Source organism: Actinorectispora metalli (genome assembly GCF_056323685.1).
The window spans coordinates 3,700,212-3,878,909 of the sequence record NZ_JBREYE010000001.1; the positions used below are offsets into that span (position 1 = coordinate 3,700,212).

Genomic DNA, 178,698 nt, shown 5'->3' on the forward strand with positions numbered 1-178,698 from the left:
GTGACATCGCGTGCGCGGCGTCGCCGATGCAGAGCAGGCCCTCGGTGTACCAGCGCGGCATCCGGTTCAGCTTCACGTCCAGCAGCTTCACCTCGTCCAGCGAGGCGAGGGCGTCGACCCGCGACGCCAGCCACGGCACAAGCTCCACGATCTGACGGCGCAACTCCGCGATGCCCTTGCGGCGCAACTCCGCGTCGGTGCCCTTGCGGATCAGGTACGCCACCTGCCAGTAGTCGCCGCGGTCGATCAACACGGCCGCTCGACCGGAGCTGAACCTGCCGACCACCGCCTTGGCGTCGTCCTCGGTGCGGGGGAGCCGGAACCACCAGACATCCATCGGCACGCCGAACGAGCGCGTGGTCAGCCCCGACTGCTCCCGCACCAGCGAGGAACGGCCGTCACAGGCCACCGTGAGCGAGGCCCGCAGTTCGGTCTCCGTGCCGTCGTCCCGGCGGTAGCACACGCCTGCCACCCGGCCGTTCTCCCGCAGCAGCCCGGTCACCTCGGCCCGCATCCTGAGATCGAAGGTCGGCTCCTCGGCGGCCGCGTCGGCCAGCAGGTCCAGGAAGTCCCACTGTGGGACGAAAGCGACGTGCTGGTGGCGACCGGGCAGCCGGGTCAGGTCCGCCATCCGCACCGGCCCGCTGTCCAACATCACCGTGAAGCTGTCCACCAACTGATGCGGCACCTCGGCGAACGCCGGGCCGAGACCCAGCTCGTCGATCAGGGTCAGGGTGGACGCGTGCACCGTGTCGCCGCGGAAATCCCGCAGGAAGTCCGCGTGCTTCTCCAGCACTGTCACCCGTACTCCGGCCCGCGCCAGCAGCAGACCCAGCACCATCCCGGCCGGGCCCCCGCCGACCACCACGCAGTCCGTGCGCTCCGACACCGCCATCCCGATCGCCTCCCAGTTTTTCAACGCTTGATGAATAACTCGAGCATGCTCCTCCCCGCGGGGAGCGTCAAGCGTCGGCTCGGGTGAACTCCGCCGGAGGAACTCGTGCATGTGTACCAAGATCGAGTGTTACAGGGATCGGTGTGAGCATTGACTCAATGGCCCGACAAGCGCGGTCGATAATCGATTTGGCCTAGATTCGGCAGCGTTTGTCACCGATTGGTACTGCTTGACCGTGCCAGAGGTTTAGGTATCACCTTCTTAGCCGAATGGCAGCCGAGGTGAGCTCACCTAGTCTTCCAGGGTGACCACCGTGCTTTCTCCAGCGTCAACCGTCAGGACTCACCAAATTAAGGCGGTGTGTCTTGATATCGACGACACACTTGTTGACTATGTCGCATCTGCGCGGACGGCTTTGACGGCGCTGGTCGGTCACGACGATGCATGGCCGTTATGGAATCGAAGAACCGAGGAACACTACCCGCGGTTCACCGCCGGTGAGATCGACTTCGACACCTTCCGCAGGGTGCGGACAAAGCATTTCTTCGCCGACCTGGGCGAGTTTCTGGACGATGCCGAGGCCGTCGAACGGGAAGAGCGGCGGATGGCGGCCATGCGCCGCGCCTGGAAGCTATTCGACGATGCCATGCCCTGCCTGGAATGGCTGCGCGAGGCCGGATTGCGGCTGGCGGCCATTACCAATGCCGCAGGCGCCTACCAGCGGGGCAAACTCGCCGCCGTCGGCCTGGCCGACGTGTTCGACCACCTGATCATCTCCGGTGAACTCGGCACCGCGAAACCCTCCCCGGTGATCTTCCGCACCGCCTGTGTCGCATTGGATGTCGCCCCCCAGGAGACCGTCCACGTCGGCGACCGACTCGACCTGGACGCCATCGGCGCCCAGCAGGCGGGCCTGCACGGCATCTGGCTGGACCGCAGTCTCGGGCACGTGCTGCCCCGGCGGCCCGACCAGGCCTGTCACCCCGGCGCGACCGTCCCCGAGGGCATCTCGGTCATCAGCAGCCTCGCCGAGCTGCCGGAACTGCTGGTTTACGAGCTGGGCATGGGCGCGGGGAGCTGGTAGAACGCGGGCAGGCGGGGGCCGATTTTCGTTCCGCCCCGCCTGTGGTCTAACATCTCTACGCACAGCACGGCGCCGGTTGATCTTCCGCGCCCGCCTCCTCACCGGAGTACGGCCAAGATCAAACGACGTCTGCGGTGGGGTATGGTGTAATTGGCAGCACGACTGATTCTGGTTCAGTTAGTCTAGGTTCGAGTCCTGGTACCCCAGCAGAGTGATCACAATCCACCGTGATAAGATCTCTCTCGTTCCAAGGTCAAGGCCCCGTCGTCTAGCGGCCTAGGACGCCGCCCTCTCAAGGCGGTAGCGCGGGTTCAAATCCCGTCGGGGCTACAGTGGTGTGAGGGGTATGGAGGCAAAAAGCGCCTCCATACCCCTTTCGCTATAACTGTGGGGGGCTGAGCCCCCCACACCCCCACACCAGGGGGCTTCGCCCCCTGGACCCCCACAGTCTTGTTTCGGTGTTGTCGGTGGGCTGGTTTGTTGGGTATTTGGGTTCCTGTTTTCATTGGGTAAAGTTCTCGCTTGGGTGCTACACGTGTGGTGTATGTGTTGCGTGGGTACCTAGGGGTGGGTTGGGTCTGTGCTTTCCCGGATGGGTGTTCGGGTGGGTATTCCTCTTGAATATGCGGGTTTTGGTGCGGGTGTGTGGGGTTGGGCCCTGGGTGCATATCTTTGGGTTATTGCTTTGGGGGGCTTGGGTCACAAGTTTCATTGTGGGGCAAGGGGAATGGGGGGTGGAAGCGTTCTCTTTGTCGGGAGTTGGGGTTTTGAATGGTCTGGGGTACAGACGGTTTCCGGATCTGGATGGGTTTTGGGTGGGGGATGCGCTTTGGGCGGCCCCTTGGCTTCGCTTTGGAGCCTGTGGGGGTGCTTTGGGGTGGGCTGTTGTGGGCGTGGGTGGGCCCCATGAGGGCTTGGTGGTTGGGCGCTCATGGGGCCTTGGGTGTTCGGGTTTATTACAGGCGGCTTTGTAGGGCTTCGGCGGCGGCCAGGAGGTCTGCTGCCCAGCGGGCGCCTGGTCTTCTGCCCATTCGGTCTATGGGGCCGGAGACTGAGACGGCGGCTATGACGGTGCCGTTGGGGTCTCGGACGGGGGCGGAGACGCTGGCTACGCCTGGTTCGCGTTCGCCTGCGGATTGGGCCCAGCCTCGGCGGCGGGTTTCGAGGAGGGTTCTGTCGTCGAAGATGGCTTCGGCGAGGACCGCTCGTTGTAGGGGGAGTTCTGCCCAGGCTGTCAGGACTTTTGCGCCGGAGCCTGCGGTCATGGGGAGTCTGGAGCCGATGGGGACGGTGTCTCGCAGGCCTGAGGGGGGTTCTGCGGTGGCTATGCAGACTCTTTGCATGCCTTCTCGGCGGTAGAGCTGGACGCTTTCGCCGGTGATGTCGCGGAGTCTGGGGAGGATCGACTGGGCGGCTTCCAGTAGGGGGTCACTGGCGCTTCCTGCTAGCTCGGAGAGGGCGTCGCCTGGGCGCCAGCGGCCGTCGGAGCCTCGCCTCAGGAGGCGGTGGACTTCGAGGCCTACTGCCAGGCGGTGTGCTGTGGCTCGGGGTAAGCCTGTGCGGTTGCAGAGTTCGGCCAGGCCGCACGGGTCTTTGGCCACGGCGTAGAGCACGGCTACGGCTTTGTCAAGAACGCCTATCCCGCTATGCTGTCCCACGAGGCGATACTAACGTCTCGGTATATGGGAAGTCCACTGCGGAAGGTGTGACCCACACCTGGGGCGGGTGGGCTTTGGGTTCCGAAACTGACGGAGGAGCGGGATGGGCCGCACGCTGGCGCAGAAGGTGTGGGACGCACATGTGGTGCGAAAGGGTGACGGGTCGGCGCCGGACCTCCTCTACATCGACCTGCACCTTGTGCATGAGGTGACCAGTCCGCAGGCGTTCGACGGGCTGCGGCTGGCGGGGCGGAAGGTGCGGCGGGCGGATCTGACGATCGCCACCGAGGACCACAACGTGCCCACGGTGGGGGTGGAGTTGCCGATCGCGGACCCGGTGTCGCGGACTCAGGTGGAGACGCTGCGGCGCAACTGCGAGGAGTTCGGGGTTCGGCTGTATCCGATGGGGGATGCCGAGCAGGGGATCGTGCACGTTGTCGGGCCGCAGTTGGGGTTGACGCAGCCGGGGATGACGATCGTGTGTGGGGACAGCCACACCTCGACGCACGGGGCCTTCGGCGCGCTTGCTTTCGGGATCGGGACCTCCGAGGTGGAGCATGTGCTGGCCACCCAGTCGCTGCCGCTGCGGCCGTTCAAGACGATGGCCATCAATGTCGAGGGCAGCCTGCCTGATGGGGTCACCAGCAAGGATCTGATCCTCGCCGTGATCGCGAAGATCGGTACCGGTGGCGGGCAGGGGTATGTGCTGGAGTACCGGGGGCCCGCGATCGAGGCGCTGTCGATGGAGGGCCGGATGACGGTCTGCAACATGTCCATCGAGGCCGGTGCCCGGGCGGGGATGATCGCGCCGGACAAGACGACTTTCGACTACCTCGCCGGACGTCAGCACGCGCCGCGGGGAGCGGACTGGGACGCGGCGGTGGAGTACTGGGAATCGCTGCGCACCGATGACGACGCGGTGTTCGACCGCGAGGTCACCATCGACGCGAGCGCGCTGACTCCGTTCGTCACGTGGGGCACCAACCCGGGGCAGGGGCTGCCGCTGGGTGAGCGGGTGCCGGATCCGGAGGCCATCTCCGACGAGGTGCAGCGGGAGTCCGCGGCGAAGGCGCTGAAGTACATGGGCTTGACCGCGGGCACGCCGCTGCGCGAGGTCAGCGTGGACACGGTGTTCCTGGGGTCCTGCACCAACGGCAGGATCGAGGACCTGCGGGCCGCGGCCGCGGTGTTGCGCGGCAGGCACGTCGCCGACAGCGTGCGGATGCTGGTGGTGCCGGGCTCGATGCGGGTCCGGGCGCAGGCCGAGGCCGAAGGGCTGCACCAGGTCTTCCTGGAGGCGGGCGCGGAATGGCGGTCGGCGGGCTGCTCGATGTGCCTGGCGATGAACCCCGACAAGCTCGTGCCCGGCGAGCGGTCGGCATCGACCTCCAACCGCAACTTCGAGGGGCGGCAGGGCAAGGGCGGCCGCACCCACCTCGTTTCCCCGCTGGTGGCCGCGGCGACCGCGGTGCGCGGCACGCTGTCCGCCCCGTCGGACCTGGACTGAGAAGGAGCAGGAGTCATGGAGGCATTCGTCACCCACACCGGCGTCGGCGTCCCGCTGCGCGCGTCCAACGTCGACACCGACCAGATCATTCCGGCGGTATACCTCAAGCGAGTGAGCCGGACCGGATTCGAGGACGGCCTTTTCGCCGCCTGGCGCTCTGACGAGAACTTCGTCCTCAACCTGGGCCCCTACCGGAATGGCAGCGTGTTGGTGGCCGGTCCGGACTTCGGCACCGGCTCGTCGCGGGAACACGCCGTTTGGGCGCTGTCGGACTATGGATTCCGAGTGGTGATCTCGTCCCGTTTCGCCGACATTTTCCGGGGCAACGCGGGTAAGCAAGGACTCCTCGCCGCTCAGTGCGATCAGTCCGATGTGGAACTCCTATGGAAGGCTCTGGAGAGTGATCCAGGCGTGGAGATGACTGTCGATCTCCGGGAAAAAACGGTTCAACTCAAGGACCTGACAGTGCCGTTCCAGATCGACGATTACACCCGCTGGCGGCTCCTGGAAGGACTCGACGACATCGCCCTCACCCTCCGGGACGCGCAGGCCATCGATGCCTTCGAGAGGGACCGGCAACACTGGCTGCCAAGGACCACTGTCCACTAAGTGATCGATTACCCGCGATTCGCTTGCCGTGAAGCGGATGCGAGGGTGATCGATTGTGGGCATCGACGGGCCGATTCGCAACACGTGTAGGCGCAAGCCTCCCTCTGACGCGTGGAATTCGCCGCGTGACAAGCATAAATTGGGCGTGGCGCATGGTATTTGGGCTGATCTGGGCTTAACGTGAGCCAGCGAGTCGGCCCGACGGGCCGTTGGCAAACAGCCCTTGGAGGGACTGAAGGTGAACAAGGCCCAGCTCATCGAGGCGTTGGCCGGGCGTCTCGAAGGCGACAAGAAGATGGCTGCGGCAGCGGTCGACGGAATGGTCGACATCGTTATCCGCGAGGTGCAGAAGGGTTCGAAGGTCACCCTGACCGGATTTGGTGTCTTCGAAAAGCGTGCGCGTGCCCCGCGTACGGCGCGCAACCCGCGCACCGGAGAGACCGTGAAGGTGAAGAAGACAACGGTGCCTGCTTTCCGCCCCGGCACCGGCTTCAAGGAAGTGATCGCGGGACAGCGCAAGCTGCCCAAGGTGTCCGCCTCGGCGGCCCGGCCCGCGACGCGGAGCACCTCCACCAGCCGCACCACGACGAGGACGGCAAGCACGGCCCCGTCAACCAGGTCGACGAGCACCCGCTCAACCGGTACACGTTCCACTGGCACCCGCTCGACCGGCACCCGTGCCGCGGCGACGCGCTCCACCACGGGAACTCGTGCCACCAGCACGCGCTCGACCTCGACGCGGTCCGCCGCGGCGAAGAGCACCGCGGCGAAGACGTCCGCGGCACCGAAGCGGGCGACCGCGGCGAAGACGGCCACGAAGGCCACCACGGCCAAGGCCACCACCGCCAAGACCACCCGACCGGCCACCAAGAAGGCCACCGCCGCCAAGAGCACCACGGCGACGAAGGCCAAGGCCACCAAGAAGAGCACCGGTAAGAAGAAGTAACCAGGCGGAGCACGGCGCCTGGCACGGCTTCGGCCGTGCCGGGCGCCGCCGCTTTTCCGGCGCAGGCAGCCTCGATCGGACCGCGCACCGCGCCGTCCACCGACAAGGACTTCGCGTGCTGTAGGCAGGCCGCGTTCGAGGCGCTGTCGCTTGAGAAGGCCAAGTCCGGTGCGGACCGTCGGGGCGCGGACGACACCGTTGTGGGTGAACCCATCCATTGCGCTTGCCCGGCGAGCGTCCTGCCTGCACTCGCTTTCGGCCCGCAGCGGGGCGGGGCGTAGGGACTCCCAGTCGCCTCAGATGTGTAGGGCCACCGGCCGTCCTCGGGCATGCGCCACACTCGGGATAGGCGCGGACGGCGATTTCGTCTTCGGAGGCCAGGCCGCCTGCGAGGTACCGCAGCCCGGCGCGCACTCTGGACGCGTCATACGTTCGGGTCCTGCGCCGCCGCAAGCTGCGCTTTCATCACCGCTAAGGCCACCCGCGGTGCTTCGGGTGCCCGCACCTCGACCGAACGCGGTTGCCATTGCCTCCCACAGGTAGTTGCCCCTTCGACAGGAGCGCCCGGCCCCGTTCCCCGACAGGCACTCATGTTGTGTGGCCCCTCGCGGGCCTGCGGGATAGCCGGGCGCGGCACGGTCGATCGGGGTCGGCAATGGGCTGAGCTCGATCGTGGCGGCTGTGGTTCGCCGTGGGAGACGGCGACGTTGCGTCCGACGGCCCGCTCGGGCCCGGCCGAGGTCGCTTCGCGTTCGTGGGTGCGCTTGGTGCTGGTCGACTTGGTGCCGCCGCCACCGGCGATGGCCATCGTGGTGAGCACGTTGTTGTGACCCTCGACCTGCTTTGCGCGGCGAGTCGAAGGTGCCCGGCCGGGGCTCGGTGCGGCTGAACGGCCTGAACGCCAGGACTGAGTGGTTTAGGTGCATCGTCCGATCGGGTCACCGCGGCCGCGTCGTTAGAGTGCGGTGCAACCCGCGTTCGCGGGTGTCAGCCAAGAACGCCGAGGCGGGTTGAAGTGGACATCGCGCCCTCGCTGGACGAACTGTGTGCCCGGCTGCTGCAGAAGGTCGGAGAGATCCCCTCCATGGCGGATCCGGTGGCCGCGGAACTGGAAGTCGCGTCCTTCCTGGACATGATTTTCCGTCACCTTCCCGATGAGGACGCTGAGCGTTACGTCATCGAGGACATCATCAGCTACTCGCAGCGCCACGCCTCGGAGACCGCACTGGGCCTGTTCCGGGTGATGTCCTCGATGGGCCCGCTACCGGACCGCGCCCGAGAGGCCGCCGATTCCCTTGCCGAAAGGGGAGTTCTCGACCCGGTGTGGGCAGGCGTGGTCGGCGACGTGACACCCGGCCGCTGCTGGCGCCTCGGCGATCGCTTCGGCGACCACTCCACGATCGTGTGCGAGTTCTTCTACGGCCGCCACCCGCACGCCCTGGTGGTGCTCATCGACCACAACTTCGGCGGCCGCGTGATGGACCTGTTCTTCAGCAAGGACGTCGAGCCCGCCCGCGAGCACCACGAAAACCTCGCCTCCGGCGACCGCGGCCTGATCCTGCGCGACATCCCGCCTGCCAGTGCCCGCGAGCTGATCGAACAGGCCTACATGTTCCAGGTCGACGAGGTGTCCGATGAGGACAACGGCATGCACCTGCTGCCCTTGGTGCGCAGCCGCATGCGTGTCCTGTCCGATCAGGAGCCGGATCTTGACTGGCCGGTGGTCGATCCGGATGAGCATGACGAGGTCATCACCGCGTTCCTGGAGTCCCCCGAGGCCGCGGCACTGCCGTTGTCCCGTGACCTCTTGGAGGAGTGCGCGGGCCTGTTCACGGAGTTCAGCGCGACCATCGACCGCGGCCAACTGCTGCGGATCAGCCCCGTCAAGATGAAGGTCTTCCTGCTGCACTGGATGAACGAGCAGGACCCGTCCGACGACCTCGACGCCGCGCTGGGCACCATGATGCCCGCCTGGGCGGCGTGGGCGGGCCGAACCACCGGCCTGGACCCCGACGCGCTGGCCGCCTTGGACTCCGCCGCCCACCAGACCTGCCGCCGAGCGGTGGCGCACCGCACCCGTTACGAACTCCGGATCACCCTGCGCGACAGTTCCCCCGAGGTGTGGCGCACGCTGGCCGTACCCGGCTCGGTCCCACTGGCCCAACTGCACGGCATCCTGCAGATCATCATGGGCTGGCACGGCTGCGACGAACACACCTTCCGCCGCGGCGACACCGTCTACGGCCGCCCGGAACGACTCGTGTCCGAGGTGACCAACGAACAGTCCGTCGCCGTGGCCGACGTCCTCCCCACCCCCGCGGACACCCTCGCCTACACCGCCGACTCCTGGACCCACGACATCACCGTCGAGTCCCTCGTCCCCACCGGCCGCACCACCACCGACCCGGTCTGCCTCGACGGCTCGGTCCCCAGCCCCGTGGAACACCTCCTGGAAGCCACCTTCGACCTCACCCACGTCAACCGCCGCCTCAAAGCCTTCCTCACCAACTGACCCCGCGGCGTCGCGAATAGCCGGTGAGGACATCGAGGTCCGTGCGCCACCAGGTGGTGGGGCCTTCGTCGCCGCCGAGGGGAGATCAGGGCGTGCTTGAGCGGCAACTCGCGGCGACACCGCCTGCCGGCCCCGGCGCCGGGACGAGTTCACCTCCTCAGTCGACGACTTGCCCCGCGTAGTGGATGGTGTCCCGGATCGTGCTCGCCTGCCTCAACCGGTCTAGACCCGCGCGTCGAGAAGCCGCCCGCCGCCCCGCAGCCGCCGCCTGTCCCACAGCCGAGAATCCGTCCTGTCCTGCGGTTGAGAAGCGTCCTGCTGACGTGCGATTGAGAAGAGCCCCGTTGTCCCGCGGTTCAGAAGTGGCTTGCTGCCCCGCAGTCGACAAGCCGCCCGCCGTCCCACAGCCGAGAAGTCGCGCCGTGCCACAGCCACGAAGCCGCCGCCGTCCCCACAGCCGGAAGTCCGCCGCGCCGCAGCCGAGAATCCGTCTTGTCCTGCGGTTGAGAAGCGCGCTGCTGACGCGCGATTGAGAAGAGCCCCGCTGTCCCGCGGTTCAGAAGTGGCTCGCTGCCCCGCAGTCGACAAGCCGCTTCCTGCCTCCCGACACCCCTAAGCGCCATCCCCGCACCAAGATCCACCGAGGCTACGCTCGAAATCGGGGGGTTCTGAGATCGATCGCGCCCCGGGGGCGCATGATGTCGCCTCAGGACAACATCATGTCGCCCTGCGGCGACACCATGCACTCCCGCGAATGCCCCGAGGTTCAAGTCGAAGCTCGTTCGAGTGAATCCGGGCAGAAATCCGTGGGCTTGACGATTGGCCGGAACGTCCACGTGCAGCGCCCTCGGCCGGCATCACGAAGCACGCCTGCGGGACTCGGCAGCTTGGGGAAGAGTTCGCCCGGGTCACCGGCGGTTCGCCTTATCCCCAGAAAGGCGAAACGCCGGGAGCCGGGCCCCGAGGGCCAACTGCTGTACACACCAGTAGATGACCCGACGATGAATCTACACTGAGATATACGACGTCTGTCAACTGAGTTTTACGGTTTCCCTCGTTTCCTCTACGATCAGCCCGTACCAGTTGATGGTCCGGCGGAGTGCCGGAGTCTGGGGTTGGGGGTGAGCGGTGTCAGCCGCGGAACCGGTTCGATCGGCGTGCCGTCTCGCCGACAAGATCGCAGGTCTGATCAAGGGCGTTCAGGGGCCGACCGGGCGCCCGGGCGTACATGTGCTGGCCAAGCAGATCCATGACGCCACCGGGGTGTCCATCTCAGGCACCTATCTCAACCAGCTTGCCACCGGCAAGCGGGACAACCCCACGCTGCGTCAGTTGGAGGCGCTCGCCGAGTTCTTCGGCGTCGAGCTGTCCTTCTTCATCGACGAGAAACCCGCTCCCGAGCCGGTCCGGCCCGAACTGGCCGAGGTGCTCCGCGACCGGGGAGTCGAGATGATCGCACTCCGCGCGAACGGGTTGTCCGCCGCGAGCCAGCAGGCGATCCTGAGCATGATCGACCAGGCCCGAAGGATCGAACAGCTCGACGACGATGGCACCTCACCCTGACCGCCTGTCCACCCTGGTGTGGAAATGTGGGCGGCTGGCCGCTAGTTTCTATCGGTGTCGGGTGGACGTGTCGGAGGGCGGGGATACGTCGGAGATGATTGAGCGGGAGTTGCGGCGTCGGTGCGTGGATGCGGTGCGAAGCCTGCCCATCCCACGCCCATTCTCGGCGAAGAAGCTCTGTGAGAACGTCGCGGCCCAACGCGGGCGCCCGCTCTACCTGCACCCGCTGAACGCCGAGTGGGCGGGCGAGGAAACCCCGTGCGGGGTGTGGATCGCCACCGGTGTCGCCGATCACATCTTCTTCGAGGAGAAGACCTCCCCGTTCCACCAGGAACACATCATCCTGCACGAACTCGGCCACATGATCTGCGGTCACACCGTCCCCAAGCTGCTGGAACACCTGGATCCGACCAGCTTCGACCGCACCGTGGACACCGACCTGGTGCAGAGCGCCCTGCTGCGCACGAGCTACACCACCGAGCAGGAGCAGGAAGCCGAACTGGTGGCGAGCCTCATCCTGACCAGCGCGGGCCGCCGCTACCTCAGCCCGCCCGCGCAGGGCGTGACCGGCGCGCTGGAAGCGGCACTCGGCATCAACTAGAGCCGCAGCGTCGGCCGGTAGACCTCGGTCCACGCCGCGAAATCGAGCACGAAGTCCGCATACCGCCGCGTCGCCCCGACGACGTGACCGGGTTCCGCCTGCGCGACCTCGCGGGCCCAGGACCGGTCGAAGATGTCGAAGACCTGATGCCTTTCGGCCGCGAGTTGCGCCAACTGCTGCTGGATCGCGGCGATGTACTTGACGTCCTGCGTCTCCGGATACGGGCTCTTGCGGCGCTGCGCGACCGACGCGGGCAGCACATCACGGGCCGCCGCGCGCAGCAGGCTCTTCTCCATGCCGTCGAAGCTCTTCATCGGCCACGGCGTGTTGAACACGTACTGCACCAGCCGGTGGTCGCAGAACGGCACCCGCACCTCCAGCGCGGCCGCCATGCTGATGCGGTCCTTGCGGTCCAGCAGCATGTTCACGTGCCGGGTGAGGTTCAGGTAGTTGACCTCCCGCATCCGCCGCCAACCCGGGTCCTCGCCGTCCAACCGCGGCACCTCCGCCATCGACCGCGCGTAGCCGTCCGCGATCAGCCCCGGCAGGTCCAGCGGAATCAGCAGCGGCCAGTCCGGTCCCGGCGCCGATCCCGCGGGCGTGGCCAGCCACGGCAGTGTCGACTGCGTGGCGCGGTCGTCGTGGAACCACGGATAACCACCGAACAGCTCATCCGCGGACTCACCCGACAGCGCCACCGTGGACCGCTCCCGGATGGCCTTGCAGAGCAGGAAGAACGACAGGTCCATATCGGCATACCCGCCGGGAACGCCGCGGGCGGCGACGACCGCCCGGCGCACCTCGGGGTCGGCGAGCGCGGCGGAGTCCAGCACGATCTCCTCGTGGTCGCTGCCGGTGAACGCCGCGACCTCGGCCGCGAACGGCGCGTCCGGCGAACCCCAGATCGAGTTGGGGGCGAAGTTCTCGGTCTGCCCGACGAAGTCCACCGCCACCGTCCGCAGGCCGCGGCTGTGCCGGGCGGCGATCCCGGTGACCACGCTGGAGTCCAGCCCGCCCGACAGCAGCGAGCACAGCGGCACGTCCGCGACAAGCTGCCGTGCGACCGCGTCGTCCAGCAGTTCACGCACCCGCGCCACCGTGGTCGGGAGGTCGTCGGTGTGCGGCTCGGCCGTCAGCCGCCAGTACACCCGTTCCCGCAGGCCTGACCGGTCGACGGTGACGAGCGCCCCCGGCAGCACCTCCGCCATGCCTACCCACGGCGCGCTGCCCGGCGTCTTGTCCCGCAGCAGCATGCGCCCGAGCCGCTCCGCGTCGACCTCCGCCCGCGCCAGCGGGTTGGCCAGAATCGCCTGGGGCTCCGAACCGAACAGCACCCCGTCGTCGGTGCGATGGTAGTACAGCGGCTTGATCCCAAGCCGGTCCCTGACCAGCAGCAGTTTCTGGGCATGGTCGTCCCAGATCGCGAAGGCGTACATGCCGTTGAGGTGGTCGGCGACCTGCTCGCCCCACTCCAGGTACCCGCGTAGCACGACCTCGGTGTCGCTGTCGGTGCGGAAGGAATGCCCGCGCTGCCGGAGTTCCGCGCGAAGCTCCAGGTAGTTGTAGACCTCCCCGCTGTAGGTGAGCACGACCGGACCGCCGCGCTCGGCCACCATCGGCTGGGTGCCGCCGGGCAGGTCGATCACGGCCAGCCGCCGATGCGCGATGGCGGCCCGCGGGCCGAGCCAGGTGCCCGACGCATCCGGCCCGCGCAGCGCCATCGTCTGGTTCATGGCGTCCAGCACGGCCCGCTGGCCGCTCAGGTCGCGGTCGAAGGCGACCCAGCCCGCGATTCCGCACATGCCTACCGACTCCCGCTGCTGCGGTACACCGTGGCGACCTTGCGCAGGAACTCGATCTCGGTGTCCAGGTCGGCCCCGCCGAGGCTGGCGACGTTCAGCGGATGCGGCTGCGCGGGTGTGCCGTCGAGTCGGGCCTGGCGGGCCTTCCGCAGCCAGAGCGCGGTGATGACCGGCTCCCGCTCGGGTTCCGGGGTCCGCCGCACCATCGGCCGCCCCTCCACCTCGGCCAACTCCGCGGGCGCGACGTAGTCCCGCAGGATCAGGATCGCGTCCCGGATCTCCACCACGATCCGGTACACCGACAGCTGCAGGTCGCGGGAGGACAGCAGCAGCGCCCGCGCCGGGGAGCAGGCGGGGGCGAGCGCGACATGCGGCACCGCGGCGGTGAGCTCGGTCCAGATCGGCCACAGCCGCCGATACGTCCGCAGATCCCGCACCCGCGCACTGAGGGAGAAGACCAGCGGGATCGAGGTGGCCGCCGCGTACAGCAGCCCGGCGATGCTGATCATCAGCGGGATGAACGCCTGAATCGGCGTGTACAGGGTGAACAGGAAGACGATGTTGCAGGTCCAGAACAGCCCGAACAGCCCGGCGCCGACCCCGAACAGCCCCAGCGCGATCCGCAGGATCCTGCTGTCGCCGTGCCTGCTGTAGCGCCAGCAGACCGACACGCAGGCCGAGTTCACGGTGATGTGGGTGGCCGCGGCGAGCAGCCAGTACGGCACCGAGGGAGCGGGTGGCCGGTGGTAGAGGTGCGGCGGTGCGAGCACGTCCAGGACAAGCATGGCGATGAGGATGGCCGCGGCGGCGCCGTAGAGCAGGCGGGGATTCCATCGGGTGCCCGCCGCGGTGCCCACGAAGTCGAGCACCGCGATCGCGGCGAGGATCCCGAACAGGTTGCCCGCCAACGGCACGAAGTGGCTCTGCCCGACGAGCTCGAACAGCCCTCTGACCAGCTTCGGGTGGTGAATGGTCATGGCGGCCGCCGTCATGGCGACCGCCACCCACACCCCGCGCTGCGCCGAGTTCCGCACCGCCGACGGCGCCCGGACGAGCGTGACCGCCCACATGCAGACGATCGCGATGGCCTGCGTGTGGAGACCGAAGCTCCTCAGCGACTCAAGCATGCGCCCTGGCGGGAACCCCGGTGAGGGATTTCAGCGTCGCGCCGGGGTCCGCGCTGCGCAGCAGCGTCTCCCCGATGAGCGCCGAGTCGTAGCCGTCCCCGGCGATCCGCTCGATGTCGGAGCGGTCCTTCATCCCGCTCTCCGCCACACCGACCACGTCGTTCGGAATCAGCGCGCGCAGCCGGGCCGCCCGCTCCACATCCACCGTGAAGGTGTTCAGGTCGCGGTTGTTGACCCCGATGATCGTCGCGCCGACAGACCGCGCCCGCTCGATCTCGCCCTCGTCGAAGGTCTCGACCAGCGGGTCGAGTCCCAGTTCGCGGGCGGTGTCCACGATGTCTTTGAGCTCGGCGTCGTCGACGGACCGCACGACCACCAACACCCCGTCGGCGCCGCAGTCATGCGCGAGCCGCACCTCCCGGGGGTCCACCACGAAATCCTTATAGAGGACGGAGACGTCCACGGCCGCCGCCACCTCGGCGACCAGCGCGGGCGACCCGCCGAAGAACGGCTCGTTGGCCAGCACGGAGATCGCCCTGGCCCCGTTCGCCGCATAGGCCCGCGCCAGGTCGACAGCCTTGTTCGCGGGCCACAACTCGCCCTTGGACGGCGACCGCGGCTTGACCTCGGCGATGATCGACACGTCGTCCTGGCGCAGCGCCGCCGCGAACCGCCCCGCTTCCGCGGGCCGCGACCGCTCGACCCCCGGCGGCGTCGCCACCCCGCCCGCGGCCCACTGCTCCCGCTTGGCCGCGACGATCCGCCCAATCATTTCGTCCAAACGCACTAGAACTCCCCACCATGCAGGCCCCACCAGCACGGATTTTGCCTTGGACCGAATACGTACGAACCGATCTTAGCGACCCGAATCCGCCGCAGGAACGCACGTGACCAGGCCCGCAGCAGTCCGACCTCGTGCATTAACGAAAAACACACACCCTGTTCAGGGCATTCGGACGTTATCGGACAGTGATAAAAGCTTGATTGTGCAACCGATTGTCCGGCGACCATGAATCCATCTCGCGTCCGCCCGCCACACGCAGCGCCTCAAGGCCGGGGTTCGGCTCCTGACCAGGCCAGGCCCCGCCGCTCACAGGCCAACACCGAAGGAACCCCGGACAATAAAAAGCGCCGCGCTCAACCAGCCTGGGGGTCACCGGGAGCGCGGCACCGAACTTAGTATAGCGCAATCGTTATCCGCCGTCCAAGAGGCCGGCGCGAAACTCCGCCAACCTATGTCAAACCTTCACCACATCCGGCCACACCCCGACGGTGGCCAACCTCGCGAGGGTGCCCGCCATCAGCAGAAAGCCCGCCCGCACCGAACGGCGCCTTAAGGCTCCTGGTGCACACAGCGGTGCTCATGCTGAGCTTGATCTGACCGGCAGACTGTTCCGTATGGGTGATGAGGTGCGGGTTCCGCAGGGGGTTGGGGCTACTGCGGTGGGGGTGGCGCGGATCAGGGCGGCGGAGACGGCGCGGGCGGATCGGTTGTTTGCGGATCCGCTGGCGGAGGGGTTTGTGGCTGCGGTGACCGAGTTGGCGGGGTTGCCGGAGCGGGGGGTGCCTTGGGATGGGGTGGCGTTGGAGGTGATGTTGTCGATCGCGGAGAACGTCGTGATCAGGACTCGGTTCCTGGACGATTTTCTGCGGGAGGCGACTCGCGATGTGCGGCAGGTTGTTCTGTTGGCGGCGGGGATGGACTCGCGGGCGTTTCGGCTGGAGTGGCCGGAGGGGACGCGGGTGTTCGAGGTGGATGTGCCCGAGGTTGTGGACTTCAAGGAGTTGGTGCTGGCCAGGACGGGGGCCGTGGCTTGGTGTGAGCGGGTTGTGGTGAAGGGGGATCTTCGGGAGGACTGGGTGGAGGCGTTGGTTGCGGCGGGGTTTGATCCGCGGCGGCCGACGGTGTGGGTGGCGGAGGGGCTGCTGCTTTACCTGACGCAGGAGGACTGCGATCGGCTGATTGCGCAGGTGACCGAACAGTCGGTGTCGGGGAGCAGGCTGGCGTTGGTGCATTTCAGTGCGGAGGTCATGGCGGCTCGGCGTCGGGTGCTCGCGGCGGATCAGGGGTCGCTGGGGAGGCTGGCGCGGGAAGCGTGGCTGTCGGCGTTGGATGAGCATCCGGCGGACTGGTTGCGGCGGTTTGGTTGGGACGCTGAGGTTTTCGACTCGGTTGAGCGGGCTGTCGAATATGGTCGGCCGATCACGCCGATTGTGGAGTCGGCGGACGGGGCGCGTGGGATGTGGTTGGTGGCGGCCACGCTGGGGTGAGGGGGCTTGGGGTGGCGGATCAGTGGATTGAGGAGCTCACGGGGGAGATTCGCGCCAGGGAGACCGAGATCCGGCACACGCTTCGGTTGTCGATTCAGACGGCGAACCTGAGTGCGGTTGTGGTGGCGTTGAGCACGGCGTTGGTTACCAAGGGGATTGGTGACATCGCGTTGTCGATTCTGCCGGTGCTGTTGACGGTGGTGGCGTTGTCGAATCTGAACAGTGCCATTGATGCTGCGCATATGGCGGAGCATCGGGATTGGCTGGAGCGGTGGGCCAACGATGCGTTGGGCAAGCCGGTGTTCATCACCGGGGAGCTTGCGCATCAGCGGCGGTCCTCGCCGAGTGGGATCGCGGTGAACGTGCTGGCGGGGTTGGTGCTAGTGGGGAGTTGGGCGCTGGGGATCACGGCCTCGGCGGGGCAGTGGTGGTTCTGGCCGCAGGTGATCGGGACGGCGGTGTTGTTGCTGCTTTCCGGGATGTCCATGTACGACTTTCTGACCATCCGTACGCGGGTGCGGGCCTCGTTGGCCACGTTTGACCGGCCGGTGCCGCCTGCGAAGGTGCCTCGGCTGCTGGGGGCGCGGTCGCCTCGGGTGGGGCGGCGGCGGTGGGCGTGATCAGGTCGGTCTCCACCTGGCAGCAGCCGCTGCCTGCGCCCGTTTCCGCGGAGCGGACGGCGGTGGTGGACGAGATCACGGCGCGCGTGGCCGGCGGGCGGCGCATGGTTGCCATCGATGGGCTCACCGCGGCGGGCAAGACAAGCTTCGGGCATGAGTTGGCCGAGAGCCTCGGCCGGGGTGGGCGGTCGGTGTTGCGGGCCTGTCTGGACGACTTTAAGCGGCCGTGGCGGGACCGGCACCTCTACGACCGGGAGTCCGGTGAGGGTTACTACCGCAACGCCTTTGACTACGACGCCCTCACGCGTCTGCTGTTGGAGCCGTTCGCGGCGGGTGGGGAGTGCGTGTTGTGCTTGCGCGATCCGCTGACCGGGCTGGAGCACACCGACGTCGTGAACCGGGCTGCCGAGGATGCGGCGCTGGTGGTGGACGGGGTGTTCGCGTTCCGGCCGGAGATCAATCGGCACTGGGACCTCCGGATTTGGCTGGAGGTCGATGTCGAGACGGCCATTCACCGCGGGTGGGAGCGGGATGCGGCCTGGGGTGCCGAGGACCAGGCGCTGCACCGGGGCCGGTATCTGCCCGCCATGCGGCTCTACCTTGCCGAGGTGGACCCGCTTCGGTTCGTGGACGTTGTCGTGGACAACACCGACTTCGCGTGGCCGCGGCTCACTTTCGGGTGATGGCGGATTTGGTGTCACAGCGGGGAGTGCGGTAGATCAGCTGCGCCTACGCCTGCTGAGGAGAAACCACCATGAAGCGTCGTCACCTGATTGCGGGGGCGTTGCTGACGCCGTTGTTCGCGCGTACCGCGGCGGCCGCGGAGCCGATTCGGTTCAAGAGCGGGTGGTGCCGCTTCGAGCTCACCGCCGAGACCCGGCGCGTTCTGGGTGAACACGGCATCTCCTTCGCGGCGGTGCCGCAGGCCCAGCTGTTGGCTGGGCACACGGTGGAGTGTGCTCTCTGGGACGGCTGGGTCGGGGCGGACACTGTCGCGGGCGAGCTGACCTTTCTCGGAGGGGTGCGGTTCGCCAAGGAAGCGGCACAGCTGAGCATGCGGAGCTTCGCCGTCGATCTGGCGCGCGGCGAGACGTCGGCCATAGTGGCGGTCGGGGATGCCGAGGGCGTGGCCGAGTGCGTCCTCCGGCACGAGCCGGGCACGGCGCAGAAGACGCTGAGGCCGGAGGAGGTGCGGCTCGTCGTGCCCGCGCTGCGGCTGGCCCAGCGGGGTGTCGAGCGGTTCCGGCAGGTGTTCGGCACGGCACCATTCGCCGCGGGCCATGTGGTCGCGTCCGGGCTCTTCGTCGGTAACCGACGCAGGTAACGAACAGTCGGCGGTACGGGCACGAAGAGAACGCTTTCCCGCCAGACCGGTAACTCCGCGCGTCCTCGTGCGTCTACACAAGCGAGAGAGCGAACACGCGAGGGGTGAGGGGCGATGGAGTGGGGTTCGATCAACTTCCGTGAACGGGCGATGCTGCGGGCGGTCGCCGCTGGGAAGGCGCAGATGCTGGCGGGGTGCGGCTGCGATCTCAACGTGGACGGCTCGTGGTGTGACCACATCTCGGCGCAGCGGCTGTTCCACGCGGGCCTGATCCGGCCGGTGCGGGCGGTGCGCGTCGGGCACATGGTGCCGGTCGAGTTGACCACGCTGGGCGCGGGACTGCTCGCGAGCGTGATCAGGGCAACGGAGGCCCGCCTCTGAATTTCGCTCTGACGACGAGCATTACGCCTACGCGTTGCGCGGTATGCGGGCGGTGTACGGCGACCGGATCGAGGGCCGGCCAGTTCGTCGTCATCGGAGGCGTGCACCGTGGCGGTCAGCCGGCCCTCCAGACAGCGGGCCAGCGGTTCCATACCGGGCACGGGCAAACCGCAGATCCAGTTGCGCAACTGGTACGCGCTCGGGCGAGGCGGCGGGTGTTCCTGCCGCGTCAGTTCACCGACCTGCCGTCCTTCGTCACCACGCAGGAGGCGCCGGTGGGGAGCACACGTCGCTGAAGCACTCATGGATCGAGGGCGCGTTGGAATCGGCGGTTCGCGCGGGGTTGGAGGTCAACGGCTGATGGCCTGGTAGACCGGCCGGAGGCACTCGACGAGTTCGTGGCCGCTCAGGGTGATGCCGGACGGTCCGAGCTGGTCGAGCAGTGCGTCGGCGCGGACCTCGCCCGGGGGTGTGTCCGGTGTGGACGGTAGTTCGGGGGCGGTCCAGAAGCTCTCCAGGCAGTCCGCCAGGGGTACCTCGGCGGGGCGGATGGGGGTGGCGCCGCGTAGGTCGCGGAGGTTGGTCAGCAGCTCGTCGCGTCCGCGGCCCCGCCAGGCGAGCAGCTCGAAGGGGTCGGCGTCGAAGTTCTCCGCCAGCAGGTAGAACACCGCGGCCAGGTGTTTGCACGGCACACCCCAGTCGGGGCAGGTGCAGTCCATGGACAGCTCGCGGGAGTCCTCCGGCAGCAGGTGCAGCCCCACCTTTTCGAAGGCCTGCTCGATGTCGCCGGGCAGCTCACCGGCCAGCAGCAGCGCGGCGAAGCGAGCCTGCCCCGCCAGCTCCTGCTCGATGCGCGACCACTCCCCGGCGGTGAACGCCTTGATGCCCACCCGCACCTTGTACGGCTGCGGCTGCGAGCCCTGGACCTGCGCGATGACCACGCTGGTGGACAGCGTCAGGCTGAGCACCTGGCCTGCGCGGGCGTAGTTGCGGCCGCGTTGCAGCCTGCCGCCGAGGCCGAAGGACTCCAGCATGTCGATGAACCGGCGGGACCACCAGGTTCTGGCGATGGCGCCTCGGGTGCTGCGGGCCTTGATGCCGCCATCGACCCGCAGCGGCGGGCCGAAGTCCTCCCAGTTACTACTCACTCACGGCCTCCGGGGACAGCGTGACCAGCTCGCGGAGCCGCTCGGTGGACAACTCGGACAGCCAGCTTTCGCCGCTGCCGACCACGAGCTGGGACAGCGCCCGCTTGTCCTCGATCAGCTGGTCGATCTTCTCCTCCAGGGTGCCGATGCAGACGAACTTGCGCACCTGCACGTCGCGGCGCTGGCCGATGCGGAACGCGCGGTCGGTGGCCTGCTCCTCCACCGCCGGGTTCCACCAGCGGTCCAGGTGGATGACGTGGTTGGCGGCCGTCAGGTTCAGCCCGGTGCCGCCCGCCTTCAGTGACAGCAGGAACACCGCGGGGCCGCCCGCGGACTGGAAGCGCTCGACCATGGCGTCGCGGGCCTTCTTCGGCGTGCCGCCGTGCAGGTAGAGCACCTCGGTGTCGAAACGGGACGCCAGATGCGGCACCAGCAGGCCGCCGAACCGCGCGAACTGGGTGAAGCACAGCGCCTTGTCGCCCTCGGCGAGCACTTCCTCCAGGATCTCCTCCAGGCGCGCCAGCTTTCCCGACCGGCCCGCCACCCGGGAGCCGTCGCCGAGGAACTGGGCGGGGTGGTTGCAGACCTGTTTGAGTTTGGACATCGTCGCCAGTACCAGGCCCTTGCGCTCGATGCCCTCGCTGGAGGCGATCTTCTCCATCATGTCCTCGACGACCGCCTTGTAGAGGGTCGCCTGCTCCACGGTGAGATTGCAGAGCTGCTTGATCTCCAGCTTGTCCGGCAGGTCGCCGATGATGTTCGGGTCGGTCTTGAGTCGCCGCAGGACGAACGGGCCGGTGATGCGGCGCAGGCGGGCGGCGGCGTCGGTGTCGCCGTAGCGCTCCACCGGGACGGCGAACCGGGCGCGGAAGGTGTTCAGCGAACCGAGCAGGCCGGGATTGGCGAAGTCCATGATGGACCACAGCTCCGCCAGCCGGTTCTCCACCGGTGTGCCGGTCAGCGCGATGCGCTGCCGCGCGGGCAGTTCCCGCACCGCGCGGGACTGGCGGGAGGCGCTGTTCTTGATCGCCTGCGCCTCGTCCAGCACGACGCGGTCCCAGGTCACGGACTTGAGCGCTTCGGCGTCCCGCGTCGCCAGCTCGTAGGTGGTGATCACCAGGTCGTAGCCCGCGGCGGCCTCCGCCAACTCCTCGCCGCCAAGCCGGTCCGAGCCGTGGTGCACCAGCACCGACAGCTTCGGCGCGAACTTCGCGGCCTCCCGCTGCCAGTTGCCCACCACCGACATCGGGCACACCAGCAGCGTCGGCGGGCGCCTGCCCTCCGCGCGGGCGGCGGCCTCCAGCGCGAGCAGCTGCACCGTCTTGCCGAGGCCCATATCGTCGGCGAGGCAGCCGCCGAGACCCAGCGAGTCCAGAAAGGACAGCCACGCCAGACCGCGGCGTTGGTAGGGCCGCAGGGTCGCGCCGAATCCGTCCGGCTCGGCCACCGGCGCCAGGTGCCGATCCGCCTGTCCGGACAGCAGGTCGCCGACCCAGCCGTCGGCGGTCACCTCGACCACCGGCAGCGGATGCTCGGTCTCGGCGTCCACACCGGACTGGAGCAGCAGCTCGCCCGCGGTCATCCGGCCCTGTCCCTGCCCGCGCAGGAACTTCAGGCCCGCGGCCACCCGCTGCGGGTCGATGTGCACCCAGCGGCCGCGCAGCCGCACCAGCGGCACCTTCGCGGCGGCCAGTTCCAGCAGCTCGGCCTGCGTCAGCGTGTCACCGCCCAGCGCCAGCTCCCACCGGTAGTCCAGCAGCGCCTTCAGCCCGTAGTCGTCCTGTTTGGACACCGTGCCCGCGGAACCGGTGCGGGCGGTCAGCTTCAGGCCCAGCTTCTCGGTGCGCCGCCACCACGACGGCAGCAGCACCCCGAACCCCGCCTGGTCCAGGGTCGCGGCCCCGGACAGGAACGCGTACGCCCCGTCGGCACCCAGCGCCATGCCGACGGGTTTGGGCTCGCGCAGCGCCTCGGCGAGTTCGGGCACCAGCCTGCTCGCCTTGCCGAGGCCGGTGAGCAATTCCTCCTGCGGGCTGTCCACCCAGCGGTGCAGCACGGCGTCGTCGGAGCGCCAGATCTGCTCGGCGGGCACCAGCACGCTGGGATCGGCGACCGCCTGGAGCAGGAACTCCAGCCGCCAGCCGTCGTCGGTGTCGCGGTACTCGGCCTGCTCCGGCGAACGCAGCCGGAAGCAGGTGCGCACCGGGCTTTCCCGCGGCGCGGCGTCCTGCCACTCGGCAAGCTGCCGCTCCAGCCTGCTCACGTCCGAGGCTTTCGCGGTGAACCGCGGCGTCCCCAGCAGCGCGGCGAACCAGCGCCCCTGCGCGGTCCTGCGGGTGGCGGAGGGAAGCTCCGGCATGCGGTTGCGCACCTCGGCGTCCACCAGCACGTCCAGGGCGCGGGTGAGTACCTCGGCCGCGTCCCGGCCGGTGCCGCCGTCGACCTGTTCGGCCCGCAGCACGGGCGGCATGGCGTGCACCAGTTGCGCGAACCGGGCGGAGCCCGCGGTGACCGCCCGCCACCGGGCGAACGGCCCGCGCAGGTCCACGGTGGGCAGCACGCGGCCGCGGTCGACCAGCGTGGCGGCGAACTCACATACGGCGCGGAGGTGGTGGAGGGCCGCCCCTAGCCGCAGGTCCGCGGCGGCGAGTTCGCCGAGCACCGCATCGGCTTCGGCGGCGTCGGCGAGGTGCACCGGCACCCGCCACGGCCGCAGCCGCAACGCGCCGCGCGGTGCGGCTGCCTCGCGCAGGAGCTCGGGGGAGGGCAGCGGAGCGTTGCCCCTGCTGGGCAGCAGCAGGGTCAGCTCGGACGGGATGAGCCCGCCAAGTGGTGGCTCGGCGGCGGCGAACGGATGGCGATCCGCGGTGCGGGCGGTCTGCCGGGCGGGCAGGGCGGAATCCTCACTCCAGAGCGCCAGCCGCCCCGAGGAGGTCATAAGCCCATGCACCACCAGCACCGCCCGATTCTCCACACCGCGCTTCGGGCGCCGTCGGCGGGTGGGAGCGAAGGCGTCGGCCGGGATACCCCCAGTTGCCCCGGCCGACGCCTCGCGGGACGACTCGACGCGGCAGGCCCCCCGGCCAACTCCAGATGACTACAACCCCCAGGCGCATTCATCTCAGCTCACATCGAGTCTTCCGCCAGACTCCCGGATCGCCGGAAGCTTGTCAACTGAGATGAATAACGATCTCAAAGTCCTCTATGCTGGCTGCATCATTGTGGTAGGGAGGTGTCATGGCCGAGGGACCGACGCTTGCCGAGAAGATCGACAGGCTGTTCCAGATCATCCGGCGCCCCGATGGGGAACAGCACAGCCACGAGGAGGTCGCCAAGGCTTGCCGGGAAGCCACCGGTGAGACGTTCTCCGCCACCTATCTGTGGCAGTTGCGCACCGGGCGGCGGGACAACCCGACCAAGCGTCACCTCGAGGCACTGGCCGACTTCTTTCAGGTGCCCGCGGCGTACTTCTTCCCCGACGAGCGCAGCGCCCAGATCCAGGCCGAGTTGGAACTGCTGGCCGCGATGCGCAAGGCCGAGGTCCGCAACGTTGCCCTGCGAGCCGTGAACCTGTCCTCGGACGGGCTGGCGATGGTCAGCGACCTGATCGATGCCATCGCCCGCCGCGAAGCCGCGCGCAAGGAAGGCGAGACCGACTAGCGCGATCCCCGCGCGCCGCCGACCGGCCGTCCGCCGCACACGATCGCCTGTTCCGCCCGCGCGACGCGCCGAAAGCCCACTACAACGAACAGATCACGATCACAATTCTCTGCGTGACCGCCCGACTCGCGTGCGTGGTCCAAAGCCTCGAATAACGGCGTTATTGACGGCTTGAGGCCTCGAAAGCGGGCTTGACCTTGTTCACCCGATGGCCGGTTTTTGCGGGCTTGATCGGCGCAGGGGGGTCTGACCAGTGATGATGGGCACGCGTGCCGACGGGCGCGCGTACATGTTGAAGGCTCTAGGAGGCATCGTGCCACTTCCCCAGATGACCCCGGAGCAGCGAGCGGCGGCCTTGAAGAAGGCGGCCGAGGCCCGCCAGGCGCGGACCCAGCTGCTGGCATCGCTGAAGAGCGGTGAGAAGAAGCTGTCCGAGGTGCTGAAGAAGGCCAAGGAAGACCCGGTGGCGGGCAAGACCAAGGTCGCCCAGCTGCTGCGGGCCGTCCCTGGCTTGGGTCCGGTCAAGATCACCGCGTTGTTGCAGGAGGTCGGGATCGACGAGAACCGCCGGGCGGCGGGGCTCGGCGAGAAGCAGAAGGCCGCGCTGCTGGAAAAGCTGGGCTAGCCGAAGGTCAGGTTCTCCCTGGGCGATGGCGCCTTGCCGCAGCGCGCGCCGGGGAGGTCCCGAGGGCGCTGCGTGGACGCGACGCTGACCTGGTTGCGTCCCGCCCGCTTCGCCGCGTAGACGGCCAGGTCGGCGGTCCGGATCAGGTCCTCCAGCGTGCCCGCGTCCTGCGGGTACACACTGACGCCGACCGAGGCGGTCACGGGTGCCACGGTGGCGGTGCGGCCGTGCTCGTGCACGGTCAGCTGGATTCGGGCCACCCCGATCCTGATCTTCTCGGCGATCCGGTGTGCGTGCGGCTCGTCGCAGTCGGGCAGCAGCACCAGGAACTCCTCGCCGCCGACGCGGGCGATGACATCGCTGCTGCGCAGCTGGTCCCGCAGCACGCCCGCGGTCGCCCGCAGCGCGTCATCGCCCGCCTGGTGGCCCCAGGTGTCGTTGACCTGCTTGAAGAAGTCCAGGTCCACCGCGAGGGCGGCGATCCGCCGATGCCCGGCGAACACCTGTTGCGCCCTGCTTTCCCAGCCGCGCAGGTTGAGCACCCCGGTCAGCGCGTCGGTCTGCGCGTGCGCGGCCAGCTCCCTGGCACGGGCTTCCAGCTGTTCCTTGCCTTCCAGCAGCTCGCGTTCGCTGCGCACCAGCTGCTCGATCCAGGCCAGCCGGTTGGCCTTGATCGCGAACGGCACCAGGCCGACCACCAGCAGCGGCAGGTGCGCCGCCGCCACCGTGGTCATGGCGCCGACGCACAGCACCGTGCCGTCCAGCTGGTTGGCGGTCTTGGACCCGAACAGCAGGCACGAGCTCCACTGCGCCCTGGGCACGCTCAGCGCCGTCACCCCCGCCACCAGCAGGGCCTGCACCCCGCCGTAGGCCACCGCCGCTGCCAGCAGGGCGGTGGACTGCTCCAGCGCCTTGGCCGGGCCGTTCGCGACGGTCCAGATGTCATAGGCGGTGAGGAGGTCGTACACCATCGCGGCGACCAATCCGGCGAGCAGAATGCTGGTGGTGGAGAATATGTAGCGATGGGTGGGTTTCGGAGCGAGGAAGTACCGCTGGATTCTGATCCACAGGACGACAGTGAAGAAAAGCCATGGTTGTAGGAGAATTGCGGCAGGCAACATCCAGGCGCTGGCGAAGTCGATATGCGGTCCGGCTTCCCGCTGCCGATTGAAATGCCTGCGGTCGCTTTCGTTGAAGCGTGAATAAAACAGGTGAAGGGACGCGCACACCACCAGGACCAGCGCTGTCACATATTCACGGACGATGCAGGGTGAAGGCCGTGCGACATACCAACTCATCGCCAGAAGTGCTATGACTTCTACACCGAGGACGTACCCGACCGCCGCATAGGGCAGCTGCCAGATCCCCCAGGATCGGATATGCAAAAACGATCGCTTCCGTCGTTCGGCCGGAACGGCGACATCCATGCGTCCACCAGGTGGACAGTTGGGAGGTGTGGAGTATGAGTCGCGATTGGTGAAGCTCATCTCGCGGCCCCCTCGGGGATAGCGGCCCCGAGACCGCGGTCGTCCGGCAGGCATCCCAGGACAACCCCCAAGCCCTGGGCGCAGCAGGATGACACTGCACCGCAGGCGACCGGCGACCCCGCGGAACGGGGTCGCCGGGGCGCCCGCTCCCTGTGTTGCCGCATGAGACCCCCGTCTCCTTCCGGTCCTCCGCCCACCCGTGGACCACTCTTCGCAAACGCGAAAATACTGATCGTCAGCGAAGCTGTCCGTGAATATTTCAGCCTTTACCCGATTAGACCAGGGGCGATCTCGAATCGAGATTACCCCGAGTGATGCAATGTCTGCGCACAAACGGCGTTATGCTGCGCCGAACGGGGGCATCCCAAGGCGACATCATTTGGGCATTATAGTGATCCATGGCACATCCCATCATTACGTCTGTTATTCCTCGCGCAACAGCACAGTGCGTGTCGCGAGATGCAGCGCAAGTCGTTCGTCCCGGTCCCGCAGATCAACAGCGAGCAATTGCTCTATTCGGGCAATACGTGCCGCCACCGTATTTCGGTGCAGGCCCAGGATCGCCGACGTCTCCGCAATGGACGATTCGGAATCCAAATATGCGGCGAGTGTCCTGACAAGATCGCCGGTGGCGTTGTTCAACGGCGCCAGCAGGGCGCGTGCCGCCGGTTCGAAGGTGTCCGTTCGAGTCCATTCCAACAGCAGCTGCGACATGCCGAGCTGGTCGACGTGCAGAAAGTGCCCGCCCTCCGCCCGACCCGCGGCCAGCCGGGCTGCGTCACCCGCCTCGGCCACCGTGACCGCCAGCCCGGCGGCCCTGGCATGCGGCCTGCCGACGCCCATCCGCGCGGGCAGCACGGCCCGCAGCTCGCGGTGCGCCGACCGCAGCCCCACGGCCAGCATTCGAACCTGTTCGGCGCTGGGCTCGTCGGCGAAGGTGGTCCACGCCGTCCAGCCCTCCCGGTGCTCCACCACGGCGGCGTCGATGCCCTCGGCCGCGAAGGCCCGCCGCACCTCCTGGACGCGACCGTCGATCTCCACGCCCGCGGGCAGTTCGATGCGGATGCCGACGTGCCAGCCCTCCAGCTGCCAGCCCACCGCCGCGGCCCGGCCGCGCAGGTCGGTGCCCGCTTCTCCGTCCAGCGCCAGGATGTCGGTGAGCAGCGCCGCGCGGGAGCGCGCGTCCCGCTCGTCCTCCAGCCGCTGCACCAGCAGCCAGCGCTGCACCGCGTCCGCCGCCACGGCCAACGCCTCAAGCACCGCGTCCGCCCGCTCGGCCATCGACCCGCGCAGCCGCGCGGCCAGCCACATCAGCGGGCGTCCCTCGCCGCCGCCGCGCACCTTCAGCACCGGCTGCCCGAGCAGCGCACCGCCACCCACCGTCAGGTGCTGGCGCACCGGGTGGTTGAGCGGCAGCTCCTCCGGGTCGGCCAACTCGCCGACCAGCAGCGCGCCCTGGTTGTCCAGCAGCCCGACCGGGCTTTCCAGCATCCCGGTCAGCACCGCCACGATCTCCGACGGCCGCAGCAGCCGCTGACCCAGCGCGCGGTGCACGGCCAGCACCAGTCCGGCCTGGTCCACCTCCGGCGCCCGCAGGTGCAGCTGGGCGGCCATGGCCAGGTCGAGCGCGTTCTCCGCGCTGGCGAGCAGCCCGACCTCCAGCCGGTCGCACAGCGCCGAGGTGGCGTGCGACACCGCGCCGCCGCCATCGCCAAGCTGGAGCAGCACGCCGCTGGTGCCTGCCTCGGCGCTGCGGCGGATCAGCGTGTCCAGCCGCCAGTCGGTGAGCGTGGTCGGCGCGATCACCACCACCAGCGCGTGTTTGGGCAGCGGGGTGGCGTCGGTGAGGTCGATGCGCGGGTGCACCGTCTCCACCACCCGGTGCAGGGCGGCCGCACCCGCCAGCACCCGCACCGCGTGCGACCACGGCGGCAACGCGAGCAGCCGGGTCAGCGGGACGGGCGTGATCATCTCCTCACGCGTCCATCATCAGCGGGTCGCAGTCGATGCCGTAGGCCCGCGGCCCGATCACGGGCAGCCAGCGGTCGTCCCGCCAGAACGGCGCGGCGGGCAGGCGCAGTACGGTCACCTCGGCTCCGGTGCGCACCTGGTCGCAGTTGATCGGCACGCAGTCCCTGCGGTCCAACACGCACAGCAGGTCGGGGGTGGAGGCCACCGGCTGCCCGTCGCGCAGCGCGAACAGGTACTCGTTCTCCATCTCCAGCCGCAGCAGCGCCCCGCTGTCGCGGTCGGCGACCGTGACCACGCCGCGGCCGAAGGCCACCTGGCTGGACTGGTAGAGCACCTCGATCACGCGGCCGGAGGCCAGCACCTTCCCGCCGGTGGCGGCACCCAGCGCCAGCGCGGACGGGCTCTCGCCGAGGTCCAGCAGTCTGCGGCCCATCGCCAGCGCGGTGCTCACCGTGCCGATCACCGAGCGCTCGCGCAGGTCGCCGACGCTGACCGGGGCGAAGGCGATGGCCACCCAGCCGGAGGTGGCGGAGACGAAGGCGTACAGCGCCCTGGTCAGCTCCTCGGCGTCGCCCTGGCCGATCACCAGCACCTGCCCGCTGGGCTCGGCCAGCGCGCACGGGGTGTACTTGCCGCCCGCGGCGGCGAAGGCGAACTGCTCCAGTCGGGCCAGGCCGCGGCCTGCCAGGTCGGCGTCAACGCTGGGCAGCCCCACCTGGCAGCCCGCCAGCATGCCGACCAGGCCGTTGAGGCCGCCGATCTCGGCGGCGATCACCGCGTCGGCCTGCACACCGGTCCAGCGCTGGATGGCCTCGATGGCCTTCGGGAACTCATCGCCCGCGGGCAGTTTCTCGCCGAAGACGGTGGCGCCGCCGAGGTAGCAGGTCGACACCGCCATCGCGTCGTCGGAGAGCAGTTCCAGGGGCAGCACCTCGGCCTTGCGGCCTTTGGCCAGTTCCTGTCGCAGCAGCAGGCTGGTGAGCCCGGTGGGACCGCCGCCGCCGGAGCCGAGCACCGAGGCGCCCAGCTGCAACGCGGGCACGTCCTCGGCCTCGACCAGCAGCGGCAGGTACTCACCGTCGCGGTCCCAGAGCCCCATCACACCTCCCGGTAGCCGAAGTAGGCGGGTCCGACCAGGTCAAGGCCCTGTCTGGTGTACCACCGGCGATCGGCTTCCGCGGTGATCACGGTGATGCGTTGGCCATAACGCAACGATTCGGCCGAGATGGAGGACGCGGTCTCGGTGTCCAACGCGCAGATCAAGTCCGGCACCGCGGCCAGCACCGCGCCGTCGCGTTCGGCGATCAGATGCTCGTTCTGGAACCGCAACTCCAGCGTGGCACCCGCATCGGCCCCGGAACCGGCCAGCAGGGCGCTGCCGCGGGCGAAGCCGTCCTCGGTGCGGCGGTGCACGTCGACCAGCTTGCCGGTGAACAGCTGCCGCCCGCCGAGTGCGTCGCAGGTCGCGGCGACCGGGTCACCGCCGCGCAGCCGGGCCCTGCGCATCGCGGCGCCGATCTCCACGCACCGCGACAGCGTGCCTGCGACCAGCGCCTCCTTTGCCGTCTTGCCGTCCATCACGTACGTGCTGATCGCGGCGATGCAGCCCATGTCGATGGCCATCGAGCGGGCCATCCGCTCGGCCCACTGGTTGTCCACCGCGGCCAGCACCCCGCGGTTGCCCTTCTCGTCGGCGATGCCCATCGGGGTGGCGGTCACTCCGTAGAGGGTGGGCATGGTCATCTGCAACTCGGGGAAGGCCCGGCCCATGGCGTCGGCGTCGACCATGGGCAACCCCAGCCTGGCCGCGGCGAGCAGCGGGACCAGCGCGTTCACCCCTGCGGCCTCCAGCGCGTACAGGTGTGTCACGCGGGTGCCGAGATGCGCCGCCAGCGCCTCGACGGCGGCGGCGACCTGGTCGGCGCCGGGCACCTTCTCGATCATGACGGTGGGCGCGCCGAGCAGCCCGACCGTCAGCAGCACCGCGTCGTCGGGCAGCTCCTCGAGCGGCACCAGCGGGACCGGGCCGTGTCTTCGCAGGGCCTCGGTGGCCAGCAGCCTGCCGATGGTGGGGTCGCCGCCGCCCCCGGAGCCCAGCACCGCGGCGCCGCACGCGAGGTCCTCCAACTCGGTGACGGTCAGCTCGTTCATCGCGGGCGAGGCGCAGTCGGTGATCATGACGCCGCCTGCAGGTCGCCGACGGCCTTGACCCTGATCCGGGTGGCGTTGCCCGGCAGGTAGGGCACCGGCACCTCGTCGAAGTCCACGATCTCCACCGACCGCGGCCCGGCGCCCGCGGCGATGGCGCGGTTCACCGCTTCCTGGCGGGCCTCGTCGATGATCGCGTCGCGGCGGCCGGGCGCGATGGCGAACACCCGGTCCACCTCGCCGCCGACCTGGGCGATGGCCGCGCCGACCGCGTTGGCGACGGAGAAGTGCTGCGGGCAGGTCACCGGTCCGATGCCCTCCAACTCCTCGGGCAGCAGGATGGAACCGCCGCCGACAGCCACGATCGGCACCGCGTCGGCGCTGGTGCGCATGCGGTCCACGGTGGCGCTGATCTCTTCGGCGATCGTGACCAGCACCCCGCCGACAAGTTGTCTGTCCAGCCTGGACACCCGGCGGGTGTCGCCGATGTCGGCGCGGCCCGCGGCCACGGCGATGTCGGTGGCGGTCAGGGTTTCCCCACCGAACACCAGCGCCTCCGTGTTGAGGTGGTAGCCAACCGAATCCGGGCCGATGGTCGGGGTCCTCGAGCCCCGGATTCGGCTGCCCCCTCCGATGCCGACGTTGAGCACATCGGGCATGCGGAAGTTCGTGCGGATGCCCGCCATGGTGACCTCGGTGTTGGCCTGCCGCGGGAATCCCTGGTAGAGCATGCCGACATCGGTGGTGGTGCCGCCGATGTCGACCACCGCGCAGTTGTCCATTCCGGACAGCACCGCCGCGCCGCGCATGGAGTTGGTCGGCCCGGAGGCGAAGGTGGCCACCGGGTAGCGGCGGGCGAAGTCGGCACCCATCAGCGTGCCGTCGTTCTGCGACAGGTACAGCGGGGCGGTGATGCCCGCCGCGGTCAGCGAGCCGCTCAGGCCGTCCACGATATGCGCGGCCAGTTCACGCAGCGCTGCGTTGACGATGGTGGCGTTCTCCCGCTCCAACAGCCCGATGCGGCCGATCTCATGCGACAGCGAGATCGCCGCGTCGGGGAGTTCGTCGGCGATGATCGCCGCGGCCGCCGTCTCGAACTCGGCGGTGACCGGGGAGAACACCGACGTGATGGCCACGCTGCGCACGCCTGCCTGCGCCATGTCGTGGGCGGCCTTGCGAAGCTCGGACTCGTCGAGGTCGGCGATGCGGCGGCCGTCGAACTCGTGGCCGCCGCGGCACAGGTAGCTGCGGCCCGCGATGGCGCTGACCAGCCGCTGCGGCCAGTCCACCATCGGCGGCAGCGAGGCCGTCGCGGGCAGTGCCAGCCGCACCGCGGCGGTCGGGGTGAGCCGGGAGGCCTCCACCAGGGCGTTGACGAAGTGCGTCGTCCCGATCATCACGGCCTGCACCTCGTCGGGTGCGAACGGGTGGGTCCGTTGCAGGTCGTCCAGCGCGGTCACGATGCCGGTGGTGACGTCCTCCGTGGTCGCCGTCTTGACCCCGGCGAGCACGCGGTGGCCGGTCAGCAACACGGCGTCGGTATTGGTGCCACCGACATCGATTCCGATGCGCAAGCTCCTCGCCCCCTGTTCCCGCAAGTGCACCCAAGCGGACAAGGCGGACGATATGGGTTGGATCCAAGATCGTCACTGTGCGATGTGCACGGTGTCCGCTCGCGTTTCGACCGGAGTGCACATATTGGTAAATCAGAACGTAAAAACAAGCCAGTGACGGCCTGTGAACCACCCGAGTCAGCTATTAGAGCTATGCCGTTTCGGACCACCATTGTTCTGTTCGGGACATGCAAATGACACAGCTGTCACGGCCGAACGGGTGAGTGCCGGAGGTGCCGTAGAAAACCGGCGAAGCACAGCGCTGCGGTGATTCCCAGCAGGGCCACCCGCAGCCAGTGGAAGGTGTAGAACTCGTCCGCCACCTGGCGCAGGTAATCGGCGGAATGCACCGCGGGGCCCTCGGTGAACATGATGGTGTTGCGTGGCCAGAAGAACAGCATCGAGAACAGCCCGTCGCCCGCGGTGATGCACACCCAGGCGCCGAGCAGCCAGTACCTGGCCTGCCGGTGGCGCCAGGCCAGCGCCACCGCGACCGCGCCGGCCAGCACGGTGGCCATGCCGCCGGGCCGGAAGAAGTCGGCAGGGCCCGCGGCCACCATGAACGACTTCGCGGTCACCAGCGAGGCGGGCGGGTCGGCGAAGATGTTCGGGTACATGACCAGGGTTTCGAAGACCAGCGCCCCGAACATCAGCATCGTCAGCCAGGTGAAGGCCGACACGAAAACGAACGTGATCCTGTGCGTCATTACACGACCTCGAAGTTGGCCATCATCATCATGTCCTCGTGTTCCAGGTTGTGGCAGTGGAACACGTACTTTCCCCGGTACCCGTCGAACTTGATCAGCAGCTCGACGTCGCCGCCGTTGTCCATGCTCACGGTGTCCTTCCAGCCCGCGTCATATCGGTCCGGTGACCCGCCGCCGTCGCGGCTGAGCACCTGGAAAGGCGCGAGATGGAGGTGGAAGGGGTGTTCCACATTGAGCCCGCGAATGCGCCACAACTCGACCGCACCGAGTTCCGGATTCGCGTCGACCCGGTTCAGGTCGAACGGTTTCCCGTTGATCGACCACAGCTTCATCCCGTGCATTTCGCCGTCCCGGTGAAACCGGAACTCCCGCCGCACCGTCGCGTCCGAGCGGGACAGCGGCCGCACCTCGGCGAGCCTTGACGGGACGCGGCTGTCATCGCGTGCCCCGCGTGCCACCACGAACCGCATGACCCGCGCCGTCCCGCCGGAGCCGTACTCGTTGACCAGCGTGACCTGTGTGCCCACCGGGTAGGCGGCGAAGTCGATCACCACGTCGAACCGTTCGGCCTGCGAGATCCGGATCTCCTCGTGCCCGACCGGCGCGGACAGCAGACCCTGGTCGCTGCCGATCTGGGTGAACGACGGCCCGCTCGGCGGCGTGGGGTCCAGCGCCAGCTTGTAGCGGCGGGCGTTGGAGGCGTTGAGCAGCCGAAACCGGTAGCGGGCCGCGTCGACCTCCAGCACCGGCCACGGTGCGCCGTTGACCAGCACGCAGTCGCCGAGCACCCCGCTGGCGTAGAAGGGGTCGACGCCGGGCCGCTCCCGCAGGGTCGGATCGGCCGAGGGATAGGAGAAGGAGCCGTCGGCGGCGAACGCCCGGTCGGCAATCATCAGTGGGATGTCGCGGTCGCCCGAGGGCAGCCCCAGCGCCTCCTCATCGTCATCGCGGACGAGGTGGAAACCGGCGAGTCCCTTGTAGACCTGCGGGCCGGTGAAGTCCATCCGGTGGTCGTGGTACCAGAGCGTGGCCGCCTGCTGGTCCAGCGGATACACGTACTCCTTCGCCCCCGGCGCGCCCGGCCCGCTCCAACCCTGTTTCGGGAGCACCAGGTCGGTGGGGTAGCCGTCGTGCTCAGGCGGGGTCTTTCCGCCGTGCAGGTGCACCACGGTGGGCACCGGCAGTTCGTTGCGGTGCAGCACCACCGTGCGCCTGCCCCGCCGGGACTCGATGGTCGGCCCGGGGAACATCCCGTCGTAGCCCCAGATCCTGGTGCGCAGCCCGGGCAGGATCTCGGCGTCCGCCGCGCGCTGGGTGATCTCGTAGTAGTCGGTACCGGTATCGCTGCGCACCGGCCGCAGCACCGGCGGAATCGGCAGCGGCACTCGGAACGGCTCCGGCAGGGGGGCGGCGCTCTTGAGCAGCGTGCCCGCACTGCCCTGGATGCTGTTGTTGCCGCCCGCCGTTTCGATCAGCCCGCAACTCGCGAGGCCGATCCCGGCGCCCGCCGCCAGCCCCAGGCCGAGGAACCCTCTGCGGTTCACCGCTGCCCGCCCCGCACCCGGCGGTCCACGACCAGGGCGGTGACCACGCCGCCGATCGCCAGCGCGGGCGTCAGCCAGCCCAGCACCAGAGCCCAGGCGACGGGTGGCGAATCGCCGCCGGGATCGATGGTGGCCACCGCGAGGATCTCGGTGAGCATGAACCCGGCGAGCAGCCCGCAGAACAGCCCCAGGATGACGATTCCCAGTGTTCTCATGTCCTCCCCCTTTCGTGGATGGGAGGAAGTCTGGTGAGAAACGCCTGGTGAGGCGTCCGTCCGCGCTCTCGATCCGAGTACGTCCACAGGCGACACCGGGAGTAGGCATGAACCGGATGCCCTGGTCGGGGGAAATCCCTAGGCTCACGGTGTGCGCAAGAGATCCGCCCTGCTCATCGACGTCGCTCTGGGCGTCATGGTGGTGCTCGTCGTGGTCGCGGCGATCATCGCCGACCGCGGCGGGGAACGGCGGCCGGACGTGTTCGCCTACCTGTTCGCGGTGGGTCTCGGCGCGCTGATGCTCATCCGCCGCGGCCACCCGCTGCTTACGCTCGCGGCCACCGCGGTCGGCATCCTGGGTTACTACTGGGCGGGCTATCCGGCGATCGGGCTCGCGGTGCCCGCCGCGGCCGCGCTGTACTCGGCGGCCGAGGTGGGCAAATCGCGCTGGTCGATCGCCACCGCGTGCGGACTGCTCGCGGTGTCCACCTTCTTCCGCGTCGCGGAGGGCGATGACCTCGGCTACCTGTTCGGCTACGACCTCGCCTTCACGGTCGGCTTGATGGCCGCCGCGATCGCGCTCGGCGACGTCGTGCGCTCCCGACGCCTGCTGCGACGGCAGGCCGACGTGGAACGGGAGCAGGAAGCCGCCCGCCGGGTCGCCGCGGAACGCCTGCGCATCGCCCGCGATGTGCACGACGTGCTGGCACACACCGTCGCGGTGATCTCCTTGCAGTCCGATGTGGCCGCCGAGTCCATCGAGGACGGTGACCCGGCGGGCGCCAGGGAGGCGCTGGGCCACATCCGCGCGGCCAGCGGCGAGGCCATGCGCGAACTGCGCGGCACCGTCGCGTTGTTGCGGGAACAGGTGCCCGAGCCCACCCACGGCTTGGCCCAGCTGGAATACCTGGTCGGCGTGACCTCGGCCGGTGGGCTGCCGGTGTTCGTGCGGGTCGAGGGCGAGGCCGTGCCGCTGCCGGTCGCGGTGGACACCACCGCCTACCGCATCGTGCAGGAGTCGCTGACCAACGCCCTGCGGCATTCGGGGGCGAGCAGCGCCGAGGTGGTGTTGGACTACCGCGACGGGCGACTGGGGATCGAGGTCACCGACAACGGCACCGGACCGCCCGGACCACCGGGGCACGGCATCGCGGGCATGCGGGAACGCGCCGCGCTGGTCGGCGGCACCCTGCGCACCGGCCCGAACCCCGGCGGCGGGTTCCGGGTCAACGCGTCGCTGCCGGTGGTGCTGCCGTGATCAGGGTGGGGCTGGTGGACGACCAGCAACTGGTCAGGGCGGGCCTGCGTGCCCTGCTGGAACGCGCCGAGGACATCACCGTCGTCGGCGAGGCCGCCGACGGGGACGGTGGCCTGCGCATGGTGCGCGCCGAACTGCCCGACGTAGTGCTGATGGACATCCGGATGCCCGGCACAGACGGCCTGGTCGCCACCCGCGCGATCATCGCCGATCCGCGCCTGCGGGAGGTGAAGGTCGTCGTGCTGACCACCTTCGACACCGACGAGCACATCCTGGACGCCATCCGCATCGGCGCCGCGGGCTTCCTGCTCAAAGACATCCCGCCCGACGACCTGCGCGACGCGGTGCGTGTGGTCGCGGGCGGCGAGGCCCTGCTGTCCCCATCGGTCACCCGCCGCGTGATGGCCGCCGCCGCAGCGGCGTCCCGGGTGGACCCCCGCCCCTTGGCAGTGCTGACCGATCGTGAGCGCGAGGTGCTGGCCGAGGTGGCGCGCGGCAAGACCAACCACGAGGTGGGCGCGAGCCTGCACATCAGCCCGGCCACCGCCCGCACCTACGTCAGCAGGCTGCTGGCCAAGCTCGACGCCCGCGACCGCTCCCAACTCGTGGTGATCGCCTACGAAACCGGCCTGATCACCCCCGGCACTTGACCCACACCACGTGCCGGGTGGGGATCAGGCGTCGTCGGATGGCTTGACCTCGACGCGGTTGCACCAGCTGACGCGCCACTCGGGGTGCTCGTCCAACTGATCCTCCCGCCAGTCGTCGCAGGCGTCTTTGGTGTCGAAGCGCGGTTCGGTGATCCGGTATACCCCGACCGTGCCGTCGGGATTCATCTTCTTGAACACCACGATCCACACGTACTTCTCCGACACCTCCACCGAGGCGCTGGGAGTGGCCGCGGCGATCGGAGCGGTCAACGGGACAACGGTGGCGGCGAGAAGAATGGCGGCGAATGTCCTTCGCATTTCTGGCCCCTTCACGAGTGAGAGCTGGGAGTTATCGCCCCGTGATAGGAGTCCAGATTTACCGGTGACGTGGGAGGTCCGCCTCGGTAATAACCCGTGTGAGTGCCCGAATCGCCGCTGTGTCCCCGGGAAGGATGACGGGGGAGGGCGGCAGGCGGGTGAGCGCCTGCCGCCCGGCTCTCAACGGGAGCCCTGCACCTCGACCTGGACGCAGTCGTGCCAGACCCAATCCTTCTTGACCTGCTTCTTCGCCCACTTGGTGCACTCGCCCTTGGTGTTGAACCGCGGGGTGGTGAACCTGCCGACCTCGCCGTTCTTCTTCTTGAACGCCAGGATCCACACCTTCTTGTTCGCGCTCTGCGCGGTGACCGCGGTGGGCTCCGCGGCGACCGCGAGCGGCGTCACCGCGGGAACGAACGCGGCGGCGGTGGCGAGCAGGATCGCCGTGAATGTCCTACGCATCGACTGAACCCCTTATGAGCGGCTTTCGCCGCCGATGATTGAGGTGATTGGCTTCGCGAGCCGCGATGCTACTGGCGGAAAAACGACGCCTTCCGCAAGATCCGCCCGAAGGAGTGGGTGTTCGGCAATTTTTCGCTCGGACGGATGACGCGGTTTTTGTTCAGTACGGCAGTTCGCGGTAATAGTCGGCCTGCCGCAAATTCAGGGTGCTCGGAGCGAGTGACAGTACCCAGAAGCTGCCCTTTTTGCTTTCCACCTCGCCGAGCCGGAATCCCGAGCGGGCGGCGAGCCTGGCGATCACGTCGGGGATGACGCCGCCCTGGCTGGACACCACCGCGGTGCCCTCGCCCGCCGCGATCTCCAGCAGTCGCCCCATCCCGCGCTCCGGATCGGGCCAGTAGCCCTCCTCGGACAGCCGCGGCTCGTTCTCGACCTCCACGCCCAGCGTCCCGGCCAAGCCCGCCAGGGTGTCCACGCAGCGAACCCGCGGCGCGGAGTACACCCGCTGCGGGTCGAACACCGGCAGCACGATGTTCAGTCCGTTCACCTGCTTCCAGCCGCCCTTGCTCAGCGGCCGCAGGTCGTCGTCGCCGTCCCACTCACTGCGCTTGCCCGCCTTCGCATGGCGCACCAGCACCAGCGTGACCAACTCGGGGGACAGTTCCGTGAACGCGTCCAGGATGCTGTGGTCGTGGGAGTAGGTGAGCAGCGTGCGGGCCTGGTCGGCGGGCAGCCACTTCAACTCGTCCACCTCGTCGCCCGGCGTGAAATCCCCTCCCAGCGCCTGCCCGCTGAAGTAGTCCACCGTCTTCTCGGCGGTGCCGCCGTCCTTTGTGGACACCCGGTAGGCGGTGGTGCCCAGCGCCCTGCCCATGGCCACCCGGAACCCGGTCTCCTCGAGCGTCTCCCGCCAGGCGCCGGTCAGCGCCACCTCACCGGTGTGCAGCTTGCCCTTCGGCAGCGACCAGTCGTCATAGCGGGGCCGGTGCACGACCGCGACCTCCACCGGGCCGTCATCGACCTGCCGCCACAGCACCACGCCCCCCGCGCGGACGAGCTCCACGGGCTCAGCCCTTGGCACCGTGGCGGCGGAGCAGTTCCTCCTGGTGATCGCGCACCTTGGCGCCCTCCTTGGGCGATGGCACCCACTCACCGCGCGGGTCAAGCAGCCAGCACCGTGTCTCCGGGTGCAGCGCCGAGTCGAACACCGCCTTGAGCTCCCCGGTCAGCTCCGGGTCCGCGACCCGGACCATCACCTCGATGCGGCGGTCCAGGTTGCGGTGCATCATGTCGGCGCTGCCGAACCAGTACTCGTCGGAGCCCGCGAAGTGCAGCACGCGCGAGTGCTCCAGGAACCGGCCCAGGATCGAGCGGACCTTGATGTTCTCGCTCAGCCCCGGCACGCCGGGCTTCAGCGAGCAGATGCCGCGCACCACGACCTCCACCGGCACCCCGGCCTGCGATGCCCGGTACAGCGCGTCGATCACCTGCTCGTCGACCAGCGCGTTCGCCTTCAGCCGTATCCCGGCGGTCCGCCCGGCGACGGCGTGTTCGATCTCGGTGTTGATCCGGTTGACGATGCCGCGCCGCACCCCGTGCGGGGCCACCATCAGGCTGCGGTAGCTGGTCTGCCGCGCGTAGCCGGTGAGGGTGTTGAACAGGTCGGTGAGGTCGGCTCCGATGGACGGCTCCGCGGTCAGCAGGCCCATGTCCTCATACAGCCGGGCGGTTTTGGGGTTGTAGTTGCCGGTGCCGATGTGGCAGTAGCGGCGGATCATCGACCCCTCCTGGCGCACCACCAGCGAGGTCTTGCAGTGCGTCTTCAGCCCAACCAGCCCGTACACCACGTGCACGCCCGCACGTTCCAGCGCACGCGCCCACTTGATGTTGGCCTGCTCGTCGAAGCGCGCCTTGAGCTCGACCAGCGCCACCACCTGCTTGCCCGCCTGCGCCGCGTCGATCAACGCGTCCACGATCGGCGAGTCGCCGGAGGTGCGGTACAGCGTCTGCTTGATCGCCAGCACGTGGGGGTCGGCGGCGGCCTGCTCGATGAAGCGCTGCACGCTGGTGGAGAAGGAGTCGTAGGGGTGGTGCACGAACACGTCCCCGCCGCGCAGCGTGGCGAACACGCTCTTGGGCGTCTCGCGCTCGCCGAAGGCCGGGTTCGTGGCCGGGACAAACGGCTTGTCCTTGAGCTCGGGGCGGTCGCAGCGGTAGGCCTGCCAGAGGCTGGACAGGTCCATCAGCCCCGGCACCTCGACCACGTCGTGCGGGTCGACCTCCAACTCGCGCAGCAGCAGCTCGAGCATGTGCTCGCTCATGTCCGCCGCGACCTCGAGCCGCACCGGCGGTCCGAACCGCCTGCGTGCCAACTCCCGCTCCAGCGCCTGGAGCAGGTCCTCGTCGCGGTCCTCCTCCACCTCAAGGTCGGCGTTGCGGGTGACGCGGAAGACGTGCTGCTCCGTGATCTCCATGCCGGTGAACAGCTCGCCGAGGTGCGCTGCGATCAGCTCCTCCAGCGGCAGGAACGTCACCGTCTGCGCGTCGCCGTCCACCTCGACCCGGATCAGCCGCGGCACGTTGGCGGGCACCTTCACCCTGGCGAACCGCTCCCGGCCGCCCTCGGGGTCGCGCACCGTGACGGCCAGGTTCAGCGACAGGCCGGAGATGTAGGGGAACGGGTGCGCCGGGTCCACCGCCAGCGGCGTGAGCACCGGGAACACCTGTTCGCTGAAGTAGTTGGACAGCCGCAGCTGGTCGGGGCCGGTCAGGTCGGTCCAGCTGACGATGCGGATGCCGTGCGCCTCCAACGCGGGGCGGATGTCCTTGCTGAACACCGCGGAGTGCTGTTCGACCAGGTCCTGGGTGCGCAGCGAGATGCGGGCCAGCTGCTCCTTGGGTGTGAGGCCGTCCGCGCTGCGCACCGAGAGGCCGGTCTCGTCGCGGCGCTTCAGCCCGGCGACCCGCACCATGTAGAACTCGTCCAGGTTGGAGGAGAAGATCGCCAGGAACTTGGCGCGCTCCAACAGCGGCTGCGAGGCGTCCTCCGCCAGCGCGAGCACGCGGGCGTTGAAGTCCAGCCAGGACAGCTCCCGGTTGAAGTACCGGTCCTCCGGCAGCTCGCTGTCCACCGGCAGCGGCGTCACCGCGGGCGGGGCGGGCGGCACCGTCCGCGCTGTGGTCGCGGTGCTGCGCCGTGATCTGGTCGTCGCGACGGCCCGGCCCCGGCTGTGCCGGGTGGACGGACGGGGGTTGCGGCGCCGCTGGGGACGCGGCGTCGCGCCCGGCTGCCGAGCCGGTTCGGGCGCGTCTCCGCTATGGCCTTGCTCGCCGTTGCTGTCCGTGCTCACGGTTGTCCATTCTTGCTCACAAAAGCTGTCCTGAACGTGAACTTGTGCCAAGACACGGTGAATAAACCTGGCCGCCACCGCATGGTGGAACAGCCTTTACTACCTGCCCCTTTCGGGTAACGCAAGGTGTTCGGCCCCGGCGTGGCGACCCCGCGTCCGGGTGGTTACGCGGCGGCACCGACGGGTGATCCGGATACCCGTCAAAAGTACGGTCAAACCGGCTGAAGAGCTCTGCGGATTACCGCCTTGGCGCTTGATCTGGCCAGATGCGCGTGTCAGCGTGCAGCCAAGGATCTCCTGCGGAGGGTAAATCATGGGGAAGAAAGCGCTTGCGGGCGCGTTCGCGGGTGCCCTGCTGGCACTGACCGCGATCACGGCGACTCCTGCCGCCGCCGCTCCCGCGCCGCCGACCGCACCGAAGGCGGGTCAGGAAGGCAAGCCACCGCTTGCCCCCGCGTCCCGCAACGTCAAGCTCGAGAAGGCCCTACCGGGCACCGAACGGGCCATCTCGATCAACTTCATCCAATACGGGCGCCGCGACATCATGTTCGTCAGCGGCGAGTTCGGGCTCAAGTCCTTCGACATCACCGACCAGGACAACCCGAAGCTGCTCGACCACCTGACCAACAACGAACTCGTGCTGCCCGGCGACGACCCGACCAAGCGGTTCTGGGAGAACGAGGACGTCAGCGTCGACCCCAAGCGCAAGCTCGTGTTCATGGCACGCGAGCGGCACGCGTTCGGGCACCCGCGCGAGAAGGACTCGCCCACCGGCATCTACGTCCTCTCCGCCGCCGACCCCGCGGACCTCAAGAAGCTGAGCTTCGCCCCGCTGGGCACCGGCCACACCACCACCTGCATCAACGACTGCAAGTACCTGTGGACGGCGGGGTGGGACGGCGAGTACCGCGATCCCAACGACTTCTACCAGTCCACCGGCCGGATCTTCGTCACCGATATCTCCGACCCGAGCAACCCGAAGACCTCCACCACCTACGTGGACCTCGGGCGCAACCAGGGCAAGAGCCACATGACCCACGACGTGCAGGTGGACGCCATGGGCGTGGCCTGGGTCGCGGGCACCGGCGGTACCCGCGGGTACTACACCGAGGGCTGGCACCGCGATCCCGTGACCGGCAAGTTCCGCAGGGCAACGGCGACCGCCCCGATCCCTTACGCGGGTGGTGCCTCGCCCAAGGAGGACATGCCGACGCAGTTCACGCACAACTCGATCCGCCCCATCGGCAAGACCCTGAAGGACGGCCCGCGGCCCAGCGCCAAGCACCCGCCGGGCAGCCTGCTGCTGCACACCGAGGAGGCCTTCGGCTCGCCCCAGTGCAAGGGCCAGGGCCAGTTCGTCATCTCCTCGCTGAAGGGCTCGCGCGACGGCGAGTCGTGGAAGGCCACACCGGAGAAGCCGTTCTACACCAAGACGGTCAGCGTCTGGAGCCCGAAGGACCAGGAGGGCACGCTGCCCGGTCCTGACGTGTTCTGCTCGGCGCACTACTTCGACGTGTCCGACCGCATCGTGGCCTACTCCTGGTACGAGCAGGGCACCCGCTTCATCGACATCACCAACCCGGAGAAGCCGGTCCAGGTCGCCTACTGGCGTCCTGAGGGCGCGGTGTCGTTCTCCCCGTACTGGCACCGCGGCCGGGCCTACGTCGCCGACATCGCCCGCGGCGTGGAGGTCCTGTCGCTGACCGACGGTGCCGCCGCGGCCCAGGCCGCGGGGGAGGAGGTCACCCTGACCACCCCGGCGGGCGCCATCAGCCCGACGGCGGTGCACTCGCAGAACGGCCCGCGCAAGCGCCAGCCGTTGCAGCCCAGCCCCGACTTCGGCTGGATCTGCCCCCACCTCTCCGGTGGCCGCTGCGACGAGAACTCCATCTCCTGCTGCTGACCGCTGTCGTGGGTGCGGACCACTCCGCACCCACGACGTCAGTTGCCGCCCGAACAGCGGTTTAGCGACCAGAACTGCTCTGGTTCTGGTCGCTAAACCTGGGCCAGGGCCGCCTTGGTGTGTTGGCCCAAGCCGAGTTCGGTGGCGGCCGCCAGGTCGGCGGGGGTGTCGACATCGCAGCGCAAAGTCGGCCAGGGACCTTCGAGTCGGGTCGCGCCGGTGTCGGCGTGCAGGCGGGCCGAGTCGGTGCCGAAGCAGGGCGTCAGCGGGCCGTCCCGCCCGGCGACCAGCAGGGTCGTGCCGGTGCCCTGACGGTCAGGGCAGAACGCGCGACCAAAGCCGACCTCGGCCAAGGCGGCGTCCAGGTCTCCCGGCCGCAGCGCGGGCAGGTCCGCCTGCAACGCCCCCAGCCGCACATCCGGCCGCTGCGCCCAGCGGGCGCCGTGCCGCAGCGCCGCGTTCAGCCCGGCCGCGGGCTCGTCGGGAATCACGTCCACCTGCGGCAGCGCGGCCCGCACCCGATCGTCGGAGGAGATCACCACGATCCGGTGCACGGCGTCGGCCTGTGCCGCCGCCGCGACCGTGTCCAGCAGCATCGCCAGCACGAGGTCGGGATGCCGCTCACGGCTGACCGCCCCGGCCAGCCGCGACTTCGCATCGGTCAGCGGCTTGACCGGGATCAGCAGGGTGAGGTGTCGAGTGCGCGGGCCCACCTGTCCATACTCTCTCGCGACTCGTTGAGGGTACTGACGTATGGATCACAGCGAGCGTCCGGACTGGACCGACGCGTCCTTGCCGGGAAGACTCACGCCAGTTGCGAGCCAGGAGGAGGACACACCGGTGGCCAAGCGAGAAAAGGGCGGTTTCTGGGTAGGGGTGGCCGCGGTCATCTTCTACCCGCTCACCTGGCTCTGCGGCCGTCGCAGGCAGGTCGGGCAGGACCGCATCCCGCGCACCGGCGGCGCCATGCTCGTGTTCAACCACGTCTCCCACCTCGACCCCGTCTACGACGCGGTGTTCCTACACCACAGGGCGGGCCGTATCCCGCGATTCATGGCCAAGGACTCGCTGTGGAACGTCAAGGGCCTGCGCTCGGTCCTGCTCGGCACCCAGCAGATCCCCGTCTACCGCGGCAGCGCGGACGCAAAGGAGAGCCTGCGCGCCGCGATCGAGGCCGTCGACAACGGCAAGACCGTCGTGATCTACCCCGAGGGCACCATCACCCGCGACCCGCAGGGCTGGCCCATGCACTCCCGCACCGGCGTGGCCCGGCTGGCGTTGGAGACCGACGCGCCGGTGATCCCGATCGCCCGGTACGGCACCAACGAGGTCTTCAACGGCTACACCAAGAAGTTCCGCCCGTTCCCCCGCAAGCGCATCGACTTCCGCGTCGGCGCCCCGCTGGACCTGTCCGGCTACCGCGGCCGACCGATCGACGCCGCCCTGCTCCGCGAAGTCACCGACCTGATCATGCACGCGGTCCGCGACGAACTCGCCCTCATCCGCGGCGAGCAGGCGCCCGAGGCCTTCTACTCCACCGGCCGCAACGGGAAACCGGCGAAGGAAGACTGATGGCACTTCAGCGGATCGCGGTGCTGGGCGCGGGATCGTGGGGGACCGCCTTCGCCAAGGTGCTCGGCGACGCCGGTCGCGACGTGGTGCTGTGGGCCCGCCGCGCCGAGGTGGCGCGCGGCATCCGGGAGCAGCGCCACAACCCCGAGTATCTGCCCGACATCCCGCTGCCCGGCACGGTCACCGCCACCAACGACCCGGCCAAGGCCCTCGCGGGCGCCGAGGCCGTGGTGCTCGCCGTGCCCAGCCAGACGCTGCGGGACAACCTCACCGCCTGGCGTGAACTGCTGCCCGCGGGCGTGACGCTGGTCAGCCTCGCCAAGGGCGTCGAGCTTGACACCCTGAAGCGGATGAGCGAGGTGATCCGCGAGGTGGCGCGGGTGCCCGCGGAGCAGGTCGCGGTGGTCTCCGGCCCCAACCTGGCCAAGGAGATCGCCGCCGGTCAGCCCACCGCCACCGTGATCGCCTGCACCGACCACAACCGCGCCGTCGAACTCCAGCGGGCCACCCTCAACGGCTACTTCCGCCCCTACACCAACACCGACGTCGTCGGCTGCGAACTGGGCGGGGCCTGCAAGAACGTCATCGCGCTCGCCTGCGGCATGGCCGGGGGCCTCGGCTTCGGCGACAACACCATGGCCACCCTGATCACCCGCGGCCTCGCCGAGACCTCCCGCCTCGGCGGCGCGCTCGGCGCCGACCCGCTCACCTTCGCAGGCCTGGCAGGCCTTGGCGACCTGGTCGCGACCTGCGCCTCCCCGCTGTCCCGCAACCGCACCTTCGGCGAGCGGCTGGGCAGGGGAGAGACGCTGGCGCAGGCCCAGGAGGCGGCGCACGGGCAGGTCGCCGAGGGCGTCAAGTCGTGCACCTCGATCCGCGCGCTCGCGCTGCGCAACGGCGTGGAGATGCCGATCACCGAGGGCGTGCACCAGGTGTGCCACGAGGGCCTTGACCCCAAGGAGATGGCCGCCCGCCTGCTCGGCCGCGCCCACAAGGCGGAATGGTCATAACCGAGGCTCTACCGTTGACGGCATGAGCGATCTCGGCGACGGCACCAAGGTTGTGCACGCGGGCCAGCCCACCTCGGCTCGAGGCGGGCCGTTTCTGCCGGGCCCGGTGTTCGCCTCGGCGTACCGGCTGGGCGGCGAGGATGGCTACGCCCGCGACGGCAACCCCACCTGGCGGGCACTGGAGTCGGCGATCGGGGAGCTGGAGGGCAGCCTCTGCACGCTGTTCCCCTCCGGCATGGCCGCCATCGACGCCCTGTTCCGGGCGGTGGTCGAACCCGGCGACCGGATCGTGATCCCCTCCGACGGCTACTTCACCACCCGCAGCCTGGTGGAGGAGGTCCACCCCGGACTGGACATCATGGCGGTGCCCACCCCCGGACCGTGGCCGGACTTCACCGGCGTCCGCCTGGTGCTGCTGGAGACGCCCGCCAATCCGTGGCAGGACGTCTGCGACATCGAGGCCTTGGCAGCGCGCGCCCACGCGGCGGGCGCGCTGGTGGCGGTCGACAACACCACCGCGACCCCGCTCGGCCAGCGTCCCCTAGACCTGGGCGCAGACCTGGTGGTATCCAGCGACGCCAAAGCGTTGTGCGGCCACACCGACCTGCTCATGGGGCACGTCTCCACCCGCGACCCCGAACTCGCGGCGCGGCTGGTCAGGCTGCGCACCCTCTCCGGAGCGGTCGCGGGACCGTTCGAGACCTGGCTGGCCCATCGCAGCCTGGGCACCCTGGACCTGCGCCTGCGCCGCCAGGAGACCAACGCCGCCGCCGTCACCGCGGCCATCGCCGACCACCCCGCGGTGCGGACCCTGCGGTGGCCCGGCCGACCGGAGGACCCCGCCTACCCGCTGGCCGCCCGGCAGCTGCGTCGCTTCCCCGGCGTGTTCACCATCGTGCTCGCCGACAGAGGCGCGGCCGAGGCGTTCATCGCCGGATCGACGCTGCTCACCGCCGCCACCAGCTTCGGCGGCCTGCACAGCACCGCCGACCGCCGCGCCCAGTGGGGCGACCCGGTCCCCGAGGGCCTGGTGCGGGTGTCCTGCGGCTGCGAGGACCCCGACGATCTGGTCGCGGACCTGACGAATGCACTGGACGGGGTGAAGTAGCTCCCCTTGGTCGCTCATGGCTTGACTGCGGGCGGCCGAGGTGCTGCGATATGCGGCATGCTGCTGCGCGCCATGATCGACAGGCGGGGTCACATCGACCTCCGCCGTGTCGCCAGCGCGCTGTGTCCTCAGTGGTGATCTGACCCGCCCGAGCCCGTCGTCCACGGGCCCACCACCACGTTCACCGAGGACTCCCGATGTTCGCCGTTCCGCCCAATACGGTCGCGGCCCCCGAAGCGGCCGTCCCCGCCCACCCGGTCCGCATCGCGATGCGTTTCGCCGCCGACCGCGCCCGCTGGCGCCACCAGCTTCGCTACGACCCCGACCAGCGCTGGTTCGGCCTGCTGGAGAGCACCGACGACTACGAGGTGTGGCTGCTGAGCTGGCTGCCCGGCCAGCACACCGAACTCCACGACCACGGTGCCGCCGCCGGTGCGTTCACCATCGTCTCCGGCTCCCTCACCGAACGCGTCGTACGCGCAGGTGGGACCGCGGGCCACGACATCGAGGTGCTGCGCCCCCTCGAGGTGGGCCAGTCCCGGGTCTTCGGTCCCGGCTACATCCACCGGATCAGCAACGAAAGCGCCGACCCCGCGGTCAGCATCCACGTCTACCGCCCGGTCCGCGCCGAGATGAGCACCTACCGCTTCGACCCGCTGACGGGCCTGCACCGCACCTAGCTCGCGGCCCGCTCCACGACGTGCTCGGGCACGGCCCGATCCGCGGGCAGCAGCGCACAGGGCTCGGGCTTGCCCCACACGCGGCGGAGGGGAAGCACCCCGGCCCAGGCGATGTCGCCTGCGACGTCCTCCTCGTCGTCACCGGGGCCACCGGCACGAACCTTGACCGAGGCCTCGTGCAGGTCCAGGGCGAGCACGGCGGTGGCGGCCGCTTCCTTGGGCGTGGGCAGCCGGGCGTGGCCCCAGGAGCCGGGCGCGAGGTGCTCGGTGATCACCTTGAGGCCGTGCAGCTTCTCCTCTTCCGCCAGCACCGGGCGGGCTTGGCCGTGGATGACGGCGGAGCGGTAGTTGACCGAGTGGTGGAACACCGAGCGGGCGTAGACCACGCCGTCCAGCAGCGTCACCGCGACGCACACCGGCGTCTGGGCACCCGCGCGCATGGTGCGGGCGCCGGTGGAGCCGTGCAGGTACAGGGTGTCGCCGTCGCGGCCGAACCCGGTCGGTATCACCAGCGGACTGCCGTCGACCACCACCGAGAGATGGCAGATCAGCGCCTCGTCCAACAGGGCGTCCAATGTGGACCGGTCGGTGGCGGCGCGGTTCTTGCCGCGCCTGACGGTGCTGCGCTCGGTGGGGGACAGGGCGGGTCTGGTCACGCCATCCACCTGCTCACCTGCGGATAGTCCGGGGCGCCCGCGGCGAAGGTGAAGGTGCCCTTGTCCCTCATCTCCTCGGCCGCCGCGGCCAGCGCGCCGAACGCCACGCGGTGCAGGGTGCCGCCGAGGCTGATCCGGGTCGCGCCCGCCTCCGCGAGGTCCGTCACCGACTGGCGGAGACCCGCCAACACGTTCACGGGGACGCCCACCGAGGAACAGATCTCGCGGACGGCCGTCAGATCGGGCAGGCCCGGGGCGAAGACCACGTCGGCGCCCGCGGCCTCGAAGGCCTGGAGCCTGCGGATGGTGTCGGCCAGGTCCTGGCGGCCGTGCAGGAAGTTCTCCGCGCGGGCGGTCAGCGTGAACGGAAACGGCAGCGCCTTGGCGGCCTCGACGGCGGCGGTGACGCGCTCCACCGCGAACTCGAAGGGGTAGATGGGCTCATCGGGATTGCCCGTGGAGTCCTCGATTGAACCGCCGACCAGTCCGGTCTCGGCGGCCAGCCGGATCGTTTCGGCGACGGCTTCGGGCGCGTCGGCGTAACCGTTCTCCAGGTCCCCCACGACGGGCAGTTCGGTCGCGGCCGCGATGGACGCGGCGTTACGCAGCGCCTGCTCGCGGCCCGCCTTGCCGTCCCGGACGCCGACGGTCCAGGCCATGCCCGCGCTGGTGGTGGCCAGTGCGGGGAAGCCGAAGGCGGCCAGGACCCGCGCGCTGCCCGCGTCCCAGGGGTTGGGGATGACGAACGCGGCCTTGTGCAGGTCGCGGAACGCCACGGCACGGTCGTGCTGGTTCATTGCGGTTCTCCCACGGTGATCGGTTGCGTGCGCGGTGCCGGTCGGGTTCGGGACACGGCGACACCGGCGAGACAGAGCAGGCCGCCCGCCAGCGTCAGCCAGGCGGGCACCTCGTCCAGGACGATCCACGACATCACCAGCACCAGCGCCGGGACGATGTAGGTGGTGGCGCCGAGCTTGCCGACGGTCATCCTGGACAGGGCGTAGGCCCAGGTGGTGAAGGCCAGTGCGGTGGGGAAGACCCCCAGATAGAGGACGTTGAGGGTGGCACTGGTCGGAGCTAGTGCCACCTGATCGACGAGCTGCCCGGCGAAGGGCAGACAGGTGATCGTGCCGACCACGCAGCCCCACGTGGTGACCTGCAACGCCGAGGCGTGCCGCAGGGCGGTCTTCTGCGCGACCGCGCCGCCCGCCCACCCCGCCGCCGCCGCGACACACAGCAGCACGCCCAGCACCGAGGCGCCGCCGCCGTTCGATGTGGACAGTCCCACCACGACGGCGCCCGCGAAGGACACGCCGATACCCGCCATCAGCCGCGGCGGGAAGCCCTCCCGCAGCAGCCAACCCGCGAGCAGCGCGATGAGCACCGGACCGATGTTGACCACCATCGCGGCGGTGCCCGCGTCGACCAGTTCCTCGCCCCAGTTCAGCACGATCATGTAGAGGCCGAACCAGAGCACGCCGGAGCCGAGGATGCCCGGCCAGGCCGCGCGTGGCGGCAGCCCCTCGCGCCGGATCAGGCAGATCAGGCCGAGTACGAGCGAGCCCGACAGCATGCGGCCCAAGGCGACGGCGCCCGGGCTGAAGTCCTGACCCGCGTGGCGGATCGCGACAAAGGCCGACGCCCACAGCAGTACCGTGACGCCGACGGCGAGCAGCGCCTTGCGATCCACACCCGATGCATTCATGCGCGAAACCTAAGCCCCAGTGAGTTCGGCCCCAACCGAATTAAAAACCTGCTGGTCACCATCCTCACGCGGTAGAGTGGCTCGTCGGAAGGTCCATTTCACGTGTAAACGAGAAGGCCACTTGGTACGGCATTCCGAGCCCGCGCTGCCCAGCGAGGTCGCGGTCGTGTTGGAGCGCGGCACAGCACCCCTGGCGGTGCAACTGGCCGACGCGCTGCGCTCCGCCGCCGCGGGCGGCCAGCTTCGCCGCGGCGACCGACTGCCCTCGACCCGCGCGCTGGCCAAGCACCTGAAGGTCAGCCGGGCGGTCACCGCCGCGGCCTACGACCAGCTCCACGCCGAGGGCTGGATCGCGGGCCGCCACGGCTCCGGCACCTACGTCACCACCACCCCGCCCGGCGCCGAGCCGTCACCGTCCAAACAGGACCTCACCGAGGCTCCCGAGCCTGCCCAGGTCGACCTCACGCCCGGCTCGCCTTGGATCGGCGGGCTGGACCAAGCCGCTTGGCGGCGGGCCTGGCGCGCCGCCGCGGAGGTGCCACCGCGCAACCGCCCGCAGCGGGCAGGCCTGCCCGAGTACCGCCAGGTCGTCGCCGACTACCTGCTGCGGCACCGTGGCGCCGTATCGGGCGGCGCGGAGTCCGTGCTGCCCACCGCGGGTACCACCGCCGCCCTCACCGAACTCGCGTTGGCGGTGCTGCGCCCCGGCGACGCGGTGGCGGTGGAAGAACCCGGCTACCAGCGCGCCACCGGTGCGCTGGAGGCGGCGGGCATCCGCGTCGTACCGGCCAGGGTGGACACCGACGGCCTGGTGCCGGAGGCCGTCCCGCCGGGCGTGCGGGCCGTCTACTGCTCGCCCGCCCACCAGTACCCGCTGGGCGCCCGCCTGTCCGCGGCCCGGCGCGTCGAACTGGTGCGGCGCGCCCGCGCCGAGGGCAGGCTGATCATCGAGGACGACTACGACGGCGAACTCCGCTACGACGTGGCCCCGCTGCCGCTGCTGGCCTCGCTGGCCCCCGACGTCGTGGTGCACCTCGGCACCACCAGCAAGATCCTCACCCCTACCCTCGGCGTCGGCTGGATGGTCGCGCCCCCCGCCGTGGCCAAGGCGGTGCTGACCTACCGGGACCGCACCGGCACCCGTCCCGCCGAGGCAGGCCAGCGGGTGCTCATCGAACTGGCCCGACACGGCGACCTCGGCCGCCACCTGCGCAGACTCCGCCGCGAACTGGCCGAACGCCGCGCCATGCTGGTCGAGGCGTTCGGCGCGGCGGGCATCCCCGTCCGCGGCGACGAGGCAGGCGCCCACTTCGTGGTGCCGCTGCCCACCGCCCGCGCCGAGCAGCAGGCCATCAAACTCGGCTACCAGCACGGACTCCGCCTCGACGGCCTGGCCCGCCACCACCTCGGTGAGCCCCGCTGGTTCGGCATCGCCCTCAGCTACAGCGCCTGCACCCGTGACCAACTCGAGGCCGCTGTGCCCGTGCTGCTCGCCATCCTGGCTGGTCAGAACCCGTGAGTGGCAAGGCGCTCTGAGCACTAACGGGTGCTGGGCGGGGGGTATGCGGCGCCGGGGTATGGTCGCGGCCATGACGGACGGGAACAAGATCAAAGTGGCGGTTGTCTTCGGGGGTCGCAGCACCGAGCACGGCGTGTCCTGCGTGTCCGCGCGCAGCCTGCTGACCCACATCGACACCTCCCGCTTCGAGGTCGTTCCCGTCGGCATCACCCCCGAAGGCGCCTGGGTGCTGGGCGCCAGTGACCCGGCCGCGCTGGAAACCCGCGGCCGCGCGCTGCCCGCCGTGAAGGCGGAGAGCACCGCGCTGGCGCTGCCCGGCGACCCCACCCGCGGCGGCATCGTGCTGCTGGAGCCGGGCCGCGAGGGCCAGGTTCTGTCCAGTGTGGACGTCGTTTTCCCGGTGCTGCACGGCGCGTACGGCGAGGACGGCACCATCCAGGGCCTGCTGGAGATGGCAGGCATCCCCTACGTCGGTGCGGGTGTGCTGGCCAGTGCCGTGGCCATGGACAAGGAGTTCACCAAGAAGCTGCTCACCGTGGCGGGCCTGCCCGGCTGCGATCACGTTGTGCTGCGCCGCGATCGGCCAACGCTGACGCCCGAGGAACGCGACCGCCTCGGCCTTCCGGTGTTCGTCAAGCCCTCCCGCGCGGGCTCGTCCACCGGCATCACGAAGGTCACCTCCTGGGACGACCTGGACGCCGCGATCGCCGAGGCCCGCCGCATCGACCCGAAGGTGCTGGTGGAGGCCGCGGTCGTGGGCCGCGAGGTCGAATGCGGCGTGCTGGAGTTCTCCGACGGCCGCGTCGAGGCCTCGCTGCCCGCCGAACTGCGCGGCACCGCCGAGGACTTCGACTGGTACGACTTCGATGCCAAGTACCTTGACGACGTCTGCGAGTTCGACATCCCCGCCAAGCTGGACGCCGACATCATCGAACGCGTCCGCGAACTGGCCGTCCGCGCCTTCCAGGCACTGGACTGCCAGGGCCTGGCCAGGGTGGACTTCTTCCTCACCGCCGAGAACGAACTGCTGATCAACGAGGTCAACACGATGCCGGGCTTCACGCCGATCTCGATGTACCCGGCGATGTGGGCCGCCACCGGCATCGACTACACGAACCTGATCAGCGCGCTGATCGACACCGCCATCGCCCGCGGCACCGGCCTGCGCTAAGAGCCGGTGAAGCCGCTCACGGTCGGGCTGCGTTGTTTTCCGGCGTGGAGTACGCTCCCCAAGGTTTGACCGCAGACATTGGGAAAGCGAGGTGAGCGGCACATGCCGGGCGATAGTACCGACATTTCTGGACATAGCACGCTCGCCGTCCCCGAAGTGCTCTGACACCCGTTTTCACGGCTGAGCAGCTGTGTCTTCAATGCGGTAAATGTCCTGGTTTGTGTTCGCGCACCCCCGTACAAGGGGAGTAGCGACATGACCGTCCGTTCCGTGCTGCGCGCACACTGGTCCAAGGACTCCGCAGGCCGCCTGACCTGCACCTGGAGGCCGTTGGTGATCGCTTTGCCCGAGCAGCGAAGGAAGTCGATCCGCCTTTCCGGCGCACATCTGCCAACGGGCGGTGCGGTTATCCGCGACCTCAACAGGCTGCTTTCCGCCTGAGTGACACACAAAAAGGGGGTTTCGACGACATGGCCCAGGGAAAAATGCGGCGTCCGAACCTGGAACGCCAGGCAATCCTGTTCACCATCGGTCTGTATTTGTTCATCTGCGTGACGCTGCTGGTCGTGCACTATTCGGCACCCGAACCTCCCGCGAAGGAAAACACCAGCTCCTCCATTTCCCCGTTCAACCCCGGCCACTGAAAGGGAACGCCATGAGCCTTCAGGGACTGCGGGAGGGCGGCAGCCGCTTCGACCCGGCCGACCTGCGCCGCCGCTGGATTCAGGTGGCCGCCGACGACGCCGTGGAGGTCGCCAACATCGCCCGGATCACCGGCGTCGACTTCGCCGCCGCGGCGGGCCGCGTCTGGGAGACCGACGACTTCGTCTACCTGCCGGTGGTGGTCAACCTGCGCACCGGCGACACCATCACCCGCGTCGCCGTGGTCTTCGCCCTCGGCGAAGACGTGCTGATCACCCTGCAACCCGAACCGCACTTCGCGTTGTTCGACAAGGCCATCGCCCGCATGCGTCGCACCCCGCAACTCGCCGAGACCCCGCACGGCGTGATGTATTCCCTGCTCTACGCCCTCAACGAGGCCGCCGAACGCGTGATCGACTACGCCAGCGACGCGCTGGAGACGATGAACGACGAGATCGCCCTGGCCACCAACGGCTACGACGAGCGCGGCAAGGAGATCGGCGTCGGCGACATGCAGGACACCATCGCCAGGATGAACGAGGCGGAGGAGATCGTCTCCCGCTGCCAGGAATCCCAGCTCCTACTGGCCCGCGCCGCCCGCCACCTCCGCGCCGAGGTCCCGCCCCAACACGCCCAACTCGGCACGCTGATCGACATCCTGGTCGCCGACATCAACGGAGTGAAGGAACACGCCGGCTACGAACACGACAAGGTCCGCTACCTCCAGCAGTCCATCATGGCCTCGCTGGACATCAAGCAGAACCAAATCGTCAAGGTCTTCACCATCATCACCGCGGTGTTCCTGCCCCCAACGCTCATCGCCACCTTCTACGGCATGAACTTCACCGGCATGCACGAGCTGAGCTGGAAACACGGCTTCCTCGCCACCACGATCCTGACCTTCGTCGCGGCGTTGATCCCACTCTGGTACATCAAACACAAGGGCTGGCTCCGCTGAGCCGGCCGGCGATACCTTCTTCCGGCCCGACGTCGTGGATGACGACACCCGCTCGGCGGACCGCGACATCAAGCCGCCTGTCCACGCCAGGGGAAGCGTCCCCTGAACAGGGGTTCCCTCGGTCGGAGGACCAGTAGGTGCAGCGGCGGGCCAGCGGCGTATCGTCGCTGGTGGGAGTGCGGAGATGGTGGTACCGAACCCACCCGACCCGGAATTTGAGCCGTAGCTCAACGCAGAGCGCCCACTCCCCCGGATACAAGGAGGGCCTGCCACGGGCAGGCCCTCCGCCTATGTGTGCGGGTCAGTCCAGCACTGCCAGCGCGTCGATCTCCACCAGTAGGCCCTTGGGCAGCCCGACGTAGACCGTGGTGCGGGCAGGCAGCGGGTCGTTCAGGAACTCGGCGTAGGCGGTGTTCATTTCGTCGAAGTGGGCCGTGTCGGTGAGGTAGACGCGCAGCATCACCACGTCGTCCAGGGACGCGCCGCCCGCGGCCAGCACGGCCTGCACGTTGCGCATGACCTGGCGGGTCTGCTCGGCGACGCCGCCCTCCACCAGTAACCCGGTGGTCGGGTCGACGGCGATCTGGCCTGCCACCTGCAACACGTTGCCCTTGCGCACGCCCGGTGTGAGGGGCACCTGGGGTAGGGGCCAGCCCTCGGGAACAACAGCGGTCCTCGGCATCAGTTTCCTTTCTCGAATCCACACGCGACCGACGCCTGGTCGGCGGCTGCCCGCAGCGTGGGCAGCAGGCCGAGCAGGCCCTCCATATCGAGCAGCACGGTCGGCACCGACAGCGACACCGCCGCCAGCACCTCGCCGCGGTTGCCGCGGATCGGCGCGGCGATGCAGTGGATGAAGTCCTCGTGCTCCGCGCGGTCCACGGCGTGGCCTGCGGCGGTCACGGCGTCCAATTCGGACAGGTACTCCTCCGGCCCCGCGATCGTGTTGGCCGTGAGCTTGGAGTACTCCAGGCTCATCGCCACCCGCCGCCGCTCGGCCGCGGGCAGCGCGGCGAGCAGCACCTTCGCCACCGCTGTGCAGTGCAGCGGCGCGCGGCGGCCGATCCTGGAGTACATCCGCATCGGGTGGTGGCTGTCGTACTTGTCGATGTAGACGACCTCGCCGCCCTCGTAGCTGGCCAGGTGCACGGTGTGGCCGGTCGCGGCGTTGAGTTCACGCAGCGCCGGTTCGGCCAGCCGTCGCACGTCGCGGTCCTCCAGCGAGCGGTTGGCCAGGTCGAACAGCGCCGTGCCCAAGCGGTACCGCCTGCCCTCGCGCTGCACGAACCGGTGTGCCTCCAGGGTGCGCAGCAGCCGCAGCACGGTCGACTTGTGCACGCCCGCGACCTCGGCCAACTCGTCCAGGGTGTGCGGGCCCTCGCCCAGTTGCGAGAGCAGGATCAACGCGCGGTCCAGGCTCTGGATCATCGGCGGACTCCCTGCGCGGTCACGGTGGTGGCCGCCCACGCCTCGTCCTCGGCGGACAGCAGGGACTCGACCACCTCGGGCGGCAGCGGGTCGCCGACGTCCTCCGCGGTGGTCAGGGTGCCCGCGGCCTGGAGGTGGCCGTAACGCAGCCTGCCGCGGGCGTCGGCTCCGCGGAGGGTGCCGAACAGGAAGCCCGCGGCGAACGCGTCGCCCGCGCCGATCGGCTCCACAACCTCGACCCGCAGCGCGGGTTGGAAGCACCGCCGGTCGCGACCGTCGACGCGTTCGATGAGGGTGGCGCCCGCGGCTGCCTGCTTGACCACCAGCGCGGCGGGTTCGGGCAGCACCTCGCGGATCGCGGCGGGTTCCCCGGCGCCCCACAGCGCGGTGGCCTCGTCGGCGCCGACGAACACCAGGTCGGCCAAGGCGGCCAGTTCGCGCAGCACGTCGGCGTCCCGGTCGGCCCACAGCGCGGGCCGCCAGTTCACGTCGAAGCTCACCCGGTGCCTGCCCTCGGCGGCGAACACCTTGCGCAGCAGCGCCAAGCAGCTTTCCGACAGTGCCGCGGTGATCCCGGACAGGTGCACCAGCGCCGCGCCGCCCAGCGGAAGCGGCAGGTCGGGGCCCATCGCCGAGGCCGCCGAACCGGTGCGGTAGTAGCGCATCACGCTGCCCTCGGGGCCCGGCTCCTTGACGTACAGGCCTGTCGGGCGCACCGGGTCGACCGGCACGGCGGAGACGTCCACTCCGGACTCGCGCAGCGTCGCGACCACGGCCCGGCCGAACGCGTCGTCGCCGACCGCGCCCGCCCATGTCACCGGGACGCCGCGGCGCGCCAGTTGTCTGGCCACATTGGACTCCGCGCCGCCCACGGTCCGGCGCCAGGTCACGGCGCGCTCCACCGGGCCGTCCTCGGCGGGCACGAACAGCGCGAGCGCTTCACCGAGGCAGATCACCCTGGGCAGCGGTAGTTCGGCCGAACCCAACGACGCCTCCCGGGAAGCATTGACCATCGTCAGGTCGGATGCTACACACCAATGCGCACAGCGCAATATCCGTTGCGTCCAGCGCAATAAAGCGGGGGCTGATGGACGACAAGCAGATGGCCGCACTGCGGGCCGAACGCGTGGACTGGCGGTTCAAGGGTATGCCCGCCGCGGTCGGGGACAGCACCGTCGAGGAGGTCGCCAGGGCCGGGCTGAACCTGTTCACCAGCGGTTTCATCCCGCCGCTTGTGGTGATCGACGAGGACGCGTTGCAACACAACCTGACCACGATGGCGCAGTGGTGTCACCGTCGCGGCATCGCGCTGGCCCCGCACGGCAAGACCACGATGGCGCCGCAGCTGTTCGCCCGCCAACTCGCCGCGGGCGCCTGGGGGATCACCGCGGCGAACGCCGCCCAGCTGCGGGTCTACCGCGCGTTCGGGGTCCGCCGGGTCGTGTTCGCCAACCAGCTCACCGACCCCTCCGCACTGCGCTGGCTGGCGGGCGAACTCGACGCCGACGAGGACTTCGAGTTCTGCTGCTGGGTCGACTCCGTGCGCGGCGTCGAGCTTATGACCGAGGCGCTGCGCGGGGCCCGCAGACCGGTGGACGTGCTGGTCGAACTTGGCGCCGCCGACGGCCGCACCGGCGTCCGCGACCGGGCGGCGGCGCGGGCCGTCGCCGGAGCCGCCGCGGACAGTCCCGCGCTGCGGCTGGTCGGCGTCGCGGGCTACGAGGGCGCGGTCGCCTCCGACGTCTCGGTGGCCGCGCTGGCCAGCGTGGATGAGTATTTGCGGGCTCTCCGCGAGCTCACCGTGTACCTGGCGCGCGAAGGCCTGCTCACCGGCCGGGTGATCGTCACCGCGGGCGGCAGCGGCTACTTCGACCAGGTCGCCGACGCGTTGACCGCGCACTGGCCGGACGACCTCGAGGTGATGCCGGTGCTGCGCAGCGGCGGCTACCTCACCCACGACGACGGCCTCTACCGCACCCTGTCCCCGCTGGGCGCCGCGCCCCGCATCACCGACGCCCAACCCCTTCGTCCGGCCCTGCGCGCCTGGGCCGAGGTGACCTCCCGGCCCGCCAACGACCTCGCGCTGCTCACACTCGGCCGCCGGGACGCCTCCTTCGACAACGGCCTGCCCGAACCGCAGCTGATCCGCACCGGCGGCCGAACACTGCCGCTGACCGGGTGCAGGCTCACCAAACTCAACGACCAGCACGCCTTCCTGAAGCTGCCCGCGGACTCCGAGGTGCGGGTCGGCGACTGGATCGGCCTCGGTCTGTCGCACCCCTGCACGGTCTTCGACAAGTGGCAGCTCATCCCCGTGGTGCGCGGGGAGACCGTGGTGGACCTCATCCGGACCTACTTCTAGGAGTCCACAATGGACGTCCTGATCCGCGGCGCGAGGATCGCCGACGGCACCGGCCGACCCGCCTACCGGGCCGACCTCACGATCGGCGACGGCCGCGTCGACATCGGTGAGAACCTGAGCGGTCGACGCGTCATCGACGCCGAAGGGCTGGTCGCCGCGCCGGGATTCATCGACATGCACTCGCACTCCGACCTGGCGCTGCTGGCCGAGCCCGACCACCTCGCCAAGGTCTCCCAGGGCGTGACCAGCGAGGTGCTCGGCCAGGACGGCCTGTCCTACGCGCCCGTCGACGATGCCACGCTGGCCGCGTTGCGCACCCAACTCGCGGGCTGGAACGGCGACCCGCCCGGCTTCGACTGGAACTGGCGCACCGTCGGCGAGTACCTGGACCGCCTGGACACCGGCATCGCCGTCAACGCCGCCTACCTCGTGCCGCAGGGCACCCTGCGGGCGCTGGTCCTCGGCTTCGAGGACCGTCCACCCCGGACGGACGAGCTGGATCGAATGCGGGAGATCCTCGCCGCGAGCCTGCGCGAAGGCGCCGTCGGCATGTCCTCCGGGCTGACCTACACGCCGGGGATGTACGCCGACACCGCCGAACTCGTCGCGCTGTGCGAGGTGGTCGCCGCCCACGGCGGCTACTACTGCCCGCACCACCGCAGCTACGGCGCGGGCGCGTTGGAGGCCTACGCGGAAATGGTCGAGGTCGCGCGCCGCGCCGGCACGGCGCTGCACCTGGCGCACGCCACCATGAACTTCCCCGTCAACGCGGGCCGCGCGGGCGAGTTGCTGCACCTGCTGGACACGGCGCTGGCCGAGGGCTGCGACATCACGCTGGACACCTACCCCTACCTGCCCGGCTCGACCTCGCTGTCCGCGCTGCTGCCCAGCTGGGCCGCGGACGGCGGAGTGGACGCCACCCTGGCGCGCCTGTCCGATGTGGACGAACGCGAGCGGATCAGGGTCGAACTGGAGGAACGCGGCTCCGACGGCTGCCACGGCGTGCCTGTCGACTGGGACAGCATCGAGATCAACGCCGTCCGCCGCCCCGGGAACGCCGCCTTGGTCGGCCACAGCGTCGCCGCATCGGCCCGGCGCACCGGAGTCGCGCCCGCGAAGCTGTACTTCGACACGCTCGTCGACGAGCGCCTGGGCACCTCGTGCCTGATGCACGTCGGCCACGAGGACAACGTCCGCGTGATCATGCGGCACCCCGCGCACACCGGCGGCAGCGACGGCCTGCTCACCGGCCAGCGACCGCACCCGCGCGCCTGGGGCACGTTCCCGCGCTACCTCGGCCACTACGTCCGTGACCTCGGCGTGCTCGGCCTGGAGGAGTGCGTCGCGCACCTCACCGGCCGCGCCGCGCGCCGCCTGCGGCTGACCGACCGCGGCCTGCTCAAACCCGGTTACGCCGCCGACCTGGTGCTGTTCGACCCCGACACGATCGCCGACCGCGCCACCTTCGACCACCCGCGCACCCCCGCCGAGGGCATCCCGCACGTGTTCGTCAACGGCGTCGCGGTGATCGACGACGGCCGCCCCACCGGCGCGCTCCCGGGCCGATCACTGCGACGTGGCATGACCTAGGAAACGGGAGGCTGGGGGATGGAGTGGTTGCGGCAGGACACGGCGGGGTTGCTGACGCTGGCCGCAGTCGGCATCGCGGTGCTGCTGGTGCTGATCATCCGGTACAAGATGGAACCGTTCATCGCGCTGCTGGTGATCGGGCTGCTCACCGCGCTGGCCGCCGGGCTGCCGGTGGAGAAGATCGTGGGCTCCGCGCAGAAGGCGTCCGGTTCGCTGCTGGAGACCGGCTTCGGCGGCATCCTCGGGCACATCGCCGCGATCATCGGGCTCGGCACGCTGCTGGGCGCCATCCTGGAGGCCTCCGGTGGCGCGCAGGTGCTTACCGGTGCGCTGCTCAGGGCGGTCGGTGAAGGCCGGGCGCCGTTGGCGATGGGCATCTCCGGGCTGGTGTTCGGCATCCCGGTCTTCTTCGACATCGGCATCTTCGTGCTCGCGCCGCTGGTGTACGTGATCGCCAAACAGGGCGGGCGCTCCATCCTGCTGTACTGCCTGCCGCTGCTGGCTGGCCTCTCGGTCACCCACGCCTTCCTGCCACCACACCCCGGGCCGGTGGCCGCCGCCGGGCTGCTGCACGTCGACCTAGGCTGGGTGATCCTCATCGGGCTGGCCTGCTCGCTGCCCGCCTGGGCCGTCGGCGCGCTGGTGTTCTCGCCCTGGGTCGGCCGACGCATCCACGTCGCGGTGCCCGAGGAGATGCTGGCCGCGGCGAAAGTCGCTCCGACCGGCGGAACGGCCGCACCCGAGCCGTCCGAAGAGGACAGCGCACCCAGCCTGAAGCTGGTCGCGGCGATCATCGCGATCCCGCTGGTGCTGATCCTGCTCGGCACCTTCGGCAGCATCGCCCTGCCCAAGGGACCTGCGGCCTCGGCGGCGAACTTCTTCGGCACCCCAGCGGTCGCCCTGACCATCGCGGTGCTGCTCGGATTCTGGCTGCTCGGCTACCGGCGCGGCATGACGCGGACGCAGGTCGCCGACATCGCCGCCGTCTCGCTGCGCCCGGTGGCGATGATCCTGCTGGTGGTCGGCGCGGGCGCCTTCTACGGCGCGGTGCTCACCGCCACCGGCATCGGCAACGCCGTGGCGGGCGCGCTGGGCGGCGCCGGACTGCCCGTGGTGCTGGCCGCCTACCTGATCAGCTGCGGGCTGCGCATCGCCCAGGGCTCGGCGACGGTGGCCATCGTGACCACCAGCGGCATCCTGGCGCCCACCATCGAGGCCCTGCACTACTCGCAGCCGCGGATCGCCGTCGTGGTCGCCGCGATCTGCGCCGGGTCAATCATCGCCTCGCACGTCAACGACGGCGGTTTCTGGCTGGTGTCGCGGTATTTCGGCATCTCGGTGCCGGACACGATCAAGACCTGGACGGTGCTGGAGACGGTGCTATCGGTCGCCGGATTCGCCGTCGCCGCGATCCTCAGCCTGGTCTTGTAAGTGGTCCAGACCCGACATACGATCCATCGGTTGCAAAGAGCGAAACTCACGTTGCGCCCTACGCAATATCTTGGGGGTCTCATGCGCAGACTGTTCGCCACCGCGTTGCTGGCCGCGCTCGTCGCGGGCTGCGCACCGCCGCAGGCCGGTCCGTCCGGTCCCGCTGGCGATGAGAAGACCGGTCAGCTCAAGGTCTGGCTGTTCGACGAGGCCTCCCGCGCACCCAAGGAAGCCGTGGTGAAGCAGGCGGTGGAGGAGTTCACCGCCGCCCACCCCGGCGTCACCGTGTCGGTGGAGTACATCCCGGTGGAGGGCAGGGCGGGCAAGTTCAACGGCGCCTTCAACGACCCGGCCAGCGCCCCCGACGTCGCCGAGTTCGGCAACACCGACCTCGCGGGCTACGTCGCCGCGGGCGGCTTCGCCGACCTGACCGGCACCATCGGCGACTGGTCCGACGGCAAGGACCTCTCACCATCCTCATTGGACACCGCGAAGGTGGACGGCAAGATCTACGGGCTGCCGTTCTTCACCGCTACCCGCGCCCTGTACTACCGCACCGACGTCTTCACCGAACTCGGCCTCCAGCCGCCGACCACCATGGACCAACTGGCGGACACCGCGCGCCGGATCAGGGCCGCCAAGCCCGATCTGTACGGGATCTCGGTGGGCGGCAAGTACATCTACGGGCTGCTGCCGTTCATCTGGGCGCACGGCGGGGACATCGCCGCCCGGCGCGACGGGAAATGGACCGCGACCATCAACAGCCCGGAGGCGCAGCGCGGGCTGGCGAAGTACGCCGAGCTGATCTCCGAGAACAGCTGCCCGCCCGCCGCCTGCGCGAACCTGACCGGCAGCCAGAGCGTGCAGGCCTTCGCGGGCGGCAAGGCAGCCATGGCCATCGGCGGCGACTTCAACCGCAAGGCCGTGGAGGCGGGCGCCGCGGGCGGCAAGTACGCGGTGGTGCCGCTGCCCGGCACCACCCCGGGCTCCATCGCCCCGGCCTTCGCGGGCGGCAACCTGCTCGGCGTTTTCGCCAAGACCCAGCGCCGCACGCTGGCGACGGAGTTCATGAAGCTGTTGGGCGGCAAGAAGTACCAGCTGGAGTTGCAGAAGGCGATGGGCAACCTGCCCACCTTCACCGACCTCCAGCAGAAGGTCGCCGCCGAGCAGCCGTTCGCCAAGCCCTTCATCGACACGCTCCAGGCAGGCACCAAGTTCGTGCCGGCGACCCCGGCGTGGACGACCATCGACGCCCAGGGCGTGCTGCCCGCGGCGGTGCAGCAGGTCGCGGCCGAGGGCAAACCCGTGCAGGCGGCGACCGACCAGGCCGCGGCGGCCATGAACGCGGCATTCGGGAACTGACTTGGCGGCGGACCTGACGCTGACCCCGGTACCACGCCCCCAAGCACGACGGCGCTCGCGGCGAGACGGCCTTGCCGCGCTGTGGTACCTGGCGCCCGCGGGCGTGCTGCTGCTCGGCATGCTCGCCTACCCGCTGTACCAGTTGGTGCTGATCTCGCTCTACGACTACGGCCAAGCGCAGGCCGCCGGGGCCGCGCCACCGCGGTTCCTGGGCTTCGATAACTACGCCGACCTGTTCGACAGCGCCCGCTTCTGGGTGGTGCTGCTCCAGACGATCGGCTTCGCCGCGGTCTGCGTCGCGGGCACGCTCAGCGTCGGCACGGCGCTGGCGGTGCTGGCGAGCAAGGTCCGGCCGTGGGCCCGCACGCTGCTGTTCCTGGCCGCGCTCGGCGCCTGGGCCACCCCGGCGCTGGCGGGCTCCTACGTCTGGCTGTTCCTGTTCGACGCCGACTTCGGACTGGTCAACGAGGTGCTGATCGGCGTCGGCTTCGACAGCGCCGCGGGTTTCAGCTGGACCTACGACCGCTACGTCGCCTTCGGGCTGGTCGCCGCCGAGGTCGTCTGGTGCTCGTTCCCGTTCGTGCTGCTCACCATGTACGCGGGCATCACCTCGATCTCCTCGGAGGTGGTGGAGGCCGCCGCGCTCGACGGCGCGGGCGGCTGGCGCACCGCGGTGGACATCATCCTGCCCATGCTGCGCCCGCTGCTGATCATCGCCACCGTGCAGTCGATCATCTGGAACTTCAAGATCTTCACCCAGATCTACGTGATGACCGGCGGCGGCGGTGTGGCGGGCCGCAACCTGGTCTTCAACGTCTACGCCTACCAGGAGGCGTTCGCGGGCTCCCGCTACGGCCTCGGCGCCGCGATCGGCGTGGTGATGACCGTGCTGTTGCTCGCCGCGACAGCAGGCTATGTGCGAGTGGCGCGGAGGGCGGAATGAGACGCGGCAGGTTCCTCGCCGAGGCCGCCACCGTGTTGATCGCGGCGGTGGTGGCGTTCCCGCTGTACTGGATGGTGCTCTCGGCGGTCAAACCCGAGGGCGAGATCATCCACCCCCGGCCATGGACGCTGGCGCCGACGCTGGACAGCTTCCGCAGGGTGATCGCCGCGGAGAACTTCGGGCTCTACTTCCTCAACAGCGTGCTGGTCGCCGTGGTCGTGGTGCTGGTGTCGCTGCTGCTGTCGTTCCTGGCCGCGGTGGCGCTGACCCGCTTCGCCTTCCGCGGTCGCACCGTGCTGCTGGTGATGCTGCTGGTCTCGCAGATGGTGCCGATCGAGGCGCTGACCATCCCGCTGTTCTTCCTGATGCGCACCGTCGGCGAGGTCGCGCCCGCGTTCGGTCTGAACCACCTCGGCTCCCTGATGCTGGTGCACCTGGCGTTCAGCCTGCCGTTCGCGATCTGGATGCTGCGCGGCTTCGTCGCCGCGGTACCCGCCGAGTTGGAGGAGGCGGCCATCCTGGACGGCGCCAGCCGCGTGCGTTTCGTGTGGCAGGTGCTGTTCCCGCTGGTCGCACCCGGGCTGGTGGCGATGAGCGTGCTGTCGTTCATCCACGCCTGGAACGACTTCCTGTTCGCCAAGACGTTCATCATCTCCGATGTGGACAACCGCACGCTGCCGCTGGCGCTGCTGGTGTTCTTCAAACCGGAGGAGCAGGACTGGGGCGCGATCATGGCCGGGTCCACGCTGATGACGATCCCGGTCCTGGTGTTCTTCGTGCTGGTGCAGCGCAGGCTGGTGGCCGGTATGGCGGGAGCGGTGAAGGGCTAGCCGCCCGTGTTGACCGGCTCCTTGGCCAGGATGTCGGCGACCACCGCCGAAAGGTCCTGCACCGGACCCGTGCCCACCCCAGCGGGCAGCGTCACCGCGACGTGCACCGCGCGGTCCACCACCACCCAGGTCACCGCGTCAGGCCCTTGCAGAGGCAGCCACTGCACACCCGAAACGACGGTGAGCTGCGCGGTCGGGGTCAGCTCGGCGGGCCGCTCCAGCCCGCAGCGCAAGATCACCCGCTGCTGCTCGCCCCAGGCCGCGGTGGCAGGCGGCGCGGGCTGGGCCAGCTCACGCCGCCGCAGCACGTCATCGCCGGACTTCAGCTCGGCCGGCAACGCGCCCATCAGCGCCTCGCAGGGCGCGGTCGCGGCGAACGGAGCGGGCACCGGGGGCAGCGCCAGCGGACCGTTCGACGGTGCGGGCGGCGGCTCGTCGGGGCTGCGCAGGCCGATCACCGCGACACCGGCGGCGAGCAGCAGCGGCAGCAGCACCGCCAACCCGAGAAGGACTCGACGCACGCTCAGTTCAGGTGCACGACGGGACAGGTCAGCGTGCGGGTGATGCCATCGACACCCTGGATGCGGGCGACCACCAGCTGGCCGAGTTCGTCGACGGTGTCGGCCTCCGCGCGGACGATCACGTCATAGGGCCCCGTGACGTCCTCGGCGGTGGCTATACCGGGCAGCGTGGCGATCTCCGCGGCGACGGCGGCTGCCTTGCCGACCTCGGTTTGGATGAGGATGTACGCGTGAACCACGGCGCGCCCCTTCGTCTCGACGACTTACCCCGGGTAGGAACGTGAAGAGCAACCTACCCCAGCGAGGCATGGAAAGCTCGTACCGCGGGGCTACAAGACGGCAATGAGTGCAAAGCCACTCACGTTAGGAGGTACCGTCCGTGCGGCCCGAACCGCCGGAGGACACGCGCACCATCGCTGAGCTGGGTGAGTTCAACCTCATCCGGCTGGTCACGGACAAGCGCGTGCAGCCGGAGACCACCCTGCTCGGCCCCGGAGACGACGCCGCCGTCGTGTCTGCGGGCGACGGCAGAGTGGTCGCCACCACCGACCTCCTCATCGAGGGCGTGCACTTCCGGCTGGACTGGTCGACCCCCCTCCAGGTGGGCCGCAAGGCGGTCGCCGTGAACCTCGCCGACATCGCCGCCATGGGTGCCGTGCCCACCTCCGTGCTGGTCGGCCTCGGCGCCCCCGCGACCACCACCGTCTCGGTGGCCGAGGACCTCATGCGGGGCATCGGCGAGGAGGCCGAGGCCCAGGGCGTCGGCGTGGTCGGCGGCGACATGGTCACCTCCGACCTGCTGACCGTCGCGATCACCGCACTCGGCGACCTGCAGGGCCGCCGACCCGTGACCCGCGCAGGCGCCAGGCCGGGGGAGACGGTGGCGGTCTGCGGCAGGCTCGGCTGGGCGGCCGCGGGCCTGGCCGTGCTCGGCCGCGGCTTCCGCTCCCCGGTGGCGATCGTCGGCGCCCAACGCGTCCCCGAACCGCCCTATGCCGCGGGCCCGCAGGCCGCGGACAGCGGCGCCACCGCCATGGTCGACATCTCCGACGGCCTGCTCGCCGACCTCGGCCACATCGCCGAAGCCTCGGGCGTGGCCATCAACCTCCGCGCCGACCGCCTGCCCGTGCACCCCCGCCTGGTCGACGTCGCGCAGGCACTGGGCTCGGACCCGCTGCACTGGGTGCTCACCGGCGGCGAGGACCACGGCCTGGCCGCCACCTTCCCCGGCGAGGTGCCCCAGGACTGGCAGGTGATCGGCACCGTCACCGAGGGCTCCGGCGTCACCGTCGACGGCGCCGTCTACGACAAGCCCGCGGGCTGGCAGCACTGGCGTTAAACCGCTTGCCGCGCCCCATACGCTCGGAAGCGATGCGGTTCGAGATCGTCGGCTACGAGCACCCGGACGCGATAACGCTGGTCGGGCGGTTGCAGCGGGAGTACCTGTCCCGGTACGGGACCGTCGATGAGACACCCGTCGCCTCCGACGAGTTCGACCCGCCGGACGGCCTGTTCCTGCTCGGACGCCTCGGTGACCAGGTCGTCGCCTGCGGCGGTTGGCGACGCCTCGCACCCGACACCGCGCTCGGCCTGCGTCCCGGCGATGTCGAGATCAAGCGGATGTACGTGGTCCCGGAGGCCCGCCGCCGAGGCCTGTCCCGCCGCCTGCTCGCCGAACTGGAACGCACCGCCGCCGAGGCGGGCGGCCTGCGCGCCGTGCTGGAGACCGGCATCCCGCAACCCGAGGCGATGGCGCTGTACGCGGCCTGCGGCTACGAACCGATCCCCGGCTTCGGCTTCGCCCGCGACTGGGGGGCCACCCGCAGCTTCGCCAAATCGCTTGCGCCAGCAACGTAGGCTCCCCGGCGTGCAGGTCGAGGTCGTCGGATACGAGCACCCGGACGCGGTCGCGTTGATCGCGCAGGTCCAGCAGGAGTACGTCGTCCGCTACGGCGAGACCGACGACACCCCCATCGATCCCGCGGAGTTCACCCCGCCCGGCGGGCTGTTCCTGGTCGCCTACCTGGACGGCGCCCCGGTGGCCTGCGGCGGCTGGCGGGTCCGGGAACCCGACCCCGAGGTCGGCCTCCGCGCGGGCGACGTCGAGATCAAGCGCATGTTCGTGATCGCAGCCGCCCGCGGCCGCGGCCTGGCCCGCGCGGTGCTGGCAGGCTTGGAACAGCGTGCGGCGGCCGCGGGCAAGCTGCGGATCGTGCTGGAGACCGGCACCGAACAGCCCGAGGCGATCGCCCTGTACGAGAGTTCCGGCTACACCCCGATCACGCCGTTCGGGCACTACCGCCACGAGCCGAAAAGCCGCTACTACGGCAAGCCGCTGACCACCCTGCGCACCGTGTCCTTGCGCCACCCCGACGCGGTGCTGCTGCTCAAGGAGGCGGCGGAGGAGCTGATCAGCCGCTATGGCCCGGAGGGCCTCCAGCACCCGATCAACGACAGCGAGTTCGAACCACCCCAGGGTGTCTTCGTCCTTGCCTACCGCGCCGACCTCCCGGTGGCCTGCGGCGGCTGGCGCACCGTAGCCCCGGACACCGAAAACCTGCCCGCCCTACCGGACACCGAGCCGATCGCAGGCACCGCGGAGCTCAAGCGCATGTACGTCCGATCCGCCGAACGCGGCCGCGGCCTGGCCCGCCTAATCCTCGGCGAACTCGAACGCTCCGCCGCCGCGGCGGGCCACCGCCAACTGGTCCTGGAAACCGGCGAACAGCAGCCCGAGGCCCTCGCCCTCTACACCTCGGCCGGCTACACCCCGATCGCCCCGTTCGGCGACTACCTCCACGACCCGATAAGTAGATGCTTCCGCAAGCAACTACAACCCTAGGAATCACCCCGCGCGGCAAGGGGATCCCTTGTTTTGACCCTAGCGCAGCCCCCCGACACTTCCGCCCCGCCCGGCGCCCGCCTGTGGACAACTCGCGGCTTGTGGACAACTCGCCGAGGAAGGGCGGTTGGAGAACGGCTACCGGTCCGTAATGCTGTACGCGGTCAAGTTCGTGCGGGCGAAGGGAAGCGGACGTTGCCGATCTACGCACTGGGGGACAAGGTGCCCTCCATCCACCCCGACGCCTACGTGCACCCGGACGCCACCGTGATCGGTGATGTCACCATCGGCGCCCAGTCCTCGGTCTGGCCGCAGGCGGTCCTGCGAGGGGACTACGGCCGCATCGACATCGCCGAACGGACCAGCGTGCAGGACGGCACCGTCATCCACTGCACGCCGATCCACCCCGTCACCATCGGCTCCGAATGCGTCATCGGGCACAACACCCACATCGAGGGCGCCACCATCGGCGACCGCTGCCTGATCGCCTCCGGCTCCGTCGTCCTCAACGGCGCCGTCGTCGAGGAAGGCGCCACCGTCGGCGCGGGCGCGGTGGTCCCCTTCAACGGCAAGGTGCCCACCCGCCGCATGGCCCTCGGCGTCCCGATGAAGCTGCGCGAGAACTACGAGTGCCCGCCCGACCACGTCGACCTGCCGGTGCAGATGTACATCCACAACATCGCCGTCTACCGCGACGGCCTGCGCAGGCTCTAGGCGACCGTCGCCAGCGGCTTCACGTACTCCGCGTCGACCGGGGACACCTCGGTCGCCAGCGGCTGCCGGGCCGTCTCCGGGGACAGCACGACCGCGACCAGGGCGACGGCGCCCGCGGCCATCAGGTAGAACGCGGGCATGTAGTTGTTGCCGGTGCGGTCGATCAGCAGGGCGATCATGAACGGCGCGGTGCCGCCGAACAGCGAGGTCGAGACGTTGTAGCTGATCGCGAACGCCCCGTAGCGCACCCGCGTCGGGAACAGCGCGGGCAGCGAGGCCGCCAGCGGCGCCAGGATCAGCGCCAACAGCAACGCCAGGATGCCCAAGCCCAGCAGCGTGAACGCGGTGGTGCCGCTGTTGATCAACATGAACGCCGGGTAGGACAGCACCAGGAAGCCGATACACGACGCGGCCTGCAGCGGCCGTCGGCCGATCCGGTCCGACAACGCGCCCAGCGGCGGCAGGATCGCCATCACCCCCAGCAGCACGCCGATCAGCGCCAGCAGCGCCGTGGTCTTGTCGATCTCCAGCGTCACCGCGAGGTAGGTCTCCATGTACGCCACGACCGTGTAGTTCGCGACGTTGATCATGATGACGATGCCGACGCAGATCAGCAGCGCCCGCCAGTTGTGCAGCATCGTCTGAAGGAACGGCATCTTCTCGGTCAGCCCGCGGCGCTCGATTTTCTTGAACTCCGGTGTGTCGTCCAGTCGCGACCGCAGGTACAGGCCGATCGCGCCGAGCGGACCGGCGATGAAGAACGGCACCCGCCAGCCCCAGGAGGCCATCGCGGGCTCGGACAGCAGGAACGTCAGCGCGGTCGGCACGCTCGCGCCCAGCGCGAAGCCCGCGATGCTGCCGAACTCCAGCCAGCTTCCGTAGAAGCCGCGGCGGTCGTTCGGGGCGTACTCGGCGATGAACGTCGCCGCGCCCGCGTACTCCCCACCCGCGGAGAAGCCCTGCACCATGCGGGCCAGGATCAGCAGGACGGGGGCGAACAGGCCGATCTGCTGGTAGGTGGGCAGCAGGCCGATGGCCAGGGTGGAGCCCGACATCAGCAGGATCGTCAGCGCCAGCACCCGCTGGCGGCCCAGCCTGTCGCCGATAGGGCCGAGGATGACGCTGCCCAGCGGGCGGATCAGGAACGCCGCGGCGAAAACGGCGAATGCGGACAGCGTGGCAACCGTTTTGTTCTCGGCCGGGAAGAATTGCGAGCCGATATATACCGCTACATAGCTGTAGATGCCGAAATCGAACCATTCGGTGCAGTTTCCGATGGCGGCTGCGCCAATCGCCCGCCGCATCTTCGATTGGTCGGGTTCAGCAGCCGCCTGTTCGCGCCGCATAGGTGTTCCTTCCCTCTTTCCGCCATCGACGACTCAAGGCCCCAGTTCGGAGGGATCGGGGCAGATGGCCGGTAACGCAGGGCGGCCGCTCCGCGATGACACCCGCGACGGCGAAAAACGGGGTCCGATCCGCACTCTGAAATTTTTGGGCACGCCAAATAAGCGCTCGCCGCAGTTGCCGCGTGCCGAGCGACATAGCTTTTTGAGCGTAGGTGAAGGCGCCGCCTTGGCAACCCGGAATCATGCTGCTTACTTGTGCCACCACGCATTCGTCATGCGAAAACAGCAGCGTTGTGATGTGCATCACGTTTGGCTTTTTGTGAGGCGTCGCACGCAGGGGAGATCGCTTTCCGCCGCCCGCCTGCGGACGCCGTGACCCACCTCGCTATGGTGATTGTTCGTGGCTGCGCGACCGTTGCACGAAGTTGTCGAATCCGGGTGGGCCAAGGCTTTGGAGCCGGTGGCCGATCGAATCGGGGCGATGGGCGAGTTCCTTCGCGCCGAGATCGCCGCGGGCCGTCGGTACCTGCCCGCCGGGCCGCATGTGCTGCGCGCCTTCCAGCAGCCCTTCGACGAGGTCAAGGTCCTCATCGTGGGCCAGGACCCGTATCCGACGCCCGGTCACCCGGTGGGCCTTAGCTTCTCGGTGGCGCCCGATGTCCGGCCCATCCCCCGCAGCCTGATCAACATCTACCGCGAGTACAGCGAGGACCTGGGCTACCCGACCCCGTCCTGCGGCGATCTGACCCCGTGGACCGAGCGGGGCGTGCTGCTGCTCAACCGCTCGCTCACGGTGGAACCCGGCCGCCCCGCCTCGCACCGCGGCAAGGGCTGGGAAGACGTCACCGAACAGGCCATCAAGGCCCTGGTCGCCCGCGGCACGCCGATGGTGTCGATCCTCTGGGGCCGCGACGCCCGCGACCTGCGGCCCATGCTCGGCGACCTGCCCTGCGTGGAGTCCGCGCACCCGAGCCCGATGTCCGCCGACCGAGGCTTCTTCGGCTCCCGCCCGTTCAGCCGCACCAACGACCTCCTGGAACGCCTCGGCGCGGCACCTTTGGACTGGAAGCTCCCCTGACACAGCAGAAAGCCCCGGCGGACACCGCCGGGGCTTTCTGAGCTTGGGATGGCCTCAGCCGCGAACGACCTTGCCCGCCTTCAGGCAGGACGTGCAGACGTTCAGACGCTGCCGCTGCGAAGGGCTGACCAGCGCCCGGATGCTCTGGATGTTCGGGTTCCACCGGCGGTTGGTGCGCCGGTGGGAGTGCGAGACCGACTTGCCGAAGCCCGGCCCCTTGCCACAGACGTCGCAAACGGCAGCCACGTCGACACTCCTTACGTTGGTTCGTACGATCCGGCCCAGATGCCCAGAGGGGCCGGACCGTGAGCTCGAACGAAGTCGAGCAACCCGGAAAGGGTAACGGGTCACCGGCGAGCCGACCAAACCGGCTCCCCGCTAGTCTCCCTCCAACACTGGCGACGGGAGGCGGGGGAGTGCTGCAGGCGCTGGATGCGGCGGCCGTGCGCCGCTGGGCGGCGGCCTGCGTGGAGGCCCTGGACGCCAACCGCGAGCTGATCGACCGGATCAACGTGTTCCCGGTGCCCGACAGCGACACGGGCACCAATCTGCTGCTCACCATGCGCTCGGCGCTGGACGCGCTGCTGCGCAGCGAGAACGTCGCCGCGGTCGGCCAGGCGCTGGCCGCGCTGGCCCGCGGCGCGCTGGCAGGCGCCCGCGGCAACTCCGGTGTGATCCTGTCCCAGGTGCTGCGCGGGCTCGCCGAACCTCTCCGGGACGCCGTCGAGGCCAGCGGACCGCAGCTTCGGCAGGCACTGAAGCGGGCCGACGAGCTCGCCACCGCCGCGGTGACCAAGCCGGTGGAGGGTACCGTGCTGTCGGTGCTGCACGCCGCCGCGGCCGCCGCCAAGGACTGCTCCTCCGACGAACTGGGCGAGCTGACCTCCCGAGTGGCCAAGGCCGCCGCCATCGCGCTGGCCGAGACGCCGAAGCAGCTTGCGGTGCTGGCCCGCGCGGGCGTGGTCGACGCGGGCGGGCGCGGGCTGGTGGTGCTGCTGGACGCGCTGGCGTCGGTGGTCACCGGCCGGACCGTGGCCACCGAGACCGAGCACAACTGGGTGCCGCGCGACGCCGAGGCCCTGGTCGCCGAGCGGGAGGCCGGGTCGAGCGAATACGAGTACGAGGTGATGTACCTCCTTGACGGCACCGACGACACCCGCGCGACCCGGCTGCGCGCCAGCCTCACCAAGCTCGGCGACTGCGTCTCCGTGGTCGGCGACGGCGACGACCTGTGGTCGGTGCATGTGCACTGCGCCGATGTCGGCGCCGCCGTCGAGGCGGGCATCGAGGCGGGCAGGCCGCACCGCATCACGGTGATGCGCTTCGCCGACCAGATCGCCACCGAACCCACCCGTTTCGTGCGGCCCCGCGCGGTCGTGGTGCTGGCCGCCGGCGACGGTGTGATCGAGCTGTTCGGCGGCGAGGGCGCCACCGTGGTGCCGGTCAACCCGGAGCAGCCGCCGTCGGAGGCGGATCTGCTGGCCGCGATCTCCGGCAGTCGCGCCGCACACGTCATCGTGCTGCCCGGCGCCCAGGAACTGCGTCCCGTCGCGGAGGCCGCGGCGCAGCAGGCCCAAGAGGCGGGCCAGGATGTGGTGGTGGTGCCGACGTCCTCACCGGTGCAGGTGCTGTCCGCGCTCGCCGTGCACGACCTCCAGCGCCGTGCCGGCGACGACGTGGTGGCGATGGCCGAGGCGGCCGCCGCCACCCGCCGCGGCGAACTGCTCATCGCCACCGACGAGGCACTGACCTGGGTCGGGCGCTGCCAGCCCGGCGATGTGCTGGGCATGGCCGACGGCGAGGTGGTCCTCATCGAACCGGTCGGCGACCAGGCCGACAACACCCCGGCACTGGCCACCGCCGCCTGCAACCTCACCGACCTGCTGCTGTCCTCCGGCGGCGAGCTGGTCACCGTGCTGGTCGGCCAGGCCGCCCCCGAGGGCCTGTCGAAGGCCCTGGAGGAGCACCTGCGCACCAGCCACCCGGAGGTCGAGCTGACCGCCTACGACGGCGGCCAGCCCGACACGGTCCTGCTGATCGGCGTCGAATAACTCAGCGGAGATACCGGGCGAACCAGTCCAGGTTCTGCTGCATCGCCGCCGCCCGGTGCTTGGGCTGGTGAAAGCCGTGCGATTCGTTCGGGAAGATCACCAACTCGGTCGGGATCCCCCGCGCCCGCAGATCGTCGAATGTCGGGACGCTCATGAAGCCCGCCGCCTCACCCATCTGCATGAGCAACGGCCTCGCGGGCTTGACCGTCGTGCCCGGGGTGGGGCCGCCGTCAGCCGACGACCCCGCCTTGAACACCGTCGACAGCGACAACGCAGCCTGGGTGACCTCGGCGCCGCGGCTGTAGCCCATGATCGCCGCCCGCTCCCCATCGCCGTGCCCGTCCGCCACCGCGCGGGCGACCGCGGCCTCCATCATCGACACGGCGTCGGCCACATCCCGGCTCGCGGGTGACTCGTTGACGGCGAGCACCACGTAACCCTTGGCCGCGAGCACCTGCGAGGGGTAGTTCCACTCGTGGCCGACGTCCATGAACCGGTTGCCTGCGTCGTACCCGTGGGTGATCACCGCGATCGGGCAGCGCTTCGCATGGCACCCCGGCGGCACGAGCCGGTACCCGGTTCCGGTCTGCCCCTTGGCATTGGTCCAGGTCATCGGCTCCGGCTGCTGGACGCGGACGCCGTCCAGCGCCCGGTTCGGCCGGTATCCGTCGCGGATCTCGCCGCCTTGCAGGTCGAGCACCGACAGTCGCGGCGGTGTCGAGGCGTTCTGCCGGGCGCACACCCCCAGCGTGCGCTCGGCGGAGAACGAACAGGCCGACAGGTCGTCCTTGACCGACGTCGCCTGCCGCAGCGTCTCACCGGGCTTCCCGACGTAGACCGACGTCTCCGCCGCGGTCTTGCCTGCCACCACGAGCCCCGCGGAGGTCCACTGGAACCAGCCCGCCCGCGCGCCTTCGGGGAGGGACGCGACCGGCTTCGGTTCGCCGCCCGCGACCGGCAGGCCCAGCAACTGCGGACCCGCGGCGAGCCCCAGCATGCTGCTGTCCGGCGACCACGTGACCGCCGCGCGCCACTGCTTGTCGACCGTGGTCACGGCGCCGCTGTCGACATCGAGCACCTGCACCTCGCCCGCGTGCAGCGACAGCTTCCTGCCGTCCGGCGACCAGGCCATCGTCGGGCCGTAGGTGGCGCGGCCCATCGTCAGCTCGGCGAGCTGCCGGGTCCGACCGCCCTCCCACAGCATCACCGCGACCCGGGTGCGGTAGTAACCGCTGGTCAGCAGCGACTCCAGGTGCATCTTCGATGGGTCGTAGGACACCCCGCCCTCGGTGTCGGCACCCGGCGGAAGCGGCGCGGTGAACGCCAGCCGTCGCCCGTCCGGCGACCACTCCGCGCCCAGTACCTTGGCCTGGTGCAGCGGGATGTCGAACCCGCGCAGCGGCCGGTTGGCGCCAACGGTCTGTGCCGCAACGGGCGCGGCGAACAGCCGCCGCGCCTGCCCACCCCCAGCGGGCACGGTCCAGACCTCGTCGGCGCCATCGTGCGGCGCGATGTAGGTCAGCGAACGTCCGTCGGGCGCCCACCGCAGGTTGTGGATCCGCTCGGTCACCCCGGTTACCGTCACCGCGGTGCGCACTCGCTCCGGCGCGTCCACGGTGGTCACGAGCACCCTGCTGGTCACCGTGTTGTCCGCCAAGGTGGGCTCGGACACCAGCGCCGCGGCCTGTTGGCCGTCCGGCGAGAGCCGGGTCTCCTCGATCTGCCGCACCTGCACCACATCGGCGATCTCCATCGCCCGTGCAGGCGCCGACAGCGCGGAACCCGCGGGCCCCGCCAGCAATGCAACACCCGCCGCGACAGCGGCGAATCTCAGTCGTCTCATGTCACCCCAAGCTAGGAAAACGCCGCAGCCACGACGTCGGTCTGCGGGCCGATCCGTCGGTTGACCTGCGTTGATCCACCCATCAACCAAAGTCGACCCGCTTATGCTTGGCGCATGGGGAACTGGGGGAAGCCATCCGATCCCGTCCTGGCGGCAGGCTTGGCGGCGGGGCTCATCGCGCTGAACTGGCCGTGGCTGCGCGACGGCAGCCCGATCGCGTCACCGGAGCATCTCGCCGTCATCTACGCGACCATCATCGGCGGCTGCCTCGCCCTGGTGTGGCGGCGCCGCTTCCCGCTGACGGTGTACGGAGTGATCGTCGGCGCCTGCGTGCTGTGGACGGTGGCGCGCCTGCCCGGTGGCTTCCCACTGGTGGTGATCACCTGGGTCGCCATCTACAGCGCCATCGCGCACGCGGGCCGCCCGCGACTGCTGGGCGGGATCACCGCGGGCATCGCCTTCGCGCTGGTCGGCTACTTGGCGTTCCACCAGGCCAACAACGGCTTCCGCCTCTCCGTCATCGCGCCGCTCGTGCTCACCACCGCCTACGTCGGCACCGCATGGACGGTGGCCCAGTACCGCCGCACCCACCTCGCCTACGTCCGTGAGGTCGCGCAGCGCAGCGCCGCCGAGGAGCGCCTACGGATCGCCCGCGACCTGCACGACGTGTTGGCGCACACCCTCAGCGGCATGGTGGTGCTCGCGGGCGCCGCGGGCCGCATCGCGCGCAGCAGCCCCGACCAGGCCGCCACCGCCCTCGCCGAAATCGAAAGCACCGGCCGCACAGGCATGGACGAGGTGCACCGACTGCTGGTCACGCTCCGCGCCGAAGCACCCGACCTGAACGTCCTCATCGGACACTTCCGCAACGTCGGCCTGCGCGTCGACGCCGCCGACCTGCCCGCAGGCGTCGACAACACCACATACCGCATCGTGCAGGAGGCCCTCACCAACTGCCTCCGCCACGCACCCGGCAGCACCGTGCACGTCCACATCGGACCCACCCGCATCCGGGTCGACAACGACGGCCCCGCCGTGCCGCCCAAACCCCTCGGGCACGGCCTCACCGGCATGCGGGAACGCATCCGCGAACTGGGCGGCGAACTCACCGCGGGACCGCGCCCGCACGGCGGCTGGAGCGTCAACGTGAGCCTCCCGGCGGTGCGGTCATGATCCGGGTACTGATCTGCGATGACGCCCCGATCGTGCGGATGGGGCTGCGCATGCTGGTCGACGCCGAGGACGACCTCACCGTCGTCGGCGAGGCCGCCGACGGCGCCGAGGCGCTGCACAAAGCCGAGACGCTGGAACACGATGTGCTGCTGCTCGACCTGGAAATGCCGGTCATGGGCGGCCTCGAGGTCATCCGCAAATTGGACCGGCGAGCCAGGGTCCTGGTGCTCACCACGTACGAACTGGACGACTACATCAACGCCGCGCTGCGCGGCGGCGCCGCGGGCTTCCTCGTCAAGGACGCCCCACCCGAACAGGTCGTCAGGGCCATTCGTGCGGTCGCCCAAGGCGACGCCTGGCTCTCGCCGTCGGTGACCCGCAGGCTGCTCGACACCGTCACCCCGCTGCTGCCCGCCGAGGACCCGCGCGTCGCGACGCTGTCCGGCCCAGAGAAGACGCTGCTCGAACACCTCGGCAGGGGCCGCAGCAACGCCGAGATCGCCGCCGAACTCGGCCTCACCGTGAGCACCGTGAAGACCTACGTCTCCCGGCTGCTGGCCAAACTCGGCGTCCGGGACCGCGTCCAAGCGGCGGTGCTCGCCAGGGATGTCGGGCTCATGCGGTAAAACGAAGGCCATGACCACCGTGCGGATGTCCGACAAGCTCACCGCGCTGATGGGTGCCAAGAGCACCAAGCCGCTGGCTGAGGCGCTGGGCATCGTCACGGTCGGCGACCTGCTCCGCCACTACCCGCGCCGCTACGCCGAGCGCGGCAAGCTCACCGACCTCACCGGCCTGGAGATCGGCGAGCACGTCACGGTGATGGCCCAGATCACCAAGGTGACCAGCCGGAAGATGAAGACCCGGCAAGGGTCGCTCACCGAGGTGGAGGTCACCGACGGCAGGCGGTACCTGTCGATCACCTTCTTCTCCGACAGGGTCGGCCACGTGCTCAAGCACAAGATCGGCAAGCTCGGCCTGTTCGCGGGCCAGGTCAGCGTGTTCGCCCAGAACAGCCGCGACGGCGTGAAGCGCAAAACCCAGCTCACGCACCCCAAATTCGTGATGCTGGAGGGCGACGACGACCAGAGCCTGATCGAGGAGTTCGCCCGCCCGCTGATCCCGGTGTACCCGGCGAGCAAGGACATCTCCTCCTGGGACATCGGCCGCTGCGTCAGCCACATCCTGCGCCTCTGGGACGGCACCGAGGACCCGCTGCCGGACGCCATCAAGGAACAGCAGGGCCTCATCGACCTCTCCAGCGCCCTGCGCCTTGTCCACCACCCGGAGAACTGGCAGCAGGTATCCGAGGCCAGTGACCGCCTGAAATGGGACGAGGCGCTGTCCGTCCAACTCGCGCTGGCCCAGCGCAAGCAGTCCGCCACCGCGCGTCCCGCCCCGGCCTGCCCGCGCAAGGACGGCGGCATCCTGACCGCCTTCGACCAGCGGCTGCCCTTCACCCTCACCGACGGTCAGCGCCAGATCGGCGAGGAGATCGCCGCCGACCTCGCCGTGGAGCATCCGATGAACCGCCTCGTCCAGGGCGAGGTCGGCTCCGGAAAGACCGTGGTCGCGCTGCGCGCCATGCTCCAGGTCGTGGACTCCGGCAGGCAGGCCGCGATGCTCGCCCCCACCGAGGTGCTGGCCGCCCAGCACGCCCGCTCGCTGCGCGAGCTGCTCGGCGACCTGGGCAGCGGCGGCGAACTCGGCGCCGCCGAGAACTCCACGAAGATCGCGCTGCTCACCGGCTCGCTGACCACCGCGCAGCGCAAGCAGGCGATGCTGGACGCCACCTCCGGCGCCGCGGGCATCGTCGTCGGCACCCACGCCCTCATCCAGGACAAGGTGTCCTTCGCCGACCTCGGCCTGGTCGTGGTGGACGAGCAGCACCGCTTCGGCGTCGAACAACGCGACGCCCTGCGCACCCGCGCGGGCGAGGACGCCAGCCCGCACGTGCTGGTCATGACCGCGACGCCCATCCCGCGCACGGTCGCCATGACCGTCTACGGCGACCTCGAGGTCTCCGCGCTGCGCCAGCTACCGGCGGGCCGCTCGCCGATCTCCACCAACGTGGTGCCGGTCGCGGAGAAACCGGCTTGGCTGAACCGGGTGTGGGAGCGCATCCACGAAGAGGTCGGCAAGGGCCATCAGGCCTACATCGTCTGCCCGCGCATTGGCGACGAGGAGGAACCCGCGAAAGGCAAGCGCAAGAAGGCACGCGACGAGGAGTCCGACTTCGACGACTACGAGTTGGACGAGCCCGCCGAGGAAGGCGAGAAGCGCAGGCCCCCACTGGCCGTTCTCGACATCGCCGCGAAGCTCGCTGAAGGTCCGCTCCAAGGCCTACGGATGGGGGTGCTGCACGGCAGGCTCCCCGCCGACGACAAGGACGCCGTGATGCGCGCCTTCGCCGCGGCGGAGCTTGACGTGCTGGTTGCGACCACCGTGATCGAGGTCGGCGTCAACGTCATCAACGCCACCGCCATGGTGATCATGGACGCCGACCGGTTCGGCGTCAGCCAGCTTCACCAGCTACGCGGCCGCGTCGGCCGCGGCAGCGCACCGGGACTGTGCCTGCTGGTCACCGACTCGCTGGACGGCTCCAAGTCGCGGGAGCGCCTGGATGCCGTCGCGGGCACCACCGACGGCTTCGAACTGGCCAGGCTGGACCTCGAACTGCGCCGCGAGGGCGACATCCTCGGCCAGGCGCAGTCCGGCAAGCGGTCCGGCCTGCGCATGCTGTCGCTGCTGCGGGACGAGGAGGTCATCGCCGAGGCCCGCGAACAGGCCCAGGCGGTCGTCGCCGCCGACCCCGGCCTGAGCGAGCACCCCGGCCTGGCCCAGATGCTGGCCGAGGTGATCAGCGAGGACCGCGCCGAGTACCTGGAGAAGACCTGACCTACGCGCTCCAGATCTTCACGTAGGTCTTGAAGGTGGAGTTGTGCATGGTGTCCTTGCGCTGCTCCGCCACCCCGGTGATCTTGATGTAGACGATTCGGCCCTTGCCCGTCCGGTAGCAGATCTGTTTGCCGGTATCGGCCGGGATGGACTGCACCGCGTTCAAGGCGATCTGGTCCTCGCATTGCTTCTTGGTCGGCGGGGTCGGCAAGGTCCAGACCGCTCCATCGCCACCGACTATGAGGTTTTCGCGGGAGTCCTGGGTGAGACCGCCATAGTCGCCTTTGTTCTCCGGCTTCGCGCCGTCGAAACCTACGTACAGGTGGAGATTGAACGACCCGTCGAAGATCACTTCGGAATCGGTGGGCACGGGTGGGGGCTGGGCACCGGTCGTGGCGGCGGGCGCCGGTGCCGCCACGGAGGTGGTGGTCGTCGTGGCGGGCTTGGCGTCCTTGCCGACCTGCTGGGCGGCTATCGCCCCGATCGCCGCGATCACCGCGGCCGCGATGGTGGCCAAACCCGTCGTCTTCCAGAAGGCGGCGCTCACGAAGACTCCCCAGCGAAATTCGAATGCTGACGCAACACGATACCGAGGCAGTCCTCGGCATTCAGGCGATTCCCATTATGCCGGTTGGCCACCCTAGGCAGCTGCCTTTCCGATGAGGCCGGGAAATCCCGGCCGCGCTGTCGAAGCCTTGACATACCCAGTGGTCTAGTCCACTTTGAAAGCCGTGACCTCCCCTGCGTCACGACACAAGGGCCGCCACCCTCTTCCCTGCACCGGAGGTGAGCTGTGCTCAGGCGATCCCGCCTGCTCGGCGGACTGCTGACCGGAGTCCTCGCCCTCTCTTTGACCGTCACGGCCGATGGCGCCGAGCCCGCCCAGAACCGACTGCCGGCCAGAGAACTGACCGGCTACTGGCACAACTTCGACAACGGCTCCGCCGCGTTGAAGCTGCGCGATGTGCCCAAGGCCTACGACCTGATCGCGGTGGCCTTCGCCGAGTCCGTGCCGGGCGAATGGGGCAAGGTCACCTTCACCATCGACCCCGGCCTGGCCAAGAAGCTCGGCGGCTACACCGACGAGGAGTTCATCGCCGACGTCAAAGCCAAGAAGGCCGAGGGCAAAACCATCGTGCTGTCCATCGGCGGCGAGAAGGGCAACGTCGACTTCTCCAGCCAGCAGGCCGTGAACAGCTTCGTCACCAGCATGCACGGCCTGATCACCAAGTTCGGCTTCGACGGCGTGGACATCGACCTCGAACACGGCATGAACGTGCCCAACGTGACCACCGCGATGCGCCAGCTTCACCAGAAGATCGGGCCGAGTTTCGTGCTGACCATGGCCCCGCAGACGCTGGACACCCAGCCAGGCGGCGCCTACCTCCAGTTGGCGGCCAACCTCAAGGACATCGTCACGGTCGTGCATACCCAGTACTACAACTCGGGCACAATGCTGGGCTGCGATCAGCAGGTCTACGCCCAGGGCGGCGTCGACTTCATCACCGCCCAGGCCTGCATCCTGCTCAAGACGCTGCGCCCCGACCAGGTCGCCCTCGGCCTGCCCGCGACCCGGCAGGCGGCGGGCAGCGGCTACGTCGACCCCTCGGTGGTCACCAAGGCCCTGGACTGTCTGGTCAAGAAGACCAACTGTGGAAAGTTCACCCCCGAGCAGCCCTACACGGGGCTGCGCGGCGTGATGACCTGGTCGATAAATTGGGACAAGACCGGCGGCCAGAATTTCTCCAACACCGTTCGCAAACACCTGGACTCACTGCCGAAATAGCGGGTTTTCAATAGGTAGGCGGACGGCTGGACTTGGCGCCGGTGGAGGAGAAAAGTCGTGCGTGTCCGGTCGCGGTAGTGCCGGATGCACACCCGGTGGGCTCGGGTCAGCTGCCCTGACCCGAGCCCACCGAGCTCATGCCGCGAGGGACCTCACGCGAGGTAGAAGGCCCACTGCTGGTTGGTGTTGCCGGTCACGACGGGCGTGCGCTGCTGCACGGGGGCGCCGTCGAAGGTGCTGAACTGCGGAACCTCGAGCACCTTGTTGCTGTGCACCGGCCGGATCTCGTAGTAGCCGTTGCCCTTGTGGATCAGGTTGAAGCGCTGGTAGGCGCGGTTCTGGCAGTAGTACTGGACGACGTTGACGGCGTTGGCCGTGCTGCCGTTCGGTACGGTCAGGCACAGACCGCTGTGCACGTTGCGGATCTCGAAGTAGCCGGGGGAAACGTAGAACAGCCGCCATTCCTGGTTGGGTGTCGCAGTGCAGCTCATCTGCTGGATCTGGGCGTAGGGCTGGTTGGCCGACAGCGTCGGAACCTCGGCGCACTTGGCGCTGTGGCGGTTCACGATGAGCAGGTCGGTCTGCTGCGCCTGGGCCGGGTCGGCGGGCGCGGCGGAGGCGGCGGGGACGAGGCCGCCCAGCACGGCCAGCGAGGTCGCCGCGGTCAGCATGGCGAGGCGTAGGAACCGGGATCTCACGGAGTTCTCCTCCTGTAAGTGGAAATGATTCGGGCCGCGTGTCGGATCTGCGCGGCCAACGCCCCAAGTACGGATTTGAAATGCTTCCGCATCCCCGAATCCGAGAACTTCAACACCATGGAGTAGAGATCCGCCATTTCGGTCGCGGGCGGTTGGACGCAATGGTGGAGTCACACTCTGTCCAATGCTCCGTCACCGATGGTGCGGTAAGCATTTCTATGAGTAGGCAAACAGTTAAACCCGTCCGTGGCTCGAAAAGCGGTCCAGGTCGCCTGGACATACCAAGACAGGCGCCCCCGCAGCCGTTAGGCTTTGATCAGTCCCCGATGCATCGACCTGGCGGATCTGACACCGAGATGACTTCCGTCACCTGAGATGCTCCTCCCGAGGAGCGGGACAGCACGGTAACGTGCGACGACCGACCCCGGAGCGGGCGGCACGCGCAAGACAAGCCCGCCGATCCAGGTGACGGCGGGCCTGCTCGTGTCGGCCCGTTCGTGTCCCACCAGGAGGGAGCCGGCATGTTCCGCAAGATTCTCGTCGCGAACCGCGGCGAGATCGCGATCCGGGCTTTTCGCGCGGGCTACGAACTCGGCGCGGGCACCGTTGCGGTGTTTCCGTATGAGGATCGCAACTCGCTGCACCGTCTGAAGGCCGACGAGTCCTACGAAATCGGTGAGCCAGGTCACCCCGTTCGGGCCTATCTTTCCGTGGACGAGATCATCAAGGCCGCCAAGAAGGCGGGCGCCGACGCGGTTTATCCCGGCTATGGATTCCTTTCGGAAAATCCCCAACTCGCGCACGCATGCCGTGACGCGGGTATCACCTTTGTCGGACCCACCCCCGAGGTCCTCCAGCTGACCGGCAACAAGGCCCGCGCCGTGGCCGCCGCCCGCGAGGCAGGCCTGCCCGTGCTGCGCTCCTCCGCGCCGACCGACGATGTCCAGACGCTGCTCGCGGCGGCCGAGGACGTCGGCTTCCCGGTGTTCGTCAAGGCCGTCGCGGGCGGCGGTGGCCGCGGTATGCGCCGGGTGGACCGCCCCGAGATGCTGCGTGAGTCGCTGGAGGCGGCGATGCGCGAGGCCGAGTCGGCCTTCGGCGATGCCACCGTCTTCCTGGAGCAGGCCGTCGTCGAGCCGCGCCACATCGAGGTGCAGATCCTGGCCGACGGCGAGGGCAACGTGGTGCACCTGTTCGAGCGCGACTGCTCGTTGCAGCGGCGGCACCAGAAGGTCGTCGAGATCGCGCCCGCCCCCAATCTCCCGCCCGAGCTTCGCGAGCAGATCTGCGCCGACGCGGTCGCCTTCGCCCGGCACATCGGCTACCGCAACGCGGGCACCGTGGAGTTCCTGCTGGACCGCCGCGGCAAGCACGTCTTCATCGAAATGAACCCGCGCATCCAGGTCGAGCACACCGTGACCGAGGAGGTCACCGACGTCGACCTCGTGCAGACCCAGCTGCGCATCGCGAGCGGCGAGACCCTGCCCGGCCTCGGCCTCATCCAGGACACGCTGCGCCTGCGCGGCGCGGCCCTGCAGTGCCGCATCACCACCGAGGACCCGGCCAACGGCTTCCGCCCCGACACCGGCCTGATCAGCGCCTACCGCTCACCGGGCGGCGCGGGCATCCGCCTGGACGGCGGCACCATCGGCGCGGGCACCAGCATCAGCGCCCACTTCGACTCGCTGCTGGTCAAGCTGACCTGCCGCGGCATGGACTTCGCCTCCGCCGTGCGCAGGGCCCGCCGCGCGGTCGCCGAGTTCCGCATCCGCGGCGTCTCGACGAACATCCCGTTCCTGCAGGCCGTGCTGGACGACCCGGACTTCATCGCGGGCAACGTGACCACCTCGTTCATCGAGGAGCGGCCGCACCTGCTGACCTCCCGGCACTCCGCCGACCGCGGCACCAAGCTGCTGACCTACCTCGCCGACGTGACCGTCAACCACCCCAACGGCGAGCGCCCCAAGGTGATCGACCCCGAGAAGAAGCTCCCGGTCGCCGACCTGGCCGCAGAACCGCCCGCCGGTTCCCGGCAGCGACTGATCGAGCTTGGCCCGGAGGGCTTCGCCCGCTGGCTGCGCGAGACCCCCGCGGTGGCCGTCACCGACACCACCTTCCGCGACGCGCACCAGTCGCTGCTGGCCACCCGCGTCCGCAGCAAGGACCTGCTCACGATCGCCCCGCATGTGGCGCGCAACGCCTCCCAGCTGCTGTCGCTGGAAAGCTGGGGCGGTGCGACCTACGACGTTGCGCTGCGCTTCCTGGCCGAGGACCCCTGGGAGCGGCTGGCCGCGCTGCGCGAGGCCGTGCCCAACATCTGCCTCCAGATGCTGCTGCGCGGCCGCAACACCGTGGGCTACACCCCGTACCCGACGAAGGTCACCGAGGCGTTCGTGCAGGAGGCGGCGGCCTCCGGGCTGGACATCTTCCGCATCTTCGACGCCCTCAACGACGTCGAGCAGATGCGCCCGGCCATCGAGGCGGTCCGCGAAACCGGCACCACCATCGCCGAGGTCGCGTTGTGCTACACCGCCGACCTGTCCGACCCGGCGGAGAAGCTGTACACGCTGGACTACTACCTGCGGCTGGCCGAGCAGATCGTCGAGGCCGGTGCCCATGTGCTGGCCATCAAGGACATGGCGGGCCTGCTGCGCCCGCCCGCGGCCCGCACGCTGGTGACCGCGCTGCGGGAGCGTTTCGATCTGCCGGTGCACCTGCACACCCACGACACCCCCGGCGGACAGTTGGCCACCCTCACGGCGGCCATCGACGCGGGCGTGGACGCGGTCGACGCCGCGGTGGCGTCGATGGCGGGCACCACCTCGCAGCCCGCGCTGTCCGCGCTGGTGGCGGCCACCAACCACACCGAGCGGGAAACCGGCCTGTCGTTGCAGGCGGTGTGCGACCTCGAGCCGTACTGGGAGGCCGTGCGCAAGGTCTACGCGCCGTTCGAGGCGGGCCTGGCCGCGCCGACGGGCCGCGTGTACCACCACGAGATCCCCGGCGGACAGCTGTCCAACCTGCGCACCCAGGCGGTGGCGCTGGGCCTCGGCGACCGCTTCGAGCAGATCGAGGACGCCTACGCCGCGGCCGACCGCATGCTCGGCAGGCTGGTCAAGGTGACGCCGTCCTCCAAGGTGGTCGGCGACCTCGCCCTGCACCTGGTGGGCGCGGGCGTGTCGCCGAAGGAGTTCGAGTCCGAACCCGGCAAGTTCGACATCCCCGACTCGGTGATCGGCTTCCTGCACGGTGAGCTGGGCGACCCGCCCGGCGGCTGGCCGGAACCGTTCCGCGGCAAGGCACTCGGCGAGCGCAGCGCACCCAAGCGCGTCACCGAGCTCACCGAGGACGACGAGAAGGGCCTGGCAACCCACCGCAGGGCGACGCTGAACCGGCTGCTGTTCCCCGGCCCCACCAAGGAGTTCACCACCCACCGCGAGGCCTTCGGCGACACCTCGGTGCTGCGCAGCAAGGAGTTCTTCTACGGCCTGCGCCCCGGTGAGGAGTACGTGGTCGACCTGGAGCCGGGCGTGAAGCTCCTCATCGGGCTGGAGGCCATCAGCGAGGCCGACGAGCGCGGCATCCGCACCGTGATGTCCACCCTCAACGGCCAGATGCGTCCGATCCAGGTGCGGGACCGGTCGGTGGCCTCGGCCCTGCCCGCCGCCGAGAAGGCCGACCGCACCAACCAGAACCACGTGGCGGCGCCCTTCGCGGGCGTGGTCACCCTCTCCGTCGGCGAAGGTGAGGCCGTCGAGGCGGGCCAGACGGTGGCCACCATCGAGGCCATGAAGATGGAAGCCAACATCACCGCCCCCAAGGCAGGCACCGTCAAGCGCCTCGCCATCGGCGCCGTCCAGCAGGTGGAGGGCGGCGACCTCCTCATCGAGATCGGCTGATCTCCTGAGCACATGCGGCACCCGGTCCCGACATCGGACCGGGTGCCGTTGCTTGGTGGGGAATTCACGCATGTGACGCAGTCGACGCCAATTAGACCCGCTTGGGCGCTGACTGGATCGGTTGGTCACGGAAAGATCACGGCGTCGTTGGCGAAACGATGGGGGCAAGATGCCGCAGACAGCCGTGGTGACCGGCGGTGGCACCGGGATCGGCAAGGCCATCGCGGCCAACCTGATCGCGGTCGGACTCGATGTGGTGATCACGGGTCGGCGCACGGGAGTGCTGGACGCCGCCGCGGACGAGCTTGGGTCGCGGTCCAGGGCGATCGCCTTCGACGCGAGCAACCCCTACGCGGTGCGCGAAGCTCTGGCCAAGCTGCCCGACCGGGTGAATGTGCTGGTCAACAACGCGGGCAGCGATGTGGCCTGCACCGGCAAGGAGCCCGAGCCGGACGACCTCGTCGCCATCCGCGACCTGTGGCTGTCCAACTACAAGCAGAACGTGCTCAGCGCGGTGCTGCTGACCAGCGCGCTCACCCCACGCCTCGCCGACAAGGGCCGGGTGGTGTTTCTCGGCTCCATGGGCGCCCGCCCCGGCGCCGAAAGCTACGCCGCCGCCAAATCCGGGCTGGTCGCCTACGCGGGCAAGCTCGCCAGGTCACTCGGCCCGCGCGGCATCACCGTCAACGTGGTCACCCCCGGTCTGATCGAGAAGACCGAGTTCTTCAACGACACCGTCTCCGACTCCGAGTGGCGCAGCATGATCGCCGCCACCTGCACCGGCCGCGCCGGACTCCCGGAAGACGTGGCAGCCGCGGTCGGATTCCTGGTGTCCCGCAACGCCTCCCACATCACCGGCCAGGTGCTGCACGTCAACGGCGGCTCCTACTTCGGTCGCTGAGGACCGCCGCTCGGACGGTCCTCAGCGTCGCGGGCGGCTCAGGCGCTCGGGTGGACGACGGACTGCGGGTCCAAAACCACCTTGGAACCGCCGCAGGCGGCGTGCGCGAGTTCCAGCCGCACGTGCCCTGCGATCGCCTTCTCCAGCTTGGGGTCGAGGGCGAAGTCCAATGCCTGCACGTGGAACGCACCGTTCTCGTCGGTCCACTGCTTGTTGAAGATCAGCGTGGCGACACCGGGAATGCCCACCTTCTGGTTCGGCGCGGTGCTGTAGGGAATCGTGCGCTTCTTCCCGTACACCTTGATTTCCAGATCACCACCGCTCGAACTCGACCCGGTGATCCCATTCGCGTTGGCGGTGCAGGACGCGGAAAGCGTGTCCACCGCCATGCTGAGAACCGATTTGCCGGGGGCCGTCGGGTGAATGTTGAAGAGGTCGAACCCGGTCTTCGTCAGGGTCGTGCGCGCCCAGGAGTTGCCGTGATCGCGGTTGGACTCGGACTCCATCTCGCCGAGCACCACCAGGTCGTGGTGGGTGTTGACGAACGAGGAGCTGTGGGACGGACCGCTGGGGTAGTGGCTGTAGGCCACCGGCCCGAGGTTGAAGTCGTGAATGGACACGAAGGCCGCATAGGACCCGGACTGGTAACTGGGATTGCTGTTCCCCGCCACCGCGGAACCGGACGAGACGGCGATGACCGCAATCAACCCACTCGCCAGCACAACGGATCGGGAAAGCCGGTTGAACAACGACAATGGACACCTTCCCTAGACAGAAACCCACGATTTGGGTGCCTGACGCCGTTGGCAGTCATCCACTCCCGGCCCAACGACGCACACCCACGCGAAAGACCTCGATGTGATGTGAATCAAATTCAGGTCTGACTGGTCGAACGGTTGAGGGCCGAGAGCCCCAACTTCGGCTGCGCTCACCCGGTCAGCGGTGCTCGGTTGCGTTGCGCCGGCGATACCTCTTAAGTGGAGGCCACTGGGGATATCCGCGTCACAAGCGCGGCTAGGGGAGGAACACCGTGGACACAGGGGGAATTTCGCCTGCCGATGGCATCACCCGCCGGAACCTGCTGGTCGGCACCGGAGTGGCCGCCGCGATCGGCGGCGTCGGTCTGACCCTGCCCGCGCAGGCCGCCACCGAGGAGCGGGGAGGACCGCGGGTAACCGTCAAGCAGGGCACCAACATCGCCGCGGCCGCCTCCCCGGACGGCAAGTGGATCGCCTTCGACCTCTACACCGGCATCTGGCTGGTGCCCGCCGCGGGCGGCGCGGCCCGCAAGCTCAGCGACGACCTCCAGGACGCCACCCGCCCGCAGTTCTCGCCCGATTCCCGCACGCTGACCTTCCAGGCCTACCGCGACGGCAACTACCACCTGTGGACGCTCGACATCGCGGGCGGTGCCCCCGTCCAACGCACCAAGGGCGAGTACGACCACCGCGAACCCCGCTTCTCCCCGGACGGCAAGCACCTCGCGTTCTCCTCCGACCGCGGCGGAAGCTACGGCATCTGGCTGCTCGAACTGGCCACCGCGAAGATCACCAAGGTCACCGACACCACGGCCGAGGAGGCCGAGCCGAACTTCTCGCCCGACGGCGGGCGCCTCGTCTACACGGTGGACGGCACTGCCATCGACGCCATCGACCTCGCGTCGGGCGCCGTGACCCGCCTGGTGGAGCCCGCCCCGCACACCACGCTGTTCGGCCCGGCACCCAGCCTCTATGGCGCTTTGGCCTACGTCAGGTTGTTCGGGGCCGCTGCCCAACTGGTCGTGGACGGCAAGCCCGTCAGCGACGAGGGTGAGGACGTGTTCGCCTTCGCCCCGCAGTGGATCAGCGGCACGGAACTGCTCTACACCGCCGACGGCACCCTGCGCCGCCGCAATCTGGAGACCCGCAAGACCAGCGCCGTCCCGTTCACCGCCACCGTGGGCTTTCGGCCGCACGAGGACCGCCCCGCCCGCCGCACCATCGACACACCCGTCACCCAAACCGCGCGGGGCATCGCGAGCCCCGTGCTGTCCCCGGACGGAAAGCAGATCGCCTTCCGCGCCGTCGGCGCCCTGTGGCTGCTTCCCATCGGCGGCCGGATGCAGCGCATCGCGGGCGGCGCCTTCGACGCCGACCCTGACTTCTCGCCCGACGGCAAGACGCTGGTGTACTCCAGCGACCGCACCGGCAGCCCCGCCCTGTGGCGGCACGACCTGGCCTCCGGCAAGGAGACCCGCCTGACCGACCTGCCCGGCGCGCAGATCACCCCGCGCTGGTCACCGGACGGCGGCCGGGTCGCCTACCAGGACCAGGACGGCGCGACCTGGGTGCTCGACGTCGCCACCAAGCAAACCCGCAAGGTCCTGCCCGCCCTGTTCCTGCCCGGCCGACCCACCTGGTCACCGGACGGCAAGGTGCTCGCGCTGGCCGCGGTCAAGCCCTTCTCCAAGCGATTCCGCGAGGGCACCAGCCAGATCCTCACCGTGGACCTGGAGTCCGGCGAGACCCGCTACGCCGAGCCGCTGCCGTTCCGCTCGCTGTCCACCCGCGGCGACGACGGCCCGGTGTGGTCGCCCGACGGCAAGCACCTCGCGTTCGTCATGGACAGTCTGCTGTGGACCGTCCCGGTGGACGCGAAGGGCCGCCTGACGGGCGCCCCCAAGCAGGTCTCCACCGAGGTCACCGACGCCCCCAGTTGGAGCGGCGACTCCCGCACCCTGCTGTACCTGAACAACGGCCGCCTGCGCCTGATCCCCGCCGCGGGCGGCAAGCCGCGCACCGTGGAGATGCCGCTGGTCTGGGCCAACGCTCAACCACCCGGCCGCCTGGTGGTGCGCGCGGGCGCGCTGTGGGACGGCGTCGCCGAGAAGCTGCGGTCCGATGTGGACATCCTCATCGAGAACAACAAGATCGTGTCGGTGCAGGACACCGCGGGCGCACCCGACTACGGCGACGCCCGCGTCGTCGACGCCAAGGGCCTGACCGCCATGCCCGGCCTGATCGACGCGCACAACCACTGGCACCTGCGCGGCAGGCAGTGGGGCTCCCGCCAGGGACCGGTGTGGCTGGCCTACGGCATCACCAGCACCCGCTCACCCGGCGACCCCGCGTACCAGATGCTGGAAACCCGCGAGGCCCTCGCGTCCGGCGCGCAACTCGGCCCGAGGTTCTTCGCCACCGGCGAGGCCATCGACGGCACCCGCGTCTACTACAACATGATGCGCCCGACCCGCGACACCGAAGGCCTGCGCCGCGAACTGGAGCGGGCGTTCGGCCTGGAATATGACCTGATCAAGACCTATGTGCGGATGCCGGTAGCGCTCCAACGGGAGACCGTGGCCCGCGCCCACCGCGGCGGCCTCCCGCTCAGCTCCCACTACCTCTACCCGGCCGTCAACATCGGCATGGACGGCATGGAGCACACCGGCGCCACCAACCGCCTCGGCTACTCGCACACCGTGAGCCGACTCGGCAAGTCCTATGAGGACGCGGTGGAGCTGTTCGCCCGCTCCGGCATGTCCATCACCCCGACCCTGTTCTCCTCGCTCGCCCTCTACGCCGAGGACCGCTCGCTGGCCGACGACGTGCGGACCAAGACGCTGTACCCGGCGTGGGAGTACGAGCAGCTACTGGCCAAGGTCGCCTCCACCCAGAACCCCGACCCGACCACCGCGGGCCGAATGGCGACGCTGCCGCACAACGTGGACATGGTGCTGCGCATCCACCGCGCGGGCGGCCTGGTCATCGCGGGCACCGACGCGCCACTGGACAATCCCGCGATCAGCCTGCACGTGAACCTGCGGGCGATGGTCAAGCACGGCTTCACCCCGTATGAGGCGCTGACCACCGCGACCCGCAACCCCGCCCGCTGGCTCGGCGTCCCCAACCTGCTGGGCACAGTCGAGAAGGGCCGCCTCGCCGACCTCGCGCTGGTCCGCGGCAACCCCCTCACCGACATCAAGGCCGCGGCGGCCGTGGAAGCCGTCGTCCACAACGGCACCCACTACCCGGTGTCGGACCTGCTCGCGCCGTTCCAGCAGCCCTCGGTCCGGTCCGCGGGCACCACCGTCGCCGACGCCCTGCCCTCGGCGGACCCCGACCGCTTCTGGTGGCACGGCGAATCGGAGCGCACGCTGCACATCTGCTGCTCCCACGGGTGACCCATCCAGGCGGCGTGGCAGGCGGGATGATGGACCGGTGACACGGATTGTTGCCGGTGCGGCGGGTGGACGGCGGTTGCAGGTGCCGCCGAAGGGCACCCGGCCCACCTCGGAGCGGGTGCGGGAGGCGTTGTTCAGCGCGCTGGAGTCCAGCATCGGGCTGGACGGGGTGCGCGTGCTGGACCTGTACGCCGGTTCCGGCGCGCTCGGGTTGGAGGCGCTGTCCCGCGGCGCGGCCGAGGTCACGTTCGTGGAGTCCGACCGCAAGGCCGCCGAGGTGCTCCGCCGCAACATCACCGATCTGGGCCTGCCCGGCGCGCGGCTGCACGCGGGCACGGTGCAGGCCGTGCTGGCGAACGAGCCTGACGAGCCCTACGACGTGGTGCTCGCCGACCCGCCCTACGACGTGGCCAACGACGAGCTTCACCAGGTACTTCAGGCGCTCAGCGGCAACGGCTGGCTGGCAGCCGAGGGCGTGGTGGTGGTGGAGCGGGCCAAGCGCAGCGGCGACCCGCGGTGGCCCGCCCACCTGACCCCGGAGCGGAGTCGCCGTTACGGCGACACGGTGCTGCACTGGGCGGAGTGGACGAGCGGTTCAGATTCCCTCGATAGGACGAGTGACTAATCCCACGGTGTGCTTCGGCCCAGATGGCAAGCCCGCATTCGGCTGCTAGCGTCCCGCTTCATGAGGCGCGCGGTGTGCCCCGGCTCGTACGATCCGGTGACAAACGGTCACCTGGACATCGTCGAGCGGGCTTCCAAGCTGTTCGACGAGGTTGTCGTTGCCGTTCTGATCAACAAGAGCAAGAAGAGCTTGTTCAGCGTTGAGGAACGCATCGACATGCTCGGCGAGGTCACCCGATGTTGGCCGAACGTGCGGATCGACTCCTGGCACGGCCTGCTGGTGGACTACTGCAAGACGCATGGCATCCAGTCCATCGTCAAGGGCCTGCGAGCGGTCAGCGACTTCGACTACGAGTTGCAAATGGCCCAGATGAATCAACAGCTCTCCGGCGTGGAGACGCTGTTCATGTCGACGAATCCGACGTACAGCTTCCTGGCCAGCTCACTGGTCAAGGAGGTCGCCACCTACGGCGGGGACGTCTCCACCCTTATTCCGCCGACCGTGGAAAAGCGCCTGAAGGCCCGCCTGGCGGAATTGCGTTGAATTTCGCCGAAGGGTTGCCTTCGACGGTTTCGCCGGAGTGCCCTGTGCGTTAACGCGGGTTTAGCGTTGGGATCATTCGCCGATCCTAGTTTCGCCCCATGAGCCTGAACGCATCCCGTTTCACGCGAGTCCTGCTCGCCGCCGTGGTCGCGGTCCTCGGTTTCGCAGGCGTCGCGGTGGCGACCGGCGAAGCGAACCTCGCCCACGGTGCCGTCGCGCAGATCTCGCAGGCACAGGCGAACTGTGGGGACACCTCCGGTTTTCGCAAGGTCGCGCTGTCCAGCCTGCCCACGGAAGCCACCACCACCGTCAACCTGATCAAGAAGGGCGGGCCGTACCCGTACCCGCAGGACGGCACGGTCTTCCAGAACCGCGAGGGCCTGCTGCCCAAGTGCGGCACCGGCTACTACCACGAGTACACGGTGAAGACGCCCGGTGTCAGCCACCGCGGCGCGCGCCGCATCGTGACCGGTGACCGCGGCGAGTTCTTCTACACCTCGGACCACTACAAGAGCTTCGTTCTGGTGAACATCAACTCCTGACCACCTAGCCCATACCGGCCAGGCGGCGTAATTCTCACCGCCTGGCCGGGTCCTTTTCGGGGGGCAACTGCGCCACGGTCTTGACACGCGCGGGCCGATAATGCAGCGGTTTGCCTGTCAGGCAAGGCAGACTAGACGGGGCAGGCTGATCCACCGCCGCAAGGAGAGCGACGTGTACCGGGTGTTCGAGGCGCTCGACGAACTCGTCACGATCGTCGAAGAGGCCAGGGGCGTGCCCATGACCTCGGGCTGCGTCGTGCCCCGCGGCGATGTGCTGGAGTTGATGGACGACGTCCGCGAGGCCATCCCGCAGGAGCTTGACGACGCCCAGGATGTCCTGGACCACCGCGACGCCGTGATCGCCAAGGCCACCGAACAGGCCGACCGCACCCTCACCGAATCCCGCGCCGACGCCGAACACATGCTGGAGCAGGCCCGCGTCGAAGCGGACCGCTTGCTGGCTGAGGCCCGCGAACGCGTCGAACGCATGCTGTCCGACGCCCAGGCCGAGGCGGAGCGATTCAACATGACCGCCCGCCGCGACTACGACGAGGCGGTAGGCCGCGCCCAAGACGAGGCCGACCGCATGCTCGAAGCGGGCCGCGCCGCCTACGAACGCGCCACCGCCGAAGGCAAGGCGGAACAGGCCCGCCTGGTAGCCCAAACGGAGATCGTCCAGGCGGCACATGCGGAGTCCGCAAGAATCCTCGACGCCGCGAATGCCGAAGCCGACCACCTCCGCTCCGAATGCGACGCCTACGTCGACAGCAAGTTGGCGGATTTTGAAGAACTCCTCAGCCGCACCCTGCGAACGGTAGGCAAGGGCCGCGATCAACTCCGGTCCCCCTACGCGGGCCGAGTAGCGGCGGGCGGTTTCGACTACCGCGATTAATTGCGGGTGGAACAATTCGCCCGCCGGTCTTCACCCTTTCAGCACTTGCTCCCGCTGTGCGAACTTCGAGAAGGTCGCGGCATGGGCAAACACGAGCCGCCCGCCAAGGGCGATGGGTATGTGCCAGGCGGCTACGACCACTCGGCGACCAAGCCGGTGGAGGAGTGCAGCGGCGGCACACGCTGCAAGGACGACCAAGCGGAAGAAGACGATAAGTGAAGATCGTTCATTTCCCTTGGCGGCACCTGCTGGATGAAGTGCCGCGCGAGCACTTCATTCCCGAAGTGATTTGGATCGACGACGACGGCGGCTTCGTCGCGCTGTCGAAGAAGGACGACCCCGAGCGGTGGAATGCCGAGGTGGCGGCGAACGCGCCGGTGATCACCCAGGTGAATCTCGGCGAGGTGCGGCCAGGACAGCGGGGTTCCTTTCCCAGCAGCTCATGCAGCATGCCCGAGGTCGTGGCCCAGATGCTGGACGCGTTGGACGTGCGGCCGGGACACGCGGTGCTGGAGATCGGCACCGGCACCGGGTGGAACGCGGCGCTGTTGTGCCACAGGGTCGGCGAGAACGGGCGGGTGTGCACCGTCGAGGTCGATCCGAGCATCGCCGAACCGGCGCGACTGGCTCTGAAGAACGCCGGGTTCGATCCCCAAGTGGTCATCGGCGACGGCACCCAAGGGCACCGCGACGGCGCCCCCTACGACAGGGTGATCTCCACGGCGGCGATCTTGGAGATCGTTCCGCCCGCCTGGATCGACCAGCTGAAGCAAGGGGGCCGGTTGGTGGTGCCCTGGGACAGCGACTTCCAGATCGGCGCCCTGCTGAACCTGGACAAGCGCGAGGACGGGTCCGCGACCGGTCGGTTCTCCGGCAACCTCGGATTCATGCGCCTGCGCGACCAGCGCGCATCGCTCTACGGCTGGGAGCCCGACGAGCAAGTGATCGCGAGCGTGGAGCCCACGATTACCCACTGCCACCCCGCCGATATGGATCGGATGCTCGACCCCGAGCGCGGCCGTTTCGGGATCGGTGTGTGCCTGCGGTCCTGCTACCTCTACCTCGACTTCAACAAGCTCGGCGAGCGGCACCACATCGTGGACCTCGACGACGGCAAGACCAGGTCCTTCGCCCGGCTGGAAGCCGACATCGACAATCCCCCCTTCACGGTGCGCCAGCTAGGCCCCCGCAAGCTGTGGGATGAAGTGGTAGCTGCGGACACCTGGTGGCGAGCCCAAGGCGAACCGGAGATGGAGCGGTTCGGGTTCGAGGTGCGGGGCGGGCGCCAGTGGATCTGGCTGGACGGGCCCGACAACGTGGTGCGCGAGCTGGCTTGAGCCGCAGAGGCTCGCAAGTGCACAGCCGAGGGCGTCAGCTCTCCTGGCCGGAGCCGATCTCGGCGAGCACTCCCAAGGCCTGCTTTTCCAGCAACCGGTGGCCGTGGTGCCGGGCCACATCGAGGGCGCTTCTGCCGAGTCCGATGGCGCGGTCCGGTTGGTCCAGCCGCAGCAGCGTGCGGGACATCCCCAGCAGTGCCTGCGCCTCGGCCTGACCTGATCGGATCTCGCGGGCCAGTTCGAGGGCATGCTGGTGGTAGGCCAGCGACCTGCGCTGCTCCGCCAGTTCCCGGTGGACGTCGCCGAGGTTGTTCAGCGCGATCGCCTCGCTGGCCCGTGCCCCGCCGTCCCGGTGCATGGCGAGGGCGACCGTGTGACAGGCCTTCGCTCGGCGGGCGTTGCCGGATTCGAGATAGGTCATGCCGAGATTGCCCAGGGTGATGGCCTCGCCGTCGTGCCAGCCGAACCGCCGGTGCACCGTGAGCGCCCGTCCCAACTGGCGGATCGACCGCTGGTAGTGACCAAGCTGCCGATGTGCGTGGCCGAGGCCGTGGCGCATCACGGCCTCGGCACGGTGGTCGCCCGCGCGGGATGCCGCCAGCAGGCCCGCGCCCGCGGTCGCCCGCCATTCCCGATGGTGTCCGCCGAGCCAGAGGTAGGCCCGGAGGGCGTCGGCCAGTTGCCAGACCAGATCCGGATGACCATGCGCCGTGGAATGCCTGATCAGCCAAATCATCATCGGGCGGTGAACGTCCAGCGTCGCGAGCGCCTCGGCCGGATGCCGGAACCCGTTCACCGTCCGGGTGGCGGGCAGCCGGAGATAGCCGGGGTAGAGGGTGTTCGCCGCGGCCGTGGCGGTATCAAGGCACCAACTCGCCAGGCGTTCCAGTGCCGCCTGTTGCTGGTCAGGACTGTCCGTGGCGTCACAGCTCTGCCGAGCGTGCCGCCGCAGCAGTTCCTGGAGCAGGTACGCGTCACCGGGCTGGCGTTCGATCATGCTCGCGGAGCACAGCGAGTCGAGCGCCTCCCGTACCTGGTCCTCGGGTCCGTCAACAAGCGCCGCCGTACTCGCCACGGTCAGGGCGCCGGGTACGAACCCCAGCAGCCGAAACAGCCGCCTGCCCGCCGGTGACACCGCGTGGTAGGAATGGTCGAACTCCGCTTTGAGATCGGCGTGCTCGCCGTCGCGCGGAGCCAAGGCCGTGAAGACACCATCACCCGCCAGTTCGGCTGCGAGCGCCCGCGGCCTGCCCGACAGCAATTTCGCCGCGGCGATACGCAACGCCAACGGAAGATAGCCGGTACGGCGAGCGATATCGGTCGCATGGGCAGAAAGGCCGGATTTCACGATGTGTTGCAACAGGGAGACAGCTTCGCGCGGTTCGAGCACTGAGAGCTCGACGCGTACCGCATCGCGAAAGGCGACCAGGCCGGACAACGAGTCCCGGCTGGTGACCACGGTCAGACAGTTGTTCCCCGCGGGAAGCAACGGAATCACCTGAGCCGCGTTCGCCGCGTTGTCCAGCACGATCAGCAGGTGTTTGTCGGCCACCACTGACCGGTACAGGGCGGCTCTGGCCTCTCCGTTGTTCGGAATGGCCGGGTCGGGAACTCCGAGGCCGCTCAGAAGGCGGCCCATCGCCTCTTCCGGACGCAACCGCGGTTGCGCGGCGGAACCGCGAAGATCGACGTACAGTTCGCCGTCGGAGAAGCGGTGCCGGTTGCGCTGGGCCCACTGCAGCACGAGTTCGGTCTTTCCCACCCCCGCGCTGCCGACGATAGCCACCAGGTTTTCGGTGCCTGCCGACAGCACGGCATCCATCCGGTCCAGTTCCCGCTTCCTGCCGAGAAAGACCTTCGTCGCGGCAGGCAGTTGGCGGACCGGCCCGCTCCGTAGGACCGTGACCGCGGGTGGGTCCAGCGAGGGTTCGCGGCGGAGGATGTCGGAGGCGAGCTGTCGCAGGTGGGGGCCGGGATCAACCCCATGCTCATCGGCGAGTACGCGCACGGCGCCGCGGTAGACCTCCATCGCCTCGGTACCCCGGTCACAGCGATGCAGGGCCAGCATCAAGTGACCGACCACGCCTTCCCTGGTCGGGTGCGCGGCGGCGAGTTCCATGAGCTCGGGCAGCACCCGCCGGTGATTGCCCAGCCGCAACTCCGCCTCGGCGCAGGTTTCCCACGCGGCGAGCCGCTTCTCCTCCCACGCCGCCCCGAGCTGAAACTGGACTTCCGCGGATGCGGTTCCGTCGAGCAACCCGCCACGCCACAAGCCCAATGCGTCACGCAGCAGAGCGACGCGTGTTTCGTCGTCTCGTGCCGTGTCAGCCCGAACTGTCAGCTCGCGAAACCGGTGTGCGTCCACCGACAGCGGGTTCACCCGCAACAGGTAAGCCGAGGTCGTCGTCTCCACCGCGATATCGTCGGCGCCGGAATCACGCAACGTCCTGCGCAAACGGGAAACGTGGCCATGAATGGCATTACGTGCGTTCCGCGGGGCGTTCTCGCCCCACATCAGTGCGTATAAACGATCAACGGAAACGGGTCTGTTCGGTTCCAGCAACAGGATGCCGAGAAGCAGACGGCGAAGTCGAGGGCCCAACTCCGCCCTGCCTGATTCCGACTCCGCCTCGACCGTACCCAATATGCGGAAATCCACGTGATCTCCCCCCAGCGAGCACTTCCGTCTTCAGCGTAGACAAAAATCAGAGCGGCGTAAGCGTCCGGTGAAAGCATCGGTTCCGTGGGGATACAGATCACGGGGACGAATCACAACACGGCGCCGACAGCTCTTCGCCCTTCGCTGAGCGTGCGGGGTGCTACGGCGATGGCCGTGGGAGCGGTGCTGGGCCCCGGCGTGCTGGTGCTGCCCGCGCTGACCGCCCGCGAGGCGGGTCCGGCTTCGCTGCTCGCGTGGGCGGGCATGTCGTTGTTCGGTTTGGCGTTCGCGGTCGCACTGGGCAGGGCCGCGGCGCGGATGCCGGACGCGGGCGGCGTCGTCACCTGCGTGGAACGGGTGTTCGGATCTCGATGGGGCGAAGCCGCCTCGTGGTGGATGCTCGCGTCCGTGCCGTTCGCGGTGCCGGTGGTCGCCCTGGTCGGGGCCAACTACGTTGTCGCCTACCTCGGCCTCGGCCAGGGCTGGGCCGTGGGGATCGCGGCCGGGTTGCTCGCGGTGTCCTGCCTGCTCAACGCCCGAGGGCTGCAACTGGCGGGCTGGGTCCAGACCGGCTTGGTGCTGTTCATCGCCGTCATCCTGCTCGGGGTCTCCCTGCTCGGAGCCGGTCGGGTCGAAGCACGCTCCTTCGACCCTTTCCTGCCACATGGCTGGGCGCCCGTCGGAGTGGCCGCGCTGCTCATTTTCTGGTCCTACATTGGATTCGAGATGGTGGTGCATCTCGCCGAGGAGTTCCGCAAGCCCGCGCGGGACCTTCCGCTCAGCATGGGAATCGCCTCGATCATCCTTTCCGTCCTCTACTGCGCGGCCGCCGTGGTCACCGTGGGAACTGGTGCCTACCTTGTCGGGTCCGGATTGACACCGATGAGCGCGATTGTGGAACAGGGCCTCGGCGAGGCCGCGGGACTGATCGTCGCGGTGGTGGCACTGTGCTGCTCATTCGCCGCGGTGCACACCAACATCGCCGGTTTCTCGCGATTGATCTACGCCAGGGCGAGGGACGGGAAACTGCCTGCCGTGCTTGGCAGGCTGCACCCGAGGCAACGCACCCCGGTCACCGCGCTGACCGCCCAGGCCGTGGTGTTCGGGCTGGTACTGCTGATCGGCGCGGTCTTCGGCCCTGGGCTTGCCGACCTCATCATCTGGCCGAGCGTGACCTTTGTCGTGATCTACCTTCTCGCCGCGGCCGCCACCATTCGAATCCTCCCGAAAAAGGACTTCGGCCGCTATTGCGGAGTGGTCGTGCTGGTGGCATGTCTGGTGATTCTTCCGTTCGGCGGCTGGGCCTGCCTGTATCCGCTTCTCGTCTGGCTGATCGGTTCGGCCGTGTCCGGGCGGCGAAGTAAGAGCCTCCTTTCCAGGAATCAGTTCAAAGCTACGGGTGGGTGAAGTGTCGAATCTTGCACAGCTTGATGTCGCTGTTTCCTTCGACGGAAACAGCCTGGGAATCGCCGACCTGCGAAAGGTCGCGGAATCGGGCGCGGTCTGTGGAATCGACCCGAAGGCACTGACCAAGGTGTCCCACAGCCGTGAGATGTTCGAGGACATCGCACGGGAAGGGCTGCCGATCTACGGTGTGACCACCGGCTACGGCGAAATGATCTACATGCTGGTCGGCGTCGAGAAAGAGGTGGAACTCCAGACCAACCTGGTCCGCAGCCACAGCGCGGGCACCGGCCCGCTATTCGCCGAGGACGAGGCGAGGGCCATCCTGGCGGCCAGGCTGAACGCGCTGGCCAAGGGCCACTCCGCGGTCCGTCCCGCCCTGTTGGAGCGCCTGGCACTCTACCTGAACAAGGGCGTGACACCCGCGATCCCGGAGATCGGTTCGCTCGGCGCGAGCGGCGATCTCGCGCCGCTGGCGCATATCGCGAGCACCGTGATCGGCGAGGGTTACGTGCTGCGCGACGGCGCCCGCGTCCCGACCGCGACCGTGCTGCGGGAATTGGGGATCGAACCGCTGGAACTCCGGTTCAAGGAGGGACTGGCGCTGATCAACGGCACCTCGGCGATGACCGGCCTTGGTTCGCTGGTGGTCAGCCGGGCACTGGAACAGGTCCGACAGGCGGAGATCGTCACCGGCATGGTGCTGGAGGTGCTCCGGGCCTCCACCAGCCCGTTTTTGGCCGAGGGCCACGACATCGCCCGGCCGCACCGTGGGCAGATCGACACAGCCGCGAACATGCGCGCCCTCACCCGCGGCACGACTCTCGCGGTGGAACACGCCGAACTGCGCAGGCAGGCACAGGCGCAGAAGGGCGCGGGCGGCGGCGTGCAGAAGACCGACGTGTACCTGCAGAAGGCCTACACCCTGCGGGCCATCCCGCAGGTGGTCGGCGCCGTGCGCGACGCCCTGTACCACGCGACCGAGAAGCTGGAGATCGAGCTCAACTCCGCCAACGACAACCCGCTGTTCTTCGAAGGCCGGGAGGTCTTCCACGGCGCGAACTTCCACGGCCAGCCCATCGCGTTCGCGATGGACTACGTCACCATCGCGCTGACCCAGCTTGGCGTGTTCTCCGAACGCAGGACGAACAGGCTGCTCAACCGGCACCTCAGCGACGGGCTCCCGGAGTTCCTTGTGGCGGGCGACCCGGGCCTGAACAGCGGTTTCGCCGGCGCCCAGTACCCTGCGACGGCCCTGGTGGCGGAGAACAGGACCATCGGCCCCGCCAGCACCCAGAGCGTCCCGTCCAATGGCGACAACCAGGACGTGGTCAGCATGGGACTGATCTCGGCCCGCAACGCCCGGCGGGTCCTGCGCAACAACAACACGATCCTGGCCGTCGAGTTCCTCGCCGCCGCGCAGGCCGTTGACATCGCAGGAGTCCACAGCGGACTCAGCCCGGCCGCGAAGGCGGTGCACGACCACGTTCGGTCGGTGGTGCCAACGCTGGCGCGGGACAGGTTCATGAGCGACGACCTGGAGACCGTCGCGGCCGCGCTGGACCGCGGTGAGTTCCTTGACGCGGTCAAGGACATCGTCGAACTGCGCTGACAAAGACCGGGGGCGGTTGCCGTGCACCCCGAGCGCGGCAGCCGCCCGCCTTCCCGAGGTGAGGAGAACCATGCCGGATGTCATGACCACAGCGGGGCCGGTGCCCGCGGTCGAACTGGGCCGGACGCTGCCGCACGAGCATGTGTTCATCAACCTGATGCGCGAGGTCCGTCAGGCCGGACTGCTCAACGACGAGGAAACGATGGCCGAGGAGCTCAGCCACCTCGTCGCGGCCGGGGGCGGCGCACTGGTCGAGGTCAGCAGCGGCACGCTGACCTGGGGCGCGGCGCCCGATCCGCTCGGGCAGTTCGGCGACTCGCCGCTCGCCGCGCACAGCGAAGACGGCAGCAGGCCTGCGGCGAACGTGCTGGCGCTCGCGCGGCTGGCCGAGCGGACCGGGCTGCACATGGTGCTGGGCACCGGCCACTACCGCGACCCCTACCTCGACCGCGACCTCATCGACCGCAACAGCGTCCGGCAACTCGGGGAGCTGCTGGTCCGGGACCTGACCGAGGGTTTCGCGGGCACCGACATCCGGGCGGGCGTCATCGGTGAGGTCGGCGCCGACAAGTGGTACATCTCGGCGGCAGAGGAACGCTCGTTCCGCGCCGCCGCCTATGCCCAGTCGCGCACCGGGGGGGCCATCACCACGCACGCCGCGCGCTGGCCGGTGGGACTGCCGCAGTTGGAACTGCTCATCGAGGCAGGCGCCGACCCAGCCCGAGTGATCATCGGCCACTGCGACAAGGTGAACCTGCCCGACTACCACCTGGAACTGGCCCGGCGCGGGGCCTACGTGCAGTTCGACACCCTGCACGACTGCGTGCGCCCGCAGGAGACCGCCCGCCGCGTCGAGTACGTGATGAAGCTGGTCAGAAGCGGCCACCTGGACCGGATTCTGCTGTCCCACGACGTCTGCGTGGTCCACCACCTGAAGGGCGCGGGCGGCGTGGGCTACGACTTCCTCTTCACCGGCTTCGTCCCCGAGCTGTATGCCGCCGGGCTCAACGAGGAAGAGGTGTGGCAGCTCGTGGCGACCAACCCGCAGCGAGCGCTGGCCGGATGAGGCAGTCCGGCAGGCGGGTGCTCCTGGGCAGCTACGTCGGCAGCGTCGTGGAGTGGTACGACTTCCTGCTGTACGCGGTGACCGCGCCACTGGTGTTCGACAAGCTGTTCTTTCCCGCTCTCGACTCCCGCGCGGGCACGATCGCGGCCTTCGGCACGATCACCGCCGGATACTTCGCCCGGCCGTTGGGCGGCATCGTGTTCGGGCACTTCGGCGACCGGCTGGGCCGCCGGTCGATGCTGGTGCTCAGCGTCGCGTTGATGGGACTGGCGAGCGTCGGTATCGGGCTGCTGCCGACCTACGCGACGCTCGGCGTGCTGGCGCCGATCCTGCTGGTGACCCTGCGGCTGGTGCAGGGCTTCGCGGTGGGCGGGGAATGGGGCGGGGCCGCGTTGTTGGCGATCGAGCACGCGGGTGCGGGCAGCCGGGCGCGGTGGGGAGTCGTCACGCAACTCGGTGCGCCCTCGGGACTGCTGCTGTCCGCGCTGGTGATGGCGGTGTTCTCCGGTTTACCCCGCGAGGAGTTCCTGGCGTGGGGCTGGCGGGTGCCCTTCCTGTGCAGCGCGGTGTTGCTCGTCATCGGGCTGCTCATCAGGCTCGGGGTACCCGAGAGCCCGGTGTTCGCCCGGCAGGCGTCGGCGGGCTCGCCGCTGTGGGCGGTGCTTCGCGGGCAGCCCCGGACGGTGCTGCTCGCGGTGGGCGCGTGTCTGGGAGCCTTCGCGGGCAACGGAATGCTCATCGTCTACCTGCCCAGCTACGCGGCCGAAATGGGTTATCCGCGATCCACCGTCGTGTCGGCGCTGATGGCGGGGGCCGCCGTGTCGTTGGTGACGCTGCCGTTGCTGGCCTGGTGGTCGGATCGGGCGGGCAGGCGTCCCATGTTCCTGGTCGGTGCCGCGCTCCTCGCGGTGGGCGGGTTCGGCTGCGCTGCCGTGATCGACAGCGGTTCGGCGGCGTTGTACGTGGCGGCCTACGTCGTGATGGTCGCGGTGTTTCACGCCGCGATGTACGCGCCGATGGCCGCGCTGCTGGCGGAGATGTTCTCCACCCGCACCCGATACACCGGGATCTCGCTCGCCTACCAGGTCGCTTCCGTGGTCGGCGGCGGTCTGACGCCGCTGGCAGCGGCGGGCCTGCGGGCCGAGGCGGACCTGTCCGGCGGTCTGGCGGTGGCGGTGGTCGTGGCGGCGGCCTGCGCGGTCAGCGTCGCGTGTGCCCTGGTCATCGGTGAGACCAAGGACAGCGGACTCACCTGACGTAGGCGCGAGAATTCGCCCGGTGCCGGGCTGGTCTCTGGCAAAAGTGTCACAACCCCCTTGACCATGCCGTAGCGGCATGGTTTCGACTGTGCTCTGTCGGCGCTTCCGCGTCGGAGGAAACCGGTTCCCGAGGAGCGACCGTCGTGGGGTGGAGCACCAGTCAACTCGCCGAGCTCACCGGCACGACTGTGCGTGCGGTGCGGCACTACCACGAGGTCGGGCTGCTCGCCGAGCCCGAACGGCGGGCCAACGGCTACAAGAGCTACGGCGTGGCCCATCTCGTCCGTGTGCTGCGGATCAAACGGTTGATCGGGCTCGGGTTCTCGCTGGCCCAGATCGCCGAGCTGGGCGACGCCGACGAGCACCCCAGGGAGGCGCTGCGCGCGCTGGACGCCGAGCTCGCCGAGACCATCGAACGGCTCCAGCGGGTGCGGGTCGAGCTCCGGCTGATCCTGCGCCAAGCCACCCCGACCGACCTGCCGCCTGAACTGGCCAAGGCCCTCGCGGGCACGGAGATGTCCGCCGCCGACCGGGCGCTTTTCATCGTGATGACGCAGGTACTCGGGCAGTCGGCAACCGGCGTCTACGCGGAGCTGTTGGAGGGCTACACCCCGGACCCGTCCGCCGTCGAGTTCGACAACCTGCCTGCCGACGCCGACGAGCAGACCCGCCAGGAACTGGCCGAACGCATGAAACCCCACGTCCGGAAGCTGTTCGCGGACGCGCCGAGCCTTCAGGAGCTGTGCGCCGACGCACCGCGGGGGCCGGACTTCGCCCTGCGCACGATCGGGCGGGCCGTTCTCGACCTGTATAACCCCGCCCAAATCGACGTGATGACCCGTCTCAACGACTGATTCCGCAGTCGAGATGAATTCCCGAATGAATTCGGGATGCTGCACGACAATTCCTAGAGGGGGAGAAGTATGAGAAAGTTACGCCTCGCCGCGGTGATTCCGGTGGTTGTGGGTGGGTTGCTCGCCGGGGTGACCCCGGCATCAGCCGCGCTGAACACCACGGACATCCCAGTCCGCTATTCCGAGCAGTCGTTGGACTGGCATCTCTGTGCCGATGACGAACTGCCCACCCCGCGACCGCCGGGCACCGAGGACCTCGAATGCGCCGCGTTCCACACGCCCCGCGACTGGGAGCGCCCGGACGAGCGGCAGTACCTGCGGATCGCGGTCAGCAGGCTGCGCTCCACCGGCGCGACGACGGACTCGGTGCTCACCAACCCCGGTGGCCCCGGCGGGGAGGGCCGCTCGTTCCCGGCCTACTTCCGCAACCAGAGCAGGCTGCGTGCACATCAGGAGATCATCGGTATCGACCCGCGCGGCACCGGAAAGAGCACCAATGTCACCTGCCGCGGAGCGGCTTTCAGTGAATTGGACGGGCGTGACCGCGATCCCCGCAACCTGGACATGATCATGGACGCCGCCAAGAACCTGGCCAAGTCCTGTCAGCACGCCTCCGGTGAGCTGGGCGGCCTGATCAACACCTTCCAGACGATCAAGGACATGGACCTGTTGCGGGTCCTGCTCGGCCGGGACAAGATCAACTTCGTCGGCTACTCCGGCGGTACCTGGATGGGTGCGCACTACGCCCAGCGGTTCCCCGAGCGCACCGGCCGATTCGTGCTGGACTCGAACATCGAGTTCACCTCCACCTGGCAGCAGATGCGTTACTGGCAGCCGCTCGGTTTCGAGCGGCGCTGGCGACAGGACTTCCTGCCGTGGGTCGCGCGTTATGACAGCAAATTCCACTTGGGCACCAACGGCGAAGCGGCCCGGCAGACCTACGAGAACATCCGGTACGCGCTGACCCGCAACCCGGTTGACCTCGGCGGCGGCAAGATCGGCCCGGCCGCGCTGGACGGCTTCGTCTCCTCGGTGCTGTACCGCAAGGAGAACTTCCCCCTACTGGCCGAAGTCCTGGCCAACCTCAAGAACGTGACCGAGGGAGATGCGTCGGAGCAGGCCCGCGCGTCGGTTAAGGCCGCGATGTCGGAGCGGAAGCGGACCTTCCCGCTCGGCCGCGCTGCCGACGCAAACGATGCGTTCATCGCCACGCTGTTGTCCGTCATGTGCAACGAGGGGCCCTGGACCGGTGACCGGGCGTCGGTGATCCGGCAGTCGCAGGAGTTCCTCGACCGTGGCCTGACGCTGGACTCGAACTGGATCAACCGCCAGCAGTGCGTCTTCTGGCAGACCCAGCCCCGTCCGCTGCCCACGCTGGACGGCAAGGGTGTCCCGCCGGTGCTGATGGTCCAGTCCGAGAACGACCCCGGCACTCCGATCGAGGGCGCCCGCAGGGCGCACGCCGCGTTCCAGAACTCCCGGCTGCTGACCGTCACCGGCGAAGGCGACCACGGCATCTACGCAAGCGGTAACCCGGGCGTGGACAAGATCGTGAACGACTACCTGGTCGACGGGATCGTCCCGGCGGACCAGAGCGTCCCGGGGATGCCGTTGCCCGAACTCACGGGATGAGCAGGACGCGGTAGTCGACCTGTCGTTCGACCGCGGCGCGGCTGTAAGCCAACGGGAAGTACTTGCCTGAGTTCCACAGGTCGGCCAGGTCGCGGTAGTGCGGGTCGGCGGGGTTGCCCGACTGGCCCGGGGTGTTGACCGCCACCGAGGAGTCCCAGTTGCCGACGTCGAGCACCATGCGGAAGGACGGGCCGCCGTCCTCGCCGAAGGTGTTGGTGTCGTAGGAGGACTGCTCCACGGTGTCGTGGGCACCGCCCCGGGCCAGCGGGCCGACGTTGTGGCCCAGCGGGTGTTTGAACAGGATGTGGTGCAACTTGCCCCACTGCCAGGCGCCCTCGTCGGGGCCGAGCAGGCGGGTGAGGTCCTGGTGGGCTTTGGCGAGGGTGTCGAGCAGCAGGCGGTCGCGTTTGGCGGCGGCGTTGTCGCCGAACCAGCGTTCGGGATGCTCCAGCGCGGTGATCATGACCTGGGTGTCGGGTTGGCCGAAGACGTCGGCGGCGGCTCGCGGCAGCACGGCGCGCTTGAAGTCGGGCTTGAGGTGGCGGGACAGCCACACCTCGAACAGTGCGCCTGCGCCGGACGAGGTGCTGAGGACGTGGTCCCAGTTGCGCAGCATCGTCAGTGCTCTTGCGGTCGCCGGGTCGTCGCTGTGCAGCGGGGCGAGCAGGGGCGTGATGCGGCGGGCGGGCATCGACAGCCGGTCGGTTTGCAGGGCGGTGCTGTCGGCCAGGGAGAGCTTGGGCTTGGCGGCGAGCACCTCGGTGATGCGTTGGTGCCGGAAGGGGTTGCCCCACTCGTAGCCGAGCTTGATCTTCTCGTGCGGGAAGTCCTTGGGCAGGTTCATTTCGTTGGCGGTGTTGAAGGTGCCGTCTTTCGGGTTGATCGAGTTGGGGAACAGGGCGTTGTCGTGGAAGCCGGTCCACTCGTAGCGGCCGTCGCCGGGGACGGGGAAGAGGCCGTCGTAGTTGTCGCGGATCGGCGCCATGCCGCCGGGAACCCAGGCGATGTTGCCCTTGGTATCGGCGTAGACCTGGTTTTCCGATGGGGCGCCCCAGGTGCGCATGGCGCTGCGGAACTCGTCCAGGTTCTTGGCGCGGAGGAAGCCGACGCTGCCGAAGTAGGGGGACATGCCGGGTTCCAGCCAGGCGGTGCGCACGGCGTAGGCCAGGTTGCGGGACTTGTCGATGTGCAGCAGCGGGCCGTGGCGGGTGTACGACAGGGTGGCCGGTTGCGGTTCTTGGCCCTTGACCGGGACCTTCTCGGTGAGTGTGCGGATGGATTCCCAGCCGTCGCGGTAGCGGTAGCGGGTGGGGTCGTTGGGGTCGAGTTGGTAGACGTAGAGGTCTTCCTGGTCGATGGAGAAGATCGTCAGGCCGAAGGCGATGGTGCCGTTGTGGCCGATGGAGATGCCGGGCAGGGCGGGTTCGTTGGCGCCGATGACGTTGAAGCCCGGGGCTGAGAGGTGGGAGATGTAGCGCAGCGACGGCGCGCTCTGCGCGCGGTGGGGGTCGTTGGCGAGGATCGGGCGGCCGGTCTGGGAGCGGTGTGGTGCCACCACCCAGTTGTTGGAGCCCTCCAGCGGCGGTTCGGGGATGTCGCGGAGGGTCGCGGTGGTCGGGTCGAAGCTGACCTGTTGGGTGGCCAGTCGGAAGGTGCGGAGGATGTCGTCGTTGATCGCGCAGACGTCCAGGCCCGCCGGGATGGTGGGGGTGATTTCGGGTTCGATGGCCCGGCGGATCAGGTCGGCGCGGACATCGGCGGCGCAGGTGACGCGGGAGCGAGCGACCTCGCTGGTGAGGTTGCGGGTGAGCCCGTGGCTGCGGATGCGGACGACGTCGGCGGGTTCCCAGCGGTTCGGTCGGTGGCCCAGCTTGGTGAATTCGGTGGGGAGCGCCTCGGGGTGCTTCTCCAGCCAGGCGATGTAGGCGTTGATGCCTTCGGTGAACTTGGTGGCGATACGGCGGGCGTCAGGGCTGTAGTGGTTCCACTCGCGGTCCATGTCGCCGCGATAGAGGAAGAGGCGGGTCGCGCGGTCCTGGTCGAGGTAGCGGGGGCCGAAGGATTCGGAGAGCAGGCCGAGGCCGCGCTTGCGCCAGAGGTCGATTTGGAAGAGGCGCTCACGGGCGATGTTGAAGCCCTGCGCGAGGAAGAGATCGTCGGTGTTGGTCGCGTAGATGTGCAGCACGCCGAACTTGTCGACCAGCACCTCGGTCAGCTTGGAAAGCCCCTGAGCTGGAAAGACCTGAGTTCGGGAGGCGGGACTCGCCTGCGCTGGCAGCAGCGAGGTGGCGAGCATCAGCAGGCAGATGAACAGGCCTTGGAGACGACCGCGCCGGTGTCGCATCATCGGTTCCCCAATCGACCGACTACGAACGCGAAGCAACCTCCACAAAAGCACGCCAGCGCGCTGGAGGGAAGGACAACACCGGACCGGCTGGGTTCTTGGAGTCCCTCACCAGGATCGCCGTCAGTCGACCGGCTACTTCAACACAGTCGTTGTTCACGCTGTGGCTGCTCTTGCGCCAAACGATCATCGCGATCCCTCTCGCTGGCGTACCGGGATGCCAGGCTGACAATCACCTCCCTCGATTGTCCCTCAGTGAGCGCAATGTCTGCCAAGTCAGACAGGGCACGACGATAGGTCTCGATCTCGTTGGAGCGTTCGAGGAACAGGCATGTGGTGGCGCTATCCAGATAAGCCACCGGCTTGAACCGGTCGAACTCCATCAGCTTGAAGTTGCCTGAAGTTGATCCGCCATGACGGCGCTGCCTCCGATGGGCAAGTCGAATTGCAGCTCTTGAAGGAAGAAGGTGCATTCGGGCGGATGCTTCTTCGCGAGGATTTTCTGGCGTCTGATCCGTGCTGAGACCCGATCATCCAACTCATCCTCCGGAACCTGGCGAAAGCCAGCCATCACCGCGCGCGCGTAGCCTGCGGTTTGAAGCAGCCCAGGGATCACCGAGGCTTGGAATTCGCTGATCCGGACGGCGCTCTCCTCATGATCGATCAATGTGCGAACCGGTTCGGGCAACGGAGTGGCGAACTGCTGAAGCCAGCCTGGTTTGTGCAGGTCGCGGCAGATCTCCAGCAGACGGGCGCGTTCCTCGCCGATCACGTGGCAGAGCGTCATGAAGGCGATGACGTCATGCTCCGAGCCTCCCCGCTTGCCTGACAGAAGCCGGGAGACCCTGGCTGGGTCCCAGTCGAGGATTTCCGCCGCCTCTTTTTGGTTCAGGTTCATGCGCTCCATGGCGTCGGCCAACGCCTTGCCCAGCTCACGGGCTCGGATTGTCGGTTCTCTGTCGCTCGCGCCGCCCATGTCACCTCCGGTTGCCCGCTGATCACTGACCGGAGTCGACGGTAAGACCAAAAAGGGGCTGCGCCGGGGAGTTTGGGGGAATTGCGCCCGATCGAAGGCTCGATTGTCCGCGTGACAACCGGCTCCTATATCTCTGGCGGGGCGCTGGGCTCCGCCATGCCTATCGGAGGATGCCTTGGTCGACCTCATTTCGCCTGTCATGACCGACGCCTTTCGGCTGCTCAGCAATGAGATGTTCCGTTACCTCGGCGAAACCGAGCATCTCGCCCTCAAGTACGACGACTGGTCCGATGGAGACGCCACTTTGGCCCGCGAGCTCATCCCCGACCTCTGCGACGTGATTCGCCAGCTCTTGGTCCAGCACACCCACCGCAACGGCAACTGCAACAGCTGCCGGGCGCACTGGCCGTGCCACACCGTCGCCACCATCCACCATGAGCTGAAGAAGCCAGAGCACAACTTCCTCAAGCTGGTCCGGGCCGTGGACCAGGCAGCCTCCGATCGGGAGAAGGTCGCCAGGAACCTCCGTCCGGACGGAGCCGACAAGCTGGAGTCCGCCGACTGCGACTGACGCCCGCCGACGACGCGCCGGGGGCGAATTTTCCTCATTCCGGGGGAGTGCCGTACCCTTGACAAGTTGGCCGCGATCGGGTCACTGGTGCGCGCATGCGCATAGGTCGATTCCCGGGTACCGCGCCCATTACCAGCAGCAGGGTCATGCTCCGCCGACCGAGTACGTGAGAAAGATGCGTTCCGAAACCAAGCGTGCCGCCACGGCCGGTCCATGGGTGATCGACACCCGGGACCTCGGCCGTCGTGCAGGCGCCAGCAAACGCTACTCCCGGGTCGCCCCCGCACCGCGGGGTTTCGGCAACGCGGACATCATCTCCGTTCCCGAAGGCGGCGATGTCAGGCTTGAGCTGCTGGCCGAGTCGGTCATGGAGGGCGTGCTGATCACCGGCACGATCGCCGCGACCGCCGAGGGTGAGTGCTCGCGCTGCCTCGACAAGGTCTCCGAACCCGTCGAGGTGTCGATCACCGAACTGTTCGCCTACCCGGACACCGCGACCGAGGCGACCACCGAAGAAGACGAGGTCAGCAGGGTCGTCAACGACCTCATCGACCTCGAACCCGTGGCCCGTGACGCCATCGTGCTCACACTGCCGCTGGCGCCGCTGTGCTCGGAGGACTGCCCTGGGCTGTGCCCGGACTGCGGCGAGAAATGGGCCGAACTCGGTCCAGACCACAAGCATGAGAAGATTGATCCTCGCTGGGCCGCTCTCGCTGAGCGGCTCGGTGACACCGGTTCGGACCGGTGAGGATCTACACCCAAGAGGAGAACTAGCCGTGGCCGTCCCCAAGCGCAAGATGTCGCGTGCCAACACCCGCATGCGCCGCTCGCAGTGGAAGACCAGCGCGCCGACCCTGGTGGACTGCTCGAACCGGGCCTGCAAGGCCAAGAAGCTGCCCCACATCGCGTGCCCGACCTGCGGCACCTACGACGGCCGCAGCGTCGTCGAGCCTGCCTGATCGGGGTACCGCCATGGCGGGGGGAAAGGCGCCGCGGGAACCGGAACCTGACCGCGCCCAGCTGATCGCCGCGATCGGCATCGACCTTGGCGAGGATCTTCTCACGCTCGCGCTGACCCACCGTTCTTTCGCCTATGAGAACGGTGGGCTGCCGCCCAACGAGCGGTTGGAGTTCCTCGGCGATGCCGTACTCGGCCTCGTTGTGACCGATCACCTTTACCGCACGCATTCGAACCTCGCCGAGGGCCAGCTAGCCAAGCTGCGCGCCAGCGTCGTCAACATGCATGCCCTCGCCTCCGTGGCGCGGGGACTCGGTGACGGTGGCCTCGGCGCACACCTGCTGCTGGGGCGCGGCGAGGAACTCACCGGCGGACGGGACAAGGCCAGCATCCTGGCCGACGGCCTCGAAGCGCTGATCGGTGCGGTCTACCTGCAGCACGGTATCGACATCTCGCGGGCACTCGTGCACCGCCTGTTCGACGACCTGCTGGAGGAGGCCCCACGGCTCGGCGCGGGCCTGGACTGGAAGACCAGCCTCCAGGAACTCACGGCCTCGGCCTCGCTGGGCGTGCCCGAATACCGGGTCGCCGAAGAAGGCCCCGACCACCGCAAGGAGTTCACCGCGACGGCTGTCGTCGCAGGTGACGCCTACGGCAGCGGAGTCGGCCGCACCAAGAAGGAAGCCGAGCAGAAGGCCGCGCAGGCCGCCTACCGCGCCCTCCAGGCCCGTTTCATCGCCGAGGCCGAGCGCACGGAAGCCATCTCCGAGGCCGCCCAAGGCAACGGCGAAGTGGCCGAAGACCCCACCAAGGGCTCCGGCGGCAACGGCGCGGGCCCCCGAGCGGGCACCGCCGAGGCAGGCGACGCCGAAGGCGAAGAAAAGCCCTAGGCCTTGCCCGAGCTACCCGAGGTAGAAGTCGTCAGGAAGGGTCTTGCCGACCACGTGATCGGCAGGACCCTTTCCTGCGTCGAGGTGCTGCACCCGCGCGCCATCCGCCGCCACCTGCCCGGCCCCCTGGACTTCTGCGCCCGCCTCCAGGGCCGCGTCCTCACCGCCGCCCGCCGCCGAGGCAAGTACCTCTGGCTCGAACTGGACGACCCTGAGCCCGGCTCCGACGCCGTCATCCTGCACCTGGGTATGAGCGGCCAGCTACTGGTCCAGGCCGTCGGCACAGCCGACGAGAAGCACCTCCGCATCCGCCTGGACTTCGCCGATGACGGCCCCCAGCTGCGCTTCGTGGACCAACGCACCTTCGGCGGCCTGCACCTCGCCGAACTCGTCCCGGTACTCGACCCATCCGCCCCGGCGGGCGGGCCGTCCAGAAGCGGGGGACCGCCCGACCTGCCCGCGAGCGTCGAACTGCTCCCCGAGCCCATCGCGCACATCGCCCGCGACCCGCTCGACCCCCTCTTCGACCCCGACCACTTCGTCACCGCCCTGCGCCGCCGCCGCACCGGCATCAAACGCGCCCTCCTGGACCAGACACTGGTCTCCGGAATCGGCAACATCTACGCCGACGAATCCCTCTGGCGCGTCGGCCTGCACTGGGCCCGCCCCACCGCCACCCTCCCCAAGGCCAAAGCCGCCGAACTCCTCGCCGCGGCCACCGATGTCATGACCGAGGCCCTCCAGGTCGGCGGCACCTCCTTCGACGCGCTCTACGTCAACATCAACGGCCAGTCCGGCTACTTCGACCGGTCTCTGAACGTCTACGGCCAGGAAAACCAGCCCTGCCCCCGCTGCGGCACCCCCATCCGCCGCGACCCGTTCATGAACCGCTCCTCCTACACCTGCCCCCGCTGCCAGCCCCTCCCACGCAACCCCCACCCCTGACGGCCATCCCCGCTTCAGCGCCCTAATCTCGGAAACCCGAATCGGCATGGTGCGCCCCCAGGGGGTCATGATGTCGTCCCAGGGGGCCATGATGTCGCCGCAGGTGCGCATGGTGTCGCCCCAGGGGGATAGGCGTTCTGAGCAGCCCCCGATCTCCAGCCTAGCCTGGAGCACCGACAGAACCGGGAGAGAAGTCGATCTTGAATTGATCGCTTCAGCTCGGTCAAGATAAGCACCTCCCGCTGCCGCTGCCGCTGTCCTAGTCCCCAGCCTCCAGTCCCGGCTGCAACCCCAGCCCTAGTCCCCAGCCTCCAGTCCTGGTCCCCAACTCCATGCCTCAGCTCCAGCCTCCAGCCCCGGCCGCAGCCCTAGTGCCAGCCCTAGCCCTAGTGCTAGCCCCAGCCCCAGCCCAGCCCCAGGCCCCAGCTCCAGCCGCAGTTTCAGTCCCAGTCCAGTCCATAGCCGCAGCGCCAACCGCAATCGCGGCCGCTCCGGTTGGCGAGGTGCGTCCAAGCACACTAGTGCGCATTGCGTGGTAGTGTCTGCGGCGTAGGAGTGCCGCTGGGAGGGTGGATGGACACGAGTCAACTGCTCAAGGGGGTGCTCGACCTTGCCGTGCTGGCGGTGCTGCGCGGGGAGGACGGGTACGGGTATGACGTGCTGCGGCGGCTGCGGACCGCTGGGCTGGACGAGGTCGGCGACGCCTCGGTCTACGGGACGCTGCGGCGGCTCTACCGGGGCGGGCTGCTGAACTCCTATGTGGTGCCCAGCGAGGAAGGCCCGCACCGCAAGTACTACAGCCTCAACGATCAGGGCCGCTCGCGGCTCGAGGAATCAACACACACCTGGCAGTCCTTTGCCAAGACGATGACAGAACTGGTGGGGGAGGCGGCATGAGCGCCATCGAGGAAACCGCAGTCACCGACTACCGTGCCCGCGTCAAGGTGGCGCTCGACGACGTGCCCGCCGCCGAGCTTGAGGAGATCCTGGAGGATCTCGACGGCCACCTCGCCGCCGTCGCGAACGAACTCGGGCCGGACATCAGCACCGCCGCGTTGATCACCAAGTTGGGCACGCCCGAGACCTACGCGGCCGAACTGCGGGCCGCGGCCGGGCTGCCCGCCGTCGACGTGGTGGCCAAGCAGCAGCAGACCACCACCGAGACCCAGGCGAACCTCGCGCTGTACTGCATCGCGTTCGCCGCGATCTTCGCCTTCCTCGGCGCCACCTTCGGCGACGACGGCATGGCCCTGCTGCTGTTCGTCGCCGTGGTGTTCGCCGCGGTCGCGGCCTGGTTCGTCTACCGCAGCGGCGTGCCCGCCATCGCGGAGCTTCCGCCGGTGGTCAAGGTCCGCGAGTGGCGGGAGCGCCAGAACGGGACCCCGGTCGGGGCATCGATCGACTTCTTCGCCAGCCTCCAGACCGTCTGGTGGCTGGCCCGCGCCGTGGTCGCGGCGCTGCTCGTGACGTGGGTCCTGGGCGTCAACTTCGTCGGCGGGGTGCTGATCGGCCTGCTGGCCGTCGTGATCTCGGTGTGGCTGGGCTACCGCACCCGCACCGACCGCCGCCTCATCTGGTTCATCGTGCCCGCCAACGCCTTCGCCATCGGCATGCTGCTGTTCCTCGGCGGCTCCTACCACCTGCCCGGCTACTACCTGGCGGGCGGCAGTTCCGCACCCACCACCTACTCCCCGCCGGGCCTGAGCCTGGACGGCAACCACGTCCAGAACATCTTCGTCTACGGGCCGGACGGCAAGCTGGTGCCGGAGGCCAACCTGTACGACGAGCGGGGCAACCCGATCGCGGTGCGTGTCGAGCGCTGCCGGTACGACAACAACGAGGAAACCAAGCGCAACCGGTTCCCGCAGCCCACCACCGAATACGGGTCCAACGGCTGCCGCGAGATCCAGCCGACTGCTCCATTCGAGACCGTCGTACCGGCCAAAACGGGCTCATCGGTAACGCCGACGCCCACAACCACGACGACTCAACCAGCTACCCCCATTCCGCCCACGGGCTGAACGGGCGTCAGAGGGCACCGCGCCCCGCCGTGCATCGGGGGCATGGCGGGACGCGATGCTCTGCTTCAGACCGTGACATCCTCGGTCAGCTTGCGCAGCAGCGGCGCCGCGGCCATCAGCGTCCGCTGCTCATCGTCGGACAACTCGCGCATCCGCTCCGCCAACAGCGCCGCCTGCCCGTGCGCCATCGCGTTGATCCGCTTCTGTCCGCGCTCGGTGAGCGTCACCAGCACCGCCCGGCCGTCATCGGGGTCGGGCTCCCGCCGGACCAGGCCGCCGGGCTCCATGTTGGTGACCACCGTCGTCGCGGTGGGCTGCGAGCACGGCACCTTGTTGGCCAGCTCACCCAGCCGCATCGGGCCCTGCTCGGACAGCACTGCCAACACGATCAGATGAGTGGGCGGCAGATCGGAGGTCGGCAGTCCGCGGCGGAGGCTGCGAATGAGTCGATGCACCGCGAGCACCACCGCGAGCGCGTCCTGTTCGGTGACCTGCTGCGCCACCACCCTGCACCTCCGAGTTCGGTTTTGTCTGCTTCGTCTATTCAGGACAGTTTCAGAATCGGATGGTGCATGTCCAGCCGGACCGGCATATCCGGCATCCGTTTGAGCAAAGTGCGATTCATTGAGCCAACATTCGACGGCATTTCTTGCACTGTCCGGCGTAGCTTCTGGCCAGTTGGACAATTGTGCCGCCTCATGACCCGTGTGGCGGAGATCGCTTGCCCGCGAGTCGAGCCTCACCGTGAATACGCACTCCACCGGCCGGTGATCACAAAATGGCACCGTACCCGCGCACGGGAACGCGGCGGGCGCACCTCCTGGAGAAGGCGCCCGCCGCGCTCGGGAGGGGCTAGAGGCGCTCGATGCCGTAGCGCTGCGCGTTGATCGAGACCGGCATCGCGGGGGTGCTGCTGCCGTCCGGGGAGACGAGCACCGCCTTGCCCTCGGACATCAGGGTGTCGCCCTTGATGGTCGCCTTGTGATAGGCGCGCACCTCGCCGATATAGGTGCCGTTGGTGACGACGAAGTGCCGGATGCTGAACTCCAGCGTGTTCGGGCCGAGCGGGGCCCAGGACCCGGCGGCGGGGTCGCCGTCGGAGTTGATGTGCACGACACCGTCCGCCTGGAAGGTGGCGATGAGCTGGGCCGACGAGTCCGGCCGTGCGTTGGTGCCGCGCCAGTTGCCGATGGCCGGGTGCATGCGGGGACGCGAGGCCCCGGCGGGGGTCGCGCCTGCGAGCAGGCCCGCGGTGGTCAGGGCGCCCGCGCCGCCGACCGTCCGCAGCAGGCTCCGCCTGTCAACGGCATCGCCCACGGCGAATCACCTCCTGAGATTGTTGATCATGTGCCTACACGGTTCCCTAACGCGCTGGAGAACCGCTGGAGCCCGGCCCGCGCAGGCGCGGATAACGGCTTGGTAACCAGGCGTTATGCGGTCTTTGCCGATCATGTCGGGCTGGAGACGGCTGTCACCCGGCGCGTCAGGATCCCGTAAGTGAGTGCCTCGGGCGTGTCAAGGAGTCGTTAGCCGCCCTCGGACCGGCGTTTGCGACCTGCACCCTGGCCTGAACCGGCTGCCGACGGCGGCAGCCCGACCGGACGAGAGGAGCGCGGTGCAGATGGCCGATATGGCCTTTGCCGTGCTGTTGATCGCCGTTTTCCTCGGCCTCGCGTTGACGCTGCGAGGTTTCGAGCGGCTGTGACAACTTCACTGGGGACGCGTCACGAGGAGTTCTGGGGACGCACATGACTGATCTGTTGGCAAACACCGCGGGCGGCATCCTCGCCCTGCTGTTGATCGCCTATCTCTTCGTGGCACTGATTCGGCCGGAGAAATTCTGATGTCTTCCACCGCGGCCGGCCTGGTGCAGGTCGGCCTTCTTCTCGCTGCGCTGGCACTGGTGTACAAGCCGCTGGGCGAGTACATGGCCAAGGTCTACACCAGCAGCAGACACACCCGCCTGGAGCGGGTGATCTACCGCCTGGTCCGGGTCGACCCCGACTCCGAGCAGCGCTGGAGCGCCTACGCGGCAGGCGTGCTCGGCTTCTCGTTCGCCTCCATCGCCTTCCTGTACCTGATGCAGCGCCTCCAGCCGCTGCTGCCGCTGGACTTCGGCCGCGGCGCGGTGGAGCCCGGCATCGCGTTCAACACCGCGGTCAGCTTCGTGACCAACACCAACTGGCAGTCCTACGTGCCGGAGGCGGTGCTCGGCCACACCGTGCAGCTGGCCGGGCTGACCGTGCAGAACTTCGTCTCCGCCGCGGTCGGCATGGCCGTCGCGGTGGCGCTGGTGCGCGGCTTCACCCGCGCCAAGACCGACCGGCTGGGCAACATCTGGGTGGACATCACCCGCGGCACGCTGCGCGTCCTGTTGCCCGGAGCGGCCATCGCCGCCGTGCTGCTGGTCGCGCTCGGCACGGTGATGAGCCTGTCCTCGGGCGTCACAGTGACCGGCGTGGACGGGCAGGAGCACACCATCGCGCTGGCGCCCATCGCCTCCCAGGAGGCCATCAAGGAACTGGGCACCAACGGCGGCGGCATCATGAACGCCAACTCCGCGCACCCGTTCGAGAACCCCAACGCCTGGACGAACCTGCTGGAAATCTTCCTGCTGCTGGTGATCCCGGTCTGCCTGACCCGCACCTTCGGCCGCCTGGTCGGCCAGCCCAAGCAGGGCCACGTGCTGCTCGCCGTGATGGGCACCATCTGGGCCGGGCTGTTCGCCATCGCGCTGTGGGCGGAGACCAGCACCGGTGGGATCGCGCGACAGGCCGCGGGAGCGGCGCTGGAGGGCAAGGAGATCCGCTTCGGCATCCCGTCCTCGGTGCTGTTCGCCGTGTCCACCACCGGCACCTCCACCGGCGCCGTCAACTCCCTGCACGACAGCTACAGCGGTCTCGGCGGCGGCGTGCTGATGCTGAACATGCTGCTCGGCGAGGTCGCGCCCGGCGGGGTCGGCGCGGGCCTGTACGGCATGCTGGTGCTGGCCGTGATCGCGGTGTTCCTCGCCGGTCTGATGGTCGGCCGCACGCCTGAGTACCTGGGCAAGAAGCTGGGGCGCCGGGAGGTCACGGCGGCGGCGATCTCGCTGCTGGCCATGCCAACCGTGGTGCTGCTCGGCGCCGGTCTCGCCCTCGCGTTGCCCTCCACCGTGAACGCGTTGAACAACGACGGCGCGCACGGGCTGTCCGAGGTGCTGTACGCGTTCGCCTCGGCGGGCAACAACAACGGCAGCGCCTTCGCCGGCCTCACCGTGACCAGCGACTTCTTCCAGTCCGCCCTCGGGGTGGCGATGCTCATCGGCCGCTTCGTGCCGATTCTGGCGGTGCTCGCACTGGCCGGGTCGCTCGCCGAGCAGAAGCAGCACCCGCCCACCGCGGGCACCCTGCCCACCTCCGGCCCGCTGTTCGCGGGCATGTTGGGCGGCACCGTCATCCTCGTCGCCGCGCTGACCTTCCTCCCCGCGCTGGCACTCGGCCCGATCGCGGAGGCCCTGGCATGAGCACCACCCTGGAACACCGTCCCGTGGAAACCCCGCCGCAGCCCAGCAGGGTCGCCGCGGGCGCGTTCAGCCCCCGCCAGCTGGTGGCCTCGCTGCCGGACGCGCTGCGCAAGCTCGACCCCCGCCACCAGGCCCGCAACCCCGTCATGTTCGTGGTGTGGGTCGGCTCGGTGCTGGTCACCGTGCTGGCCATCGCCGAACCGGGGGTGTTCAGCTTCCTGGTCGCGGGCTGGCTGTGGTTCACCGTCCTGTTCGCCAACCTTGCCGAAGCGGTCGCCGAAGGCCGCGGCAAAGCTCAAGCCGAATCGCTGCGGCGCGCCAAGAAGGAGGCCGTCGCCCGCAGGCTCCGCGAGGACGGCACCGAGGAGTCCGTGCCCGGCACCCAGCTCCGCGTCGGCGACCTGGTGGTCGTGGAGGCCGGGCAGGTCATCCCCGGCGACGGCGACGTGGTCGAGGGCATCGCCACCGTGGACGAGTCGGCGATCACCGGCGAGTCCGCGCCGGTCATCCGCGAATCCGGCGGCGACCGCTCGGCGGTCACCGGCGGCACCACCGTGCTGTCGGACCGGGTCGTGGTGCGGATCAGCACCAAACCCGGCGAGTCGTTCGTGGACCGCATGATCGCGTTGGTGGAAGGCGCGCAGCGGCAGAAGACACCGAACGAGGTCGCGCTGACGATCCTGCTGTCCACCCTTACCATCATCTTCCTGCTCGCGGTGGTCGCGCTCCAGCCGATGGCCGGGTACTCCGGCGGGCTGCTGTCGGTGATCGTGCTGACCGCGCTGCTGGTCTGCCTCATCCCCACCACCATCGGCGGGCTGCTCTCCGCCATCGGCATCGCGGGCATGGATCGGCTGGTGCAGCGCAACGTGCTCGCCAAATCGGGCCGCGCCGTCGAGGCGGCGGGCGATGTGGACACGCTGCTGCTGGACAAGACCGGCACCATCACCTTCGGCAACCGGCGCGCCACCGAACTGCTGCCCGTGGGCGGCGTGTCCACCGCCGAACTCGCCGCCGCGACCCGGCTGTCCAGCCTGGCCGACGAGACGCCCGAAGGCCGCAGCATCGTGGACCTCTGCGTCGCCGAACACGGCCTGGCGGCCGAACCCGACGCGGTGGAGCGGGCCGGGGAGTTCGTGCCGTTCACCGCGCAGACCAGGATGAGCGGCATCGACCTCGGCGGCAGGCAGATCCGCAAGGGCGCCGCCGGTTCGGTCGCGGTGTGGGTGCGCACCAACGGCGGCACCGTGCCGTCCGAAGTGGACGACCTCGCCGACCGCATCTCCGCCCAGGGCGGCACGCCGCTGGTGTGCGCGGAGGACAACCGCGTGCTCGGCGTGATCCGGCTGTCCGACGTGGTCAAGCCCGGTATGGCGGAGCGGTTCGCCGAACTGCGCGCCATGGGCATCCGCACGATCATGGTGACCGGCGACAACCCGCTGACCGCCAAGGCCATCGCCGAGGAAGCGGGCGTCGACGACTACCTCGCCGAGGCCAAACCCGAGGACAAGCTCGCGCTGATCAAACGCGAGCAGGAGGGCGGGCGGCTGGTCGCCATGACCGGCGACGGCACCAACGACGCGCCCGCCCTGGCCCAGGCTGACGTCGGCGTCGCGATGAACACCGGCACGGCCGCCGCCAAGGAGGCCGGGAACATGGTCGACCTGGACTCCGACCCCACCAAGCTGATCGAGATCGTGGAGATCGGCAAACAGCTGTTGATCACCCGCGGCGCGCTGACCACGTTCAGCATCGCCAACGACCTCGCGAAGTACTTCGCGATCCTGCCCGCCATGTTCGTGGCCATCTACCCGCAACTGGACAAGATCAACATCATGCGACTGGCCACCCCCGCCTCGGCCATCACCTCCGCGGTGGTCTTCAACGCGCTGGTCATCGTCGCGTTGATCCCGCTGGCGTTGAAAGGCGTGCGGTACCGGCCGTCCTCGGCCGTCACGCTGCTGCGCCGCAACCTGCTCATCTACGGCCTCGGCGGCATCGCCACGCCCTTCCTGGGCATCTGGCTGATCGACCTCGTAGTCCGCTTCATCCCTGGAATCGGGTGATCACCATGCGTTGGACAACCGCGTTTCTGCGCCAGAGCGGCGCAGGCCTGCGACTGCTGCTGGTCATGACCGTGCTCACCGGCGTCATGTACCCGCTGACCATCTGGGGCTTCTCCCGGCTGCCCGGTCTGCATGCGAACGCCGAGGGCTCCATCGTCCGCGTCAACGGCCTGCCGGTGGGCTCGGAGCTGGTCAACGTCACCAGCGCCGACGACCGCTTCTTCCGCGGCAGGCCCGCCGCGGCGGCGGAGGAACCCCTCGGCGGCGGCGACCCCACCACCTCCGGCGGCTCCAACAAGGCCATGGACAACACCAAGCTGGCCGCACTCATCGAGGAGCGCCGCAAGCTCATCGCGGCGACCGACGGTGTGCGCCCCAACCAGGTGCCCGCCGACGCCGTGACGGCCTCAGGCTCCAGCCTGGACCCGCACATCAGCCCCGAATACGCCCTGCTCCAAATCCCTCGGGTGGCCCGAACCAACGGCCTCACTCAGGATCAGGTGCGAAGCCTGGTCACCGCCCACATCCAGGGCCGTGACCTCGGTTTCGTCGGCGAGCCACGGGTCAACGTCGGGGAGTTGAATAGAGCACTGGCAACTTTTCGCAGGTAGAACACCGTGAGTGGTAGAGATCGGTCGCCACTCACGGACCAGGAGGTGTGGTGGAACAGGCGGGCAGGCGGCGGGGGGAGCTGCGGATCTACCTCGGTGCCGCGCCGGGCGTCGGCAAGACCTTCGCGATGCTCGGCGAGGCCCGTCGGCGTGCCGACCGCGGCACCGACGTGGTGGTCGGGTTCGTGGAAACGCACGGCAGGGCGAAGACGGAGGCGCTGCTGGAGGGGCTCGACGTGGTGCCGCGGCGGCGCGTCGAGCACCGCGGCGTGGAGTTCGCCGAGCTGGACACCGACGCCGTGCTGGCGCGGGCGCCGCAGGTCGCGCTGGTGGACGAACTGGCGCACACCAACGCGCCCGGTTCGGAGCGGGAGAAGCGCTGGCAGGACATCGAGCTGCTGCTCGAAGCGGGCATCGACGTGCTGTCCACGGTCAACGTGCAGCACCTGGAATCCCTCAACGACGTGGTGGAGCGCATCACCGGCGTGCGGCAGCGCGAAACCGTGCCGGACGAGTGGGTGCGCCGCGCCGAACAGGTTGAACTGGTCGACATCACCCCGGAGGCGCTGCGGCGGCGGATGGCGCACGGCAACATCTACCCGGCGCACAAGGTCGACGCCGCGCTGTCCAACTACTTCCGCCCCGGCAACCTCACCGCCCTGCGCGAACTCGCGCTGCTGTGGGTGGCCGACCAGGTCGACGTCGCGCTCCAGCGCTACCGGGCCGAGCAGCGCATCACCGACACCTGGGAGACCCGCGAACGCGTCGTGGTGGCGATCACCGGCGGCCCGGAGAGCGAAACGCTGATCCGCCGCGGCCGCCGCATCGCCCACCGCGCGGGCGCCGACCTGCTCGTCGTGCACGTGTTGCGCGGCGACGGGCTGGCCGGGCCGTCCCCGTACGCCATCTCCCGCGCCCGCAAGCTCGCCGACGCGGTCGGCGCCACCTTCCACTCCGTGGTCGGTGAGGACGTGCCGACCGCGCTGCTGGACTTCGCCCGCGGCGTGAACGCCACCCAGCTTGTGCTGGGCACCTCCCGCCGCGCCCGGCTGGCCAGGCTCTTCGACGAGGGGATCGGCGCCTCCGTGGTGCAGGCTTCGGGTCCGATCGACGTGCACATGGTGACCCACCCCGAATCGCGGCAGCCGCTGCGCATCGGGTCCTCGCGCAGCGCGATGCCCACGCGGCGGATCGCGCTCGGCTGGCTGCTGGCGCTCGTGCTGCCCGCGGTGCTCACCGCCGCCGGGGTGCTCTTCCGCGACCACCTGGTGCTGTCCACCGACATGGTCGGGTACCTACTGGCCACCGTGATCGTCGCGCTGGTCGGCGGGCTGGGACCCGCCCTGCTGGCGGCGGCGTTGAGCGCGCTGGCCCTGAACTACTTCTTCACCCCGCCGCTGTACACATTGGACATCGACACCCAGCAGAACGTGATCACGTTGCTCGCGATGCTCCTCGTCGCCGTCCTGGTGGCGCTGGTCGTGGACCGGGCGGCGCGGCGGTCCGAACAGGCCGCCAGGGCACGCACCGAGGCCGCGCTGCTGGCCTCCTACGCCCGGATCGTGCTGACCCACGAGGACCCGGTGCAGGAACTCCTGGTGCAGATCCGGGAGAACTTCGGCCTCACCTCGGTGAGCCTGCTGGAGCGCCGCGGCAAGGGCTGGCGCCGGGTGGCGTCGGCGGGCCACACGCCCGCGACCACCCCCGATGACGCCGACACCGCGGTGCCCATCACCGCCGATGTGCAACTCGCGCTGCGGGGCGGCACGCTGGCCGCCGCGGACCGCAGGGTCGTGGAGACCGCGGCCGGTCAGGCGCTGCTCGCGCTGCGCCAGCAGCGGCTCGCCGCCGACGCGCTGGCCGCGCGGCAGCGCGCCGACACCACCGAACTGCGCACCGCGCTGCTCTCGGCGGTCGGCCACGACCTGCGGACACCGCTCACCTCCATCAAGGCGTCCATCGGCAGCCTCCGCGACGGTGACCTGCCGCTGTCCGAACAGGACAGAGCGGAGCTGATGGAGACCATCGAGGAGTCCGCGGACCGGCTCACCGCGCTGGTGGGCAACCTGCTGGACTCCTCCCGCCTGGCCACCGGCGCGGTCCGCCCCCAGTACCGCGACGTCGGTTACTACGAGGTGGTCGCCCGTGCGTTGCGCAGCCTGGACGAGCGGCGCAGGCTGGTCGCGGTGCACGTGGACGAGCGGCTGCCGTTGCTCAGCGCCGACGTCGGCCTGCTGGAGCGGGTCATCGCCAACGTCGTGGACAACGCCCTGCGCCACGGGCGCCCGTCCGATATCGGCGACGGTGAGCCGTACGTGGTGGTGCGCGCCAGTGCGCACGCGGGCACGGTGGAACTGCGGGTCACCGACCACGGGCCCGGTTTGCCCAAGGGCGCGGCCGAAGAGGTGTTCGCCCCATTCCAGCGGCTGGGCGACCGCAGTCCCAGCAGTGGCGTTGGTCTCGGACTGTCGGTGGCCAAAGGGTTCACCGAGGCGATGAACGGGACCATCAGGGCGGAAGACACCCCGGGCGGTGGTTTGACCGTAGTCATCTGCTTGCCCGCTGCTTTACCGTCCACGGTGGACAACACTGGGGTCACGCATGGCACGGAGGCGAGAGCATGACAAAGGTGCTCGTGATCGATGACGAACCCCAGATCGTGCGCGCGCTGCGGATCAACCTCACCGCCCGCGGGTACGAGGTGCTGACCGCGCACGACGGGAACGCCGCGCTGCGCGCCGCGGTGGACGGCAAGCCCGATGTGGTGGTGCTCGATCTGGGTCTGCCCGATGTGGACGGCACCGAGGTGATCGCCGGGCTGCGCGGCTGGACCAGCGTGCCGATCATCGTGCTGTCCGCCCGCACCGACTCGGTGGACAAGGTGCACGCGCTGGACGCGGGCGCCGACGACTACGTGACCAAGCCCTTCGGCATGGACGAGTTGCTGGCGCGGCTGAGGGCCGCCGTGCGGCGGGCCACCGTCTCCGCCGACGACGAGCAGGCCATCGTGGAGACCGCGTCGTTCACTGTCGACCTGGCGGCCAAGAAGGTGCACCGCGAGGACAAAGAGGTGCACCTGACGCCCACCGAGTGGGGTGTGCTGGAGGTGCTGGTGCGGGCCCGCGGGAAGCTGGTGTCGCAGAAGCAGTTGCTCCAGGAGGTCTGGGGTCCCGCGTACGCCACCGAGACGCACTACCTTCGGGTGTATCTGGCTCAGTTGCGGCGGAAGCTGGAACCCGAACCCTCACGTCCGCGTCATCTGGTGACGGAAGCAGGTATGGGTTACCGCTTCGAAACCTGACGGACACTCGGAGTGTGCGTTGTATTGCACTTCATCACCGGATCGTGGACTTGCCTGTTGTAATTTCAGGTGGCTACTCTCGGTTATAGTGACATAACTGGGGGTGTTGAAGATGCCACCGGTTCCCCCGAAACCGGACCGCCCTTTATTTGAAGCCCTACACGACGTGGAGTGGAGGCCGCTTTCCGCTGAGGACTATCTCGAAGACTTCTGGCAGCGTTACGCCCAGGTTCGCCAGCTGTTCTGGAAGCTGGAATGCAGGCAGTTCGTACAGGAGCCGGAAAGCGACAGCTGGTGCGCGCTCGACAGCGGCAGGTGGCAGCTGGCTCTGGACCGTCTACCTGCGGTGATGGGCTCGGTGGCGAACCGGTACCAGAGCGGTGGCAAGCGGACGTTTTCCGGCATCCGGGTGAGATTGGTGGACGAGCCCCTCACGCCGTACCTGCACTGGGAAATGCACGCCCTGCGCTTCCGCGCGGACGCGGGCGAGCACATCCGAGTGCTCAAAATGAGCGACGTGCGCGAGGCGTTGAATTGCAGCGAACTGCCCGAATTGGTCGGTTTGGGCACAAAGATCCTGTATCGCGTCAAATACGACGAGCTGGGCCGCCTGCAGGGGGCCGACCGCACGCTGTCGGCGGAGGCAATCGCGCGCATCGGTGTCGACGTCCGGTGGCTTTACGACCGCGGTGAGGATTTCGAGCACTACTTCACCCGGGAGATCGTGGACCGGCCCCCGCCGCTGTGCATGTCCTTCTGACGCCACCCTCCGTGCCGTACCCGAATGCTTCGTTGACGACGAGGCCTTCGGGTACGGCAGGAATCTGTTGAGTCGGAGCGCCCCAGCTATATCCGGCGCGGGTCACTGCCGCCCGGGAATCGACAACGTTCGTATCACGACGCACTGAACAGTTCATCAGGCACTGTACTGTTCGGCGGGTGTTGAGGAGTAAAGCGCGCGAACAGGCGCTGGCCAGGGTCGGGCGGGCGTTGGCCGATCCGACTCGGTGCCGCATCCTGATCGCTCTGCTCGACGGTGCCGGGTATCCGGCTCAGGTGGCCGAGCAGCTCGGGTTGACCCGGTCGAATGTGTCGAATCATCTGTCGTGCCTGCGTGGTTGCGGTTTGGTCGTGGCCACCTATCAGGGCAGGCAGGTGCGTTACGCGTTGTCGGACCCGCACCTGGCCCAGGCCTTGCGGGAGTTGGTCAAGGTCGTGCTCGCCGTCGAACCGACCGAGTCCTGCGTTGACGAACCGGCCGTGACGGCATCGGAGGCGCCGGAATGATCGGGCCATCCCACCAGGACCTGCCGTTGCCCACCGATCAGGCCGCGGCCGACCACTGCTGTTCAGCACAGACCACGGCGGTCGCCGACGCCGACCAGCGGCGCGTCGTGTTGACGCGGCGGCTGCGGGTGCTGGTGGCCGCGACTATCACCTACAACGTCATCGAGGCCGTCGTGGCGATCACCGCGGGGACAATCGCCGATTCCACCGCGTTGATCGGGTTCGGCCTGGACTCGGTCATCGAGGTCGCCTCGGCCACCGCGGTGGCCTGGCAGTTCGCGGGCGCCGACCCCAAGGCACGCGAGCGGGCCGCGCTGAAGGCCATCGCGCTCTCGTTCTTCGCGCTGGCCCTGTATGTCACGGTCGAATCCGTCCGGGCGCTGGCCGGTGTCGAACAGGCCGCGCACTCCACCGCCGGGATCGTGCTTGCCGCCGTCTCCCTCGTGGTCATGCCGTTCCTGTCCCATGCCCAACGCAGTACGGGCCGTGAGCTTGGCTCGGCCAGCGCGGTGGCCGACTCCAAGCAGACGCTGCTGTGCACCTACCTGTCCGGCGTCCTGCTGGCCGGTCTGCTGCTCAACACTCTGTTGGGCTGGTACTGGGCCGACCCGGTCGTCGCCCTGGTTATCGCGGGGGTGGCGGTCAAGGAGGGCCGCGAAGCATGGCGCGGACAACACTGCTGCTGACCTGAACCACGTCTTCGATGACCGGCAACCTTTCCGCCGGTCCGCGCACGACGATTCGTGACCCACTTCGCTGTCGCACAGCCTGAGGCGCGAATTCGCTGCTGCTGAAGACGGTCGAACCGGAGACCACCCACAGGCTGTGGGAGGGCTGCGCTGCTTATTGGCTAGATGCCGGTCCCGCAGTTCATGGCCCTGATCCGACGCCACATCGAGTCGTGTGCCTGGCGGCACGACAGGCCGATGTCGAACAACGAATCCCCAATCAGCCGCACTCCACCCGCTGAGCCAGGCGGCCCCCACGAAGCCAGGTCTCGGCCAAAGGCAGCGTCGCCATCGGGTTCCACGCCACCCGCCTGAACATGCCTGCTCAGGTTCCGGTCGGCGGCTCGGTGGTCGTCGGGGGAGGAGTGGTCGTCGTCGGAGTCGGCGGCGGGGTCGTGGTCCTCGGCGGCGTGGTGTGGGTGGGCGGCTTGGGTGGCGTGGTCCCGGGACCACCGGTCGGTCCGCCGGTCTGACCGGGGACCGACCGGGTGGTTGACGTCGGGGAGGTGCTCGACGACGGTGTGGTGCTGGTCGAACTCGCGCTGGACGAGAGCGAGGACAGCACCGGCACCGGAAGCTGCGTCGGCGGCGAGGAGACCGGTCGGGTGGCGGGGGACGGCGTGCCCGCGGCGTCGCGGTCGCTGTCCGCCGCCGCGGCCGCCAGCGTCGCGATGGACGCGAACACGGTGGCGGTGAGAACGCCTACCCCCGCGAGCAGAACCTGGGCGGGTAACCGCCGCTTGGTGCCCTCACCCGACAGATCCGCCACTCAAGTCACCAACCAAAGTTTTGCGTCCAGTACCAACCGCGCTCGTCAACGCCCATGCCGATCGTCTTGAAGCCGCAGTTCAGGATGTTCTCCCGATGGCCCTGCGACTTCATCCAGCCGTCCATGACCTGTTCGGCCGACCGGTAGCCCTTGGCGATGTTCTCGCCGCCGGGTCTAGGGTATCCGGCCGCCTTGACGCGGTCGGCGAAGGACCTGCCGTCTTTGGAGGTGTGCGAGAAGTACTTCTGCTCCGCCATGTCGGAGCTGTGGCCCTGAGCGCTGGTGTTGAGCCGGTTGTCGATCTTCAACGGCTGACAGCCCGCCTCCGCGCGCTGCTGGTTGGTGATCTCGACGGCCTTCGCCACGGCCGGGTCCGTGCCGGGCGGCGCCTTCGGCTGGGTCGGGGCGGCCTCGGTCGTCTTCGGCTTCGTGGTGGTGGGTTTCGCCGTTGTGCTGCTGGTGGCGGGGGGAGTGGTCGTGGTGGTGGGAGTGGGAGTCGGGGATTCGCTGCTGGTGCTGGTGATCGTCGGGGAGGTCGCCTTGAACAGAGGGTGGGTGCTGGTTTCGGAGTTCACCGTCGCAACCGCGATCTTGGACGCCGGTAACGTCCATAACACGGTGAGGCCACTTCCGAGAGCCGCTACCACCAAGGCCGACAGCGCGATCCACGTTCCGCGAGACCTGCGCTTGCCGCTGCCGAGGCGTTGTCGCTCACTCATGGCCACGGACCGTACTAGAGGTTTTTCACTCTTTCGAGGGATCAAGCGGTGTTGATTTTCGACTCCGCGTGACAAGTTTTGGAGAGGTATTGACAGCCGACGACAAGAAAGTGCGCCTGCTCGCCTGGGTCCACGGCCGCGTCCAAGGCGTGGGTTTCCGCTGGTGGACGCGCAGCCGCGCGCTCGAACTCGGTCTGGTGGGCACCGCGACGAATCTCGCCGACGGCCGGGTGGAGGTAGTGGCGGAGGGCCATCGGGACGCGTGCACCCAGTTGCTGGCGCTGCTCCGATCGGGGGATACTCCCGGAACCGTGGACACGGTAGTCGAGCAGTGGTTCGCCGCCAGGGGAAATCTCACAGGATTCAGCGAACGATGATCTCGCGCTGATCCCTCAGTCGTGGCGGGCGGGTTGCCGGAGTCCGAACAGGTCCACAGGTACCCTTCTGCGGATACCCACGCCGTGGGATATGTGGTAAAGCGATCATCAGGAAGGCAAGCGCACCGTGTATTTGAAGAGCCTGACGCTGAGGGGCTTCAAGTCCTTCGCCTCGGCTACCACGCTGCGCTTCGAACCCGGGATCACCTGTGTCGTCGGCCCCAACGGCTCCGGCAAGTCCAACGTCCTGGACGCGCTGAGCTGGGTGATGGGCCAGCAGGGCGCGAAGGCGTTGCGCGGCGGCAAGATGGAGGACGTCATCTTCGCGGGCACCTCCGGCCGCGCCGCCCTGGGCCGCGCCGAGGTCACCCTGACGATCGACAACTCCGACGGCGCACTGCCCATCGAGTACACCGAGGTCTCGATCACCCGCCGGATGTTCCGCGAGGGCGCCAACGAGTACGAGATCAACGGCAACTCCTGCCGCCTGCTCGACATCCAGGAACTGCTCTCCGACTCCGGCATCGGCCGCGAGATGCACGTGATCGTCGGCCAAGGCCAGCTCGCCGCGATCCTGGAGTCCAAGCCCGAGGAGCGCCGCGCCTTCATCGAAGAAGCCGCGGGCGTGCTGAAGCACCGCAAGCGCAAGGAAAAGGCGCTGCGCAAACTCGACGCGATGCAGGCCAACCTGACCCGCCTGACCGACCTCACCGCGGAACTGCGCCGCCAGCTCAAGCCACTGGGCAAGCAGGCCGAGATCGCCCGCAAGGCCCAGGCCGTGCAGTTCGACCTGCGCGACGCCAAGCTCCGCCTCTTCGCCGACGAACTGGTGTCCAAGCGCTACGAGCTGGCCAAGGACGAGGCCGACGAATCCGCCGCCCGCGCCAAACGCGCCGAGGTGGAAGAGGCACTCCAGGTCGCGCAGGCCCAGCTCACCGAGCTGGAGGAGCAACTGGCCGCCGACGCCCCGCGCGTCACCCAGACCCAGGACACCTGGTACCGCCTGTCCGCCCTGGAGGAACGCCTCCGCGGCACGGTCCGACTGGCCGTGGAACGCCACCGCCACCTCGCCGAGCCCGTCCAAGCCGCCCGCACCGGCCGCGACCCCGACGAGCTGGAGGCCGAGGCCGAGCACGTCGCAGCCATGGAGGACGAGCTCCAAGCCGCCGTCGAGCAGGCCCGCTCCACCCTCACCGACTCCATCGAGCGCCGCAGCGAACTCGAGCGCGAACTGGCCGCCGCCGAACGCGAGCACATGGCGGCAGTCCGCGCCGTCGCCGACCGCCGCGAAGGCCTGGCCCGCCTGTCCGGCCAGGTCGAGGCCCTGCGTAGCAAGACAAGCGCCACCGCAGAGGAAATCGAACGCCTCTCCATCGCCCTCGCCGAAGCAGCCGAACGCGCCGAACTCGCCCAGCGCGAGTACGAGGACCAGCAGGAGTCCAACGGCATCGACGACGACGGCCGCGGTGACCTGGACGAACGCCACCGCCAAGCCGTGGCCGCGCACGAAGTGGCCAAGCAGCGCGTGGACGAACTGGTGGCCGCGGAACGCAAGTCCGAACGCGACATCGCCTCCTGGAAGGCCCGTGTCGACGCGCTGTCCCTAGGCCTGACCCGCAAAGACGGCGCGGGCGCCCTACTGGCCGCAGGCGCCAAACTCCCCGGCCTGCTCGGCTCGGTCGCCGCGCTGCTCACCGTCGAACCGGGCGCCGAAATCGCCCTGGCCGCCGCCCTCGGTACCGTCGCCGACGCGGTGGCGGTATCCGGCCAGTCCGACGCCGTGGCCGCCCTGGAACTGCTGAAGTCCACCGACTCCGGCCGCGCGGGCATCCTCGTCGGCAACGCACCCTCCACTATGGACCGCTCCCAGTGGCCGTCCCTGCCGGACGGTTCCCGCTGGGCACTCGACTTGGTGCGTTCTCCCGAAGCCCTCCGCCCCGCCCTCGCTCGAGCCCTGGACCAAGTGGCGGTCGTGTCCACACTGGACGAAGCCCGCACCCTGGTCGCGACCCACCCGACCGTCCGCGCGGTGACCCCCGATGGCGATCTGCTCGGCGCCGACTGGGCGGTAGGTGGCTCCGGCCGCAGCCAAAGCGTCATCGAGGTCCAAGCCGCCGTCGATGAGGCAGAGGAAGCCCTCGGCGCCGCCCAACGCGCCGCCGAGACCGCAGGCGCCGCCCTGGAAGGCGCCCGAGCCGAACAACAGGCCCGCCGCGCCGAGGTCAACGCGATCGCCGAGCAGCGCAACGAAGCCAAGGTCGCCCAGGCCCGCACCTCCGAACGCCTCGCCCGCCTCGGCCAAGCCGCCCGCTCGGCCACCGCCGAGGTCGACCGAGCCGCCGCCCAACGCGCCAAGGTCGAAGCCGCCCGCGCCGAAGCCCTCGCCAAGCTGACGGAACTGGAAGAACGCCTCCTGCTGGTCGAGTCGGAGCCCCTGGACGAGGAGCCCGACACCACCCACCGCGACGAGATCGCCGCCTCCCTCGGCACCTCCCGCCAACAGGAAATGGACTCCCGCCTAGCCCTGCGCACCGCCGAGGAACGCGCCAGGGCACTCGCAGGCAAAGCCGACCAGCTCTACCGCCAGGCCAGGGCCGAACGCGAGGCCCGCGCCCGAGCCGAAGCCGCCGCCGCAGCCCGAATCCGAGGCGCCCGCGTAGCCGAGGCCGTGGTCCAAGCCGGCGAGATCGCCCTCGAACGCATGACTCTCTCCCTCACCCGAGCGGTAGCCGAACGCGACGAGGCAGCATCCCAACGCGCCCTCCGCGAAGCCGCCGTCGCCACCGTCCGCACCAAGGTCCGCGAACTCTCCACCGACATGGAGAAGCTGACCGACGCCGTCCACCGCGACGAGATGCTCCGAGCCGAACAACGCCTCCGCATCGAACAGCTCGAAACCAAGATCGCCGAAGAGTTCGGCATGGGCTTGGACGACTTGGTGGAGGAGTACGGCCCCCAGGCCCCCATCCCACCCAGCTCCGCTGAAATCACCGAATACGAGCAGGCCAAGGAACGCGGCGAACAGGTCACGGCCCCAGCGCCGTCGCCTTTCGACCGCCCCACCCAGGAACGCCGAGCCAAACGAGCCGAACGCGACCTGGCTCTGCTCGGCAAGGTCAATCCCCTGGCCCTGGAGGAATTCGCGGCCCTCGAGGAACGCTACAAGTTCCTCTCCACCCAGCTGGAAGACCTCAAAGCCACCCGCCGCGACCTCCTCACAGTCGTAAAGGACGTCGACGAAAAGATCCTGGAAGTCTTCGCCTCGGCCTACGAGGACGTGGCCCGTGAATTCGAAACCGTCTTCGCCACCCTCTTCCCCGGCGGCGAAGGCAGGCTGCTCCTGACTGACCCCGAAGACCTCCTAACCACCGGCGTAGAGGTAGAGGCCCGCCCCCCAGGCAAGAAAATCAAGCGCCTCTCCCTGCTGTCCGGCGGCGAAAAGTCCCTGACAGCGGTAGCGATGCTCGTGGCCATCTTCCGAGCCCGCCCCTCACCCTTCTACGTCCTGGACGAGGTAGAGGCTGCTCTAGACGACACCAACCTCCGCCGCCTCATCACCCTCTTCGAGCAGCTACGCGAAAAGTCCCAGCTGCTGATCATCACCCACCAAAAGCCCACCATGGAAATCGCCGACGCCCTCTACGGCGTCAGCATGCGCGGCGACGGCATCACCCGAGTCATCTCCCAACGCCTCCGCAGCACCGAACCCACCCCCACCCCGAACGGTCACGCCGAACTGTCGGTCGCGGGCGGCTCGTGCACGGCCTGATTGACCAGGTGCCCAAACCCTTTGGCCCAATCAAAGCGCTCTGACATCGTACGAAACGGCCGAAAAATCTCATCGGTGAGAGTGCTCAGTAGCCACGCCCGATCCAAATGCTGGTGATTGCACATGATATTGATGTAAATCAGTCGGAAGTAGCGTTCCGTGTCAGAACTTCGCCATCGTTTGCCAAACTTAATCAACCTTTCGTACCGTTGAGTAAGGATATCTTTCTCGGTTAGGTATGCCTCGTTTAGGAGAAGTGTGACTAGTTCGCGTGCCGGGGACCAATATTCTCCATCGAATGCAATGACGTAGGGTGCGCCTTCGAGTATATCCGAAAGCTCCTTATAGGCGAGTTCATGAAAATCGACGACGTTGTCGCAGGCCATATTGCGCTCATTTGCATTCGGAAGTATGTATCGCCTGGCGGAGTCGCGGAAGTGCATGTCTTTTGCTTGGCGTTCGGCTAGCCATTCTATATCAGGTGTTTGCGGCCTACTTCCGAAGGCTGTGATTCTGAAATCTTGCGACATAGTGCTCCAGGCCGGGGTCAGGGCGAGGGTATCGCAGAGACTTCCCCAGGATTCGGAATCCAGTTGCGATTTCCAGAACCTTGTAATGGATCTCCATTTGTCAATGGGTCTCTCATTTGAGAACACGAGTGTTCCGAGTAGTCCGGATGACCCTGCGGTCGCCGTCAATAGTAGGACAAGATTGGCGGAGTAGCAAGCGTAGCCCTCGGGTAGGGAGTTTGGAATTGGCTGGTAGCTATCGTATCCAGTCGGAGTTTTGGGGTCCATGCAGTCGTTGAAAAGGTTGCTGAGTACTGTGCAAATTTGATCTTGTTCTGAAGCGGGCTTTGTGTCAAATAACTGCATTAAGAATCGGATAGTGGGTTCGCGCAGAGACAACGGCAGGCAGGCGAGCAGAGCTCGCAGGAAGCTGTCGTCGACTGGATCGGGTCGGCGTCGGGAAATGGTGGACGCTCGAAGTGCGAGTTCCCGAAGTTCCTCCATGATGAGTCTCGCCACCAAGAATTCGCCGAAGGTGGCATGAAGAAATTCATAGGTCCGGAGTCGTTCAGCTTCCCTGGTGGCTCGCGCCTCATGCACAAAGAAGAAGCGCCCCACAATACGCTGAGCCGGTGTCAGCCGTGCCCCCAGTCCCTGTTGCGATGGCTCCACTCCCCGGTGAGGCAGCAACACGGTGAGGTCATTGTCGAGTTGTTGTTCGGTGATCCATTGCTGCCCGCGATTGAACATCCCGATCGCCGTGATCGACAGGTCGAGCAGCTCATCCTCGACGAGTTGCTTCACCCCCTGTGGCGGGAGATATGGCACGGTCTTCTCGATCTCTCTGCGGACGAAGCTCGTCAGCAGGCGTTCGTACAGCTGAGAACTGCTTATGGCGGTTCCCTCTCGCTGCAATGCGTTGCTGTCGGCGTCGTAGAGCGCGAGCATCATCAAGAGGAGCGGTTGGGCGGAGAGTTCTGGATGGCGGACGGCGACCTGTGGAGGCAATGGACTCAGGCCGCGATCGGCAAGCAGGGCACCATTTGCCTTGGTCCACATCGTTAGGAATGCGGCGATCTGTTCCTGTCCGAATGGCTCCAACCGTACGGTGACCGTTCTCGTCGGCAGCCGTGCCCGATCGATGACCGCAGTTCTGCTGGTCACGATCATCGCGACCGGCCGTCCAAGTTCGGCTTCGCGGTCCTGGAACTCATAAACTTTTTCCAGGTAATCCGACTGAGAGGTGCCGGTAGCCTGGAGCAACTCGTCAAATCCATCCAGCAGCACGACGGGAAGTGCGCCTTCCGCCGATCTGGCGAGTTCCGGCCAGGAGGTGTTCTCACCGGTCAAGTCCGCGACGGCGGCCTCGATCTGCCGCTGTATAGAACCATCGGCCGGTACTTCCCGGAGGGGGACTCGGATGACGAGGAAATCACTGACCGGCAGCCGAGCCGCCAGTACCTTCGTCAGGACCGACTTGCCTGAGCCCGGCTGTCCGAGCACCACCAGCGGCGCCATCACGGACCTCAGTGAGGTCAGGTGTCCGGCGAGAAACGTTTCGAGATCTTCGCGAACCGGCAGCGTTGACCACCAGGAGTCCTGTGACAAACAACGTGTCTCGCTGGTGACGCGGAAGTCGGGGTTTACGTAGCCTTCGCCCAGCAAGGGGATACGCAGGTTCTCTGGCATATCACCCGCGGTGAGGATGGGTTTGTCCAATGCGGCCCGATAGCGGACAGCGAGAGATTCCCGGGCGTGTCGGGGGACCCTGTTTTCGGTCAGTTCCGAGAGCAGCCGCTCCAGTCCTTGAAGGCTGTTTCGTACTTCTCGGACCTGGTTTCTTGTTGCTTGGTGATCGACAAAATTGGCCCATAGGGCGACTTCGGGGCATTCTGAGGCTAATTTGCGCAAGTGTGTTTCGTAGCAAATCTTCGATTCCGCTACTGCTTCTTCTCGGAGTTGTTTGGCGAACTTTTCACGGAAGCGGTCAGGAAGTTCTTCCCACTGTTTTAGGCCATTTACGAATGAGGCCAGTCGAACACCAATGGTGAAGTAGTATTCCGTGAGACGTTCCAGTGTGGTCTCAAGCGGTGAATGCGCAGCGGGAATCGGTAGATCGGCGAGCAGAATGAGTTCTATGATGCCGTCGAGATGATTTGTGCCGTGATCGTCCCCTGTGGTTAATCGGAGTTGCTCGGCTCTGCTAAGTTCGAGTTCTGCGAGATCGAATGGAAGCGGGAGTTTCTGGAGCGCTTCGAAGTAGGCGCTCACTACCACTATTCCGTGCGCAGCCGCGATGCGCCGTGTGCGGTCGTAGCGACTTTGACCGCGGAGTTTTTCGGCTATACCGGTGATCAGCTTGTTGCCTAGGCGGACTGCCTCGTTCTTGGCGCCGAGTAGGCCCAGGGTGGGCAGCGCTCCGGTGGCTGCGGCTGTGCCGAGGATGAGGCCGCCTGCCAGGTTGTCGAGTCTGGCGACGGTCTCGCTGTCCTTGCCGCCGAGGATCTTGACGGCGTCGGCGTAGCTGAGGAGTTTGGGCACCGCTCGTACCTCCGGAAATCGCGGGAGGTCAATCGTGGTGGGGGAAGGTCAACTTTGGGTGGCGAATGGGGTGGGTTCGCCCGGCTGGGCTAATGGGATTCCGGGCTGACCCCTTTTGGTTGACGGAGCAATTGTTGAAACGTTTTCCGGCTTTTCGAGGCAGGTGGCAGTACAATTGCGGTGGGGAAATGTTGACCGTTGATCGCGATGTGCTCTCGGGGATTGATCGGTCTGGGTGGGGTTCTGGCGGGGTAGTGGGTTTGTGGGGATGCTCTGAGTGGGGGGATGCGTTTGGTCTGTTGGGAAGGGCTGGGGCTGGGGTAATCGGGCGGGGAGGTCCGGGGTGTTCGGGAAGCTGGGCAAGCGGCAGCGGGCGATTCTCCTGTTTGTTTCCACGGCGCTGGGGTTCGTGGTGGCGCCGTCGATCAAGTTCTTCACCGAGCGGTGGTCCTGGTCGTTGGGGTTGTTCGCGTTCGCGGTGGTGCTCGCTGTCGCCGTGCTGGTGGTGCGGATCGATGCCGACGACAACGCCGACGAGGGCGAGGCGGGCGACCGGGCGGCGGAGGCGGGGCATGCGATCGAGTGCGATCTCGGTGGGCTGGAGGTCGACCACCGGTTCTTCGCGCGGCCGGGGTTGCGGCGGAGCATTCGGCGGGCGTTGCCTCGGCGGCACACTGAACTGCCCAGCAGTGAGCGGATGGTGGTGCTGCTGGGGGTGCCGGGGGTGGGGACCACCCAGTTGGCGTTGCAGTACGCGCGGGCTTCCATGCGTAGTTACCCGGTGATCCGGCTGATCCACGCCAGCGATGAGGCGTCGCTGCGGGCGGGGTTCGAAGACCTGGCGGGGTTGTTCAAGGTGCGCAGGCACGCCTCGCTGCCCGACCACCTCCAGGCCATCCAGCACGCGATGAGCCGGACCAGGGGATGGCTGCTGATCATCGACGGGGCCGCTGGCGACCCGCGGAAGGTGATGGACCTGATCCCGGACCGGCACCGCGGGCATGTGATCGTCACGACGCAGAACCGCGAGTGGCAGCACTGGGCGCCGTGCATCGAGGTGCCGCGGTTCACCGTCAACGAAGCGGTCGCGTTCCTCCGGCGGGACGAGATGCTGCCCGCCAGGGACGCCCGCCGGGTGGCCGAGGCGGTGGACCGGATTCCGTTGCTGCTCGCCCACGCCGCGGACCAGCTCAAGTTGATGACCGTGGACGAGTTCCTGTCCTCCACGGAGCAGGCCGGGCTGCTGGAGCGGCGACCGCCCAGCTACCGGGGGACCGTGGCCGCGGTGTGGCAGCAGGCGTTCCCGCGGCACTCCGACGCCCAGATGCTGCTGAAGATGCTGGCCTACGTTGCGCCGTCCCGGCTGGAACTGGGGTTGCTGAGTCCCGCCGCGCAGAACTCCGCGGCGTCCGACGTCATCGCGAACGTGGAGCGGCGGCGAGCCGCGCTCGCGGTGCTGCACGGGAACTCGCTGGTCAACGTGGCGCAGGGCGATGTGGTCGTCTCCTCCGCGCTGCAAGCCGCGGTGCGGCGCGGGATGAACCGGGTGGTGGCCCGCAACCACGCCCACAACGTCGTGGACATCCTGGACGCGAGCTTCCCCGCCGACGTGCGGTCGCCCGCGGAGTGGCATAGCTGCCTGCACCTGCTGCCGCACGTGTTGGCCGCCTCCCGGCAGCTGGCCGAGCTGGAGGAGAAGTCGATCAGCGGGGCGCGGCTGCTGTACCGGGTCGGGTGCTACGAGATCGAGCGCGACCTCGGGACGCAGGCCGCCGACACGTTCGAGCGGGCGCTGGAGTTCCTGCACACGCCATCGGAGTCCGCGGACGAGCGGGAGTTGCGGACCCGGATCAGGGTGAACTGCGCCGTCGCGCAGCGGATCAGCACCGGGGTGGACCAGGACCTGGCCGCCGCCCAGCTGGTCGTCGACCGGGCCGAGGAGGTGCTGGGGCCGGAGGACTACGACACGTGGCGGGCGCAGACGAACCTCGCGCACGTGTACTTCCTGCTCAACCACCGGGACCGGGCGATCGAGATCGCGCGGAACACCGCCGAGGAGCAGATCGCGCGGTTCGGGCACAGCAGGGAAACGCTGCTGACCATGGGCGATCTGGCCACCTACCTGGGTTCGCCGGAGGCGCGGACGCAGCTGCTCGACCGGTTGTGGACGGCGCTGGAGCTGGAGAGCTTCGTGCTCCGGGAGCGGCGCTCGACGCTCGGCGAGGACGACCCGACCACGCTGCTGGCGGTGGCCAACTACGCCACCACGTTGTCCAGGCTCGGCGAGCACCGCGACGCGATGGTGTTGGCGGAACCGGCCTACAAGCTGGCCGAAACCAAGCTGGGGCTCGGTCACCCGCGCACCCTGGACCTGCTGCGGGTGCTGGTGGAGGTTCCGCTGCGGCGCAGCGACAACGAATCCGCCTGGCGGGAATTGCGCTCGCTGGGGCGGGCCGAGTTGCTGGCCGACCAGGCCATCGATCGGATGGCCAGGACCTACGGCTACACGGCGGCGGAGACGTTGAGCATGCGCTGCACGAGGACCACCATCCTGCTGCGGGCGGGCCGGGCCAAGGCCGCGCTCAAGGAGCTTGAGGTACTCCGGCAGTTGGCCGTGGAGACCTGGCCGGGCGATCACGCGGACCTGCTCAACATCGAGATCAACTACGCGCGGGCGCTGTGGCGGCTGGGCAGGAACACCGCCGCCATCGAGGCCCGGCGGCGGGTCTGGCAGCAGTACCTGGCCATGGACCCCGGCGGGGTCGAGGTGTTGCGGCAGACCGACCGGTTGGCGGACTGGTGCGAGCAGGCAGGCGACGCGGCGCAGGCCACCGTCGTGCTGCGGCGCGGCTACCAGGCACTGCACACCGCCGACGACGAGGAACTCACCGAGGACTTGTTACGCCGGAAGCTGCGCAGCCGAGACAGGATCGTTTCGCTGGGTGGCCGAAGTTGAACCATCTGACCGATGCGCACCCTTTGTAAGGTGCGCCACACTAAGTACAGTCTGTCCTTAGCTGGATGCGGGGAGTGACAGGTATGAGCGGTTTGCCGATGGGGTCCGGGGGCTTACACGCCTCCTCCGACCCTGGTGCCAACAAGACCGAGTCGATCACTGTGGACGACCTCGAGGACACGTCGGAGACCAGGCTGTTGGGCATCGCCCGCTTCCCGGTCCTCGGCGCCGCCATCGGCGCACTCATGGGCACCTTCGCGGCGCCGACCCTGGACGCCGACTGAGCATGCGCGCCGCCCACCGATCGGCCCCCGCAGGGCCGACGGGCAGTGACGCACATTGATCGCTTTGACGTGCCTGTGGCCATTCTTGGCGCCCGGACATGTGCTTGCGCCCCTCGGAGACGAGGGCTGCCGCCGTATCTGATCATCAGCGTGGGCGCGCTCCACGGTCGATCCGACAGCCGGCTGACGCGCCGTCCCCTGAAGCATCGTGAACCGTCTTCTCCGCGAACTTCGGACACGGAGTTGGACTCGGGGACGCGTCCGCCGCTCGAAGGGTCGGAAAGAGGCCGCTAACGTTGATCGTGGTGGTGGCGCCTGCCGCCCGGCGGCAGCGCCACACCCCGTGACGTCAGAACTTCGACTGCAGGACGAGCGCGCCCTTGGTGTCGCGGACCTCGAGGCCTGTGGCGTCGGGCCGCAGCACCGAGGAGTTGAGGCTGCAGTTCATCTCCTTAGGGCCTACGCCGATGAACTCGCCCGCGCTGCTCTGCCTGCCCGCGTTATCGGTCACCACGACCTTGTACTGCTGGCCCTCGGCGAAGCCAGTGCCGGACAGCACGACCTCGGAACCCCAGGTGTGCGGGACCAGCCCGGCGGAGGCGCTGACCGCGGGGGCCAGGGCGGTCACCGGGACCTGTTCGATGTTGGGTTTGACCGGCTGCCCCAGGCTGTAGCCGACACCCGCGCCGACGATGCCCAGCACGACCGCCGCCGCGGCCGCCGGTATCCAGCGCGGTTTCTGGCGGGTCTGGCGCTGCTTTTCCCAGCGAACCCGGTCCAGCACGGTCGAACCGAAGTCCGCAGGCGGGGCGGGTTCGGTGGCCAACCGCTCGGGGTCGACCTTGCGCAGCAGTTGCGCGAAGGGCGCGATGGAGGACAACTCGGCCCGGCACGGGCGGCAGCCGTCAAGGTGCGCCTGAATCGCGATCCGCTCCCGCGGATCAAGCTGGTTCAGAGCGAAAGCACCCAGTTGCTCCCGCAACCAGCGGTGCTCGTCGACGTTCACGGTTGTACTCCCATTTCCTCCAGCGCCAGTCTCAGCGCTTTCAATCCATAGAACACCCTGCTGCGCACGGTGCCGACCGGGACACCCTGTTCGGCTGCGACCTCGGCATACTTTCGTCCCCTCAGGTACGTCTCCACCAGCGCGCTGCGGTGCTCCGGGGTGAGCTTGCGCATCGCCTCCTCGACCAGCCAGCTGTCCAGGCTCGACTCCGTGAACGTGTCCGGCACACCGGAGCCGCTGCCCAGCATCGCGGTGAGCGCGATATCGTCATGCGCGGTCGGGCGGATCGCCCGCCTGCGCGTCTCGTCGATCACCACGTTGCGGGCGATGGCGAAAAGCCACACCCGCAGGCTGGCGACCGAGGGGTCGTAGCTGTGTGCCGCCCGCCAGGCGCGCAGGAACACCTCCTGCACGACATCCTGGGCGGCGCCCTCGTCGTGAAGCTGTCGGAGGGCGAAGCGGTAAAGCTCCGCACCGTGAGCCGTGTAGGCCGCGCGGATGCCTTCCTCGCAACGTAAGTCGACTTCGGTGCGCCGAGGTTCGGCCCACCGGTTTCTCACTCGTCCTATACGCGCCATGCCACCTCGTCCTGACAGATCCGGCTGCGTGCCGGCTCTTGCCGCTTCATACGGGCGTGGCGCAATGGGCGTTCAGATAAAGGGGTGTTTCGCGTCGGGAATCCGGTGCCCGGATTTCGTGATCAGGTGGCCGCGACAAGCCGCTTGTACCGGGCGTACCGAGGCTTGTCGCGAACGCCGCCTGCGGTCGCTTGGGCGTGGACGACGGGTGACGGATTCCCGACGCGGAACACTCAGTCCAACGGAGCGGTTCCGAATCCTTCTTCCACTACGTTCCGGTATTCGGGGTGCCGTTCGATCCACTTCGCGATGTATGGGCACAGCGGCCGCACCGGCTCCTTGGCGGCCCTCGCCTTGTCCAGGACCTGCCTGGTCATGCTGGATGCCACGCCTTTGCCCTCGAACTCGGAGCCGACCTCGGCGTGGGTGAGCACCAGCCTGCCGTTGCGGCGGCGGTAGTCGGTGAAACCGGCGAGGCCGCCGTCGACGTGCGCCTCGAAGCGGCTGCGCTCGGGTACTTCCGTGACCACTACGTCCATGGCGTCAAGCCTTCTCCGCCACGGCCCGCCGCGCCACCGCTGACACCCACCCCACCGCCAGCGTGATCGCGACGCCGAGCGGGATGTACCAGGGATAGGCCAGCACCTTCGCGCCGGTCGCGGTGGGGATGCGCACCACCAGGATGATCACCGCCATGGCCACCACCGTCACCAGGAACGCGATGACCGCATCCACCTGGCCCGCGCGTTTGACCAGCAGGCCGAGCAGGAACGCGCCGAGCAGCGCGCCGTAGGTGTAGCCGGTGATGGCCAGGCCCTGTTCGACGATCGGGTTGTCCCGGCTGGTGAACATCGACGCAAAGCCGATCAGCAGACCCGCCCAGATGACCGTCCACAGCCTGCCCTGCCGCAGCGCCTCGGCATCGCTGAGCGCCCGGCCGCGGATCCGCGCCAGCACATCGGTGACGGTGGAGGAGGCCAGCGCCGACAGCGAGGAGCTCATCGCTGCGGCCAGCACCCCCGCCAGCACGAACCCGGACAGGCCCGCGGGCAGTTCGGTGAGCACGAAGGTGGGGAACAGCTCGTCCGGTTTGGACAGCCCCAACGCGCCGGGCGCCGCGCCGCCGTAGAAGGTCCACAGCATGGTGCCGATCAGCAGGAACAACGCGAACTGCACGAACACGATCACGCCGCTGACGATCACCGCGCGTTGGCTGGCGCGCAGGTCGCCGCAGGCCATCAGCCGCTGCACGATGAGCTGGTCGGCGCCGTGCGAGGCCATGGACAGCGCCGCGCCGCCGATGACCGCGGTCACCACGGCGTAGGGGCTGGTCAGGATGTCGGCGTTGGTGTCGATGAAGGTGAACTTCCCCGCCTCCGCGGCGCGGGAGAACCAGTCCGCGGGCACCTCGCTCGCCAGCACCCACAGCACGGCCAACCCGCCGATGACGTAGACCAGCAACTGGATGGCGTCCACCCACACCACGGCGCGGACACCGCCGAAGTAGCTGTAGACGACCATGCCGATACCCAGCACCAGCACGATCTGCCAGTAGCTCGAGGCCACCCCGTAGGCGGCGAGCATCACCTTGATCGGGATGGCGGTGGCGAACAGCCGCAAACCGTCGGCGAGCAGCCGGGTGAACAGGAACGTCACCGACGCGGTCGCCTGCAACGCACCACCGAAGCGTTTGCCCAAGAACGCGTACGCGGTGACCAGGCCGCCGGTGGCGTAGCGGGGCAGCAGCACGAACGCCACGAAGATGCGGCCCAACAGGTAGCCGATGGCCAACTGGAGGAAGGTAAAGCTGCCGAGGTAGGCCACGGTCGGCACGCTGAGCACCGTCAGCGTGGAGGTCTCGGCGGAGACCACCGAGATGCACACGACCCACCAGGAGATGCGGCGCTCGGACAGGAAATAGTCGTCCGCCGACTTCTGTCTGCCCGCGATGAGCACGCCCAACAGCGGCATCCCGACCAGAAACACCAGCACGACCGCGAGATCCAGCGTGCGCATGCCTGCCTCCCCCCATTGGGCTTTGCACGAGCATGGTCGATCAGGGGCGCCCACGTCACGCTGACACGCAATCTCCACTCAAGCGGCCGCCACGCGCGGCCACCGGCCCTGATGCGAGGATGACTGCGTGTCCACCTCCACGATCTGGATCATCGCCGCCGTCGCTCTGCTGGTAGTGATCGCGGTGGTCACCGGCCTGCTCCTGGTCCGGCGCCGTCGCATCAGCCTCGCCGAGCAGCAGCGCACCGACACCGGCCGCGCCGGCTACCAGGCGGGCGGGGGAATCAACCTCGCCCCCGGCGGCGCGCCACCGGTCGCCGAACGCACCGAGACCGACGGCGAACCCGGGGTCGGCGAGGACGCCGCCGTGCCCCGCGACTCGGTGCGCCGCGACATCGTCGACGTCCCGCTGCCGGACGCCCCGGTGGCCGCACCGCAAGCCCCGCCGACGCCGCCCGCGCCCGAGCGGGAGGCCATCGAGCCGACCGAGGGCAGGCTGGAGCGGCTGCGCGGGCGGCTGTCGCGGTCCCGCTCCGCGTTCGGGCAGAGCCTGCTTGGCCTGCTCGGCGCCGGTGACCTGGACGAGGACTCCTGGATTGAGGTCGAGGACACGCTGCTGATGGCCGACCTCGGCGCGGCCACCACCCACGAGATCGTGGAGCGGCTGCGCTCGGAGATCGCCGCCCGCGGGGTGCGCACCGCCGAGCAGGCCCGCGCGTTGCTGCGTGAGGTGCTCATCGAGGCGCTGCACCCCGAGTTCGACCGCGCGGTCCGCGCGCTCCCGCACGGCGTCAACGGCAGCGGGCAGCGGCCCGGCGTGGTGCTGGTGACCGGGGTCAACGGCACCGGCAAGACCACCACCACCGGCAAGCTGGCCAGGGTGCTGGTGGCCGACGGCAGGCAGGTGGTGCTCGGCGCCGCCGACACCTTCCGCGCCGCCGCCGCCGAGCAGTTGGCGACCTGGGGCGAACGCGTCGGCGCCGAGGTCGTGCGCGGCCGCGAGGGCGCCGACCCCGCCTCGGTGGCCTTCGACGCGGTGAAGCGCGGCACCGAAGCCAAGGCCGACACGGTGCTGGTCGACACCGCGGGTCGCCTGCACACCAAGACCGGGCTGATGGACGAGCTTGGCAAGGTCAAGCGGGTGGTGGAGAAGCAGGCCGAGGTGGACGAGGTGCTGCTGGTGCTGGATGCCACCACCGGCCAGAACGGCCTGACGCAGGCGAGGGTGTTCGCCGAGGTCGTCAACGTGACCGGCATCGTGCTGACCAAGCTGGACGGCACCGCCAAGGGCGGCATCGTGTTCCAGGTGCAGCGTGAACTGGCGGTCCCGGTGAAGCTGGTCGGCCTGGGTGAAGGCCCGGACGACCTCGCGCCCTTCGAGCCTGCCGCCTTCGTGGACGCCCTCCTCGGCTGAGACCCCACCGCCAGGCGGCTTCCCGCCATTGGAGGTCTTTCACCCGGCCGAACTCCAACCTAGCTTGCCTCGGCAAATATTTAGGTGCCGTAGGGTCTGGTGGGGCGGTCCCATACGGTTAAAGATGCAACGCTGGAGTTCCGGTTGCTTGGCCCGGTCGCCGTCCTCCGCGGCGGCGAGTCGCTGCCGCTGGGCGGCCCCAAGCAGCGGAGTCTGCTGGCTCTCCTGCTGCTCAACGCGAACTCGCCGCTGCCGCTGACCCGGCTGCGCGAAGCCCTGTGGGGCGAGGACCAGCCCGCCTCCGCCGCGGCCAACATCCGCAGCTACGCCGCCGCACTGCGCCGCGTGATGATCGACGAGGACGGCACCCCACGGCTGCGCACCGGACACGCCGGATACCAACTGCGGGTGCGACCCGGCGTGCCCGCCCACTACGAACTGCTCTGCGCCGCCACCGGAGCGCTGCCCGCCCGGCTGCCTCGGCTGGCCGTCTGCGCGGGGGAGCTGCTGCGGCCGGAGGTGTTCGAGGCGTTCGAGCGGCGGTTCGGGCTGCGCATCGGCCAGTCCTACGGCATGACCGAGACCGGGGCGGTCGCCTCGACCTGTCCGGCACCAGCGCACCGCCCACCGCCGGACCGCCCGTGCCCGGCGTGGAGACCACAGTGGACGGCGGCGAACTGTATGTCGCGCTGCCCCACTCGCCGTACCTGGCCGACGGGCCCGGCCGGTGGGTCGACGGCAGGCTGCGCACCTTCGACCGCTGCGACCACGACCCCGCCACCGGGGCGCTGCGCATTCTGGGTCGCACCGACTCGATGGCCATCGTCGGCGGCCTCAACGTCGACCTGGTCGAGGTGGAACGCGTGCTGCTGGCCCACCCCGCCGTCGCCGAGGCGGTCGTGGTCGCCGCCCCCGGCATCGAAGCCTGGATCGGGACCCGCGCACAGGTCGAGGCCGCCGAACTCGTCGGCTGGACCCGCCGCAGGCTGGCCGACCACAAGGTGCCCAAACGGTTCCACATCGCCGCCGAGGTTCCCCGCGCGTCCACCGGGAAACCGCTGCGCGACCCCGCACTGCTCCGGGCGGCCCTGGCCCGGTGAGAGGAGGAGGTACCCATGCACACCGAGGTGCGCCGCTTCGTGCTCGCCCTGATCCGCGACGTCACCAACACCGACCTCGCCGACGAGATCCCCGACGACGTTCCGCTGGACGAGCAGGGCTTCGGGCTGGAGTCGCTCGCCCTGCTGGAACTGCATGTCCGTGTCGAGGAGGAGTACGGCATCGCGCTGACCGAGGACTACCTCGAGCACCCCGGCGAGACCTGGGCGCGTTCGTCGACCGCGTCGTCACCCGGCGAACCGCGGGTGCGGCGTGATCACGCTGACCGACGTGCAGGCCATCCTCACCCACCGCGACCCGTTCGCCGCCGACGCCCCGGACCTGGGCCCCGACGATCCGGTGGTGCTCGACTCGCTGGCACTGGTGTGGCTGATCCACGACCTGGAGGAACGGCACGGCATCAGCATCGATCCCTCCGAGGCCGACCTCGCCGGGTTCACCTCGGCGCGGGCCATCCACCGCTGGCTGGTGCCCGCATGAGCCGACCGGTGGTGGTCACCGGCGCGCAGGCCTGCACCGCCTTCGGGTACGGCTTGGACGCGCTGGCCGACGGCGTGTTCTCCGGCCGCCACGCCTTCGTCCCGGTCACCCGCTTCGACGCCACCCCGTTCCGCGCCCGGCACGCCGCACTCTGGCGCGGCAACCCGGCGGCCCTGGACCTCGCGCTGGACTGCACCCGCGACGCCCTCGCCGCCGCCGGACTGTCCACACCGGACGCCCCGGTGTTGCTGGCCACGCACGGCGACCTCGGCGCCACCGGCCGCTTCCTGGACGGGGACTGCTCCGGCGTCGCCGCGAGCGCCGCTTGCTGGCTGCCCTGGACGGTGGGCGAGACGCTGGGACTGGGCCATCCCCGGGTCGCGGTCACCTCGGCCTGCATCGCCGCCACCAACGCCATCATCCGCGGCGCCATGCTTATCGCCCGCGGCGCAGCCGAGGTCGTGGTGTGCGGCGGCGTGCACGTGCTGGACGTCGAGACCTTCGCCAACTTCGACTCCGGCCGCGCACTCACCACCGACCCGGTGGTCCGCCCCTTCAGCCGCGACCGCGCGGGACTGCTGCTCGGCGACGGGGCGGCCGTGCTCGTGCTCGAGTCCGCCGCGCACGCCCACGCCAGGCGGGCGGCGCCGCTGGGGGAGATCGCGGGCTGGGGGCTGTCCACCGACGCCCACCACGTGGTCAAACCGCACCCCGAAGGCGCAGGCCTGCGCCGCGCCATCCACGCCGCGCTGTGCCGCTCATAACCGTCCACTGTGGACTACGTCAACGCGCACGGCACCGGCACCCCGCTCAACGACGTCGCGGAGACCCGGGCGCTGCGAGCCGTGTTCGGCGACCATCCACCCCCGGTGAGCAGCACCAAAGGCGCCACCGGGCACATGATGCAGGCCACCGGCGCCGTCGAGGCCGTGATCTGCCTGCTGGCCCTGCGCGACCGGCTGCTGTCGCCCACGGTGAACCTGACCGAGCCCGACCCCGACTGCGACCTGGACTACGTGCCGCACCGCGCCCGGCCCGCCGCGGTGCGTTCGGCGCTGACCGTGAACGCCGGGTTCGGCGGCGTGAACGCCGCGCTCCTGCTGCGGGAGGCGGCGTGAAAGCCGTGGCGGGCACCGCGATCCTCGGGTCGGAGGGCGTGCCCGCGGTGCCGGGCTTCGCGCTCTCCCCGTCCGGCCCGCTGGCGGTCGAGGCGGTCGCCCACTGCCTGCGCCACGAGCCCGGCACCGAGTCGACGGCCCTGGTGCTGGGCAGCGGCTGCGGTGACGCGGTCAACGCCGAGGAACTGCAACGCAACCTGCGCCGGGGCCGCCACCGCAACCCGCTGCTGTTCTACCAGGCGGTGCCCACCGCGGTGCTCGGCCACATCGCCCAAGCCCACGGCATCGGCGGCCCGGCCACGACACTGTCCACAGTGGCCGATCTGGCGGGCGAGATGCGGGCGGTGGCGGGCGAACTGCTCGCCGAGCCCGGCGTCGACCAGGTGCTGCTGCTCGGCGTCGAACTCGCCCCCACCCCGCGCACCGCCGCGGTGTACCGGGAACTGGGCATCACGCCCCCTCGGGCCGACTGCGCGGTGGCGCTGTTGCTGCGGCCCTCGGCGGAGGTGTGTGAACCCATGCGGGCGGTTCCCGGCTTCGGTCCGCTGGCGCCACTGGCGGGAGAGGTACGGCATGACTGAGCACGAACTGGTGACCAGGCTGGGCATCACCATCATCGAACGCGGCCCGGACCGGGTGGTCGGCAGCATGCCGGTGGCGGGCAACCGGCAGGCCTACGGGCTGCTGCACGGCGGCGCCAACGCCGTGCTCGCCGAAACCCTCGGCTCGGCCGCCGCCATGGCCCACGCAGGCGACGGCGGTCTCGCGGTGGGCGTCGACCTGTCCTGCACCCACCACCGCGCCGCCCGCCACGGTCGGGTCACCGGCGTGTGCACCGCCCTGCACCTGGGCACCACCACCGCCAGCCACGAGATCGTCATCACCGACCAGGCGGGCCGCCGCACCTGCACGGCCCGGCTCACCTGCTCGGTCGTCCGCCGCACCAGGACCGCGGGGACCTGAGCGCCACCCGGCCGGGGATTTCCGCGCACTCTCCTGGCGTGCCGCGGCTAGGCTTTCGGCCGGGGCCCTCAACATCGACTGCAAGCGGGCCGATGGACGAGGGGATGTCGCGCTGTGGTGACCCAGGAGAAGCGCTGGTCGGGTTCGCTGGCGAAGGCCACCACCGAGGCGTTCGCGCCCTGGGTGTGGGTCGTGCTGATGCCGCCGCTGATCGCCTGGCGAGCCCTCGCGCATGTGCCATCACCCACCGCGCGACTGGCGGAAACCCTGGGCTGGGGGCTGCTCATCGCGGTCTTCGGCGCCGCCATCCCGATGGGGGTGATCGTGCGCGGCGCGCGGGCGGGCCGCTATGACGGACACCATGTGCGCAACCGCGAGGGCAGGCTCATCCCGTTCATCGTGGGCAGCGCTTCGCTGCTGGTCGGGGTGCTGCTGACCGCCTGGTTCGGCGGGCCGCGCGAGCTGATCGCGCTCACCGTGGCAATGCTCGGTTCCATCCTGGTCACAATCGTGATCACCAGTCTCGGCAAGTGGAAGATCTCTGTGCACGCCGGGGTCGCCGCGGGTAGCGTGATCGTGCTGATGTTGGTCTACGGACCGTGGGCGGCGCTGCTGTGGCCGGTGGTGGCGCTGGTGTGCTGGTCGCGGGTGAAGCTGACCGACCACACCGTGGCCCAGGTGACCATCGGCGCGGTGCTCGGCGCCATCGAAGCCGGTGTGCTGTTCACTCTGCTCCGCTGACCACTGGGGGAAACCCATGCGAACCCTGCGCACCGAGATCGACATCGCCGCCGACCCGCGGCGGGTGTGGCAGGTCCTCACCGACTTCGCCGCCTACGAACAGTGGAACCCCTTCATCGTGCGCGGCCAGGGCAACGCCGAGGTCGGCGGCACGCTGCGACTGAACATGCTGCTGCCCGGCAAGGACGAACCCATGCTGATGCGGCCCACCGTCACCGTCGCCGAACCGGGTCGGCACCTTCAGTGGCTCGGCAGGCTGCCGGTGCCCGGCCTGTTCGCCGGGCGCCACGAGTTCGTGCTGCGCGCCACCGACACCGGCACCCACCTCGCCCACAACGAGGACTTCACCGGTGTGCTCGTGCCGTTCCTCGGCGATGTACTGCGCAAGACGGAACGGGGATTCGGCCAACTGAACGACGCGTTGAAGACGCGGGCCGAAGCGGACCCCGCGTAGGTCACGCAACCGTTATTTTCGAGGCTGGGGGCCGAGAAACAGACAGGCGGGAAACCGATGGGTGGCGGGCATGCGCCGGGTACCGGACGGCGGGGGACCAGCGAGTTCCCCGCGGGCTGGAGCCGGGAGCGGATCACCGCGGCGGTGCTGGACGTGGCGACCAACCCGGTCGGATCGCCCCGCAGGCAGCGCAACGGGCGCCGCGTCACCGCGGGTGTGTGCGACGGCGTGGAGATCGTGGTGCTGGCCAAGGACGGCCAGATCTGGGCGGCCTACCCCGTCGCGGGGCCCGGCGTGACCCGCAACCCCGACGCCGCGGCCGACCCGGACAACCCCACCGCCGAGGACCTCGCCGCGGGCAAGGTGAGCTACCTGCTCGAGGCCCTGCTCACCCAACTGGCCGAGGTGATCGAGGCGACCGAACTCGAGCACTACCGGTCGCTGCTGTTCGCGGGCGAGTGGGAGGAGTTGACCGACGAACTCGCCGCGCACATCAGCACCGAGCGCATCCCGCTGGACCGCGACGCCCGAAACGACCTCGAACTGCTGCTGCACTCCTACGAGGTGCCCATCGAGGGCTACGCCTACCTCAATGATCGCGACGCCGTCCTGAAGGCCCTGCATAACGCTTAGTGGATCTTCCCGGTGACGCGCCGGTCACAGTGCGGGTTGCGAAACGAGCCGGTAACAAAGCCGGTGAGACAGTTCACTTCGCGGAAACGTACCGCGTAACCAGCGGAAACACGCCATTTCAACACTTGCCGCGACCGTTTGGCGCACGGGAGGCAAGTACATGAATTCCGGAGATACCGCCTGGGTCTTGATCAGCGCCGCACTGGTGCTGCTCATGACGCCCGGGCTGGCGTTCTTCTACGGCGGTATGGTCCGCTCGAAGAACGTCCTGAACATGATCATGATGAGCCTGGGCAGCCTTGGCGTGGTAGGCGTGCTGTGGGTTCTCTTCGGCTACTCGATGTCCTTCGGCAAGGACATCGGCGGTGGCCTGCTCGGCGATCCCGCCGAGTATTTCGGGCTCGAGGGGCTGCTGTCCCCCGAGTCGCTGTCGGGCACCCTGCCCAGCACGGCCTTCGTGGCCTTCCAGGCGATGTTCGCGATCCTGACGGTCGCGTTGATCTCCGGTGCCATCGCCGACCGTGCCCGGTTCGGACCGTGGCTGCTGTTCACCGCCCTGTGGGCGACCGTCGTTTACTTCCCCGTCGCGCACTGGGTTTTCGACTTCGACGGCAAGGACGAGGCGGGCAACGTCGTCGACCCCGGCGGCTGGATCGCCAACAAGCTGGCCGCGATCGACTTCGCGGGCGGCACCGCCGTCCACATCAACGCCGGTATCGCCGGTCTGGTGCTGGCGTTGCTGCTCGGCAAGCGCCGCGGCTGGCCCCGTGAGGTCATGAAGCCGCACAGCCTGCCGCTGGTGGTGTTGGGCGCCGGTCTGCTGTGGTTCGGCTGGTTCGGCTTCAACGCCGGTTCCGCGGTGGCCGCGAACGGCACCGCCGGTCTCGCGTTCATCAACACCCTGGTCGCCACCTCGGCGGCGTTGCTGACCTGGCTGCTCGTCGAGCGTATCCGCGACGGCCACGCCACCACCCTCGGTGCCGCGTCCGGCATCGTGGCCGGTCTGGTCGCCATCACCCCCGCCTGCGGCTCGGTCACCCCACTGGGTGCCATCGCCGTCGGCGGCATCGCGGGCATCCTGTGCGCGCTGGCGGTCGGCCTGAAGTACCGGTTCGGCTTCGACGACTCGCTCGACGTGGTCGCCGTGCACCTCGTCGGCGGCATCGTCGGCACCCTGCTCATCGGGTTCTTCGCCTCCGCGGAAACCCCCGCCAAGATCGACGGCCTGTTCTACGGCGGCGGCTGGGACCAGTTCATCAAGCAGGCCATCGGCGCGGGAGCCGTACTCGGCTACTCGCTGGTGGGCACACTGGTCGTCGGACTCCTGGTCAAGTACACGGTGGGCTTCCGGGTCACCGAGGAGGCCGAGATCGTCGGCGTCGACGAGTCCGAGCACGCGGAAACCGCCTACGAGTCCGGCGGGTTCGGTTCCCGCAAGGCGGCTGTTGAGGGGAGCAAGGCATGAAGCTGATCACGGCGATCATCAAGCCGTTCACCCTGGATGAGGTGAAATCCGCCCTCGAGCAGCTGGGTGTGTACGGCATGACGGTCAGCGAGGTGCAGGGCTACGGCAGGCAGAAGGGCCACACCGAGGTCTACCGCGGCGCCGAGTACGCCGTGGACTTCGTGCCCAAGCTGCGGGTCGAGGTGCTCACGGCCGAGGACAAGGTCGCGGACGTGATCAACGTGATCGTCGAGGCCGCTCGCACCGGCAAGATCGGCGACGGGAAGGTCTGGGTGACGGCCGTGGAGGAAGTGGTCCGGGTCCGCACCGGGGAACGCGGTACCGATGCGCTATGAGCGGTGCCGCCGGTGGATCGACCGCCGGCACCGCTGACGACCTGGTGCGGGCGCGGGCTCTGCTACTCGCGCCCGCACCGGGTCATCGGCGGCTTGCCGCAGAGCCGCTCCGCGAGGCTCTTGTCGATCTCCACGACTTCTGGCTGACAGCCCACGCGGGCAATTCCGGGGTGACTCCAGGGGGAGACACCGCGCTGGTGGCGGTAGGGGCACTGGGCCGCCGCGAACTCGCACCGTACTCCGACCTCGACCTGGTACTGGTCCACAACGGATCGAAGAAGAAGGTCGGCGAGATCGCCGAGAAGCTGTGGTACCCGCTCTGGGACGCCCACCTCGGCCTCGACCACTCCGTCCGCACCATCCCGCAGGCACTCACCGCCGCGGGCGAGGACCTCCGCGTCGCCTTCGGGCTGCTGGAGATCCGCCACCTCGCGGGCGACACCGAACTCACCCAACGGCTGGTCTCCTCGGTCCGCCAAGCCTGGCGGGCGGGCATCCGCAACCGCATCACTGAGGTCACCGAAGCAACCCGACAACGTTGGCAGCGGGCGGGCGAGGTCGCCCACCGAGTCGAGCCGGACCTGAAGAACGGCCACGGCGGCCTGCGCGACATCGCCCTGATCGACGCGCTGGCCGCGACCCAACTCACCGACCGACCCGGCCAGGAGGTGCTCGCCGCGCGCACCCTGCTGCTCGACGTCCGCACCGAACTGCACCGCAGCGCGGGCCGCGCCCGCGACGTGCTGCGCGCCCAGGACGGCGACGAGATCGCCGCCGTGCTGGGCATGGCCGACCGCTTCGAACTGATGCGCGCCCTGTCCGGCGCGGGCCGCACCGTGGCCTACGCCCTCGACGTGGCGTTCCGCAGCGTGCGGGCGGCGATGCCCAAACGCGGCCTGGCCGCACTCCGCCGACCCCCGGTGCGCAGGCCGCTGGACGACGGCGTCGTCGAACACGACGGCGAAGTCGCCCTGGCCCGCGACGCACTGCCCAGCAAGGACTCGGCGCTGCTGCTCCGGGTGGCCGCCGCGGCCGCCCGCACCGGCAACCCGATCGCGGCGGGCACCCTGACCCGCCTCGCCGACACCGCCCCCGAACTGCGGGAGCCATGGCCGCGGTCCGCCCTGTCGGAACTGCTCGCCCTGCTGGGCAGCGGAAACGGCATCATCGACGTGATCGAGTCCCTGGACCGCACCGGCCTGTGGGGCAGGCTGTTCCCCGAATGGGGCGCGATCCGCGACCTCCCGCCCCGCGACGCCCCGCACGTGTGGACCGTCGACCGCCACCTCGTGCAGGCCGTCGCCGAAACCGGCAGGCTGCTCACCCGCACCTCCCGACCGGACCTGCTGCTGCTCGCCTCGCTGCTGCACGACATCGGCAAAGGCAGACAGGCCGACCACTCGGAGGTGGGCGCCGCACTCGCAGGCCAGATCGGCAGAAGGATCGGCCTGTGGCCCTCCGACGTCGACCTGCTGGTGGCCGCGGTGCGCCACCACCTGCTGTTGCCGCACACGGCGAGCCGACGCGATGTGGAGGACCCGGCGACCGTCCTCCGCATCGTCGAGACGCTGGACGGCGACCCGGTCCTGCTGGAACTGCTGCACGCACTCGCCGAGGCCGACGCCCTGGCCACCGGCCCCGGCGTGTGGACCGGCTGGAAAGCCGCGTTGATCAACGAACTGGTGGCCCGCTGCCGCACCGCGATGGCGGGCGAGCGGCTCCCCGAACCCGAACCACTGAGCCCGCGACAACGCGAACTGGCCGAATCGGGCCGCACGGACGTGCTGATCGGCGAGGAGAACCCCGACGGCCACACCGCCACCGTCACCGTGGTCGGCGCCGACCGCCCCGGCCTGCTGTCCAGGGCCGCAGGCGTACTGGCGCTGAACTCCCTGGAGGTGCACGCCGCCGAACTCCGCAGCCACGGCGGCGTCGCGGTCGACGTCTTCACAGTCTCCCCCCGTTTCGGCTCACTCCCGGACGCCGCCCTGCTGCGCGAACAGCTGATCGGCGCCCTGGACGGCAGCCTCCCACTGCCCAAACGCCTGGCAGCCAAGGAGAAGGACTACGGCGGCCCCCCACCCGACGGCCCCGACCCGAGAATCCTGTGGTTCGACGACGAAGCCACCGGCGCGGTCGTGCTGGAGCTCCGCGCCACCGACCGAATCGGCCTGCTCCACCACGTCGCCGCCGCCCTGGAAGCCTGCGACGTCGACGTCCGCTGGGCCCGAGTCACCACCTTCGGCGCCAGCGTCGTCGACGCCTTCTGCATCACCACCGCCGACGGCACCCCACCGGCGCAAGCAGTCCGCAAACGCCTGGAACACGCCATCCTGGCCGCCGCCAGGTCATGACAAGGGCGGGGTCCCCTCCACCGAGCGGCCCCGCCCACACCACCCAGACGCGGCGACCGCGGGCCGCGCCGCCCACTCCACGGGCTCTACTGCGGCGCCTGGGGGCCGCGCCGTCCACAATGGACACCGCTTCGCCGAGCAATAGGTCCATTTGTTCTGCGCAGCTTCCGCCCGCTCGGTGGGGGCGGGCACGCAGCACGGGTTGAGTAGCTCTACGCACTACTCATCGGGGGCCATCACGCTCAAAACTCGCAGCTCAACCCGGCAGTCTTGGTGTCGCGACAGAAAAGCTCGACGGGGAAGGGGAGGGCCGCCGCCCTGGGCCTGAGGGGGACAGGGGCGACGGTGCTGAACCGCCGGGCTCCGCTGAATCTGTCGCCGGGGAGCACCTTTGGGCCGGCTCGCACGAGGGGTCGGGCTGCCCGGGTGCTTCCCGTCACGGCAGGGGGAGCCGTGACAACCGCAGGTTGTTCCGGAGGTCTTCGCGGCCAGGGGGTGCGAAGGCTCCGGAACACCGGCGGAACTACTTCCTCGCCGCCTCCCAGGACGTGTATCCCGCCGCCTCGGCGTCGGCCTCGGTGCGAAACCACACATCGGCCCGCATCCGCCGGTAGTTCGGGGAGCGCTCGCAGTGGTAGCGCTTCGACTTGCGATTCCCCTTGATCACGAACCCCGCGCCGGGCGGCTCGGTCTGCCCGCGCTGCGCGGGCACCGCCTCATCGAGCAGCCGTCGGTCGATGGCGGCCAGCGCGGGATCCGTCGCAGGCTCGGGCACTGAAACCCGCGGCACCACCGCCCCGATCACTCTGGCATGCCGCGGTGCTGGGGATTCCGTCCGTTCCTCGTCCGCGGGCTCTTCGGAATCCGCCGCCCTCGAATCCGAAGCGTCGGCAAGCTCCGCTTCGGCGGAGGTGGTCACCGACCACACGGGCTCCGGCACATCCGGCGCGAAGTCCTCCCGTTCGGAATCCGCCACCGCTGGGTCAACCCATCCGGTGCCCGAGCGCCCCGACACCGGCGTCAACGCCGACGCCGACGTCGAAACGCTGTCGTCCTGCCGTGCATCCGAGGCGGCAGCCCGCCCCTCGGACGCCGCGGCCCGCTCGGTCTCCCGCGACCACCGCCGTCGGGCAGGCCCGACGAGGAACAGCGCGGTGCACAGGCCACCGGCCACAAACGACACCAGGCAGATCAGCGCCATCTCCCAGAACAACCACAACACGTCGTCTCCTCCTCATCGGGGTGCCACGAGGTGGTTGCGCACCGGCACACCGGGCACCACCTCCTGGACCTTGCGCTGCACGGCCGCACCGTCGGCCGAGGTGCCCACCAGCACCGCACCCGCCCGGCTGAGCAGCACCGCGACATCACCGCCCTGTCCATGGGTGAGGAACTCCTCCAACGCGGCGGCGAGTTCCGGCTCCAGCACCACACCGCTGCCCACCCGGGTCACCTGCCCACCCGCGACCGCCAGCAGCAGGAATCCCTCCGAATCGACCGCGGCGCCGCGCACCCCGCCGAGCCCGCGGACCTCGGCCAGTGCCCGGGACTCCCGGCCAAGCGACACCTGTGACAGCCGCAACTCCCGCCCCTCGGCCCGCACCATCGCCGACGGCAGCCCGATCGCCGCCAAGGCCTGCTCCGCCCGTCCCGCCAGCTCGCCGGGGACGCCCACGACCGCGACGCCCGCCGCGGCGAGCGCCGCAGGCACGAGCACCAGTGAGGCCAGCCAGGCCTGCCACCGCAGCCGGTCCGGCTCCGGTGCCCTGCGATGTGCCGCCTGATTCCGCTGCTGACGCATGGTCGCCCCCGCGGTGTGCACGAGTTTCGAGTCGACTCTCTCTACCCCAACCCAGCGCCCGAACCGGTGATCCGTCACCTGATGGCGGTGTGTCCCGATCCCGCGGTCACGCTTGGGACAACGGGGAACGCCGGACACCCGCCCGCGCGTTGGATCGGCATGGAGCCAGCGAGCACGACGCCCGTGACCCTTGTCCTGCCCGCGCGTTCGCTGCTGCTGGTCGCTGGTCTGCCCGGCTCCGGCAAAAGCACCATGCTCGCCGACCTGGAAGCACCGCCCGGGGTGCTGGCGCTGGATTCCGACCACTTCCGGGGGTTGCTGCGCCGATGGCTGCCCGCAGGCACGCCCTACCGCGCCTACCGCCCACTGGTGCACCTGCTGCACTGGCTGCGGTTGGCCGTCAACGTCGTCTTCCACGCCGGCCCGGTACTGGTGCACGAACCCGGCACCCGACGCTCCTCGCGCCGCGTGCTGCGCGCCCTGGCGCGAGCCACCCGACGGGAACTGCACCTGATGTGGGTGGACACCCCACCCGAGCAGGCACTGGCCGGTCAACACGCCCGCGGACGGCTGATCCCGTCCGCGTCGTTCACCAGACATGTGCGGCGCGCGGCGCGCCTGCGCGCCGACCTGCTCGCGGGGCGGACACCCCATGGCTTCGCTCGGGCTAGGCTAGTCGACAGGGACGAGGTGTCCGCGGGCCTGCGCGTGCGGGTCGGCGAGCGGGCCGACAACGCCGTCCGCCGGATACCCTCCCGGGAAGCCTCCCGGTAACCAGCCTGGATATGGAGTCCGAGACCCCGTGTTCGACACCCTCTCCGATCGCCTGTCCGCCACGCTGCGCAACCTGCGCGGCAAAGGGCGGCTGTCCGACGCCGACATCGACGCCACCTGCCGCGAGATCCGCATCGCGCTGCTGGAGGCCGACGTCGCGCTGCCGGTCGTCCGCGCCTTCATCGCCAGGATCAAGGAGCGGGCGCGGGGCGCCGAGGTGTCCGGGGCGCTGAACCCCGCCCAACAGGTCGTCAAGATCGTCAACGAGGAGCTCATCGGCATCCTCGGCGGCGAGACCCGACGCATCAACCTGGCCAAGAACCCGCCCACGGTGATCATGCTGGCGGGCTTGCAGGGTGCCGGTAAGACCACCCTGGCGGGCAAGCTGGCCCGCTGGCTCAAGGGGCAGGGCCACGCGCCGCTGCTGGTGGCCTGCGACCTGCAGCGCCCCAACGCGGTCACCCAGCTTCAGGTCGTCGGTGAACGCGCAGGCGTGGCGACCTTCGCGCCCGAACCCGGCAACGGTGTCGGCGACCCCGTCGACGTGGCCCGCCGGGGCATCGAGGAAGCCCACCGAGCCCAGCACGACGTGGTCGTCGTCGACACCGCTGGCCGCCTCGGCGTCGACGCCGAGATGATGGCGCAGGCCGTGGGCATCCGCGATGCCGTGCAACCCGACGAAACGCTCTTCGTGGTCGACGCCATGATCGGCCAGGACGCGGTGACCACCGCCGAGGCCTTCCGTGACGGCGTCGGCTTCACCGGCGTGGTGCTCACCAAACTCGACGGCGACGCCCGCGGCGGCGCCGCGCTGAGCGTCCGCGAGGTCACCGGCCAGCCGATCCTGTTCGCCTCCAACGGCGAGAAGCTGGAGGACTTCGACGTCTTCCACCCGGACCGGATGGCCAGCCGGATCCTGGGCATGGGCGACCTGCTCACCCTCATCGAGCAGGCCGAACAGCACTTCGACGCCGAGCAGACCGCCGCCGCGGCGCAGAAACTGGGCACCGGTGAGCTGACGCTGGAGGACTTCCTCGAGCAGATGCTCGCAGTCCGCAAGATGGGCCCGATCGCCAACCTGCTCGGCATGCTGCCCGGCGCAGGGCAGATGAAAGACGCCCTCGCCCAGGTCGATGAGAAGCACCTGGACCGCGTCCAGGCCATCATCCGCGGCATGACCCCCGCCGAGCGCACCGATCCCAAGATCATCAACGCGTCCCGGCGGCAGCGCATCGCCCGCGGCTCCGGCGTCGCCGTCAGCGACATCAACGATCTGGTGAACCGCTTCTTCGAAGCCCGCAAGATGATGCAGCAGATGGCGGGCCGATTCGGCCTGCCCGGCGGCGGCGCACGAGGCGGCAGCAAGACCCGCAAAGGCAAGAAGGGCAAAAAGGGCAAGGGCCGCGGACCGACGCCGCCGAAGGTGCGCGGCGGGTTCCCCGGGGGCATGCCCGACCTCTCCCAGCTGCCCCCGGGACTGCGCGACCTACCTCCGGGGCTGGCCGGCATGGACCAACTTCCGCCAGGATTCGACCCGTCCAAGTTGAATTTCGGCAAGAATTAGGTCCTCATGTCCACGTTCCACCTGCGGGCCGTGCTGCTACCGGGCCACGACGAGGTCGACCTGTGGGTGCGTGACGGCGCCGTGCACTTCGACCCGATCGCGGGCGCGGACACGCTGGCCTACTCCGGCTACCTGGTGCCCGGCCTGGTCGACGCGCACTGCCACATCGCGATCGGCGAGGACGGCCCAGTCGACCTGGCCACCGCCGCCGAACAGGCAGCCCAGGACCGCGACGCGGGCACCCTGCTGATCCGCGACTGCGGCTCCCCGATCGACGTCAGCCCACTCCAACGACGCGAAGACCTGCCCCGGATCATCCGCGCAGGCAGGCATATCGCCCGACCGAAGCGCTACATCCGCTACCTCGGCGTCGAACTGGAAGACCCCGAACTGCTGCCCGATGCCGTCGCCGAGCAGGCCGAGGAGGGCAACGGCTGGGTCAAGCTCGTCGGCGACTGGATCGACCGCGACGAAGGCGACCTCGCCCCGCTGTGGCCGGACGACGTGCTGGCCCGCGCGGTGCGCGCCGCCCACCGGGCAGGCGCCAGGGTGACCGCGCACGTCTTCGGCGAGAACGCGCTACCCGGCCTGATCAACGCGGGCATCGACTGCATCGAGCACGGCACCGGCCTCACCGACGAAACCATCGCGGCGATGGCCTACCGCGGCACCGCACTGGTCCCCACCCTGATCAACATCGAGAACTTCCCCACCTTCGCCGACCAGGCGCAGGAGAAGTTCCCCGGCTACGCCCAGCACATGCGGCGACTGCACGAGGGCGTCCGCCGCACCGTCCGCAAGGCCATCGACGCCGGTGTCCCGGTGTACGCGGGCACCGACGCGGGCGGCGGCATCCGGCACGGCAGGCTCGTGGATGAGATCATCGCCCTGCACGAAGCCGGGATGGACACGGTGTCCGCGCTGGGCGCCGCGTCCTGGGCGGCGCGGGACTGGCTCGGCTGGACCGGCATCAGCGAAGGCGCGCCCGCCGACCTCGTGGTGTACGACACCGACCCGCGCACCGACCTCGGCGCGCTGCGCGACCCGAAACTGATCATGTTGCGGGGCAAGGTGGTCGGCTGATCGCACAGGCGCCGGACGAGTTGGAGCGGCAGTGACCCACGAGCCGGAACGCGACCCGGGACCCCAGCCGCGCCTCGAAGTCCGGGACCGCCTGCACTGGGGCTTCCTGGCGTTCTTCTTCGGCTACGGCGCCTACTACCTGGTGTCGCTGGTACTCACCGGCGTGGTCAACGGCAACGTGGAACCCTTCGACGCCGCGCACCCCCCGCGCTTGGGCCCGCTGCTGCTGCTCGCGTTCATCCCCAACCTGTTCCTCGGCCTGTTTCCCGCCTTGTTCTCGTGGTGGCACGGCCAAGGCCTGCGCCGCGACTTCGGCATCATCCCGAACTGGCGCGACATCAAGGTGGGCTTGGTGTGCGGCGGCATCTCGCTGGGCCTCGCGGTGCTGATCGGCATCGTGATGAGCGTGATCGCCCCGACCGAAGCGCCCGCCGACCCGCCCCTCGCCGGACTCAGCGTCGCCGCCGAAGGCAAGACCGTGTGGCTGGCCCTGTTCGCCGCGTTCATCTTCATCGGCGCCCCGCTCACCGAGGAACTCCTGGTCCGCGGCGCCTTCTGGAGCGCCCTCGAGCACTACCGCCTACCCCGAATGGCGATCCTGTGCCTGACCGCCCTGATGTTCGCCTTCCTCCACGGCGAACCCGAACGCCTCCCCACCCTCTTCGCAGGCGGCCTCGCCATGGGCGTCGCCCGCATGATCACCGGCCGCATCGGCTCCAGCATGGTCGCCCACGCGACCAACAACCTCCTCCCCGCCCTCGGCGTCTTCTTCACCGCAACCTGACCCACCCACAGGCCCAGCCGCTCCACGCTGCCGCCCCACCTACCAAGGAAACGGCGCTCGACCAAGGTCGTTCGCAACCCCTGTTCGCAACCCCTGTTCGCAACCCCTGTTCGCAACCCCTGTTCGCAACCCCTGTTCGCAACCCCTGTTCGCAACCCCTGTTCGCAACCCCTGTTCGCAACCCCTGTTCGCAACCCCTGTTCGCAACCCCTGTTCGCAACCCCTGTTCGCAACCCAGCGTCAGTGGCGCTCTACCACATTCCGCCTCCGACATACGCAGCCCACAGCCCGTTTACGGCGTGTTATCCACAAACACCGGAGTTATCCCCAGATCATCCGTTTCGCTCGAAACTCGTCCGCGTGCGGCGATAGGCTGACCGAGGGCTCGTCCCCCCGGGCGGGCGGGGGCTGTCCAGGGGGTCTGTGATCCACGGCTTGAGCGGAAGTGCTTGTGGCGTCGAAGAATCGGAGCGCGGGTCGCGAACCGCGCAGGGCGACATCATGACCACCCAGGGCGACATCATGCGCCCGCGGGACGACATCATGGCGCCCTGGGGAGAAATCGGCGAGCGACGCGCGCAGGGCAGGGACGACCGCTAAGTTGGAAAGCGGGGACCGCCACAGCGATATAAGTGACTTTCGAGTCCGGGGTGTGGGACCGCGAGTTGGCCCGCCTGGTCGGTTTCCCGGTGGGGTGGGCGGGCAGCAGGTGTAAGAGGAGCGGAGACTAGCCTCACTGCTGCTCCGTTCGAGAGATCCGGCTGGCGTGAGGAGGGGGCTGTGGAAATCACCCAGACGCCCGCCGCCCCGGACGACCATATTCGGCCCTACCACCGCTGGGGCCTCGGCGCCTTCCTCCTCGTCGAACTGGTCTTCCTGCTCGCATCGGTCTTCGTCGTCGCGCCCTACTCCGGCGAAAGCCGCGAGCAACTCGAGGCGGGCGGCCTGCTCATCGCGCTGATCGTGCCCATCGTGCTCGCCGCCGCAGTCGCCACCGCGATCACGATCTTCCGCGGCAACGGACCGAAGATCGACCTCGGCCTGATCTGGCGCTGGTCCGACTTCACCTGGGGCGCCGCCCTCGGCGTCGCGGGCCTGGGCGTCACGCTCGTCGCCGCCACCCTGTGGACCCACTGGGTCGGCCCCGCCGAGGCGCACTCCGCGGTCGGCAAACTGCTGGCCGGGCTGAACCTGCCGCCGCTGCTGGCCGTGGTGATCTTCCTCCACGTCTGGCTCGTCGCCCCCATCTGCGAGGAGATCATCTACCGCGGCCTGCTCTGGGGCGCGATGGAACGCCTGCGCTGGAGCCGGTGGACCGCGTTCTTCCTCAGCACCGTCATCTTCGCGATCGCCCACCTCGAACCCAAGCGCACCGTGCTGCTGCTGATCATCAGCGTGCCCATCGGCCTGGCCCGCCTCATCACCGGCCGCCTCACCGCCAGCATCGTCGCCCACCAGGTGAACAACTTCCTCCCCGCGCTGGGCATCCTGCTCGTCGCGCTGGGCGTGATCCCCGCCTGAAAGCGGACCCGATTGGGTAACGGCGGAGACGTCTGGCAGAATTGCAGGCTGATTGTTGCTCTCGGTCCCTCTCACCGGCGGCGACACCCATAACTTCCAGCGCTCAACCGGATAAACCCCACGCCGGAACGGGCACTGACACCGTTTGAACCAGCGAGAGCAGGAGCAACCCTACCCGTGGCCGTCAAGATCAAGCTGGCTCGGCATGGCCGTATCCGCCAGCCGTACTACCGCATCGTCGTCGCCGACGCCCGCACCCGCCGCAACGGCAAGGCCATCGAGACGATCGGCAAGTACCACCCGAAGGAAGAGCCGAGCTTCATCGAGGTCGACTCCGAGCGGGCCCAGTACTGGCTGGGCGTCGGCGCGCAGCCGACCGAGGCCGTGCAGCACATCCTCGAGGTCACCGGTGACTGGCAGAAGTTCAAGGGCCTGCCGGGCGCTGAGGGCACGCTGAAGACCCGCGAGCCCAAGGCCGACAAGGCCGAGCTGTTCGCCGCCGCGCTCGCCGCCGCGGGCGAGGAGCCCGTCGTCGAGGCCACCACGGCCAAGAAGAAGGGCAAGAAGACCGCCGACAAGGCCGAGAAGGCCGACAAGTCGGAGGACAAGGCAGAGGCCAAGACCGAGAAGGCTGAGGAAGCCGACGCGTGAGTGTGCTGGCAGACGCCCTGGAGCACCTGGTTCGGGGCATTGTTGACCATCCGGACGACGTCCGTGTCAACCTGCTGACCACTCGCCGCGGCCGCACTCTCGAGGTGCACGTGCACCCCGAGGATCTCGGCAAGGTGATCGGCCGAGGTGGCCGGACCGCGACCGCGCTGCGCACCGTGATGGCCGCCATCGGCGGCCGCGGCGTGCGGGTGGACGTCGTCGACACTGACCGCTGAGAACCCCGATGACCAGCGCATCCGACATACTCGTCGTCGGCAGGGTGATCAAGCCGCACGGCATTCGCGGTGAACTGGTCGTCGAGGTGCGCACCGACTCCCCCGAGGAGCGGTTCGTACCGGGCACCGTGCTCGGGGCTCGCCCGAGCACCGGTGCCCCCCGTGAGCTGACCGTGGCAGCCGTCCGGCCCCATACCGGACGGCTGCTCGTGTTCTTCGACGGCGTCGCGGGCCGCGAGGGCGCCGAGGCGCTGCGCGGCGCTCTGCTCACCGTGCACCGCCACGAACTCCCGCCGATCGAGGACCCCGAGGAGTTCTACGACCACCAGCTGGAGGGCCTGTCCGCGGTGCTCTCCGACGGCACCGTCGTGGGCACCGTCCGCGAGGTCCTGCACGGGCCCGGCGGGGAGGTCCTCGTGCTGACCAGGGAGGGCCGCGAGGACGCGCTGGTGCCGTTCGTGACCGAGATCGTGCCCCAGGTGGACCTGCCCGGCGGGCGACTGGTGCTCGACCCGCCAGAGGGACTGCTCGACTAGTGCGCATCGACGTTCTCACGATCTTCCCCGAGTACCTCGCCCCGCTGCGCGCCGCGCTGCTCGGGCGGGCCATCGACCGCGGGCTGATCGAACTCGGCGTACACGACCTGCGCGACTGGACTCACGACGTGCACAAGGCCGTCGACGACTCGCCCTACGGCGGCGGCCCCGGCATGGTGATGAAACCGCAGGTGTGGGGCGAGGCGCTGGACACGGTGTGCCCGCCGGACGCCCCGCCCGCCCGACTCGTGGTGCCCACGCCCGCGGGCCGCCCGTTCACCCAGACCATGGCCCACGCCTACGCGGCCGAACGGCACCTGGTCTTCGCCTGCGGCCGCTATGAGGGCATCGACCAGCGGGTGATCGACGACGCCGCCCGGCGGATGCCGGTGGACGAGGTGTCGATCGGTGACTACGTGCTGGTCGGCGGCGAGGTCGCGGTGATGGTGATCGTCGAGGCGGTCTCGCGCCTGCTCCCCGGCGTGCTGGGCAACCCCGCCTCGGCCCGCGAGGACTCCTTCTCCGACGGCCTGCTGGAGGGCCCCTCCTACACCCGGCCCGAGGTGTGGCGCGAGCTGGAAGTACCGCCTGTGCTGCGGTCGGGCAATCACGCCGCCATCGCCCGCTGGCGCCGTGACCAGGCACTGGAGCGCACGTACCACCGTCGTCCCGACCTGCTGGCCGCCCTTCCGCCTTCCGCCCTGGACAAGCACGACCGGGCACTGCTGGCACGGCTGAGTGACGAAGAACCCGGTTCCATCGGTTGAAATAGATCGAACCGTTACCCGTCACACGCTATCGTTACCCACTGTGTCGGTCGATTTACCGGTTGTGAGTCTGCTGATCACCATCACCGGCGGGGACGGTGACGAGGCGCTGTCGCTGCTGGACTGGCTCCGGCACGAGGAGGCGCTTCGCGATCGGGTTCGGCTGCACCAGGAGCCCCCCGAGCCGGGCACTCTCGGTCCGCTGCTGGACACCATCACCGTGCGGCCCGCGGTGGGCGACACGGTCGGCGCGCTCATCGGCGCGCTGTCGGTGTGGATGCGCAGTCGCGGCCCGAGCCTCACCGTCAAGCTCACCAGGGGTGGCACCACCGTGGTCATCGAAGGCGAGTTGATGCAGCGGTCCGACCTCGCCGAGTTGGAGACCTTCGCGGGCGAGCTGGCGGGCAGGCTCGGCCAGGAGTGACCGCGCTCTCACCGGTGGTGAACTTCCCGGGGTGATTTCGTCGGCGCAGGTGCCGTCTGGCACACTGGAGCGGTTGCTGCAGCCGGGTGGCCTTGCCCGCCCGTGTGGCTTTGAGATGCCCGGGCCATCGCGTAGGCAGCGAATCGTGCTTGAGACGATGACAGCGCCGACGTGTTCGGGCACCTGCAGACCTGACTAGTGAGTACCAACGAGGACGGACCAAACCGATGAACACCCTGGACGCTCTGGACGCCACCTCGCTGCGTTCCGACATCCCCGACTTCCGGCCTGGCGACACGCTGAAGGTCCACGTCCGCGTCATCGAAGGTTCCCGCGAGCGGATCCAGGTGTTCCAGGGCGTGGTGATCCGCCGCCAGAACGGCGGCATCCGCGAGACCTTCACCGTCCGCAAGGTTTCCTTCGGTGTCGGCGTCGAGCGCACCTTCCCGGTTCACTCGCCCAACATTGCCAAGATCGAGGTCGCTACCCGCGGTGACGTCCGCCGGGCGAAGCTGTACTACCTGCGTGATCTGCGCGGCAAGGCGGCCAAGATCAAGGAAAAGCGCGAGACCAGCCCGGCGTCGTGACCTTTTCGCGACCGTCTGTAATCTGACCCGGTGGCTAACGTCGTGCCCTCAACCTCCCCGCAAGACGAACCGGACGCGCTCGGCTCTTCCGCAGAGAGCCGCAAGGCGAAGGACGAGAAGAAGAAGGGCTCCTTCTGGAAGGAGCTCCCCATTCTTCTCGTCACCGCGCTGGTGCTGACGTTCCTGATCCAGACCTTCCTGGCCAGGGTGTACGTCATCCCATCCCAATCGATGGAACGCACCCTGCACGGCTGCACGGGCTGTCAGAACGACCGCGTCCTGGTGGACAAGGTGACCTACCTGTTCACGGACCCCGGCCCCGGCGACGTGGTCGTCTTCCGCGGCCCGGATTCCTGGAGCCCCGAATTCGCCGGGGCCCGCTCGGGCAACCTCGTCGTCCGCTGGTTCCAGGACTTCGGGTCCGCCATCGGCATCGGCGCGCCCAACGAGCGCGACTTCGTCAAACGGATCATCGCCACTGGCGGCCAGACCGTCGAGTGCTGCGATGAGAACAACCGGGTGAAGGTCGACGGCAAGCCGCTCGACGAGCCCTACCTGTTCTACCAGCCCGGCATGGGCGAGCAGCAGCAGGAGTTCACCAAGATCACGGTCCCGGACGGCCACCTGTGGATGATGGGTGACAACCGGAACAATTCCTCGGACTCCCGCGCGGGCAACCACGGCGCGGTCCCGGTGGACAACGTGATCGGCAAGGCCAGGGTGATCGTGCTGCCGCCGACCCGTTGGCAGGGCATCGACGACCACAACCCGCAGAACGTCGCGCTGGGTGCCCCCGGCTGGCAGCAGGGCCTGCCGCCCGCGCTGGGCTTCGCCGCGGCTTTCCCGGTGCTGTGGGCCGGAAAACGGTTGCGGGTGCGCCTGGTTCGTCGTTGAGGGCGCACCGGGCCAGGCTGCTTTTCGGGTAGCGTGGCCTGGTGGTCGAACTGGGGCGGGACATCAGCGAACAGCCAAGCGGGCGCGGCGCCGGAGGACGGCGCCGCGCCCGTTCGACTGCGGGCTCCGCGGTCCGCGAGCTGGTGATCCTGGTCGTGATGGCGCTCGTGCTGACGTTCGTCGTGCAGACCTTCGTGGCCAGGGTCTACAAGATCCCCTCGGGTTCGATGGAGCAGACGCTGCACGGCTGCGAGGGCTGCGTCGGCGACCGCGTGCTGGTCGACAAGCTGACCTTCGACTTCACCGAGGTGGAGCCCGGCGAGGTCGTGGTGTTCCGCAGGCCCCCGTCCTGGGGCGGACCCGAGTCCGAACCCGATGTGTTCACCGGGTGGTGGCGTGACCTGCGTGGCGGCCTCGGCCTGGGCCCCCAAGACCTGGACACCCTGGTCAAGCGCGTCATCGCGGTCGGCGGTCAGACCGTGCAGTGCTGTGATCAGCAGAACAGGGTCCTGGTGGACGGCAAGCCGCTGGACGAGCCCTATGTGTACTACGTTCCCGGCACCGGCCCCACGGACAACACCAGGTTCGGCCCGGTGACCGTGCCCGAGGGCCACCTGTGGGTGATGGGCGACAGCCGGAACAACTCCGCGGACTCCCGCTTCGCAGGCCAGGGCCCCATCCCGGTGGACGCCGTGGTCGGCAAGGCCAGGATCGTGTTGTTCCCGTTCGACCGCTGGAAGGTTGTCGGCGACCACAACCCCCAGAGTTGAGCTCCGGTGCCTCCTTCAGGCGCGCGAAGCCACCGCTCTACCCTTGTCCGGTGAGTGTGCGGCAGGCCGGTAGAGCGATGGCGGAGAACTTGCACTGGCCGCCCAGGGCGGTGGTGCGGCGCACCGGGACGTGGGCGTTGCAAGGTGCACTGGACCGCCGCGGGCTGGGCCCGGTGGCGGGCGTGGACGAGGCGGGCCGAGGCCCCTGCGCGGGCCCCCTGGTGGTGGCGGCGTGCGTGCTGCGCCCCGGTGACGGCCAGCGCTTCGACGGCCTGACGGATTCCAAGCTGCTCACCGCCGCGGCCCGCGACCGCCTCTACGACCTCGTGCTGCGCCGCGCCGTGGCCCACTCGGTCGTGGTGATCCCCGCCGAGGAGATCGACGCCATCGGCATCCACGTGGCCAACCTGGAAGGCATGCGCAGGGCAGTCGCCCGCCTGGGTGTTCACCCCGGCTATGTCCTGACCGATGGTTTTCGAGTGCCCGGTCTCACCGCCCCCAACATGCCGGTTGTCAAGGGCGACCAGGTCGTGGCCTGCGTGTCCGCCGCGTCGATACTGGCGAAAGTCACCCGCGACCGGATCATGGCAGGCTTGCACGAGCAGTACCCGGTGTACGGCTTCGACGAGCACAAGGGCTACTGCACCCGCGAGCACACCCAGGCGTTGAACGAGCACGGCCCCTGCGTCGAACACAGGTGGACCTACATCAATGTGGTGACCGCCGCGGCCAGGCATCGGATGACTTCACCGCGGCGTGTCGTGTCCAAACCCGGGTTGTTCGATGGCCTCGGCGGCGGCGTGGTGAACAATGGTGGTTCCGACCCCGTCGAGTTGGGCGCGGAGGATGTCACCGAACTGCTCGTCACCCTCGACGAGCACACGACGGCGCAGGCCAGAAACTAGGAGGAGAACGAGCCCGATGAGCGCGGAGGATCTCGAGAAGTACGAGACCGAGATGGAGCTGCAGCTCTACAAGGAGTACCGCGACATCGTCGGCCAGTTCGCCTACGTCGTGGAGACCGAGCGTCGCTTCTATCTCTGCAACGGCGTCGACGTGCAGGTCCGCAACTCCGACGGCGAGGTCTACTTCGAGGTCCGCATGTCGGACGCGTGGGTGTGGGACATGTACCGTCCCGCCCGCTTCGTCAAGAACGTCCGGGTGATCACCTTCAAGGACGTCAACGTCGAGGAACTGGACAAACCCGACCTCCGCCTCCCCGAAGGCGGCCCCTTCGGCACCTAGCGTCGCGGTAGCTCTCGTTCTCTCCGATGGCCAGGCCTCCCGCCTGGCCATCGGCATTTCCGGCTCGTCGCGTTGTGACAGACGTGATGCCGTCGAACCCGCCTGACTAGTTGCCAGCGGCGACTGGGATGAGTCTTTCGCCCTGCTCCGCCGCGCCGCGTCTCAGCCCGGGCGTGCCCTACCTGCGGCGGCGCTCGGCATCTGGCACCGCATATCGATTCACGTCCAACCCGCGCCGTTCTACACCGACAGCGGGCACGAACTGCCGCGAGCAGATCCTTGTACCGCGGGGCTTCAAGTGAACTGACTGATCGCTTGCCAGCGGACCTTCGGGCCCCGGCTCCTGCGCCGAGTTCAACCAAGTCAGCCCATCCATCGATTTGGGCCACTACCACATTCGACCGCCACCCTTCGCCCGTGAACTCACTTTCCGGGCGTGTTATCCACAGCAGGCCCTCTTATCCACAGATCGCCCGATGCCGCTGGTCCAGACGGCCCAATCCCGGAAATGTTGATATCGACCGGCCGCACCCGGCGGCCATCACCGAGGGGAACCCGCCGTGGGCACATCGACTCTGCCATCGAGTCCAGGCCCCAGCCTGGACAACAGCTTCGAAGAGCCCCCGGCGGACCCCAAACAGCTCGGCCGCCGCGGCGAGGACCACGCCACCAGGTATCTCGAACGCCTCGGCTTGGTCGTGTTGTCCCGCAACTGGCGAACCAACGGCGGCGAACTGGACATTGTCGCCACAGACGGCAGGCAGCTGATCGTCTGCGAGGTCAAAACCCGCTCCGGCACCGGCTACGGCACCCCGCTCGAGGCCGTGACCCCATACCAGGCCCGTCGAATCCGACAACTCACCCTGGACTGGTTGCGCAACCACCGCGTCGGCTGGTGCCCGATTCGCCTTGACGTGATCGGCGTCCTCTGGCAACCCGGCACCCAACCCGTCATCACCCACTATCGGGGGGTGCTGTGATGGCGCTCGGCAGGACATGGTCGGTAGCCCTCTTCGGAGTCGATGGCGTCCCCGTCGAGATCGAGGCATCCGTCGGCCCCGGCCAAGCAGGCACCGAACTGGTCGGCTCCGCGGACTCCTCGCTCAGCGAAGCCAAGAACCGAGTCAAAGCGGCGGTTCGGAACTCCGGCAAGGACTGGCCCGGCGGCAGGGTCACTATCGGCCTTGCCCCTGCCATGCTGCCCAAGGGCGGCTCCGGCTACGACGTCGCCCTGGCACTCGCGGTACTGGCCGCCGCGGACAACGTCCCCACCGAATCGCTGCATGGACTGGTCCTACTCGGCGAACTGGCGCTCGACGGCCGGATCCGACCCATCCGAGGCGTGCTGCCCGCGGTTCTCGCCGCCCGAAAGGCCGGTTTCGACCGAGCCGTGGTTCCCCTGGCGGCCCTACCGGAGGCAGCGTTGGTCCGAGATATCCGCCTCTACGGCGCCCAACGCCTCGACGAGATCGTGCGCTGGCTGGCGGGCGAAGCCGAACTGGCCCAGCCCACCGAGCCGATGCCCATGCCCGTCATCGACGTGCCCGACCTCGGTGACGTCGTCGGACAACCCGAAGCGCGCTGGGCACTCGAGGTCGCCGCCGCAGGCGGCCACCATCTGATGCTGGGCGGACCCCCGGGAACAGGCAAGACCATGCTCGCCCAACGTCTGATCGGCTTGCTGCCTCAGCTCTCCCCGGAGGAGGCACTGGAGGTCACCGCGATCCACTCGACCGCGGGCACCCTGCAACGCGAATCCCCATTGATCTCCACCCCGCCATTCACTGCCCCGCACCACTCCATTTCCATGGCGGCTTTGATCGGGGGCGGTTCGGGCATGCCCAAACCCGGCGCGATCAGCGCCGCCCACCGCGGCGTGCTGTTCTTGGACGATGCCAGTGAAAGCAACCTCATCCCTCAGACAGCATTCTACCAGGGGAAACACCGGCCCGGTACCGCATCGCCGCAGGTCAGAGGGTCTGTCGCCGCCCCTGGTGGCTGGCGTGGTCGGAGACGAAAACGAGGGCCGAATTGAGCCCGGAACCTTCGCCGGTCATAGACAGACCTTCTACGCGCACCTCAGCGGCCGGAAAATAGGCGGCTACTTCCGCTGACCCTATCCCGGTGCGCGTTGTCGTCTCTTGAGCCGGACGAATTCACCCCTCCACCCGCACCCGGTCCGCCGCCAAAATCGACCCGGCCACAATCGCGACGAGTCCCAGCACGGTCGTAGGCGTGACCTCTTCCCCCAGCAACCACCAGCCCAGAAGCACTGTCACCCCAGGGGACAGGTAAAACACCAAGGTGGCCCGTACTGGTCCAGCACGGGCAATCAGGCCGTAGAAGAGTGTGAGTGTGAAGCCGGTAAACACGATGCCAAGCGCTACCAGGGCAACCACACTCTGCGTCGATGGCATCGTGTCCGGCAGCGTCAACAAACCCGGTATCAGCAGCACTGTGGTGGAGACCAGCATGGCGCTGGTGGAAATCCCCAGCGGCTCGGCGAAGGTCAGTTTCCGGTGGATAAGTAGCGCCCCCACGGCGTAGCAGATGGCAGCTCCAACCACGAGGCCGCCGCCCAGCAGTGCCTGGCTTCCGCCGCGAAGGTCAACGCCAAACAGCAGCACGAGGCCCGCGAAACCAACCAGCAGGCCAAGCACACCCTTGACGCCGTGCAGCCGTTCGGTGGGGTGGAACTTCAAAGCCAATAGCGCCACGAACAGAGGTTGTGCACCGATCAGGATGCCGGTCAGTCCAGATGAGAGCCACTGTTGCCCGAAGGTCAACAGCAACAGGGGTGCGGTCGACTGGATGAGCACCGTGATCAGGACCAGCCAGGGATGTTGCTTCAGCGGCGCCAATACGTTCCGCCGCAGGGCAAGCGGAAGAAGGACCGCTGCGGCCAGCACCACGCGACCCAGCACGACAACGGCGGGAGAAAACTCCTTCAAGGCCACCTCGATAACGAGGTACGCCCCACCCCAGAGCACAGAGAGCAGTAGAAGCCCGGCCCAGGTTGTGCGGTTCATATGGCAACGGCCAGGCGGTGATGGTGACGAAGCGGCACCAAACCAGCCTAGCCGCGAACTTCATCGGTCAAGGCACCCACAGCCGGAAGCCGTTGGTAGGGCACGAACATTGGCAGCAGTTCGTGCACCCGCCGTTGGTTGCGGCCCGACTGCGTGGCAACAGCCATCCGGTAAGCGTTACTGGCCGTGTGCGCTGCCTGTTCAGCATGTTTCTCTGCCAGTTGCGCTGATGCCAGGTCGATCAATGTGCCGGAACGTTCCCGTACGAAGTGCTCTGGCAGCAAGGAGACAGCCTCTTCCAGCATGGTGATGGCTGCTTTCGTGTCCCCGAGGCGAACCAGGCACCGTCCAGCCAACCGCGCCGCGTGGCAGTTGTCGTTAAAAAATCCCAGGTAGACAGGCACATCGGCGGCACTGACGGCATCGAACAACGCTTCGGCTTTTGCCAGTGACTGGATTCCGGCCGCCTTCTCTCCGGCCATGCCGTACGCCTCTCCAGTTGCTTCGAGCAACCATGAACGCACCGCCGGGTTCACGCTTGCGTCATCGGCCACGACGCAGGCGGCTTGCAGCAAACGCAACGCTTCCGGACCCCGACCCGCATGCAGGTGGATGTAACTCATGATGCCGAGCACGTAGGCATGAAGCCCCCGACTGCCACCTTCTTGGGCCGAGGACAACGCCAGCGAGCAGTACTGCCGTGCCGTCCCATAATCCTGGCTGTCGATGGCTAGCCACGCTGCCAGCTGCGCCACGTCGCCTAGGCCCAGGATGAAGCGTTGGAACAAGCCAGACGGCACGTGGTTGGCCATGGCCAAAAGCCGCTTGAGGTGATGCACCGTTTCGGCGTAGATCGACTGCGCGCCGGAGTGGTAGTCGATCTGGCGGTAAGTATTTGTCAGCATCTCGAACTGGTCCAACAGTGCGGGGTGCACTCGTTGGTATCCCCGGGGAGGGACTACTGATGGTGTTTCCAGTAGCGTCGGGAGTTTCCCGTCACTCGGTCGAGTGGCCAATAGTCCGCCATTAGTGGACGACGGCTCGTCCGAGAAAAGCTCAGCGAGTTCCTCCCGCGACACCTTGAGCAACTTCGCCAGCTTCGGCCAAAGATACGGCTGCGGTTTGCTCTTGCCCTGTTCCCACCGGGCCACGGTGCTCACGGCGTCGACCGGAAGGGCTGCCGCCAGCGATTCCTGCGTATGACCTGCGTTCTTCCGTGCCTCGATGAGTCGGACTCGTGCCACGGCCACCGGTTTGCCCCCTTGGACTCTTCGCGTCCATGCCGTTGCTGCTGGTCAAGCCTACCAATGCGTGGTTTGCGTACAAACCGCCCAGTAACACGCTCTGTCCTGGCGGTTAGGCCATTTGGGAAGGTCGCCACCAGGCACCCAGCCCAGGTCGGCCCTCCCCCCGAGGCCGCCCTGTGTCCCTCCGAGGTAGGTGGATTCCTGCCTGTGACACAGGGGATTGCTTCCCCCACGTTTTTAGCGATCCCTGGGCTGGGTCGCCGCCAACAAAAAATTCCGGCGCTCCCAGGGACGGCCCCATATGGCAAGCCTCGCAACCCATCCGCCAGAAAAACAAGTCCGCGACCTTCGGCCCGTTGTCTTCGGGTATGTGCGCATGGAACATCCGGACGAGGAATCGATAAAACTTTCTCGGTTGGAGATTGCCGCCTATTGCGTCGCCAAGGGGCTACGACTCATCACCACCTTCTGCGACCGTGGGTACTCCGACACCGACTTGGTGCGCTCCGGTTTTGCGGGTCTGCTCGATGTCCTTGTTGTTGACACCACGCACGGTGTCGTCATCCCTGATCTTGACCACCTGTCGAGGCTCGACGTCGCCCGTGAAGCCTTGCGTCGCAACATCGCCCGGACCGGGGCCGAACTGCTTGTAATGAGCGACGCGATCAAGGCGGCCTCGTGAACGACAACGACCGCCCCATCTACGAGGCCATCTTTGCCGTCAACTACAAGCTCGCAGCCCTACGGTTTGTCATGCAGGAAGAGCAACCCGTGTCGTCTGAGACGTGGTTGAAGACGGCCGCCGATCTTACGGACCTGGCCGAACTGATGCAGCAGCGGGCGAACAGTGCGGGTGACGTCATCGAGGGCACGGTCGCTCATGAACTGCCGCCCGCAACCAGCTAACACGCTGCTTCAAGCGCCGCCCGCGGAAGCCTCCCTTTTCCGCGGGCGGCGTCGTCATGGGTAAGCACAGTTTGCCGCCTCGGCTTGAGCATCCGCTTCACGCCTACGTCTTTGGTGGTGAAGCTGCCGCCGATGACGTTGCTCCCTCTGTCGTCACCGTGGCCGAGCTGGTAGAGCAAGCCATCCACGAAAGGCGACCCATCAGGTTGAACTGGCGGGAAGCCGACCGTGGCAACGACGGCTTGATGGTGCGGCAGCGGGTGGAGTGGCCGACGGGGGAGCTGGCGGTCATTGCCGAAGACGAAGCATTTAATGCTGACTCAGAAGACGGTAGATAAGCCGTACAAGGAGAAGTTTTTCTATGTCGCACACCACTGCATATCCCTTGCCGCTGCTTAATGCCGCAAACTACGGCACCGCAGACGGGGAATTGGTGTACCTCAGTTGCGCCCTGGCAGGTGGCGGAACGGTTGAGGGAGCGCTTCTTTGCATCGCGGACAGCATCACCATCGTCACCGATGGCGGTGATGAAGTCGACGGTATTCAGCCAGAGCAGGTGCTCGCGGCCACGGTGGTGGATATTAAGGACGAACCATGGGAGACGCCGCCGGTGGTGTTGCCGGGAATCCCAACCATCAGGCCCGAGGTCGTGGAAGCCACGTTCAGCAACCAAGTGTGTCGAGGATGCGGAGCGGCATCAGGGTGGCATGCCGCTGCTGGTGATACCGACTCTTCAGCCTGGGACGTGCAGCACGCCCAGGCTGGCTCCATGCATCGGAAGTTCTACGTCTACTCGCTCACGCGGCAGACGGCGCGGGTGATGTTGGCATGAGCCGGTAGGAAGACGCCCGCCGAAGCGGCCCTTATCCCAGATACGAGACTGTCCCCGTCAGGTTTGTCGGTGCCATCTGAGACGATCTTGGTCCAGATGGCACCGAGACAACCTTGGCGGGGACATTTTTGTGGCGGTTGACGATCTCGGTAGAACCCTGCGTCAAGTAGTACGGGAGCTGCCAACCAGCACCCTCGATAGCGCTACGGACATACTGCGCCTGGCCCGCAACCGGCTTGCTGACGTGGCCAAGGGAACGAAGGCCGACGAACTGTCGCAGGCCCTTGCCCGCTACGACGGCGTGCTTGGCCGTCTTGCTGAGCTTCATCAGGAACTCGCCAACGGCCGGAAAGCCATCGACACCTACCTTCGGAGTCTCGGCCTCGCAGGCGTCGATCTTCAGACGGCCTCGACAACGGAAGCATTAGGAACGAGTACGGCCAGCAGCCCGGCGACGGCAAAACCGACGACTTCACCATCGCCCGCGGCTTCCGCAGGAACCAGGTCGGCTACACCGCCGCCTCGGGCCTGGAAGACCATCGCCGAAGAACAGGGCGAAGTGCGCTCGTACCGGTCGTACTCGGCAGCGAAGCGGGCCATCGGTACCAGGCCAGGCGAGGAAATCCACCACCTCGTGGAGCAGTCCCAGGCCAAACCGCACCGTAGTGGGTTTGACATCGCCCGGATTAACACCACGGACAATATGGTGCGCCTTCCCACGGTGGTGCACCGGGAAATCAGTGCGCGGTACTCAGAAAAAGTCGAAGGCACGAACAGCACCCTGCGGGACGCACTGAACGGTGCTACCTGGCAGCGGCAGTACAATAGAGGGGTGCGGGAAGTTAACCGTGCCTGGAGAAAAGGAGCGTCGCAGCAGTGACCACTGACCCCGTTTCCACCGCCCGGGAAGCCTTCCGCGAAAACGTACAGGCCCGCTCAAGCATTCCCGCCGGACAGGACCCTGATGCCAAGCACTACAACTCTTACGTTGATGCCCTCAGTGCATTGGTCCAAGGTTGGGACGAACAAGGAACGACCAAAGATATTCTGCTCCCCCTCCTCCAGGACGAAGACCCCAATATCCGAGGTGCTGCCGCCAGTTATCTGCTGCGTCGTGGTGCCACCGACGAAGCCGTTGCCGTACTCGAAGAACTGGCTGACAACGATGAGTATGGGGCTGCTGCTTCGCGGGCGGATACGGCTTTGTTGGTGTGGGAGAAAGAACGGGATGGGTTGTCCTAAATTCTTCAACCTGCATGAAACGTCCCGCTCTCTGCGAGCCCTAAAAGGGCTCAAGCAGAAGAGCGGGACAGTTGGTTACTCAATCTTCTTGTTTGAGTAACCAGGCTTGCGGCCCCGAGTTCCTCGGGCCTTACGGACCACTTCGTCAGGCACTAGCTTGCGGAATTCCGCGTGAGTCATCACCACTTGGCGTTTCTTACGCCCCTTACCGACCTCCAATACGACGAGTTCCTCTGTATCCTGGAGCTTGTAGGTTTCACCGGCAAGGACATCCAGACATCGGGGTTCCTTGATCTTCGGATGTTTCCTGATGATCAGCGAGACGAATTCTTCATCACTAGCTTCTTTGCCGCTGAGGTCACAAACCGTCCGGCTAATGAATGACACAATTTCTCCCATAGGAAGAGTTGACGGTATCCATACAATTTATATTGAGACTGGATGATTCGTCAATGCTTACTGCGTTTGTGCAAACTGGCTACCTCAGGGCCGTTATGTCCCACATAAAACTATGGCGTCCCGCAGAATCGCGGAACGCCATAGTAATCCGAGTCCTTCTTTAGCTTGCTTTGGGCCTTGTCTCAGGCTGTTTTGATGCGTTACTTGGTGGTGTTCGCTCTAGAGTGTGGAAGATTCGACCGAGCAGGGTGGTCTGAATCCTCATTTGAGCTGTCTGTTGCCGTATTTGATTGTATATATCTTGCAGGGCAATCAGTACGGGGTCATTGTCCTGTCCGCTGAGGGCTTCTGTAAACTTTTCCCTAATCTCTTCTGCTTCGTTCCTGCTGGGTATGCTCATAGGGTTTTTCTCGAACATATCAGCAAGGGAGGCGAGCAGCTCATCGGTCAGATCATCGTTCGTTACCGATAGGTGAGACCTGGTGAGTATCGCGGCTAGAACGCTGATAGCTTTTCGCTCCCAGCGTCGTAGTGTTGCCTCGGATACACTTGGGAATCTGTTAGAAGCGATCAGGCGGGCACGACGTTCGGATAGTTTTGTGTTTTTACCGGTTTGCACATCTTCAATGCCGAGAGCGTTTCTTAGTGACTCCGAAAAGCGATCATCCGGCATTGAATCAAGTGTATCGACAATTGCTTCGTATACCTTGCGTGGCTCTGTCGTTCCAGTGACTTTGAACAGAGCATCACCGTTAAACTGGATGCGGGTCAGCGTTAACCCATCATCTTGTATGAGGGCAGCAAGGTTATCCGCGACCTTCGCTTGAAGCTTGTCGATGTCCGGCATGTTGGGCATGCCGTCTCCTCCTGCCTACGTGCGAACTCGCAGTCTAACACGTAGACACTCTCCGCAACCTTGTTGCTAGGTAAACGACTGTCAATGACATTGCAGTCATCTAGCAGTTAGATGCTAGTCTTCAGCGCGTAAGGTGTCCGACCGGTTACAACCTGTCGAACGCGAGGGCACGCCGAACACAGCAAGGAGCAGACACGATGGGTGAACTCGAACGCCTCTCCGCACGGGCGGAGGTGATGCCATTGATGCGTACCCACGGTGGGCTGGTGCAGTCGCCGCAGGGCAAACGTCTCCTGGCCAACCTGCGTCAGGAAGCTGCTGATGGCATCGTGGCGAAGGCCAAGATCGCTATCGCGGAGGAGATCACCAAGGACGCGATGGACAGCGTCGCAGGTGTCCATCACTACCGGCAGCAGGTCGCCGGGGATGACGCCGGACTTAATAGTCTCCTCGTACAGCTTCAGCTCAACCACGTCAACGTCCTGAGTCGTATCCAGCGCGGCAGCGCGTTCTAGGCGGAAACCGTGACCAAGAAGCTGCTGCGCAAGCTGACGGGCTTGTTTAAGAAGCCGCACAGGTCGCCAGCGCGGACCTGCATATCGAACGTGGTGCTGTTCCCGGCGGAGCGTGCATGCGACCCAGGGATTGCCACCACCTTGCTCGCGATGGACTCGGTAGTGAATCTGAACCACTACCGCAAGTCGTTGGCCGAGGGTGATCCGGCGCTGCTACAAGCCCTCGGGCAGATTCAAATCGCTCACGTCAACGAGGTGCATAACATCTGGCGTTCGTCGGGGGTGATCTAGTCCATGGACGACCTCGCGACGATGCTCGCCACCTTCTTCGGCGCACTCATCCTGTTTGCCGTGGTGGTGTCCGGCTTCGTGTGGTTCGTGATCAATTTCTGGTGGGTCTGCGTGCTCATCGGCATCGGCGTCGGGGCCTGGTTCATCTACCAGCATCCCGGCGTGAAGGCCAAGCGTGATCTACGGGCGATGGTCAAGCGGGGAGAACACGCCCGCGACGGCATCCACGAAGCGACCGTACGCACGAAGGCCGAAATGGACCGGATTGCACGGGAGTGGCGGAACCGGTGAGTCTTGCCAAATTCCGTGCCGGACTGGTGACCGCGATCCTCTTCGCGGTCACCATCCGCATCTTGTGGTGGGCGATCGAACCGTGGCTGCCGCTGCTGGTGTCCATCTTCGTGGTCGTGCTGGCCCTCGGGTTCGTCTACCACCGTTTGACCCGCTGGTAGACCCTTGAAGCGGCCTGTTTCTCGTGAGCGGAACGCGTCCTACGTGCCCACCCCCATCACCCTGGGGCTTGAAGTCACGGTGACGAATATTTCCGCTGGTCGAGGGACAGGCCGCTTCTTGTACGTGAAACGGATGACGTACATGACGTCCTCGAAGATCGACAAGTCCAAGCGTCTGCGCTTCGCCTTGACCTTCCCCTCGCGCTTGGAGGCCGTGCAGGTCAAGTCCTGGCTCACCAGCATCAGCGGCACGTTGCGCACGGTGCCCGCGTCCGGCTTCGGCACGCCGGTCCTCGTGATCGAGCTGCTGGCCACCGACCGACAGATCAGCTACCGCCTGGTGGTTCCCAAGCCGCACGCCGATCACCTCGTCAGCCAGCTGCGCAGCCTCATTCCTGGTATCCGGGTTGAGCCGGAAGTCGGGGAGCTGCCTCACCACGAATGGTTGGCGGCCGTCGAACTCGGACTGACCAACTCGACGCAGAGTCTTACGGTGACGTCACCGGAGGTCGTAACGGCGAGTGTGCTGGCCAGCGTGCAGGGCCTCAAGACCGGCCAGGCCGTCGTGATGCAGTGGGTTTTAGCGCCTGCACCCCGCGAGAAACCGCCGGTCACATCGAAGGGCGAGAGTGGCAGCAGTTGGTTGCCAGGCAAGCGCGATGCCGACGTCATCGGTGGCCAGCGCAGCAAATTGGCCGAGCCAAACCTGTACGGCCTGCTTCGTCTTGGCGCCGCTGCTGGAGACGACGACCAAGCTCACCAGCTGCTCTACCGCGTGCAAGCGTCGCTTGCGAGTACCCGCAACGCACAAACGCAGCTCCGCAAGAAGCTGCTGCTCCCGTCACGGTTGAAGCGGCGCATCAACGTGCGGAGTCCCGGCCTCTTCGGGGCTGGGAAGTTCTCGGTGAGTGAGTCCACGGCCTTGTTGGCGTGGCCGATCGGCTCGCCGCACGTGGCGGGATTGCCCGGCGGAATGAGTCGGCAATTACCGGCGACCGCGGCTGTGCCCTTGAAGGGGCGGATTATCGGGAGGTCGAACTTCCCAGGCGCCGAGCGGGTAGTTGCGCTCGACTACCGCGAAGCCGTGAAACATGTTCATGTTCTGGGGCCGACCGGGGTAGGAAAAACCACTTTGCTTGCCAATATGGCGGCGCAGGACCTAAGAAACGGTCACGGCGTGATCATCATGGAAAGTAAAGGCGACCTCTTTCACGCTGTGCTCGACCGCATCCCGCGGCGTCGGATTAACGACGTCATCGTGCTCGACACCGCCGACACCGACTTCCCGGTCGGCTTCAACATCCTGAACTCCGGCACCACCAGCTCGGCCGTGGACGAGTTGAGCGCGCTTGTCACCGGGATTTACGGCGACCACGGCGGCGTCTACGCTCCGATGCTGCTCTACTACGGCCTCCACGCCTTGGCCGCCACCCCTGGCAGCACCTTCATTGATCTCCCCGCATTGTTAACCCCGCAGGGACCGGAAGAAATCGCCTGGCGGGACCGAATCGTGCGCAGCGTGCCAAACCGCGATGTGCGGTTGTTCTGGCAGCGGTACTTAAGCGACAAGAACAAGGAACGCGACCGCATGGCCGCGCCGGTGCATAACCGGATTTGGCAGCTTGCTGTACGACCCGAGATTAGAAATATTATCGGGCAGTCCACGAGTAGCTTCACGTTCGAGGAAGTGCTCACGCAGAATAAAATCGTCCTCATTTCTCTGAACGGCACCCGCATCGGGGAACAGACCGCGAGCCTGACAGGCACGCTGCTGATCAATTCCTTGTGGTCGGCCGTGCGCACCGTCAAGGTGAAGAAGCCCAACTTCCTGTACTTGGACGAGTTCCAGGATTTCGTGAACTTGCCCGTCAACGCCGCCGACATGCTGGCTAAGATGCGCAGTTTCAACCTCGGCGCCGTGCTGGCACACCAAGATTTGGACCAGCTCACCAAGGTGCGCGGGCTGGAGCAGGCAGTTTTAGCCAACTGTCGGACAAAATGTGTCTTCCAAACAAGTGCGCGTGACGCCCGCACCATGCAACGGGAATTCGGCCGTCTGGTCGATGAAGAAGACTTTCTCAAGCTGGGCGCGTACGAGGCACTGGCGCGCTTGTCCACGGCCGACGGCGTGAGTTCCCCTATTTCGCTGGTGACTGATCCACCGTCGCGGACTGCGGGGGTCGCAAACGCCGTCAGAGCTGCGAGTCGCACGAAGTACGGCCGACCCGTTGCCGAGGTCGAGACCGAGATTGAAGCCCGCCGCCGTAGCGGCGGCAAAGGAAACAGGAAGCCGAAGTTCGGCCCGCAGCCCTGGGAGTGAGCATGTTTGGATTTCTCCACCGTGAGCGGGTGAACGCCGCGCTTGATGATCTGCGCCGCCTGCTTGAACAACAGAACCTCGAGATGACACGTGCGATGTCGGACATCCTGCTGGAGCTCGCCAAGGTAGAAGACCTCGCCGAGGAACGGCCTTCGGCGGATGTAGCTGCGGCCATCGATGCGACGTCCATCAACGCGAAGCACCAGCTGCGCGACGCCCGGTACGAACTCCAGGAGGCGCATCGCCTGCTTGAAGAACTCGGGCGCACCATCGCGGACACGCCCGCAAAGGATGAAGGCGACCAGTAGCGGTGTCCGCGCCCAGACAGGTGCCGCCGGTGAAGAAGCTGCCGGACCGCGACCACGCAGTGGTTGAACTGGTGGGCAAGTTCCGCCAACTCACCAGCAGCCATATCCGCGACGCGCTGTTTGCCGATGTCGCCTCGTCCACGCCGTGCGACCGCAGTTTGAAGCGGCTGGTCGAGGCCCGCTACCTCAGTCGCTTGCGGCGGTTAATCGGGGGTGACCACGGCGGCAGCAGCCAGTTCGTCTACCAGCTCGGGCGCCGGGGGTGGCAGCTGCTGGATAAACCGGGGGCTTACTGGGCACCGCGGGCAGTGAATCTGCATACCCTCGCTATAGCGGACTGCTTCCTGGCGTTGAAGCGGGTCGAACACGCGGGCCGCCACCGCGTCATCTCCTTCATCACGGAACCGGAGTGCCACCAGGCCGTGGGCTACACCTTGCTCACGCCAGACGCCTCGGTGGAACTGGGCCAGGTGGAAACCAGGACCAAGCAATGGTTGTGGCTGGAAGTCGACAGAGGCACCGAGCATCCAGCGACCATCAAGGAGAAGTGCCAGCGCTACGGGCAGGCGTACGAGATGTGGGACCAGGAGTACATCCCAACCGTGTTGTTCGTGGTGCCGGATGAACGGAGGAAGGTTGTCATCCAGCGGGTGATCGACTCGTGCGGGGTTGAGCCGACCAGCATGTTCGTGGTTGCCAGCTACGCGGAACTTGGCGACGTCGTTGAGGGACTGTGAGGCGAAGAGAGCGTGGTTGTGGTGCGGCCAGCTCGGGGAGTTGGCCGCACCACGTCTCTACCGAGGGATGAACTGTGCCGCGATGTCGAGCTTGATCTGCTGGCACTCTGGAGCATCATCAGCAAGCCATGCCGTCACCCGTGCCAAGTCCGTACCGTTGACGAACGGCACCGCCACGCTGTTTTTCCCGACCTGTCCAGGCTCGTTTGGAGCATCCATGACGACAGGCGATGCACCTGGCAGATCGGCGGCCTGCTCAGCGACAGCTTCAACGTTGACGTGCGCGTTTTCGCAGCCAGGGCCGTGCGCCGAGGCTTCCAAGTCCGCTTGGAACCCGGTGACATCTGTGCTGCCGGTCGACCGGAGAAGTATCGTGACCTTGCGCTGGTTCGGGTTCGTCGTCGACATGTCGAAGCCCAAATGACGGGCACCCTCCTGCGCGTTGTCGTCTGAAGCCGGGGGGGTACCGCTGACCTGGTGGACGCCGGGGGCCTTCGTGCTACTCACGGCCCGCGAAGTCGATGACGACGGAGCCGCCTGAACTGCGGGTGCAGTGTCATCCATGAAGAGCAGTCGGACAGTGCCGAGGACAAGTCCCACAGCAAGCACAAGCCAGCCGAACGCAAATGCCTTTGTACTTCGCTTCGACTTCTCCTTCTTCCACTCAAGGTGGAGATGGTTGGCTCCGTAGCAGAGCGCAAGGATGGCTAGGAAACCAACAACGCCAGCCTTGTCAGTTATCGCGGCCGTGTCCGCAAGCCTCCCAATAATTAGCCAGGTGACGGTAGCTTCTGACGAAGCAGCTACTGCCGCTTTGAAAGCAGTAGTTCTATGCGCCATCCACGAGCGCGCTCGTAGAACCCCGCTCTTGATATCGAGCATCCAGACCCCTCCGACGAATGTTGGTAGCTCGTCGCCCGGCACGGTACCTGTAAACGCGGAAATTCTGAAAACTAAAACTCATAGGACTACCCATGTGGAGTAATGCCCCGCGCATCGATTGGAAGCGCGGGGCGACGAAGAGGGGCTATTCCTGAGTGGTTGTGGTGACGTCCTCCTTGGGTACGGCATCGAAGAGAACCCAGTCGCCGATTCTCGCCACAACCAAGAACGCACACACAAGCGTCACCGTGACGCTTGCATCAAGGACAACATCGTTGGCGATCGAAGTCTTTGCCGCTGCCTGCAAAATTGCAGTTCCAAGCGCTATCACGCCGACGGGTGTCGCAACTTCTCCGCACTTCTCAATCACAGTACGAAGGAGTCCTTTCTTGCGACTCATCCAACCCCCTTCTCTTCAAACCCACAGAGCAAATACCCCGTGGAGCTACCGCCTCCCGGTAGCCAGTCCCTCCACCATCCCGATGTGTGTTTGCTGGAGGAGCTGGCTGCCGGGAAGCAGCCGGAAGGACGACTATTTGCCCACGAGGCGGACCAAGCGGTCTTGTTCATCGTAATTCTGGAAGTTTCGCACCAGCGTGTAACTCCCATCTTCGTGCGGCAGCTGCGTGTCCTCGAAAGTGACGAATTCTTCGCCATTTGGGTCATGCCATACCACCGCGAATGCTGGCCGGGGTGTGTCGCCGGAGAAGCGGCCCAATTCGACCCGCCGCATCTGGTTGGCCGGAACGGTGAACCATTCACCGAGGTCGACATCCGTAAGTAGTGTTAATGTGTGGTTGGTGTGGGGAGTGTGCGTGTTCATACCGCAGTACCTCGTTTAGTGGTTAGTAGTAGATAGGTTGCATCTACTGTCACCCTCACAACCAACGAGACAACCACGCCAAGCCCTGAGAGAAACAAAAGCCACAACCATCCGCCAGCCCCAAACTTAAATAAAGCGGGGGGGGGGGGGGGGGGGGGG

The 178,698-nt window shown here is 68.4% G+C and carries 174 protein-coding genes, 2 tRNA genes and 6 pseudogenes (1 of these 182 cut by a window edge); 126 read left to right on the forward strand and 56 right to left on the reverse strand.

Translation table 11 applies throughout. From position 1 onward, the window contains the following. Positions 1-895: the 5' portion of an FAD-dependent oxidoreductase gene (locus tag ACU6XJ_RS17350; RefSeq protein ID WP_476314078.1), read on the reverse strand. Its footprint begins 356 nt before the window's first position; 895 of the gene's 1,251 nt are visible here — the first part of the coding sequence; its start codon is at positions 893-895; the stop codon falls past the left edge of the window. A 304-nt stretch (positions 896-1,199) separates the two neighbouring features. Between ACU6XJ_RS17350 and ACU6XJ_RS17355 the strand changes: the two genes are divergently transcribed. The 3 genes from ACU6XJ_RS17355 (at position 1,200) to ACU6XJ_RS17365 (ending at position 2,309) form a co-directional block, all read left to right on the forward strand. Further along, positions 1,200-1,979, forward strand: coding sequence for an HAD family hydrolase (locus ACU6XJ_RS17355; protein ID WP_476312423.1), 780 nt, complete (start codon positions 1,200-1,202; stop codon positions 1,977-1,979). A gap of 135 nt (positions 1,980-2,114) precedes the next feature. Beyond that, positions 2,115-2,186: transfer RNA gene (locus ACU6XJ_RS17360), tRNA-Gln, on the forward strand. A 50-nt stretch (positions 2,187-2,236) separates the two neighbouring features. Next, positions 2,237-2,309, forward strand: a tRNA-Glu gene (locus ACU6XJ_RS17365). Positions 2,310-2,935: 626 nt separating this feature from the next. Here ACU6XJ_RS17365 and ACU6XJ_RS17370 read toward each other — a convergent pair. After that, a complete protein-coding gene (locus ACU6XJ_RS17370; protein WP_476312426.1) occupies positions 2,936-3,637 on the reverse strand; it encodes an IclR family transcriptional regulator in 702 nt (233 codons plus the stop codon). Between the two features lie 103 nt (positions 3,638-3,740). Here ACU6XJ_RS17370 and leuC point away from each other — a divergent pair, with 103 nt between their 5' ends. The 6 genes from leuC to ACU6XJ_RS17400 all read left to right on the forward strand — a co-directional run bounded on the left by leuC (position 3,741) and on the right by ACU6XJ_RS17400 (position 11,375). Then, complete coding sequence (leuC, locus tag ACU6XJ_RS17375) at positions 3,741-5,144, forward strand: 3-isopropylmalate dehydratase large subunit (protein ID WP_476312429.1); 1,404 nt, start codon at positions 3,741-3,743, stop codon at positions 5,142-5,144. A 15-nt stretch (positions 5,145-5,159) separates the two neighbouring features. Next, positions 5,160-5,753, forward strand: coding sequence for a 3-isopropylmalate dehydratase small subunit (leuD, locus tag ACU6XJ_RS17380; protein ID WP_476312432.1), 594 nt, complete (start codon positions 5,160-5,162; stop codon positions 5,751-5,753). Positions 5,754-5,991: 238 nt separating this feature from the next. Next, complete coding sequence (locus tag ACU6XJ_RS17385) at positions 5,992-6,699, forward strand: HU family DNA-binding protein (protein WP_476312434.1); 708 nt, start codon at positions 5,992-5,994, stop codon at positions 6,697-6,699. Between the two features lie 1,015 nt (positions 6,700-7,714). Next, complete coding sequence (locus ACU6XJ_RS17390) at positions 7,715-9,211, forward strand: plasmid pRiA4b ORF-3 family protein (RefSeq protein ID WP_476312437.1); 1,497 nt, start codon at positions 7,715-7,717, stop codon at positions 9,209-9,211. 1,128 nt (positions 9,212-10,339) lie between these two features. Beyond that, a complete protein-coding gene (locus ACU6XJ_RS17395) occupies positions 10,340-10,774 on the forward strand; it encodes an XRE family transcriptional regulator (protein ID WP_476312440.1) in 435 nt (144 codons plus the stop codon). A 124-nt stretch (positions 10,775-10,898) separates the two neighbouring features. Continuing rightward, entirely contained in the window at positions 10,899-11,375 is a 477-nt protein-coding gene (locus ACU6XJ_RS17400) for a hypothetical protein (protein WP_476312442.1), read from the forward strand. On the opposite strand, the gene asnB is transcribed toward ACU6XJ_RS17400, so the two are convergent. The 3 genes from asnB to ACU6XJ_RS17415 are packed head-to-tail and all read right to left on the reverse strand — an operon-like array spanning position 11,372 to position 15,091. Continuing rightward, positions 11,372-13,177: an asparagine synthase (glutamine-hydrolyzing) gene (gene asnB / locus ACU6XJ_RS17405; protein WP_476312444.1), complete on the reverse strand. Its 1,806-nt coding sequence runs from the start codon at positions 13,175-13,177 to the stop codon at positions 11,372-11,374. The genes ACU6XJ_RS17400 and asnB overlap by 4 nt on opposite strands. A gap of 2 nt (positions 13,178-13,179) precedes the next feature. Further along, complete coding sequence (locus tag ACU6XJ_RS17410; protein ID WP_476312447.1) at positions 13,180-14,304, reverse strand: MAB_1171c family putative transporter; 1,125 nt, start codon at positions 14,302-14,304, stop codon at positions 13,180-13,182. Continuing rightward, complete coding sequence (locus tag ACU6XJ_RS17415) at positions 14,297-15,091, reverse strand: indole-3-glycerol phosphate synthase TrpC (protein ID WP_476312450.1); 795 nt, start codon at positions 15,089-15,091, stop codon at positions 14,297-14,299. The genes ACU6XJ_RS17410 and ACU6XJ_RS17415 overlap by 8 nt, the downstream gene beginning before the upstream one ends. 503 nt (positions 15,092-15,594) lie before the next feature. On the opposite strand from ACU6XJ_RS17415, the gene ACU6XJ_RS17420 reads away from it, so the two are divergent. The 5 genes from ACU6XJ_RS17420 to ACU6XJ_RS17440 all read left to right on the forward strand — a co-directional run bounded on the left by ACU6XJ_RS17420 (position 15,595) and on the right by ACU6XJ_RS17440 (position 18,900). Beyond that, the gene (locus tag ACU6XJ_RS17420) at positions 15,595-16,575 is read left to right on the forward strand and encodes an SAM-dependent methyltransferase (RefSeq protein ID WP_476312452.1); all 981 of its coding nucleotides are present in this window, start codon (positions 15,595-15,597) and stop codon (positions 16,573-16,575) included. Positions 16,576-16,586: 11 nt separating this feature from the next. Continuing rightward, a complete protein-coding gene (locus ACU6XJ_RS17425) occupies positions 16,587-17,195 on the forward strand; it encodes a hypothetical protein (RefSeq protein ID WP_476312455.1) in 609 nt (202 codons plus the stop codon). After that, entirely contained in the window at positions 17,192-17,878 is a 687-nt protein-coding gene (locus ACU6XJ_RS17430) for a nucleoside/nucleotide kinase family protein (protein WP_476312457.1), read from the forward strand. Before ACU6XJ_RS17425 ends, ACU6XJ_RS17430 begins: the two co-directional genes overlap by 4 nt. Before the next feature lie 71 nt (positions 17,879-17,949). Continuing rightward, positions 17,950-18,519 carry a hypothetical protein gene (locus tag ACU6XJ_RS17435; RefSeq protein WP_476312459.1) on the forward strand — a complete coding sequence of 190 codons (570 nt, stop codon included), beginning with the start codon at positions 17,950-17,952 and terminating at the stop codon, positions 18,517-18,519. A 114-nt stretch (positions 18,520-18,633) separates the two neighbouring features. Further along, a complete protein-coding gene (locus tag ACU6XJ_RS17440) occupies positions 18,634-18,900 on the forward strand; it encodes a hypothetical protein (protein WP_476312462.1) in 267 nt (88 codons plus the stop codon). A 350-nt stretch (positions 18,901-19,250) separates the two neighbouring features. Here the strand turns inward: ACU6XJ_RS17440 and ACU6XJ_RS17445 are convergent, their stop codons facing one another. Next, entirely contained in the window at positions 19,251-20,048 is a 798-nt protein-coding gene (locus ACU6XJ_RS17445) for an SWIM zinc finger family protein (protein WP_476312465.1), read from the reverse strand. Next, positions 20,041-23,007 carry an SNF2-related protein gene (locus tag ACU6XJ_RS17450; protein WP_476312467.1) on the reverse strand — a complete coding sequence of 989 codons (2,967 nt, stop codon included), beginning with the start codon at positions 23,005-23,007 and terminating at the stop codon, positions 20,041-20,043. Before ACU6XJ_RS17450 ends, ACU6XJ_RS17445 begins: the two co-directional genes overlap by 8 nt. A gap of 278 nt (positions 23,008-23,285) precedes the next feature. Here ACU6XJ_RS17450 and ACU6XJ_RS17455 point away from each other — a divergent pair, with 278 nt between their 5' ends. Then, positions 23,286-23,708, forward strand: a complete 423-nt coding sequence (locus tag ACU6XJ_RS17455) for an XRE family transcriptional regulator (RefSeq protein WP_476312469.1) — start codon at positions 23,286-23,288, stop codon at positions 23,706-23,708. Positions 23,709-24,021: 313 nt separating this feature from the next. Beyond that, positions 24,022-24,333 carry an integration host factor, actinobacterial type gene (mihF, locus tag ACU6XJ_RS17460; protein WP_476312471.1) on the forward strand — a complete coding sequence of 104 codons (312 nt, stop codon included), beginning with the start codon at positions 24,022-24,024 and terminating at the stop codon, positions 24,331-24,333. Here the strand turns inward: mihF and ACU6XJ_RS17465 are convergent. The 8 genes from ACU6XJ_RS17465 to ACU6XJ_RS17500 all read right to left on the reverse strand — a co-directional run bounded on the left by ACU6XJ_RS17465 (position 24,330) and on the right by ACU6XJ_RS17500 (position 34,018). Beyond that, positions 24,330-25,304: a GGDEF domain-containing protein gene (locus ACU6XJ_RS17465; RefSeq protein ID WP_476312473.1), complete on the reverse strand. Its 975-nt coding sequence runs from the start codon at positions 25,302-25,304 to the stop codon at positions 24,330-24,332. The genes mihF and ACU6XJ_RS17465 overlap by 4 nt on opposite strands. A gap of 939 nt (positions 25,305-26,243) precedes the next feature. Beyond that, complete coding sequence (locus ACU6XJ_RS17470; RefSeq protein ID WP_476312474.1) at positions 26,244-27,791, reverse strand: helix-turn-helix domain-containing protein; 1,548 nt, start codon at positions 27,789-27,791, stop codon at positions 26,244-26,246. A gap of 4 nt (positions 27,792-27,795) precedes the next feature. Continuing rightward, complete coding sequence (locus ACU6XJ_RS17475; RefSeq protein ID WP_476312476.1) at positions 27,796-28,890, reverse strand: DUF917 domain-containing protein; 1,095 nt, start codon at positions 28,888-28,890, stop codon at positions 27,796-27,798. Next, on the reverse strand, positions 28,890-29,969 hold the full coding sequence (locus ACU6XJ_RS17480; protein ID WP_476312478.1) for a DUF917 domain-containing protein: 1,080 nt from the start codon (positions 29,967-29,969) through the stop codon (positions 28,890-28,892). The genes ACU6XJ_RS17475 and ACU6XJ_RS17480 overlap by 1 nt, the downstream gene beginning before the upstream one ends. Continuing rightward, positions 29,966-31,513 (reverse strand): hydantoinase/oxoprolinase N-terminal domain-containing protein, encoded by a 1,548-nt coding sequence (locus ACU6XJ_RS17485; protein ID WP_476312480.1) that lies wholly within the window; start codon positions 31,511-31,513, stop codon positions 29,966-29,968. The genes ACU6XJ_RS17480 and ACU6XJ_RS17485 overlap by 4 nt, the downstream gene beginning before the upstream one ends. A gap of 245 nt (positions 31,514-31,758) precedes the next feature. Then, a complete protein-coding gene (locus ACU6XJ_RS17490) occupies positions 31,759-32,259 on the reverse strand; it encodes a DUF1772 domain-containing protein (RefSeq protein WP_476312483.1) in 501 nt (166 codons plus the stop codon). Further along, positions 32,259-33,803 carry a multicopper oxidase family protein gene (locus tag ACU6XJ_RS17495; RefSeq protein WP_476312485.1) on the reverse strand — a complete coding sequence of 515 codons (1,545 nt, stop codon included), beginning with the start codon at positions 33,801-33,803 and terminating at the stop codon, positions 32,259-32,261. The genes ACU6XJ_RS17490 and ACU6XJ_RS17495 overlap by 1 nt, the downstream gene beginning before the upstream one ends. After that, on the reverse strand, positions 33,800-34,018 hold the full coding sequence (locus ACU6XJ_RS17500; protein WP_476312488.1) for a DUF5957 family protein: 219 nt from the start codon (positions 34,016-34,018) through the stop codon (positions 33,800-33,802). Before ACU6XJ_RS17500 ends, ACU6XJ_RS17495 begins: the two co-directional genes overlap by 4 nt. Before the next feature lie 151 nt (positions 34,019-34,169). On the opposite strand from ACU6XJ_RS17500, the gene ACU6XJ_RS17505 reads away from it, so the two are divergent. Next, positions 34,170-35,276, forward strand: coding sequence for a sensor histidine kinase (locus ACU6XJ_RS17505; RefSeq protein WP_476312491.1), 1,107 nt, complete (start codon positions 34,170-34,172; stop codon positions 35,274-35,276). Then, on the forward strand, positions 35,273-35,926 hold the full coding sequence (locus ACU6XJ_RS17510) for a response regulator transcription factor (RefSeq protein ID WP_476312494.1): 654 nt from the start codon (positions 35,273-35,275) through the stop codon (positions 35,924-35,926). The genes ACU6XJ_RS17505 and ACU6XJ_RS17510 overlap by 4 nt, the downstream gene beginning before the upstream one ends. Before the next feature lie 24 nt (positions 35,927-35,950). On the opposite strand, the gene ACU6XJ_RS17515 is transcribed toward ACU6XJ_RS17510, so the two are convergent. The 4 genes from ACU6XJ_RS17515 to ACU6XJ_RS17530 all read right to left on the reverse strand — a co-directional run bounded on the left by ACU6XJ_RS17515 (position 35,951) and on the right by ACU6XJ_RS17530 (position 40,056). Continuing rightward, positions 35,951-36,244 carry a hypothetical protein gene (locus ACU6XJ_RS17515; RefSeq protein ID WP_476312495.1) on the reverse strand — a complete coding sequence of 98 codons (294 nt, stop codon included), beginning with the start codon at positions 36,242-36,244 and terminating at the stop codon, positions 35,951-35,953. Between the two features lie 180 nt (positions 36,245-36,424). Continuing rightward, the gene (locus tag ACU6XJ_RS17520) at positions 36,425-36,706 is read right to left on the reverse strand and encodes a hypothetical protein (RefSeq protein WP_476312498.1); all 282 of its coding nucleotides are present in this window, start codon (positions 36,704-36,706) and stop codon (positions 36,425-36,427) included. Positions 36,707-36,866: 160 nt separating this feature from the next. Next, the gene (locus ACU6XJ_RS17525) at positions 36,867-37,769 is read right to left on the reverse strand and encodes an NUDIX hydrolase (RefSeq protein ID WP_476312500.1); all 903 of its coding nucleotides are present in this window, start codon (positions 37,767-37,769) and stop codon (positions 36,867-36,869) included. 4 nt (positions 37,770-37,773) lie between these two features. Further along, the gene (locus ACU6XJ_RS17530; RefSeq protein ID WP_476312503.1) at positions 37,774-40,056 is read right to left on the reverse strand and encodes an RNA degradosome polyphosphate kinase; all 2,283 of its coding nucleotides are present in this window, start codon (positions 40,054-40,056) and stop codon (positions 37,774-37,776) included. Between the two features lie 313 nt (positions 40,057-40,369). Here ACU6XJ_RS17530 and ACU6XJ_RS17535 point away from each other — a divergent pair, with 313 nt between their 5' ends. Next, positions 40,370-41,959 carry an LVIVD repeat-containing protein gene (locus ACU6XJ_RS17535; protein ID WP_476312506.1) on the forward strand — a complete coding sequence of 530 codons (1,590 nt, stop codon included), beginning with the start codon at positions 40,370-40,372 and terminating at the stop codon, positions 41,957-41,959. 92 nt (positions 41,960-42,051) lie between these two features. Here the strand turns inward: ACU6XJ_RS17535 and cofC are convergent, their stop codons facing one another. Then, positions 42,052-42,672, reverse strand: a complete 621-nt coding sequence (gene cofC / locus ACU6XJ_RS17540; protein ID WP_476312509.1) for a 2-phospho-L-lactate guanylyltransferase — start codon at positions 42,670-42,672, stop codon at positions 42,052-42,054. Positions 42,673-42,799: 127 nt separating this feature from the next. Here cofC and ACU6XJ_RS17545 point away from each other — a divergent pair, with 127 nt between their 5' ends. The 4 genes from ACU6XJ_RS17545 to ACU6XJ_RS17560 all read left to right on the forward strand — a co-directional run bounded on the left by ACU6XJ_RS17545 (position 42,800) and on the right by ACU6XJ_RS17560 (position 46,329). After that, entirely contained in the window at positions 42,800-43,531 is a 732-nt protein-coding gene (locus ACU6XJ_RS17545; RefSeq protein ID WP_476312512.1) for a lysophospholipid acyltransferase family protein, read from the forward strand. After that, positions 43,531-44,541 (forward strand): NAD(P)H-dependent glycerol-3-phosphate dehydrogenase, encoded by a 1,011-nt coding sequence (locus ACU6XJ_RS17550; protein WP_476312514.1) that lies wholly within the window; start codon positions 43,531-43,533, stop codon positions 44,539-44,541. Before ACU6XJ_RS17545 ends, ACU6XJ_RS17550 begins: the two co-directional genes overlap by 1 nt. Positions 44,542-44,563: 22 nt before the next feature. After that, positions 44,564-45,649, forward strand: a complete 1,086-nt coding sequence (locus tag ACU6XJ_RS17555; RefSeq protein ID WP_476312517.1) for a cystathionine gamma-lyase — start codon at positions 44,564-44,566, stop codon at positions 45,647-45,649. Positions 45,650-45,846: 197 nt separating this feature from the next. Continuing rightward, entirely contained in the window at positions 45,847-46,329 is a 483-nt protein-coding gene (locus tag ACU6XJ_RS17560; protein WP_476312520.1) for a cysteine dioxygenase, read from the forward strand. On the opposite strand, the gene ACU6XJ_RS17565 is transcribed toward ACU6XJ_RS17560, so the two are convergent. The 3 genes from ACU6XJ_RS17565 to ACU6XJ_RS17575 are packed head-to-tail and all read right to left on the reverse strand — an operon-like array spanning position 46,326 to position 48,690. After that, positions 46,326-46,985 (reverse strand): pyridoxamine 5'-phosphate oxidase family protein, encoded by a 660-nt coding sequence (locus ACU6XJ_RS17565; RefSeq protein ID WP_476312521.1) that lies wholly within the window; start codon positions 46,983-46,985, stop codon positions 46,326-46,328. The genes ACU6XJ_RS17560 and ACU6XJ_RS17565 overlap by 4 nt on opposite strands. Beyond that, the gene (locus tag ACU6XJ_RS17570; protein WP_476312523.1) at positions 46,982-47,782 is read right to left on the reverse strand and encodes an isocitrate lyase/PEP mutase family protein; all 801 of its coding nucleotides are present in this window, start codon (positions 47,780-47,782) and stop codon (positions 46,982-46,984) included. Before ACU6XJ_RS17570 ends, ACU6XJ_RS17565 begins: the two co-directional genes overlap by 4 nt. Then, entirely contained in the window at positions 47,779-48,690 is a 912-nt protein-coding gene (locus tag ACU6XJ_RS17575; RefSeq protein WP_476312525.1) for a DMT family transporter, read from the reverse strand. The genes ACU6XJ_RS17570 and ACU6XJ_RS17575 overlap by 4 nt, the downstream gene beginning before the upstream one ends. Positions 48,691-48,811: 121 nt before the next feature. On the opposite strand from ACU6XJ_RS17575, the gene pdxR reads away from it, so the two are divergent. The 5 genes from pdxR to ACU6XJ_RS17600 all read left to right on the forward strand — a co-directional run bounded on the left by pdxR (position 48,812) and on the right by ACU6XJ_RS17600 (position 52,980). Beyond that, a complete protein-coding gene (gene pdxR / locus ACU6XJ_RS17580) occupies positions 48,812-50,209 on the forward strand; it encodes a MocR-like pyridoxine biosynthesis transcription factor PdxR (RefSeq protein WP_476312528.1) in 1,398 nt (465 codons plus the stop codon). 70 nt (positions 50,210-50,279) lie between these two features. Next, positions 50,280-51,380, forward strand: a complete 1,101-nt coding sequence (locus ACU6XJ_RS17585) for a D-alanine--D-alanine ligase family protein (RefSeq protein WP_476312530.1) — start codon at positions 50,280-50,282, stop codon at positions 51,378-51,380. A 255-nt stretch (positions 51,381-51,635) separates the two neighbouring features. Further along, positions 51,636-51,821, forward strand: a complete 186-nt coding sequence (locus ACU6XJ_RS17590) for a hypothetical protein (RefSeq protein ID WP_476312533.1) — start codon at positions 51,636-51,638, stop codon at positions 51,819-51,821. A gap of 29 nt (positions 51,822-51,850) precedes the next feature. After that, on the forward strand, positions 51,851-52,024 hold the full coding sequence (locus tag ACU6XJ_RS17595; RefSeq protein WP_476312535.1) for a hypothetical protein: 174 nt from the start codon (positions 51,851-51,853) through the stop codon (positions 52,022-52,024). 11 nt (positions 52,025-52,035) lie between these two features. Beyond that, positions 52,036-52,980, forward strand: coding sequence for a magnesium transporter CorA family protein (locus tag ACU6XJ_RS17600; protein ID WP_476312537.1), 945 nt, complete (start codon positions 52,036-52,038; stop codon positions 52,978-52,980). A 301-nt stretch (positions 52,981-53,281) separates the two neighbouring features. Here ACU6XJ_RS17600 and ACU6XJ_RS17605 read toward each other — a convergent pair whose 3' ends face one another. From ACU6XJ_RS17605 to ACU6XJ_RS17615, 3 genes are read right to left on the reverse strand one after another with little or no spacing between them, the layout of a single operon-like run. After that, complete coding sequence (locus ACU6XJ_RS17605) at positions 53,282-53,662, reverse strand: RidA family protein (RefSeq protein WP_476312539.1); 381 nt, start codon at positions 53,660-53,662, stop codon at positions 53,282-53,284. Then, a complete protein-coding gene (locus tag ACU6XJ_RS17610) occupies positions 53,662-54,408 on the reverse strand; it encodes an IclR family transcriptional regulator (RefSeq protein ID WP_476312541.1) in 747 nt (248 codons plus the stop codon). Before ACU6XJ_RS17610 ends, ACU6XJ_RS17605 begins: the two co-directional genes overlap by 1 nt. After that, the gene (locus ACU6XJ_RS17615) at positions 54,405-55,394 is read right to left on the reverse strand and encodes a sugar kinase (protein WP_476312544.1); all 990 of its coding nucleotides are present in this window, start codon (positions 55,392-55,394) and stop codon (positions 54,405-54,407) included. Before ACU6XJ_RS17615 ends, ACU6XJ_RS17610 begins: the two co-directional genes overlap by 4 nt. A 101-nt stretch (positions 55,395-55,495) precedes the next feature. On the opposite strand from ACU6XJ_RS17615, the gene ACU6XJ_RS17620 reads away from it, so the two are divergent. The 6 genes from ACU6XJ_RS17620 (at position 55,496) to ACU6XJ_RS17645 (ending at position 62,926) form a co-directional block, all read left to right on the forward strand. Beyond that, complete coding sequence (locus tag ACU6XJ_RS17620; RefSeq protein ID WP_476312546.1) at positions 55,496-56,770, forward strand: amino acid deaminase; 1,275 nt, start codon at positions 55,496-55,498, stop codon at positions 56,768-56,770. Positions 56,771-56,779: 9 nt separating this feature from the next. After that, positions 56,780-58,360 (forward strand): N-acyl-D-amino-acid deacylase family protein, encoded by a 1,581-nt coding sequence (locus tag ACU6XJ_RS17625; RefSeq protein WP_476312548.1) that lies wholly within the window; start codon positions 56,780-56,782, stop codon positions 58,358-58,360. Between the two features lie 18 nt (positions 58,361-58,378). After that, positions 58,379-59,791, forward strand: coding sequence for a GntP family permease (locus ACU6XJ_RS17630; protein WP_476312550.1), 1,413 nt, complete (start codon positions 58,379-58,381; stop codon positions 59,789-59,791). Positions 59,792-59,872: 81 nt separating this feature from the next. Further along, positions 59,873-61,153 (forward strand): extracellular solute-binding protein, encoded by a 1,281-nt coding sequence (locus tag ACU6XJ_RS17635; protein WP_476312553.1) that lies wholly within the window; start codon positions 59,873-59,875, stop codon positions 61,151-61,153. A gap of 1 nt (position 61,154) precedes the next feature. After that, complete coding sequence (locus ACU6XJ_RS17640) at positions 61,155-62,096, forward strand: carbohydrate ABC transporter permease (protein ID WP_476312556.1); 942 nt, start codon at positions 61,155-61,157, stop codon at positions 62,094-62,096. Then, entirely contained in the window at positions 62,093-62,926 is an 834-nt protein-coding gene (locus tag ACU6XJ_RS17645) for a carbohydrate ABC transporter permease (protein WP_476312558.1), read from the forward strand. The genes ACU6XJ_RS17640 and ACU6XJ_RS17645 overlap by 4 nt, the downstream gene beginning before the upstream one ends. On the opposite strand, the gene ACU6XJ_RS17650 is transcribed toward ACU6XJ_RS17645, so the two are convergent. Together ACU6XJ_RS17650 and ACU6XJ_RS17655 are read right to left on the reverse strand one after the other, a co-directional pair. After that, the gene (locus tag ACU6XJ_RS17650) at positions 62,923-63,447 is read right to left on the reverse strand and encodes a DUF3515 domain-containing protein (protein WP_476312561.1); all 525 of its coding nucleotides are present in this window, start codon (positions 63,445-63,447) and stop codon (positions 62,923-62,925) included. The genes ACU6XJ_RS17645 and ACU6XJ_RS17650 overlap by 4 nt on opposite strands. 2 nt (positions 63,448-63,449) lie before the next feature. Further along, the gene (locus ACU6XJ_RS17655; RefSeq protein WP_476312562.1) at positions 63,450-63,686 is read right to left on the reverse strand and encodes an Lrp/AsnC ligand binding domain-containing protein; all 237 of its coding nucleotides are present in this window, start codon (positions 63,684-63,686) and stop codon (positions 63,450-63,452) included. 140 nt (positions 63,687-63,826) lie between these two features. Here ACU6XJ_RS17655 and ACU6XJ_RS17660 point away from each other — a divergent pair, with 140 nt between their 5' ends. From ACU6XJ_RS17660 to ACU6XJ_RS17680, 5 genes and pseudogenes are all read left to right on the forward strand, one after another. Beyond that, complete coding sequence (locus tag ACU6XJ_RS17660; protein ID WP_476312564.1) at positions 63,827-64,786, forward strand: thiamine-phosphate kinase; 960 nt, start codon at positions 63,827-63,829, stop codon at positions 64,784-64,786. Positions 64,787-64,818: 32 nt separating this feature from the next. Beyond that, positions 64,819-65,304: a GNAT family N-acetyltransferase gene (locus tag ACU6XJ_RS17665; RefSeq protein WP_476312566.1), complete on the forward strand. Its 486-nt coding sequence runs from the start codon at positions 64,819-64,821 to the stop codon at positions 65,302-65,304. Between the two features lie 10 nt (positions 65,305-65,314). Beyond that, a pseudogene (locus ACU6XJ_RS17670) lies at positions 65,315-65,785 on the forward strand (GNAT family N-acetyltransferase); the annotation flags it as partial. Positions 65,786-65,884: 99 nt separating this feature from the next. Further along, a pseudogene (locus ACU6XJ_RS17675) lies at positions 65,885-66,289 on the forward strand (GNAT family N-acetyltransferase); the annotation flags it as partial. 195 nt (positions 66,290-66,484) lie between these two features. Continuing rightward, positions 66,485-67,003: a gamma carbonic anhydrase family protein gene (locus ACU6XJ_RS17680; protein WP_476312569.1), complete on the forward strand. Its 519-nt coding sequence runs from the start codon at positions 66,485-66,487 to the stop codon at positions 67,001-67,003. On the opposite strand, the gene ACU6XJ_RS17685 is transcribed toward ACU6XJ_RS17680, so the two are convergent. After that, a complete protein-coding gene (locus ACU6XJ_RS17685) occupies positions 67,000-68,349 on the reverse strand; it encodes an MFS transporter (RefSeq protein ID WP_476312572.1) in 1,350 nt (449 codons plus the stop codon). The genes ACU6XJ_RS17680 and ACU6XJ_RS17685 overlap by 4 nt on opposite strands. 400 nt (positions 68,350-68,749) lie before the next feature. Here ACU6XJ_RS17685 and ACU6XJ_RS17690 point away from each other — a divergent pair, with 400 nt between their 5' ends. After that, entirely contained in the window at positions 68,750-69,427 is a 678-nt protein-coding gene (locus ACU6XJ_RS17690; RefSeq protein WP_476312575.1) for a uracil-DNA glycosylase, read from the forward strand. 54 nt (positions 69,428-69,481) lie between these two features. Here the strand turns inward: ACU6XJ_RS17690 and rpmB are convergent, their stop codons facing one another. Continuing rightward, a complete protein-coding gene (gene rpmB / locus ACU6XJ_RS17695; RefSeq protein WP_476312577.1) occupies positions 69,482-69,673 on the reverse strand; it encodes a 50S ribosomal protein L28 in 192 nt (63 codons plus the stop codon). A 173-nt stretch (positions 69,674-69,846) separates the two neighbouring features. Between rpmB and ACU6XJ_RS17700 the strand changes: the two genes are divergently transcribed. Then, positions 69,847-71,478, forward strand: a complete 1,632-nt coding sequence (locus ACU6XJ_RS17700) for a DAK2 domain-containing protein (RefSeq protein ID WP_476314080.1) — start codon at positions 69,847-69,849, stop codon at positions 71,476-71,478. A gap of 1 nt (position 71,479) precedes the next feature. On the opposite strand, the gene ACU6XJ_RS17705 is transcribed toward ACU6XJ_RS17700, so the two are convergent. Then, on the reverse strand, positions 71,480-73,321 hold the full coding sequence (locus ACU6XJ_RS17705; protein ID WP_476312580.1) for an alpha/beta hydrolase family protein: 1,842 nt from the start codon (positions 73,319-73,321) through the stop codon (positions 71,480-71,482). Between the two features lie 114 nt (positions 73,322-73,435). On the opposite strand from ACU6XJ_RS17705, the gene ACU6XJ_RS17710 reads away from it, so the two are divergent. The 3 genes from ACU6XJ_RS17710 to recG are packed head-to-tail and all read left to right on the forward strand — an operon-like array spanning position 73,436 to position 77,392. Beyond that, complete coding sequence (locus tag ACU6XJ_RS17710) at positions 73,436-74,494, forward strand: sensor histidine kinase (RefSeq protein ID WP_476312583.1); 1,059 nt, start codon at positions 73,436-73,438, stop codon at positions 74,492-74,494. Beyond that, positions 74,491-75,120 (forward strand): response regulator, encoded by a 630-nt coding sequence (locus ACU6XJ_RS17715; RefSeq protein ID WP_476312586.1) that lies wholly within the window; start codon positions 74,491-74,493, stop codon positions 75,118-75,120. Before ACU6XJ_RS17710 ends, ACU6XJ_RS17715 begins: the two co-directional genes overlap by 4 nt. 10 nt (positions 75,121-75,130) lie before the next feature. Further along, positions 75,131-77,392: an ATP-dependent DNA helicase RecG gene (recG, locus tag ACU6XJ_RS17720; protein WP_476312589.1), complete on the forward strand. Its 2,262-nt coding sequence runs from the start codon at positions 75,131-75,133 to the stop codon at positions 77,390-77,392. Position 77,393: 1 nt separating this feature from the next. Here recG and ACU6XJ_RS17725 read toward each other — a convergent pair whose 3' ends face one another. Beyond that, a complete protein-coding gene (locus tag ACU6XJ_RS17725) occupies positions 77,394-77,939 on the reverse strand; it encodes a hypothetical protein (RefSeq protein WP_476312590.1) in 546 nt (181 codons plus the stop codon). Between the two features lie 246 nt (positions 77,940-78,185). Here ACU6XJ_RS17725 and ACU6XJ_RS17730 point away from each other — a divergent pair, with 246 nt between their 5' ends. Then, positions 78,186-79,178, forward strand: coding sequence for a chitinase (locus tag ACU6XJ_RS17730; RefSeq protein ID WP_476312592.1), 993 nt, complete (start codon positions 78,186-78,188; stop codon positions 79,176-79,178). Between the two features lie 152 nt (positions 79,179-79,330). Here ACU6XJ_RS17730 and ACU6XJ_RS17735 read toward each other — a convergent pair whose 3' ends face one another. Next, positions 79,331-79,876 carry an RICIN domain-containing protein gene (locus tag ACU6XJ_RS17735; protein ID WP_476312594.1) on the reverse strand — a complete coding sequence of 182 codons (546 nt, stop codon included), beginning with the start codon at positions 79,874-79,876 and terminating at the stop codon, positions 79,331-79,333. Between the two features lie 521 nt (positions 79,877-80,397). On the opposite strand from ACU6XJ_RS17735, the gene ACU6XJ_RS17740 reads away from it, so the two are divergent. Both ACU6XJ_RS17740 and ACU6XJ_RS17745 read left to right on the forward strand, forming a co-directional pair. Then, positions 80,398-83,775 carry a pyruvate carboxylase gene (locus ACU6XJ_RS17740; protein WP_476312597.1) on the forward strand — a complete coding sequence of 1,126 codons (3,378 nt, stop codon included), beginning with the start codon at positions 80,398-80,400 and terminating at the stop codon, positions 83,773-83,775. 169 nt (positions 83,776-83,944) lie between these two features. Continuing rightward, complete coding sequence (locus ACU6XJ_RS17745) at positions 83,945-84,676, forward strand: SDR family NAD(P)-dependent oxidoreductase (RefSeq protein ID WP_476312600.1); 732 nt, start codon at positions 83,945-83,947, stop codon at positions 84,674-84,676. Between the two features lie 38 nt (positions 84,677-84,714). Here ACU6XJ_RS17745 and ACU6XJ_RS17750 read toward each other — a convergent pair whose 3' ends face one another. Continuing rightward, positions 84,715-85,347: a choice-of-anchor P family protein gene (locus ACU6XJ_RS17750; protein WP_476312603.1), complete on the reverse strand. Its 633-nt coding sequence runs from the start codon at positions 85,345-85,347 to the stop codon at positions 84,715-84,717. A gap of 359 nt (positions 85,348-85,706) precedes the next feature. Here ACU6XJ_RS17750 and ACU6XJ_RS17755 point away from each other — a divergent pair, with 359 nt between their 5' ends. The 7 genes from ACU6XJ_RS17755 to ACU6XJ_RS17785 all read left to right on the forward strand — a co-directional run bounded on the left by ACU6XJ_RS17755 (position 85,707) and on the right by ACU6XJ_RS17785 (position 92,774). Further along, complete coding sequence (locus ACU6XJ_RS17755; RefSeq protein ID WP_476312605.1) at positions 85,707-88,835, forward strand: amidohydrolase family protein; 3,129 nt, start codon at positions 85,707-85,709, stop codon at positions 88,833-88,835. A 37-nt stretch (positions 88,836-88,872) separates the two neighbouring features. Continuing rightward, complete coding sequence (gene rsmD, locus ACU6XJ_RS17760) at positions 88,873-89,460, forward strand: 16S rRNA (guanine(966)-N(2))-methyltransferase RsmD (protein WP_476312608.1); 588 nt, start codon at positions 88,873-88,875, stop codon at positions 89,458-89,460. Between the two features lie 60 nt (positions 89,461-89,520). Beyond that, entirely contained in the window at positions 89,521-90,003 is a 483-nt protein-coding gene (coaD, locus tag ACU6XJ_RS17765; RefSeq protein WP_476312611.1) for a pantetheine-phosphate adenylyltransferase, read from the forward strand. Between the two features lie 98 nt (positions 90,004-90,101). Further along, a complete protein-coding gene (locus ACU6XJ_RS17770; protein ID WP_476312614.1) occupies positions 90,102-90,545 on the forward strand; it encodes a guanyl-specific ribonuclease in 444 nt (147 codons plus the stop codon). 172 nt (positions 90,546-90,717) lie between these two features. Then, positions 90,718-91,437, forward strand: a complete 720-nt coding sequence (locus tag ACU6XJ_RS17775) for a DivIVA domain-containing protein (RefSeq protein WP_476312617.1) — start codon at positions 90,718-90,720, stop codon at positions 91,435-91,437. A gap of 81 nt (positions 91,438-91,518) precedes the next feature. After that, positions 91,519-91,656, forward strand: a complete 138-nt coding sequence (locus ACU6XJ_RS17780) for a hypothetical protein (RefSeq protein WP_476312620.1) — start codon at positions 91,519-91,521, stop codon at positions 91,654-91,656. Beyond that, positions 91,653-92,774: a methyltransferase domain-containing protein gene (locus tag ACU6XJ_RS17785; RefSeq protein WP_476312623.1), complete on the forward strand. Its 1,122-nt coding sequence runs from the start codon at positions 91,653-91,655 to the stop codon at positions 92,772-92,774. Before ACU6XJ_RS17780 ends, ACU6XJ_RS17785 begins: the two co-directional genes overlap by 4 nt. A gap of 34 nt (positions 92,775-92,808) precedes the next feature. On the opposite strand, the gene ACU6XJ_RS17790 is transcribed toward ACU6XJ_RS17785, so the two are convergent. Then, positions 92,809-95,433 carry an AfsR/SARP family transcriptional regulator gene (locus ACU6XJ_RS17790; protein ID WP_476312626.1) on the reverse strand — a complete coding sequence of 875 codons (2,625 nt, stop codon included), beginning with the start codon at positions 95,431-95,433 and terminating at the stop codon, positions 92,809-92,811. A 150-nt stretch (positions 95,434-95,583) separates the two neighbouring features. Here ACU6XJ_RS17790 and ACU6XJ_RS17795 point away from each other — a divergent pair, with 150 nt between their 5' ends. The 6 genes from ACU6XJ_RS17795 (at position 95,584) to ACU6XJ_RS17820 (ending at position 103,260) form a co-directional block, all read left to right on the forward strand. Then, entirely contained in the window at positions 95,584-96,840 is a 1,257-nt protein-coding gene (locus ACU6XJ_RS17795) for an APC family permease (RefSeq protein ID WP_476312629.1), read from the forward strand. A gap of 1 nt (position 96,841) precedes the next feature. Continuing rightward, the gene (gene cmdF / locus ACU6XJ_RS17800) at positions 96,842-98,449 is read left to right on the forward strand and encodes a tyrosine 2,3-aminomutase (RefSeq protein ID WP_476312631.1); all 1,608 of its coding nucleotides are present in this window, start codon (positions 96,842-96,844) and stop codon (positions 98,447-98,449) included. A 70-nt stretch (positions 98,450-98,519) separates the two neighbouring features. After that, positions 98,520-99,515 carry a phosphotriesterase family protein gene (locus tag ACU6XJ_RS17805; protein WP_476312634.1) on the forward strand — a complete coding sequence of 332 codons (996 nt, stop codon included), beginning with the start codon at positions 98,520-98,522 and terminating at the stop codon, positions 99,513-99,515. Beyond that, the gene (locus ACU6XJ_RS17810; protein ID WP_476312637.1) at positions 99,512-100,771 is read left to right on the forward strand and encodes an MFS transporter; all 1,260 of its coding nucleotides are present in this window, start codon (positions 99,512-99,514) and stop codon (positions 100,769-100,771) included. Before ACU6XJ_RS17805 ends, ACU6XJ_RS17810 begins: the two co-directional genes overlap by 4 nt. Positions 100,772-100,917: 146 nt before the next feature. Next, positions 100,918-101,628: a MerR family transcriptional regulator gene (locus tag ACU6XJ_RS17815; RefSeq protein ID WP_476312640.1), complete on the forward strand. Its 711-nt coding sequence runs from the start codon at positions 100,918-100,920 to the stop codon at positions 101,626-101,628. A 69-nt stretch (positions 101,629-101,697) separates the two neighbouring features. Next, on the forward strand, positions 101,698-103,260 hold the full coding sequence (locus tag ACU6XJ_RS17820) for an alpha/beta hydrolase (protein WP_476312642.1): 1,563 nt from the start codon (positions 101,698-101,700) through the stop codon (positions 103,258-103,260). Here the strand turns inward: ACU6XJ_RS17820 and ACU6XJ_RS17825 are convergent. From ACU6XJ_RS17825 to ACU6XJ_RS17835, 3 genes and pseudogenes are all read right to left on the reverse strand, one after another. Beyond that, on the reverse strand, positions 103,250-105,607 hold the full coding sequence (locus tag ACU6XJ_RS17825) for a penicillin acylase family protein (protein WP_476312645.1): 2,358 nt from the start codon (positions 105,605-105,607) through the stop codon (positions 103,250-103,252). The two genes, ACU6XJ_RS17820 and ACU6XJ_RS17825, sit on opposite strands and share 11 nt — an antisense overlap. A gap of 19 nt (positions 105,608-105,626) precedes the next feature. Continuing rightward, positions 105,627-105,794 (reverse strand): DUF397 domain-containing protein, encoded by a 168-nt coding sequence (locus ACU6XJ_RS17830; protein ID WP_476312647.1) that lies wholly within the window; start codon positions 105,792-105,794, stop codon positions 105,627-105,629. Continuing rightward, positions 105,745-106,781: pseudogene (locus ACU6XJ_RS17835) on the reverse strand (Scr1 family TA system antitoxin-like transcriptional regulator). The gene ACU6XJ_RS17830 and the pseudogene ACU6XJ_RS17835 overlap by 50 nt, the downstream one beginning before the upstream one ends. Between ACU6XJ_RS17835 and ACU6XJ_RS17840 the strand changes: the two are divergent. From ACU6XJ_RS17840 to ACU6XJ_RS17870, 7 genes are all read left to right on the forward strand, one after another. After that, entirely contained in the window at positions 106,780-107,151 is a 372-nt protein-coding gene (locus ACU6XJ_RS17840; protein WP_476312650.1) for a hypothetical protein, read from the forward strand. The pseudogene ACU6XJ_RS17835 and the gene ACU6XJ_RS17840 sit on opposite strands and share 2 nt — an antisense overlap. A gap of 175 nt (positions 107,152-107,326) precedes the next feature. Then, a complete protein-coding gene (locus ACU6XJ_RS17845) occupies positions 107,327-107,899 on the forward strand; it encodes a YceD family protein (protein WP_476312651.1) in 573 nt (190 codons plus the stop codon). Positions 107,900-107,927: 28 nt separating this feature from the next. Beyond that, positions 107,928-108,110: a 50S ribosomal protein L32 gene (gene rpmF, locus ACU6XJ_RS17850; RefSeq protein ID WP_476312654.1), complete on the forward strand. Its 183-nt coding sequence runs from the start codon at positions 107,928-107,930 to the stop codon at positions 108,108-108,110. Between the two features lie 13 nt (positions 108,111-108,123). Next, a complete protein-coding gene (gene rnc, locus ACU6XJ_RS17855; RefSeq protein WP_476312657.1) occupies positions 108,124-108,999 on the forward strand; it encodes a ribonuclease III in 876 nt (291 codons plus the stop codon). 3 nt (positions 109,000-109,002) lie between these two features. Further along, positions 109,003-109,944 carry a bifunctional DNA-formamidopyrimidine glycosylase/DNA-(apurinic or apyrimidinic site) lyase gene (gene mutM, locus ACU6XJ_RS17860; RefSeq protein WP_476312659.1) on the forward strand — a complete coding sequence of 314 codons (942 nt, stop codon included), beginning with the start codon at positions 109,003-109,005 and terminating at the stop codon, positions 109,942-109,944. Between the two features lie 573 nt (positions 109,945-110,517). Further along, positions 110,518-110,841 (forward strand): PadR family transcriptional regulator, encoded by a 324-nt coding sequence (locus ACU6XJ_RS17865; RefSeq protein WP_476312662.1) that lies wholly within the window; start codon positions 110,518-110,520, stop codon positions 110,839-110,841. Beyond that, positions 110,838-111,965 (forward strand): HAAS signaling domain-containing protein, encoded by a 1,128-nt coding sequence (locus ACU6XJ_RS17870; protein ID WP_476312664.1) that lies wholly within the window; start codon positions 110,838-110,840, stop codon positions 111,963-111,965. The genes ACU6XJ_RS17865 and ACU6XJ_RS17870 overlap by 4 nt, the downstream gene beginning before the upstream one ends. 65 nt (positions 111,966-112,030) lie before the next feature. Here the strand turns inward: ACU6XJ_RS17870 and ACU6XJ_RS17875 are convergent, their stop codons facing one another. Both ACU6XJ_RS17875 and ACU6XJ_RS17880 read right to left on the reverse strand, forming a co-directional pair. Then, positions 112,031-112,468, reverse strand: a complete 438-nt coding sequence (locus ACU6XJ_RS17875; protein WP_476312666.1) for a MarR family winged helix-turn-helix transcriptional regulator — start codon at positions 112,466-112,468, stop codon at positions 112,031-112,033. A 349-nt stretch (positions 112,469-112,817) separates the two neighbouring features. Further along, positions 112,818-113,282 (reverse strand): hypothetical protein, encoded by a 465-nt coding sequence (locus ACU6XJ_RS17880; protein ID WP_476312668.1) that lies wholly within the window; start codon positions 113,280-113,282, stop codon positions 112,818-112,820. Between the two features lie 431 nt (positions 113,283-113,713). Here ACU6XJ_RS17880 and kdpF point away from each other — a divergent pair, with 431 nt between their 5' ends. The 9 genes from kdpF (at position 113,714) to ACU6XJ_RS17925 (ending at position 123,421) form a co-directional block, all read left to right on the forward strand. Further along, positions 113,714-113,809 carry a K(+)-transporting ATPase subunit F gene (gene kdpF / locus ACU6XJ_RS17885; RefSeq protein WP_476312670.1) on the forward strand — a complete coding sequence of 32 codons (96 nt, stop codon included), beginning with the start codon at positions 113,714-113,716 and terminating at the stop codon, positions 113,807-113,809. Beyond that, positions 113,809-115,470 (forward strand): potassium-transporting ATPase subunit KdpA, encoded by a 1,662-nt coding sequence (gene kdpA, locus ACU6XJ_RS17890; RefSeq protein ID WP_476312673.1) that lies wholly within the window; start codon positions 113,809-113,811, stop codon positions 115,468-115,470. Before kdpF ends, kdpA begins: the two co-directional genes overlap by 1 nt. Next, entirely contained in the window at positions 115,467-117,536 is a 2,070-nt protein-coding gene (kdpB, locus tag ACU6XJ_RS17895; RefSeq protein WP_476312675.1) for a potassium-transporting ATPase subunit KdpB, read from the forward strand. The genes kdpA and kdpB overlap by 4 nt, the downstream gene beginning before the upstream one ends. 5 nt (positions 117,537-117,541) lie before the next feature. Beyond that, on the forward strand, positions 117,542-118,147 hold the full coding sequence (locus ACU6XJ_RS17900) for a potassium-transporting ATPase subunit C (protein WP_476312678.1): 606 nt from the start codon (positions 117,542-117,544) through the stop codon (positions 118,145-118,147). A 50-nt stretch (positions 118,148-118,197) separates the two neighbouring features. Further along, positions 118,198-120,771 carry a DUF4118 domain-containing protein gene (locus ACU6XJ_RS17905; protein ID WP_476314082.1) on the forward strand — a complete coding sequence of 858 codons (2,574 nt, stop codon included), beginning with the start codon at positions 118,198-118,200 and terminating at the stop codon, positions 120,769-120,771. Beyond that, complete coding sequence (locus ACU6XJ_RS17910; RefSeq protein ID WP_476312681.1) at positions 120,768-121,448, forward strand: response regulator; 681 nt, start codon at positions 120,768-120,770, stop codon at positions 121,446-121,448. The genes ACU6XJ_RS17905 and ACU6XJ_RS17910 overlap by 4 nt, the downstream gene beginning before the upstream one ends. A 166-nt stretch (positions 121,449-121,614) precedes the next feature. Continuing rightward, the gene (locus tag ACU6XJ_RS17915) at positions 121,615-122,208 is read left to right on the forward strand and encodes a DUF6879 family protein (protein ID WP_476312684.1); all 594 of its coding nucleotides are present in this window, start codon (positions 121,615-121,617) and stop codon (positions 122,206-122,208) included. A gap of 179 nt (positions 122,209-122,387) precedes the next feature. Continuing rightward, positions 122,388-122,735, forward strand: coding sequence for a Cd(II)/Pb(II)-sensing metalloregulatory transcriptional regulator CmtR (gene cmtR, locus ACU6XJ_RS17920; protein WP_476312687.1), 348 nt, complete (start codon positions 122,388-122,390; stop codon positions 122,733-122,735). Continuing rightward, positions 122,732-123,421, forward strand: coding sequence for a cation efflux transmembrane domain-containing protein (locus ACU6XJ_RS17925; RefSeq protein ID WP_476312690.1), 690 nt, complete (start codon positions 122,732-122,734; stop codon positions 123,419-123,421). Before cmtR ends, ACU6XJ_RS17925 begins: the two co-directional genes overlap by 4 nt. Before the next feature lie 367 nt (positions 123,422-123,788). Here ACU6XJ_RS17925 and ACU6XJ_RS17930 read toward each other — a convergent pair whose 3' ends face one another. Continuing rightward, positions 123,789-124,232: a hypothetical protein gene (locus ACU6XJ_RS17930; protein ID WP_476312693.1), complete on the reverse strand. Its 444-nt coding sequence runs from the start codon at positions 124,230-124,232 to the stop codon at positions 123,789-123,791. Positions 124,233-124,237: 5 nt separating this feature from the next. After that, positions 124,238-124,951: a CAP domain-containing protein gene (locus ACU6XJ_RS17935; RefSeq protein WP_476312696.1), complete on the reverse strand. Its 714-nt coding sequence runs from the start codon at positions 124,949-124,951 to the stop codon at positions 124,238-124,240. A gap of 89 nt (positions 124,952-125,040) precedes the next feature. Here ACU6XJ_RS17935 and ACU6XJ_RS17940 point away from each other — a divergent pair, with 89 nt between their 5' ends. Then, positions 125,041-125,328, forward strand: coding sequence for an acylphosphatase (locus ACU6XJ_RS17940; protein ID WP_476312698.1), 288 nt, complete (start codon positions 125,041-125,043; stop codon positions 125,326-125,328). Positions 125,329-125,455: 127 nt separating this feature from the next. Next, positions 125,456-129,097, forward strand: coding sequence for a chromosome segregation protein SMC (smc, locus tag ACU6XJ_RS17945; RefSeq protein WP_476312701.1), 3,642 nt, complete (start codon positions 125,456-125,458; stop codon positions 129,095-129,097). Here the strand turns inward: smc and ACU6XJ_RS17950 are convergent. Next, a complete protein-coding gene (locus ACU6XJ_RS17950) occupies positions 129,055-132,147 on the reverse strand; it encodes an NACHT domain-containing protein (RefSeq protein ID WP_476312704.1) in 3,093 nt (1,030 codons plus the stop codon). The genes smc and ACU6XJ_RS17950 overlap by 43 nt on opposite strands. A gap of 343 nt (positions 132,148-132,490) precedes the next feature. Between ACU6XJ_RS17950 and ACU6XJ_RS17955 the strand changes: the two genes are divergently transcribed. Then, the gene (locus tag ACU6XJ_RS17955; protein ID WP_476312706.1) at positions 132,491-135,103 is read left to right on the forward strand and encodes a hypothetical protein; all 2,613 of its coding nucleotides are present in this window, start codon (positions 132,491-132,493) and stop codon (positions 135,101-135,103) included. An 83-nt stretch (positions 135,104-135,186) separates the two neighbouring features. Next, the gene (locus ACU6XJ_RS17960; RefSeq protein ID WP_476312709.1) at positions 135,187-135,387 is read left to right on the forward strand and encodes a hypothetical protein; all 201 of its coding nucleotides are present in this window, start codon (positions 135,187-135,189) and stop codon (positions 135,385-135,387) included. 349 nt (positions 135,388-135,736) lie between these two features. Here ACU6XJ_RS17960 and ACU6XJ_RS17965 read toward each other — a convergent pair whose 3' ends face one another. The 4 genes from ACU6XJ_RS17965 to ACU6XJ_RS17980 form a co-directional block, all read right to left on the reverse strand. Further along, positions 135,737-136,393, reverse strand: coding sequence for an anti-sigma factor family protein (locus tag ACU6XJ_RS17965; RefSeq protein ID WP_476312712.1), 657 nt, complete (start codon positions 136,391-136,393; stop codon positions 135,737-135,739). Further along, on the reverse strand, positions 136,390-136,953 hold the full coding sequence (locus ACU6XJ_RS17970; RefSeq protein WP_476312714.1) for a sigma-70 family RNA polymerase sigma factor: 564 nt from the start codon (positions 136,951-136,953) through the stop codon (positions 136,390-136,392). Before ACU6XJ_RS17970 ends, ACU6XJ_RS17965 begins: the two co-directional genes overlap by 4 nt. 251 nt (positions 136,954-137,204) lie before the next feature. Then, positions 137,205-137,510 (reverse strand): GNAT family N-acetyltransferase, encoded by a 306-nt coding sequence (locus tag ACU6XJ_RS17975; protein WP_476312716.1) that lies wholly within the window; start codon positions 137,508-137,510, stop codon positions 137,205-137,207. 4 nt (positions 137,511-137,514) lie between these two features. Continuing rightward, entirely contained in the window at positions 137,515-138,987 is a 1,473-nt protein-coding gene (locus ACU6XJ_RS17980) for a sodium:solute symporter (RefSeq protein ID WP_476312718.1), read from the reverse strand. 127 nt (positions 138,988-139,114) lie between these two features. Between ACU6XJ_RS17980 and ftsY the strand changes: the two genes are divergently transcribed. From ftsY to ACU6XJ_RS18055, 15 genes and pseudogenes are all read left to right on the forward strand, one after another. Further along, the gene (gene ftsY, locus ACU6XJ_RS17985; RefSeq protein WP_476312720.1) at positions 139,115-140,401 is read left to right on the forward strand and encodes a signal recognition particle-docking protein FtsY; all 1,287 of its coding nucleotides are present in this window, start codon (positions 139,115-139,117) and stop codon (positions 140,399-140,401) included. 348 nt (positions 140,402-140,749) lie between these two features. Then, positions 140,750-140,962: pseudogene (locus ACU6XJ_RS17990) on the forward strand (hypothetical protein); the annotation flags it as partial. A gap of 80 nt (positions 140,963-141,042) precedes the next feature. Then, complete coding sequence (locus tag ACU6XJ_RS17995; protein ID WP_476312722.1) at positions 141,043-141,501, forward strand: AMP-binding enzyme; 459 nt, start codon at positions 141,043-141,045, stop codon at positions 141,499-141,501. A 15-nt stretch (positions 141,502-141,516) separates the two neighbouring features. Next, positions 141,517-141,702, forward strand: a pseudogene (locus tag ACU6XJ_RS18000) (acyl carrier protein); the annotation flags it as partial. A 70-nt stretch (positions 141,703-141,772) separates the two neighbouring features. After that, positions 141,773-142,000: an acyl carrier protein gene (locus ACU6XJ_RS18005; RefSeq protein WP_476314116.1), complete on the forward strand. Its 228-nt coding sequence runs from the start codon at positions 141,773-141,775 to the stop codon at positions 141,998-142,000. Then, complete coding sequence (locus ACU6XJ_RS18010) at positions 141,997-142,764, forward strand: beta-ketoacyl synthase N-terminal-like domain-containing protein (RefSeq protein ID WP_476314084.1); 768 nt, start codon at positions 141,997-141,999, stop codon at positions 142,762-142,764. Before ACU6XJ_RS18005 ends, ACU6XJ_RS18010 begins: the two co-directional genes overlap by 4 nt. 9 nt (positions 142,765-142,773) lie before the next feature. Beyond that, positions 142,774-143,118: a hypothetical protein gene (locus ACU6XJ_RS18015; RefSeq protein ID WP_476312725.1), complete on the forward strand. Its 345-nt coding sequence runs from the start codon at positions 142,774-142,776 to the stop codon at positions 143,116-143,118. Further along, complete coding sequence (locus tag ACU6XJ_RS18020) at positions 143,115-143,699, forward strand: beta-ketoacyl synthase N-terminal-like domain-containing protein (protein WP_476312727.1); 585 nt, start codon at positions 143,115-143,117, stop codon at positions 143,697-143,699. Before ACU6XJ_RS18015 ends, ACU6XJ_RS18020 begins: the two co-directional genes overlap by 4 nt. Next, positions 143,692-144,081, forward strand: a complete 390-nt coding sequence (locus ACU6XJ_RS18025; protein ID WP_476312729.1) for a hotdog fold thioesterase — start codon at positions 143,692-143,694, stop codon at positions 144,079-144,081. The genes ACU6XJ_RS18020 and ACU6XJ_RS18025 overlap by 8 nt, the downstream gene beginning before the upstream one ends. 117 nt (positions 144,082-144,198) lie before the next feature. Then, positions 144,199-144,822: a hypothetical protein gene (locus ACU6XJ_RS18030; protein ID WP_476312732.1), complete on the forward strand. Its 624-nt coding sequence runs from the start codon at positions 144,199-144,201 to the stop codon at positions 144,820-144,822. 16 nt (positions 144,823-144,838) lie between these two features. After that, the gene (locus tag ACU6XJ_RS18035) at positions 144,839-145,276 is read left to right on the forward strand and encodes an SRPBCC family protein (RefSeq protein WP_476312734.1); all 438 of its coding nucleotides are present in this window, start codon (positions 144,839-144,841) and stop codon (positions 145,274-145,276) included. 57 nt (positions 145,277-145,333) lie between these two features. After that, the gene (locus ACU6XJ_RS18040) at positions 145,334-145,909 is read left to right on the forward strand and encodes an EndoU domain-containing protein (protein WP_476312736.1); all 576 of its coding nucleotides are present in this window, start codon (positions 145,334-145,336) and stop codon (positions 145,907-145,909) included. A 160-nt stretch (positions 145,910-146,069) separates the two neighbouring features. Further along, positions 146,070-147,374, forward strand: a complete 1,305-nt coding sequence (locus ACU6XJ_RS18045; protein WP_476312738.1) for an ammonium transporter — start codon at positions 146,070-146,072, stop codon at positions 147,372-147,374. Next, the gene (locus ACU6XJ_RS18050) at positions 147,371-147,709 is read left to right on the forward strand and encodes a P-II family nitrogen regulator (protein WP_476312740.1); all 339 of its coding nucleotides are present in this window, start codon (positions 147,371-147,373) and stop codon (positions 147,707-147,709) included. The genes ACU6XJ_RS18045 and ACU6XJ_RS18050 overlap by 4 nt, the downstream gene beginning before the upstream one ends. Continuing rightward, the gene (locus ACU6XJ_RS18055) at positions 147,706-150,063 is read left to right on the forward strand and encodes a [protein-PII] uridylyltransferase (RefSeq protein ID WP_476312742.1); all 2,358 of its coding nucleotides are present in this window, start codon (positions 147,706-147,708) and stop codon (positions 150,061-150,063) included. The genes ACU6XJ_RS18050 and ACU6XJ_RS18055 overlap by 4 nt, the downstream gene beginning before the upstream one ends. Positions 150,064-150,586: 523 nt before the next feature. On the opposite strand, the gene ACU6XJ_RS18060 is transcribed toward ACU6XJ_RS18055, so the two are convergent. Both ACU6XJ_RS18060 and ACU6XJ_RS18065 read right to left on the reverse strand, forming a co-directional pair. Continuing rightward, on the reverse strand, positions 150,587-151,285 hold the full coding sequence (locus tag ACU6XJ_RS18060; RefSeq protein WP_476312743.1) for a sunset domain-containing protein: 699 nt from the start codon (positions 151,283-151,285) through the stop codon (positions 150,587-150,589). Positions 151,286-151,297: 12 nt separating this feature from the next. Continuing rightward, entirely contained in the window at positions 151,298-151,864 is a 567-nt protein-coding gene (locus ACU6XJ_RS18065) for a hypothetical protein (RefSeq protein WP_476312745.1), read from the reverse strand. Between the two features lie 183 nt (positions 151,865-152,047). Here ACU6XJ_RS18065 and ACU6XJ_RS18070 point away from each other — a divergent pair, with 183 nt between their 5' ends. The 18 genes and pseudogenes from ACU6XJ_RS18070 to ACU6XJ_RS18155 form a co-directional block, all read left to right on the forward strand. Continuing rightward, positions 152,048-152,638 carry an AAA family ATPase gene (locus ACU6XJ_RS18070; protein WP_476312747.1) on the forward strand — a complete coding sequence of 197 codons (591 nt, stop codon included), beginning with the start codon at positions 152,048-152,050 and terminating at the stop codon, positions 152,636-152,638. A 28-nt stretch (positions 152,639-152,666) separates the two neighbouring features. Then, the gene (ffh, locus tag ACU6XJ_RS18075) at positions 152,667-154,202 is read left to right on the forward strand and encodes a signal recognition particle protein (protein ID WP_476312748.1); all 1,536 of its coding nucleotides are present in this window, start codon (positions 152,667-152,669) and stop codon (positions 154,200-154,202) included. Between the two features lie 6 nt (positions 154,203-154,208). Further along, positions 154,209-155,285 carry an amidohydrolase family protein gene (locus tag ACU6XJ_RS18080; RefSeq protein WP_476312750.1) on the forward strand — a complete coding sequence of 359 codons (1,077 nt, stop codon included), beginning with the start codon at positions 154,209-154,211 and terminating at the stop codon, positions 155,283-155,285. Between the two features lie 31 nt (positions 155,286-155,316). Next, positions 155,317-156,069 carry a lysostaphin resistance A-like protein gene (locus ACU6XJ_RS18085; protein WP_476312753.1) on the forward strand — a complete coding sequence of 251 codons (753 nt, stop codon included), beginning with the start codon at positions 155,317-155,319 and terminating at the stop codon, positions 156,067-156,069. Positions 156,070-156,504: 435 nt separating this feature from the next. Then, a complete protein-coding gene (locus tag ACU6XJ_RS18090) occupies positions 156,505-156,669 on the forward strand; it encodes a hypothetical protein (RefSeq protein WP_476312756.1) in 165 nt (54 codons plus the stop codon). A 180-nt stretch (positions 156,670-156,849) separates the two neighbouring features. Next, positions 156,850-157,590 (forward strand): lysostaphin resistance A-like protein, encoded by a 741-nt coding sequence (locus ACU6XJ_RS18095; RefSeq protein WP_476312759.1) that lies wholly within the window; start codon positions 156,850-156,852, stop codon positions 157,588-157,590. A gap of 177 nt (positions 157,591-157,767) precedes the next feature. Further along, positions 157,768-158,241, forward strand: coding sequence for a 30S ribosomal protein S16 (gene rpsP / locus ACU6XJ_RS18100; protein WP_476312761.1), 474 nt, complete (start codon positions 157,768-157,770; stop codon positions 158,239-158,241). Beyond that, entirely contained in the window at positions 158,238-158,477 is a 240-nt protein-coding gene (locus ACU6XJ_RS18105) for an RNA-binding protein (protein WP_476312764.1), read from the forward strand. Before rpsP ends, ACU6XJ_RS18105 begins: the two co-directional genes overlap by 4 nt. An 8-nt stretch (positions 158,478-158,485) precedes the next feature. Then, positions 158,486-159,013 carry a ribosome maturation factor RimM gene (gene rimM, locus ACU6XJ_RS18110; protein WP_476312767.1) on the forward strand — a complete coding sequence of 176 codons (528 nt, stop codon included), beginning with the start codon at positions 158,486-158,488 and terminating at the stop codon, positions 159,011-159,013. Beyond that, the gene (gene trmD / locus ACU6XJ_RS18115) at positions 159,013-159,780 is read left to right on the forward strand and encodes a tRNA (guanosine(37)-N1)-methyltransferase TrmD (RefSeq protein ID WP_476312769.1); all 768 of its coding nucleotides are present in this window, start codon (positions 159,013-159,015) and stop codon (positions 159,778-159,780) included. Before rimM ends, trmD begins: the two co-directional genes overlap by 1 nt. A gap of 43 nt (positions 159,781-159,823) precedes the next feature. Beyond that, on the forward strand, positions 159,824-160,204 hold the full coding sequence (locus tag ACU6XJ_RS18120; RefSeq protein ID WP_476312772.1) for an effector-associated constant component EACC1: 381 nt from the start codon (positions 159,824-159,826) through the stop codon (positions 160,202-160,204). A gap of 227 nt (positions 160,205-160,431) precedes the next feature. Beyond that, positions 160,432-160,791 carry a 50S ribosomal protein L19 gene (gene rplS, locus ACU6XJ_RS18125; protein WP_476312775.1) on the forward strand — a complete coding sequence of 120 codons (360 nt, stop codon included), beginning with the start codon at positions 160,432-160,434 and terminating at the stop codon, positions 160,789-160,791. Positions 160,792-160,821: 30 nt separating this feature from the next. Continuing rightward, the gene (gene lepB, locus ACU6XJ_RS18130) at positions 160,822-161,685 is read left to right on the forward strand and encodes a signal peptidase I (RefSeq protein WP_476312778.1); all 864 of its coding nucleotides are present in this window, start codon (positions 160,822-160,824) and stop codon (positions 161,683-161,685) included. Positions 161,686-161,726: 41 nt separating this feature from the next. After that, positions 161,727-162,455, forward strand: coding sequence for a signal peptidase I (gene lepB / locus ACU6XJ_RS18135; RefSeq protein WP_476312781.1), 729 nt, complete (start codon positions 161,727-161,729; stop codon positions 162,453-162,455). A 77-nt stretch (positions 162,456-162,532) separates the two neighbouring features. After that, positions 162,533-163,360: a ribonuclease HII gene (locus ACU6XJ_RS18140; protein WP_476314086.1), complete on the forward strand. Its 828-nt coding sequence runs from the start codon at positions 162,533-162,535 to the stop codon at positions 163,358-163,360. Between the two features lie 16 nt (positions 163,361-163,376). Further along, positions 163,377-163,700 (forward strand): DUF2469 domain-containing protein, encoded by a 324-nt coding sequence (locus ACU6XJ_RS18145; RefSeq protein ID WP_476312784.1) that lies wholly within the window; start codon positions 163,377-163,379, stop codon positions 163,698-163,700. A gap of 560 nt (positions 163,701-164,260) precedes the next feature. Beyond that, positions 164,261-164,680, forward strand: a complete 420-nt coding sequence (locus tag ACU6XJ_RS18150) for a YraN family protein (protein ID WP_476312786.1) — start codon at positions 164,261-164,263, stop codon at positions 164,678-164,680. Continuing rightward, positions 164,680-165,603: pseudogene (locus ACU6XJ_RS18155) on the forward strand (YifB family Mg chelatase-like AAA ATPase); the annotation flags it as partial. The gene ACU6XJ_RS18150 and the pseudogene ACU6XJ_RS18155, both read left to right, overlap by 1 nt. Positions 165,604-165,856: 253 nt before the next feature. Here the strand turns inward: ACU6XJ_RS18155 and ACU6XJ_RS18160 are convergent. Continuing rightward, complete coding sequence (locus ACU6XJ_RS18160) at positions 165,857-166,729, reverse strand: DMT family transporter (protein WP_476312788.1); 873 nt, start codon at positions 166,727-166,729, stop codon at positions 165,857-165,859. A gap of 47 nt (positions 166,730-166,776) precedes the next feature. Continuing rightward, positions 166,777-167,979, reverse strand: a complete 1,203-nt coding sequence (locus tag ACU6XJ_RS18165; protein WP_476312791.1) for a helix-turn-helix domain-containing protein — start codon at positions 167,977-167,979, stop codon at positions 166,777-166,779. Positions 167,980-168,277: 298 nt separating this feature from the next. Between ACU6XJ_RS18165 and ACU6XJ_RS18170 the strand changes: the two genes are divergently transcribed. The 6 genes from ACU6XJ_RS18170 to ACU6XJ_RS18195 all read left to right on the forward strand — a co-directional run bounded on the left by ACU6XJ_RS18170 (position 168,278) and on the right by ACU6XJ_RS18195 (position 170,956). Then, a complete protein-coding gene (locus ACU6XJ_RS18170; RefSeq protein ID WP_476312793.1) occupies positions 168,278-168,658 on the forward strand; it encodes a recombinase family protein in 381 nt (126 codons plus the stop codon). Continuing rightward, positions 168,655-168,882, forward strand: coding sequence for a hypothetical protein (locus ACU6XJ_RS18175; RefSeq protein ID WP_476312795.1), 228 nt, complete (start codon positions 168,655-168,657; stop codon positions 168,880-168,882). The genes ACU6XJ_RS18170 and ACU6XJ_RS18175 overlap by 4 nt, the downstream gene beginning before the upstream one ends. Before the next feature lie 56 nt (positions 168,883-168,938). Further along, the gene (locus tag ACU6XJ_RS18180; RefSeq protein WP_476312797.1) at positions 168,939-169,220 is read left to right on the forward strand and encodes a hypothetical protein; all 282 of its coding nucleotides are present in this window, start codon (positions 168,939-168,941) and stop codon (positions 169,218-169,220) included. Between the two features lie 23 nt (positions 169,221-169,243). Beyond that, positions 169,244-169,714, forward strand: coding sequence for a hypothetical protein (locus ACU6XJ_RS18185; protein WP_476312800.1), 471 nt, complete (start codon positions 169,244-169,246; stop codon positions 169,712-169,714). 130 nt (positions 169,715-169,844) lie between these two features. After that, positions 169,845-170,594 carry a hypothetical protein gene (locus ACU6XJ_RS18190; RefSeq protein ID WP_476312802.1) on the forward strand — a complete coding sequence of 250 codons (750 nt, stop codon included), beginning with the start codon at positions 169,845-169,847 and terminating at the stop codon, positions 170,592-170,594. Beyond that, the gene (locus ACU6XJ_RS18195) at positions 170,591-170,956 is read left to right on the forward strand and encodes a HEAT repeat domain-containing protein (protein WP_476312804.1); all 366 of its coding nucleotides are present in this window, start codon (positions 170,591-170,593) and stop codon (positions 170,954-170,956) included. The genes ACU6XJ_RS18190 and ACU6XJ_RS18195 overlap by 4 nt, the downstream gene beginning before the upstream one ends. A gap of 75 nt (positions 170,957-171,031) precedes the next feature. On the opposite strand, the gene ACU6XJ_RS18200 is transcribed toward ACU6XJ_RS18195, so the two are convergent. Both ACU6XJ_RS18200 and ACU6XJ_RS18205 read right to left on the reverse strand, forming a co-directional pair. Beyond that, positions 171,032-171,355 carry a hypothetical protein gene (locus tag ACU6XJ_RS18200; RefSeq protein WP_476312806.1) on the reverse strand — a complete coding sequence of 108 codons (324 nt, stop codon included), beginning with the start codon at positions 171,353-171,355 and terminating at the stop codon, positions 171,032-171,034. Between the two features lie 160 nt (positions 171,356-171,515). Next, entirely contained in the window at positions 171,516-172,211 is a 696-nt protein-coding gene (locus ACU6XJ_RS18205; RefSeq protein WP_476312809.1) for a hypothetical protein, read from the reverse strand. A gap of 197 nt (positions 172,212-172,408) precedes the next feature. Here ACU6XJ_RS18205 and ACU6XJ_RS18210 point away from each other — a divergent pair, with 197 nt between their 5' ends. Genes ACU6XJ_RS18210 through ACU6XJ_RS18240 form a run of 7 tightly spaced genes read left to right on the forward strand, consistent with a single transcriptional unit; the run spans position 172,409 to position 176,834 of the window. Next, complete coding sequence (locus tag ACU6XJ_RS18210; protein ID WP_476312812.1) at positions 172,409-172,726, forward strand: hypothetical protein; 318 nt, start codon at positions 172,409-172,411, stop codon at positions 172,724-172,726. Between the two features lie 9 nt (positions 172,727-172,735). Continuing rightward, positions 172,736-173,017 carry a hypothetical protein gene (locus tag ACU6XJ_RS18215; RefSeq protein WP_476312814.1) on the forward strand — a complete coding sequence of 94 codons (282 nt, stop codon included), beginning with the start codon at positions 172,736-172,738 and terminating at the stop codon, positions 173,015-173,017. A gap of 3 nt (positions 173,018-173,020) precedes the next feature. Further along, the gene (locus ACU6XJ_RS18220) at positions 173,021-173,308 is read left to right on the forward strand and encodes a hypothetical protein (RefSeq protein WP_476312817.1); all 288 of its coding nucleotides are present in this window, start codon (positions 173,021-173,023) and stop codon (positions 173,306-173,308) included. Further along, complete coding sequence (locus ACU6XJ_RS18225; protein ID WP_476312819.1) at positions 173,305-173,469, forward strand: hypothetical protein; 165 nt, start codon at positions 173,305-173,307, stop codon at positions 173,467-173,469. The genes ACU6XJ_RS18220 and ACU6XJ_RS18225 overlap by 4 nt, the downstream gene beginning before the upstream one ends. A gap of 43 nt (positions 173,470-173,512) precedes the next feature. After that, complete coding sequence (locus ACU6XJ_RS18230; RefSeq protein WP_476312822.1) at positions 173,513-175,789, forward strand: type IV secretory system conjugative DNA transfer family protein; 2,277 nt, start codon at positions 173,513-173,515, stop codon at positions 175,787-175,789. 29 nt (positions 175,790-175,818) lie between these two features. Further along, a complete protein-coding gene (locus ACU6XJ_RS18235) occupies positions 175,819-176,097 on the forward strand; it encodes a hypothetical protein (protein ID WP_476312825.1) in 279 nt (92 codons plus the stop codon). 29 nt (positions 176,098-176,126) lie between these two features. Then, entirely contained in the window at positions 176,127-176,834 is a 708-nt protein-coding gene (locus ACU6XJ_RS18240; protein WP_476312827.1) for a replication-relaxation family protein, read from the forward strand. A 57-nt stretch (positions 176,835-176,891) separates the two neighbouring features. On the opposite strand, the gene ACU6XJ_RS18245 is transcribed toward ACU6XJ_RS18240, so the two are convergent. The 3 genes from ACU6XJ_RS18245 to ACU6XJ_RS18255 form a co-directional block, all read right to left on the reverse strand. Further along, positions 176,892-177,716, reverse strand: a complete 825-nt coding sequence (locus ACU6XJ_RS18245) for a hypothetical protein (protein WP_476312830.1) — start codon at positions 177,714-177,716, stop codon at positions 176,892-176,894. A gap of 145 nt (positions 177,717-177,861) precedes the next feature. Then, a complete protein-coding gene (locus ACU6XJ_RS18250) occupies positions 177,862-178,116 on the reverse strand; it encodes a hypothetical protein (protein ID WP_476312832.1) in 255 nt (84 codons plus the stop codon). Positions 178,117-178,248: 132 nt separating this feature from the next. After that, the gene (locus ACU6XJ_RS18255; RefSeq protein ID WP_476312834.1) at positions 178,249-178,539 is read right to left on the reverse strand and encodes a hypothetical protein; all 291 of its coding nucleotides are present in this window, start codon (positions 178,537-178,539) and stop codon (positions 178,249-178,251) included. Positions 178,540-178,698: the final 159 nt, after the last annotated feature.

Coding starts and splice junctions, on each gene's coding strand:
- leuC (WP_476312429.1), top strand. CDS start 3,741: ATGGGCCGCACGCTGGCGCAGAAGGTGTGGGACGCACATGTGGTGCGA.
- leuD (WP_476312432.1), top strand. CDS start 5,160: ATGGAGGCATTCGTCACCCACACCGGCGTCGGCGTCCCGCTGCGCGCG.
- asnB (WP_476312444.1), bottom strand. CDS start 13,177: ATGTGCGGAATCGCGGGCTGGGTCGCCTTCGACCGCGACCTGAGCGGC.
- ACU6XJ_RS17410 (WP_476312447.1), bottom strand. CDS start 14,304: ATGCTTGAGTCGCTGAGGAGCTTCGGTCTCCACACGCAGGCCATCGCG.
- ACU6XJ_RS17435 (WP_476312459.1), top strand. CDS start 17,950: ATGAAGCGTCGTCACCTGATTGCGGGGGCGTTGCTGACGCCGTTGTTC.
- ACU6XJ_RS17440 (WP_476312462.1), top strand. CDS start 18,634: ATGGAGTGGGGTTCGATCAACTTCCGTGAACGGGCGATGCTGCGGGCG.
- ACU6XJ_RS17455 (WP_476312469.1), top strand. CDS start 23,286: ATGGCCGAGGGACCGACGCTTGCCGAGAAGATCGACAGGCTGTTCCAG.
- ACU6XJ_RS17465 (WP_476312473.1), bottom strand. CDS start 25,304: ATGGTGTACGACCTCCTCACCGCCTATGACATCTGGACCGTCGCGAAC.
- ACU6XJ_RS17470 (WP_476312474.1), bottom strand. CDS start 27,791: ATGATCACGCCCGTCCCGCTGACCCGGCTGCTCGCGTTGCCGCCGTGG.
- ACU6XJ_RS17475 (WP_476312476.1), bottom strand. CDS start 28,890: ATGGGGCTCTGGGACCGCGACGGTGAGTACCTGCCGCTGCTGGTCGAG.
- ACU6XJ_RS17480 (WP_476312478.1), bottom strand. CDS start 29,969: ATGATCACCGACTGCGCCTCGCCCGCGATGAACGAGCTGACCGTCACC.
- ACU6XJ_RS17490 (WP_476312483.1), bottom strand. CDS start 32,259: ATGACGCACAGGATCACGTTCGTTTTCGTGTCGGCCTTCACCTGGCTG.
- ACU6XJ_RS17500 (WP_476312488.1), bottom strand. CDS start 34,018: ATGAGAACACTGGGAATCGTCATCCTGGGGCTGTTCTGCGGGCTGCTC.
- ACU6XJ_RS17515 (WP_476312495.1), bottom strand. CDS start 36,244: ATGCGAAGGACATTCGCCGCCATTCTTCTCGCCGCCACCGTTGTCCCG.
- ACU6XJ_RS17520 (WP_476312498.1), bottom strand. CDS start 36,706: ATGCGTAGGACATTCACGGCGATCCTGCTCGCCACCGCCGCCGCGTTC.
- ACU6XJ_RS17535 (WP_476312506.1), top strand. CDS start 40,370: ATGGGGAAGAAAGCGCTTGCGGGCGCGTTCGCGGGTGCCCTGCTGGCA.
- ACU6XJ_RS17550 (WP_476312514.1), top strand. CDS start 43,531: ATGGCACTTCAGCGGATCGCGGTGCTGGGCGCGGGATCGTGGGGGACC.
- ACU6XJ_RS17555 (WP_476312517.1), top strand. CDS start 44,564: ATGAGCGATCTCGGCGACGGCACCAAGGTTGTGCACGCGGGCCAGCCC.
- ACU6XJ_RS17560 (WP_476312520.1), top strand. CDS start 45,847: ATGTTCGCCGTTCCGCCCAATACGGTCGCGGCCCCCGAAGCGGCCGTC.
- ACU6XJ_RS17570 (WP_476312523.1), bottom strand. CDS start 47,782: ATGAACCAGCACGACCGTGCCGTGGCGTTCCGCGACCTGCACAAGGCC.
- ACU6XJ_RS17575 (WP_476312525.1), bottom strand. CDS start 48,690: ATGAATGCATCGGGTGTGGATCGCAAGGCGCTGCTCGCCGTCGGCGTC.
- ACU6XJ_RS17585 (WP_476312530.1), top strand. CDS start 50,280: ATGACGGACGGGAACAAGATCAAAGTGGCGGTTGTCTTCGGGGGTCGC.
- ACU6XJ_RS17590 (WP_476312533.1), top strand. CDS start 51,636: ATGACCGTCCGTTCCGTGCTGCGCGCACACTGGTCCAAGGACTCCGCA.
- ACU6XJ_RS17595 (WP_476312535.1), top strand. CDS start 51,851: ATGGCCCAGGGAAAAATGCGGCGTCCGAACCTGGAACGCCAGGCAATC.
- ACU6XJ_RS17600 (WP_476312537.1), top strand. CDS start 52,036: ATGAGCCTTCAGGGACTGCGGGAGGGCGGCAGCCGCTTCGACCCGGCC.
- ACU6XJ_RS17605 (WP_476312539.1), bottom strand. CDS start 53,662: ATGCCGAGGACCGCTGTTGTTCCCGAGGGCTGGCCCCTACCCCAGGTG.
- ACU6XJ_RS17610 (WP_476312541.1), bottom strand. CDS start 54,408: ATGATCCAGAGCCTGGACCGCGCGTTGATCCTGCTCTCGCAACTGGGC.
- ACU6XJ_RS17620 (WP_476312546.1), top strand. CDS start 55,496: ATGGACGACAAGCAGATGGCCGCACTGCGGGCCGAACGCGTGGACTGG.
- ACU6XJ_RS17625 (WP_476312548.1), top strand. CDS start 56,780: ATGGACGTCCTGATCCGCGGCGCGAGGATCGCCGACGGCACCGGCCGA.
- ACU6XJ_RS17630 (WP_476312550.1), top strand. CDS start 58,379: ATGGAGTGGTTGCGGCAGGACACGGCGGGGTTGCTGACGCTGGCCGCA.
- ACU6XJ_RS17635 (WP_476312553.1), top strand. CDS start 59,873: ATGCGCAGACTGTTCGCCACCGCGTTGCTGGCCGCGCTCGTCGCGGGC.
- ACU6XJ_RS17645 (WP_476312558.1), top strand. CDS start 62,093: ATGAGACGCGGCAGGTTCCTCGCCGAGGCCGCCACCGTGTTGATCGCG.
- ACU6XJ_RS17665 (WP_476312566.1), top strand. CDS start 64,819: ATGCGGTTCGAGATCGTCGGCTACGAGCACCCGGACGCGATAACGCTG.
- ACU6XJ_RS17685 (WP_476312572.1), bottom strand. CDS start 68,349: ATGCGGCGCGAACAGGCGGCTGCTGAACCCGACCAATCGAAGATGCGG.
- ACU6XJ_RS17705 (WP_476312580.1), bottom strand. CDS start 73,321: ATGAGACGACTGAGATTCGCCGCTGTCGCGGCGGGTGTTGCATTGCTG.
- ACU6XJ_RS17710 (WP_476312583.1), top strand. CDS start 73,436: ATGGGGAACTGGGGGAAGCCATCCGATCCCGTCCTGGCGGCAGGCTTG.
- ACU6XJ_RS17715 (WP_476312586.1), top strand. CDS start 74,491: ATGATCCGGGTACTGATCTGCGATGACGCCCCGATCGTGCGGATGGGG.
- recG (WP_476312589.1), top strand. CDS start 75,131: ATGACCACCGTGCGGATGTCCGACAAGCTCACCGCGCTGATGGGTGCC.
- ACU6XJ_RS17740 (WP_476312597.1), top strand. CDS start 80,398: ATGTTCCGCAAGATTCTCGTCGCGAACCGCGGCGAGATCGCGATCCGG.
- ACU6XJ_RS17745 (WP_476312600.1), top strand. CDS start 83,945: ATGCCGCAGACAGCCGTGGTGACCGGCGGTGGCACCGGGATCGGCAAG.
- coaD (WP_476312611.1), top strand. CDS start 89,521: ATGAGGCGCGCGGTGTGCCCCGGCTCGTACGATCCGGTGACAAACGGT.
- ACU6XJ_RS17770 (WP_476312614.1), top strand. CDS start 90,102: ATGAGCCTGAACGCATCCCGTTTCACGCGAGTCCTGCTCGCCGCCGTG.
- ACU6XJ_RS17780 (WP_476312620.1), top strand. CDS start 91,519: ATGGGCAAACACGAGCCGCCCGCCAAGGGCGATGGGTATGTGCCAGGC.
- ACU6XJ_RS17805 (WP_476312634.1), top strand. CDS start 98,520: ATGCCGGATGTCATGACCACAGCGGGGCCGGTGCCCGCGGTCGAACTG.
- ACU6XJ_RS17810 (WP_476312637.1), top strand. CDS start 99,512: ATGAGGCAGTCCGGCAGGCGGGTGCTCCTGGGCAGCTACGTCGGCAGC.
- ACU6XJ_RS17820 (WP_476312642.1), top strand. CDS start 101,698: ATGAGAAAGTTACGCCTCGCCGCGGTGATTCCGGTGGTTGTGGGTGGG.
- ACU6XJ_RS17825 (WP_476312645.1), bottom strand. CDS start 105,607: ATGATGCGACACCGGCGCGGTCGTCTCCAAGGCCTGTTCATCTGCCTG.
- ACU6XJ_RS17830 (WP_476312647.1), bottom strand. CDS start 105,794: ATGATCGTTTGGCGCAAGAGCAGCCACAGCGTGAACAACGACTGTGTT.
- ACU6XJ_RS17840 (WP_476312650.1), top strand. CDS start 106,780: ATGACCGACGCCTTTCGGCTGCTCAGCAATGAGATGTTCCGTTACCTC.
- ACU6XJ_RS17845 (WP_476312651.1), top strand. CDS start 107,327: ATGCGTTCCGAAACCAAGCGTGCCGCCACGGCCGGTCCATGGGTGATC.
- rnc (WP_476312657.1), top strand. CDS start 108,124: ATGGCGGGGGGAAAGGCGCCGCGGGAACCGGAACCTGACCGCGCCCAG.
- ACU6XJ_RS17865 (WP_476312662.1), top strand. CDS start 110,518: ATGGACACGAGTCAACTGCTCAAGGGGGTGCTCGACCTTGCCGTGCTG.
- ACU6XJ_RS17870 (WP_476312664.1), top strand. CDS start 110,838: ATGAGCGCCATCGAGGAAACCGCAGTCACCGACTACCGTGCCCGCGTC.
- kdpF (WP_476312670.1), top strand. CDS start 113,714: ATGACTGATCTGTTGGCAAACACCGCGGGCGGCATCCTCGCCCTGCTG.
- kdpA (WP_476312673.1), top strand. CDS start 113,809: ATGTCTTCCACCGCGGCCGGCCTGGTGCAGGTCGGCCTTCTTCTCGCT.
- kdpB (WP_476312675.1), top strand. CDS start 115,467: ATGAGCACCACCCTGGAACACCGTCCCGTGGAAACCCCGCCGCAGCCC.
- ACU6XJ_RS17900 (WP_476312678.1), top strand. CDS start 117,542: ATGCGTTGGACAACCGCGTTTCTGCGCCAGAGCGGCGCAGGCCTGCGA.
- ACU6XJ_RS17910 (WP_476312681.1), top strand. CDS start 120,768: ATGACAAAGGTGCTCGTGATCGATGACGAACCCCAGATCGTGCGCGCG.
- ACU6XJ_RS17925 (WP_476312690.1), top strand. CDS start 122,732: ATGATCGGGCCATCCCACCAGGACCTGCCGTTGCCCACCGATCAGGCC.
- ACU6XJ_RS17935 (WP_476312696.1), bottom strand. CDS start 124,951: ATGAGTGAGCGACAACGCCTCGGCAGCGGCAAGCGCAGGTCTCGCGGA.
- ACU6XJ_RS17960 (WP_476312709.1), top strand. CDS start 135,187: ATGAGCGGTTTGCCGATGGGGTCCGGGGGCTTACACGCCTCCTCCGAC.
- ACU6XJ_RS17975 (WP_476312716.1), bottom strand. CDS start 137,510: ATGGACGTAGTGGTCACGGAAGTACCCGAGCGCAGCCGCTTCGAGGCG.
- ACU6XJ_RS17980 (WP_476312718.1), bottom strand. CDS start 138,987: ATGCGCACGCTGGATCTCGCGGTCGTGCTGGTGTTTCTGGTCGGGATG.
- ACU6XJ_RS18010 (WP_476314084.1), top strand. CDS start 141,997: ATGAGCCGACCGGTGGTGGTCACCGGCGCGCAGGCCTGCACCGCCTTC.
- ACU6XJ_RS18025 (WP_476312729.1), top strand. CDS start 143,692: ATGACTGAGCACGAACTGGTGACCAGGCTGGGCATCACCATCATCGAA.
- ACU6XJ_RS18035 (WP_476312734.1), top strand. CDS start 144,839: ATGCGAACCCTGCGCACCGAGATCGACATCGCCGCCGACCCGCGGCGG.
- ACU6XJ_RS18040 (WP_476312736.1), top strand. CDS start 145,334: ATGGGTGGCGGGCATGCGCCGGGTACCGGACGGCGGGGGACCAGCGAG.
- ACU6XJ_RS18045 (WP_476312738.1), top strand. CDS start 146,070: ATGAATTCCGGAGATACCGCCTGGGTCTTGATCAGCGCCGCACTGGTG.
- ACU6XJ_RS18050 (WP_476312740.1), top strand. CDS start 147,371: ATGAAGCTGATCACGGCGATCATCAAGCCGTTCACCCTGGATGAGGTG.
- ACU6XJ_RS18055 (WP_476312742.1), top strand. CDS start 147,706: ATGAGCGGTGCCGCCGGTGGATCGACCGCCGGCACCGCTGACGACCTG.
- ACU6XJ_RS18065 (WP_476312745.1), bottom strand. CDS start 151,864: ATGCGTCAGCAGCGGAATCAGGCGGCACATCGCAGGGCACCGGAGCCG.
- ACU6XJ_RS18080 (WP_476312750.1), top strand. CDS start 154,209: ATGTCCACGTTCCACCTGCGGGCCGTGCTGCTACCGGGCCACGACGAG.
- rimM (WP_476312767.1), top strand. CDS start 158,486: ATGACCAGCGCATCCGACATACTCGTCGTCGGCAGGGTGATCAAGCCG.
- rplS (WP_476312775.1), top strand. CDS start 160,432: ATGAACACCCTGGACGCTCTGGACGCCACCTCGCTGCGTTCCGACATC.
- ACU6XJ_RS18140 (WP_476314086.1), top strand. CDS start 162,533: ATGGCGGAGAACTTGCACTGGCCGCCCAGGGCGGTGGTGCGGCGCACC.
- ACU6XJ_RS18145 (WP_476312784.1), top strand. CDS start 163,377: ATGAGCGCGGAGGATCTCGAGAAGTACGAGACCGAGATGGAGCTGCAG.
- ACU6XJ_RS18160 (WP_476312788.1), bottom strand. CDS start 166,729: ATGAACCGCACAACCTGGGCCGGGCTTCTACTGCTCTCTGTGCTCTGG.
- ACU6XJ_RS18170 (WP_476312793.1), top strand. CDS start 168,278: ATGGCAAGCCTCGCAACCCATCCGCCAGAAAAACAAGTCCGCGACCTT.
- ACU6XJ_RS18180 (WP_476312797.1), top strand. CDS start 168,939: ATGGGTAAGCACAGTTTGCCGCCTCGGCTTGAGCATCCGCTTCACGCC.
- ACU6XJ_RS18185 (WP_476312800.1), top strand. CDS start 169,244: ATGTCGCACACCACTGCATATCCCTTGCCGCTGCTTAATGCCGCAAAC.
- ACU6XJ_RS18200 (WP_476312806.1), bottom strand. CDS start 171,355: ATGGGAGAAATTGTGTCATTCATTAGCCGGACGGTTTGTGACCTCAGC.
- ACU6XJ_RS18205 (WP_476312809.1), bottom strand. CDS start 172,211: ATGCCCAACATGCCGGACATCGACAAGCTTCAAGCGAAGGTCGCGGAT.
- ACU6XJ_RS18210 (WP_476312812.1), top strand. CDS start 172,409: ATGGGTGAACTCGAACGCCTCTCCGCACGGGCGGAGGTGATGCCATTG.
- ACU6XJ_RS18220 (WP_476312817.1), top strand. CDS start 173,021: ATGGACGACCTCGCGACGATGCTCGCCACCTTCTTCGGCGCACTCATC.
- ACU6XJ_RS18245 (WP_476312830.1), bottom strand. CDS start 177,716: ATGCTCGATATCAAGAGCGGGGTTCTACGAGCGCGCTCGTGGATGGCG.
- ACU6XJ_RS18250 (WP_476312832.1), bottom strand. CDS start 178,116: ATGAGTCGCAAGAAAGGACTCCTTCGTACTGTGATTGAGAAGTGCGGA.
- ACU6XJ_RS18255 (WP_476312834.1), bottom strand. CDS start 178,539: ATGAACACGCACACTCCCCACACCAACCACACATTAACACTACTTACG.